The sequence below is a fragment of the Streptomyces sp. NBC_00224 genome, from assembly GCF_041435195.1.
Classification (GTDB): Bacteria; Actinomycetota; Actinomycetes; order Streptomycetales; family Streptomycetaceae; genus Streptomyces.
Map to the genome: position 1 here is coordinate 7,179,456 of NZ_CP108106.1, position 230,686 is coordinate 7,410,141.

Genomic DNA, 230,686 nt, shown 5'->3' on the forward strand with positions numbered 1-230,686 from the left:
TCGTAAAGCTGAAACAGCGGGAACGTGACGACATCCAACCCTGGACGGTTGAAGAAGCCAAACGGTTCTTAGAGGCCGCCCGCGCCGATCCGCTCTACCCAATGTTTGTGCTCCTCGTGCTCTACGGCCTGCGGCGCGGTGAAGTGCTCGGGCTACGGTGGCAGGACGTGGACTTTGAAGGCTCGGTCTTACGGATTCGTCAGCAAGTGCAACGGGTCGGGGGAGCCCTACAACAGGGGCCAGTGAAGACAAAAGCGGGACGCCGGGATCTGCCATTGTTGAACCTTGCCTGCGAGGTTCTAAAGACACGCGAGCACAGCAGAGATAGGCTTGCCTTCACCACAAGAACCGGCCAACCAATCGAGCCGCGGAACTTCGTTCGCTCGTTTCAGAGGATCTGTGAGCGTTACGAAATCCGTCGTATCACGGTGCACCAGGTGCGCCATACGACGGCAACGCTCCTCAAGGACCTCGGTGTTCCAGCACGAGATGCCCAACTCATCCTTGGACACTCGGATATTTCTATCACGCAGCAGATCTACCAGCATGACAACATGGCAGGACGTCGTGAAGCGCTGGGGCGAGTTGAGGCTGTGCTTCTTGCATCCACACACAAAGATACCCAGGCTCTTCAGCCTGGGTATCTAGTGAACGCGGTTGACAGCAACGGTAGCTGTCAAAATGGATGTCATAGTCACGGTTTCGTTGACAGGATTACATCAATTCTATCTGGTACACCCGGCAAGATTCGAACTTGCGACACCTGGTTCCGAAGCTCCAATAGTTCAAGCGTGACGAGCCGCGTAACAGAGGTGGATACGTTCTTCAGGGTGCGTCGTAGGCAGGCATTGCTGGGCGTCGTTGCTGTCAGCGTTGCTGTCAAAGTCAACGAGCAGGACGACGTGGAGCTCGTGGCGTAGGACACCGGGACCAACCGCCCGCCGGCAGGGTTTTTTGGGGGCGTCGCATCACTGCAAACTGCTGGCACTCCATGAACTCGGGGATCTACACTGGCGCGTCGCTCCTCTTGTCCGTCTCCACCCACCTTGCGCGGTGTTGGCTATTGAGGTGTTCGTGTCACTGATCCCCAATGGCATCCCTGAGTCGCACCGGGCCATGGCCCAAGAGGCCGACCGCATCCACGAGAGTGCGTTGTGGAGTGCCCAAGGTCAGTTCGAGCAGGCCAAGTTGTGGCGGCTCATCAACTTGATGCTCGGCGTACCAGCAGCGGGGATGGCTGCCGTGTCGGGTGGAACCGCGCTCGCTGGTGACGTTGGTGTCTGGCCCGGCGTCCTCGCCCTAGCCGCGGCGGCCTTCAGCGCGACGCTGACCACTGTGAACGCGTCGCGTCGTATGACGCAGGCTCAAGCATCGGCGAACGCCTACCTCCAACTACAGACAGCCGCCCGGCAGTTTCTCGTGGTCGACCTGGTCGACATGAGCCGCGAGGACGCACGGGACACCTTGCGTAACCTCACCAACACCCGCGACGAACTCAACAAGACGGCCGACCCGCCGGGCCGCCTTGCTTACAGGCTGTCGGGCCGGAACATCAACAGCGGTGGCCAGAGCTACGGAGTGGACGGTGAAGAGTAGGCATGGCGACGACTACAGCAGGTGCCTTCGACGAGTTCAACACCAAGGTGACGCCGACCAATGACACATGGGACAAGGTGTACAAGCGCCGGGATGCCGTGGTGACATCCCTCAAGTCAGCGTTTCCGTCCACGTCGAACGTCCAGTACCAGTCCACCAAGATCATCGGATCCCTGGGGCGCAACACCGCCAGCAACCCCGTTGCAGATATTGACCTGATGACTCACCTGCATGTTGACGATGCCCTCTGGACGGACAGTTACCAGAAGAGCTCGACGGACTTCCTGTACAGGGTGCGCCGTAGCCTGAACAACGCGTCAGCCGTGAGGAAGATCGGTGCACGAGGGCAAGCCGTGCGGCTCTTCTACGCCGACGGCCTGGTGGTGGACGTGGCGGCCGTCGTGAAGTACGACACCGGTGGTTACGGCATCCCAGATGGCTCGGGCGGGTGGCTTACCACCGACCCCGTGAAGCACGAGACGTATCTGAACGAGCGCAATAACGCGTTGGGCGGCAATCTGAAGAAGGTTATCAGGTTCGCCAAGAAGTGGAACGAGGCGCATAGCTCACGGCTTGCCTCCTTCCACCTTGAAATGCTTGTTGCGCGTACGTTCTCGTCACTGGGTTCTAACTCCCGCACGGCGCTTCGGCTGTTCTTCGACTACAACCACAATTATCTTTCGGTGCAAGATCCAGCCGGATACAGTGGTGACTTGTCGAGCAATCTTTCGTGGGCTTCGCGTACAGCCATTAACGACAGCCTGGCCAAGGCCCGAGATAGAGCCGATCTCGCTATTGAAGCTGAGAACCGCGGCGACCACCGAGAAGCCATCCGTCTTTGGCGGATCATCCTCGGCGATGACTTCCCGACCTATGGCTGAGCGAGTCCGCCTGGAACGAGCTCACCAACCGCGCGCCAGCCACGCCCACTTGATCCGCCCGACCCAGCTGCGCAGCACGTAGGAGCTGTGGCGTAATGACTGCTGTGGATCGCAACTCGCTGCAGAAGCTCGTTGAAGGCCAGCTCCTTCGTCTTGAAGGCACCGCCTTCCAGGACTGCAGGGACCGGCTCGGCCTGGAGCTGTACCCGGGTGACTACCAGCCAGTGCGGGCAGCTGGGCCGAAGGGCGACACCAAGAACGACGGCTAGCCCGGCCCGGTGGCTCTTCGGCCACCGCCGCCTCACCGTCCACTACGAATGCAAGGGCAGCCACTTCCTCGCCTCCCTCGGCCTCGCCGTAGCCCTGACCTGCTACAAGAGACTCGCGAAACTCACCATGTGAGACATCCTCTACACGGCATTGCTACTGGTGACCTGTACCGCAGCGGCGAAATCCGGGTCACAAGAAGGGACAGGTCAAAAGCCCCATGCAGAAGGCCACCATCGCCACGATGATTACAGTCAGTTTGCTGTTGATCTCCTCTGCCTGCTCCACGCGACCATCGAGTGCCCTGACCTCGACATCGCTCAGAGCTGCCGCAAGGGTCAGTTTGGGGTCTGGGCCGTCGACGAGAAGGGAGAAAGAGAGCGAGCGACCTGCGGTGAAGAGGCAAGGATTGATCGCAAGCTTTGTTCCGGTGATGCTGTACACCGGGTCCGGTGTCCCCGTTGGCTGCCACGCGACATGCAGGACTTTGATGATGTGCGCGCCGACGTTGAGCGTGAGGGGCAGCGCGTGGTCGAAATTGCTGCTCAGGATGTCCCGCTGGCCACGGTTGACCAGCTGTACTTCAACGATGTGAGGGACGCTCAAAGAGGTGCCGTTGTGACTTACCGAGACTCCGGCACTACCTGGCGCGCTAAGAAGGTTGGTGACAGTCGGCATCCAGCAGTCGAGCCGTCGCCTTGGATGAGCGACATGCAGGGTTACCCACGATGCGAAGACTGCGGTGCAGACACCCACGCACAGTGAGAGCAGTGCCCAGACAGCCTCCGACTCTGGAAGTTCAACGGAAAGGATCATCGCAGTCTCGATCCAGTCAATGCCACATCAGTCAACCTGCCCACCAGTGGGCCAGGAATCAATTTCTCAGATCTGCTGAATCAGGTCTACGGACATCGCTTTCCTCGTTCAGGTCGATTAAAGATCCCTGCCTGGCTCGGAGTACGCGAAATGACGTAGGCGGTAGATATATCCACCCTCAATCGAACGCAATTGCCGGGAACGAGTGTTCGCAAAGGTGTCACGTCCACACCCTTGTGGCCGATCTTCAAGCAGAGTCGAATCGTTGCATTGCCCGGCGGAAAATTGGTGCCGTGCAGCTCCTTTTTCCCAGAGGGCGAGCATACTGTGTCTTCAGTAAGAACGTCACGTATCGGGGTTCGCGACTATAGCGACGCACGGCTCTCACAAGCCAGGCGATCAAGGAGGTCGGAGGTCGTACGCTGACGCGCGCGACGATCTCCGTCCATGCGTGGAGAATTAACTGGGGGGTGCCGGGGTGGATGTGGTGGTAGTTGCTGGAGCTCTTTCGGCGTGTGAGTCATAGAGATGGGCCAAACCAGGTACGTGCCGAATCGTCGGCAGAAGCTACTTGCCGTCATATTTGTGATGCTGATAGCTATCCTTCTGGTCGCGTGGATCGTGCATGTTCGTAGTACCTCTTCAGCTGAGCAGGTTCGCGACGATAGCCGACCTTCGCCGAGCTTTTCCGGATTCACTGGAACGACTACTCCGTCAGCCAGTTCGAGCGCGCCGACGGAATCCACGGGGGCATCGTCGCATTCCTCGGGGTCGACAGGCTCTAGCGCTCTTCCGGCTCGGGTCGTGAGTGCGGTCTCCGCTGACGGCCAGCCAGGTATTGGCAGTGAAGTATGGGTCAAGGTGGCGCGGGAATCTGAGGTTTCTGCGGGGTACTCGCTGTGGTTGGTAATAAAGGTGCCGTACGTCGGTCATCCGCCGAGTGCCAGGTTCTATGCCAAAGCCAAGATAGAATTTCCCGTGGGAAATGAGAAGATCTTCAAGTTCCCCATGAAAGATTCCACGGTCGGTTCGACTCGTGACTTCCTGATAGTGCTTGCCGACCCGACCGCCCGGCCGTCTTTGGAAGAGAATTTGGCAAACGACGGTGTTACCGCATGGGATGTGAAACGGGACGTTCTCCCCACTGGGACAAAAACAATATCGACCCTCTCGGTAGAGAAGACTCGCCCGTGAATCCGTGTATGTCGACAGCAGCGGATGACATGACGGATCTCGGTGCAGTCAATAGGTTTGCCCGAGTCGAGACGAGCACCATCAACCGCACTCGGCGCGCCTGATGGCCGAGCCGAACCACCTCACGCCGGTCACGGCCCGTACATACGCCGAACTCCTTGCGCCGCTGGCAGGAGGCGCACATCGCGATGGGCACCAACGTCGACTGCTACTAGTCTCTGGATGGTGGGGGGACTGCTCACGGTGTGGCGACGATGAACGGGTAGCCCAGCATCAAGCGCCGTGCTTTGTAGATCGCGCCGACCATGCTCACGCCAGCCCCAACCCTTGCGTCGGGTCTGTTCAGCGCATCCCGCGGCCACCCCTGTTACGACCTCATCCAACCGACATCGCCCGCGCCGTTGGTACCCGCCTCCTCGGCCGCAGCCGGCCAGGCCGGTAGATGGCGGCAAGCCACCGAGCGCTCGGCGACTCCTGGGTGCGCGTGGCTATCGACGTGCCGCAGTGCGGCCATAGAACCGACCGACCCAGCCCAACGCCGGCGGGGAGGCTGGTCGCCCCCGACCCAACCGCGACCGCGGTTGTCAAGGAACTCTGGGACCAACCTCCATGCTGACCAGACCGTTAGAGAGCTCTATTCAGTGCGCCCACAAGCTACACACCCGTAGCCCAGCACTCCCCAGAGCGCGAACACGTGGTCTGCGCTACGAGCTTTTCGTTGTCGTAGAGCGAGATACCAACCTGCTCAATACCAGATTCGTTGAAGGTCGAGCTGTAGCCCGGCTTTTTATCAGCGCCGCAGCCAACGTGTTCGTCGCGACCGACCACCTTGCCCGAGTGGTCTTTGACGACGATCTTCACCTTCACCGAGCAACGTCCGTCATTGAGTGTGACGCCTACGATGATCGGCCCGTTGCTTTGCCAACGAACAGCTCCGCCAGCAATCTTCTTTCCACTGGCATAGAGGCTGTATTCGGGGCGCTTGAGTGTGAGGAGGCTGGGGGATGAGGTGGGTTTGGGATCGCCCTTTTTGTCATCGCCGCCCAAAAGGAGAAAGACGCCTGTCACGACTGCGACGGTGATCAAACCTGCAGCGCTAATGCTCGCGACAATGATTTGTGTTCTGGATAGTAGCCTCTCAGATGCGGAAGGTGTGTCTGGGCTCGGCTCCGGAGGAGATGTCGGTGTCGGATTCTGCGGCGGGCGTTCCCTCCTGCCCCTGGATGGAGTTTCGGGGTAGTCCTGTTGGACAATGGTCAGAATCGCGTTCCGGCCATCGCGCATAATTCCATTGTTTAGGCTCGTGTCGACATCGAACCAGAATGCCTGCGGGTTTCTGAAATCGGGGATCCGGTTGGTCGGAAACCCTGCTCGCATGAGGAGTTGGCGTGCATCCTCACCTTGGTTGTAGAGCCTGCCCAACATCTCTTGTTCCGCTTCTGTGAAGCCGTTCAAGGCTCCTCCGTTCGCACATTGCGCCCGAGCGCATCTTTTGGATGCGTGGACAGCCCTGCAAATAGAAAGCCCTGGGGAACATGATCCCCAGGGCGAGCCGGTTACTCGGCGATAAAGCTAGATGGTTGTCGTGTGCCTGTCCATACCTCTAAAGGGTGAACGGCTACGAACGGCGCTCGGCGCCGAGCGCTACAGCAAGCAGCACAACTCTAACCAGTATCAGCCTGAACACGAATGATGTTACGCGAGAAATGAGTGCAGAACCTCACCAGCAGGTCAGTAGATGCGGCCCCGGACACGACGTCCCGGGGCCGCAGTTCTCAGTCGTGACTAGGCAGCACAGACTGCGGCAGCATAAACTGCGCGATCATCAGCGCACACGTGATGCCAATGTGCCGAAGCGATACTTCTTCACCAAGTACGAACCTCATGGTATCGAACATGGACAAGCTAAACGCAGCCCCGATACAGGCAGACGTAACATAGAGTGCCCATCTTTTCCTGCGATTCACAACGCTCTCCTTCAAACAAGGAACACCTAGAAGCCGTAGATGCCACGGGTTCGACCTGTTGCAGGTGAACGGTGTGAATGCGAATAGTTCGCTCTTCTATTTAAACGCGAGTGATCATTTTTGTCGATAGTGTTTGGAGGCGGCAAGAGTTGAAGCTGCATCGGCGCAGGGGTAGGCCGCCAAGGAGCCGCCCTGATAACTGGGCGTCTCCAGCCGCGTGTGCTGGACGTCATCCACCGCGATCAGAAGTTTCTACATTCAGACTATACGTACCGCTATCGAGGCCGTCAGTGATCGTTAATGTTCAAAATGTGGCAGCGATGAAGCACGGCATTCCTGTGCTATCCTCCCCGGGATTTCGCCAGCTCATAGGGAGCGTTACCTCTCCCTGAAAGGAAGTCCATTGAGGATCACCAGGCGGCTGGACACTCCAGAGCAGCAAAGGTGTATGTCAGATTCAAATTGTCCAGCGGCGTTCTCAACATCATCGGGTGACGTGGCTTTTATCGGGCGCACGGCGCCATCCGAGATGCGAGACTCGCTGCCTCCTGGTTCAGGGGTAGGCGAAGGAGAGGAACTAATCATCGTTCCTCGACATGTGTTGATTAGCGCTGGGTGGAACCCGCCGAGTAGCTGATTCTCTGGCGTGACTTAGGCGGACACCCCTGCCGGGTCACGCCTCATCAGCTTGCAATCGCAGGTAGGTAAGTTCCGCTAGGTCGTAGAACTTGCGCATGGTTCCGCCATGCGGTGCGTTCCGACTGCGCGCTTCCCGCGTCGTCTCCCAGAAGCTTCGCACTATCTCATTGGTGAAGATGTGTCGGAGCGTCTGTTCTACTTCATCGTCGCTATAGTACCCAAGCTCGTAACACATGCAGTGATGAGAGATGATTAGGTTGCAATAGAGGTATTGCCTCCTGCGTTCATCTGAATCTGCTATCCCGTAAACCGGCCAGCACTGCATCAACTCCGGGTCATTTATGGCCATCTCAAGCAATTTTATGTGCCGGGCCCGCACCGCCGCTTCTGCTGAACGTTGTACAGTTTTGTGCTGCCCCTGGGTGTCGTCGCGTTGCAAAGAAATCAGCTCACGGTTGATGCGGGCCTCGTCACCTTGGTGTCGAAACGTTCGCGCTATATAGACGAGGACAATGACGGAGGTAGCAGCAGCGGCAGCATCGTAGGCTTGCCCGGCGTTTCCAGCGGCGGTTGACTGGATGACGGGAAGGCTCGTGAGTACCAAAGTGAGTCCGACCGACCCAATACACGAAATGAGTGTGATGATACCGAGGATGTAGGTCTCTCGTATACGGCCCGAAATCGCCATGGTTTCCTCCGGCATAGCGAAGTGTTCCCCTGCACTTCTCGACCGGATTCTTCCCTGGCCTATATGACAGAAACGGACTAGTGGAAGCACACGCACGGCGCATGGCGGGGGTACGCCCCACCTACCTACGGAAACGAGGTAGATGGGTTGTAGGAGACGCCCCAATGTGCGACTCTACTGCCGCTGGCACCACTAGATTCAGTGGGCTCGTGAGAGTTTGCTAGGTATGCGACGAGGTGAGTTCCCTGGACCCCCTGCGATGAGCCAGTCGCAATAGGGTACGCATCGATGCGCCTCCCCGTGCGCCGTTGCCTTTTAGCTGAAGAAGGATCGAAACCTCCCAAAGCGGGAATCTCGACATCTCTGACTTGGGTGTACAGGATCATTTCGAGGATCTGGATGCCAGCCTATTCGATATCAAGCTCACCTTCCGGGCAAGTGCTTGAAGTCGGTAGCGGTTCACGTGGTCAGGGGTGCCAGAGTCGATCGTCCGGGTGCCGTCTCATTGCCTGCGACAGCTGCCTCGGAGCCACCACGACGTTCACCCTCGTTGCCGACCTCGGCGTCGACTCCTGGGTGCGCTCGACCATCGAGGGCCGCAGCCGCGGTCCAGGACCGCTCGACTCAGCCCCACGCCGGCACCGGCTCTTGATCCTGCCAACCAACGTGCGCCGCTGCCGTTGCTGGCGACGGGGCACATCCGGCGTGCAGGACATCGACCTCAGCCTTACCCGCCCCAGGCGACGTTGGGTGGCTCTGACTCTTTGGCGATCCGGAACACAACAACAGCCCCGCCGAAGAGAACGGAATCGCCGTTCTCAAACGTCACCCACACAGCTTCCTGCGTGGTGACACAGCTCTCCAGCTTCTTGCTAAGAGCTTCGCGTGGGGTGTCGCTGCCCAGCACCGGCGCGAAGGTGGTCACGTTCTCTCGGTCGTACGGAACGGGAGCGATGGCCTGCACTGGGATCCATGTCCCGTTGAGCAACGCTTCAACTCTGATATTGGCCATACCGCCAGTCTGTGCGTAGCCGCTAACTTGCGCATGATGAGTCGCCAGTGGGCCGAGCAGCCCACCCCAGCCCGACCACCCGATCCGCCGCGGGAAGCATGAACGTCCCGCACAACACCCCCGCCGGCCACGAGCCTGAGTCGGCGGGTTCATGTGACGCTCCACCAGTGCGGAAAACCAAAAGGGCTCCCGGTAGGGGAGCCCTGCGGTAGATCCGACGACGCTAGGCGATGGCAGCCCCACGTTCCTTGGCCAGGGCTTCAAGCCCATACCGCCCAACATGATCCGGGTTCCCCAGATCGATCGTCCGGATGCCTGCCGCCGCCAGGCGCTGGTTCACCTCGTCGAAGTGCTGTTGAACCAGCACCTTCTCTGCGTCCTGTGTCCGTCCCTTGTGGGGCTTGCCTGCATGTTCCAGGCTGGCGTAGTTGATCCGCTCCTTCTCGGGAGCAGCCGGCACGGCCTGCTTCGGCACGGGACTTACCACGCGCTTGGCATCCCGGAGAACCTCCGGCATCGGAGTGTCCGCGGCCAGCTTGTTGAAGGCGTCGACCTCCATGACGTAGCGCTGGGGCTCACCGCCAGGGACGTGCAGCTCAAAGCGCACCAGGTCGAGCGCCGCAGCCTCAACGTCAGTCAGCTCCTCGGCCAGGGCCTCGATCTCAACCGGGCCACCCGTAAGGTCTGGGTGCTCCTGGACGACGATGCGGACGAGCTGGTTGTCATCATCCACGAGCTTGCCGCTCAGATCCGAGAACCTGACGATTTTCTGGCCCATTGGCGCCCTCTCTCAACTGCGGTGGTTTCAGGGGGAGTTTAACAGAGGCAGTGTTTTTATTTCGGTATCGCCCTAGTGCTTGGAGATACGAGCCCTGAACTGACACGGCGACACACAAGAATAGCCCGGTACCAATCGCTGTCAGCGATGGCACCCAGGGGCGGTGTTCTTAAGGCAGTTGACGTCAGCTTGCCTGCTGAACCTAGCGGAGCCTGCCGGTGGTGACGACGTCGGTCTTGGCTACCAAAGCGTCGCCGTGGATCACAGCATCGCCGGAAACAGAAGCTTCATTGCCGATCTGAGCGTCGTCGGAGACGGGGGCGTTGTCAGAGACATTGGCATCGCGGAAGACCTGGGCGCTGTCAAATACCCAAGCGTTTCCGCCGACCCGGGCATTGCCCGAAACCCGGGCCTCATCGTGTACCCAGGCGTTGCCGCTAACGACAGCGTTGCCTGAGATCTGCGCTGTGCCGAAGACGCGAGCTTTGTCGTAGACGCGAGCACTACCGAAGACTCTGGCATTGCCGTAGACCTGAGCGTCGTCGAAGACCTCGGCGTTGCCCGAGATCTGTGCCTTGCCGAGGATGGTAGCTCTGCTGTGGATCCGAGCATTTCCGGAGACCCGAGCCCACCGCTCAACATAGGCTGTCGGATCAACGTGGGCAGTGACTGCTACGAGTCCACCACCATTGCAGTGGGGATAATGCTCGACACCGTCAATAAGGACCATGGTGGTCTTGTCTGGCTTGGTGTCGATCTTGTTGTTGTGTTCGCTCATATTATTCTCTCCCATTCAGGCGGTCGCACCACGCTGCTTTCCCAGCGGCGGGGTGTTCTCGCCTGAATGAGCGGAGCCGAGAATTAAACGAACCTCTCTGCGTATACTGCATTCGTTTCTCTATTTAAGCATTTATGGTAGATTGTGTCAATGCTGTCACCTCAATCCTCTTAATCTGGAACTTTAAAGCCCTATCAACCGCGAAACAACCTCCCCAAACATAAAAACCCGCACCATGTCTTGTTGCTCCTCTGGCAGCTTCCCAATGATGCGTTCAATCTCCCGTCGCCGTACCTCATGTTTGACGACGAATGCTACGTAGGGGAAGTACTCATCATCACTGCTCTCAGCTGCTTGCCAGTACCCAGCGATCTTCTCCCGGAGACGCACCGGTGCCTCGGTGCCAAGGTCGATCTCTAGAAAGTAGCGACTACTGCGTCGCTGCCCAGGGAAGTCCAGTGACACAAACAAGTCTGCCCGCACCGCAGGAGGAACAGGCAGTTCTACCTCCCATTCCTTCACGACGAGGACGCCTGCCTTTTCGGCTCGGCGCAGTTCGAGGTAGGTGTCAGCGATGAGGAGGGCGTGGTTGTTGACGCTTAGAGACTGGCGTCCCTCGATGTCGAGCAACACACGGCCATACCTCCCAAGTTGGTACGCGTAAGCACCCGCTCCGCCTTTATCTCCACTGGCACGTCGTCCCACTCGGTTCAGGTACTTGAGACGCACCAGGCGAGCCAGAACACGGTCAGGCACGCTGTGCGAGCGATCAGCAAAAACAAGCTCGCCAAGGTGCGAGGAAGCAAGCTGGGTAAAGCTGCCGACCAGTTTCAGGATTTCGTAGTCTCGATGCGTGAGTTCCATATGTGCCTCCTCCATGGGTAGTCATCCCCTGATACTTTCCACCGTTCCCCGTGGTCAGCGGCCTGTAGGTATGGGCGTACGCCTACTGTCTGCCTACGGCTGACCTACGGGGTTCGCCTACAGGTTGCGAACATTCTCGATTCGCCCCACCCACACTTCAGCCGAGCCCGCCGCACGGTCGAGGTCTTTCCGGATGTCCGAGCCCGCCAAGGTGGTCTCCATATCCAAGATGGCTTCCTGGGCTTCAGTGAGATCCGGCAACCGCCCAAGTTCACGCTCTACGTCACGCAGGGTCGACAGAAGGTACTCACAACTTCGCCGCAGGTACGCCACTTCCGACAGCGCATTTTGGGTGCCTGGCATTAGTCCTCCACTCTCGGTCCACCAAACCGCCGCCGGTTCGGCGGGGGTGCCGGCTGACCAGAGTCAGCCGGTTCAACCCGTCCACTCCGACGCCGACGAATCTCGTCTTCTACTTCTGACCGCGGCCGTCCGTAGCGCTCCCGTGAAAGCCGCCGCACCTCATCACCAAAGCCGGTCGGATCACTGGGCGGAAGCGTCACGCCTGAGACTGGCGAACTCACGCCGTCCTCGGTCGCCAGGCGCACCAGAATCTCGTAGCGGCTCAGATTGAGGAAATCTTCTTCAGTGACGCTGCGGCCGAACTGGCGGGCCCAGTCCCGGGCTTCATCTGCTGCCGTTTGGAAGACGACCTTCGAACGGCAGTTGTTCTGCGTGGCCGCCTGGAGTTCACGGGTCAGTTGGTCAAGGTGTTGGTGCGCGACCGTCACCGCCAAACCGAGCGAACGGGCCTGGGCGAACCACTCCGAGGGAGAAATCGGGAGCCCGATCAGGTCCTGAAATTCGTCCGCGTAGAGCTGGGTTGGGTTGGTCGGATCACAAGCACCGGCCTGGACCGCTCCCCAAATCGCATTCAGCAGCAGCGAGCCGAAGAGTCCGGCCGTGTCCCTCCCTTCGGTCGCGCGGCTGAGATTGACCAGCAGAATTTTTCTATCCCTCAAGATGGAGGGAAGATCCACCGTGCTCCGACCCTGGCCGAGAATATTGCGGAGGCTCGGCCTGTTGTTGAGCTGCCAGATCCGATCCAGGATCGGTTGGAAGTGGGCCGGTCGCATCCGGTCGTCGATGCCCCGCCACCAGTCGGCCAGCTCCTCAATATGCCCAACACCTCGGATGAGGCGACGAGAAAACTCCTCTTGTCTTGCCTGCGGCAAGGCGAGAGGCCCAATGTCCGCGAAGGACATTGGCTCGGCTGCACCGGTCGACAACATCAAGGTGAGGATCAGGTGGTAGAAGCCTGCCCGTACGCGCACACCTCTCGCGTCCTGCGGGTAGAGATGGTCAAACAGTGCCTGGATACCGGCCGCTGCCAGATAGGGGCTGCCGGTCAGCAGGTTCCAGCCCACCGGATAGTCCACGTCCCCTACGTCGACCAGGACCACATCCTGAACTCTGTGCTCCGGGACTCTGGCCAGTACCTCGTTGAACAGGTCGCCTTTCCCCTCGACGAGCACCACCCCACGCCCGGCTTTCATGTCCTGCTCGATGAGGTTCGTAAGGAGGACTGTCTTACCGCTCCCTGTCGGTCCCACGACCTGAAGGTGCTGGGCGGACTGGATGGGATCGAGCGCGAGCAACCGCTCGTTCCCCGGGAAGTTGGAGCGAGCGATCACCCGGCCGGTGCGGGGGATGGCACCGGTGGCGGGGAGATGGCGTGTTCGGGAACGGGGGAGCCCGGCAATATGCGGTTGCCCGATGGGCCAGGCCAAGAGGCCGACCAACTCGGTGACAGCTAATTGCGCCGGGAAGATGGTCACGGGGGCAGCAGCTGCTACCCGTTGAACCACACGACTCGATGACACCAGCCGCTTCCTGAATCGGTTGTCTGGACTGCGCACGCTGGCCAGGCTGGAACGGAGGGGTGCCAGCAGTCGGTCGGCCTGGCGCTTGTCGCTGGCCCTAGCGGCGATCCGCAGCACACCAAGAAAGTTCGGTTCCGACAGCTTGGCCCGACGGTCGGCGATTTCGTCCTTGTCTGCTCCGGCTGAGCCGACCAGGAGCTGACCAACGAGGCTGTAACGGCTGCTTCTTACCTCGCGGCCCTGCCTTGGTGGTCGCTCCTGGAGGGCGGGAGTCACCACCCACTGCAAGAGGAGCGCTTCATCTGCGCCCAGACCCTGCATGCCAGCGAGGATGCTTGCCGACAATGCCGCCGCGTCCAGGATGCTGAGGCTGCGGTTGGGGTTGGTCTGACCTAGCTCGGCCGCGGTCGTCCAGTGAACGGGCGGTTCTTCGTCCGCGGCCGGCGTCACGGTCATACCCGGCACCAGCGAGCGGAGCTGGGGGACGATGTAACGGGCGTGCTCACGGGGCACCTTGAGCCCGTGGACGATGCCGTGATCTGTGGCTGAGACCTCGAACACCATGGTCGGCACGCCCAACAGGCGGCGCGGGCCGGTGGTGAGCGTGCCGCTCACCGACGTCATCCAGCGAGCAACGTGCTCGGTCGTGAGGTCGGTGGGAAAGGCCAGCCGGTACGACAGACGAGTAGCTTCGGACGGTTGCATGTTTTTACGTCCCAGAAAAGGAGCGCTCACAAGGAGCGTCAGCGCTATGGGGGTAACAAAAACAGTGGGACTCATGCCGACCTATTTTCTCATATCGGCATGAGTCCCACCTTTGTGCTTTTTACCACCGAGTCATGCGGTAGTAGATGAAGCCCAGCACCATGACGATCGCCAGCCCACTGACGAGGTAGGGGATGAGGGGCTCAACCGTCCACCACAACACCTTGATGGTGAGGGCTGCGAGGAGCAGCGTGATGAGGAGGTCTCGGGCTTTTTTCATTGGGGCCCTGGACGCCGCCGCTGCCGAGCCACTTGCCGCATGAGCCGCATCGCCTCGTACTTGCGGTCGCGCATGGTGACGTACAGCTCCAGCGACGCATCGACAGGACTCTTCCTGGACACGCCTCTCCTACCTTGAGAGTGAATGAGGAGGGCTCCAACAAGGAAGATAGCCCCGATAACGATGATGGCCAGGTAGAACGCATCGACCGAGTTGTCTGTCTTCATCTAGAGACCGAATTCTCGGCCGAAGTCCCGGACGTCACGCGCCGTCTGACGCGCGAACTCGCTGTAAATGGGCAGCAGCGCCCTTGCCATCATCTCGTCCCCTCCTGATAGCTCCTTGAGCAGCTCCAGGACATCGCGGGCGTCCCGCAGGCCATTCTCAGTGATCCTCTTGCGCAGGGCGCCGGTGACATCTTGCTTCCTTGCGCTCACCAGAAGCTTTGCTACGTCGAGCTCAGCTCGCTCTTGCAGTGCGCGCTGGCTCTTGGATGGACGACCGAACAGCCCCTGCCGCTCGTCCATTTGCCCGAATGAGCCAAACACGAGTTCGCTATCCATGGATGGTGCCCTTCTATGTTGAGACCAGGCCGGGTTGGCCTGAACGGGTCAATCATCGAGCTGGGGAGGGTAAACACCCGCGTCAAAGAGCCGACCAGCAACGGTCGCCCCGTTGACATATAGGTGATGAGAACACCATGGGGTGATCTCATCCGGCGAGGTTGGCACACGTCGAGCGATGATGCGATGGGAAGCACAAAAGTTGGTCACTCGCTCTTTTGATCGAGAGCCGTCACCCCTGTTGTAGGGCGGGAGCTCGCCGTCGCTTAAGGGTGGTATAGGGGTGAGGGAAAATGCCTATTGACATAAACGATCGGAAATGTTTAAATAGAAACATCGATGCATAGATGCATAATGTGCGTATCGACGTTCGTAAAATGATGTCTCTCAGCTCCACCTCATTCAGGCGAGAACACCTCACTGCAACAAGGCAGTGTGGTGCGACCGTTTGAATGGGAGCAACAAGATGAGCATCTTCGATAAGTTTCTGCGCCAACCGCGCCCTGTGACGACGATGGATCAGTTCTTTGCGGGCCGTCTGACTACCGAAGAGCTGGTGGACCTGGCCGTGCCGCGTCGGCACCCCCAGCGCGACATCAGCGAGGTACGAACCGAGCTCCGCAGCATGGCCGACAGGTGTCGCGAGATGGGTGGCTCTGACGGCGTTGACTGCGCCAACGCAATCAACGCCCTCATCGAAATGGGTGAGGCCGCCGATAAGGAGTACGCCGACATCCTCAAGCGCCGTGGCGTTACCCCCAACAACCGACGTCACTGACCTAGCGTCGGCATAACCCCGCACCACAACGAAGAGCACCCCGCTGCCCGTTGTGGTGGCGGGGTGTTTTTCTTTCTGTGGGGTTGGTTCTGGCGATCAAGCGTGGCCGTCGGCAGGGGTCTTGATCGGCGGTTCCAAGGCAGCCGCGGCTCGATGGAGGGTCGACGGCACCACCCCGCACCGCGGCTGTGCGCCAGGTCGAACCGACCAAGGTCGCATGGCCGGCGGCTGGTAGATCACCGCAACCACGGGCGCGGCTCGGCCGGGCATTCTCCGCCAACATCCGTTCCCTCCATGCCCCGGTGACACGATCACCGACCACAGCGCCACTCCGAGTGGCATGAAGCGGCCTGCGGATTCACCATTGATGAAGAGCACACCTCAGACCGATGCCTGTTATTGCCGAGTCGACGGAGTGCGTCATGGCCTACAGCGACGATGACAAGCTGCGACTACAAGTCAGAAGAAGCGATGTCTCGGGTCTGCCGGAAAGCTGGGGTGATGCTGATGATCTTGAGGACCACCGTCCTCCCTTTGCTAGAGACAGTGACCGTCTCATCGACACAGTAGGCTTTCGACGGCTGCAAGGAAAGACGCAAGTAATCTCGCCGGGGCAGGCAGACTTTGCTAGGTCTCGCCTCACGCACACCATCGAAGTCTCGCGGATCGCTAGAAGTATTGCTTTCAAGGTCTGCCGGGAGGGCGATGTGGATCACGCGGATCATGCTTTGCAGGCCGCTCTGATTTGTGAGGCTGCAGGCTACGCCCATGATTTCGGCCATCCTCCATTCGGTCATGGAGGTGAACGGGCCCTCGACGCTGCGCTCAAGGAAGTGGCGTCGGACTGGGGTATCGACTACTACTCCTTCGGTGGATTTGAAGGAAACGCGCAGACTTTTCGGCAGCTAGTTTGGTCATTTTCAAGGTCCCTTGATAAGCCTGGTTTGCACCTGACTAGGGCGGTCTTGGATGCAACTCTGAAGTATCCATGGACCAAAACCAGAAACGGCATGTCGAAGCCGAACAAGTGGAGCTGCTTCCCGACAGAGGACTGGGCATTCGAGTGGGTCCGAAAGGGCGTTCCTCACAGTAGAAGGCAGAGTAGGAGCTTCGAAGCTGACGTGATGGACTGGGCCGATGACGTTACATATGCGAGCCACGACCTGGAAGATTGGTACCGGGCGGGCGTGATACCGCTGGCTCGTCTAGCCGTGTCCGGCGAGGCTCGGGCAAAGCTCGCACAGGACATGGCGCGAGAGCTTCCGGACGCGCCTGGGGCAGCAGAAAATGAAGCGGTCATTGAATCCATATTTGCCGAACATGGGTTGTTCTCGGACTTCGCAAAAATACAGGGACTCTACGAAGGTAGCGAGGAGCAAAAGAGTGCTATACGAGAGTCGAGAAGAAGGGTCTTTGAATACTCGTTCGAGAATTCTTTCTGTCGTAACCCTCTCGCGGGTCGACATGAGGCTCAGTTGGAAATCTCTAATAGTGCGCGTGTAATCAACGATACGCTCAGGAATATGGTGGAATTCTATGTTCTGAAGAACCCGAGGATGGCGACATATGAGTATGGGCAGGGTCGCGTCGTGGAGTTCCTGACGAAAGCTTATGCTCAACTTGTCCAGGGTGATGGTGGTCAAGTGTCGCGCGTGATACCGCCCGTCGACCGTGATCGCATCATCAAGCTACTTCGGCTGAGCGACGAAGCGGCCGGAAAGGCCGAGATTCTACGCCTCGTCTCCGACTATGTTTCCGGAATGACGGACAATTACGCAATGATGATGTACGGGCGACTCAGCGGATCGAGTCCTGCGACGTATAACGTGTACTTCTGAGGTGACTCGCAGGACTCTTCCAGGCAGATCCCATGCCAGTACATGAGACCAATTCACGCCAACGGCATCACGAGACACTAGACCGTCGCATGGCAACGCCCCCTGAAAATCCCCGTCGATCAAGAACACTTGCTGACGGGAATTTTCAGGGGGCATCACCATGGTCGGCCCCTACACCCCCCTCAGCCCATCCAACATCCGCTGCATCAGTGCGGCGCTGGCGATCTCTTTCTCTGGTCCGTCGGGTGGGTCGGAGGCTCCTGGGGTTCTGCGTGGGAGGGGGATGTGGTGGTGGGGCGGACTATCGGGCGTGGTGAGGGCGAGCTCAGCCCAGACGACCTTGCCACCGGCCGGCGGACGGAAGACGCCCCACTTCTTGCTGAGGGTCTCGACGAGGAAGAGTCCGCGACCGCCTTCGGCGTCGAGTGTCTGGGCTTGGGGTTGGGGGGAGATGGTGCTCCTGTCCCAGATTTCGACGAAGGCGCTGTTGTTGGTGACTCTGAGCTGGACGCCGAGGACGTGGTGGGCCTTGATGTCTTGCCACTTGGGCTCTGGGTCAGTGATGCCGGTGGCGCGAATGGAGTTGGTGGCGAGTTCGCTCACGACCAACTCGGCATCCGCGACCATGTTTTTGAGGCGCCAGCGCTCCAGGGTGTGCCGGACGAACATGCGGGCACAGGGGACGGCGGTGAGGACGGCGGCCAGGTGGATGGTGGCGACGGAGAGGGAGCGCGGCTGGGTAGTGGTGGCGGTCATGGGTGCCCGCCGTCCTGGGGAATGGTCAGCGAGCACGGTGACTCCTGAGTGGTGGTGTTGCCAGCGATCCACACCACGCCGCCGATGGCTCCTTGGAGATCCTGCTGCGCCAAGGTGCAGAGCTCGGGCATGGTGCTGAGGTGTTCGGGGGACGGCACGACGATGTTGTTGACGCCGTCTGCCTGGCAGCGCTGGGTCAAGGCGGTGAGCGCGGTGAGGTGTTGCCATCGCTGCTCGACGAAGACCTCGGTGAGCGTGAAGCCTTCGGCTCCGGCGAAGTCGGCCAGTTGGTGTATGAGACGGCGCTCGGTGGTGGCGTCGAGTCCGGGTAGTAGCCGCAGGTAGCCGTAGATCGGCTTCACGCTTTCGCCCTCCCTGCCCGTGTTTCAGAGCGTGGCTCCGGGCGTGGTCGGCTCATCACGCGCCAGCTCGGAGCAAGGTCGTCTGGTCGGCGCGATCTGCTGACGCACGGTGAAGACGGGTGGATCTTCCGTGCTGCCAGGCAGGGCGGAAGGCGCCGAAGACGCGGTCGCTCAAAGGGAGTTCGTCCTCAGCACTCCGCACCGCTCGGGGGAGCAGAGCGTGCCAGTCTTGCGTATGCACAGCATGCTCCTGCCCGGTGGGACTATGCAAGCCGTGCGGATGCATATCGTGCATTTGCAATCTGGCTTGCTGGGATGGGCGATTGTCGGTCAGACTCGCCCCGACATGCTGTGCAAATGAAGGGACAAGGCGAGTGCCCCCGAAGCGGCAGACGCCGACGGTTCGCCTCCGCAGGTTGGCAGCGGAGCTGCGCCGCCTGCGAGTTGAGAACGACCTGACCAGGGAAGATGTCTCGGAGCGGACGGGGATCAACGCGGCGACGCTCTACCGCATCGAGACGGCTCGCGTCCGACCGCAGCGTCGTACCTTGATCGCTCTGCTCAGCGAGTACGGGGTGGCTGAGCCCCAGGCGTCGGAGATCTTGGCGCTTTCGCGTCAGGCTGACGAACAGGGCTGGCTGCGGCCATATCACGCCGATCTGCCTGACGAATACACTGCGTATATCAGCTTCGAGGCAGAGGCCCGGAGCGTGCGCAACTACGAGTCGTTGTTCATCCCTGGGCTGCTTCAGACGGAGGACTACGCCCGAGCGGTCATCCGGGGTGTGCTCCCCACGGCCACCACGAAGGAGGTCGACCATCGGGTACAGGCGCGCATCGAACGACGGGTCGTCTTCGAGAAGGAACGCTCACTTGAGCTGTGGGCGATCATGGACGAGGCGACCTTGCAGCGGATGGTCGGCGGCCCCAAGGTCGCAAGAGCCCAGTTGAACCACCTACTGGCGATGGCAGAGCAGCCGTATGTGACGCTCCAGATCATCCCGTTCGGTGCGGGGGCACACCCGGGGATGCCTGGCAGCTTCGTCCTGATGGACTTCCCTGACCCGGAGGATCCGCCGGTCGTCTACATCGACAGCATGGCCGGTGATCTCTTCCTTGAAGCCCCGGAGGACATCCGGCGATATGAACAGATCTTTGACCGCCTACGCGCTCAGGCGTTGAGCCCGGAGGGCTCAACGAGCCTGATCGCCCAGCTGGTTCGAGACATCAAGTGAGAGGAGGTTGCAAGGATGAGCAAGATAGACCTCACCCAGGCCGAGTGGCGTAAAAGCAGCTACAGCAGCGGGAACGGTCAGTGCGTGGAGGTCGCGTTCTTCAATGCGGCCGTCGCCATGCGTGACAGCAAGAACCCGACTGGCCCCGCGCTGGTATTCACGACGGGCGAGTTCGCCGCGTTCGTGCACGGCGTGCGTGACGGCGAGTTCAACCAGCTGTAGGCGGATGCATCAAGCCGCAGTGTCCAAGAGCCCCACACCTCCGACGAAGTGAGGGGTTTCTTGCTGCCCCCGGCAGAGGGGCGGGGTGGGAGGCTCCCACGCCCGAAGATCATCTGGCCGAAATCGGCCGCACTTCCCTGCGGTGCCCCCGGGCGTTCCGAGCGGCCCGGGCGTGGGTGTGCTGGGCAGCCAACAGGTCCTCTGAGCTGGGGGTTTGGGGCTCGTTGCCCCCTGCCGTGCGGCCGCCTACAGGGATAGACTGGGGGCGTCAGACGCGGTGCCTTTGTGAATCTTCGGCGTGTCGAAGGTACGGGTGATCACCGCGTCCGCGTCGAACAGCGCGGCCGCGCCGCCCGCGCCCGGCCTCGGTGGATCGTTCTCGGCCAGATTGTCCCAGCGCATGCACGCCTCCTCGGGCCTCTTCCGTAGCACTGACCCCAGAATAGAACATCTGTTCCCATGATCGCAGCAACCCCCGATTTGGGGGCCCGCACCGGAGGTGATTGGCTTTGCCCACCCCGAATCCGGGCGCACCCCCCGGATGTCACGAATGCTGGAGGAAGAGCCATGGCGCAGGTCGAGGCCACCACGGAGCGGATCATCGCGGCGAGCCCGGAAACGGTGTTCGACACCGTGGCCGACTACAAGGACAGCCGCCCCAAGCTCCTGTCCGAGCACTTCAGCGAGTACCAGGTGCGCGAGGGCGGCGACGGCGAGGGCACCCTCGTCCACTGGAAGCTCCAGGCCACCAGCAAGCGCGTGCGCGACTGCCTGCTGGAGGTCTCCGAGCCGACCGAGGGCCAACTCGTCGAGAAGGACCGCAACTCGTCCATGGTCACCACCTGGACCGTCACCCCGGCCGGAGAGGGCCGTTCCAAGGTCGTCGTCACCACGGTGTGGAACGGCGCCGGCGGCATCGGCGGCTTCTTCGAGAAGACCTTCGCCCCCAAGGGCCTCAACCGCATCTACGACACGGTGCTCGACAAGCTCGCCGCCGAGGTCGAGAAGTAGGTCGTGAAGTAGGTCTAGAGATCGGCCGGGAAGGAGGCCGGGGCCGACGGACAGCCCCTGCCCGTTCCCGGCCACAGTCACCGGTTCGAGTGGTTTTCACGGCGCCCCGGTGGTGCGCCCGCGCGTCCCGGGCGGTGTGAAACGCGCTGATGGGGCGGTGGACACGCGCCCCTCCAGGGCGAGTTGTGCGCCCCCGCCCCACTTCTCTTCCGCTTGCTCCCCATTAGCGCCCGATGCGCAGTATGTACGCCGCGCAGGCGAATCAGGCGGCGCGACGAGGGGAGCAGACGTGGGCGGGATCACTCTGGTGAAGGACCCGGCGCAGAACGGGCCTTCGGGGGAACGGCGTTGGAGGCGGGTCGGGGCGGAGCCGGCCCCGGAGTTCTCCGACGCGGTGCCCGTCGACGAACCGCCGGTCCCGGCGCCGGTGGACGGCCCGTCCGAGGTCCCCGCGGGGCTCACCCCGCGCCGGGTGCGGCTGGTCTTCCTCGGCCTGATGCTCACCATGCTGCTCGCCGCGCTCGACCAGATGATCGTGGCGACCGCGCTGCCGAAGATCGTCGGCGATCTGCACGGCCTCGACAAGGTCTCCTGGGCGGTCACCGCCTATCTGCTGGCCTCCACCATCGGGCTGCCCATCTACGGCAAGCTCGGCGACCTCTTCGGCCGCAAACCCGTCTTCCAGTTCGCCATCGTCGTCTTCGTGATCGGCTCGGCGCTGGCCGGCTGGTCACGGTCCATGGACGAGCTCATCGCCTTCCGCGCCATCCAGGGAGTGGGCGGCGGCGGGCTCATGATCGGCGTGCAGGCGATCATCGCGGACATCGTGCCGCCCCGCGAACGCGGCCGCTTCATGGGCCTGATCGGCGCCGTCTACGGTCTGGCCTCCGTGGCCGGACCCCTGCTCGGCGGGTTCTTCACCGACCACGCCTCATGGCGCTGGTGCTTCTACATCAACGTCCCCCTCGGCCTGGTCGCCCTCGCCGTCATCGCCGTCGTCCTCAAGCTGCCCCGGCCCGCCGCCCGTCCGCGCCTGGACGTCCTCGGCTCGCTCCTCCTCGTCGCCGCCTCGACCTGCCTGGTGCTGCTGACCAGTTGGGGCGGTACGGAGTACGCCTGGGGCTCGCGCACCATCCTGGGGCTGGCCGCCGGAGCCCTCGGCACGACCCTGCTCTTCGTCGTGGTCGAGAACCACGCGCGCGAACCGGTCATCCCGCTGCGGCTGTTCCGCGACTCGGTCTTCAACATCTCCGGTCTGGTCGGCGCGGTCATCGGCGTCGCGCTCTTCGGCGCGGCCAGCTATCTGCCGACCTTCCTCCAGATGGTGGACGGCGCCAGCGCCACCGAGTCCGGGCTCCTCGTCCTGCCCATGATGGGCGGCATCGTCGCCGCCTCGATCATCTCCGGACAGCTCATCAGCCGCACCGGCCACTACAAGATCTACCCGGTGCTCGGCAGCGCCGCCTCGGCCGTCGGCATGTGGCTGCTCTCCCGGCTGAAGACCGACACCCCCCGACTCGACTACAGCGTCTGGATGGCCGTCCTGGGCATCGGCATCGGCCTGGTGATGCCGGTGCTCATCCTCGCCGTGCAGAACGCCGCCGACCCCGCCGACCTGGGCACCGCCACCAGCGCCAACAACTACTTCCGGCAGATCGGCGGCAGCGTGGGGGCCGCCGTCTTCGGCACCCTGTTCACCAACCGCCTCGCCCACTCCCTCACCGAGCAGTTCCCCGCGGGCGCCCGCCTCCCCGACCCCGAGTCGATCACCCCGCAGCTGGTCCACGCCATGCCGCCCGCCCTGCGCGACGGCTATATCCGCGCGTACGCCGAGGCGATGCCGCGGATCTTCCTCTATCTGGTGCCGGTGCTCGTGCTCGGCCTCCTGCTCGCCTTCTTCCTCAAGGAGAAACCGCTGGTGTCCCAGAACGCCCCCACCGCCCCCGCCGTCGAACCGCCACCCGTACCCCACGCCCGTACGTCCAACGCCCCGTATTCGAGCGGAGTTCCGGTCTGCGGAACGGTCCAGCACAGCGACGGTTCCACCGTGCCGCGCGCCGCGCTCACCCTCGTCGACGTGCGCGGGCAGCAGGTCGGGCGCGGCGGCAGCGGCGAGGACGGGCGGTACGCGCTGAGCGTGCCGGGAGCCGGCAGTTACGTCCTGATCGCGGCCGCCGGAGGACATCAGCCGCAGGCCGTCTCGGTGACCGTGGGCGAGCGCCCGGTCGAGCTCGACGTGGTCCTCGGCGGCGCCGGACGGCTGGCGGGGTCGGTGGTCACCGCCGACGGCACCCCGGTCAGGGACGCCGCCGTCACGCTCACCGACGTACGCGGCGAGGTCGTCGCCACCACCCGCAGCGGGCGCGAAGGAGCCTATGTGATCAGCGAGTTGGTGGCCGGCGAGTACACCCTGGCCGCGAGCGCGCCCGCCTTCCGGCCCGCCGCGCTCCCGGTGAGCGTCCAGTCCTCGCGCGAGACCCGGCAGGACATCGAGCTCGCGGGCGGCGCGGTGCTGCGCGGCACGGTCAGGGCCAGCGGCGGACGGCCGGTCGAGGACGCGCGCGTGACGCTCCTCGACGCCGCCGGGAACGTGGTGGACACCCTCACCACCGGCCCCGACGGAACCTTCCGCTTCGTCGACCTCTCGTCCGGCGAGTACACGGTGATCGCGGCCGGGTATCCGCCGGTGGCCACGGTGCTCCAGGTAGCGGGCGGCGGACGCACCGAGCGCGACCTCCAACTGGGCCACGAGGACTGACTATTCTTCAACCAATTGCCCAGTACACGCGGGCGCGCGCCCTATTCCGGCGTTGCCCCGCGCGGGGCCTTCGCATGGCCGTACGGTAGGTGGCACAGCCGCAGAACCTTGCGGCGGGGAAGGAGCCTCCACCCATGGACAGTGGCACTCCGCCGACGCTGCCGCGGCAGTCCGCAGCGGCCGGACGGATTCCGCTTGCCGTGATCGTCGTGGACGGCGACGGGCTGGTGTCGCACTGGTCGACCGGTGCGCGCCGGCTCTTCGGACCCGCCCGCGAGGAGGCGGTCGGCCGGTCCGCCCTCGATCTGCTGCCGGTCTCCGGCGCACTGCGCGAGGACCGGCCCGGCGACGTCCTGCGGGAGCTGGACGCCTACGACGCGTTCGGCCCGGGCCTGGACGCCTCGCTCAACGGCCTGACCTCGTACCCGACGGCCGGGCGGGCCACCCTCTCGGATCCCGGGAAGCCTCGCGTCGATGTGCTCTGGTGGGCGTATCCGCTGGTCGGGCCGGGTTCTGAGCGGCTCCTCGTGCTGGCGGCGGACGCGCGGCAGCTGCACGCCGAGCACCCGGGGCCGGGCCGCGGCGCCGTGGAGCGGATAGCACCCGGCTTCGCCCTGCACACCGAGTTCCAGGGCGCCGAGGAGCTGGCCGGGCGGCTGCCCGAGATCCTGCCCAGCATGAGCGTCGGCGAGAGCTCCCGGATCGTCTCCCAGGTGCTCGAACTCGGCTATCCCGTCCTGGAGTTCAGCCAGCACGACCGGGTGCCCGTGACGCCCGACTGGGGTGTGCCCCGCCGGGCCGAGCGCAGGGCCGCCCAGGGCGGCGAGCAGATACCGACCGCCGCGGGCCTGGCGCCCGCTCCCGAGTTCGAGCAGGACCTCGAATACGCCGCCGTGCGCGAGCGGCTGGAGTTCCTCAACGAGGTCAGTGGCCGAATCGGTTCCTCCCTCGATCTGTCCCGGACGATCCACGAGGTGAGCGCCGCCGTGGTGCCGCGCTTCACCGATGTCGCGGGCACCTATCTGCGTGAACAGGTCATCGCCGGTGAGGGGTTCCCGGACGGGCCGCCGGACGAGACCACGATGTGGCACCGGGTCGCCGTCGAGCACGTCGACGCACCCGGGCGGTGGGACGACGTCGTACCGGTCGGCGAGTCCATGCCGTTCCCCGCGCACACCCCCTTCTTCCAGTGCATGACCTCCGGCGAGCCCGTGCTCGTCCCGCGCATCAGCGAGCAGATGGGCACCGCCATCGCCTCGCAGTTCGAAAAGCGCGACATCCGGCCTCTGATCAACGGCCGGTCGATGCTGGTGGTTCCCCTCAAGGCACGCAATGTGGTGCTCGGCTTCATGATCCTGCTGCGCCACGCGGAGCGGGCCGAGTTCAACGACATGGACCGGGTGACCGGCGCCGAACTCGCCGCCCGCGCCGGGCTCGTGCTCGACAACGCCCGGATGTACACGTACCAGGAGAGCGTCGCGGAGATGCTCCAGGACTCGATGCTGCCGCAGGTCACCCCGCAGATGACCGGCTGCGACACGGCGACGCGCTATCTGCCCGGCACCCTGCTCGGCCGGGTCGGCGGCGACTGGTTCGACTCCATCAAGCTGCCCGGCTCCCGGATCGCCCTCGTGGTCGGGGACGTCATGGGGCACGGCCTCAACTCGGCCGCGATGATGGGCCAGTTGCGCACCGCCGTACAGACCATGGCGGCCCTCGACCTGCCGCCCGCCCAACTCCTGCGCAATCTGGACGACCTGGCCCAGCGCCTCGGCGAGCACTATCTGGCGACCTGTCTGTACGCGGTCTACGACCCCATCGAGGGCGAGCTCCTGATGGCCAACGCGGGCCATGTGCCCCCGGTCCTGGTCCGCGCCGCCGACGGCCGCAGCGAACTGCTCGACCTGCCGACCGGGGCGCCCATCGGCGTCGGCGGGGTGCCGTTCGAGACCGCGCGCGTACGCGTCGAGCCGGGCGACCGGCTGGTGATGTGCACCGACGGCCTGGTCGAGATGCGGGGCGAGGACATCGGCGTGGGGCTGGCGACGCTCTGCGAGTCGGCCGCGCACCCGGCCGCCTCCATGGACGACGCCTGCGACACCATCATCCGCGCCCTCAACACCCGGGGCGGCCGAAAGGACGACGTCGCCCTCCTGATGGCCCGGCTCAACGGCATCGCGCGCGAGGACGTCGCCGAGTGGCCGCTCGCCATAGACGCGCGCGAGGTGGCCCGGGCCCGTCGCCTGGTCGTCGGCCGACTGCGCGAATGGGGCCTCGATGACGTGGCGGAGACCGTGGAGCTGCTGGTCAGCGAGGTCGTCACCAATGCCGTACGGCATGCGCACAGCCACCAGGTCCGGCTGCGGATGGTGCGGGCCGAATCACTGCGCTGCGAGGTCGTCGACGACGACCACACGCTTCCGATGCTGCTGCACGCCGGACCGCTCGACGAGGCCGGGCGCGGACTGCGGGTGGTGAGCCGGCTGGCCCGCGAGTGGGGGACCAGCCGTACGGGCGAGGGCAAGACCGTGTGGTTCGAGGTGTCGCTGCCGCGCAGGGGGCGCACGAGGCGCTGAACCGGCTCGAACGGGTGGTGAATGATTGCGCCGGGAGCTTGTCGGCGTGCCCCCGGAGCGATAGACCGATCTTGACACTGTGCGTGCCAGCCTGGGGAGTCGGTCATGAGCGTGACGAGTCGGTACAAGGACGCCTGGGAAGGGTTCTGGAACGAGGCGCCCGACGAGACGGGCGCGGTGTTCTGGGACGCCGAACCGGCCCTGACGGCGGGCCCCCACCTGGCGCTCTTCGAACCCCATCTGGCCGATCTGGCCCTGCCCATGGTCGACTTGGGATGCGGCAACGGCACCCAGGCCCGCTTCCTCGCCGACCGTTACGACACCGTCGTCGGCGTCGACCTCTCGCCCGCCGCGGTGGAACGGGCCAGAAGCCAGGACCCGGACGGCCGGGTCCGGTTCGACCAGCTGGACGCGACCGACGAGAAGGCCGTCCAGAAGCTGCACGCGCGCCTCGGCGACGCCAATGTGTATGTGCGCGGGGTGCTCCACCAGTGCGAACCGGCCGACCGCCGGCCCCTGGCCGACGCCGTCGCCACGCTGGTGGGGACGCAGGGCCGGGCGTTCCTGGTGGAGCTCGCGGAGGCGGCCAAGCCGGTCCTGATGGGCCTCGCCCAGGACCCCGCCGGGGCGCCGCCGAAGCTCCGCCCCGTCTTCGCCCACGGCCTCACCCCGGGCGAGGTGGCCGACGCGGCTGTGCCCGCCCTGCTCGGCGCGGCCGGTCTCACGGTCGTGGCCCGCGGCGAACTGCCGCTGACCACGACCGAGTACCGGCCGGACGGCACCCGGATCGCGCTGCCCTCCAAGTGGTGGGTGGTGGGGCGCGCCGAGTGAGCCCGGCGGGCGGTCAGGAGTCCTTGCGCCGGCGCAGCAGAAGCACACCGCCGGCCAGGACGCCCGCCATGGAGACCGCCGCGACGGGCTGCGCCGCCGCGCCGAGGGCGAACGAGTCCTTCGACGGTGTGCCGCCGCCGTGCCCCTGGTGGCTGACGGTGGACTTGGACGCCCCCGCCTCGATGCTCTGCTTGCTGGGCGCGGAGGGCTGCGCGGCCGCCTGGGCGGCCTTGCCGTACACGACGTCCGAGCAGCTGTAGAACGCCTCGGGGCTGTCGTTGCGCTGCCAGACCTTGTAGATGATGTGGCGGCCGGTGCGCGCGGGCAGGTTCCCGGTGAAGTTGTAGTAGCCCTCGGTGGAGGTCCTCGCCGTGGCGTAGGTGACGACCGGCTGGGGATCCAGGTCGGACCACTTCAGCGGCTTCGTCGGATCGAAGCCCTCCTTGGTGATGTAGAGCGTCATGGTCCCCGAATGCGGGGCCGTCACCCGGAACTTGAACCCGAAGGATCCGGCCGAGACGCCGGTGGCCGGCCAGTCGGTGCGGGCCCAGTCCAGCGCGCGGTACTTCTCACGGTTGGCCGAGCACAACTTGCCGTCCGGGACGAGCTGTTGATGGTGCCCGTCGGCATTGGCGATGTTGACCTCGTTCCAGTCGTAGAGCGGCTGGGTGCCGGAGTCGGCGACCAGGTCCTTGCACACTTGCGACTTGGGGGTCTCGGGGCCTTCCGCGTAACAGGCGGCGACCCGGCTGACCGGGTTGAACACGGCGCCGTGCGCGGCGGCGGGCGAGCCGGCGACGGAGAGCAGTGACGCGGACGCCACACCGAGAACACCGAGCGAGGCTGCTGTGCGTCGTACGGACATGTGGGGGCTCCTTCTCAGCTGGTTCGGACCAGAGGTTGGCATTGGTCTGGACCAACACGCAAGAGGTCTGCACCAATTGGCTCGACCGCGGACCGGCGGCGGGAGGCGCGCCAGGACACGCGCCCGGGGTTATCCACAGGGCTGGTGAGGGCGTTCCGCGACGCGTACGGTTTCGTGGCATGAAGATCCTCATCAGCGCCGACATGGAGGGCGCGACCGGTGTCACCTGGCCCGCCGATGTGCTGCCGGGCACCCCGCAGTGGGAGCGCTGCCGCGCCCTGTTCACGTCCGATGTGAACGCGGCGGCGCTGGGCTTCTTCGACGGCGGCGCCGATGACGTCCTCATCAACGAGGCGCACTGGTCCATGCGCAATCTGCTGCTGGAGCGACTGGACGAGCGTGTGGAGATGCTCACCGGCCGGCACAAGTCGCTGTCCATGGTCGAGGGCGTGCAGCACGGTGACGTGGACGGGATCGCGTTCGTCGGTTACCACACGGGCGCGGGCACGGAAGGAGTGCTGGCGCACACCTATCTCGCCAACTCCATCACGGGCGTCTGGCTGAACGGGGCCAGGGCGAGCGAGGGTTTGCTCAACGCGCACGTGGTCGCGGAGTACGGGGTGCCGGTGGTCCTGGTCACCGGCGATGACCTGACCTGCGCGGACGCCGAGGGATATGCACCAGGGGCGCGGAAGGTGGCGGTCAAGGACCACGTCTCGCGGTACGCGGCGGTGTGCCGCACCCCCGCGCGCACGGCCGCCGACATCAGGGCCGCCGCCAAGGAGGCCGCAGGACTGGCGGTGCGTCATGACCCGGTGCGGGGCGGGCCGTTCACCGTCGAGCTCGAATTCGACGCGGAGCACCTGACGATGGCGGCCACGGTGGTCCCGGGCGCCGAGCGGACCGGGGAGCGCCGCGTCGCCTACACCAGCGACACCATGTACGACGGCATCCGCACCTTCAAGGCGGTCACCACGATCGTCTCGGCCGCGGTGGAGGAGCAGTATGGCTGAGCACATCGACGGGCGGGCGCTGGACGAGGTGGTGGCCTTCACCTCGGAGCTCATCGGGATCGACACCACCAACCGCGGCGGCGGGGACTGCCGCGAGCGCCCCGCCGCCGAGTACGTGGCGGAGCGGCTGGCCGACACCGGTCTGGAACCCACCCTCCTGGAGCGGACGCCGGGGCGCACCAACGTGGTGGCGCGCATCGAGGGCACCGACCCCTCCGCCGACGCCCTCCTGGTCCACGGTCACCTCGACGTGGTGCCCGCCGAGCCCGCCGACTGGAGCGTGCACCCCTTCTCCGGGGAGGTCCGCGACGGCGTGGTGTGGGGGCGCGGCGCCGTGGACATGAAGAACATGGACGCGATGGTCCTCGCGGTCGTACGGGCCTGGGCGCGGGCGGGCATTCGCCCCCGCCGGGACATCGTCATCGCGTACACCGCCGACGAGGAGGCCAGCGCGATCGACGGCTCCGGCTTCCTCGCCGACCACCACCCCGGCCTGTTCGAGGGGTGCACCGAAGGCATCAGCGAAGCGGGCGCGTTCACCTTCCACGCGGACCGTGGCATGGAGCTCTACCCGATCGCGGCGGGCGAGCGCGGCACCGGCTGGCTGAAGCTCACCGCGCACGGCCGGGCGGGCCACGGCTCCAGGGTGAACCGGGCCAACGCGGTCAGCCGCCTGGCCGCGGCGATCGCCCGGATCGGGGAGCACCGGTGGCCGGTCCGGCTCACCCCGACCGTCCGGGCGTCCCTGGCCGAACTCGCCGCGCTGTACGGGATCGAGGCCGACCCAGCGGCCCCCGGCTTCGATGTGGACGAGCTCCTCGGCAAGCTCGGCGCGGCCGCCGCCCTGGTCGAGCCGACCGTGCGCAACAGCTCCAACCCGACGATCCTGGAGGCCGGTTACAAGGTCAATGTGATTCCGGGGCACGCCACCGCGTATGTGGACGGGCGGGTCCTGCCGGGCGGCGACGACGAGTTCCGCGACACGCTGGACCGGCTGACCGGCCCGGACGTCGACTGGGAGTTCCACCACAAGGAGGTCGCCCTCCAGTCCCCGGTCGACTCCCCGACGTACGCCAAACTGCGCGCCGCCGTCGAGAAGTTCGCCCCCGAGGGGCATGTCGTGCCGTACTGCATGTCCGGTGGCACCGACGCCAAGCACTTCTCCCGTCTCGGCATCACCGGCTACGGCTTCTCGCCGCTGAAGCTGCCGCCCGGCTTCGACTACCAGGCGCTGTTCCACGGCGTCGACGAACGGGTCCCGGTGGACGCGCTCCACTTCGGCGTGCGCGTTCTCGATCACTATCTGCGCTCCGCGTAGGGGGAGTTGGAAGACATGATGCCCATCGGGCCTTACGGAACCTGGCCGTCGCCCATCGACGCCGAGCTCGCCGCCAGCCGCGACGGGGCGCCCGACTTCGTCGGCGTCGTCGGCGAGGAGGTGTGGTGGACCGAGCCGCGCCCCACCGAGGGCGGCCGCCGCGCACTGGTCCGGCGCCGGGCGGACGGCGCCGCGCAGTCGCTGCTGCCCGCGCCGTGGAACGTACGGACCCGGGTCATCGAGTACGGCGGCCAACCCTGGGCCGCGGTCCCGCGCGGCTCCGGGGGCCCGCTGGTCGTCTTCGTCCACTTCCCCGACCAGCGCCTGTACGCGTACGAGCCGGACGGCGCCGGCGAGCCTCGGCCGCTCACTCCGCTCTCGGCGGTGGGGGAGGGGCTGCGCTGGGCCGACCCGGTCCTCGTGGCCGAGCGGGGCGAAGTCTGGTGCGTCCTTGAGGAGTTCACCGGCGACGCGCCCACCGATGTGCGCCGGGTGCTGGCGGCCGTGCCCCTGGACGGCTCGGCGGCCGAGGACCGCGGCCGGGTGCGCGAGCTCTCCGACGGGCGACACCGCTTCGTCACCGGCCCCCGGCTCTCCCCGGACGGCGCCCGCGCGGCCTACCTCGCCTGGGACCACCCGAACATGCCGTGGGACGGCACCGAGCTGATCCTCGCGGAGATCGGCGACGACGGGGCCTTCGAAGGGGCGCGGCCCGTCGCGGGCGGGCCCGGCGAGTCCGTCGCCCAGGTCGAGTGGGCGCCCGACGGCCGGCTGCTCTTCTCCTGCGACCGCACCGGCTGGTGGAACCTCTACCGCGCCGCCCCCGCCCCCGGGGTCTCGCCCTCCTCCCACCCGGCGGACCGCGAGGGCGCCGCGGTGCCGCTGTGCCCGCGCGAGGAGGAGTTCGGCGGGCCGCTCTGGCAGCTCGGCCGCCGCTGGTTCCACCCGCTGGAGAACGGTCTGATCGCCGTGGTCCACGGCAGGGGCGCGACCGCGCTCGGCATCCTCGACCCGGAGAGCGGCGAGGTCGTGGACGCGGCCGGGCCCTGGACCGCCTGGCACTGCACGCTCGCGGTGCACGGCAGCAGGGTCGTCGGCGTCGCCGCGAGCCCGCGCACGGCGCCCGAGGTGGTCGAGCTGGACACCCGCTCGGGCCGCACCCGCGTCGTCGGGCGCGCCCACGACGACCCGGTGGACCCCGCGTACTACCCGGAACCGCAGATCCGCACCTTCACCGGTCCGGGCGGCCGCGACATCCACGCCCTGGTCTATCCGCCGCACCACCCCGGCCGGGTGGCGCCCACCGACGAGCTCCCGCCGTACGTGATCTGGGCGCACGGCGGCCCGACCAGCCAGGTCCCGCTCGTCCTCGACCTGGAGATCGCCTACTTCACCTCGCGCGGCATCGGCGTGGCCGAGGTCAACTACGGCGGCTCGACGGGGTACGGACGGGAGTACCGCGACCGGCTGCGCGAGCAGTGGGGCGTCGTCGACGTCGAGGACTGCGCGGCCGTGGCCCGGGCGCTCGCCGACGAGGGCACCGCCGACCCCCGGCGGCTCGCGATCCGGGGCGGCAGCGCGGGCGGCTGGACCTCGGCGGCCTCGCTCGCCACCACCGACGTCTACGCCTGCGGCACCGTGATCTACCCGGTCCTCGACCTCACCGACTGGTCGTCGGACGACGGCACGCACGACTTCGAGTCGCAGTACATGGAGTCCCTCATCGGGCCCCTCGCCGACCTCCCCGGCCGGTACGCGGAGCGCTCGCCGATCACCCACGCGGAGCGGATCACCGTGCCGTTCCTGCTGCTCCAGGGACTCGACGACGTGATCTGCCGACCCGTACAGTGCGAACGGTTCCTGGCCAGAACGGCGGGCCGCGGCATACCGCACGCGTACATCGCCTTCGAGGGCGAGGGACACGGCTTCCGCCGGGCGGACACCATGGTCCGCGCCCTGGAGGCCGAACTCTCCCTGTACGCCCAGACGTTCGGCATCGACCGGCCCGACGTCCCCCTCCTGGAGCTGAAGAAGTGACCTCGACGCACCACGCCACCGCGCCGCTCACCCGGCCCGCCCGGCTGCGGCCCGGCGCCCGGGTGGCGGTGGTCGCCACCAGCGGGCCGGTGGTGGGGGAGCGGCTCGACGCGGGCCTGGACATCCTGCGCGGCTGGGACCTCGAACCGGTCGTGATGCCCCATGTCCGCGACCGGCACCCGGAGTTCCGCTATCTCGCGGGCAGCGACGAGGGCCGGGCGCGCGACCTCCAGGAGGCGTGGTGCGACCCGTCCGTCGACGCGGTGCTCTGCGCACGCGGCGGATACGGCGCACAGCGCATGGTGGACCTGCTCGACTGGAGCGCGATGCGCGCCGCCGGGCCCAAGGTGTTCGTCGGCTACAGCGACGTGACCGCGCTGCACGAGGCGTTCGCGGTACGGATGGGGCTCTCCACTCTGTACGGGCCGATGGTGTCGGCCGCGACATTCCTCAAGGACGACCCGACCCAGCGCTCCCTGCGCACCACGCTCTTCGAGCCCGAGGCGGCCCGCACCCTCGGCCCGGCGGGCGCGCGCCCGATGGTGCCAGGCCGGGCCCGCGGGGTCACGGTGGGCGGCTGCCTCGCCCTGCTCGGCGCCGACCTCGCCACCCCGCGGGCCAGGACGTCGGCGCGCGGCGGACTGCTGCTGATCGAGGACGTCGGCGAGGAGGACTACCAGATCGACCGCATCCTCACCCAGCTGCTGCGCTCGGGATGGCTGGACGGGGTCGCCGGGGTGGCGCTCGGCTCCTGGGAGGAGTGCGGGCCGTACGAGAAGGTGCGGGCCGTGCTGTACGAGCGGCTCGCCCCGCTCGGGGTGCCGGTGGTCGAGCAGTTCGGCTTCGGCCACTGCACCCCCTCGCTGACCATGCCGCTCGGGGTGCCCGCGGTGCTCGACGCCGACGCGGGCACGCTCACGCTGGAGGTGCCCGCGCTGGTGTAGCCCGTACGCCATGGAGGCGTACGCCGTCCGCTAGAGGGCGGCGTAGCCCGGGCGGATCAGCTCGTCGATGATGCGGCGGCGCTCCGGCAGCGGCAGGAACGCGGCCTCCACGGCGGCGACGGTGAACTGCTCGAACACCTCGGGCCCGTAGCCGAAGGCGTCCACCATGTGCTGGAACTCCTCGCTCATGGTGGTGCCGGAGACCAGCCGGTTGTCGGTGTTCAGGGTGACCCGGAAGCTGAGGCGGCGCAGCAGGTCGATCGGGTGCGAGGCGTAGTCCTTGGCCGCGCCCGTCTGGAGGTTGGAGGTCGGGCAGACCTCCAGCGCGATGCGGTTGTCGCGCAGGTAGGAGGCGAGGTGGCCGAGGTCGGCCGTGCCGTCCTCGTGCACCGTGATGTCGTCGGTGATCCGCACGCCGTGGCCGACGCGCTCGGCGCCGCAGATCTGCACGGCCTCGTGGATCGACTCCGCGCCGACGGCCTCGCCCGCGTGGATGGTGAAGTGGCAGTTCGACCGCTTCAGGTGCTGGAAGGCGGGGAGGTGGCGGGCCGGCGGGTTGCCGATCTCGCCGCCCGCGATGTCGAAGCCGGCCACCCCGCGGTCGCGGTGGGCCACGGTCAGCTCGGCGATCTCCAGGGAGCGGTCGGTGTGGCGCATCCCGGTGAGCAGGGCGCGGACGGTGATCCGGCCGCCGGTGCGGCGCTCGCCCTCCCGGAAGCCGGCGTTCACCGCGTCGACGACCTCGTCGAGGGTGAGCCCGCGCTCCAGGTGCTGCTCGGGCGCGTACCGCACCTCCGCGTAGACGACCCCGTCCGCCGCCAGGTCCTCGGCGCACTCCGCCGCGATCCGCTCCAGCGCCTCGCGGGTCTGCATCACCGCGCAGGTGTGGGCGAAGGTCTCCAGATAGCGCTCAAGGGAGCCGGAGTCGGCCGCGTCGCGGAACCAGACCGCGAGCGCCGCCGGGTCCTCGGTCGGCAGGCTCTCGTAGCCGCACGCGCGGGCCAGCTCGATGATCGTGGCGGGGCGCAGACCACCGTCGAGGTGGTCGTGGAGGACGGCCTTGGGCGCGCGGCGTATCCAGTCGGCGACGGGCTGGGCGGCAGGGTTGTCAGACAAGTGCATGACCGGGGAGTGTACAGCCTCGGCCGCTCGGGCTAGGAGCTCTGCAGTACGGGCAGCGCCGGGGAGCCGGTCGGCAGCATGTGCTTGGCGGCCAGGACGGGGGTGCCCTCCACCCGTACGACCTGCGTGATCAGTACGGCGGGGGTGTCCGCGGGGCGGTCCAGCTGCTCGCCGCGGCGGCGTCCGAGCAGGGTCGCCGTGACCCCGCTGTGCGCGGTCAGCGGCACGCCCCGGGAGGCGTCCGCAAGCACCGCGAGCATCGAGCGCGCGGGCTCGTCGGCCAGGGCGGCGGCGAACGCCGGGTGCAGCCGTTCGAGCACGTCCTGGGGAGCGGCCCACTCATGGCAGAGCGCCACCGCCAGCGCCTCGCCGACCAGCACCGTCTCCCAGAACCGCAGCTCCGCACCGGCGGCGGGGAGCAGATGCTGGGTGGTGAAGTCGGTCGGCTCCTCGACGCTGCGCAGCAGGGCCCGCACCCGCACCGGGCCGCCCGTGCCGAGCAGCTCCTCCAGCGGCTGGAGCTGCTCGAAGCCGCGCCTGGGCGGGTGGTCGTTGACGGTCCGCCCCACGCCCCGGCGCACCGAGAGCAGCCCGTCCTCCTGGAGGAGCAGCAGCGCCTCGCGCAGCGCCGGGCGGCCCACCCCCAGCTCGCCCGCGAGCCTGGGCTCCGAGGGCAGGGTGGAGCCCGGCGGATAGGTGCCGTCGTGGATCGCGTCGGCGATCCGCTCGTACAGGGCGACGACCGGCCTGCGCTGCTGTCCGCTGACTGCCATGGCGCAAGCATGGCCCGGCCGCCACTTGTCTGACAAGGCGGGCTCGGGCGAGCGGCGGCCTCAGGGCCGGACCCGGGTGCCCGGCTCACCCGTACGGCCCGCTTCCAGGCCGCTTCCCGTACGGGACCCGTCCATCCTGTACGGAAGGGGTGTCACCACTCCTCGAAGGCAGGCACCCAGCACCACCCCCAGAAAGGGCCGGGTCATGAGCCCCAAGGACGCGTCGGGCGGGACGAAGGGCGGCACGGGAGTCGGGGGCGCCCTCACACCGTCACGGATCGCGGTCGTCACGATCGCGGTCCTCGCCCTGATCTTCATCTTCGAGAACACCCGCCAGGTCAAGATCCGGCTGTTGATCCCCGAGGTCTCCATGCCGCTCTATCTGGCGCTGCTCGCGGTGTTCGTGGTCGGGGTGATCTGCGGCGGCTACTTCATCCGCCGGCGGGGCAAATGATCGACAACTCCCGGTATATCGTGGCGGGTTGAGACGGCACACGGTACGGACGAGGAGTGCGAGCATGAAGTTCAAGGCCACGGTCATCCCGTCCGGGAACGCGCTGGGCGTCGAGGTGCCGCAGAAGGTCGTCGACGAGCTCGGGCAGGGCAAGCGGCCCCCCGTGGTCGTCGAGATCAACGGCCACTCCTGGCGCACCAGGGTCGCCGCCATGCGCGGCCAGATCCTCATCGGCATCAGCGCGGCCAACCGCGAGGCGAGCGGGGTCGACCTGGGCGAGGAGATCGAGGTCGACCTCCAGCTCGACGAGGAGCCGCGCGTGGTGGAGGCGCCGGACGACGTCGCGGCCGTGCTCGACGCGGACCCCGCGCTGCGCGGGGCGTACGAGCGGATGGCCTTCAGCCTCAAGCGCAAGCAGGTGGGGGAGATCGAGAGCGCCAAGAGCCCCGAGACGCGGCAGCGGCGCATCGACAAGCTGGTCGAGTCGCTGCGGGGGAAGTAGCCCGGGGTTTGTCTGCGGGCGAGTGGTGGGTTGCTCGCGCAGTTCCCCGCGCCCCTTGAATGCCGCTGCGCGGCATCCACCCCGGGCCCGTACCCTGACCCGATGTCCGACAAGATCACGTACCTCGCCGAGGGCTCCCGCGTGGGCATCCGGTACTTCATGTACGAGGACGCGGGGGAGTACACCGCGCTCGCGCGGGAGAGCCGGTCCCTGCACGCGCCGTGGCTCTTTCCGCCGACCGACCCCGACGCGTACGCGACGTACGCGGGGCGGCTGATGGAGGACCCGGCCCGGTACGGGTTCCTGGTCTGCACGCGCGAGGACGACCGGATCGCCGGGTTCATCAACATCAACAACGTCGTCCAGGGCGCGTTCCTGAGCGGGGCGCTCGGCTACGGCGCCTTCGCGCACGCCGCCGGGCGCGGGCTGATGGGCGAAGGGCTGGACCTGGTCACCCGGTACGCGTTCGCCAGGCTCGGCCTGCACCGCCTGGAGGCGAACATCCAGCCCGGCAACGTCGCCTCCATCGCCCTGGTCCGCCGCGCCGGATACCGCCTGGAGGGCTTCTCGCCGGACTTCCTCTTCATCGACGGCGCCTGGCGCGACCACGAACGCTGGGCGGTCACGGCGGAGATGGTCGAGCCGCGCTGACCCCCCGTCGGGCGGACGCCTTTGCGCAATCCTGACCAGGGGATGCTCTGGTCAGTGCGGCGCCCGCCGTGTTCCATGGTCACGGGGCGGCCGCAAGGACGGGGCGGCCGACCGCGCGAGGGAATGAGGTTGTCTTGGCCACGACCGTGCGACGTTCCGTACTGACCCTGCCCGCCGCCCCGTTGGGGCAGCCCAACCCGCTGCCCGCGCTGCGGCCGCTCGACGAGACGCACACCCTCGACGAGGGCGCCCGCGAGGGCCTGCCGCGCGACATGGCCCGGCAGATCGGCTACGAGCCGCTGGAGACGGTCCTCCCGGTGCGGATCCTCGACGGCTACGGCCGCGAGCGCACCCCCACCGAGCTGGACACCCTCGTCCTGGAGAACTCCCGGCTGCGCGTCACCGTACTGCCCGGCCTCGGCGGCCGGATCCGCTCCCTCTTCCACAAGCCGACCGGGCGTGAACTCCTCTACGTCAACCCCGTGTCGCAGCCCGCCGACTTCGCCCTGAACGGCGCCTGGTTCTCCGGCGGCATCGAGTGGAACATCGGCGCCACCGGCCACACCACCCTCTCCTGCGCACCCGTGCACGCGGCCACCGTCCCCGCCCCCGACGGCGGCGAGATGCTGCGCCTGTGGGAGTGGGAGCGGCTGCGCGACCTGCCGTTCCAGGTGGACCTCTGGCTGCCCGAGGACTCCGACTTCCTGTACGTGGGCGTACGCGTCCGCAACCCGCACGAGCGGACCGCGCCCGTCTACTGGTGGTCCAACATCGCGGTGGAGGAGGGCGAGCGCACCCGCGTCCTCGCCCCCGCCGACCGGGCCTGGCACTTCGGGTACGCGCGCACGCTGCGGCAGGTGCCGGTCCCCGAGTGGGACGGCGCCGACCGTACGTATCCGCTGCGCGGCGAGTACCCCGCCGACTACTTCTACGAGGTGCCCGACGGCGCCCGCCGCTGGATCGCCTCCCTCGACGCCTCCGGGCAGGGCCTGGTCCAGACGTCGACCGATCTGCTGCGGGGACGCAAGCTGTTCCTGTGGGGCTCGGGCCGGGGCGGGCGGCGCTGGCAGGAGTGGCTGACCGAGCCCGGGACCACCGGCTACGCGGAGATCCAGGCGGGTCTGGCACGCACCCAGCTGGAGCACGTTCCGCTGGAGGCGGGCGCGGAGTTCGCCTGGCTGGAGGCGTACGGCCCGCTCGCCGCCACCCCCGGGCTCGTGCACGGCGACGACTGGCCGGCGGCTCGCGGCGAGGTGGCGGGGCGGCTGGAGGCGGTACTGCCGCGCGAGCGGGTCGAGGAGGCGTACGCGGCCTGGCGCCCGTACGCCGACACCGAGCCCACCGAGTCGCTGGCCACCGGGTCCGGGTGGGGCGCGCTCGAAGTGCTGCGGGGGAGCCTGAAGCTGCCGGGGACGCCGTTCGCCGAGGCGACGCTCGGCGAAGAGCAGGCGCCCTGGCTGGAGTTGCTCCACGCCGGAGCGCTGCCCGAGCCGCGCCGGGTCGTCCCGCCCGGGCCGACCCTGGTGGCCCCGCACTGGCGGGACATGCTGGAGACGGCGCCCGCCGCCCCGCTCACCGAGTACCACCTCGGGGTCGCGCAGTGGCACGCGGGCGACCGGGCGCAGGCCGTACGCAGCTGGGAGCGCGGACTGCCGCTCGCCCCCTCGCGCTGGCCGCTGCTGCGGTGCCTGGCCGTCGCGGACCGGCTCGCGGGCAACGCGGACCGGGCCGCGTCGTTGTATGCGGAGGCCTTTGACGACCTCTGCGCGGAGAGGCGGGACGGGGAGCACTGGGTGGCTGCGACCGCGGCGCTGGGGCGCGAGGCGATTGCGGCCCTTCTCGGCGCGGGGCGCGCTGGGGACGCGCGTGCGGTGTGGGACCGCCTGCGACCCCCTGTGCAGGGACGGGGGGCGTTCAAACTCCTGGAGGCGCAACTCCTGCTCGCCGAGGGCGATGTGGCGGGTGCGCGTTCCGTCTTCGACGCTGGGTTTGAAGTGGCTGATCTGCGCGAGGGCGCGGAGATTCTGGGCGAGGTGTGGGCGCGGATCACCGATGAGCCGTTGCCGGAGCGGTACGACTACCGGATGCGGCCGGAGTCACCTTAGGGGGCGCGGAATTCGACTGCGGACCGTGGAGGGCTGGTCGCGCAGTTCCCCGCGCCCCTAAAAGCGTGCCCCTGACGGAGCCCGCTCTCTGCCGAACTACCCCCTGTGGTCCGCGTACTCGAAGACCGAGCCGTCCGGGTGTACCGCGATCAAGTTGCGGCCCACCGGGGTGGGGACCGGGCCCGCGATGACGCGGGCGCCCACCCCGGTGAGGGCGCGGTAGGCGTCGTCGACGTCCTTGACGGCGATCGTGGCCGAAACCTTGCGCAGGATCTCCAGCTCCGACTCCGGACCGCTCATCAGCAGGAAGCAGCCGACCGCGGCGACCGACACTCCGCCGCGTTCGAAGCGCAGGGCTTTGCTTCCGGTGAGGCGTTCGTAGAAGACCACCGAGGTCTCCAGATCGTCGACGCAGATGCGCAGTGTGGTTCCGAGGATCTCCATACGTACGAGCCTAGTTGGTGACCGTCACACGCGGCAGAGGATCTCGCCGTGGGGGACCATGAACCACGCGTCGTCGTCCGCGCCCCACTCCCGCCACCCCTCGGCGATCGCCGCGAGGGCGGCCTCGGTGGTGTGCCCGCCGTCCACCGCGAGCTTCGCGTACGAGGACGCCACCGTGCGGTCCGCCCACAGCCCGCTCCACCAGGCGCGCTCGTCGGGCGTGGCGAAACACCAGGTCGAGGCGGTGGAGGCAATGTCCGTGAACCCGGCCTCGCGCGCCCAGGACCGCAGCCGCCGCCCGGCGTCCGGCTCGCCGCCGTTGGCCCGGGCGACCCGGTGGTACAGCTCCAGCCACTCGTCCAGGGACGGGACTTCGGGGAACCAGGTGAAGGCGCCGTAGTCGCTGTCGCGCACCGCGACCAGACCGCCGGGCCGGGTGACCCGGCGCATCTCGCGCAGCGCCTGGACGGGGTCGCCCACGTGTTGCAGCACCTGGTGGGCGTGGACGACGTCGAAGGAGTCGTCGGGGTGGTCGAGGGCGTGGACGTCCGCGACGGCGAACGCCATGTTGCGCTGCCCGCGCTCCTCGGCGTACGCGCGCGCCTGCTCGACGATGCCGGGCGCCGCGTCGACGGCGGTGACCTGGCCGTCCGGGACCAGCGCCGCCAGGTCGGCGGAGATGGTGCCGGGTCCGCAGCCGATGTCCAGGACCCGGGCGTCCGGCTTGAGTTCACCGATGAGGTACGCGGCGGAGTTGGCGGCGGTGCGCCAACTGTGCGAGCGCAGTACGGACTCGTGGTGGCCGTGGGTGTAGACGGCGGTCTCCTTCGGCATGACCGGCTCCCTCTCTCGACGTTCTCGCGGTCGGTACGGCCACCGTACGCCGCTGTGTCGAATACTGAGACCTGCGTTTCGCCATGTGGACAGCGCGGCTCCGCCCGCCGGGCGTGCTCCGGGGCAGCCGGGCGCCGCCGAGTCGGCACTACCGCCGGGTGTGGAACAAGCCGTAGCGTCGGGTGCGTTACCCCTGCCGAGCAAGAATGATCACTTGGGAGGGCACTATGGGTGAGGTATCGATCCGGTACGTGGGCGGGCCGACCGCCGTCGTGGACATCTGCGGCTTCCGGCTGGTCACCGACCCGACCTTCGACGCCCCGGGCGACTATCCGATCGGCCCCGACCGCAAGCTGGTCAAGACGGCCGGACCCGCGGTCGAGGCGGATGAGACCGGAGCCGTGGACGCGGTGCTGCTCTCGCACGACCAGCACCCGGATAACCTGGACGAGTCCGGGCGCGCCTATCTGGCCCGGGTGCCGCTAGTCCTGTCGACGTCCGCCGCGCACGGCAGGCTCGGGGACGCCGTGACGGCGCTGCCCAACTGGGAGACGTACGAGCTCGGTGAGCGGCTGCGGATCACCGGTGTGCCCGCGCTGCACGGGCCCGAGGGTGCGGAGGCGCTGGCCGGCGAGGTCACCGGATTCGTCCTGCACGGCGACGCGGTGCCGACCGTCTATGTCAGCGGTGACAACGCCTCGCTGGACCACGTCCGCGCGGTCGCCGAGCGCTTCGGCCCGGTCGACGTGGCCGTGCTCTTCGCCGGGGCCGCGCGCACCCCGCTCTTCGACGGCGCCCCGCTGACCCTGACCAGCGAGGCCGCCGCCGAGGCCGCCCAGATCCTGGGCGCCCGCCATGTGGTGCCGCTCCACTTCGAGCACTGGGGCCACTTCAGCGAGGGTGCGGACACCCTGACCGAGGCGTTCGCCGCCGCCGGGCTCGGCGAGCGGCTGCGGCTGCTGAAGCCGGGGGCGACCTTCACGGACTAGGACAGGTCCTAAGCCCGGTCAACGGTCGTACGCGGGCGGCCGGGCGCCCGGTCCCCGCGTCACGGGCCGGTACACCGTAAGTGCCTCGGGCAGCTTGTCGACCGTCAACTCACCCTTTATGCGGGCGACTTCACCGTCGTACGCCACCGGCGTGCCCGGCGCGAGGCCGCCGATGCGCAGTCGGCGCATCCGCTGGGCCGCGTGGACGGGGGAGCGGCTGAGCGGCCCGGCGAGCGCGGCAGCGAGCAGCCGGAGCCCGGGCTGCCGGCCGCCCTGCACCACACGGACGTCGAGCAGCCCGTCCGCCAGGTCGTAGCGGTGGGCCGGGGCCGGGCCGAGGCGCTGGTAGATGCAGTTGCCCGCGAACAGCATCCACAGCGCGTGCGGTCTGCCGCTCAGCTCGGCCTCCAGGGGGCGCTCGCCGCGCAGCACCTCGTACGCCGCGAGCACCCCGGCCGGCCAGCCGCCGATCCGAGGCGACCAGCGCTCGCGCAGCCGCACCAGCTCCGGATAGACGCCGAGGCTGAAGGTGTTGACGAAGTACCCGGCGGCGGCGCCGTCCGGGCCCGGTGCGAATCGGCCGAGATCCACCTTGACGGCGTCGCCCGAGGCCAGTGCGCGGGCGGTGTCCTGGACCTCCTCGATGCCCAGGTCGTACGCGAAGTGGTTGAGGGTGCCGCCGGGGAACACCGCGAGCGGGACGCCGTGCCGGGCGGCCGCCACCGCCGCCCGGTTCACCGTGCCGTCGCCGCCGCACACCCCCAGCGCCCGGCCGCGCCGCGCCGCCTTGTCGAGCGTCGCCGTCAGGTCCTCTGGAGCGCACTCCACCACCTCGGCCAGCGGCAGCGCGTCGCGCACCGCGGCGGCCTTGGCGGCGGCCGTGCCGGAGGCCTCGTTGACCACGACCACCAGGTGCTCGCCGCCGGGCAGCGCGGGCGCGTCCGTGTACGGCCGCCCGGGCGCGGGCAACTGGCGCCGGGTCGGCACCAGGCCCCGTACCGCGAAGGCCGCGCCGACGCCGAGGGCCGCGCCCACCAGCACGTCGCCCGGATAGTGCACTCCCGTGTACACCCGGGAGGCGGCCACCGAGAAGGCGACCGGTGCCACCGCCGCGCCCCAGCCCAGCGACTCCAGGGCCACCCCGGTCGCGAAGGCCGCCGCCGAGGCGGAGTGCCCGGACGGGAAGGACGTGGTGATCGGCTGGTTCTTCAACTGCCGTACCAGCGGCACCAGTTCCAGTATCGGGCGGGGGCGGCGCACCGATCGCTTGACCACCGTGTTGACGGTCGCCGAGGCGAGGGCGAGCGAGGCCACCCCGCGCAGCGCCGCCCGCCGCGCCCGGGGCGAGCCGGTGGCCGCCATCGCGGCGGCGGCGCCGAACCACAGCAGCCCGTGGTCGGCGGCCCGGCTCAGCCGCGGCAGCACGGCGCGGGCCCCCGGCCAGTTCCGGTCGGCGGCCACTCGGAACAGCGCCAGGTCGTGGGCGCTCAGCCCGCGGGGCAGGCCGGTGGGCCGGATGGCCCGCTTGGCGGAGACGGGCGGCAAGGGCGGTACGGACGGCAGGGACGGAAAAGACATGGCCCATGGGTACCCGCCCGCAGTCGGCGCAATCCGTGGCAATCCGTGCTTGAGCCTTACGCCCCCGTCCGGGAGAGTTGCCCCATGGATTCCCCTGCGTCTGCGGACCGCGCCCAGCTCCTCGACCGCCACCGCGAGGCCATCGCCTTCTTCGGCTCCCGCGTCCACGCCGTACGGCCCGACCAGTGGGACCTGCCCACGCCGTGCGCCGAGTGGACGGTGCGGGACCTCGTCAACCATCTGGCCGTCGAGCAGCTGTGGGTGCCGCCGCTGGTGGAGGGCCGCACCATCGCCGACGTCGGGGACGCCTTCGACGGCGATGTGCTCGGCGCGGACCCGGTGGGCGTGTGGGAGACGGCGCAGGCCGCGGCGGTGGCCGCGTTCGCCGGGCCGGGCGCGCTCGACGGCACGGTCCACCTCTCGTACGGCAAGACGCCCGCCGCCGCGTACTGCTCGCAGCTGGTGGCGGACGCGGTGGTGCACGCCTGGGACCTGTCCCGGGCGATCGGCGCGGACGAGCGGCTGCCGGACGCCCTGGTCGACGCGGCGGCCCGGGAGTTCGGCGGGTACGCCGACGAACTGCCCCGCAGCCTGTTCGACGCGCCCGTGAAGGTGCCCGCGGAAGCCGACGCCCAGACGCGGCTGCTCGCGATGCTGGGCAGGGCCGCCTGACGGTGGATCAGAGCGCTTGAGGGGGGCCGGACCGGTCGGCCGGTCCCCCCTGCCGGGGCACCTCCGGCCAGGTCTGCGGGGCCGCCCGGCTGATGTCCCCGAGCGCCGAGCGGAGGTCCTGACGGGCGGCGACGTCACCGAGGCTCAGCATGCCCAGCGGCCGCCCGCCCTCGACCACCGGCAGTCGGCGCACCGCGTGCCGCCGCATCAGCCGCACCGCCGTCACCAGCTCGTCGTCGGGGCCCACGCACACCGGTGAACGGGTGCACACGGACTGGACGCTGACGGTCAGCGGGTCGGCGCCGTCGGCCACCGCGCGCAGGGTGATGTCCCGGTCGGTGAGCACCCCGATCAGCTGGTCGCCCCGCGCGACCAGCACGTCCCCGATGTCCTGGGCGCGCATCAGCTGGGCCGCTTCGACCAGCGAGGCGTCGGGCCGTACGGCCGCGACACCCGCCGTCATGACTTCCCGGACGTACCGTGCCATCGCTGTCCGCCTCGTCTCCGTCTCGGCTCCGTCCCGCCGCAGTACCCCGCCCCGTCCCGTCCATGCCGGGGTGCGGGGCGTTTGGAGTGTGTGGACCCGGGCAGGCGCACTTCGTGCTTCGGACCGGAGGCACGTCCGTGGGAGCGGCTGTCCGCTCCGGGCGTGCCCGTGCCGTCGGCAGGGGCACCCGGCGCAGCCCTTCCAGCGGTAACCACCATCCGACACCACCGTTCAGGGAGCTGTTCCCGCATGCGTACTCACGCACAGGCCACAGCCAAACACCCGCACGACGACGCACCCGACACCGCCGCCGCGTTCGCGCGGCTGGCCGCCCTGCCCGCCGGACCCGAACGGCACGCGCTGCGCCAGGACCTGGTCCGGGCCTGGCTGCCCATGGCCGAGCGGCTGGCCGGCCGGTTCCGCAACCGGGGCGAGGCCCTCGACGACCTGCGCCAGGTGGCCGCCCTCGGGCTGGTCAAGGCAGTGGACCGGTACGACCCGGAGCGCGGCGCCGCGTTCGAGAGCTTCGCGGTGCCGACCATCACCGGTGAGCTCAAACGCCACTTCCGCGACCACATGTGGACCCTGCACGTGCCCCGCCGGGTCCAGGACCTGCGCGGCCGGGTCCGCGCCGCCCGCCAGGAGCTCATGCAGACCGCCGGCGCCCGCAACCCCTCCGTGACGGACATCGCCGCGCACACCGGGATGACCGAGGACGAGGTCAAGGCCGGACTCGAAGCGCTCGACAGCTTCTCCGCGCTCTCCCTCGACGCCGAACTGCCGGGCGCCGAGGACGGATACAGCCTCAGCGACTCGCTGGGCGCGGTCGACCCGGCGCTCGACGTCGTCGTCGACCGCGAGTCCGTCAAACCGGGGCTGCGCCGCCTCCCGCCGAGGGAGCAGCAGATCCTCTACATGCGGTTCTTCCGCGACATGACGCAGAGCAGGATCGCCGAGGACCTGGGCATCTCCCAGATGCACGTCTCCCGGCTGATCACTCGCTGCTGCACTCGGCTGCGGGATCAGGCCCTGCGGGAGCAGGCTCCGGCCGCTCGTCACCGGATGGAGCGGGACGCCGCATAGCCAGCGCCACATGACGGGACATCACGTCCATCGCCTGCGCCTCGGCCATGGAGAACGGCCGGGCCGGCCCCGTACGGAAGAGCGTGAGCACGCCCTGTACGGGGCCGGGCGCGCCGAGCGGTACGCACAGCAGGGACGTCACGTCCGCACGGGCCAGGACCGGCGCGCCCGAGGGGTCGTGGCCGAAACCGTCGGTGTCCTCCGGCTGCACCTGGAGCGACGTCGCCCCGGCCCGGGCCGCCTCCGCGACCAGCGGGGCGCGGGACGGATCCTGCCCGGCCATCGCGCGGCGCAGCGCGGAGTCCTCCTCGGCCGCCGGGCCGAGCACGGCGACGCGCCGCAGCCCGCCCTCCACCGCGTCGGCCACCACCCACTGCGCGAAGCGCCCGCACAGCACCCGGGCGGCGGTGGCGAGCACCTCGGTGCGGTCGCCGGGCGGCAGCCTCAGCAGCGCCGCCGCCATCGTGTCCACCAGGTCCATCAGCCGGGCGTGCCGCGTCGACTCGGCGAGATCGGGCACCTCGGGCGGCGGGGCGGCGGCGGAGGCCGCCCGGGATATCCCCGGCTGGAAGACCACCAGGACGGCGGGGTGCGGCTCGTCCGGCGGCCGCAGCGCGGTCAGGGTGGCGAGCAGCGGCTCCTCGGGGCGCTGCTGGAGGCGCACGGTCAGTCCGCGGTCGCCCTCGCCGCGGGCCACGGCCGCCGCCTGCGAGCGGAACGCGGCACGGTCGCCCGGCATCAGCAGGGCGGCCAGCGGCCGTCCGGTCGCGTACCCGGCGCGGGCCCCGGTCAGCCCGGTGGCCGCGAAGTTCAGCCTGCGCACCACGGTTTCGCGGTCGACGAGCGCCACCGGCAGCGGCAGCCGCTGGAACAGCGCCTTGAGCAGCAGCCGCTCCTGCCGGTCGCCGGGCGAGCCGGGCGCGCCCGTCGCGTCGGCCACGAACTGCTCGTAGCGGGGCCACAACTGGTCGACCACGTGCTGGAGTTCGAAGAGCGCGGCGTCCAGGACGACCCGCTGCTCCCCGTCGGACTGCGAGCGCGCGGTGCGCAGCTCGCCCACCCGTCTGACGAAGTCCGCCAGTTCGTCGCCGAATTCGTCCGCCGTCTGCGTCATAGCAGCAAGTTAGCCGCTCGGACCGTTTCCCGGACCGGGGGCAGGGAAGGCGCGGTTCAGGAGGTCTTCCCATGTTCTGCGAGCCGGAACGTCAACGACCGCACTCCGCTTCCCCCGTGGGCCGGCTCTCCCGGCTCGCCGAGCAGTCGGTGCGCTGCGCGCCCGCCTCCTGCGGCGCCGTGGCGACCCTCGCCGACCGCGGACCCGACAGCCGGGTCACCGCCACGCACCCGGACCTCGCGCCGCTCGCCGGCGTCCAGCTGGCCTGCGGCGACGGGCCGATCCCGACCGCGCTGGACGTCGGCGCCCCGGTGGACACCGAGGACCTGCTGACGGAGAGCCGCTGGCCCGGCTACCGCGCCCTGGCCCTGGAGTCGGGCGTACGGTCCTGTGTCACCCTTCCCTTCCGTCGCTCCGGCATCGAAGTCACCCTCAGCCTCTACAGCTTCCGCCCCGGCTCGCTCGACGACGCCGTGTTCGGCCCGGTGAGCATCCTCGGCGAGGAGACCACCGCGGGCCTCGTCCGCGACCGCCGCTACCACGCGGCCCTCGCGGAGGTGGAGCAACTGGAGGCGGCGTTGCGTTCCCGCCCGGTGATCGACCAGGCCAGCGGCATCGTGATGCATGTGCTCGGCTGCGACGCGGAGGAGGCCTTCGCCGTACTGCGCACCGTCTCGCAGCACGCCAACCGGAAGCTGTCCGAGGTCGCCGAGGGCGTGGTCCGCACCAAGGGCCGCGGCCTGGAGGACCAGCTCGCCGCCGTCCCCCGCCCCGCCTGACCGCCGCCCGCCCGGGACCCGTCCGGCACGCCCGCGTACGCATGCGGAGCGGCGCCGCCGAGCAAACCTCCGTATAAAGGGCTCAGGGGCCGAATAAAGGGCTCAAGGCCCGAAACGGCGGACCGCAGGGTGCGAAGGAGGCGGCGGATGCACGGGACGGTGGCGGAAGGCCGGGGACCCGTCCGCTACGGACCGCCCGCACCCGGCACCGGGCTGCCCGTCCTGCCCGAGCTGGCCGGGGTCCTGGCGGGCGCCGCCACCCGCACCGGCCCCGAACCGCCCGGTGGCGGACCCGAGCTGCGCGAGGCCGCCTGCGGCTACTGGCGGCGGCGCGGACTGCGCGGCGACCCCGAGCTGGTGGCCGCCGCACCCGGCGCCCAGCCGCTCCTGTTCGCCCTGCTCGCCTCGTACGGGGGCGACGTGCTGCTGCCCCGCCCCTGCCCGGCCTGGTGGACCCCGCAGGCCCGGCTGCTCGGGCGGCCCGCCTACCACGTGCCGACCCCGGCGGAGTGCGGCGGCGTCCCCGACCCGTACGCCCTCCTGGAGACCGTGCGCCGGGTGCGCACCGAGGGCGGGGTGCCCCGGCTCCTTGTGCTCTCCGTCGCCGACGACCCGACCGCGACGGTCGCGCCGCCCGAGACCGTACGGGAGGCCTGCGAGGCGGCCGTGGGGGAGGGGCTGCACATCATCAGCGACGAGACGTGGCGCGACACCCTGCACCACCCGCACGACACGGTCCTGTTCAGCCCCGCCGAGATGTGCCCCGGCGACGTCACCGTCCTGTCCGACCTGTCGGGCGCGCTCACCCCGGCCGGGTGGCCCGCCGCCGTCGCCCGCTTCCCGGACACCGAGCACGGTGGCAGGGGCCGGGCCCGCACCCTCGACGTCCTCACCGCGCTCGGCTCGGTCGTGGCGGGCCCGGTCGCGGAGGCCGCCGCCTACGCCCTGGGCGAGCCGGACCCGGTCGCCGTCCGGATGCGCCGGGCCGCCGCCCTGCACGGCGCCCTCGCCGAGGCGGCCCACCGCGCGGTCCTCGCCGCCGGTGCCTTCGCCCGGCCCCCGCAGGCGGGCCGCCACCTCTACGCCGACCTCGGACCCCTCCGCAACCGGCTGGCCGCACGCGGGGTCACCGACTCGATGGAGCTGGAGGAGTACCTGACCGGCAGGCTCGGCGCCCCCGCCCCCGGCGGCCACCGCTTCGGCGACGAACTGGGCGCGCTGCGCGCCCGGCTCGCCACCCGGCCGCTGCTCGGGGCGACCGAGGAGGAGTGCGCGCGGACGCTGGACGCGGCCCACCCGCTGGAACTGCCGCACGTGCAGCGGGCGCTGGCCGCGTTCGGGGAGGCGCTCGACGGGCTGTGACCCCCGCCGGGGCTACTTCGGGTGCGGGGCCTCGGCCGGTTCCGCCGAGGCCCCGTGCCGCAGCCTGCGCCACACCGTCGGGCCCGCGCTGATCAGCAGCGTCAGCACGACCGCCGCGACCACGCCCTGCCACGGCTCGGGGAAGAGCGAGCCGCCCAGGATGCCGATGAGGCCGTACGCACCGGCCCAGGCCACACACGCGGGCATGTCGCCGCGTACGAACGTGCGCAGCGGCATCTCGCCGAGCAGACACGCCAGCATCACCGGGATCCGGCCCGCCGGGACGAGCCGGGACAGGACCAGGACCGCCGCCCCGTGCCGGTTCAGCTTCTCCTGGGCCTGCTCCAGGCGGTCCGGCGCCGCCCGCTCCCGCAGCACCGCCAGCCACCGCGACCCGCCGCGCGACCGCACCCCGCGCTGCCCCAGCCAGTACAGGGCGACGTCCCCCAGGAACGCGGCGAGCGCGCCCACCGCGAAGACCAGCAGCAGCGAGAACCAGGCCGTCTGGTGGAAGGCGACCACCGCGGCCGTCGACACCAGCGCCCCGGTGGGCACCACGGGCACCAGCGAGCCCAGCACCACCAGGATGAACAGGGACGGATAGCCGAGCGCCTGCTGGGTCGACTCCGGCGGCACCTGGCCCGCCGCCCGCGCCAGGAACGCGGCGATCACCGGGCGACCTCGGGCCGTACGCTCTCGCCGTGCGCAAGGCGGTGCACCGTCACCCCGGGTGCGAGGCGGGCCGCGTGGCGGACGAAGTCGTCGCCGGGCGCGTGGAACTCGTGCGGGCGCACCCCGTCGAGCCCGATCGGCCAGTACGTGCCGTAGTGCACCGGCACCGCCGCCCGCGCCCCGAGCCGCGCCAGGGCCTGGGCGGCCCGGCCCGCGTCCAGGTGCCCCGGGCCGAGGTGGGGACCCCAGCCGCCGACCGGCAGCAGGGCCACGTCGACCGGGCCGACCTCCTCGGCCATCTCGTCGAAGAGCCCGGTGTCCCCGGCGAAGTAGGTGCGCGCCCGGCCCTCGACGACATAGCCGAGCGCGGGCGCGCGGTGCGGCCCGAACGGCAGCCGCCGCCCGTCGTGCCGCGCGCTCACCGCCCGTATGCGCAGGTCACCCGCCTCGACCAGGTCCCCGGCCCGTACCTCGGTGAGGCGCAGCCCGAGCTTGCGCAGCCCCGGCACGGCCCGCACCGCGCCGTGCGGCACGACGAGACGGGTGCCGGGCGCGAGCCGGGCGAGGGAGGGCAGGTGCAGATGGTCGGAGTGCAGATGAGAGACCAGGACCACCTCGGCGACGGCGGCCTCGGGCGGCGGCACCGCCCCCCGCCGTCTGCGCAGATGCGCCAGGCGACGGGTGAAGAGCGGATCGGTGAGCACCCGCACCCCGGAGTCCTCGACCGTGCAGGTGGCATGACCCCACCAGGTGATCTCCACCGGCACCCGAAATCTCCTCCGCTCGAAAACCACCGCGCGCGCTGTTGTGTACGAGCCTAAGTGTCGTGGGGCGCACAGGACGGGGTCCGGGGTAGGCATCGGTCCACGAAGGGAAGGCCCGGCATGATCATGCACTCTGAGCAGTGCCCGCGCTGCGGCGGGATACTCGCGGTGACCCAGGACGGCTGGAAGATCTGCCACTCATGCGGCTACTCCTCGCCGCCGTGAACCAGGAGTAGGGTCGGCACCACAACGAAGGGCATGGGGGTCGGTCATGGGTGACGTGCGAGTGGCGGCGATCGCCAGTCTGACCCCGCTGGAGGAACTCGATCTGGACCCCTTCCTGGTGGACACCCGCAGCCAGCACGAGATGTGCGCGCGCTGGGCCGCCGACAAGGGGTACGTGGTCACCCGGCAGCTGCTCTTCTACGGCCTGCGCCCCGACCACCTCGGACTGTGGGCGGACGTGGACGCGGGCCAGGTGGACCTCTTCGTCGCGCCCAACGAACGCGTCCTGGAACGGGCGCTGACGTCCGTGCCGGACTTCTCCGCCGAGTGCGAGCGCCGCGGGGTGCGGCTGGAGACGGCCGGGCTCGACGAACCGGCGTACGACGCGGCCAAGAAGGCCCACATCCACCGCAGGCTCTCGATGCCGACCGCCGGGTACGACGGCTGCTGACCCGCCCGCCGCCCGCGAAAACAAAATCGTCGGCCGGTTTCCGCCCCTGTGACACGCTGGGAGGGAACGACTGGGCGAGAGGCAGTGACGAGCGGCGTGAGTACAGGGCGATGGCGGACGGCGGGCAGCGCCCTGGTGCGGGTGATCGTGGTGTGGGCGGTCTCCACCCTCACGATGATGGCGCTCGCGGGGATCCTGCCCGACTTCCGGCTGAAGTCCGCGGGCGGCGACAGCATCACCCGCGTCGCGCTCACCGCGGCCTGGGGCGCGGGGGCGTTCGGTCTGCTGAGCGCCCTGGTGTGGCCGCTGGTGGTGCGCGCGTTCCTGCTGGTCCCGGCCCTGGTCCTGGGCCTGTTGGTGTTCTTCCTCAACGGCTCGCTGCTGCTGATCGCGCTGAGCCTGATCCCCAGCGGGCGCGGCGCGGCCCAGCCGGAGACCGCGGTGGTGGTGGCCGCGGTGATGTCGGCCGTCGCCTCCGCCACCTCCACCGCGCTCGCGGTCCGGGACGACAACGCCTACCGGCGCAGACTCTCGCGCCTGGCCGACCGGCGCCGCCGCCGGCGCGGCGACGAGGACCGGGGCTCCGAGCCGCCCGGCACGGTCTTCCTCCAGCTCGACGGCGTCGGCCACGACGTGCTGTGCCACGCGGTCGGCGCCGGCCTGATGCCGACCGTCGCCGGCTGGCTGGAGCGGACCCACCGGCTCACCCCGTGGCGCACCGACTGGTCCAGCCAGACCGGCGCCAGCCAGCTCGGCATCCTGCACGGCTGCACCTTCGACGTGCCCGCCTTCCGGTGGTACGAGAAGGACACCGGCGAGCTGATGGTCTCCAACCGCCCCGCCTCCGCGGTCGAGCTCCAGCGCCGGGCGGTGGAGCGCACCGGCGACGGCGGGCTGCTCACCGTCGACGGCGCCAGCCGCGGCAACCTCTTCTCCGGCGGCGCCGACCAGCTCGCCCTGGTCCTGTCGATGGCGGCCCGGCGCGGCCGCCGCAACCGGTCCCGGGCGGGCTACTTCGCGTACTTCTCCGACCCGGCCAACGCCGTGCGCACCGCGCTCTCCTTCGTCGCCGAGGTCGGCCGCGAGATCGGCCAGTCCACCCGCGCCCGGCTGCGCGGGGACGCGCCGCGCGTGCGGCGCGGCGGGCTCTACCCGTTCATCCGGGCGTTCGCGACCGTCGTCGAGCGCGATGTGGTGGTCGCGGCGGTGATCGGGGACATGCTCGCCGGGCGCACCGCCGTCTACGCCGACCTGGTGGCGTACGACGAGGTGGCCCACCACTCCGGGCCGCGCGGCCGGGACGCCCAGAAGGTCCTGGAGCGCCTGGACCGGTCGATCGCGCTGATCGACAGGGTCGCGGAGCACGCCCCGCGCGCGTACCGGATCGTGCTGCTCTCCGACCACGGGCAGAGCCCGGGCGAGACGTTCGCGGGTGCCTACGGGCTGACCCTGAAGGACCTGGTGCGCGCCGGGTGCGGGCTGCCCGTGCCGCGCAGCGCCGGGCGCACCAAGAGCGGCGCGGAGGCGCGGGACGCGGTGCGGGTGGCGCTGCACCGGCCGGTACCGGAGAACGGGGAGCCGGGGCCCGCCTCCGACCCGATCGTGCTCGCCTCCGGCAACCTCGGGCTCGTCTCCTTCCCGGACACCGGGTGGCGGCTCAGCCGCGAGGAGATCGACCGCCGCCACCCCGCGCTCCTGCGCACCCTCGCCGGGCATCCCGGCATCGGGTTCCTCCTGGTGCGCAGCGAGGAGCACGGCGCGGTGGTCATCGGCGGCGCGGGCACGGACCGCGTCCACGAGGTGCCGATCTCCGAGCTGGAGGACGGGAAGGGCCCGTTGACCGGGTTCGCGCCCGGCGCGGCGGAGGCCGTACGGCGCACCGACACCTTCCCGCACACCGCCGACATCATGGTCAACTCGATGTACGACCCGGTCACCGGTGAGGTGCACGCCTTCGAGGAGCAGATCGGCTCGCACGGCGGACTCGGCGGCGAGCAGGCGCACCCGTTCCTGCTGTCGCCGCGCGACCTGTCGGCGCCGGTCGCCGACGACGGGCAGCTGGTGGGCGCCGAGCAGGTGCACCACGTGCTGCGGCGGTGGCTGCGCGAGTGCCTGGGGCCGCAGGTGCCGGTTTCCCCCGCCACGCAGATTCCCCGGTCCGAAGTCGAAGCGGACGGACCTTTTCCGGTTGAAGGGGCGGCTCTGCGGGACAAATCCGCGTGATTTTGACCGGGGCCCTCCGTAGCCGACCATGAACGGGTTTTGGCACGGAGAGAGGCGCACCACCCCATGACCACGCAAGAGACCCAGAGCAGGCATGCCCGGCAGTTCGGATTGCCGGTGGCGACCGCTCTGGTCATGGGCAACATCATCGGCGGCGGGATCTTCCTGCTGCCGGCGTCGGTCGCCCCCTTCGGCACCATCAGCCTGCTCGCCTTCGCGGTCCTGACCGTCGGCGCGATCGCGCTGGCGCTGGTCTTCGGACGCCTCGCCGAGCGGCTGCCGCAGACCGGCGGACCGTACGTCTACGCGCGTGAGGCGTTCGGCGACTTCGCCGGGTTCCTCGCCGCCTGGTCGTACTGGATCACCACCTGGGTCTCCAACGCGGCGCTCGCCGTGGCGGCCGTGGGCTACCTCGACGTGCTGATACCCCTGCACGGCAACAAGGCCGCGACCATCGCGGCGGCGCTGACCCTCCAGTGGCTTCCCGCGCTCGCCAACCTCGCGGGCACCCGGTACGTGGGCGCGGTCCAACTGGTCTCCACCGTCCTGAAGTTCGCGCCGCTGCTGCTCGTCGCGGTCGGCGGGCTCTTCTTCTTCGACCCGGCCAACCTCGGCCCCCTCCAGGCCGACGACCACAGCGCCATGGGCGCCGTCTCCGCCTCGGCCGCGATCCTGCTCTTCAGCTACCTCGGCGTCGAGTCGGCCGCGGTCAGCGCGGGCGAGGTCCGCGACCCGCGCCGCAACGTCGGCCGCGCCACCATCCTCGGCACCCTCGGCGCCGCCGTGATCTACCTCCTGGGCACCCTCTCGGTCTTCGGCACCGTGCCGCACGACCGCCTGGTGACCTCGACCGCGCCCTTCACGGACTCCGTGAACGCGATGTTCGGCGGCACCTGGGGCGGCACCGCGGTCGCCGTCGCCGCACTGGTCTCCATGGTCGGCGCCCTCAACGGCTGGACCCTGCTCAGCGCCCAGACGCCGTACGCCGCGGCCAAGGACGGGCTGTTCCCCAAGGCCTTCGCCCGCAAGAGCCGGGGCGTGCCCACCGTCGGCGTCCTGGTCACGGTCGTCCTCGCCTCGTCCCTGACCGTCTACAACTACACGGCGGGCGCCAAGGGCGTCTTCGAGATGCTGGTCCTGGTCACCACCTTCACGGCGACCGTCCCCTACCTCCTGTCGACCGCCGCCCAGATCTACTTCCTCGCCTCCGGCCGCGCCGACCGCGTCCACCGCGGCCGCCTGGTCCGCGACGGACTGCTCGCCGGCCTCGCCGCCGCCTTCTCGCTGTGGCTGGTCGCCGGCTCCGGCTACGCGGCGGTCTACCAGGGCGTGCTGTTCCTCTTCGCGGGCGTGCTGGTGTACGCACTCCTCGCGGCCCGCAAGCAGCGCCCGGCGGCGGACGCGGTGGAGCTCCCCGAGCAGGCCGTACGGGAGAGCACCCGCGCGTAAAGGCGGATGAACTCGCGGGGTCCGGCCCGCCCGTTCACCCCCAAGGGGCCGGTGTTCCGGGTGCGCTGACGGGCGTTCACCCGGGAGGGGGGATCTCGCCCGGATCCGGGCAGGTCATGGGCTTTTGCGGGCAGGGTTCAGGCATGCCGCCCGTTCTCCTCGCCGCCCTGCGCCGCGCCGTCGTGGTGCTGCTCGTGGTGGCCGCGCTGCTCGGGGCGGCGCCGGGGGCGGAGACGGCGGGTCCGCCCGCCCTGGACCGGACGGCCGTGTCGTCGGCGGTGCCGGGCCCGGTGGGCGAGGAGCAGTCGGACGAGGCCGCGCCCGCGCCACCGGCGGCGGCCCGCGCGAGCCGCCCGGCGCCGGGCGCCCGTTCCGTACGGATGGCGCCCCGGCCCGTCGTACGCGGACCCGGCGGGCCGGGCCGGGTGCGGCCCACTTCCCTCGATGCCACGCGCTGTGTGGTGCTGCGCTGCTGAGCGTTCCGTGCTCAGCGAGCTCAGCGGTACGTCAACTCACCAGCACAGCGAGGTGGTTCAGCCATGCCCATCGACCCGTTCGCGGCGCTCAACGCGATGCTGCGCGCCGAGGCCGCCCGGATCCGACCGGCCCCCGCGACTCCCGAACGCGAGGTCCCGGAACCCGGAGAGGAGCAGCGCCGACCCCCGGCGGACCCGCACGGCAAGTAGGCCGGGGCCGCCACGGCAGGGCGGTGGACGGGCTCCGGCCGCCGCCCTGGTGACCTGCTGTTCTCACGGGGAGTGACGACAGCGGGCGATCCGTCGTGCGGTACTCCGTTCGGCGGCTTACGTTTGCTGCGGGGGCACCCCGACCGAAAGGTCTGCCATGCGCGGACGTACGACAGCGGGCGCCGCCGGTGCGGCGATGGCGCTGCTCGCCCTGACGGTCCCGGCCGCGGCGGACGGCACCAAGCCCGATCTGACCCGCTTCTACACCCAGCACCTCACCTGGGGCGGCTGCACGGTCAAGGACGCCCCCAAGGGCATGGAGTGCGCCGAGCTGACCGTGCCCGTCGACTACGCCCGGCCCCAGGCCGGCACGATCGCGCTGGCGGTGGCCCGCGTACGGGCGGCCGAGTCGGGCGAGGGCCCCACCGGCACGGGCACGGAGGCGGGCACGACCCCGCCCGGCGGCGCGGCCACCGCGACCGCCCCCAAGGGCTCGCTGGTCTTCAACTTCGGCGGCCCCGGCGAGTCCGGCCTCAAGGGCCTCGGGAGCTTCACGGCGGACACCGCGCGGCTCGCCCCGGCGTACGACCTGGTGAGCTTCGACCCCCGTGGAGTGGGCCGCAGCGCTCCCGTGCACTGCGGCGCCAAGGCGGAGCAGGACATCGAGAGCTCCTCGGACAGCGCCCCGGCCGACGACGCCGAGGGCCGCAAGCAGCTCGTCGACGAGCTGAAGACGGTGGCCGAGGAGTGCCGCAGGACCACCGGCGAGCTGCTGCCGCATGTGGGCACCATCAACGCCTCGCGCGACCTGGACGTGCTGCGCCAGGCGCTCGGCGACAAGAAGCTGAACTACTTCGGCATCTCCTACGGCACCCGGCTCGGCGCGGTCTACGCGGCCCAGTTCCCCAAGCGGACCGGGCGCATGGTCCTGGACGCCGTGGACTCGCTGACGGCGGACGCGGCGCAGTCCGCGCTCGCCCAGGCCACGGCGTTCCAGAAGGGCCTGGAGACCTTCCTCTCCGACTGCGCCGCCCAGGGCGCCGGCTGCCCGCTCGGCGCCGGCACCGCCAAGGCGACCGGCACGCTGGACGCGACCGTCGCCCAGCTCGACCGCAAGAGCGCCAGAACCGCCTCCGGCGCCGACTTCACCTCCGGCGACCTGCGTACCGCGATCACCAACTCGCTCTACGCCGAGCAGCTGTGGCCGACCCTCGCGCAGGGCATCGCCACCCTCCACGACAAGGGGGACCCGGCCGTCCTCGACGAGATCAACAAGCAGTTCGCGGGGGAGGACGCGCAGGGCAACCGCGCCGACGACGACAACAGCCGCGAGGCGCTCCTCGCGGTCAACTGCGCCGACGACCCGGTGCGCGCCAAGGATCCGGCCGCCGAACTCGCCTCACTGGAGAAGAAGTTCGCCAAGGCCTCCCCGATGTTCGGCCCGGACCAGGTGGGCGCGGCGATCTCCTGCACGGGCTGGCCCGCCGGTACGGACTACATCCGCAGGATAGACAAGACCGGCGCGCCGCCCGTGCTGCTGATCGGCACCAAGGGCGACCCCGCCACCCCGTACCAGTGGGCGGCGGAGACCGCCCGGCACCTGGGCAAGGGCGTGGTCCTCACGTACGAGGGCGAGGGGCACGGCGGGTACACGGCCTCGCAGTGCGTCCGCGACACGGCGGACGCCTTCCTGCTCGACGGCGTCCTGCCCGCCGAGGGGACGTCCTGCGCCCGTGAGACGCCCCCGGAGCACTGAGCGTGGGTCAGTTGCTCATCGCCGCCGCCATCGGGGCCGCTCTGGCCCATCGCCCGATGGCTGTCTCGGCCGTGATGCCGGGGCCGAAGCCCGCGATGAGCCCGCCCGCCCCGTCCGCCGCGCCGCCCTCGTCGAAGAGGCGGGCCAGCGCGTCGAAGACCACGGAGCTGGCGATGTTGCCGCGCTCGGTGAGGGTGGCCCGGCTGAAGCGGAACATCTCCGGCGGCAGGTCCAGGAAGTGGCACAGGTCGTCCAGGATGCGCGGCCCGCCCGCGTGGACGATGAAGAAGTCCATCTGCGGGATCTCCCAACTGTGCTGCGCCACCAGCGCCTTGAGGGCGGGCGCGAGCATCTCCATGGTGCCCGGGACGCGCTTGTCGAGCAGGAAGTGGAACCCGGTGTCGCGCACGGCGTACGAGATCCAGTCCTCGGTGTTGGGCACCAGGTGCGAGCCGTTGCGCTCGATCCGCATGCCGGTGCCGCCCTCGCCGCGCACCACGGCCGCCGAGATCGCGTCGCCGAAGAGACCGTTGGAGAGCAGTGAGCCGACGCCGATGTCGGTCGGCTGGTAGCAGAGCGAGCAGAATTCGCAGGACACGATCAGTACGTTGGAGCGCGGATACGCCGTGCAGAAGTCGTGCGCGCGGTTGATCGCCGCGCCTCCGGCGGCGCAGCCGAGCTGGGCGATCGGCAGCTGCCGGGTCTCGGTCCTGAACCCCATGGTGTTGATCAGCCAGGCGGTCAGCGACGGCATCATGAAGCCGGTGCAGGAGACGTAGACGATCAGGTCGATGTCCTTGGGCTCCACCTCGGCGTGGACCAGCGCCTGCTTGACGACATCGGGCACCCGGGCCTTGGCCTCCGTCTCGTACAGCAGATTGCGTTCCTCGAAGCCGGGGTGGCGCAGGGTCTCCTCGATCGGCTGCACGAGGTGGCGGGTACGGACCCCGGTGTTCTGGATGAGACGCAGGACGAGGTCCCGCTGGGGGTGGTCGGCATGCGTCTTGCGGGCGAGGGCGAGCGTCTCCTCCTGCGTGATCACATGGTCGGGTACGGCTACTGAGGGGCGGCACAGGGTGGCCATGGAACTTCCTTGTCTCCTGCCGGGCAGACGCCTGCGGTTCGGTCGTGTGCCTGTCACGTATCCCCGAGCGTGGTCATGGGCATGTTCTCCATCGGGGTAATTAACCGATTAGAGGGAGATTCGGGAGCGGGTAGCTCACTCGGGTGACGCGATACGGCCGAACGGGTGATGGGGGCTCGGGGCAGCGTGAGGCGCGCGGGCGACCCGGGGTCTCCCGCGCGCGACCTCGTCGGCCCGGTCAGTCCGCGAGTTCGGAGAAGGTGAAGGCGAACTCGGCTGCCTCCGCGTGCAGTTGGTGCTGCGGAAGCGGACCCGGGCCGCACGACTGGGAGCCGATGCCGTGCTGGCGGTGGTCGAGCGTGACCCAGACCGTGTCGCCCGGGACGAGATCGGTCAAGTGCCGTGCCGCGTCGAGATGTTCGGTCGTCCAGCGCCGTGCGGTGAACCAGAACTCCGGGTCGCCCTCGACGCGCAGCCCCCCGATCTCCGCCCAACGGACGTCGGCCCGGGCCCCGTTCTCCTGCGGCCGGACGTACGGCGCCTGGAGGGCGTCCACGTCCGCCCGCCACAGCCCCACCGCCGACGCGGCCGCCGTGTCCGGGTACGCCTCGCCCGGCCCGCCGCCGAACCAGCGCACCGGGACGCGGCTGCCCGAGGTGGTACCCGTGAGGCCGAACCGGATGCCGAGCCGGGGCAGCGGCACCCGCCACTCGCCCTCCGGCGTGACCGCGACCGTCAGCCGCAGCCGGGTCCCGTCGGACGTCCACCGGTACTCCGTGACGAGGCCCAGGTCACGGGCCGCCGGGGCCACCCGGGTACGCACGACCAGCGCGTCCCCGGTCAACTCCACCGAGTCCGGACGGTGTCGCATGCGGTGCAGCCCCAGCTCGCGCCAGCGCGGCCCGCACCGCAGGTCGGGCTGCCACGGCGCGCCGTTGTCGTTGTCGGTGGGCGCGCGCCACACGTCGAGGCGCAGCCCGGTGACCGCCACGGCGCCGAAGGCCGTGGGCGCCCCCGTCCGGGCGTCGAAGACCGCCGGACCGAGAGCGATCCGATCCCCGGAGCGGACGGGACGAGCGCCGAAGGCGGCAGGCGCCGACACCCTCTCGTTCACGGGAAGTTGAGCCCAGGCCATTTTGTGCCCCTGCGCACCCCACGCCGTCGCCTCCGCGAGCACCGCCCGTACCGTCCACCGGGTCTCGGCCCCCGGGTCGGCCCCGGCGGGACGCCCGGGGAGTTTCAGCTCCGCACGCTCGCCCGGGCCGAGCTCGGGCACCGCGAGGGTGCCGGTGGCGAGAGGGACGCCGTCCGCCTCGTACGACCAGGTGAAGGCGAGCCCGGAGAGGTCGGCGAAGGCGTACAGGTTGGTGATCCGGACCGTGCCCGCCCGGCCGTCGCCCTCGATACGTACCGGCTCGATCGCCTTCTTGAACTCGGCCAGACCGGGGGAGGGGGTGCGGTCCGGGAAGAGCAGGCCGTCGCAGACGAAGTTGCCGTCGTGCAGCTCCTCGCCGTAGTCACCGCCGTAGGCATAGCCGTACGCCGGGTGCTCCAGGCCGTGGTCGATCCACTCCCAGACGAAGCCGCCCTGACAGCGCTCGTACGTGTCGAACAGGCGCTGGTACTCCGCGAGTCCGCCGGGGCCGTTGCCCATCGCGTGGGCGTACTCGCACAGGACGAAGGGGAGTCGGCGGCGCGCTCGCGGGCCGCCGTCGAGGTGGCGGCCGATCCGCTCGACCTCGGCGTGCGAGGCGTACATCCGCGAGTACATGTCGGTGTCGTGGCAGTCGGGGTCGCCCTCGTAGTGGATCGGGCGCGAGGCGTCGCGGGAGCGGATCCAGTGCGCCATGGCGGTCAGACCGCGCCCGGTCCCGGCCTCGTTGCCGAGCGACCAGACGACGACCGACGGGTGGTTCTTGTCGCGCTCGACCATACGGGCCGCCCGGTCAAGCAGCGCCGGGGTCCATCGGTCGTCGTCCACCGGGTTGTCGCGCCACGCCTGCTCGACGAAGCCGTGCGTCTCCAGGTCGCACTCGTCGACGACCCAGAGCCCCAGCTCGTCGCAGAGGTCGAGGAACGCGGGGTGCGGCGGATAGTGGCTGGTCCGCACGGCGTTGATGTGATGCTGCTTCATCAGGAGCACATCGCGGCGCATCGTCCGCGCGTCCAGGGCCCGGCCCGTCGCGGGATGGAACTCGTGCCGGTTGACGCCCCGGAAGAGCAGCGGCTGTCCGTTGACCTTGATCAGGCCGTCCTCCAGGGCGACCGTGCGGAAGCCGATCCGCACAGGGACGCGCTCGCCCGGCGTGGCCAGCACCCCGTCGTACAGGCGCGGGGTCTCCGCCGTCCACGGCTCGACGGGAACGGTCACCTCGGCGCCGGTCGCCAGGTCGATGCCGAGCTCGGGCACGGTGACGCGGCCGGCGGTGTCGGAGTCGACCCGCAGGGTTCCCTCGCCGGTGCGGTGGTCGTAGGAGGCGTGGACGAAGTGGTCGCCGACGCACCCCTCGGGGCGGTGCAGCAGTGTGACGTCCCGGAAGATGCCGGGCAGCCACCACTGGTCCTGGTCCTCCAGGTACGAGCCCGACGACCACTGGTGAACCCGCACCGCCAGCACGTTCCCGCGCGCTTTCAGGAGCGGTCCGACGGTGAACTCGTGCGGCAGCCTGCTGCCCTTGAAGTGGCCCAGCTCCTCGCCGTTGAGCCACACCCGGGCGCACGACTCGACGCCGTCGAAGCGCACCACCGCGCCGCCCTCGCCCGCCGGCGGCCAGCCGTCGGGCAGGTCGAAGACCCGCAGATGGTCGCCGGTCGGGTTCTCCGTCGGTACGCGCGGCGGGTCGACCGGGAACGGGTAGAGGTGGTTGGTGTAGATCGGCCCGCCGAACGCGCCGTCGCCCTGGAGCACCCAGTGCCCGGGCACCCGCACCTCGTCCCACTCCCCGGAGTCGTACCCGGGCACGGCGAAGCCGTCGTCGTGCGCGTCGGCGGTCCCCGCGAGCCGGAACCGCCAACTCCCATTCAGCGACAGCTGTTTGGCGTCCGACGCGGCGTACCAGGCGCGCGGCGGCAGCAGGTGCTCCCCGCCACCGGGCGAGAGGGCTTCGACGTAGTGGACGTCCGTGACGCCAGGGCTGCGGAAGGACACGATCCGCAGGCTAGGGCGGTGATCGGGGCGGCGACAAGGGGTCGGACGAGACGGTCCGCCGGTGGTGGGGGCGGGCGGCATTACCTCGCTGGTAATCGACCCCCGCCACCCCCGCCGGGCAAGGTGGAGCCATCGGGTCCCGGGCGGCGCACTCCGGCCGGGGCCCGGGTTCCACCACCGTGTTGGTCCTTGATCCATATCCCTTCCGGAGGCTGATTTCCATGTCCGAGAACCGCTACGAGACCGCCGTCGCCCGCTACTTCGAGGCGTGGAACGCCACCGGCTCGGCCCAGGAGCTCGCCAAGGCCGTCGAGGCCGCCTGGAGCGCGGACGGCAGCTACACCGACCCGATGGCCGACGTCACCGGGTACGAGGCCATAGCCGCGGTGATCGGCGGGGCCCACGCCCAGTTCCCCGGCTTCGAGTTCCGTCTGGACGGAGCCGTCGACGGGCACCACGACCTGGCCCGGTTCCGCTGGGAGCTGGTCTCGGTCGCGGACGGGTCCGCGCCGGTCGCCGGGTCCGATGTGATCACGCTCGCCGAGGACGGCCGGGTCGCCACCGTGGCCGGGTTCCTCGACCGCGTACCGCCTACGGTGTGAACGACTGGAGGTAGGCGAACGTCTCCGGGTCGGCCGGCAGGAACGTCTCGATGGCCAGCTCGGAGACGGTCACGTCCATCGGTGTGTTGAACGTGGCGATCGTCGATATGAACGACAGGAGCGTGCCCCGGTGTTCGATGACCAGCGGGAGCGCCAGGGGGCAGGCGACGTGGTCGCGGCTGTCGTCGTCCCCCGCCTCGGGTACGGGGTGCGCCGCGACCTCCTCGTACAGCTCGCGCAGCGCGTCCGAGCGCATCAGGGCGATCTGGCGCTCCATCTGTTCGAGCAGATGGCCGCGCCACTGGCGCAGATTGCGGATGCGCGGCGCCATGCCCTGTGGGTGCAGGGTCAGGCGCATCGCGTTGAGCGGGGGAGTCAGCAGCCGCTCGGGCACGCCTTCGAGAAGCATCTCGATGCCCCGGTTCGCCGCGAGGACCGTGTACGTGCCGTCCACTATCAGGGCCGGGAAAGGCTCGTACCCCCGCAGCAGCCGCTCCATCGCCTCGCGCAGGGAGCTGATGGACGGGTCATCGAGGGACGTTTCCGTGTACTGCGGTGCGTAGCCGGCCGCCAGCAGCAGGGCGTTGCGCTCGCGGACCGGCACCTCCAGGTGCTCCGCGAGGCGCAGGATCATCTCCTGGCTGGGGCGCGACCTGCCGGTCTCGATGAAGCTGATGTGCCGCGCGGACGAGTCGGCGCGCAGGGCCAGCTCCAGCTGGCTGATCCTGCGCCGCTCGCGCCAGCCGCGCAGCATCGGCCCTACTCCCGTGTCGATCCCGGCAGTTGTCGTCATACCTCAGACACTAACCCGGGCCTCTGACAACGCCCGGCGCCGCACCCCCCACCCGGCCAGCACGATCGCCGCCGCCACCGCGTACGCGCTCGTCCTGACGACGTCGAAGGAGTGCGGCATCGCCCACGCCGTCACGTAACAGACGGCTCCCGCGGCGGCGACCGCCAGCCACTCCCAGCGGCCGTCCAGGGCCACCAGGGCGACGAGCAGCAGCGCGTACCACGAGTAGCCGGGCGTCATCAGGCAGAACGCCCAGCCGAGCACCAGCAGGGCGCCGCTCCAGGGTCGCTCCGGATCGCCCCGGCGCAGCACGTACAGGACGACGAGCGCGATCAGGGCGAGCGCCGCGGGCAGCGCCCAGGAGTCGGGGAGCACCAGTCGCAGCAGCCCGTACCGGCTGCGGGCGGAGGCGTCGTCGTACCCCTCCTCCTCCGCGTATCCGCCGAGATAGCCGAAGACGGACGCGTGCGAGACGAGGACGTACGGGAGGTAGGAGAGCGCCACGCACACGGCGGCCGGGACGAGGACGGTCGCCGCGCGCCGCCAGTCCGGGCGGCGCCCCGCCAGCACGCCCGCGAGGGCGCCCGGCAGCACCACGGCGGGCAGCATCTTCGCCGCGATCCCGGCGCCGATCAGTACGCCCCCGAGCGCCCGGCGGCGCACCGCGACCGCGCCGAGCCCCGCCACCGTGAACAGCACCGCAAGACCGTCCACGTGCGCGTTGTTCACCGCCTCGATCGGCACCGCGGGGCACCACGCCCAGTACGCCGCCCGCGTCACGTCGTCCCCGCGCCGCCGCAGGACCAGCAGCAGGACGCCAGTGGTGGCGACGGCGAGCACGGCGCCGCCGATCTGCAGCGGCTTGTGGCGGGCGGCGGCGGGGGAGAGCCCATGGACGCCGAGGAAGTACGCCTCGGCCACCGGCGGGTAAATGGTGTGCACCTTGGGGCGGTTGAGGCGCGTGCAGCGGTCCGGCTCGCCGAACCGGGCCCGGTCCGGGCCCTCGCACGCCGCGCCCCTGGGGAACAGCCAGTCGTCGCGCAGCCCGGCCAGCTCCCGGTCCGCGGGGGCGTGGTCGTACGGCGAGATCCCGGCCGCCTGCACCCGGCCGTCCCAGGCGTAGCGGAACATGTCCGTGCTGGTGGTCGGCGGCGCCGCCAGACCGGTCGCCGCGACCAGCACCCCGCCCGCCAGGATCAGGCCCGACCGGTGGCGGGCCGGGACCCGGCGCAGCGACCAGGCGGCCGCCGCGAACAGCAGCCAGCAGGCCAGATACCACCAGGAGAGCGTGCCCGGGTGGAAGTAGTAGCCGTCCTCGATGACCGTCAGGACGAGCACGGCGGTCAGCGCGGCCAGCAGCACGGCCGTCGGGGCGGAGCGGCGCAGGGCGGCCGGTGCGTCGGCCGGCGGGGCGGCCGGGGCGGTGTCGGTACGCGGAGCGATCACCCGTCCACATTCGCAGGCCGAGGGGCGCCCGGACGGCCCAGCGCACCACGCGTCCGTGAACCGTAAGGTGTCGGGAGCCCTGTTCAGGGCGTTCCGGGGCTCTCATGGAGACATGAAGTCACGACTCCCGCTTCCGCCGCCCTCGGCGCTGCTGCCGTCCTTCAAGGGCGGGCTGCACGACAGGCGCACGGCGACGGCGATCGGCCGGCTGCTCGGCGTGGCCATGCTGGTCTGCATGGTCACCGGTGTGCTGAGCCACTACCTCCAGCACCCGCCGAGCTGGCTGGCGGACGACCTGCCCGCCCGCCCCAGCTGGGGATACCGGCTGAACCAGGGCCTGCACGTGGGAGTCGGCATCGCCGCGATCCCGCTGCTCTTCGGCAAGCTGTGGACCGTCTACCCGAAGCTGTTCGCGTGGCCCGCGCTGAAGAGCGCACGGCACGCGCTGGAGCGGCTCTCGGTGGCGGTGCTCGTCGCGGGCGCGGTCTTCGAGCTGCTGACCGGGCTGCTCAACACCGTGCAGTGGTACCCGTGGCCGTTCAGCTTCGTTCCCGTCCACTTCGCGGTCGGCTGGCTCCTCACCGGCGCGCTGCTGCTGCACCTGGCCGTCAAGTGGCCGGACATCAAGGCGTACTGGTGGCGGCGCTCGGCCGCCACGCGCGCGTTGCCGGCGGAGCCGGAGAACACGCCCGACCGGCGCTCGCTGCTCACCGGGCTCGCGGTGGCGGTGGGGGCGGTCACCGTGACGACCGTCGGCCAGTCCCTCACCCCGCTCAAGGACCTCGACCTGCTGGCGCCCCGCCACCCCGACCACGGCCCGCTGGGCCTGCCCGTCAACCGCACGGCGGCGGCCGCGGGGACGACCCGGGTGGACACGGCGGCCTGGCGGCTGACGGTGCGGGGGCCGCGCCCGTACGAGCTGACCCTCGACGAACTGGCCGCGCTGCCCCAGTACGAGGTGGAGCTGCCCATCGCGTGCGTCGAGGGGTGGAGCAAGAACGCGCACTGGACCGGCGTACGGATCAAGGACCTCACGGAGCGGGCCGGTGCGCCGGGGGCCGCGCTGCGGGTCGTCTCGCTCGAACAGCACGGCGCGTACCGCGTGATGGACATGGGCCGCTCCTACGCGCGCGACCCGCTCACCCTCCTCGCACTGCGGCTCAACGGGCAGGTGCTCACCCCCGACCACGGCTATCCGGCCCGCATCATCGCGCCCAACCGGCCCGGGGTGCTCCAGACCAAGTGGGTCACACGACTGGAGGTGAGGTGATGGTGGGACGGTACGCGGTGGGTGCGCTCGGGGTCGCCACGATGGGGCTCGGGGTGTCGCTGGTGTGGGCGCAGTCGCCGTGGGACGTGGCGGTATGGCTGGTGGGGGCGATCGTGCTGCACGACGGCCTGATCGCACCGCTGGTGCTGCTCGTCGGCCTGGGCGTGATGGCGACCCGCCCCGGGGTGCGCGGCCCGCTGCGGGCGGCCCTGGTGACCGCCGGCTGTCTCACGGCGATCGCCCTCCCGGTCATCCTGCGCCCCGGCCCGTACAACAACGCGACGGTGCTGCCGCTGGATTACCTGCGCAACTGGCTGGTGCTGCTCGCGGTGGTTGTGGTGGGCGCGGGGCTGGTGGTGGCGGGGAAACGGGTGCGGAAGGCGCGCGATCGCCGCAACCACTAGGGGCGCGGGGAACTGAGCCTGGTCGCACCCGGGTCCGGGTCCGGGTCCGCGCTCACGTCTCGCCCCGCGCTCACGTCCGGCCCCGCGCTCACATCCGGCGCAGCGCGACGAAAGGGCGCCCGGCGGCCGTCCACAGCTCGGCCGCCCGCCAGCCGGTGTCGTGCGCGTACCGCAGCAGCGCGGCGGTGCCCAGTCGCGACCAGGGAAAGCCCGACCCGAAGGCGCCCCGGCCATCGGCCACCCGCACCTCCACGCGCTCGTCCACGTCGAAGGGCGCCGCCTCCACGATCAACTGCCCCTCGGGGTCGACGAGTTGCGCCGCCCGTGCGAGCAGCGCGGCGGGGTCGCCGCCGATGCCGACGTTGCCGTCCAGCAGGAGCGAGGTCTGCCAGCGGCCCTCGCCGGGCAGCGGGTCGAAGACCGACCGGCACAGGGCGCTGCCGCCGGAGCGCTGGGTGCGGCGGACGGCCTCGGGGCTGACGTCGACGCCGAGCGCGGCCGTACCGAGCGCGGCAAGCGCCACCACCAGGCGCCCGGGCCCGCACCCGATGTCGAGCACGGCGCCCCGGCACCGCCGCAGTACGGTCAGGTCGGCCGGGTCCGGCGCCGCGCACCACCGCTCCACCTCCAGGGGCAGCAGCCACCCGTCCTGGCGGTGCAGGAACAGCGGCCCGCGCCCGCTGCGCAGGGCGGCGGTGTACGGATCGGCCCGCCAGGCGAGCGCGGCGGGCACGGCGGTCGTGGTCATCGCGCGGCGCCCTGGGCCCTGGCGACCGCCTTGAAGGAGCCGCCCGTGCAGGCGGCCACCGCCCGCGCGAACCGGCCGTCCGGTGCGAGCGCCGCCACCTCGCGCACGTCGGCCGCGGTGTCGACGTCCCGCAGCGGCGGCAGCTCGTGCACGGTGAGCCCCGCGTCGACGAGCCGCCGCCGCTGGACCGCGCCCGTCTCGGGGACGGACATGGGCACTCCGCGCAGCAGCGCGGGATCGGGGGCGGTCAGGCCGAGCGACCAGAAGCCGCCGTCGGCAGCCGGACCGAACCACGCCTCGCCCGGCTCCCAGCCGGCCAGAGCGGGTGCCAGCAGGGCCGGGCTCACCTGCGGGGTGTCCATGCCGATGAGCAGGGCCGGGCCCGGATCGCGCGCGAAGGCCGCCGCCAGCCGTTCGTCCAGGCCACCCGCGCACTGCGGGACGACCTCGATGCCCGGCGGGAGCCACGGGCCGGGCGCCCCGTCGAGGACGAGGACCCGGCGCCGGGCCGGCGCGGCGAGCACCGCGTCCAGGGTGTCGGCGAGCGCGGCCTCGGCGATCCGCGCGGCCTCCTCGGGCGAGTACGGCGGGGTCAGCCGTGTCTTGACCCGGCCCGGCACCGGCGCCTTGGCGATCACCAGGAGGGTGACCGCCCCGCCCCGCCCCGTCACCGGGCACCCGCCGGCGTGGCGGGGAGCGACGGCCCGGGCGGCAGGGCGAGCACCGCGCGCATGTCCCGTACGGCCTGCCAGGTGCCCCGCCAGGTGCCGGTCACCTTCGACTTGCCGGTGCGCGGCAGATACGGCACGTCGTGCTCGCGCACCCGCCACCCGGCGTCCGCCGCGCGCACCACCATCTCCAGCGGATAGCCGCTGCGCCGGTCCGCGACGCCGAGCGCGAGCAGCGGCGCGCGCCGGGCCGCCCGCAGCGGGCCCAGGTCGTGCAGGCGCAGCCCGGTGCGGCGGCGCAGCATCCTGGACAGGGCCAGGTTCCCGGCCCGCGCGTGCGGTGGCCAGGCCCCGCGCGCGGTGGGCCTGCGCCGCCCCAGGACGAGGTCGGCGTCACCGGCGGCCACCTCCCGTACGAAGGGCGCGAGGAGCCCGGGGTCGAGCGAGCCGTCGCAGTCGCAGAAGCACACGTACTCGGCGCGGGCCGCGAGCAGCCCGGCGTGGCAGGCCGCGCCGAAGCCGCGTCGGGCCTCGTGCACCACGGTCGCGCCGAGCGCGCGGGCGATCTCGGCCGAGCCGTCCGTCGAGCCGTTGTCGACGACGACGGCCCGCCAGCCCTCGGGGATCCTGGCCAGCACCCAGGGCAGCGCCTCGGCCTCGTCGAGGCAGGGTAGTACGACGTCCACCGTCGTGGGGATCGTGTCGGTCACGCCCCTCACGGTACGAAGGCGCGGCGGACAAATCGGGACTTCGGGTTCTTACGAAACAGGGACGTCGTCCCGGGTCGGCCATCCGGGTGGCGACGCGGGGACCCGCCGGATGCGACGCTGTGGCCATGCACAACGCCCAGTCCCGCATCCTCGTCGTCGACGACGACCCGACGGTGGCCGAGGTGGTCACCGGCTACCTCGAACGCGCCGGGTACGAGGTCGAGCACGTCGGCGACGGCCCCGCCGCCCTGCGCGCGGCCGGTGCGCGATGGCCCGACCTCGTCGTCCTCGACCTGATGCTGCCGGGCATGGACGGCCTGGAGGTCTGCCGCACGCTGCGGGGCACCGGCCCCGTACCGGTCATCATGCTCACCGCGCGCGGCGACGAGGACGACCGGGTCCTGGGCCTGGAGATAGGCGCGGACGACTACGTCACCAAGCCGTTCAGCCCGCGCGAGCTGGTGCTGCGCGTCGACTCCGTACTGCGCCGCAGCACGGCCGCCGCCCGGCCGGGACCGCCGGTGCGGCGCGCGGGCCTCGTCCTGGACCCGGCCGCCCGCCGCGCCGTCAAGCAGGGTGTCGAACTGGCCCTGACCCTGCGGGAGTTCGACCTCCTCGCCTATCTGATGAGCCACCCCGGCGAGGCCGTCACCCGCGAGCGGCTGATGCGTGATGTGTGGGGCTGGGAGTTCGGCGACCTGTCCACCGTCACCGTCCATGTGCGGCGCCTGCGCGGCAAGGTCGAGGACGACCCGGCGAAGCCGCGGCTCATCCGGACGGTGTGGGGCGTCGGGTACCGCTTCGAGGCGGAGAGCGCGGACGAGGGTGAGGGCGAGCCGCAGGGGCCGGGCCTCGCCGGAGAGGGAGCCTGACATGAGCGACGTGCTGCTCATCGCCGTGTACGCGTTCCTGGGCGCCGCCGCCGCGGGCCTGCTCGGGGCCCTCGCGCTGCGGCTGCTGCGCCACCGCTCGGTCACCGCCTCGCTCGCCGTGGTGGCCGCCGTCGCGGTCAGCGCGATGCTCGCCGGGACGCTCGCCGTGGCCTGGGAGATGTTCCTGTCCTCGCACGACCTGAAGGTCGTCACCCTGGTCATCGCGATGGCCGCGGTCGTCTCGCTCGCCACCGCGCTCATCCTGGGCCGCCGGGTCGTCGCCAGCAGCCGTCAACTCGCCCTGGCCACCCGCTCGTTCGGCGACGGCGGCAGCTTCGCCGCGCCCGCGGGCCCGGCCACCGCCGAACTCGCCGCGCTCAGCCGCGAGCTGGCCGCCACCAGCGCCAAGCTCTCCGCGTCCCGCGAGCGCGAACGCGCCCTGGAGACCTCCCGCCGCGAGCTCGTCGCCTGGATCTCGCACGATCTGCGCACCCCGCTCGCGGGGCTGCGCGCGATGGCCGAGGCCCTGGAGGACGGCATGGCCAAGGACCCCGAGCGCTACTTCCGGCAGATCCGCACCGAGGTCGAGCGCCTCAACGGCATGGTGGGCGACCTCTTCGAGCTCTCCCGCATCCACGCCGGCGCCCTCGCCCTCAAGCCGGCCCGGATGTCCGTCCACGACCTGGTCGGCGACGCGCTGGCGGGCGCGGACCCACTCGCCCGCGAGCACGGCGTACGGCTGGTCGGCGAGCGCGTCGAGCCGGTCCCGGTCGAGGTGGACGGCAAGGAGATGACCCGGGTCCTGGCCAACCTGCTGGTCAACGCGATCCGGCACACCCCGGCCGACGGCACGGTCGCGGTCGCGGCCGAGGCGCGCGCGGAGTCGGTGGTGCTCTCGGTGACGGACGGCTGCGGCGGCATCCCCGACGACGATCTGATCCGCGTCTTCGACACCGGCTGGCGCGGCACCGAGGCGCGCACCCCGCCGGGCGGCGCGGGCCTGGGCCTCGCGATCGTGCGGGGCATCGTCGAGGCCCACGCGGGCAGCGCCGCCGTGCACAACGTGCACGGCGGCTGCCGCTTCGAACTGATCCTCCCGGCGGCCCGATCCTGACGTGACGTCAGCCAGTGGCCGGGCGCAGCTCCGCCCGCGCGAACTCCGCCATCCCCTCCGCGAACCCCACCGCCGGCCGCCAACCGAGCTGCTCCCGCAGCCGCGCCGAGTCGGCCGTGATGTGGCGGACGTCCCCGAGCCGGTACTCGCCCGTCACCACCGGCGCGGGCCCGCCGTACGCCCCGGCCAGCGCCTCGGCCATCTCGCCCACCGTGTGCGGGGTCCCGCTGCCCGTGTTGTACGCGGTGAGGGTCCCCGGCGGGCGCTCGTGCAGGGCCTCCAGGGCCACCGCGTTCGCCTCGGCCACATCGCGTACGTGGACGAAGTCCCGGCGCTGGCGGCCGTCCTCGAAGACCCGGGGCGCCTCGCCGCGCGCGAGGGCCGAGCGGAAGAAGGAGGCGACCCCCGCGTACGGGGTGTCGCGCGGCATCCCCGGCCCGTACACATTGTGGTAGCGCAGTGACACCGCACGGCCGCCGGTGGCCCGCGCCCAGGCGGCCGTCAGATGCTCCTGGGCCAGCTTGGTCGCGGCGTACACATTGCGCGGGTCCGCGGGGGCGTCCTCACCGACCAGACCCGGCGCCAGCTCCGCGCCGCAGCGCGGGCACAGCGGCTCGAAGCGCCCGGCCGCCAGCTCCTCGTACGGCCGGGGCCCGGGGCGTACGGGGCCGTGGCGCGGGCACTCGTAGTGCCCCTCCCCGTACACCACCATCGACCCGGCGAGCACCAGATCCCGCGGGCCTCCCTCGGCCATCGCGGCGAGCAGCACCGCCGTGCCGAGGTCGTTGCACGCCACGTAGTCGGGCGCGTCGGAGAAGTCCGTGCCGAGGCCGACCATCGCGGCCTGGTGGCAGACGGCGTCCACGCCGCGCAGCGCCCTGGTGACCGCCTCCCGGTCGCGGACGTCGTCGCCGGGCCGGACCGCGCGGTCGAGGACGACTGGTTCATGGCCCCGGGCGGAGAGGGCCGAGACGATCTGCGAGCCGATGAAGCCCGCGCCTCCCGTGACAAGTACACGCATAGGGGCGACGCTACGGAGACGGAGCCGGAGATACCGCGCTCCACCCCGCACCGTCACCACCTTGTAAGGAGTCCGGCCATGCCCGTTGAGCCGCTGTCGCAGAAGGACATCGAGGACCGCCTGCGCGAACTGCCGGGCTGGTCGGTCCCGGACGGCGAGGAGCGCCTCGCCCGCACCTACCGCCTCGCCTCGCACTTCGCGGCCACCGCGATGGTCATCCACATCGCCCAGATCCAGGACGAGCTGAACCACCACTCGGACCTGACGCTCGGCTACAACACGGTGGCGCTCACGGTGAACAGCCACGACGCGGGCGGCCGGGTGACCGAGAAGGACTTCGAACTCGCCCACCGCGTCGAGGCGATCGCCTCCGGCCACGGCGCGGGCTGACCTCCCGGGGCGCGCGGCCCCCGGGAGGCGCCGGGGTCAGGCGTCGAGCGCCGCCACGTCGACGGTGGCCAGTCGCTCCAGGTCGGCGAGGATGTTGATCTCGACGATGCGGTCGTCCCGGACGGTGAAGCCGAGCACCGCCATCGTCCGGCCCTCCGGGGCGTTGACCATTCCCATCGCGCCGTTGACCAGCGCCGGACGGGCGAACTGGGCGTACTGGGCGAAGGACAGCGCGTTCTGGACCACCGCGTGGGCGCCGAGCACCGTCTTGGAGGGGGTGAGCGAGCCCGGCCCGTAGTCGGCCCGGAGCACGATGTCCGGGTCGAGCGTGGCGAGCAGGCCCTCGAAGTCGCCGCCGCGCGCGGCCGCGAGGAACGCGTCGACGACCTTGCGCTGCCGGTTCAGGTCCGGGTCGGGGACGGCCCGGCCCTGCACCCGGCGGCGGGCCCGGCTGGCCAGCTGCCGGGTGGCCGCCGGGGCGCGGTCCACGATCGGCGCGATCTCCTCGAACGGCACGCCGAACATGTCGTGCAGCACGAACGCCAGCCGCTCGGCCGGGGCCAGTGTGTCGAGGACGACGAGCAGGGCGAGCCCGACCGAGTCGGTGAGCAGCGCCTCGTGCTCGGGGTCCACCCCGTCCGGGCGGTCCACGATCGGGTCGGGCACATGGACGTCCAGCGGATCCTCCCGCCGAGCCTGGCGCGAGCGCAGCATGTCGAGGCAGACCCGCGAGACGACCGTGGTCAGCCAACCGCTCAGGTTCTCCACGCCCTCGCTGGAGCTGGCCGCCCGCAACCAGGCTTCCTGGACGGCGTCCTCCGCCTCGCTCAGTGAGCCGAGCATCCGGTAGGCGACCGCCCGCAGGCGCGGGCGGTTCTCCTCGAAACGCTCCGCCAGGGATTCGTTCTCGTCCATCGGTTCAGCTTCCTTCGTCGCGGCGTGTCGTCAATGCGGTGACAGACGAAAACCTAGTCCGAAGGAATGGCGGCCACCCGACGGCAGGCCCCGATTGCGGTAATCGGACGCTCACGGAGGGCGTGGTGTTGGTCACGGCAAGTTTCGGTCACTTGGCCTGAGACCAACGGTTGAGGCGGGGTGGCGAGGTGCTGGAGAGGTCCTGGTGAGGTACTGGAGGCGTGCTCGACGCGTGCTCAGCCCTGCCAGTCGCCGGCCGCCGCCGCGTCCCGCGCGAAGTCCGCGAACGCCCTGGGCTCACGGCCCAGGACGCGCTTGACGCCGTCCGTGGTCGAGGAGTTGTGCCCGTCGAGCAGCGTCGTGAACAGCTCCGCGAGCCACCGCGCCTCCCCCTCGTCGAGACCGTACTGCACCAGCAGCTCCGCGTACTGCTCCCCGGACATCGGCACATACCGCACCGCCCGGCCGGTCGCGGCCGACAGCACCTCCGCGACCTCGGCGAGGGTCAGCAGCTGAGGACCCGTCAACTCGTGGATCAGCCCCGCGTGGCCGTCCTCGGTGAGGGCCTTGACGACGACATCGGCGATGTCGTCGGCGTCCACCCACGGCTCGGCCGTCTCACCCGCCGGGAACGGTATCTCGCCCCCGAGCACGCCCTCCGTCATCGCGCCCTCGCTGAAGTTCTGGGCGAAGAAGGCGGCCCGTACGACCGTGAGGTCCGCGCCCGACTCGCGCAGCGCGTCCTCGGCCAGCACCGCCGCCGGTTCGCCGCGCCCGGAGAGCAGCACCAGGCGCCGCACACCGTGCTGGACGGCGAGCCCGCCGAAGGTCCGCATCGCCTCGACCGCGCCGGGTGCCGCGAGGTCCGGGAAGTACGTCACATAGGCGGCGTCCGCACCCGCGAGGGCGGGTCCCCACGTCGACTCGTCCGCCCAGTCGAAGCGCACCTCGCCGCCGCGCGAGCCGGAGCGGACCGGCACGCCGAGCGAGGAGAGCCGCTCGACGACCCGGTGGCCGGTCTTGCCGGTGCCGCTGGTCACGAGCACGGTCCGCGGGGTGTGCGGCGTGCCGGTCGTGGTGGTCGTGTTCTGATCCGTGTTCAGCTCTGTGTTCGTCATGCGTCCAGCTTCGTGGGCACGGCCCCGACTCTCCATGCTTTAGGGGCTCATGCGCATACGCCTGCGTCTACGGGCCCGCCCAACGCTCCGGCGGGGGGCGCGGATTAGGGCCTGTCCGGCGGATCTGGTCGCCCGCGGGGTGCCTCCGATTTTCGGTGCTGGTGAGCGGGGGTCTGGTGCGTCCAGCTGCAAGGCGGAGGAGGGCGTCGACGCGGAGCGTCGGCAACCGACGACAACGCCGCAGATGGGCGTGCCAGACCCCCGCGGCACAGACCAGATCCGCCGGACAGGCCCTAGGCTCGCGGCCATGGACGCACTCGCCGGACTGCTCGACGGTCCCCGCGCCCGAGGGGCGTTTCTGCTGCGGATGGTGATGGAGCCGCCGTGGTCCGTACGGATCGAGGACCGGGCACCCATCTGTCTGATGTCGCCGACGCGGGGCGAGGCGTGGATCGTCCCGGACTCCGGGCCGCCGGTCCTGGCCCGGCCCGGTGACATCGTCGTCGCGCGCGGCCCCGACCCGTACACCGTCGCCCACGCGCCGGACGCCGAGCCGTTCGCCAGGATCGGTCCGGGCGGGGTGTGCACCACGCTGCGCGGCGAGCCGCTGGCGCAGTCGATGGAGCTGGGCGTACGGACCTGGGGCAACGCCGCCGACGGCTCGGCCACCATGCTCGTCGGCACGTATCTGATGGAGGGTGAGATCAGCGGACGGCTGCTCGACGCGCTGCCGCCGCTGCTCGTGCTCACCGCCGAGGAGTGGAACTGCTCGGTGATGCCGCTGCTCGACGAGGAGATCTCCAGGGACGAGCCCGGCCAGAGCGTCGTCCTCGACCGGCTGCTCGACCTGCTCCTGATCGCGGTGCTGCGGGCCTGGTTCAACCGGCCGGGCGCCCACGCGCCCGCCTGGTACCGGGCGATGGGCGACCCGGTGGTGGGGCCCGCGCTGCGGCTGCTCCAGAACGAGCCCGCGCACCCGTGGACGGTCGCCGCGCTCGCCGCGAAGTGCGGGGTCTCGCGGGCCGGTCTGGCCCGGCGGTTCGGGGAGCTGGTGGGGGAGCCGCCGATGGCGTACCTCGCGGGCTGGCGGCTCGCGCTCGCGGCGGACCTGCTGCGCGAGAGCGACGCGACGGTCGAGGCGATCGCACGGCAGGTGGGATACGGGGGCGCCTTCGCGCTGAGCGCCGCGTTCAAGCGGGTGCGCGGCGTCAGCCCTCAGGAGCACCGGATGAATTGCCGAAACGGCAACGGGATTCCCGGCTCCGGGGCGGCCGGGGGCAGGGTGGAGCCATGAGCGACTCGCACGGCCATGACGGCCAGGACGGCCAGCACGACGGCCAGCACGACGGCCACCGGGGTCACACCCACGGTCACACCCACGGCCACGCCCACGGCGACGGCTGGAGCGACTTCGACTGGGAGGCCCTGCTCCCGCTCCTGGTGGGCGAGGCCGAACTGTTCTCGGGGGCGTACCGGGAGGCCGCGGCGTGGATCGGCGGGCAGCGGCCCGGCGCCGAGGTGCGCCGGATCCTCGACATCGGCAGCGGCCCGGGCGTGGTGACCTGTCTGCTCGCGCAGGCCTTCCCGCAGGCGGAGGTCGTCGCCGTCGACGGCAACCGGGCGCTCCTCGGCCACGCGCTGGCCCGTGCGGAGCGCCTGGGCCTGGCGGACCGCGTCCGTACGATCGAGGCGGAACTCCCGGACGACTTCGGCGTGTTGGGCGAGGCCGACCTGGTCTGGGCGGGCAACTCGCTGCACCACCTGGGTGACCAGCGAGCCGCGCTCGCGGGGTTCGCGGGCCTGCTGCGGCCGGGTGGCACGGTGGCCCTCGCGGAAGGCGGGCTGCCCACGCGCCACTTGCCCCGCGACATCGGCATGGGACAGCCGGGTCTGGAAGCCAGGATCGACGTGCTGGTGGACGAGCGGTTCGCGCGGATGCGGGCGGAGCTGCCGGACGCCAAGCAGGAGACCGAGGACTGGGCGGCGCTGCTCACGTCCGTCGGGCTGATCTCTCCGGCCACCCGCAGCTTCCTCGTCGACTTCCCTGCGCCGCTGGACCCGGCGGTACGGGAGCAGGTGGTGTCCACGTTCGCCCGGCACTCGGAGACCGTGGGGGAGTGGCTGTCGCCGGAGGACGCGGCAGTGCTGCGCCGCCTGGCCGACCCGGCCGACGAGGCCGGTCTCGCGCTGCGCCCGGATGTGTTCCTGCTGGCGGCGAGGTCCGTCCACACGGCACGGCGGGCGCGCTGAGCGCTTTGGCCCCGGGGTTTGTCTGCGGGCCGGTGGGGGCTGGTCGCGCAGTTCCCCGCGCCCCTAGAAGCGGGATTGCCGCGCAGCGGCATTCTTAGGGGCGCGGGGAACTGCGCGACCAGCCCCCACCGGGCCGCAGGCCAACGGGACCGGCGTCTCAGAAGTCGAAGTCGTCCGGGTCCGGACCCAGCCGCTTCGCCTCGTCGAGTGCGGCGATCGCCGTGATGTCCTCGGTGTCGAGCTCGAAGCCGAACACGTCGAAGTTCTCGGCGATGCGCGAGGGCGTCACCGACTTCGGGATGGCGACGGTGCCGAGCTGGAGGTGCCAGCGCAGCACGATCTGCGCCGGGGTCTTCGCGTACTTCTGCGCGATCGCGACGATCGTGGGGACTTCGAGCAGCCCCTTGCCCTGGCCCAGCGGCGACCAGGCCTCGGTCGCGATGCCGTGCTCGGCGTGGAAGGCGCGCAGGTCGGCCTGGGCGAGCTGCGGGTGGAGCTCGACCTGGTTGACCGCCGGGACCACGCCCGACTCGTCGATGATCCGGCGCAGCTGCGGCTCCTTGAAGTTGGAGACGCCGACCGCCTTGGCGCGGCCGCTCTTGGCGATCTCGCCGAACGCGTTCCAGATCGTCACGTAGTCGTCGCGCATCGCGCGCGGCCAGTGGATCAGATACAGGTCGACGTAGTCGAGGCCCAGCTTCGACAGGGAGGCGTCGAACTCGCGCAGGACGCCGTCGCGCGTCCACGTCTCGCTCGCGTTGTTCCACAGCTTCGTGGTGACGAAGAGCTCCTCGCGGGCCACTCCGGACGCCGCGATCGCCTTGCCGGTGCCCACTTCGTTCTCGTAGATCGCGGCCGTGTCGATGGACCGGTACCCGGTCTCGATGGCGGTCGTGACCGCCTGCGCGGCCTCGTCGTCCGGCACCTGCCAGACACCGTAACCGAGCTGCGGCATCTCGACGCCGTTGTTGAGGGTGATGGAGGGGACCTTGCTCACGAGCGGTCGATCCTTACGTCGTCGGTTTCGTACTCGCAGCGTCAACGATCGGGCGGACGGAACCATTCCCAGAGAGCGCCGTGAGGGTGATCGTGGCCAGATCTGTGCGCTACAGATCCGACCTTCTCGGTTCAGACCATTGACCGCGCTCCATCAAGACGCAACTCTATGGCACATAACTGAACGCGGTACATGTTTGTGAACTCCGCGTCCGATCGAGCCCCTGCATATGCCGTACAGGGGTTCACTTCTGAACCCCACCCCCCAGGAAGATCGGAAAGGCAGGTACACCCCCATGAACGACGGCAAGGAAACATCGGAGGAAACGGCGGTCTGGGTGACCCCGGACTATGTGGTCGTCGAGACCGCGCTGGAAGTCACCGCCTACGCCCTCACCGACCGGTAGACCCACCGCCATGCTGCTGCAGGTGCTGGGCACCGCGGCGGGCGGCGGACTGCCCCAGTGGAACTGCGCGTGTCCCGGCTGTGCCGGGGCGCGCGCCCACCCGCACCGGCGCCGCCACCACGCGTCACTGGCCGTACGGGTGGCCGACCACCGCTGGTACGTCGTCAACGCGGGGCCCGACCTCACCGACCAGATCGAGGCCTCTCTCGCCCTCCATCCGGGCCCGGGCCTCCGGGAGACCCCCGTCGCCGGTGTCGTCCTCACGGACGCCGAACTCGACCACACCCTCGGCATCGCCCGGCTCCGCGAGGCCCGCGCCGGAGTCGAGGTGTGGGCGACCCCGCCCGTACGGCACGCGCTGCTGAACGGACTGCGCCTCGGCGACGTCCTCGGGCCCTACACCCCGCTGGAATGGCGGGAGTTGGGGCCGCAGCCCCGCCTCCTCGGCGATGCCGTCGAGATGAGTGCCCTGCCCATCTCGGCCAAACGGCCGCGCTATGCCACCGGACTGCCTCCACTGTCCTCGCCGTCCTCACTCTCCTCGCCGCCCCCGCTGTCGGGCCCGCCCGGTGACGCGGCCCCCGGCGACCTCTCGTGGGTCGTCGCCCTGCACCTCCACGAACCCGCCACCGGGGTCCGTGTGGTGTACGCCCCCGCTCTCGCCGCCTGGCCCGACGCCCTGCAGAAGGCCGTCGAGGACGCCGACTGCGTCCTGGTAGACGGCACGTTCTGGGACGACGACGAGCCCGTACGTACGGGAATCTCGTCCCGCACCGCCACCGCCATGGGCCACCTGCCGATCGACGGGCCCGACGGCACCGCCCGCCGGCTCGCCGGAGTGCGCGGCCGGTGTCTCTACACCCACCTCAACAACACCAACCCCCTCGCGGACCCCGGCGCGGCCGAGCACACCCGGCTCGCCGCGCTGGGGCTCGAAGTCGCCGCCGAGCGGATGGTGATCGAGATATGAGTTCCCATGGAAACCCTACTCAACTGCCTTTGAGCGACAGCGAGTTGGAGTCCCGGCTGCGCGCCGTCGCCGACGCGCGCTACCACGACCGGCACTCCTTCAACGTACGGATGCACAAGGGTGAGCTGCGCCCCGATGAACTGCGGCGGTGGATCGTCAACCGCTTCCACTACCAGCGGCACATCCCCGTCAAGGACGCCCACATCCTCGCGAAGTTCGACACACCCGCTCTGCGACGTTCGTGGCTGCGGCGCATCCAGGACCACGACGGGGCGCGGGACGGCGAGGGCGGGATCGAGCGCTGGCTGCGGCTGGGGGAGGCCGCCGGGATCGACCGGGCGCGGCTCACCTCGGGCGCCGAAGTGCTGCCGGGCGTACGCCTCGCGGTCGACGGATACGTCAACTTCTGCCGGCTGCGGCCGCTGCTCGACGCCGTCGCCGCCTCGCTCACCGAGCTCTCCGCGCCGGGGCTGATGCGTACCCGCATCGAGGCGTTCGAGCAGCACTATCCGTGGATCGAGGCCGACGGGCTCGCGTACTTCCGCACCCGGATCGGGCAGGGCGGCCGCGACGGCGGCGAGGCGCTCGCCCTCGTCAAGGCCTGGGCGCGCACCCGTGAGCAGCAGGAACGGGCCGTCGCCGCACTCGCCTTCAAGTGTGACGTCCTGTGGTCGCTGCTCGACGCGGTGGAGTGCGGCGACGCCCGCGAGCACGGGGAAGCGGGCGCGCCCGGGGGTGCGCCGTGAGTCGCACCGGCACCTGGCGGCCGGTGCTCTCCCGGTCCGTGCTGCTGCGCCACGACCGTGTGCGCGGCGCCGATCTGCTCGTGCTGCCCGAGCGCGTCGTCGTACTGCGCGGTGCCGCCGGGCACATCGTGCGGCTGTGCGACGGCAGTCATGACGTCCAGGGGATCGTCGACGAGCTCGGCGCGCGCTTTCCGGACGAGCCTGTGGCCGACGAAGTCCCGGTGTTCCTCGGCAAGTTACGGGACGAGGGGTGGCTGGGATGACCGTGGTTGAGATGACCGTGGACCCGCCCTGGGCGCTGCTCGCCGAGCTCACCCACGGCTGCCCGCTGCACTGCGCGTACTGCTCGAACCCGGTGGAGTTGGTGCGCCGCAATCGCGAGCTGGACACCGACGGCTGGCGCCAAGTGATGGCCCAGGCCGGTGAGTTGGGCGTCGTCCACACCCATCTGTCCGGCGGCGAGCCGCTGCTGCGCCGCGACCTTCCCGAGATCGTCGCCGCCGCCGACGCGGCCGGGATCTACACCCAGCTCGTCACCAGCGGGATCGGTCTGGACGCGGATCGCCTGGCCGTTCTGGTGCACGCCGGACTGCGGGCCGTCCAGCTGTCGGTGCAGCACGCCGACGCGCGGGCGTCCGAACGCATCGCGGGCCGTCGCCGCTCCTTCGCCGCCAAGGAGCGGGCCGCCGCCCTGGTGCGGGAGGCGGGGCTGCCGCTGGGGCTCAACGTGGTGCTGCACCGCGACAACCTGGACGCGCTCGACGCGATCGTCGAGCTGGGGCTCGCCTGGGGCGTCGACCGCATCGAGCTGGCCAACGCCCAGTTCTACGGGTGGGCCCTGCTCAACCGGGAACAACTCCTCCCCGAACACGACCAGTTGGAGAACGCCCGGGTGGCGGTGGATCGCTGGAGGGAGCGGCTCGCCGGGCGCGTCGAGCTCGTCTGGGTCGTCCCCGACTACTTCGACGGCACCGCGAAGCCCTGTATGGGCGGCTGGGGCGCGGTCTCGCTCACCGTGGCCCCCGACGGCACCGTGCTGCCCTGCCCGGCCGCCGCATCGCTGCCCGGCCTCGACCCGCCCAACGTCCGGGACCGGCCGCTGGAGTGGATCTGGCGCGAGTCCCAGGCGTTCAACGCCTATCGGGGCACCGCCTGGATGCCCGACCCCTGCCGCGGCTGCGAGCTGCGCACCACCGACTTCGGCGGCTGCCGCTGCCAGGCGTACGCGCTGACCGGCGACCCGGCCCGCACCGACCCGGCCTGTCACCGCGCCCCCGACCACCACCTCGTCCAGGAGTTCACGGCCCGCCGCACCCCCACGGCGACACCGGCGCCCCTGCCCGTACTCCGTTCGTTCCGGTCCTCCCCCCAGACGTCCCCATGAGGTGACCATGACGAGACTCCGCGGCCCCCACCGCGCCCCCCACACGACTTCCCGCGGCTCCCGCCGTATCTCCCGCCGGGCTCCCCGCCTGCTCACGGCCGTCCTGGCCGCCGCGTTCACGGCGGGCGGGATCGGCGCCGCCACCGGACCCGCCACGGCCGCCCAGCACCGGGCCGCCCAGCACCGGCCGGCGCAGCGGTCCGACGACCAGGCCACGGACTGGTCGGTCGCCCTGACCAAGTCGACGACGGCCCGCTTCACCCCGTCGTCGATCGGCGGCTGGTCGTACCCGGTCGGGCTCTACCTCTTCGGCCAGTACCAGGTCTACCAGCGCACCCACGACCCCAAGCTGCTCACCTACATCAGGAGTTACGTCGACCGGTTCGTGGACGGCTCGGGCGGGATCGGCCAGAGCTTCAACAACCTCGACAGCATGCAGGCGGGCCGGCTGCTCGTGATCCTCCACCACGAGACCGGGCAGGACCGCTACCGGATCGCCGCCAAGAAGATCCGCGACCGGCTGAACACCTACCCGCGCACCGCCGACGGCGGCTTCTGGCACGCCGACAACAGCAGCCGCGCCCATCAGCTGTGGGCGGACGGGGTGTACATGGTCAACCCGTTCCTGGTCGAGTACGGCAAGGAGTTCGGCGACTCCACGTATGCCAACGACGAGGCGGCCAAGCAACTCGCCGTCTACGGAAGCCACTTGCAGGTTTCCAACGGCCTGCTGAAGCACGCGTACGACGAGTCGCGCACCGCGGGCTGGGCCGACAAGTCCACCGGGCTCGCCCCCGAGCACTGGTGCCGCGCCATCGGCTGGTACTCGATGGCGATTGTCAACGTCCTGGACGCGATACCCGCCGGGCACCCCCGGCGCGCTGAGCTCCTGACGTATCTGCGGGGCCTCGCGGGCGGTCTTGAGCGCTACCAGGACCCGAAGACCGGCCGCTGGTTCCAGGTCGTCGACAAGGGAGCCAAGGCCGACAACTGGACCGAGACGTCCTGCTCCAGCATGTTCACCTACGCGCTGGACCGCGCGGTCCAGCAGGGCTACATCGACCCGCACTACGAGACGGTCGCCCAGCGCGGCTACCGGGGCGTCCTCGCAAGGATCTCGCTCGGCGCGGACGGCCGGACCAACCTCACCGACATCTCCATCGGCACCAACGTCGGTGACTACGCCTACTACATCGCACGCACCCGGGCCACCAACGACTTCCACGGCCTCGGCGCCTTCCTGATCATGAACGAGCAACTGGAGGAGGACAGGTGAAGAGATGCTCCGCGCTGCTCGGCCTCGTCGTGGCCGCGTTGCTCGCGCTCGTCCAGCCCACCGCCCTCGCGGCGCCGTCGACGTCGCTCCCTCAACTGGCAGCAAACGCCGCCGAGTTCAACGTGAAGAACTACGGCGCCAAGGGCGACGGGTCCGCCAATGACAGCCCGGCCGTCGACAAGGCGATCACGGCGGCCAACGCGGCCGGCGGCGGCACCGTGCGGTTCCCCTCCGGCACGTACAAGTCGCAGAACACGATCCATCTGAAGTCCGACGTCACCCTGCAACTCGACTCCGGGGCGACGCTCAAGGGGTCGAGCGCGGGCAAGTACGACCCGCCCGAGTCCAACCCGTACGACAAGTACCAGGACTACGGCCACAGCCACTTCCACAACGCCATGATCTACGGCGACCGGCTCACCAACATCGGCTTCACCGGGGCCGGGGTCATCGACGGCGGCGGCAACCTCATCACCGGCAACCCCAAGTCCGGCCAGGCCGACAAGATCATCTCGCTGACGCGGTGCGACGGGCTGACCCTGGGCGGCGGCATCACCCTGCGGCGCGGCGGCCACTTCGCCGCCCTGATCAACGGCTGCTCACACGTCACCTCGGACCGGCTGCACATCGACACGGCGAGCGACCGCGACGGCTGGAACATCATCAGCACCACTCATGTGACGATCACCCACGCCGACATCGCCGCCAACGACGACGCCCTGGTCTTCAAGAGCGACTACGCGCTCGGCGCCAAGCTGCCCAACGGCCATGTCACCGTCCACGACAGCAAGTTGTCCGCGAAGTGCTGCAACGCGCTGATGTTCGGCTCGGAGACCTGCGGCGACTTCACCGACTACCAGTTCCAGGCGATCACCATCAACGGCGCCGACAAGTCGGGCCTCGGCATGGTGTCGATGGACGGCGCCGACATCAGCGACGTCCACTACCGCGACATCACCATGACCGACGTGCACTCGCCGATCATGCTGAAGATCGGTACCCGTAAACGCTGCGGCGACAACCCCGGCGTGGGGCACATCGCCAACGTCACGTACGACAACATCACGGCGACCGGCAGCAGCCCCTCCTTCAGCCCGACCCTGTGGGGCGAGTCGGGTGCGAACCACATCAACGGTGTGACGTTCACCCACGTCGACATCACCGTCCCCGGCGGCAACGGCACCATGTCGACCGGAGTGCCGAGCAACACCTCCACGGACTACAACCCGAAAAGCATCGGCACCCGCCCCGCCTACGGCTGGTATCTGCACAACGCCGACAACGTGTCCTTCACCGACAGCTCGGTGCGGTTCGCCGCCAATGACGGGCGCCCCGCGGTCATCGCCAACGGCGGCGGCCCGGTGAGGTTCATCCGGTTCACCGCGCGGCGCGGCAGCGGCAGCCCGCACGACCTGGGCTTCCAGAACGTCGGCGGCTACTGCGTCGCCGACAGCGCGAACACCTCCGGCGGCGCCCTGCGGGTCGCCAACTCCGGCTCCACCCCCTCGTGCACACCCACCGCGCCCCGCGCCGGGGCGGCCCACCTCGACAACCCGCGCCAGGACTTCCTGCGCGCCTCGACCTCCGGGCTGTTCCTGCACTGGGGCGAGCGGACCGCGCCCGCTCACACCAGCTGCTCGGCCTGGGAGTCGGACGCCACCGGCGGCGGCTGGACCCCCGACTACTGGGTGAGGGAGGCGCAGAAGCTGCACGCGCAGTATCTGGTCCTCGCCACCTTCCACAGCCGTCTCGGATATGCCCGCCCCTGGCCGTCGAAGATCCCGGGCAGCTGCTCGACCAGGCGGGACTTCCTGGGCGAGCTGATCGCGGCCGCCAAGGCCAAGGGCCTGAAGACCATCCTCTATATGACCGACGACCCCCAGTGGCACAACGAGGGCGGCCATGAGTGGCTGGACTCCGCCGCCTACTCCTCGTACAAGGGCAGCTCTGTCGACCTGACCACCCGCGACGGGTTCGGGCAGTTCAGCTACGACAACTTCTTCGAGGTCATGGACCGCTACCCCGACCTGGGCGGCTTCTGGATCGACAACGACAACGCCTACTGGGAGAGCCACCAGTTGTATGCCCAGATCCAGCAGAAACGCCCCTCCTTCACGCTCAGCAACAACAACGAAGACACGCCGATCATGGATATGATCAGCAATGAGCAGAAGACCGGGATGAGTCCCTCCTACGACTATCCGCAGGCGGTCTACACGGCGCAGCCGAGGCTCACCGAAGCCGACTTCAAACTGCCGTCCACCGGCGCCTGGTGGTACGACGGAACGAATCCGGGCGTCGACAAGAAACTCACCCTGGGACGGCTCGTCACCAACGCCGGGTCGTCGGTGAAAGCCCTCATGGCGGAAACGGCCCAGGTGAACGGGAAGTTCCCGTCCAACCAGGCCTCCTTCAACGACTTCGCCAACGGCTATCTGAGCTCCGTCTGGGAGTCGCTGCACGGTGTCGAGGGCGGCGGCTATCTGTACGGCGGGCTCAAGCCCGGGTTCTGGAACGACGGCGCCCACGGCGTCACCACCATCAGCAAGACCGACCCCGACCGGCAGTACGTCCACGTCATCACCCCGCCCAGCACCCCGACCCTCAAGCTGCGCGACAACGGCTACCGGGTGACCGGGGTGACCAACCTCCGCACCGGCGCGGCGATCCCGTACAGCCAGTCCGGTGGCACGCTCACCCTCAGTGGCCTGGGCGGCTGGGACCCGTACGACACCGTCTTCAAGGTCACCACGGCCGGGCGCACCGGGATCATCCCGGCCGACACCTACACCGTGACCGCCAGTGCCTCGGCGAGCGGACACGGGGCGGCGGCCGCGGCCGACGGCAGTTATCTGACGTACTGGGACAACAACAAGACCCTCCCGGTGCGGCTCGACCACGACCTCGGCTCGGCCAGGAAGGTCCAGTACCTGGGCGTCAACCAGCGTGAGGACTCGGTGGGTTACGCCCGCTCCGACACCGAGCAGTCGGCGCGCATCAAGGGCTACAAGGTGTACGTCAGCGCGGACGGGAGCAACTGGGGGAGCCCGGTGAAGTCCGGCACGCTGCCCAGCGCGCGGGGCGTCGCGATCATCGACATCCCGGCGGCCACGACCCGCCACGTCCGCCTCGAAGTGACCAGCACCTACGCCGCCTCCTCCGACACCACCCGCTACAAGCGCCTGCGCATCGACGAGACGTGGCTGGGCTCGGCGTACGCGAGCACCGCCACGGCGAGCCCGGGCACCGGCCGGGGCTGATCCCGGGCGCTCCCACCGCAAATCACCCAACAGGTCGACAGGAAAAGGAAGTTGGGCCCCCGTGAGCCATTGACATCAAGCCCTTCAGGCACTGCTATGCAGTGTTGGTTAGGAAGCTTTCCTAACTCCCCCCTCGGAAGGAACCCCCCATGCACGTTGCCGCTCCCCGACGCCGCGCCGCCGCGGTCGCCGCCGGCCTCAGCTGTCTCGTCCTGCCCCTGGTCGCGTCCGTGCCCAAGGCCGCCGCGTCCGCGTCCCCGCCGCTCGCCGCGGGCACCATGGCCGCCGCCCCCTACGAGTACCTGGGCTGGGGCAGCCCGCAGAAGCCCACCGACGTCATGGCCGCCACCGGCGTCAAGTGGTTCACGCTCGCGTTCGTGCTCTCCGACGGCGGTTGCAACCCGAAGTGGGACGGGTCGCGGGCGCTCACCGGCGGCTCGGACCAGTCCGCGATCAACGCCATCCGGGGTGCGGGCGGCGACGTCGTCGTCTCCGTCGGCGGCTGGAGCGGCAACAAGCTCGGTGAGAAGTGCTCCAGCGCCTCCGCGCTGGCCGGTGCCTACCAGAAGGTGATCAATGCGTACCACCTGAAGGCGCTGGACATCGACATCGAGAACACCGAGTTCTCCAACGGGACCGTACGCAAGCGGGTCGTCGACGCGCTGAAGATCGTCAAGACGAACAACCCCGGAATCGTCACCTACGTGACGATGGGGACCACGCCGGGCGGGCCGGACGCCAACGGCAAGGACCTCATCAAGAAGGGCGCCGCGGCAGGGCTCGCCAACGACGGCTGGGTGATCATGCCGTTCGACTTCGGCGGCCACAGCGGCTCCATGGGCTCGGCGACCGTGAGTGCCCTCGAAGGGCTGAAGGCCGCGGTGAAGAGCGCGTACGGCTACGGCGACGACACCGCGTACCGGCACATCGGCGTGTCCTCCATGAACGGCAAGACCGACGAGGCCGGCGAGACCGTCACCACCGGCGACTTCCAGACCATCCTCGGCTACGCCAAGCAGCACCACATCGCGCGGTACTCCTTCTGGTCGGTCAACCGGGACCGGCAGTGCGGCTCGGGTGGCAGCGGCGACGCGTGCAGCGGGATCTCCCAGGCGCCCTACGCCTTCACCAAGATCGTCGTCCAGTACACGGGCTGAGGGAGTGACGATGAAACAGCAGCAGTCCCTACGGCGTCGCGGCGCCGCGGCCGGTGCCCTCGCGGCCGTCGTGGGCCTTCTGGCCACCGCGCTCGCCACCACCCAGCCGGCCGCCGCGGCGAACACGGCGGACGGTCCGGCCGTCCCGTTCGGCAGCCGCCAATTCCCGTACGCCAAAGGCACCTTGAAGCCGAGCGGGTCGCAGGCGGCGGTCGACCAGCAGGTCGTCACCACGTACCGGGCGTGGAAGGCCGCGTTCGTGAAGCACAACTGCGGCAACGGCTGGTACCAGGTGCTCTCGCCAGACGCCGACCACCCGTACGTGGCCGAGGGGCAGGGGTACGGCATGGTCGTCACCGCCCTCATGGCGGGGGCGGACGCCGACGCGAAGAAGACCTTCGACGGTCTGGTCAAGTACACCCTGGCCCACCCCTCGGTGAACAACTCCGCACTGCTCGCCGCCGAGCAGGACTCCTCCTGCAAGAGCGTCGACGGCTCCGACTCGGCCACCGACGGCGATCTCGACGTGGCGTACGGACTGCTGCTCGCCGACAAGCAGTGGGGGAGCACCGGCACGTACAACTACAAGGACCTGGCGGTGAAGCACATCGCCGCCATCAAGAAGAGCGAGGTCAACGCCACCACCCACCTCATGCTGCTCGGTGACTGGTCCGGGTCCGACGAGTCCCACCACTGGATCACCCGGTCCTCGGACTGGCTGATCGACCACTTCCGGGCGTTCCGGACCGCCACCGGCGACAGCGCCTGGGACACGATCCGCACCGCGCACCAAAGCCTGATCACCTCGCAGCAGTCCAAGTACGCCGCCTCCACAGGGCTGCTGGCCGACTTCGTCGTCAGCACCAACGGCACGCCCAAGCCCGCGCCGGGCAAGGTGCTCGAAGGCTCCCACGACGGCGACTTCGGCTGGAACGCCTGCCGCGACCCGTGGCGGATCGCCACGGACGCGGTGACCAGCGGGGACGCCGCCTCGCTCGCCTCCGCGCGCAAGCTCAACGGCTGGATCAAGTCCAAGGCCGGCGGCGACCCGAACAAGATCGTCACGGGCTACCACCTCAACGGCTCGGCCTACGAGAGCGGCAAGGACATGGCGTTCACCGCTCCCTTCGTCGTCGCCGCGCTCACCGACCCCGGCTCGCAGGCCTGGCTCGACGCGCTCTGGGGCAAGCTCGCCGCCACCCCGGTGGACCCGAAGCTCTACTACGGCGCCAGTGTCCAGCTCCAGTCCATGATCGTCGCATCCGGCAACTACTGGGTGCCGTAACGATGTTGAAGGAGGATCAGATGCGTCTCGCACAACCCCCACGACCTGCGAGAAGCCTTGCGAGGAAGACCGCCGCGAGCGCCGTGCTGCTGCTCTGCGCGGGTCTGGTGCAGACGGTGCCGCAGTCCGCGTCCGCCGCCCCCACGCGCTATGAGGCGGAGAAGGGCACCTACTCGGCGGGCTCCACCGTCGACACCAACCACACCGGCTATTCGGGCACCGGGTTCGTCAACTCCAACAACGCGGTGGGCGCATACGTCGAGTTCACCGTCGACGCGGCAGCCGCGGGCAACGCGACGGTGGGCATCCGCTACTCCAACGGCACCACCGCCAACCGTCCCGCCGACGTCCTGGTCAACGGCACGGCCGTCTCCACCGCACGCGCCTTCGGCGCCACCACCGACTGGGACTCCTGGGCCACCTCCACCCTCACCGCACCGGTCAAGGCCGGCAGCAACAAGATCCGGCTCAGCTCCACCACCGCGACGGGGCTCGCCAACATCGACTACGTCGACTTCGCGGCCTCCGGCGGCGACGGCCAGGCACCCACCGCGCCCGGCGCACCCAGCTGCTCGGCCATCACCGAGGACTCGCTCACCCTGAGCTGGGGCGCCTCAAGCGACAACGTGGGCGTCGCGATGTACGACGTCTACGAGCACGGCAACAAGATCGGCGAGGTGGCGGGCAACCTCACGTCCGACTCCCTGACGGGCCTGAGCCCCAACACCCCCTACAACCTCACGGTGTTCGCCCGGGACGCGGCCGGAAACGTCTCCCCGGCCAGCGCCGCCGCCGACTGCACCACCCGGCCCAGCACCGACACCACCCCGCCGACCAAGCCGGGCACGCTCACCTCGTCCAACGTCACCGCCAACAGCGCGGACCTGAAGTGGGGCGCCTCCACCGACGACAAGGGCGTCACCGCGTACGAGGTGCGCAGCGGCACCAGCGTCTACCAGACCGTCTCCGGCAAACCGCCCGCCACCAGCACCACCGTGACCGGGCTCGCCTGCGACAGCCCGTACACGCTCACCGTGGTCGCCAAGGACGCGGGCGGCAACACCTCGCAGGCCGGCAACGCGGTCACCTTCACCACCGGCGCCTGCCAGAGCGACGGCGGTGTCCCGTCCTCCGTCAACACTCTCTCCAGCGGCTGGACGATCCCGTGGGGCACCTTCTGGATGCCGGACGGATCGAGCGCGCTGGTCACCGAGCGGGACAGCTTCAAGGTCTTCAAAATGACCCCCGGCGGCACCAGGACGCAGGTCGGAACCGTACCGAACTCGGTCACCACCAGCGGTGAGGGCGGTCTGATGGGCGTCGCGGTCGACCCGAAGTGGGCGACGAACCACTACGTGTACTTCATGCACAGCGCCTCCGAGGGCAACCGGGTGGTGCGCATGACGTACGACGGCGGTTCGCTCGGCAACTACACCGTCCTGCTCCAGGGGATCAAGAAGAGCAAGTACCACAACGGCGGACGGCTCGCCTTCGGCCCGGACGGGTATCTGTACGCCTCGACCGGTGAGGCCCAGACCCCCGACCTCGCCCAGGACAAGAGCTCGCTCAACGGCAAGATCCTGCGTATGACCACCGACGGCAAGCCGGCCCCCGGCAACCCGTTCGGCACCTACGTCTACAGCTACGGCCACCGCAACCCGCAGGGCCTGGCGTTCGACCGCAACGGGAGGCTGTGGGAGGCCGAGTTCGGCAACAGCTCCAAGGACGAGCTCAACCTCATCAAGCCGGGCGGCAACTACGGCTGGCCGATCTGCGAGGGCTCCTGCTCCACGGCCGGGATGACCAACCCGAAGGCGTCCTGGCCCGTCGCACAGGCTTCGCCCAGCGGCATCGCCATCGTCCGCAACGTCATCTACATGGCGGCGCTCAAGGGCGAGCGGCTGTGGCGCGTCCCGATCAACGGCGACACCGAGACCGTGGGCACACCGACCGCGTACTACGTCGGCTCCTACGGACGGCTGCGCACCGTCACCAAGGTGCCCGGCGAGGACGCGCTGTGGCTGTCGACCACCAACTGCGACAACAACGGCAACGCGCCCGACGGCTCGGACAAGGTGTTCAAGGTGCTGATCAAGTGACGGGGGCAAGAAGTGAGTTGACCCACTAGCGGGGAGTGGCGCGCCCTGTACCGCGACGGCTCAGCGGTACAAGGCGTCCACCTCCACCGTGTAGGCCTCCTCGATGGCCCGCCGCTTGAGCTTCAGCGACGGGGTGAGCAGACCGTGCTCCTCGGTGAACTGATGGGCGAGGATCCGGAAGGTACGGATCTGCTCGGCTTGGGAGACCAGGGTGTTGGCGGCGACCACCGCGCGCCGCACCTCGGTCTCCAGGTCGGGGTCGCGCACGAGCTCGGACGCGGTCATCGACGGTTTGTTGCGCATCGCCAGCCAGTGGTCCACGCCCTCCTGGTCGAGGGTGACCAGGGCCGCGATGTACGGGCGGTCGTTGCCGACGACGATGGCCTGGGCCACCAGCGGGTGCGCCCTGACCCGTTCCTCCAGGGCCACCGGCGAGACGCTCTTGCCGCCGGAGGTCACCAGGATCTCCTTCTTGCGGCCGGTGATGGTCAGATAGCCGTCCTCGTCGAGGGCGCCGATGTCACCGGTGGCCAGCCAGCCGTCCTTGAGCACCTTCTCGGTCGCCTTGGGCTCGTTGAGGTAGCCGGAGAAGATCTGGCCGCCGTGCAGCCACACCTCGCCGTCCTCCGCGATGTGCACGGTGGTGCCCGGCACCGGTTGGCCGACCGTGCCGAACCGGGTGCGCTCGGGCGGGTTGGCGGTGGCGGCGGCCGTGGACTCGGTCAGTCCGTACCCCTCGTAGATCGTCACGCCCGCGCCGGCGAAGAACAGCGCCAGCCGGCGGCCCATGCTGGAACCGCCGGACATGGCGTGCCGCACCCGCCCGCCCATCGCCTCGCGGACCTTGCCGTACACGACCTTCTCGAAGAACTGGTGCTGCATCCGCAGCGCCGTCGACGGCCCGGGCCCCAGGCCGAAGGCCTTCTGCTCCATCGCCTCCGCGTACTTCACCGCGATCTCCACGGCCTTGTCGAAGGGGCCGGTCCTGCCGTCCGCCTCGGCGCGCCGGCGGGCGGCGTTGAAGACCTTCTCGAAGATGTACGGGACCGCCAGGATGAAGGTGGGCCTGAGCGACTGCAGGTCGGGCAGGAGCGCGGAGGCGGAGAGCGCGGGCTGGTGGCCGAGCTTCACCCGGCCCCGGACCGCGGCGACCTCCACCATCCGGCCGAAGACGTGCGCCAGCGGCAGGAAGAGCAGGGTCGACGCCTCGTCGCCGGGGCGCGAGTGGAACACCGGCTCCCAGCGGGCGACCATGGTGTCCGCCTCGAACATGAAGTTGGCGTGGGTGATCACACAGCCCTTGGGGCGGCCGGTCGTGCCGGAGGTGTAGATGACGGTCGCGGTGGACTCGGGGGTGACCGCGCGCCGGTGCCGGTGCACCACGTCGTCGTCGATCTGCTCGCCCGCCGCGAGGAGCTCGGCCAGCGCCCCCGCGTCGAGTTGCCACAGCCGTTTGAGGTGCGGAAGGCGGTCCACGACCGAGCCGATGGTCATGGCGTGGTCCTCGTGCTCGACCACGCACGCGGTGACCTCGGAGTCGTGCAGCATCCAGAAGACCTGCTCGGCGGAGGAGGTCGGGTAGATGGGCACCGACTGGGCGCCGATGGACCACAGCGCGAAGTCGAAGAGCGTCCACTCGTAGCGGGTACGGGACATGATCGCGACCCGGTCGCCGAACCGGACACCGTCCGCGATCAGCCCCTTGGCGAGCGCCAGCACCTCGTCGCGAAAGCGTGCCGAGGTCACGTCCTGCCACTGGCCCGCCGCGTCCTTGCGGGCCAGCGCGACCCGGTGGGGATCGTCGAGGGCATGGTCGAACACGACGTCCGCCAGCCCGCCGACGTAAGGCGCCGTCGCCATGGGTGGGACAGTGAACTCGCGCAATACCTTGCTCCTTGTGGCGCTCCGCACAGCGCCGGTGACGGTACCCCACCCGGGGTCCCGACGGGAGGGGCGTCAAGGAATAGGGTCAAGTGCGACCGTGATCGCCATCACCACAGGTCAGCACCGTGGGCGCGGCTGCGCCTGGCCCGCCCGGCCCGCATTCTGACCCTGGAGTCAGATGCGGGCGGTTTTTTCTCCACGGAATCTGTACGACCTGGTCACGCCCGCTCTACGGGGACCGCGTCGTTGGTACGGACCTGGGCGGGTGTGGCCGCCGGCGTCCGTACCAGCGCGAACACGGCGAGCCCGGCCACCACGGCGAGCGCCCCGGCCGCGACCGCGGCTCCGTTCAGACCCGAGGCGAACGCGGTGTGCAGCGCCTCGTCGGGGACCCGGCCGCGCAGCGAACCCGCCGCGCCGCCCGCGAGCGCCCGGGCCTGTGGCGTGCTGTGCAGCGAGTCGGCCATCCGGGAGGTGGCGAGGGTGCCGAACACCGCGATGCTCACCGCGTAGCCGAGCTGGCGCATGGTGTTCATCGCGCCCGTCGCCATGCCGCTGCTGCGCTGCGGCACCGAGGCGAGCGCCGCCGAGGCGAGCGCCGGGCTGACCAGGCCCACGCCGATGCCGGTCACCACGAGCCCGGCCACCAGCGACGTCCAGTCGGAGCCCGCGTCGAGCAGTGACTGGCCGAACAGTCCGGCGGCGATGAGCAGCAGCCCGAGGCAGATCAGCAGCCGCTGCGAGACGCCGTGCAGGAACCGGCCGCCCAGCGCCGAGGTCACGAACGACGCGAGCGCCAGCGGCACGAGCGCCAGACCGCCGGTCACCGGGCTCATGTCCTGAAGGGTCTGGAGCCAGATCGAGGTGTACGGGAGCACCCCGAAGGCGGCCGAGTTCAGGGCCAGCGCCGCCACCAGGACGCCGACGAACGCCGGGCGCCGCAGCAGCGAAAGGTCCATCAGCGGCCGCTCGGTGCGGCTCTCCACCACGACGAAGACCAGCAGCGCGGCCGCCGAGGCGGCGAAGGAGAGCAGGGTGCGGGAGGCGCCCCAGCCGTCGGTGCCCGCGTTCACCGCCCCGTAGGTGAGGGCTGCGGCGAAGAGCGCGAACAGGGCCGTGCCCGCCCAGTCGGTGCGGCCGGCCGCCGGGTTCTTGGACTCCGGGATCACCCGGACCGTCAGCCACACCGCGGCCGCGCTCACCGGCAGGTTGACGAAGAATATCCAGCGCCAGCCGAAGCCCTCGGTGAGCAGCCCGCCCAGGATCGGGCCGAGGGCGGCGGCCGCCCCGTTGACCGCGCCCCACACGCCGAGCGCCACCGAGCGGTCGCGGCCCTGGTAGGCGGCGCCGAGCAGTGGCAGCGTGGTGGCGAACATCGCGGCGGCGCCGATCCCCTGGAGCGCGCGCATCGCGATCAGCGTCCCCGCGTCACCCGCCAGACCGCAGGCGAGCGAGGCGCCCGCGAAGAGCACCGTGCCCGCCGCGTAGAACTTCCGGCGCCCGGCCGCGTCGGCGCCCGCGCCCGCGCCGAGCAGCAGCGCGGCCAGCGCCAGCGCGTACACGTCGATCACCCACTGCAGGCTCGACAGCGAGGCGTCCAGCGAACCGGCCATGTCCGGCAGGGCCACCGTCACGATGGTCACGTCCAGCAGAAGCATGAACGTTCCCAGACACACGGCGACCAACGGCCCCCACTTGCGCATTGAAATTCCTCCGACGTTGTTCGTTCGACGTCCCGTACGATCGGTCGCGGCCGGACCGAAGTTCCACCCAGTCCGTCCCGCACGCAGGAATCCGACATCTGAAGGGCTCAGGCCGATGGATTCACCCGAGTTCGACGAGCTGGACCAGCGGCTGGTGAGCGCGCTCGTCCTGGACGGCCGGGCCCCCTTCAGCCGGATCGCCGCCGTGCTCGGCGTCTCCGACCAGACCGTCGCCCGCCGCTACCGCAGGCTGTACACGGAGGGCGAGCTGCGGGTCGTCGGGGTCCGCGACACCGAACGGCTCGGCCACACCCGCTGGATGCTGCGGCTGCGCTGCACCCCCGACGCGTCCGTCTCCATCGCCACGGCGCTGGCACGGCGGCCCGACACCGCCTGGATCGGGCTGACCTCGGGCGGCACCGAGGTGGTCTGCACGACCGCGTCGCGCCGGCCCGAGGACCACGAGGCGCTGCTGCTCGGCAAGCTGCCGCGCACCCCGAGCATCGTGGAGATCGGCGCCCACCAGCTGCTCCACCGCTTCTTCGGCGGCCCGCTCGGCTGGTTCGCCAAGGACTCGGCGCTCACCGCCGAGGAGCGGGCCGCGCTGCTGCCCGAGCCGGTGGAGCCCTCAGCGGGCCCGGTCCGGCTCGACGAGGAGGACGAGGCCCTGATGGCCGCGCTCGCGCGCAACGGCCGGGCGGGCTACCCCGAGCTCCAGAAGGCCACCGGACGCTCGGAGTCCGCCGTCAAACGGCGCCTGGACCAGCTGCTGCGCTCCGGAGCCCTGTTCATCGACGTCGAGTTCGACACGACCCGGTTCGGCTTCCGGACCAGGGCGCTGCTGTGGATCACGGTGGCGCCCTCGGCGCTGGCCGCCGTGGGCGCGGCCCTCGCCTCCCACGCGGAGGTCGCCTTCGCCGGTGCCACCTCGGGCCCGGCCAACCTCGTCGCCGTCGTCATCTGCCGCGACCCGGCCGGGCTCTACACGTACCTCAGCGAGAAGCTCGGCACGCTGGAAGGCGTCCGGCACGTCGAGACCGCGCCCTTACTGCGACAGGTCAAGCGGCTGACGTACGAGGGCTGAGAGCCTGTCTTTGAACCCCCGTCTGCGCCCCGACGCCCTCCGGGCGGACGACGGGGGTTCAAAGACAGGCTCTCAGGCCGCTCGCCAGGATCGCCGCCGCCAGCGCGTCCGCCGCCTCCTGCGCCGAGGGGCGGCGCCCGCCGTGCAGCAGGACGAAGTCCACCGGCCCGAGCTCGGGCAGCCCCGACCTCGGCGGCAGCGGTACGAGCCCCGGCGGGATCAGACCGCGGGTGTGCGCCATCACGCCGAGCCCCGCCCGGGCCGCCGCGACCAGCCCGCTCAGGCTGCCGCTGGTGCAGGCGATCCGCCACGGCCGCCCGTGCTCCTCCAGGACATCGAGCGCCCGGGCCCGGGTGATGCCGGGCGGCGGGAAGAGGATCAGCGGCACCGGCCGGTCGGGGTCCAGGCGCAGCCCCGGCGCGCCGATCCAGCAGAGGGTGTCCTGCCAGACCCGCTCGCCGTGGGTGTCGCCGGGGCGCCGCTTGGCGAGCACCAGGTCCAGTCGGCCCGCCTCAAGGCGGCGGTGCAGGGTGCCGGAGAGCTCGACCGTCAGCTCCAGGTCGACCTCGGGATGGTCGCGGCGGAAGGACTCCAGGACCTCCGGGAGCCGGGTGAGCACGAAGTCCTCGGAGGCGCCGAACCGCAGCCGCCCGCGCAGCCGGGTCCCGGTGAAGTAGGCGGCCGCCCGCTCGTGCGCGGCCAGGATCGTCCGGGCGAAGCCGAGCATCGCCTCGCCGTCCTCGGTGAGCCGGACGCTGTGCGTGTCGCGGCTGAACAGCGGCCGCCCGGTCGCCTCCTCCAGCCGCCGCACGTGCTGGCTGACGGTCGACTGCCGCAGGCCGAGGCGCCGCGCGGCCTGCGTGAAGCTGAGCGTCTGGGCGACGGCGAGGAAGGTCCGGAGCTGGTGCGGCTCGTACACGGCAACAGGTTATCGCGGAACGCGATGACAGTCAGAGTGGTGTACGGGATTCCCGATCGGCCGGGAGAGGTGAATGATCGGCAGGGCACGACCCGACCGCACACGGCGGGACACGCCGTACGACGCGAGTGCCCGTGAAGAGCCGAGAACAGCGCCGGGCAAGCCGAGCGAAGAGCCGAGTGGAGCCGATGAACCGCCGCACGCCCCAGCTGCCGTCCTGGCTGCCGATCGACCCGTTCATCATGACGCTGATCGGCACGGTGGCCCTGGCGGCGCTGTTCCCGGTCTCCGGCGGCGCCGCGCACGTGGCGAGCGGCGCGTCGACCGGGGCCGTCGCCCTGCTCTTCTTCCTGTACGGGGCCCGGCTCTCCACCCGGGAGGCGCTGGACGGCCTGCGCCACTGGCGGCTCCATGTGACGGTCCTGGCCTGTACGTTCGTGCTCTTCCCGCTGCTCGGGCTCGCCGCGCGCGGGCTGGTGCCGGTGGTGCTGACGCCGGACCTCTTCCACGGGCTGCTGTTCCTGTGCCTGGTCCCGTCGACCATCCAGTCCTCGATCGCCTTCACCTCGATCGCGCGCGGCAACGTGCCCGCCGCGATCTGCGCGGGCTCGTTCTCCAGCCTGGCGGGGATCTTCGTGACCCCGCTGCTCGCGGCGCTGCTGCTGGGCGGCAGCGCCGGAGGCGTCTCGCTGGACTCGGTCCTGAAGATCGCCGTCCAGCTCCTGGTCCCGTTCGCCTCCGGGCAGTTGCTGCGGCGCTGGGTGGGAGGATTCCTCGCCCGGCACAGGAAGGTGCTGAGCCTGGTGGACCGGGGCTCGATCCTGCTGGTCGTCTACACCGCGTTCAGCGAGGGCATGGTCCGGGGCATCTGGCACCAGGTGAGCCCGGCCCGCCTCGGCGCGCTGCTCGGGGTCGAGGCGGTGCTGCTCGCCGCGATGCTCGCGCTGAGCTGGTACGGGGCGAAGCGGCTCGGGTTCGGCCGGGGCGACCGGATCGCGATCCAGTTCGCCGGGTCCAAGAAGAGCCTCGCGGCCGGGCTGCCCATGGCCAGCGTCCTGTTCGGCGCCCAGGCGGCGCTTGCGGTGCTGCCGCTGATGCTCTTCCACCAGATGCAGCTGATGGTCTGCGCGGTGATCGCCAGACGGCGGGCCCGCGACCCGCTGGAGGAGGCGGAGCCCGGCCCGGTCTCCCGGGGCGCCGCACCGCCCGCCGTCCTCACGCGCCGCCGGTGACGAGCACCACCTTGCCCAAGTTGCGCCGCGAGTCGATCAGTTCATGGGCGCGGGCCGCTTCCTCCAGCGGCAGCTCGGCGTGGACGGCGGCGCGCAGCCTGCCGCCGCGGTGCAGCTCCCACAGCTCGTCGCGCCAGGCCGCGTACAGCTCCGGCTTGCCGCGGGCGATCAGCGCCATCTGGAAGGCGATCACCGACTTGCCGCCGACCAGCAGGTCGTAGACCTCGACCGTGCCGCCGCCGGAGCTGAACGCGACCAGCCGGCCGCCGGGCGCCAGCGCCTTCACCGCCGGGGCGAGCAGCTCGCCGCCGACGCCGTCGAGGATGACGTCGACCGGGTCGCCCCAGGACTCGTCGCCGTAGAGCACGACCTCGTCGGCGCCCATCTCCCGTACGAAATCGGCCTTCTCGGCCGAGCTCACGGCCGCGACCACCCGGCTCGCGCCGCCCGCCCGGGCCAGTTGGAGCGCGATCTGCCCGACCGCGCTCGCCGCCGCCGTCACCAGGACCGATTCGCCCGGCCGCGGCCGCGCCGACTCGTAGGCGCCCCGCGCCACCAGACCGCTGCGGACGAGCGCGACCGCCTCGACGGAGGAGGCGTGGTCGGGGATGCGGGAGGTCATGGCCTCGTGGAGGACGGCCAGTTCGGCGTACCCGTACGAGAAGCAGAGCCCGGTCACGCGGTCGCCCGGGGCGAAGGCGGTGACGCCCTCGCCGACCGCGACCACCGTGCCCGCGACCTCGCCGCCGAGCGGGAACGGCTCACTGCCCTCGCGCACCTTGCGTACGACGGGCAGGGTGACGCCGATGGCGTCGGTGCGGATCAGCAGTTCGCCGGGGCCGGGCGCGGGGGCCTCGACGTCCTCGGTGAACAGGACCTCGGGGCCGCCGTTGACCTCGAAGCGAACACGGCGCATGGAGTCTCCCGGTGTGGATGAATTCGTTGGTGGTCCCAACGAGTCTCACGATAGAACGGAAGTCGTTGGGAAGTCCAATGATTGTTTGGGTAAGGTCGACGACGTGACCGAACGCGCCGACTCCCTCCCCGCGCTCCAGCGCATCCAGGCCCTGCCCAGCTGGGTCCTCGGCCGGGCGGCCACCCGGGGCCGGGGCCTCGTGGCGGCGGCCATCGCACGCGAGGGCGCCAAGATGTGGCACCACGCCGTGCTGGCGGCCGTCTCCGAGTACGGGCCGCTGGCCCAGGCCGAGCTCGGCCGCCGGATCTCGCTCGACCCCAAGGACCTGGTCGGCGTCCTCAACGACCTCCAGGCCGACGGGTACGTCGTACGCGAGCCGGACCCGCGCGACCGCCGCAAGAACGCGGTCACGGTCACCCCGGACGGGGAGGCGATGCTGGCGCGCTGCGCGGCGGCGGCCGAGCGGGCCAACGGCGAACTCCTGGCACCGCTCGGCGCGGCCGAGCGCGAGCAGTTGATGGCGCTGCTCCGGCGGATCGGGGCGGAGGAGCCGGAGTAGGGCGAGGGCGTTAGGGCGCCCGGCCCGCTTCCCGGGCGGCGGGCGGGCGTGTCAGCCCTGGGCGGCCGGAGCTTCCAGAGCTATGCGGTGCTCGCCCGCGTACACGTTCATGGAGGCGCCCCGCAGGAAGCCGACCAGGGTCAGTCCCGTCTCGGCGGCCAGGTCCACGGCGAGCGACGAGGGCGCCGAGACGGCGGCGAGCAGCGGGATCCCGGCCATCACGGCCTTCTGGGCCAGCTCGAACGAGGCCCGCCCCGAGACGAGCAGCACCGCGCGCGACAGCGGAAGGCGACCGTCCTGCAAGGCCCGCCCCACCAGCTTGTCCACCGCGTTGTGCCGCCCCACGTCCTCCCGTACGTCCAGGAGCTCGCCCTCCTCCGAGAAGAGCGCGGCCGCGTGCAGACCCCCGGTCCGGTCGAAGACCCGCTGAGCGGCCCGCAGCCGGTCGGGGAGGCTCGCCAGCAGCTCGGGGGTGACCCGGACCGGGGGGGCGTCGGCGATCGGGAAGCGCGCCTGCGTACGGACGGCGTCCAGGCTGGCCTTGCCGCACAGGCCGCACGACGACGTGGTGTAGACGTTGCGCTCCAGCGTGATGTCGGGGACCTCGACGCCGGGGGAGAGCTTCACGTCCACCACGTTGTACGTGTTGACGCCGTCGGCGGTCGCCCCGGCGCAGTAGACGATCGACTGCACGTCGTCGGCCGCCGCGAGCACGCCCTCGCTGACCAGGAACCCGGCCGCCAGCGCGAAGTCGTCACCGGGGGTGCGCATGGTGATGGCCAGCGGCTTGCCGTTCAGCCGGATCTCCAGTGGCTCCTCGGCCACCAGAGTGTCCGGCCGGGCGGAGACGGCCCCGTCCCGGATGCGGATGACGCGGCGGCGCTCGGTGACCCGTCCCATCTCAATCCCGATTCTGTTCTGTACGTGCTGGAAGCCGAAGCGGCTTTGCTGCGGAGGTTGCCGTGGGGCACGGGTTGTCGTGCGGAGAGGTGACCCTGACGATCTCATTGTCCTGCACATGGAGGGTGAGGTCGCAGCCGGTGCCGCAATGCCCTCGGGCGGTCAAGGGAGCGGGTATTGGCGGGGGCACAGCGCCCGGGAGCTGACACAAGGCTCCAAAGGTGCGCCGGGAAGCCTGTTGGATCTCTTGCCCCCGTACCGGTCGGTAGCCACGAAGACTGGATGGCTCCTGATGTCCTACGAGGGGAAACCGCGGCATGACCGGCATGCGAGGTTCACGCGTCGTCGCGCTCGGGCACTATCAGCCCGCCAAGGTGCTCACCAACGACGAGCTCGCCGCCATGGTCGAGACCAGCGACGAGTGGATCAGCAGCCGGGTCGGCATCCGCACCCGCCACGTCGCCGGGCCCGACGAGCCCGTCGACGAGCTGGCCGCGCACGCCGGCGCCAAGGCGCTGGCCGCCGCCGGGCTGACCCCCGCCGACATCGACCTGGTCCTGGTCGCCACCTCCACCGCGATCGACCGCTCCCCGAACACCGCGGCCCGGGTGGCCGCGCGCCTCGGCATGGGCGCGCCCGCCGTCATGGACCTCAACGTCGTCTGCGCGGGCTTCACCCACGCCCTGGCCACCGCCGACCACGCCGTCCGGGCCGGCTCGTCCACCCGGGCCCTCGTCATCGGCGCCGACAAGATGACCGGGGTGGCGGACTGGACCGACCGCACCACGTGCGTCCTGGTCGGCGACGGCGCGGGCGCCGCCGTGGTGGAGGCCGCGGAGGAGGAGCTGATCGGCCCGGTCCTGTGGGGCTCGGTCCCCGAGATGGGCCATGCCGTACGGATCGAGGGCACCCCGCCCGTCTTCGCCCAGGAGGGCCAGGCCGTCTACCGCTGGGCCACCACCCAGCTGCCGCCGATCGCCCGCCGGGTGTGCGAGCGCGCCGGGGTCACCCCCGAGGAACTGGCCGCCGTCGTACTGCACCAGGCCAATCTCCGCATCATCGAACCGGTGGCCCGCAAGATCGGCGCGGTGAACGCGGTGATCGCCCGCGATGTGGTGGAGTCCGGCAACACCTCGGCCGCCAGCATCCCGATGGCCCTGTCCAAGCTGGTGGAACGCGGCGAGATCGGCACCGGCGACCCGGTCCTGCTCTTCGGCTTCGGCGGCAACCTCTCGTACGCGGGCCAGGTCATCCGCTGCCCGTGACGGGCCGGCGCCAGGGGTGCGGAACCGGCCGCGGGGGACGGGGCGCACTGGACTTCACGATCGGTGGACCGTAGACGGTAGCCAATAGCCAATCGAGCGTGACGATCGCGTCGCCGCGCGAGCGAACCGGCGACCGACCCTTGAGGGGGCCCGATGCTGTCCGCAGGACTGCCGCAAGGAACCGTGCCCAAGCTGGAGCGGCCGGGCCCGCTGCGCGAGCGGGTGTACGAGGCGCTCCTTGAACTCATCACCACGCGCGCGCTGCGGCCCGGCCAGCACCTGGTCGAGAGCGAACTGGCGGGGCACCTCGGGGTGTCGCGGCAGCCGGTGCGCGAGGCGCTGCAGCGCCTGAACACCGAGGGCTGGGTCGATCTGCGCCCCGCGCAGGGCGCGTTCGTCCACGAGCCCACCGAGGAGGAGGCCGACCACCTCCTCTCCGTCCGCACCCTCCTGGAGGCCGAGGCCGCCCGGCTGGCCGCCGCCAACTCCGGCTCGGCCGGGATCGCCGCCCTGGAAGCGCTGTGCGCCAAGGGCGAGCAGGCGGTCGCCGACGACGACGTGGACCTGGCGGTGGCGGCCGACGCGGAGTTCCACGCCAAGGTGATGGAGCTCGCCGGCAACCCGGTGCTCGCGGAACTCGCCGGCCAGGTGGACCGCCGGGTGCGCTGGTACTACACACCGGTGGCCCGCCGTCGCGGCAAGCAGTCCTGGGTGGAGCACCGCGAGCTCGTCGCGGCGATCTCCGCACGCGACGAGCGGGCCGCCACCTCGGTCATGCGGGCCCACACCGAGCACACTCGCGCCACTTACCACGAGCGGGTGCGGCAGGCGTAGGGCCTGACGCCGAGGTGCCCTCCGGGCCGGGACAAGTCCGGGCGTCCGCACGGGCTTTGTCCTCGGTGTGGGGAAAGTGGTCATCGATTCCTGACTAACTTCTTCCCACCCCGGACCGGCGCTGCTACGTTCCCCTCCAAAGCCACACGGCCGCGACGGCAGGGAGGGGCGCGTGAGACGTATGACGGCACGACCCGCCAACGCCCACCAGGCGCGGCTGCTGCGGCTGCTGCGCGACGGCGGGCCCAACTCCCGGGCGCAGCTGGGCGATCAGGTCGACCTCTCCCGGTCGAAACTGGCCGTCGAGGTGGAGCGGCTCCTGGAGACCGGTCTCGTCGTGGCCGACGGCCTCGCCGCCTCGCGCGGCGGCCGCCGCTCCCACAACATCCGGCTCGCGCCCCGGCTCCGCTTCCTCGGCGTGGACATCGGCGCCACCTCGGTGGACGTCGCCGTCACCAACGCGGAGCTGGAGGTCCTGGGCCACCTCAACCAGCCCATGGACGTACGCGAAGGGCCGGTCGCCGTCTTCGAGCAAGTCCTGGCGATGGCGGCCAAGTTGAGGTTGTCCGGGCTCGCCGAGGGGTTCGACGGGGCCGGGATCGGCGTCCCCGGACCCGTCCGCTTCCCCGAAGGCGTCCCGGTCGCCCCGCCGATCATGCCGGGCTGGGACGGCTTCCCGGTCCGCGAGGCGCTCAGCCAGGAACTCGGCTGCCCGGTCATGGTCGACAACGACGTGAACCTGATGGCGATGGGGGAGCAGCACGCGGGCGTGGCACGCTCGGTGGGCGACTTCCTCTGCGTCAAGATCGGCACGGGCATCGGCTGCGGCATCGTCGTCGGCGGCGAGGTCTACCGGGGCACCACCGGCAGCGCCGGCGACATCGGCCACATCCAGGTGGAACCCGACGGCCGCGCCTGCGCCTGCGGCAACAAGGGCTGCCTGGAAGCCCACTTCAGCGGGGCCGCCCTGGCCCGCGACGCCGAGGCCGCCGCGCACTCCGGGCGCTCCGCCGAGCTCGCCGCCCGGCTCGCGGCGGCGGGCCGCCTCACCGCGGCCGACGTGGCGGTGGCCGCGTCCGCCGGGGACGCCACCTCCCTGGAGCTGATCCGCGCGGGCGGCGACCGCGTCGGCCAGGTCATCGCCGGTCTGGTCTCCTTCTTCAACCCCGGCCTCGTGGTGATCGGCGGCGGGGTGACCGGCCTCGGCCACACCCTCCTCGCCAGCGTCCGCACCCAGGTCTATCGCCAGTCCCTGCCGCTCGCGACCGGCAACCTCCCCATCGTCCTCGGCGAGTTGGGACCGGTCGCCGGTGTCACCGGCGCGGCCCGGCTCATCAGCGACCACCTGTTCTCGCCGGCCTGATCCCCACCCCTTCCCACCGCCGGTCCCGCACGTCGTTCTGCCCTGCCCTGCCCTGATTTCCGAGGGGAACCACCATGGCACCAGCGCACGACGCACCACCCGCCCCGCCCCCGCCCCTGCTCACCATGTCCGGCATCACCAAGTCTTTCCCCGGCGTGCGCGCCCTCGACGGCGTCGACCTGGAGGTCCTGCCGGGCGAGACCCACTGTCTGCTCGGCCAGAACGGCGCCGGGAAGTCCACCCTCATCAAGGTCCTCGCCGGGGTCCACCAGCCCGACGGCGGCGAGATCGTCTGGCAGGGCGAGCCGGTATCGCTCAAGTCCCCGATCGCCGCGATGCGGCGCGGGATCGCCACCATCTACCAGGAACTCGACCTGGTGGAGGGCCTGTCGGTCGCCGAGAACGTCTTCCTCGGCCACGAGCCGACCACCGCCGGTTTCGTCGTACGCGGCAGAGCCGCCCGCACCGCGACCGCCGCCCTCCTGCGGCGGCTCGGCCATCCGGAGATCCCGCCGGACCGGCTGGTCGGCGCGCTCTCCGCCGCCCAGCGGCAGATCGTCTCCATGGCCCGCGCGCTCTCCCACGACGTCCGTCTGATCGTGATGGACGAGCCGTCCGCCGCGCTCGACCCCGACGAGGTCGACAACCTGTTCCGCATCGTCGCCGACCTCACCTCCGCCGGGGTCGCCGTCGTCTACATCTCGCACCGGCTGGAGGAGATCCGCCGGATCGGCGACCGGGTGACGGTGCTCAAGGACGGGCGCGCGGTCGCCGTCGGCCTCCCGGCGAAGGGGACCCCGACGCGTGACATCGTTGCCATGATGACCGGCCGTACGGTCGAGTACGTCTTCCCGCCCCGGCCCGGGCGCCCGCCCACCGGGAGCTCCGGCACCGCGCCCGTCCTGACGGTCGAAGGGCTGGCCAGGGAGGGCGAGTTCGCGCCCTTCGACCTGGAGGTGCGGCCCGGCGAGATCGTCGGCCTCGCCGGTCTCGTCGGCTCCGGGCGCTCCGAGGTCCTGGAGACCGTGTACGGAGCCCGCCGCCCCGGCGCCGGACGGGTGCTCGTCGACGGGCGGCCCCTGCGGCCCGGCAGCGTACGGGCCGCGGTCCGGGCCGGGATCGGGCTCGCCCCCGAGGAGCGCAAGGCACAGGCGCTGCTGATGCTGGAGTCCGTCACCCGCAACGTCTCCGTCTCCTCGCTCTCCCGCTTCTCGCGCGCGGGCTGGCTGGACCGGCGGGCCGAACGCGCCGCCGCCCGCGAGGCCACCCGCGAGCTGTCGCTGCGCCCCGACGACCCGGACGCCCGGATCCGCACCCTCTCCGGCGGCAACCAGCAAAAAGCGGTGCTCGCCCGCTGGCTGCTGCGCGGCTGCCGGGTGCTGCTGCTCGACGAGCCGACCCGGGGTGTGGACGTCGGCGCACGCGCCGAGCTCTACGCCGTGATCCGCCGGCTCGCCGACGAAGGACTCGCCGTGCTGCTCGTCTCCAGCGAGGTCCCGGAGGTCCTCGGTCTCGCCGACCGGGTGCTCGTGCTGCGCGAGGGGCGCGTGGTGCACCGGGCCCGGGCGGCCGAGCTGGACGAGCACCGCGTACTCGACCTCGTGATGGAAGGGAGCCCGACCCCGTGACCCAGCAGCCCGTATCACCGGCGCAGCAGGCGCCGGTCCCGGCCACGGCATCCGACAAGTCCGCGGAGAGGAGCGGCGGTCGGCGCGGCCTCGGGCTCCTGGCGGACGTGCGCAACCTCTCCCTTCTCGGGGTGCTCGCCGTGCTCGTCGCGGTCGGCGGCATCACCGAGCCCGACACCTTCCTGTCCACCAGCAACCTCCAGCTCGTCCTCACCCAGGCCTCGGTCATCGGCGTCGTCACCGTCGGTATGACCTTCGTGATCACCAGCGGCGGCATCGACCTGTCGGTCGGGGCGATCGTCGCGCTCTCCTCGGTGTGGGCCACCACGCTCGCCACTCAGGAGTACGGCTTCGCGGGCATCCTCTTCACCGCCGTGGTGGTCGGCCTCGGCTGCGGCCTGGTGAACGGGCTGCTCATCGCGTACGGCGGTCTGGTGCCGTTCATCGCGACGCTAGCCATGCTCGCCTCCGCGCGCGGGCTCGCGCTCCAGATCACCGACGGCAGGACGCAGATCGTCACCGTGAAGTCCGTCCTCGACCTGGGCGTCCCCGACTCCTACGTCCTCGGCATCCCACCCCTGGTCCTCGTCTTCGCGGGGGTGACCGTCCTCGGCTGGCTGCTCCTGAACCGTACGACCTTCGGGCGGCGCACGGTCGCGGTGGGCGGGAACGCGGAGGCGGCCAGGCTCGCGGGCATCGACGTCCGCCGCCAGCGGCTCTACCTCTATCTGCTCTCCGGTCTCTGCTGCGGCATCGCCGCCTTCCTCCTCGTCGTCCTCGCCGGGTCCGGTCAGAACACCAACGGCAATCTGTACGAACTCGACGCCATCGCCGCCGCGATCATCGGGGGAACCCTGCTCAGCGGCGGACGCGGCACCATCGTCGGCTCGGTGCTCGGCGTCCTCGTCTTCACCACGATCACCAACATCTTCGCCCTCAACAACCTCCAGAGCGACGTCCAGCAGATCGCCAAGGGCGCGATCATCGTCGCCGCCGTCCTCGTCCAGCGCCGCACCGCTGGAGACGGCTGACCGCCCCGCTTGCCCCACCCGTACTGCCTACACAACGCACGGCCGATCGAAGGGGTTCCCTCGCCATGCCAGAAACCAGTCGCAGAGGTCTGCTGCTCGGCTCCGCCGCCGTGTCGGCGGGCGCGCTGCTCACCGCCTGCACCAGCAACGAACCGAAGAAGGCCGAGGAGGCGGACCCGGCGGCGCAGCGGCAGCCCGCCGCCGACGACAGGCCCGGCAAGCCGGTGACCATCGGATTCGCCGGTCCGCAGGCCGATCACGGCTGGCTGAACGCGATCAACCAGAACGCCAAGTCCCGGGCGCGCAAGTACTCCGAGGTGACCCTGGAGATCACCGAGGGCTCCAACGACACCGCCGCGCAGATCGGCCAGGTCCAGACGCTGATCAACAAGAAGGTCGACGTCCTGGTGATCCTGCCGGCCGACGGCAAGGCGCTCACCCAGGTGGGCCTGCAGGCCATGAAGGCGGGCATCCCCGTCATCAACCTGGACCGGATCTTCGCCTCGCCGCAGGCCTACCGCTGCTGGATCGGCGGCGACAACTACGGCATGGGGCTCAACGCCGGGAACTACATCGGCCAACAGCTCAAGGGCAAGTCGAATGCCAAGGTCGTCGAGCTCGCCGGGCTCGACAGCCTGGAGCTGACCAAGCAGCGCAGCCAGGGCTTCGACGACGCCCTCAAGAACTACCCCAACATCAAGAAGGTGGCCCGTCAGGCCGCCGAGTTCACCGTGGAGTCCGGCCAGGCCAAGATGGCCCAACTGCTCCAGGCCCAGCGTCAGCTCGACGCGTTGTGGAACCACGACGACGACCAGGGCGTGGGGGCGCTGCGCGCAATCCAGCAGGCCGGGCGCAAGGACTTCCTGATGGTCGGCGGGGCCGGTGCCAGATCGGCCATGGACGCCATCAAGGCCGACAACAGCGTACTGAAGGCGACCGTCCTGTATCCGCCGACCATGGCGGCCTCCGCGATCGACCTGGCCCGCGCGCTCGGGCAGGCCAAGGGCGTCGGCGGCCTCTCCGAGCTGGAGATCCCCGCCTCGATCACCCTCTACTCGGCCGTCGTGACCAAGGACAACGTCGACCAGTACCTGCCCACGGGGTTCAGCTGAGCGGCGCCCGCCCCGCCGCTCCCACCACAGTCGCCGCACCAGGAGGAGGAACCCGTATGGCACGGACGGAGAGCGAGGCCGCGCTGGAGGAGCTCGGCATCGGCATGGTCGGATACGCCTTCATGGGCGCCGCCCACTCCCAGGGCTGGCGCACCGCGGGGCGCGTCTTCGCCCTGCCGCTGCGCCCGGTGCTCGCCGCCCTCTGCGGCCGGGACGCTTCGGCGGTACGGGCGGCCGCCGACCGGCACGGCTGGGCGGCGGCCGAGACGGACTGGCGGGACCTGGTGGCCCGCGACGACGTCCAGCTGGTCGATGTGTGCACCCCCGGCGACAGCCATGCGGAGATCGCGATCGCAGCCCTGGAGGCGGGCAAGCACGTCCTCTGCGAGAAGCCGCTCGCCAACACGGTGGCGGAGGCGGAGGCCATGGCCGCGGCGGCCCACAAGGCCCGCGAGCGGGGCCAGTTGGCGATGGTCGGCTTCAACTACCGCCGTGTCCCGGCCGTCGCCCAGGCCCGCCGGATGATCGCGCAGGGCCGGCTCGGGGTGCTGCGCCATCTGCGCGTCACCTATCTCCAGGACTGGCTGGTCGACCCGGAGTTCCCGCTCACCTGGCGGCTCAAGCGCGAGCACGCGGGCTCCGGGGCGCTCGGCGACCTGGGGGCGCACATCGTCGACCTCGCCCAGTATCTGGCGGGCGAGCCGCTGGTCGGCGTGTCGGCGTTCACCGAGACCTTCGTACGGGAACGTCCGCTGCTCGCGGGCGTGTCCGGCGGCCTGTCCGGGGCGCGGGGCGCCGGGCGCGGGCCGGTGACGGTGGACGACGCGGCGCTCTTCACCGGCCGCCTCGCCTCCGGGGCGCTGGCGTCCTTCGAGGCCACCCGGATGGCGTCGGGGCGCAAGAACGCGCTGCGGATCGAACTCAACGGTGAGCGCGGCTCGTTGGCGTTCGACCTGGAGCGGCTGAACGAGCTGTCCTTCCACGACCACACCGAACCCGCCGTCTCGGCCGGCTTCCGCCGGATCCTGGTCACCGAACCCGACCACCCCTATCTGGAGGCCTGGTGGCCGCCCGGCCACGCCCTCGGCTATGAGCACACCTTCGTCCACCAGGCACGCGACCTGGTGGCGGCCATCGCCGCCGGGACCGATCCGGAGCCCTCCTTCGAGGACGGGCTCCAGGTGCAGCGGGTGCTGGCCGCGGTGGAGGAGAGCGCCGCCAAGAACGCCGTCTACACGCCCGTACCGGCCCCGCACACCCCGCCGACGACAGCCACACCACCGGACCGGGAGGTTCCCTGATGCCCCGACCGTTCACCCTCTTCACCGGCCAGTGGGCCGACCTCCCCCTGGAGGAGGTGTGCCGGTACGCCCGCGACTTCGGCTACGACGGCCTCGAACTGGCCTGCTGGGGCGACCACTTCGAGGTCGGCAGGGCGCTGGCCGACCCCGGGTATCTGGACTCCCGGCACGCGCTCCTCGACAAGTACGGCCTGCGGTGCTGGGCGATCTCCAACCATCTGGTGGGCCAGGCCGTCTGCGACTCGCCGATCGACGAACGGCACCGGGGCATCCTGCCCGCCCGGATCTGGGGCGACGGCGAGCCCGAGGGCGTACGGCGGCGGGCCGCCCGGGAGATGGCGGACACCGCACGGGCGGCGGCCGCCTTCGGGGTGCGCACGGTCGTCGGATTCACCGGCTCGTCCATCTGGCACCTGGTGGCGATGTTCCCACCGGTTCCGCCGCACATGATCGAGCGGGGCTACGAGGACTTCGCCGAGCGGTGGAACCCGGTGCTCGACGTCTTCGACGCGGAGGGCGTGCGCTTCGCCCACGAGGTCCACCCGAGCGAGATCGCGTACGACTACTGGACCACCCACCGCGCCCTGGAGGCGGTCGGGCACCGGGCGGCCTTCGGGCTGAACTTCGACCCGAGCCACTTCGTCTGGCAGGACCTCGACCCGGTCGGGTTCCTGTGGGACTTCCGCGACCGGATCTACCACGTGGACTGCAAGGAGGCCCGCAAACGGCTCGACGGCCGCAACGGACGGCTCGGCTCGCACCTCCCGTGGGGCGATCCCCGGCGCGGCTGGGACTTCGTCTCGGCCGGGCACGGCGATGTGCCCTGGGAGGACGTCTTCCGGATGCTGCGGTCCATCGGTTACGACGGGCCGGTCTCCGTCGAGTGGGAGGACGCCGGAATGGACCGGCTCACCGGCGCCCCGGAAGCGCTCGCCACGCTGAAGCGGTACGACTTCGATCCGCCCTCGGCGTCCTTCGACGCGGCCTTCGGAGCCGCCGAATAGGACGTCCGCGCAGGTCCGGAGCCCGGCGGCGGGAGGCCGCCGGGCCGGTCCCGGGCGCCCTCGCACGGCTTTGTCCCGCCTCAGGAAGAAGTTCAACTCAACCTCCGCACAAGGGCTTTCCGGGTCGGACGAACGCCGCTAGCGTCCTTGAGGTGTTCAGGACATAGGTGGGTCCCTCGGAGTGACGGCGCACCCCGGGACCCTGGCAATCCGCCCCCGTACGACCGGCCACCGGCCACTACCGGAGGACACACGTGCACAGAAAACGGTCCAGAGCCCGGAAGGCACTCGCACTCCTCACCGGCAGCCTCCTCGCCGCGGCGTCCCTCACGCTCACCGCACCCCGACAAGCGGCCGCCGACCCGGCCCCGAACCCCGCCGCCGAACAGTTCCAGCAGGTCACCCTCGCCAAGGGCGCCGCCGAGACCGGTGAGCCGATGTCGCTCGCGGTGCTCCCCGACCGCAGCGTCCTGCACACTTCGCGGGGCGGCGAGCTGCGCCTCACCGACGCGGCGGGCAACACCCGCCTGGCCGGGACCCTGCCCGTCTACTCGCACGACGAGGAGGGTCTCCAGGGCATCGGCGTCGACCCCGGGTTCAGCACCAACCGGTTCGTCTACCTCTACTACGCGCCGCCGCTGAGCACCCCGTCCGGCGACGCGCCCGACACCGGGACCGCCGCCGACTTCGCCAGGTTCGACGGTGTGAACCGGCTCTCCCGGTTCGTCCTGAAGGCGGACGGCACGCTCGACAACGCCAGCGAGAAGAAGATCCTCGACATCCCCGCCTCGCGCGGCCTGTGCTGCCACGTCGGCGGCGACATCGACTTCGACGCGCAGGGCAACCTGTATCTGTCGACCGGTGACGACACCAACCCGTTCGCCTCCGACGGATACACCCCCATCGACCAGCGGGCCGGCCGCAACCCCGCCTACGACGCCCGGCGCTCGGCCGGGAACACCAACGACCTGCGCGGCAAGCTGCTCCGCATCAAGGTGAACGGCGACGGCAGCTACGCGATCCCGGCCGGGAACCTCTTCGCCCCCGGCGCCGCGAAGACCCGCCCCGAGATCTACGCCATGGGCTTCCGCAACCCCTTCCGCTTCAGCGTCGACAAGGCCACCGGCATCGCCTACGTCGGTGACTACGGCCCGGACGCGGGCGCGGCCGACCCCAAGCGCGGGCCCGGCGGGCAGGTCGAGTTCGCCCGGGTGGACAAGCCCGGCAACTACGGCTGGCCCTTCTGCACCGGCAAGAACGACCCGTACGTCGCCTACGACTTCGCCACCCGCACCTCCGGCGCGGCCTTCGACTGCGCTGCGCCGAAGAACACCTCGCCGTACAACACCGGCCTGGTCGACCTGCCGCCCGCGCAGCCCGCGTGGATCCCGTACGACGGAGGATCCGTGCCCGAGTTCGGCAGCGGCTCCGAGTCGCCCATGGGCGGGCCCGTCTACCACTACGACGCGTCCCTCGACTCGCCCGTCAAGTTCCCCCAGGCCTACGACGGCGAGTTCTTCGCCGGTGAGTTCGGCCGGCGCTGGATCAAGCGCATCCGGCAGGACGCGGGCGGCGCGGTGCGGTCCATCAACCCCGTCCCCTGGACGGGAACCCAGGTGATGGACATGGCCTTCGGCCCCGACGGCGCGCTGTACGTCCTCGACTACGGCACCGCCTGGTTCGGCGGCGACGAGAACTCGGCCCTCTACCGCATCGAGAACGCCACCGCGGGCCACTCCCCGGTCGCCGAGGCCAAGGCGGACCGGACCTCCGGCCAGGCGCCGCTGCGCGTCGCCTTCTCCTCGGCGGGCACCACCGACGCCGACGGCGACGCGCTCACCTACGCGTGGGACTTCGGCGACGGCACCGCGCCCTCGACCGCGGCCAACCCGGCGCACACCTACCGGAAGAACGGCACCTACACCGCGACCGTCACCGCCAAAGACCCGACCGGCCGCACCGGCTCGGCCAGTGTCCATGTGACCGTCGGCAACACCGCGCCCAAGGTGACCCTGCAACTCCCGGGCGACGGACAGCTGTTCGGCTTCGGTGACGAAGTTCCGTTCAAGGTGAGCGTCACCGACCCCGAGGACGGAACCGTCGACTGCGCCAAGGTCCAGGTCCGCTTCGTCCTCGGCCACGACAGCCACGGCCACCCCGTCACCACCGTCAACGGCTGCTCCGGCACCATCAAGACCGCGATCGACGGCGGCCACGACCCCAACGCCAACATCTTCGGGGTGATCGACGCCTCGTACACGGACAACGGGGGCGGCGGCCAGCCCGCGCTCAGCGGTCACGCCCAGGCCCAGCTCCAGCCGCGCCACCGCCAGGCCGAGCACTTCACCGGCTCGTCGGGCATCCGTACGTACGACAAGGCGGCGGCGCACGGCGGCAGGACGGTGGGGGACATCGACAACGGCGACTGGATCTCCTTCAAGCCGTACATCCTCGCCGGCACCACCAAGCTCACCGCCCGTATCTCCTCCGGTGGCGCGGGCGGCTTCCTTGAGGTGCGCGCCGGGTCCGCGACCGGGACGCTCCTGGGCTCGGCGCCGGTGCCGGTGACCGGCGGCTGGGAGACCTTCCAGGACATCGACGTGCCGCTGCGCGGGGCGCCCAGTAAGGCCACCGAGCTGTTCCTGGTCTTCAAGGGCGGCGCCGGAGCGCTCTACGACGTCGACGACTTCGAACTCTCCAGCAGCGCGCCCGACCGGACCGCCAAACGGGTCCTGGTCTTCTCCAGGACCGCGGGCTTCCGCCACGACTCCATCCCGGACGGCATCGCCGCCCTGAAGGAGCTCGGCGCGACCAGCGGCATCACCGTGGACGCGACCGAGGAGGCCGCCCAGTTCACCACCAGCAACCTCGCCCGCTACGACGCCGTCGTCTTCCTGTCCACGACAGGGGATGTGCTCAGCGGCGACCAGCAGAGCGCCTTCGAGAACTACATCGCCACCGGCGGCGGATACATGGGGGTGCACGCGGCGGCCGACACCGAGTACGACTGGGCCTTCTACGGCGGGCTCGTCGGGGCCTACTTCTCCTCGCACCCGCAGATCCAGCCCGCCACCGTACGCGTCGAGGACCACGGGCATCCGGCCACCTCGCACCTCGGTGACGCCTGGGAGCGCACGGACGAGTGGTACAACTACCGCACCAACCCCCGGAGTCAGGCCCGAGTCCTCGCCACCCTGGACGAGACCACCTACCAGGGCGGCACGATGCGGGGCGACCACCCCATCGCCTGGTGCCAGAGCTACCGGGGCGGTCGCGCCTTCTACACCGGCGGTGGCCACACCAAGGAGTCCTACGCCGAAGCCGCCTTCCGCCAGCACCTGCTCGGCGGTCTGCGGTACGCGAGCGGCCAGGTCAAGGCCGACTGCACGCCGAGCACCGGATACCGCCCGCTGTTCAACGGCCACACCTTGGAAGGGTGGAAGCAGGGCGGACCCGGCACCTTCGACGTCGTCGACGGCGAGCTGCGCTCCCAGGGCGGCATGGGACTCCTCCGCTACCAGGCCGAGCAGTTCGGCTCGTACTCCCTGAAGCTGGACTGGAAGCTCACCGGCGACGACAACTCCGGTGTCTTCGTGGGCTTCCCGGACTCCGACGACCCCTGGTCGGCGGTGAACAACGGCTACGAGGTGCAGATCGACGCCACCGACGCCCCCGACCGCACGACGGGCGCGATCTACTCCTTCAAGTCGGCCGACCTGCGGGCCCGTGACCGCGTCCTGCGCCCGCCCGGGCAGTGGAACAGCTACGAGATCCGCGTCCAGGGCGAACGGCTCCAGGTCTTCCTCAACGGAGTGAAGATCAACGACTTCACCAACACCGACCCCGCGCGCAGCCTCAAGGACGGCTACATCGGCCTGCAGAACCACGGCTCCGCCGACCATGCGTCGTTCCGGAACATCCAGCTGAAGAAGCTGCCCCCGGCCTAGGCCGGGCACCGTACGGCGGCGGGCGGGGAGACGCCGGACCCCCGCCCGTCGCCTTCCCTCCCGCGCCAACTCCCGTGATCCGGGTGGCTTCCGCCCCCGCGACACACCCATGACACCACCCCCTCGTCAGCCCGCTCCTCTCATGTCTCCACCATGCACCACGCCACTGACAAAGGAGTTCCCGCCATGAGCCGCACGCCCGGCACGGACCCCGAACTCGCCCACCGGCTCGGCCGCCGCGGCCTCCTCGGCGTGGCCGCGGGAGCCGCCGCGACCGCCCTCGTCGGCGCCGCCGCGCCCACCGCGTCGGCCGCCCCCGCGACGGCCGGACGCGGGCGGCGCCTCCTGCCGCCCGGCCGCCTCGGCATCCAGCTCTACACCCTGCGCGACAAGGTCTCGACCCTCGGCTTCGCCAAGGTCTTCGCCGAGCTGGAGGCGTACGGCTACGACGAGGTCGAGTACGCCGGATACGGGCAGGGCGCGGCCGGCCCGATCACCCTCGCCGGGCTCCGGCGGCTCGCCCGCGACCACGGGCTGCGCGGCATCGGCAGCCACGTCGGCTACTACGACGACGGCGACCCGGGCGCGTACACCTTCGCCCAGAACCTCACCAAGGTCCTCGACGACGCCCAGGAGCTCGGCCTGCCGCACATCGGCACGGCCTCGGGCCCCTTCCGCTACGGCACGACCGTCGACGCGTGGAAGCGGGCGGCCCAGGACTTCAACACATACGGCGCGGCGGCCAGGGCGCGCGGCATGAAGTTCTACCAGCACAACCACGCCGAGGAGTTCTCGTTCGCCACCGACGACCCCAAGGTGCGCCTGTACGACGTGCTGCTCGCCGAGACCGACCCGGCCCTGGTCCACCTGGAGATGGACATCTACTGGGCGTACGTCGCGCAGTACCGTTTCTCCCGGCGCCCGGACGGCACCCCGGCCCCGTTCGACCCGCTCGACTACGTACTGCGCGGGCCCGAGCGGTACCCGCTCTTCCACGTCAAGGACGGCGAGCACGACAGCGCCGCCCGCGACGGCTACCGCATGGTGGACGTCGGGGACGGCGACATCGACTACCGGCGGTTCATCGGCGCGGTCACCAGGACCCGGCACGGCCGCCGCGACCACCACTGGCAGGTGGAGCACGACAGCCCGGCCGACTCCTACTCCACGGCCCGCCGCTCCGGGGGCTATCTGATCGGGCTGCGCGAAGGGCGCCGCTGAGGGCGCCCCTGAGCGGGGCTCGGAGACGACGGGCCGCCTCCGCCGCGCCCCCAACAGGCCCCGGCCTCACGTGATGTCACTCATAATTGACCGTGGGTGCGTATCGCGGCAGGACCCCTTGTCACTAACGTCGCCGTACGGCCGCCCGGTGCGAGGGCGGCCAGCGCCACTTCCTGCCCCGCCCGACCCGAGCGGAGACCCAAAGATGGCACCCACCCTCATCCTCAAGCCCGGCACCGCCTGGGACGACGCCTGGCAGCGCTGCCGGGCGATCGCCCCCGAGGCGTTCCGGGACGACCGCGTCCTCAACCTCTGGGGCGGCCAGTGGCAGCCCGACGGACGCGCCCTGCCGGCCACCAGCCCGGTCGACGGCAGCCCCATCGCGGGCCCGCCGCGGCTCGATGCGCCCGCCGCCCAACAGGCGGTCCGTGCCTCCCTCGACCAGCACCGCGCCTGGCGGCACATCCCGCTGCCCGAGCGCCGCGCCCGCGTCGGAGCCACCCTCGACGCCCTCACCGAACACCGTGAACTCCTCGCCCTGCTCCTCGTCTGGGAGATAGGCAAGCCCTGGCGGCTGGCCCAGGCCGACGTGGACCGGGCGATCGACGGGGTCCGCTGGTACGTGGAGAACATCGACGCGATGCTGGAGGGCCGCACACCCCTCGACGGCCCCGTCTCCAACATCGCGAGCTGGAACTATCCGATGAGCGTGCTCGTTCACGCAATGCTGGTACAGGCACTGGCGGGCAACGCGGTCATCGCCAAGACCCCGACCGACGGCGGCCTTTCCTGCCTCACCCTGGCCAGTGCGCTGGCCGCGCGCGAGGGCATCCCCGTCACCCTCGTCAGCGGCAGCGGCGGCGAGCTCTCCGAGGCCCTGGTGCGCTCGCCGGAGATCGGCTGTGTGTCGTTCGTCGGCGGCCGCGACACCGGCGCGCGCATCGCCACGGCCGTCACCGACATCGGCAAGCGGCACATCCTCGAACAGGAAGGACTCAACACCTGGGGAATCTGGAACTACACGGACTGGGACGCGCTGTCCGCCGCCGTCCCGAAGCTGTACGACTACGGCAAGCAGCGGTGCACCGCGTATCCGAGGTTCGTCGTGCAGCGCGCGCTCTTCGACCGGTTCCTCGCCGCGTACCTCCCGGCGGTCCACACGGTCCGCACGGGTCACCCCCTCGCGGTCGAGCACCCCGAAGACGCCCTGCCCGAGCTGGACTTCGGGCCGCTCATCAACGCGGCGAAGGCGAAGGAGCTGGGCGACCAGGTCGCCGAGGCGATCGACCGGGGCGCCGTCCCACTGCACCGGGGCAGCCTCGCCGACGGCCGCTTCCTGTCGGGCCAGGACACCAGCGCGTATCTGCCGCCGGTGACCCTGCTCAACCCGCCGTCGTCCTCACCGCTGTTCCACGCGGAGCCGTTCGGCCCGGTCGACACCATCGTCCTGGTCGACACCGAGGCGGAGCTCCTGGCCGCCATGAACGCCTCGAACGGGGCGCTGGTCGCCAGCCTGTCGACCGACGACCCGGAGACGTACGCGCGCCTGGCGCCGCAGATCCGGGCGTTCAAGGTCGGCCGGGGCAAGCCGCGTTCGCGCGGTGACCGCGAGGAGCTCTTCGGCGGCTTCGGCGCCTCGTGGCGCGGCGCCTTCGTCGGCGGCGAGCTGCTCGTACGGGCGGTGACCGAGGGCCCGGCGGGGGAGCGGCTGCCGGGGAACTTCCCGGAGTCGTACGCGTAGGAGGCGCCGGTCTCCCGAGTACGCGGACGCTGCCGGACACGAACGGCTGCCCGGGGTCGGAGCGCTGCCCCGACCCCGGGCAGCCGGAGCGGTGGCGCGCCCGAACGAGCCCGAACGAGTACGGGGTACCGACGGCTACGCGTCGCGCTTTCGCAGGGCGGCGAGGGCGCGGTCGGCGTGGACGCTCATACGGATCTCGCTCTTGACGATCTCCAGCACCCGGAGGTCGGTGTCGATGACGAACGTGACGCGCTTGGTCGGGGCGATGCTGAACCCGCGCTTGACGCCGAACTGCTCCCGTACCGCGCCGTCGGCGTCCGAGAGGAGCGGATAGCCGAAGGAGTGCTTCTCCGCGAACTCCGCCTGCCGCTCCACCGCGTCGGCGCTGATGCCGACCGGCTGGGCTCCGAGCGCCCGGAACTCTCCGGCGATGTCGCGGAAGTGGCACGCCTCGGCGGTGCAGCCGGGGGTGAAGGCCGCCGGGTAGAAGAAGAGCACCACCGGGCCCTCGGCCACCAGCTCGGAGAGGGTGCGCAGGGTGCCGGTCTCGTCGGGGAGCTTGAAGTCGTCGACCGTGTCGCCAATTCTCATGGGCGCAGTCAACCACTGGTGGCGGGGTGGCCGACGGGGAGGGCGGGCCCGGGGCAGGCGGGGCTAGCCGATCCCCTGCCGGTCCGCCTCCAGCGCGAACACCCGCTCGGCCGCCTCCGGAACGTCTCGCTCCACGGCATGGACGAGCAGGGCCCGGTGCCGCAGGAGGGGCGGGCGCCGCCGCTCGGGAGCCAGCCGCAGCAGTTCGTCCAGGGCCGCCACGATCCGCCGGGTGACCTGCGGGCTGCCGACGGCGTACGTACGGATCTCGGTGAAGCCGAGGTCGACGAGGTTCTCCCAGGAGGGGATGGGCTGCACCAGCCGTACGGCACCCTGGCGGTCACGGTGTCCCACGGCGCCGAGCGGCCGGTGGGCGAGCTCGGCGAGCAGCTGCACGATCCGGTCGAGGCACTGCACGGCCGTCGTCGGATCGTTCACGGCGGGGGAGAGGGCCCGCAGCGCGATGTCGCAGAGCTGCCGCAGCCCGAACCCGAGGTCCTGGTGGAACGTGCGCTCCACTCCCACCGACACGGTGTACCCGAGCGCCCCGCGCGACGGCGCCCGCCCGCCGAGCACCGCGAGCACGGGAGTGCCCGGCACCACGAAGTCCCCGATCCTGGGGATCAGCCGCAGGACGACGCCCTGGCGCCGGGCCGCGCGCACGAGCCGCGCGATGTTGACGTCCCGCAGCACGCCGGCCCGCCCGCTGTGCCCCACCTGCCCGCTCTCCACCGGCAGCGGCTCGTCGCCCATCTCCCCCCGAGGCATCTTGTGCACCACCTGGAACGCCTCGGCGGTGATCCGGTCGACGACGTGCCCGACGCGCATCAGCCGCAGCGTGGTGTTCACGTAGGCGATGAAGAGCAGCAGACTCAGCGCGACCATGGCGATCGTGAGCAGACTCTGCGCGATGGGCACGCTGTCCACGAGCCTGGGATCGGTCTCCCCGCTGTACGAGGTGAGGACGAGCAGCGACAGCGCGAAGGTCGACAGGAAGACGGCGAGGGTCAGCTTGGTGATCCGCGACCGTACGAAGATCCGCACCACACGCGGAGTGAACTGTCCGCTCGCCATCTGCACGGCGACCAGCGAGATGCTGAAGACGACACCGATGAAGGTCATCATCGCCGAGCTGACGGTGGTGATCACGGTCTTCAGGTCGTCGACGATCCCGATCAGATCGCCGACCGCCTCGTACTCCCGCTGCCGCTGGAGCTCCTCGACGATCGCCGTGTCCAGCCAGTACGCCAGCAGCCACAGCACGCACACCAGCGCCAGCGCCGCGCTCGGCGCGAACCAGAAGGTGTCCCGCAGATGCTCCCGCAGCGGCGACAGCATCCGCGGCCGCCGATATCGCTCCCCGTTGCCCACGCCCCGAGGCTAGGCCCGCACCCCGCGCCACCCCCCGCCCCACGCCCGGCGAGCCCGTCGCGATACCCGCATGGTCGCGCGATCCGCCGCACGCCGCGCCCGCGCGATTCACGCTGCGTGTGCGCACGGCCACCCTTCGCCCCCGCTTCGCCGATCAATGGCCGAGGCACCCCAAACCTCACCCATGCCAAGGCCCGGCGATCCCCTGACCACGCAATATGCGGGTGAACACCACCTCGAACCCCTGGTAGAGTTATCTCTGTCGCCGCGGGGAACAAACCCGCGAGACAGACACCTTGTCCGGGTGGCGGAATGGCAGACGCGCTAGCTTGAGGTGCTAGTGCCCTTTATCGGGCGTGGGGGTTCAAGTCCCCCCTCGGACACCAGCGAAAACCCCAGTTGATCTGGGGTTTTCTGCGTTTTCGGGGGCAGTGTGCGAGCCGCTCGATGTCCCTCGCGACTCTCGCTATAGCCGGATGCGATACACACGGTCCATGTCCGTAGTCAGTGTCTTCCTGACCCGTCTTGATGTGAAGGACGCCGTGGTCGCCCTGCTGGCGTCGCCCGCCGGAAGGCAGGGGGCGGCCGTCGAGTCCACGGTGAAGGCCGAATTCAGTGGCAGACCGGTCAAGGCCACCCTGGAACGCGTTCATCGGTACGTCGACGAGCAGCTCGCCGACGCCGGGACGTGGGGCGTGGACGAGCAGTCCGTACGGGATGAACTGGTCGAGCTTCTTGCCGCGCACCCCGGCGCGGGCGAGGGGAGGCCGCCCCTCGAAGAGGCCGATCCGGATGCCGACCGGGACGTGGCCCATCAGATCATCGCCGCCCTTGCCCAGGCGTACCCGCTGCCACGGGAGCTGTGGGCCGCGCTGCCCGTCGCGGAGTGAGCGAAGAAGGGGCTTAGGGGGACTCGGGGGGCGAGGGAGGGGCGAGGGAACAGACCGATGTGCCTGGTTCCGGTTGGGTGAATAGCCACGTTAATTCAGCATCTGCGGCCTTTGTGGCCTGGTTGAGTTGCGACGTGCGGCTGGCAAAATGAACCGCTCGGTAGGTATTCTTAGGCGTTCCAAAGTGAGCCGCCGTTGTTACGTCTCCGCCAGTCACCGCCGTCACCCCCACCCCACCGAACACCTCGCAGGGGAGCAGCACTTGAACACCACAGCCGCAGCCACGGCCACCGCCACCGCCATGTCCGAGCCCACCTGGGAACTCGTCGCGCGCGAAGTCCCTCTCGTCGGCTGACTCGCGGGCGTCCGCCGGGCGAATCCGAGGCGTTCGGCGGACGCCGTAGCCGACCCCGTTCGGAACACACCGTCACCGCGTGGCCCGGCTCACTCAAGTCGCGGCCGGGTAAGGGCTGTTGGCCCGGGTGCTGGGATGTCTACCCTGTTACAGGCCTTGAGGGATGGAACGCCTGAGGGGGAGACGCATGAGCACAGATATCAGGAGCGGCACCGACGACGCAGCGCGGCCGGCCGAGCCGGCGAAGGGTGAGAAGTTCGCCGACTGGGCGGACGGGCGTCTGGGGATCTACTCGATCGCCAGGACCCAGATGCGCAAGATCTTCCCGGACCACTGGTCCTACATGTTCGGCGAGATCTGCCTCTACAGCTTTCTCGTCCTCATTCTCACCGGTATCTATCTGACGCTCTTCTTCGAGCCGAGCGGTGTGGAGGTCGTCTACCACGGCTCGTACACCCCGCTGAGCGGCGTCCGGATGACCAGGGCCTACGAGTCCACCATCGACCTCAGCTTCGATGTGCGCGGCGGGCTGCTGATCCGTCAGGTCCACCACTGGGCCGCGCTGGTCTTCTGCGCCGGGCTCCTTGTGCACATGATGCGGGTGTTCTTCACCGGGGCCTACCGCAAGCCGCGCGAGCTGAACTGGCTGTTCGGCTGGACCATCCTGTTCACGGCCCTCATCACCGGTCTCACCGGCTACTCGCTCCCGGACGACCTGCTCTCCGGCACCGGCATCCGGTTCGCCGACGGCGCCATCCTGTCGATCCCGGTGATCGGTACGTACATCTCCTTCTTCCTCTTCGGCGGAGAGTTCCCCGGGCACGACATCATTCCGCGGCTCTACTCGGCGCACGTGCTGCTGCTGCCGGGCCTCATCCTGGGGCTGGTCGTCACCCATCTGATCCTGGTCTTCTACCACAAACACACCCAATTCGCCGGGCCCGGCCGGACCGAGAAGAACGTCGTGGGTGCGCCTCTGATGCCCATCTACACCGCCAAGGCGGGCGGGTTCTTCTTCCTGGTCTTCGGGCTGCTGACGATCATGGGTGCGGTGGCGACCATCAACCCCGTGTGGGCGATGGGGCCCTACCGGCCCGACCTCGTCTCGACCGGCGCCCAACCCGACTGGTACCTGGGCTTCTCGGAGGGTCTGATCCGGGTGATGCCCGGCTGGGAGATCAACGCCTGGGGCCATACGCTCGCCCTCGGCGTCCTCATCCCCTTCATGCTCTTCCCGGTGCTGCTCGCCGCGATCGGTGCCTATCCGTTCATCGAGGCGTGGATCACCGGGGACAAGCGCGAGCACCACATCGCGGACCGGCCGCGCAACCACCCCGTCCGCACCGGCCTCGGTACGGCCTGGCTGGCCATGTACTTCGTGTGTCTGGTCGGCGGTGGCAACGACCTGTGGGCCACCCACTTCCATCTCTCGATCAACTCGATCACCTGGTTCGTAAGGATCGGCTTCTTCGCCGGACCGGTGCTCACCTTCATCGTCACCAAGCGCATCTGCCTGGGACTCCAGCTCCGTGACCGGGACAAGGCGCTGCACGGCCGGGAGAGCGGCATTATCAAGCGGCTGCCGCATGGCGAGTATGTGGAGGTGCACGAGCCGCTCGACCAGGGCCAGCTCTACAAGCTCACCCAGCACGAGCAGCCCGCACCCTTCGAACTGGGCCCGGAGGTCGACGAGAACGGCGTACCGCGCAAGGTCACCCGCTCCCAGAGGCTGCGCGCCAAGCTCGCCAAGTCCCTGTACGGGCCGGGCTCGCACGTCCCCAAGGCCACCGTCGAGGAGTACAAGCAGATCCAGAGCTCGAGCCACGGCCACGAGCAGGAAGAGGGGCAGGAGCAGGCGCGTCAGTCGCACTAGGGCAGTACGTAAGGATTGCGGGCCCCGCCGGGCGGATTCCGGCGGGGCCCTGTTCGTCTTCCGTACTGCCGCGAGACACGGATACGCCACTGGGTCTTCCGTATTCACCGCTGTTCTTGGAACACTCCAGTCGCTTCTGTCCCCACACCCTTACAGAGGTCACCTCACTCATGGCTGAACTCAATCGGCGCCGGTTCATGCAGCTCGCCGGCGGCACCGCGGCCCTCACCATGCTGTCCGACAGCATCGCCCGCGCCGCCGCCATCCCGGCGCAGGGCAGCACCGGCAGCATCCAGGACGTCGAGCACGTCGTCGTCCTGATGCAGGAGAACCGTTCCTTCGACCACTACTTCGGCTCGCTCAAGGGCGTGCGCGGCTTCGGTGACCCGCGCCCCGTCACGCTCCCCAGCGGCAAGTCGGTCTGGCATCAGGAGAGCGGCGGCAAGGAGGTGCTGCCGTTCCGGCCCAAGGCGGACAACCTCGGTCTCCAGTTCATCCAGGACCTCAACCACGACTGGGCCGGCGGCCACAAGGCGTTCAACAACGGCAAGTACGACCAGTGGGTGCCCGCCAAGACGTCCACCACGATGGCGTACCTCACCCGTGAGGACATCCCGTTCCACTACGCGCTGGCCGACGCCTTCACCATCTGCGACGCGTACCACTGCTCGTTCATCGGCTCCACCGACCCGAACCGCTACTACATGTGGACCGGGTACACCGGCAACGACGGCACCGGCGGCGGGCCCGTTCTCGGCAACGACGAGAAGGGGTACGGCTGGACGACCTACCCCGAGCGGCTGGAGAAGGCCGGGGTGTCCTGGAAGATCTACCAGGACGTCGGCGACGGCCTGGACGCGGCCGGCGGCTGGGGCTGGATCAACGACGCCTACCGCGGCAACTACGGCGACAACTCGCTGCTGTACTTCAACACCTACCGCAACGCCAAGCCGGGCGACCCGCTCTACGACAAGGCGCGCACGGGCACCAACGCCAAGGCGGGCGAGGGCTTCTTCGACATTCTCAAGGCCGACGTGAAGGCCGGGAAGCTGCCGCAGGTGTCCTGGATCGCCGCACCCGAGGCGTTCACCGAGCACCCCAACTGGCCCGCGAACTACGGCGCCTGGTACATCTCCCAGGTGCTCGACGCGCTGACCTCCAACCCCGATGTGTGGGCGAAGACCGCGCTGTTCATCACGTACGACGAGAACGACGGCTTCTTCGACCACATCGTGCCGCCGTTCCCGCCCTCCTCGGCCAACCAGGGCCTGTCCACGGTCTCGACCTCGGCCGACTACTACGCCGGTGACATCAGCCACGGCGCCGGTGCCTACGGGCTCGGCCAGCGCGTCCCGATGCTCGTCGTGTCGCCCTGGTCCACCGGCGGCTACAGCTGCTCCGAGACCTTCGACCACACCTCGATCATCCGCTTCATGGAGCGCCGGTTCGGTGTTCAGGAACCCAACATCTCGCCCTGGCGGCGGGCCATCTGCGGCGACCTGACCTCGGCGTTCGACTTCGGCAAGTCGAACACCACGCCCGCCGCGCTGCCCTCCACGGCGGCCTATGTGCCGCCGGACCACAACCGGCACCCGGACTTCGTGCCGGTGCCGCCCACGACCGGCAGCGTGCCCAAGCAGGAGCGGGGCTCGCGCCTCACCCGGCCGCTGCGGTACGCGCCGTACGTGGACGGCTCGGCGAACGTGTCCACCGGCAAGTTCACGCTGACCTTCGGCGCCGGCGCCTCGGCGGGCGCCCAGTTCTTCGTGACCTCCCCGAACCGCACCGACGGGCCGTGGACCTACACGACCGAGGCGGGCAAGACGCTCTCCGACACGTGGAACACCGCGTACTCCAAGGGCACCACCGACCTCACGGTCTTCGGCCCCAACGGGTTCCTGCGCACCTTCCGCAACCCCGGCAAGACCGCGGGTCCCGAGGTGACCGCCCGGCACAACGCGGCCACCGGCAACCTCGACCTGACCCTGACCAACGCGGGCACGTCGAGCGCGCGCCTCACGGTCACCAACGGGTACGGCGGCGCGTCCCAGGCGCTCACGGTCCAGCCGGGCGCCACCGTCAAGTACACGGTCGACCTGACGGCGAGCAAGCGCTGGTACGACGTGTCGGTGGTCTCCAGCGGCAGCTCCACGTTCCTGCGCCGGTTCGCCGGACACGTGGAGACCGGCACGGTCGGCGTCAGCGACCCGGCGATCCTCACCGCCTGACCGTTCCGCGTCCGTGGCCGGGCCGTCCCCCTGGGGGCGGCCCGGTCCGCGTGTACGGGGTCCGCGGGAGCCGTGTGGCCGGTGCGTTCCATGGGGCCCGACCGCTGCCGAGCGAGCGGTCGGATCGGGCCAAATCGTATGACTCCGGCAGGTCGGCAGCGTCGCGGCGCGTCATACTGGTCGGCCACGGATCGCGGCGGACAAGGGGAAGTACGTTGTTGGAGACGGTGAACGGGACGGGCACGTCCCGGGGCGGGGGGCGGCACGCCGTCGTCATCGGGGCGAGCCTGGCCGGGCTGCTCGCGGCCCATGTGCTCGCGGACCATGCCGACCGGGTCACGGTGATCGAGCGCGACCGGCTGCCCGACGGGCCCGAGCCGCGCGGCGGCGTGCCGCAGAGCCGCCACACCCACGTCCTGCTGACGGCCGGTCAGCAGGCCTTCGACGAACTGCTGCCGGGCATCACGGACGAGCTGCGCGAGCACGGCGCGCCCCACCTCGGCATGCCGAGCGACCTGGTGCAGTGGCAGGCCGGGAGCTGGTACCGGCGCACCGAGGCCACCGCCCACATCCTCACCCCCTCCCGGCCGCTCCTGGAGTGGCTGGTCCGCCGCCGGGTTCTGGCCAACCCGCGCATCGAGACCGTGCAGGGCACCGAGGCGGTGGGGCTGCTCGGCGACGCCCGGCGGGTGCGCGGGGTGCTGCTGCGCGAGCGGGGAGCGGCGGCGGCCGCCGTGGGCCGCGAGCCGCAGCCGATCGCCGCCGACCTCGTCGTGGACGCCTCCGGCCGTGGCAGCCGGGCCCCCGACTGGCTCACCGCGCTGGGCGCGGAGCGGCCCGAAGAGGAGACCCTGGACACCGGACTCGCCTATGCGACACGGGTCTACCGGAGCCCGGCGGGCGGGTCGGACTACGACGACATGGACGGGCACTTCATCGTCCCCAACGTAGGCCAGACGTACGGGGCGGTGGTGCTGCCGACCGAGGGCGACCGGTGGATGGTCACGCTCTCCGGGCTGCGCGGCGCCGAACCGCCCACGGACGACGCGGGGTTCACCGAGTTCGCCGACCGGCTGCCGCACCCGATCGTGCGCCGCTGGCTCGACGGGGCGAAGCCCGAGTCCGCCGCGCTCTCCTACCGCACCACCGCGAACGTGCGCCGTCGCTACGACCGCCCCGGCCGCCGCCCGGCCGGGTTCCTGGCCACCGGTGACGCCCAGTGCGTGTTCAACCCGATCTACGGACAGGGCATGACGGTCGCGGCCCTGGGCGCCGTCGCCCTGCGCGACGCGCTCACCGACACCCGGCGTACGCCGACGACCCGCCGCGTACAGAAGGCGCTGTTCGCGGCGGCGCGCCAGGCGTGGGACATCTCGGCCGGGTCGGACAAGAACATGCCGGGTGCCGAGGGCAGCGCGGCGGGCGGCACGGTGGCCGACCGGATCTCGGGGTGGTACCTGGAGCGTGTCGAACTGCGCGCCACCGGCGACCCGGTCGTGGGCGCGGCCTTCCGCGAAGTCCTGTTCCTGACGGCCCCGGTGACCTCGCTGTTCGCGCCGCGCATCGCGAAGGCGGTGCTGTTCGGCCCCGTACGGGCCACGCCGCCGGAGCCGCCGCTGCGGCGGGAGGAGCGGGAGGAGGTGTAGGGGCCGTACCGGTCACGGCTGCGAGCGGCCCGCGAAGTACGTCGCGATCATGTCCTCCTCGCCATGCCCCGCCGACTGCGCCCGGGTGAACCGCGCGGCGGACGCGGTCATCAGGTCGAGCCGTACGCCCGTGCGCTCGGCCGCTTCGAGGATCAGCCGTGCGTCCTTGAGCGCGGTCGAGAGCGCGAAGCTGGGGGTGAGGTCGCCGGAGAGCAGGGCCGCCGACTTGCCCTGGAGGTACGCGCTGTCCAGCGGCCCGCCCGCCATGGCGTCCAGGAACACCTTGGGGTCGAGTTCGAGTGCCTCGGCGAGGTTGAGGCACTCGGCGACGCTGTTCACCAGGTTGATCACCCACGTGTTGACGACCAGCTTCAGCCGGGAGGCCGCGCCCGGCTCCTCGCCCGCCCGGATGGTGCGCTGCCCGATCGCCTCCAGGACGGGCGCGGCGGCCTCCTGGGCCTCCTGCGGACCGGCGACGAAGACGGTGAGCTCGCCCCGCTCGGCCGGGAGCCGGGTGCCGGCCACCGGCGCGTCGAGATAGGCGAGGCCCAACTCGGCCGCACGCGCGGCGAGTTCGGTGGACGCCTCCGGGCCGACCGTGGCGCACTGGAGCCACAGGGTGCCGGGGGTCAGGCCCGGCGCGGCCGCCTCGATCGTCTCCGCGACCGAGAGGCCGTCGTGCAGCATGGTCAGGACGACGTCCGCGCCGCTCACCGCCTCCTCGGGGCTCGCGCAGACATGCGCCCCGTCGGCGGCGAGCGGCGCGGCCTTGGCGTGCGTACGGTTCCAGACGCGCACCGGCAGCCCCGCGCGCAGCAGGCTGCGGGCCATGCCCGCGCCCATGATCCCGGTGCCGAGGACGGCGACGGTCGGGCGGTCGGGGGCGGTGCTGGGGACGGACATGGCGGGTCTCCTTCGTCGGGCGCGGTCCCGTGCGTACCGGACCAGCTTGGCGTCCGAAGGGGGCGGCGGTGTGGATCGCCTCGCCCGGTCAGCTCGCCTCCGCCTCCTCGCCGGCGTCGCCCAGGACCTCGGCCGCGTCCGCGACCCGGCGCAGCAGGTCGAGGAAGACGGTCTGTTCGGCGGGGGCCAGCGGGGCGAGGAAGACCTCGTTCATCCGGCCGGTGCGGACGGTGAGTTCGCGGTGCACGGCGCGGCCCTCGTCGGTGACGGCGAGCCGGGAGCGGCGGCCGTCGCGCGGGTCGCGCGTCTTGCGCAGCAGGCCGCGCCGGGTGAGCCGGCTGATGACCTCGGCGATGGTCGACCGGTCCAGGCCCACGCGCTCGCCGACGGTCCGCTGGTCCAGGCCCGGGGAGGCGACCAGGGTGTTGAGGACGGCGAACTGGGGGGAGGTGGTCCGCTCGGAGACCATGGTGTTCCAGAGCAGATAGTGGACCTGCTGGAGCCGCCGGGCCAGATGTCCGGGGTGGCCGCTCAAGTCGACTGCGGACACGGCGTGTTCCTCTCGTGCTGCCGCTCGGTAGCGAGCGCTTTCGGTCAACCGCGTACGGTCAAGTGTTCAGCACACTGAGGGTGTTGACCCGTCCGACTCGTCCCGTTAGCTTCGGAAGGCGGTAGGTGCTCAGTGCACTGACTAAACACTGAGCCTACCGCTACGGGGAAGCGAAGGGCAGGGGGAAGCAATGGCCGAAATTCGAGGGCTGCGCGAGGCGGTGGCCGACCTGATCCGCGACGGGGACACGGTCGCCATGGAGGGGTTCACCCATCTCATTCCGTTCGCGGCGGCCCATGAGGTCATCCGGCAGGGCATCACCGATCTCACTCTGGTGCGGATGACCCCGGACGTGATCTACGACCAGCTCATCGGGGCGGGGCTGGCCAGGAAGCTGGTGTTCTCCTGGGGCGGCAACCCGGGGGTCGGCTCGCTGCACCGCTTCCGCGACGCGGTCGAGAACGGCTGGCCGCGGCCGCTGGAGCTGGACGAGCACAGCCACGCGGGCATGGCCAACCGCTATGCGGCGGGCGCCTCGCGGCTGCCGTTCGCGCTGCTCAACGGCTACCGGGGGAGCGATCTGGGACGCCGTACGACAACGCTGTCAACCGTCGACTGCCCCTTCACCGGGCAGGAGCTGGCGGCGGTCGCCGCGGTCAACCCGGACGTCACGGTCATCCACGCCCAGCAGGCCGACCGCGAGGGCAACGTCCAGCTGTGGGGGCTCGCCGGGGTGCAGAAGGAGGCGGTCCTCGCGGCCGAGCGGGTGCTCGTCACCGTCGAGGAGCTCGTCGAGGTGCTGGAGCCGCGCCCGGGCGGCGTGGTGCTGCCGGGCTGGGTCGTCGACGCCGTCGCCTGGGTGCCCGGCGGCGCCCATCCCTCGTACGCCGCGGGGTACTCGGAGCGGGACAACGACTACTACCGGGAGTGGGACCACGTCTCGCGGGACCGGGGCGTGTTCCAGCAGTGGCTCAAGGAGTGTGTGACCGGATGAGCGACGGGCCGGGCCGGGGCCGCCTCGGCGGCGAGGTGCTGATGGAGGTGGGCGCGGCGCGGGCCCTCGCGGGCGCGCGGACGTGCTTCGTGGGCATCGGACTGCCGTCCACGGCCGCCAACCTCGCCCGCCGGGTGCACAACCCCGGTCTGGTCCTGATCTACGAGTCGGGGGCCATCGGCGCCAAGCCGTCCCGGCTGCCGCTCTCCATCGGCGACGGCGAACTCGCCGACACCGCCGACGCGCTGGTCCCGGTGACCGAGATGTTCAACTACTGGCTCCAGGGCGGCCGCATCGACGTCGGTTTCCTCGGCGCGGCCCAGCTGGACCGGTACGCCAACATCAACACGACCGAGGTGGACCGGGGTTCCGGCCGCCCGCGGGGGCGGCTGCCCGGTGCGGGCGGCGCCCCCGAGATCGCCGCGCACTGCGGCGAGGTGCTGATCGCGCTGCGCCACTCGCCGCGCACCCTGGTCGAGCGCCTCGACTTCGTCACCACCCTGGGCCACGGGAGCGGCCCCGGCGACCGCGCCCGCCACGGGCTGCGCGGCCGGGGCCCGGTCGCCGTCATCACCGACCTCGGCGTCCTGCGCCCGGACCCGGAGACCGCCGAACTGGTCCTGACCGAGGTGCACCCCGGCGTCACCGTCGACCAGGTGCGGGAGGCGACGGGGTGGCCGCTGCGGACCGCCGACCGGGTGGGGGTGACCCCACCGCCCAGCGAAGTGGAGCTGAAGGAGCTGAGCGCTCTCAAATCGGCCTGAAGGAGGCAGGGATGACATCTCGTCAGCAGTACGGGGCACCGCCCGGCGGTCTCGATCAGCATGTCATCGACACGGAGGCGGCCGACGCCCGGGCCGCGGTGCGGGGCGCCGGCCATCCGCCGCGCGACTTCCCGCCGTACGTGGGCAGCCGGCTGCGCCATCCACGGCGCCCGCCCGTGCCGGTGCGCGACCCGGAGGCCGTCGAGCTGCGCGGGCCGGTCTTCGGCGCCACCGACGTCGGCCCGCTCGACCACGATCTGACCGTGCACCACCGGGGCGAGCCGCTGGGGGAGCGCATCACGGTGAGCGGCCGGATCCTGGACCGCCGGGGGCGGCCGGTGGCGGGTCAGCTGACCGAGATCTGGCAGGCCAACGCGGCCGGGCGGTACGCCCATCAGCTCGACCGGCACCGCGCGCCCCTCGACCCGCACTTCACCGGCTTCGGCCGCTGCCTCACCGACGCGGACGGGCGCTACTCCTTCACCACCGTCAAGCCGGGCGCCTACCCCTGGCAGAACCACGAGAACGCCTGGCGGCCCGCGCACATCCACTTCTCGCTCTTCGGGACCGCCTTCACCCAGCGGCTGATCACCCAGATGTACTTCCCGGGCGACCCGCTGCTGAACTACGACCCGATCCTGCTCTCGGTCCCCGAGGAGGCCGCGCGGCGGCGTCTGGTCGCGGCGTACGATCCCGAACTGTCGGTCCCCGACTGGTCGTTGGGCTACCGCTGGGACATCGTCCTCGACGGCCCCTCGGCCACCTCGTTCGCGGAGGGGGAGCAGTGAGGCACCCGACGCCCTCCCAGACCATCGGCCCCTTCTACGGCCACGCCCTGCCCTTCGCGGGCGGCGAGGCGATGGCCCCGCCGGGTCACCCGGACACCGTCACGCTGCACGGCCACGTCTACGACGGCGAGGGCGAGCCCGTGCCGGACGCCCTCCTGGAGTTCTGGCAGCCGGGGCCCGACGGCTCCGGGACCGGGAAGCCCGGTTCCCTCGGCCGCAACGGGGTCGACTTCACCGGCTTCGGCCGGGTCCCCACCGACGCGGCCGGCCACTGGACCGTCCGCACACTGGCGCCCGCCGGGGTCCCGTACCTCTGCGTCGCGGTGTTCGCGCGGGGCCTGCTGCACCACCTCTTCACCCGGGTGTATCTGACCGGGGCGCCGGATGCGCTGCTCGACTCCCTGGAGCCGGAGCTGCGCCGCACGCTGGTGGCGTTGCCCGACCCGGGAGCGCGCGGCCACCGCTTCGACATCCACCTCCAGGGTGCGAAGGAGACGGTGTTCCTTGAGTTCCGCTGACCCCGGGGACGCAGGGCTCCTCCACCACCGCTGCGAAGGCCCGGCGGGCGGCCCGGTGCTGGTCCTCGGGCCCGCGCTGGGGACGTCCACGGCCGTGTGGGACGGCGTCGCCCCCGGACTCGCCGCCACCCACCGGGTCGTACGGTGGGACCTGCCCGGCCACGGGGGCTCGCCCGCCGCGCTGATCGGGCCGGGCGCCGGCGTCGGGGACCTCGCCCGCCTCGTGCTCCGCCTCGCCGACTCGCTGGGCGTCCGCGGCTTCTCGTACGCGGGGGTCTCGCTCGGCGGGGCCGTCGGGATGTGGCTCGCCGCGCACCATCCGGACCGCGTCGACCGGCTCGCCGTGGTCTGCGCCTCGGCGGACTTCGGCGGCCGGGAACCCTGGCACGAGCGCGCCGGCGTCGTACGCCGGGAGGGGATGGAGCCGGTCGCGGCGGGCGCGGCCGGGCGGTGGTTCACGCCCGGGTTCGAGGCGCCGGGCCCGCTCGCGGACCTGCGCGCCGCCGACCCGCGCGGCTACGCGGCGGCGTGCGACGCCCTGGCCGGGTACGACCTGCGGACGGAGCTGAAGAAGATCGCGGCGCCGACGCTGGTGGTCGCCGGGCGGGCCGACCCGGTCACCCCGCCCGCACACGCGCGCGAACTCGCGGACGCCGTTCCGGGAGCGTCGCTCGTAGAGATCGCGGGCGCCTCCCACCTGGCCCCGGTGGAGCGCCCCGAGGCCGTACTGGCCGCTCTGCGCGGCCACTTCGTGCCGCCCGCGCCCGGCGGCGCCGCGATCCGCCGGGAGGTCCTCGGGGACGCCCATGTCGACCGGGCCGAGGCCCGCACCGACGCCTTCACCGCCCGCTTCCAGGACCTCGTCACCCGGTACGCCTGGGGCGAGATCTGGGGCGATCCGACGCTCACCCGGCGCGAGCGCAGCCTCATCACACTGACCGCGCTGGTGGCCCGCGGGCAGCTGGACGAGCTGGCCCTCCATGTGCGGGCCGCGCGGCGCGGCGGGCTCACCCCGGACGAGATCGGCGCGGCCCTGCTGCAGACCGCGGTCTACTGCGGGGTGCCCGCCGCCAACTCCGCCTTCGCCGTGGCCCAGCGCGTGCTGGCCGAGCCGGTGGCGCAGGCGGAGTGACGGACCGTCAGCCCTGTGGGGCGTACGACGGGCGGCCGCGGCCGCGGGTCAGCGCGTACCCGGCGACACCGGCGAGCGCGCCGAGTACACCGCCGACGGCCGTCCAGATCCAGCGGTCGGTCCACCAGCCGGACGACCAGCCGTCCTCCGGCTCGGCCTTCGGGCCGCCCGCTCCCAGCGGGGTGGAGAGACTGCCGTCCACCGCCTTGGAGCCGCCCGTCTTCATGGTGGTCGGCTTCATCTCCGCCTTGACGGGCAGACCCCGCTCGGAGGCGGGCAGACCGACGGCGGTCAGCCGTACGAAATAGCTGCCCGGCAGCGGGTCGTTCGACCAGCCGTCGGCCCAGGCCCGCACCGGGCGCAGCGTGCAGGAGAGCGTCACGCTGGTGGCGTCGGGCGCGGCCGCGCGGGACTGCGCCCCGTACATGCACGGCTGGCGGCGGCGCAGCCCGTCGTACACGTCGATCCGCCAGGTCGTCGCCGCCTGGCGGCCGGCCGACGGCAGCGTCACCGTGGCGTCGACGGTGGGGCGCTGCCCCGCGTCGGCGGGGAAGACCCAGTACAGGTAGTCACCGCTCGACGCCGTCGCCGTGGCCTGCTGGCCCTGCTCGACGGGCGTCGCGGTACGGAACGTGGTGCCCGCCTCCGTCGGCGCGCCGGTGGACTTGCTCGGGCTGGGCGACGGCGTTCCGGCCAGCGCGGGGGCCGCCGGGGCGAGCAGCGCGGCGCCGGTGAGCAGCGCCGCGGCCAGCATCCTTGGGGTACGCATCAGTTGGTCCTCCAGACAGCCACGCGCCAGCGCGAGATCCAGCCCCACAGCAGACCGGCGAGCAGGCCGGTGAGCACCAGGACGCCGAGCAGCCACCAGCCGCGGCCGAGGCCGAAGGCGGCCACGTCGGACGGCTGGTCGGGGCCGTCGACGATGTCCACGGTCAGCTCGACCGGCATGCCGGGCGTGGTCTTCACCGACGCGGGCGCCGAGAAGGAGTTGCTGACCTGGAGGCACACGGTCTCCACGGTGTCCTTATCGGCGTCGTCCTTGGCCTTCGGCTTCGGATAGCGCAGACCCGTCGAGATCAGGTCGGTGCGGCCGTCGCCCGCCTCGGAGCCGCGGACGATCTCCCGGCCGTGCCGGGTGACGGCCCGCATCAGGACGCCGTAGTCGTTGTTGACGGGGCGGTCGGCGCCGATGCTGACGGCGGCGCGCAGCTCCTGGCCGGGCTTGACATCGACCTTGTACCAGCGGTGCTCGCCGAACGTCTCACGGTCGGTGTACAGGCCGGGCTTGAGCTGGGGCGCGCTCTCGCAGCTCGCGGCGCCGTTGGTGGCGACCGGGACCACGACCGGGTCGGCGGCGCGGTCCACCGACTGCTTGACGCGGTCCTTGAGCTCGTCCTTGTGCTTCACCGCGGTGTACGTGCCGCCGGTCGCCTGGGCGATGCAGGTCAGCTGGTCACGGGTCTTGGCGTCCGGGTTGAGGCCGAGGGTGTCGATGACCAGGTGGATGCCCTGGGCGGCGATGTCGCGCGCCACCTCGCACGGGTCGAGCGGGGCGCAGGTGTCCTCGCCGTCCGTGATGAGCACGATCCGGCGGGTCGCCTCGCCGCCCTTGAGGTCCTGCGCCGCACCCTGGAGGGCGGGGCCGATCGGCGTCCAGCCGGTCGGGGCGAGCGTGGCGACGGCGGTCTTCGCCTCGGTGCGGTCCAGCGGGCCGACCGGGTACAGCTGGCGGGTGTCCTTGCAGCCGACCTGGCGGTCGTTGCCCGGGTAGTTGGCGCCGAGCGTGCGTATGCCGAGCTCGACCTCCGGCGGGACCGAGTCCAGTACGTCGTTGAAGGCCTGCTTGGCGACGGCGATCCGGGACTGGCCGTCGATGTCGCGGGCCCGCATCGAGCCGCTGACGTCGAGCACCAGCTCGACCTTGGGTGCGGCCTTCTGTGCGGGCGGTCCGTCGTCCGCGACCGCGTCGGCCGGGAGGATACCGGTGGCGAGGGTGGCGAGCAGCGCGCCCACCCCGGCCGCCAGCCGTTTTCTGGTGATCATCGCCGGATCCTATGGAAGATCGTATCCCCGCCCAAATCCAGCGGTGCGGCGGCCGGTTCCCCCGCGAGGCGGGCCGAAGGGCGCCCAGGTCAGGGATCCGCCCGCTTCACGCTCTCCAGGAGCATGTCCAGCCACTCGGTTACCTTGTCCCGGTGCTTGTCCGTGGGGAGCTGGGCGGCCCGCCAGGCGATGCCGCGCACCCCGTGGTCCTGGAGCAGGCGCTCCAGCGGGTCCTCCCCGGCCGGGGCGAGCGCGTCGAGTTCGCGCTCCCGGTCGTGCTCGCGGGCGGCGAAGGCGTGCAGCAGCTCCTGCTCGGTGCGGAGCAGGGCGTCGCCCAGGGCCTCGCTGTCCTCGGCGGTGAGATAGCCCGCGTGGACCTTGAAGAAGCGCTGGATGGCGTCGCAGTGCTCCATGGTCGGGCGCCGGTCGCCGTTGATGAGCGCACCCGCCTGCTGCCGGGACATCCCGGCGCCGTCGGCTATCTCCTGCTGGGTGTAGGGGCGGCCGTTGGTTTTGAGCCGGGAGCGGCGCAGCGCTCCGAAGCGCTGGAGGAACCGGGCCTGGACGTCCGGCTCGCCGGCCTGGGCGCCGTCGAGCAGGGCCTGGACGACGTCGGCCGGAACACCCGAGGCGTCGGAGAGCTGGTGGACGTCGAAGACCTCTGCCTGGCTCATTCCGAGCTTGCGGGCCAGTTCGTCGACGCGGGCGGCGATGTCCCCCAGGGGGCCCGTGGCCGCCGGTCCCGGATCCGAGAAGCCGTCCGTCACCAGTAATTCTCCTAGATCACACGAGTTGCTCCGCACAGCTCGAACACAGAGTGAATATGTCCGGAGGCTACTTGCTCACGCCGTCGAGAACCAGAACTTGCCACAGCTGTGGCGTATTTGAGGCGTTCTCGGGCTGGAATGCCACGATGGTTGACATTGTCTCGTCGGCGGGAGCAGGATCGCAGCACGGTGCGAAGATCGACCTCTGTGCGATGAGGACGTGGAGGACGGCAGGCGCACCGCGTGCCTGCAAGAGGAGTCGCGTTCTCGATGGTGAAAGAACCGTTGGTGAACAGGTCAGCCGGCCCCGTACCGGAGAACGTACGGGGCGCCACCGCCACCGCCACCGGCCAGTGGGACGCCGAGGCGCGTGCCTACGTCGACGACCACATCGCGATGATGGACGCCACGGACTTACCGTCGTTCCTCGTCGACCGCAGCTGGAACATCGTGCACGCCAATACCGCGTACGACACGCTCTTCCGGGCCGTGGGCCCCCACCCCACCGCGATGCCGCGCCACAACTTCCTGCGCTTCGTCCTCTTCCACCCCCACGCGGGCTCCGTGCTAGCCCAGCACGAGACGGGCTGGTGCCTGCCCATGCTCGCGCAGCTCTCGTCCGCTCTGGAGCAGGACCCGCACGACCCCGAACTGCGGGCCGTGCGCCGCGAGATCGCCGACGACCCACTGATGAGCGCGGCCTACCAGCAGGGCCTGCCGCACTGGATGCGCATGGTCGGCCCGGCCGCCGTGCACCACGACGGGACCGTGCGCGCGGTGCGCCACCCCGACCCCGGCTGGGACGCCGTGGAGTGCCGCGTCCTCGACGATTCCTCCGGCGCGCTGGGCGAGCTGGGACTGCGCCGGGTCACCCTGGTCCTGCGCCGCGAGCGCGCAGAGGCCCGCGCGCACGCGCCCAGGAGCGCGCCGAGGAACGTCGTGATCACCCGGCGCCGAGGCCATCTGAGCGTCGTCCGCATGGAGCCGGCCCCCGTCGACAGCTGAGAGCCACCCGCGGCGGCCGACGTAGACAATGGGCGGGTGACACTCCGCTACCGCGTACTCGGACCAACGAGGGCCCTGTGCCCGGACGGCAGTGAGGTGCCCCTCGGCGGCGCCCGGCTGCGGGCGCTGCTCGCCGCGCTGGCGGCGGGCGCCGGACGCGCGGTACCGGTACCGGAGCTGGCCGCACGGGTCTGGGGCGACGACGACCCCGCACCCGCCGACGAGGCCGCCGCGGTGCAGGCGCTGGTCGGCCGACTGCGAAGGGCGCTCGGCCGGGACGCCGTGGAGTCCGTGCCGGGCGGCTACCGGCTGGCCGCCGACCCCGACGACATCGACGTGTTCCGCTTCGAACGGCTGGCGCGGGAGGGCGCGGACGCGCTGGCGGACGGGGACGCGGAGCGAGCGGCGCGGCTGCTGGACGATGCCCTCGCGCTGTGGCGGGGGCCGGTCCTGGCCGACCTTCCGGTACGGGAGCGGGACCCGCTCGTCGTACGGGCCGAACGCCGCCACTCCGAGGCGCGCCGGTCCCGCCTCGCCGCCGAGGCCGCCCTCGGCCGCGCCGAGCACACCCTGCCGGAACTGGCCGCCCTGGTCGCGGCGACGCCCCTGGACGAGCCTCTCCAGGCCCTGCACCTCCGCGCGCTGACGGCGGCGGGCCGCCGGGCCGAGGCGCTGGTGGCGTACGAGTCCGCCCGGGTCGCCCTCGACGAGGCACTGGGCACCGCCCCCGGGCCCGAACTGCGGTCGCTGCACGCCGAGTTGCTGCGCGACGCCGCTCCGGCGCCGGGGCCGACGGCGACGCGGACCGGCTCGCCCACTCAGAGCGCGTCGAACCCGGCGGCACGGGTACGGGCCGCGCCGCCCGCGTACTCCCATGGCGCACCGCACCCCGCCGCCCGCCCCGGTAACCTCCGCGCCCGGCTCACCTCCTTCGTCGGGCGCGAGCCGGAACTCCTGGCCCTGCGCGCCGACTTGGCCGACGGGCGGCTCGTCACCCTCACCGGGCCCGGTGGCGCGGGCAAGACCCGGCTCGCCCTGGAGGCCGCCGAGGCCGTCGCGCAGGAGTGGGCCGACGGCGTCTGGCTGGCCGAGCTCGCGCCCGTACGGGAGGCGGCGCAGCTGCCGCAGGCCCTGCTCACCGCGCTCGGGGCGCGCGAGAGCGTGCTGCTGACCGGGGCCGAGGCCGGACCCCGCGACCCGCTGGAACGGCTCGTCGCGCACTGCGGCCACCGCCGGATGCTGCTCGTCCTCGACAACTGCGAGCAGATCGCCGCCGGGGCGGCCGAGCTGGCGCACGAACTGCTCATCGGCTGCCCCGGTGTCACCATCCTCGCCACCAGCAGGGAACCCCTCGGCGTCCCGGGGGAGCGGGCGCGCGGGGTCGGCCCCCTGCCGCTCGACACCGCCCTGCGGCTCTTCGGTGAGCGGGGCGCGGCGGCCCGGGCCGGCTTCCGCGTCCGCGAAGACCCGGAGGCCGCCGCCGAGGTCTGCCGCCGCCTCGACGGGCTGCCGCTCGCCCTCGAACTCGCCGCCGCCCGGCTGCGGATGCTCACCCCGCGCCAGCTCGCGGACCGCCTCGACGACCGGTTCCGGCTGCTCGGGGACGGCGCCCGCACCAGCAGGACGCTGCGGCCCCGGCAGCAGACCCTGCGGGCCGTGGTCGACTGGTCCTGGGAGCTCCTCGACGCACGCGAGCGGGCCGTGCTGCGCCGCCTCGCCGTCTTCTCCGGCGGCTTCGCGCTGCCGGAGGCCGAGGCGGTCTGCGCCGATCCCGCCGACCCGTCGCAGCACCCCGCCGACGTACTCGGCCTGCTCGCCTCCCTCGTCGACAAGTCCCTGGTCGTGGCGGCCCCGGACGGCGGCGCGATGCGCTACCGGCTGCTGGAGACCGTCGCGGAGTATGCCGCCGAGCGCCTCGCCGCCTCCGGCGAGCGCAAGGCCGTCGAGCTGCGCCACCTGGTCGCGTACCGCGAACTCGCCCGCACCGGCGAGGCCGTGCTGCGGGGGCCCCGGCAGGCCGACGGGATGCGGCGGTTCGAGACGGAGCACGGGAACGTGCGGACCGCGCTCGGCAGGGCGGTCGAGCACGGCCGCGAGCAGGACGCTCTCTGTCTGACCCTCTCCGCGAGCTGGTTCTGGCAGCTGCGCGGCCACCAGAGCGACGCCCGCGCCTGGTCGCTCGCCGCGGCCGGGCTGGGGCCCGACCCGTTCGCGGAGCCGGTGCGCCCGGCCGTGCCGCTCGCGGCGCGCTGCACCGACGCGCCGCCGCCGTGGTCCGAGGAACAGCTGTGGGAGGCCCGGCGCGGGGTGCGGATGATGCTGTTCGCGGGCGGCGGCGAGGGCGAGGGCGCGGAGTTCGCCAGCCCCGCGGCCGGGCCGTATCTGCGGCGCGTCGTGGCCGCGTACGGCTCCGCGATGCCGCAGAACTGCCGCCAGCCCGGGTCCGTCTGGTACTTCGCCCGGATGCTCACCCATGAGTTCGCCGGGTTCCCGCAGGCCGTCGACGCGATGGTCGAGGACTGCCGGGCGCAGGGCGAGCCGTGGGACCTCGCCTTCGCGCTGCTGCTCCGCTCCAAGCTCGTCGGCGGCCCCGACGCGGACGAGGCGCTGGCCCTGTTCGAACGGCTCGGGGACCCGTGGGCGATCGCGGAGACCCTCTCGGCGCGCGGCGAGGACCACTCGCGGCAGGGCCGGTACGAGGAGGCCGCGGCCGACTTCGAGCGCGCCATGGAGTCCACCACCTGGGCCGGTGCGTACGCCCAGGGCCCCATGTTCAAGGCGCGCCTCGCGACGGTCCGCCTCGCCGTCGCGCGGACGGACGAGGAGAGCGAGCGGGCCGAGCGGCTGCTGCTCGACGCCGTCGAGGAGTCGCGCCACTACGCGGGCGAGGGCGTCGGCACCGCCCGGATGCTGCTCGCCCACCACTACGCGGCCACCGGTCGCGTGGGTCTCGCCCGCGAGCAACTGCGCCTGATGGAGGCCGAGTTCACCAAGGCCGTCCCGGAGATGTTCCGCGGTCTGGTCGCCGGGGTGGACGGCTGGCTGGACTGCCTCGGCGGCGCCTACGCCGACGCGCTCGGGCGGGTGCGCGAGGCGGTGCGGCAGCTGGAAGGACAGGCGTATCTGGTCGCACCCAACCTGATCACCAGCCAGTTCCTCGTCGCCGCCTGGGCGAAGGCGCACCTCGGCGCCGCCGAGGAGGGCGCCCGTCTGCTCGGCGCGTACGACCGGCACGCCACCGGGCAGCACGGCGGCTTCGGGCTGCGCCCGCTGCCGTCCGAGCCCGCCGTCCGGCGCCGCGCCGAGGCGGAACTGCGCGCCGTGCTCGACGACACCGCGTACCGCCGCGCCTACGAGGAGGGGCGCGGACTCGCGGTGGAGGCGGCCGCGGCCCTGGTGTGAGGTGCGGTGGTGAGCCGAGTGAAGGGGGAGCACGCCAGGGGCGCGTGAAGCTCGGCTGTTGGCCCGCTTAAGAAAACCTCGATGGACGCGAGTGGCTCTTGCTCGGCAGATTAGTGATCAGCCATGGAACCATGGCTTTCGCCCCTCTTTGTACGTCCCGGGAGCCGCCCCCCATGAAGGCCCTTGTCAAGCAGCACGCCGAACCCGGACTGTGGCTCATGGACGTCCCGGAGCCGGAGACCGGCCCCGGCGACGTACTGATCAAGGTGCTGCGCACCGGCATCTGCGGCACCGATCTGCACATCCGCTCCTGGGACGGCTGGGCGCAGGGCGCCGTCAAGACCCCCCTCGTCCTCGGCCACGAGTTCGTCGGCGAGGTCGCGGCGGTCGGCGCGGACGTCCGGGACATCGCGGTCGGCGAGCTGGTCAGCGGCGAGGGCCATCTGGTCTGCGGCAAGTGCCGCAACTGCCTGGCGGGCCGCCGTCACCTGTGCCGCTCCACGATCGGCCTCGGCGTGGGGCGCGACGGCGCCTTCGCGGAGTACGTGGCGCTGCCCGCCTCCAACGTGTGGGTGCACCGCACCCCGGTCGACCTCGACGTCGCCGCGATCTTCGACCCGTTCGGCAACGCCGTGCACACCGCGCTCTCCTTCCCGCTGGTCGGCGAGGACGTCCTGATCACCGGCGCGGGCCCGATCGGCATCATGGCGGCGGCCGTGGCCAAGCACGCGGGCGCCCGCAACGTCGTGATCACCGACGTCAGCCCCGAGCGCCTGGCGCTGGCCCGCAAGGCGGGCGCCACGCTCGCGGTGAACGTGGCGCAGTCCTCGATCGCGGACGCCCAGCGGCAGCTCGGGCTGCGTGAGGGCTTCGACGTCGGCCTGGAGATGTCGGGCCGCGGCGAGGCCATGCGCGACATGATCGACAACATGACGCACGGCGGCAAGATCGCGATGCTCGGTCTGCCCGCGCAGGAGTTCGCCGTCGACTGGTCGAAGATCGTCACCTCGATGATCACGGTCAAGGGCATCTACGGCCGTGAGATGTTCGAGACGTGGTACGCGATGACGGTGCTGCTCGAAGGCGGCCTCGACCTCTCCCCGGTGATCACCGGCAGCTATGCGTACCGGGACTTCGACGCGGCCTTCGACGAGGCCGCCACCGCCCGCAGCGGCAAGATCATCCTCGACTGGACCGCCTGAGTCCGCTTCACGGTATCTAGGAGCCTGAGCATGTACGCGTCCGTTCGCGACGACCTCCAGAACACCCTCGACGAGATCCGCGAGGCCGGTCTCTTCAAGCCCGAGCGGGTGATCTCCACCCCGCAGAACGCCTCGGTCTCCGTCCCCACCGGCGAGGTCCTGAACTTCTGCGCCAACAACTACCTGGGCCTCGCCGACCACCCCGAGGTGGTCGCCGCCGCCAAGGAGGCGCTGGACCGCTGGGGCTACGGGATGGCCTCGGTCCGCTTCATCTGCGGCACCCAGGACGTCCACAAGGAGCTGGAGGCCCGTCTTTCGGCGTTCCTCGGCCAGGAGGACACGATCCTCTACTCGTCCTGCTTCGACGCCAACGGCGGTGTCTTCGAGACCATCCTCGGCGCCGAGGACGCGGTGATCTCCGACGCCCTCAACCACGCTTCGATCATCGACGGCATCCGCCTCTCCAAGGCCGCCCGCTACCGGTACGCCAACCGCGACATGGCCGAGCTGGAGGCCAAGCTCAAGGAGGCCTCCGGTGCGCGCCGTCGCCTCATCGTCACCGACGGTGTCTTCTCCATGGACGGCTATGTCGCCCCGCTCCAGGAGATCTGCGACCTCGCCGACCGCTACGACGCGATGGTCATGGTCGACGACTCGCACGCCGTCGGCTTCGTCGGCCCCGGCGGCCGCGGCACGCCCGAGCTGCACGGCGTCATGGACCGGGTCGACATCATCACCGGCACCCTCGGCAAGGCCCTCGGCGGCGCTTCCGGCGGCTACGTCGCGGCCCGCGCCGAGATCGTCGCCCTGCTGCGCCAGCGCTCGCGCCCGTACCTCTTCTCGAACTCGCTGGCCCCGGTGATCGCCGCCGCCTCCCTGAAGGTCCTCGACCTGCTGGAGTCGGCGGGCGACCTGCGCGACAAGCTCGCCGCCAACACCTTGCTCTTCCGGACGAAGATGACCGAGGCGGGCTTCGAGATCCTGCCCGGCGACCACGCCATCGCCCCGGTCATGATCGGCGACGCCGCCGAGGCCGCCCGCATGGCCGAGCTGCTGCTTGAGCGCGGTGTGTACGTGATCGGCTTCTCCTACCCGGTGGTCCCGATGGGCCAGGCCCGTATCCGCGTCCAGCTCTCCGCGGCGCACTCCACGGCCGACGTGGAGCGGGCCGTGGCGGCGTTCATCGACGCCCGGGCGACAATGGCCGGGTGATCGACCCGCGCCGGCTCCGCATCCTGCGCGCCGCGGCGGACCACCGTACGGTGACCGCCGCGGCCGCAGCGCTGTATCTGACCCCTTCCGCCGTCTCCCAGCAGCTCGCCGCCCTGGAGCAGGAGACCGGCCACACGCTGCTGACCCGCAGCGGCAAGGGCGTACGGCTCACAGCGGCCGGCGAGATCCTCCTGGAGCACGCCAACGCGGTCCTCGCCCAGCTGGAGCGCGCGGAGGCGGAGCTGGCGGCGTACGCGGGCGGCGCGGCCGGTGATGTGACGGTGGCGGCGTTCGCCACGGGCATCGCGGAGGTGCTCGCCCCGGCCGTGGCCCTGCTGCGCGGGACGCACCCCACGATCCGGGTCCGGGTCCGCGACGCCGAGGGCGACGAGTCGCTGCCGATGGTCCTGGACGGCGAGGCGGACGTGGCGCTGGCGGTCGAGTACCGGGGCGCCCCCAGGGAGGACGACCGGCGGCTGGTCCGGGTCGCGCTCTACGCGGAGCCCTTCGACGCGGTGCTCCCGGCCGGACACCCCCTGGCGCACGCGCCCGAGGTGCGCCTGTCGGCGCTCTCCGAGGACGACTGGATCGGCCCGTACCCCGGCAACCCCTGCCACGACGTGGTCTTCCTCGCCTGTGAGCTGGCGGGCTTCGAGCCGCGGCTGATCCACTCCTCGGACGACTTCCGCGCCGTGGTGGCCCTGGCGGGCGCGGGGGCGGGCGTGGCCCTGGTGCCCCGCTCGGCGCTGCGCGGCATGGAGCAGAAGAACACGGTGGTGCGCCCGGTGGCGGGCCCCGCCGCCACCCGCCGCGTCTTCGCGGCGGTCCGCAGCGGCGCCGAGCACCACCCGCTGATCAGCCCGGTCCTGGACGCCCTGGCCCGGGCGGCGGAAGGTCTGACGACGGGCTGAGCCCGTGGGCGCACAGGGCCGGTCCGCAGGGGCGGGGTGCGAAGTCCCACCCCGGGTCGGCGCGAAGGGCGAGCGCAGAGGTTAGGTCCATGCCGGTGCCGTTCCAGTCAGTTGGCATACCACCAGGTACAGCGGGATGGGGGGTGTGTACGGGCTGGTGCCCTCGGGGCAGTGGATCATCCGCCGTCCCGGGCTCTCCGGAACGCGGGCGTCCGGGGCGTAGCGGGTCGGGTGCGGCCAGGTCAGGTCGTGGTCCGAGCCTGCCGGGACGACCCACCACCAGCAGTCGGCGTCCGCGAAGACGCACCCCGAGCGGGGCAGCCGCGCCAGGACCCGGAAGCCGTAGGACGCGGGCACCGCGACCGCGTCGCAGCCCAGAGACGCCGGGAGCGCCGGCGGCAGCACCAGTCTGCTGCCGCCGGTCGCTCCGGCGCCCCCTTGCGGGCCGGGCCCCCGAGGCCCCCCAGCCTCATCCCGGCCGCCTCTGGACAGAAGTGTGCGTGAGCTCCTCAGCATGTACGGCCCGCCCCGAGCCGGGCCCAGACGATCCGGCCGGTGCCGCGCGGCACGTCGTGGGCGCCCCAGGCGACGCTCAGCGCGTCGACGAGCAGCAGCCCGCGCCCGCCCTCCTCGCCGTCGGCCGCGTCGCACAGCGTGGGCCCGCCCGCGCCGTACCCCTGGTCCTTGACTGCGACCGTCAAGTGCCCGGCGGCGAAGGAGAGTTCGCAGGACACGCGGGTGCCGGCGGTGTGCACGACGGCGTTGGTGACGAGCTCGGAGATCACCAGTGCGGCCGCGTCCCCCAGTTCCTCGCCGAGACCCCACCGGACGGTGACCTCGGCCGTGTGGCGGCGGGCCGCGGAGGCGGATTCCGGCCGGGCAGACAGGTCGAACGCGTACCGGCGGACGTCGGCGACGGACACCGTGGGGCCCGCGCCTATGAGCTGCGGGACGAGCGCATTACCAGGGGCCACGACCGGGTCCTCACAGTGGGGAAGCGGTGTCGCACGCGACAGCCGCATGTGCTGGCGTTCACCGACCTACCTTCCACCTATCCGTGACACTTGGCAAGGGGCACTCTGAAAAATGCAGAGTGCTGTTTTCTGGGCTGAGCTGACATGGCACACTGCTCGGCAAAAGGGTTAGGGGAGGTCTGACGTGAGTGAACCCCGGTCCGCCCCGACCGTGGGGCAGGTCGTGCTGGGCCGGCGCCTACAGGATCTGCGTGAGCGGGCCGGCCTCCGGCGTGAAGAGGCGGCGAAGGTGCTCCGGGTCGCCCCCGCCACGATCCGCCGCATGGAGACGGCCGAGGTCTCACTGAAGATTCCCTACGTACAGCTGCTGCTCAAGGCGTACGGCATCGGGGACGAGGAGACGGACCGTTTCGTCGAACTCGCGGAGGAGGCCAACAAGCCGGGGTGGTGGCAGCGCTTCCACGACATCCTGCCCGACTGGTTCAGCATGTACGTCAGCCTGGAGGGCGCGGCCTCGCTCATCCGGACGTACGAGCCGCACTTCGTTCCCGGGCTGCTCCAGACCGAGGAGTACGCGCGCTCGGTGATGGACAGCGGCGCGCTCGGGCAGACCAAGGCCGCCGACATCGACCGGCACGTGGCGCTGCGCATGGAGCGCCAGTCGCTGCTCACCCGCGCCGACGCACCGCGGTTCTGGGTGATCATGGACGAGACGGTGCTGCGCCGCCCGGTGGGCGGCCCCGAGGTGATGCGCGGCCAGCTCGACCGGCTTCTGGAGGCGGCCGAGCTGCCCCATGTGACGATCCAGCTGGCGGAGTTCGCGACGGGGCACCACCCGGGCACGTACGGCCCTTTCGTCCTGTTCAGATTCGCCGTGCCGGAACTCCCGGACATGGTCTACAGCGAGTACCTGACCGGCGCGGTCTATCTGGACGCGCGTCCCGAGGTCGACACGCACCTCGAAGTCATGGACCGCATGGCGGCCCAGGCCGCGACTGCACGACGCACGAAGGAGATCCTGGCGGATCTCCGCGAGGAGCTGTGAATGGATCACATATACAACGGCATGCCGGCCCGTGAGCTCGGGACCGAGGGCTGGCACAAGCCGTGGAGCGGTGGCAACGGCGGCAACTGCGTCGAGGCCATGAAGCTGGCCGACGGCCGGGTCGCGATGCGCCAGTCGGCCGACCCGGAGGGCCCCGTTCTGATCTACACCAGCAACGAGATCGCCGCGTTCATCCTCGGCGCCAAGTCGGGCCAGGCCGACTTCCTGCTGACGTGATCCACCGGACGGCCGCCGCCCGGCGCCCCGTTGGGGCCCGGGCGGCGGCCGAGCCGTGTCAGCCGACGTCGAAGACGTTGGGCAGCCCGAGGCGGTAGCGGAATCGGTCGTCGCGCTTGAGCAGGTCGAGCTCCGGGGCGCTGTAGAGCGAGGCCACCGAGCAGCGCGGGGCCGCCGAACCCGCCCGGTCGAGCAGTGCGTTGGCGGCGAGGCGGCCCGAGGTGTTGGCGCCCTCCATCGTCGCCAGGTCGATGGGGACGGCCACGTAGTCGCCCGCCAGATAGAAGTTGGGGATCCTCGTGCCCGCCGAGGGGCGGTTGTGGAACGTGCCGACGGGGTGGATGAGCAGCTCGTCCTCGTTCCTCGGCTCGGGGGTGCCGATGCCGGAGACGCCCGGGTCCAGGAACCACGAGTGCAGCTTGCCGTCGCTGAGCACGGTCTTGCCGGTGTCGTTGACCGAGGCCTTCAGCTGCGCCCACACCTCGCGCGCGACCTCCTCGCGGGTGCACTGCTTGGCCGTCTTCCCGTATAGCATCCCGGGCTTGTCCCACTCGGAGATGTCCACCGAGAGGCAGTCCACCACCGTGCCGTCGCCGTAGTCGGTGCGGAAGTCGTGGTGCGGCCAGTGCTCGGCCTGGGCGATCGCGGTGAGCGACCAGGGGGAGTCGATGCAGTCGAAGTGGCCGTGTACCCCGTCGGGCCGCTCGGTCAGATAGAACTGGATGCCGGTCATCCAGTCCGTGCGCAGTTTGTCGCAGCGGGCCAGCTGCGGGTCGGCCGCGCGCATCGCGGCGCTCCAGGTGGGCCGGGCGTGCTCCACCGGGAGGGCGCAGACGTAGTGGTCGGCGTTCACCGTGCGGCGCACCCCGCCCGGGTCCTCGACCACGGCACCCGTCACCTTCGCGCCGTCGTACGCGAACTCCCGCAGGGTCCAGCCCAGTTGGAACTCCACGCCGAGGGTGCGCAGATGGGCCACCCAGGGGTCGATCCAGGCCTCGTTGGTGGGCGCGTTGAGGATGCGGTCGAGGGGGCCGTCCGCGCCCCGGCCGAGCGCGTTGAAGACGAACGCCTCCAGGAGTGAGCCCACCGTGCGGGTGCTGGCCTCCTCCGCCTTGGTCGCCACGATGTTGCGGGTGACGCCGACGGCGAGGATGCGCTGGTACTCGTAACTCATCTTGCCCGCCTTGGTGAACGTCCACCAGGGCGTGGCCTCCCACTGGTCGTTGCGGCGCTCGTCACAGCTGGTCAGGAAGGTGACGAGGCGGTCGGCGAAGTACGCGACCTCGCGCGCGGGCAGCCGCTGGAAGGTGCCGAGCACCCCGGTGAGGGCGCGCCGCAGCGCGTCCAGGGTGAGCTGCTGCGGGGTGCCGGACCAGGGCAGCGGCAGACGCAGGTCCTCGTAGCCGGTCCGGGCGAACATCATCTCCTTGGGTGCGATCAGGTTGTCCCAGACGCCGTGCGCGTTGCCGGGGAAGGGGATTCGCCGCATCGTGTCCGGCAGGTTGTGGTAGATCCCGGGGATGAACCGGAAGCCGTGCTCGCCCGGGAGCGGGCCGCGGCCGCCCCGGGCGCTGTCCGGCACGTCCATGCTGCGGGCCTTGCCGCCGAGCGCCCGGCGCTCGTAGAGCGTGACGCGGAAGCCGCGTTCGGCCAGTTCGTGGGCGGCGGTCAGACCGGCGACCCCGCCGCCGAGCACCACCACCGACTGCCCTGCCGCCGGGGCGGCCCCCGGGCGTGCCGCGGCCGCGGCGGGGACCGCCGCGTCGAGCCCCAGGGCGGTCGCCGCGCCCGCCACCGCCGTCCCCGCGACGAACGTGCGCCTCGTGCTGCCCGAAGTACTGCCCGAACGCTCCATGGTGCCCCCTATTACCGGTGGTAACGGTCACGTCGGCGCAGGAGCATACGGATGCGGCGGTCAAGCCGGAAGAGACAATCGAGCCCAGTGTTCCGTGGGTGCACGGCAGTTGTGTCCGACACCGGCCGTGCCGGGCGCGGCCGGGCGGATGTGGTCAGATAGGGGCATGGCCCGACGCACCCCCCGCCCCGCCCGCCCCCGGTCCCCCAAGGACTGCCCCTGCGGGCTGCCCGCGCCGTACGCCGAGTGCTGCGGCCGCTACCACGCCGGGCAGGCGGCGCCCACCGCCGAAGCGCTGATGCGCTCCCGCTTCAGCGCCTTCGCGGTCCAGGACGAGCCGTATCTGCTGCGCACCTGGCACCCCGACCACCGCCCCGCCGCCGTCGACTTCGACCCGGGGATGCGCTGGACCCGCCTGGAGATCCTGGACACCAAGGACGGCAGCGCCTTCCACACCACCGGCGAGGTCACCTTCCGCGCCCACTACACCGAGGGCGGCGACGAGGGCTCGCTGTACGAGCGGAGCCGCTTCGTCCGGCACGAGGGCGCCTGGGTGTATCTGGACGCGGTGTTCACGGACTGAACCGGATCGGCGTTTTCGGCGTCCTTCCCCGTGTATGCGGTCGTAATTGTCCGGATCAGGGGGAAAAATGTCCGACATCGCCGGGGACGAACTCGTCCCGTACACCGACCGGTTACCGATTCCCGAGGTGCTGCGGCCCGCGAAGGCCGATGTGCGCCGTGAGACCGAGATCGCCGTCCGCCCCACCTGGGTGCGGCTGCACAGCCAGCTGCCGCCCACCTTGATGTGGGGCTACAACGGCACGGTGCCCGGCCCCACCATCGAGGTGCGGCGCGGCCAGCGCGTGCGCATCGCCTGGACCAACCGGGTGCCGCGCGGCAGCGAGTACCCGGTCACCGCCGTCGAGGTGCCGCTGCGCCCGCAGGGCACCGCGCCCGCCACCACCGAGGCGGGGCGCGGGGGCGTCGAGGCCAGTGCGGACGTGGCCGCGCTGCCCGCCTGGACCGTCACGCATCTGCACGGCGCCCAGACCGGCGGCGGCAACGACGGCTGGGCCGACAACGCGGTGACGGAGGGCGACGCCCAGCTCTCCGAGTATCCGAACGACCACCAGGCCGTGCAGTGGTGGTACCACGACCACGCCATGAACATCACCCGGTTCAACGTGTACGCCGGGCTCGTCGGCACGTATCTGCTGCGCGACGACGAGGAGGACGCCCTGCGACTGCCGCGCGGGGAGCGGGAGATGCCGCTGATCCTCGCCGACCGCAACCTCGACACCGACGAGGACGGGCGCCTCAACGGGCGGCTGCTGCACAAGACGATCGTCGTCGACCCGAAGAACGCCGAGACGGGCCGGCCGGTCTCGGCCCCCTTCACCGGCCCGTTCACCACGGTCAACGGCGTCATCTGGCCGTACCTCGACACCGACGCCGCCTGGTACCGCTTCCGGCTCGTCAACGCCTCCAACGCGCGCATCTACGACCTGGTCCTCCTCGACGAGGAGGACAACCCGGTCCCCGGCGTGCTCCACCAGATCGGCAGCGACGGCGGACTGCTGCCCACCCCGGTGACGGTCGGCTTCGACACGGCGCTGCCGACGCTGACCGTGGCACCCGCCGAGCGCATGGACCTGCTCATCGACTTCCGGGAGCTGGCCGGCCGCAGCCTGCGCCTGGTCAACAAGGGAGCGGGAAAGCCCGCCGGGGTGCCCGACCCGGTGAACAACGTCCGCTATCCCCAGGTGATGGAGTTCCGGGTACGCGAGTGCCCCGAGCCCGACGCCTTCGTCCTGCCGCAGGTGCTCTCCGGCTCCTTCCGGCGGTACGCGCACGGGCAGCTGCACCACGGCCACCGGCTGGTCGTGCTCACCCCGCCCGGCACCGTCGGGGGCGGCGGCCACCCGGAGATGTGGGAGATGGCCGAGGTCACCGAGGGCCCGACCGGGCCGGCGGAGGGAGTGATCCAGCTCCAGGGCGCCGACGGCAAGGTGAAGACCTACCGGCGGATCGCCCGCACCTTCAACGACGGCCTCGGGTTCACCGTCGCCGAGGGCACCTTCGAGCAGTGGAGCTTCCTCAACCTCGGCGGTCCGGTCCACCCGATGCACATCCACCTCGCCGACTTCCAGCTGATGGGCCGTGACGCGTACACCGTGGACGGCTTCGACGCGAAGCTGGGCGGCACCCGCAAGCCGGTGGCCTACGACGCGGGCCGGCCGGTCCCGCTTGCGCCCAACGAGCGCGGCTTGAAGGACGTCTTCCGGGTCCCGGCGGGGCAGCTGGTGCGGGTGCTCGGCCGCTTCGACGGGGCGTACGGGCGGTTCATGTACCACTGCCATCTGCTGGAGCACGAGGACATGGGCATGATGCGGCCGTTCGTGGTGGCTCCGCCGGAGGCGCTCAAGTTCGACCACGCGGGCGGGCACGGCGGCCACGACGGCCACGCAGGACACTCGGGCTGAGGCACGGGGGCTCCTCGGGTCGGGGTGGGGGCGCGGCCGGGTCAGGACCGGGTCGCGCCCACCGTCTCGCGGTCGGCCGGGGGCAGACCGTTGGCCAGGTCCTCGGCGAGCAGCCGCTTGGCGATGGCGTCGGCGGCGGCCCGCAGCTCCGCGCTGCGCGGCCGGCCCCGGTCCCGCTCCAACTGCTCGTTGAGCCAGTCCGACCAGGACGCGCTGATCGCCTCGACCTCGCGCCGGCCGCCCTCGGTGAGCGAGAAGTAGGTGCCCTCGCGGGTCAGGAACCCTTCGTCGACCATCCGCTGGAAGACCGGCACCAGCACCTCCGGCGGCACATGGCGGCGGGCCGCGATCAGGCCGAGGCTCGCGTGCCCGACCATCCTGGTGAACAGCTCCACCTGCATCACCGCCCAGGCGCCCGCCATGTCGAGCCGGGAGTCGGAGCGGGTCACGATATGGCGCGCGGTGTCGATGCCGGTACTGCGGACGATCTTGCCGACCGACAGCTCCAGGAGCTTCTGCGAGTCGCCGGTGGACGGCTGCGCGAAGCCCTCGCCCATGTCGGTGGAGGAGGAGCGGGCGGTGTCGCGCAGCTCGACCTGCTTGAGGAAGAGCGCCACCAGGAACCCGACGACCGCCACCGGCACGGTCCACAGGAACACGGTGTGCAGCGAGTCCGCGTACGCCTGGACGATCGGCGCGGCCGTGGCCGAGGGCAGCGACTTGAGGCCCTCGGGGGACTGCGCGGCCCTGGCGAGCGCCGCCGGGTCCGCCCCGCCCGCCTTCGCCGCCGCCGCGATCCCGTCCGTCAGGTTCGGCTTGAGGGTGTTGGCGTAGATGGTGCCGAAGACGGCGGTGCCGAAGGAGCTGCCCAGCGTACGGAAGAAGGTCACGCCCGATGTCGCGGTGCCGAGGTCGGCGTAGTCGACGGTGTTCTGCACGGCGATCGTCAGGACCTGCATGCACAGTCCGATGCCGAGGCCCAGCACGAACATGTACAGCGACTCCAGCCAGGCGCCGCTGTCCGGTCCCATCAGCGAGAGCAGATAGAGCCCCACGCCCATCACCAGGGCGCCCACGATGGGGAAGATCCGGTACTGGCCGGTCTTGCTGACCACGTTGCCGCTGAAGATCGACGCGATCAGCAGCCCGACCACCATCGGCAGGGTGCGCACACCGGAGACGGTCGCGGAGTCGCCGTCCACGTACTGGAGGTAGGTCGGCAGGAACGTCATCGCGCCCAGCATCGCGAAGCCCACGATGAAGCTGAGGACCGAGCAGACCGTGAAGACGGGGTTGCGGAACAGCCGCATCGGCAGCATCGGCTCGACGGCCCGGGTCTCCACCCAGCAGAACAGGGCCAGCGAGGCCACACCGCCCGCGAAGAGCGCGAGGATGGTCGGCGAGGTCCAGGCGTACTCGTTGCCGCCCCAGCTCGTCGCCAGGATCAGGGCGCTCGCCCCGGCCGCGACCAGGCCGATGCCGAGGTAGTCGATCACCGGCTTGGCGACCGACCGGATGGAGGGGATGGTGCGGGCGGCGGCGATGACCACCAGGACCGCGATGGGCACGTTCACGTAGAACGCCCAGCGCCAGCTCAGATGGTCCGTGAACAGTCCGCCGAGCAGCGGCCCGATGACCGTCGCGACGCCGAACACCGCGCCGATCGCGCCCTGGTACTTGCCGCGCTCGCGCAGCGGGATCACATCCGCGATCAGCGCCATCGCGGTGACCATCAGACCGCCCGCGCCGATGCCCTGGAGCGCCCGCCAGGCGATGAGCAGCGACATGTTGGTCGCGAGGCCGCACAGGAACGAGCCGGTGATGAAGACGACCGCCGAGACCTGGAAGACCACCTTGCGGCCGAAGAGGTCGCCGAACTTGCCGACCAGGGCGGTCGCGACGGTCTCCGCGAGCAGGTACGAGGTGACCACCCAGGACATGTGCGCGGCGCCGCCGAGGTCCGAGACGATCGTCGGCAGCGCGGTGCCCACGATCGTCTGGTCCAGCGCGGCCAGCAGCATCCCGAGCATGATCGTGCCGAAGACGATGTTCCGCTGGCGGACGTCCAGCACGGGCGGCGCGGTGGGTGCCGAAGGTGCGGTGTCGCTGGCTGTGGTCACACTGGCACCCTCACACCACCGCAGGTGGGGCGCATGCGCTGTAGGCCGTGCGGGTGAGCCCGCGGGCTATTCAGCCGGGCAGCGCCGCGCGGGCTCCGTCCGGCTCGGCGGGCTGCGGCGCGCCCGTGCGCCGCAGCCTCGGCAGCGCCGGGACCGACGCCAGGAATACCAGGGTGGTCAGGACGAACGGCCAGGTGAAGGGGCGGCCCCCGGCCGGGGCCAGAAGCGCGCTCAGCGCCGGGCCCAGGACGGTCGCGGCCGCCGCCCCCGCCACCGCGAAGCCGAGACTCCACCGGTCGGCGGCGAGCAGCACCCCGCACAGGGCCATCGCCACCAGCACCGCGTTGTAGCCCATCGTCCCGTCCGCGATGTGCTCCGCCGGAGCGCCGAGCGCCCAGGCCGTGAGGATCCCCACCGCGCTGCCCGCGCAGGCCATCGCGCCCGCGAGCCGGTCGGCCGCGAAGATCCCGGCGAGGAAGATCAGTCCCACGTACCACTGGGGCACCAGGAAGATCTGGGCGACGTTGGCGAAGAAGCCGTGCACCACGTCGCGCAGCCCCAGGGCGACCGGTCCCTCGGCGGCGCGGGCGAGCGCGGCCGGGCCGTCGCCGTGGTGCCACACCCTGCTGAAGCCCGGCGCCGCGATCGTCATGGCGCTCGCCGTCAGACAGAAGGGGAGCGTCAGGGTCGGCAGGCCCCAGGTGCGCAGCACGGTGGCGGTGGCCCCGGCGACCACGATGACCAGCGCGCAGCCGCAGGCCGCGAGCAGAGCGGTGGACAGATGCGCGGCGCCCAGGCCGGCCGCGAAGCCGACGGCGACCAGACAGGCGTTGACCCCTTCGAGCCCGGCGGCGACCCGCCCCCGCTCCACGCCGAGAAGCTGGGCGGTGCCGGTGCCGACGGCGGTGCCGAGCAGCCCGTACAGGCCGTAGTGCCAGCCCGCCACGAAGAGCCCGACGGAGAAGACCGCGCCGGTCACGGCGCTCGGCACGAAGTCGACCTGAGCCTGCCCCCGCAGGACGTGGACGGCGAACCGCCCCCACCGCGCGGCGCGCGAGTGCCCCACCTGAACCCCTCCCGTCCGACGGGCTCCCGACGGCCCAGGGCACTGTAAGGGGCGCGGGGCAGGTTGGGGCAAGAGGTGCGCTCTGGTCGGAACCTCCCACAATCGTCCGCCCGGCTCGGCGGATCCGGTGGGATTGATCTCCCGTTACGCGGTGGTGCTGCGCGACGGGCGCCGGCAGCCGGTCACCGCGGCCGCCTTCGTCCGTGAAGTGGCGGACACCGCCGAGGGGTTGATGGCCGAGGAGGCGGGCCGGGCGTCGGCCCGCTCGCGCAGATGCATCGCGCGCAGCACCACCTCGGTGGCGAAGCGGTGGTCGGGGTCGGTCAGCCGGCGCCCGAAGGCCGCGTCGAGGTTGCGCATGCGGTAGCGGACGGTCTGCGGGTGGATGTGCAGCACCTCGCCGATCTGGGCGGCGGTGCCACGGGTGGCGAGCCACGCCCGTAACGTCTCGATCAGACGCTCCCGGCGGGTCGCCGTATGGCCCTGGAGCGGGGCCAGTTCACGGGCCGCGAGCAGTTCCAGGAGCGCCGGGTCCGACATGAGCAGCAGGGTGACCAGATGGTCCGCACTGTGGACGACGGGCGCCTCGGTGATGATCCCGGACAGCGCGAGGCCGAGCGCCTGGCGGGCCCAGCGCAGCGAGTCGGCCGCCCCGGCCAGGGACACCGTGGGCCCGGCCGCCGCGCGCGCCCCGCCGAGCGCCTGGGCGAGGGCCTCGCGGCGCTCCGCGTCCAGGGCGCCCGGCACCAGCAGATACGGCTGCGGGTCCCCGAGGTCCATCAGTACGTCGCCGTGCAGGGCGGTGCGGGCCGGGTGGGCGCCGGCGCTCAGCGCGACCGGGGTCAGCTCCTCCGGGAGCTGCCAGCCCGCCCGTTCGGCCAGCTCGACGAGGGTGGCCCGGGGCGTGCCGCTGCCGGACGCGATCAGGCGCAGGATCTTTCTTCGCAGCTCGTCCTGGTTGTCCTCGGCCGACGCCCTGGCCTCCAGATAGCCCTCGCTCGCCAGCGCCTCCAACTGGTCCATGTACGCGAACAGGGTGTCCGCGAAGGACAGCATGAAGACCGGGGAGAGGTTGTAGCGCTTGCCCACCTTCTTGGTGTGGCGCAGCGCGACCCGGGCGCCGACACGGAAGGTGCCGCGCAGGGTGTCCAGGCTCCCGCCCCGGGTAGCGGCGAACCGGCCGAACGTACGGATCATCTCGTCCCGCAGCGGCGAGGCCACCGAGGGCCGCACCACCTGGTCCACGAAGATGGTCAGGCTCTGCTCGATCGCCGAGTGCACGAACCGGCCGTGCGGGCCCGCGAAGACCTCCGCGAACTCCGGGTACGCACGGATCACCTCGGCCTTGATCTCGTCGAGCAGCGGCGGGAGTTCGGGCCACATGATGGTGGCGAGCTCCCGGGGGATCGGTCCCAGCTGCTCCGAGGAGGCCGATGCGTGGAGGGCGTTCGGCATGCGCGGTCCCTTTCACTGGCCGGGACGTACGGCTCGACGTTTCGGCTCGGGTGGGCGACGCACCGTGGGCCTGCTGCTGGGCCGACGTCAACTCACAACATCTGCAACATAGACCAGCCCGCGCCCGAAGGCACCAGTGCGTGCGGAGGAAATGTGTGCCCCGTGACGGGTTCTCGTTGCGGCCGGACACAAAGATGCTCGCCCCGGCACGGAAGAGGCAATGGCATTGCGTGAACGCGAGGGAAAACGTTGACCTGTGTACGAATTTTCGGGGTGCGGTCGGCCAACACGCAATAACATGCGTGCGCGTGGCGGCCGTGCGGCCGACGGCCGGATTCGGCCGTCGGGTATTGCACGGCCCGATTCCGCGCGCGTAGCGTCCTCGGTGCCCCGGGGTCGACGGCTCTCGCCGCCCCTCACGGCGGGCCGCCGCCCGCACCCCGGCGGCGCGGCCCACGCCCCAGGGCTGCGGATCCCGGCGGGGCCCCGCGATCCGTCCCCCCGGACCGCGGGGCCCCGCTCCCGCGTGCACCGGGATCTGTGCCGCCGTTGATAAGGCGAGCGCCCGGAATTGTGGCGCCGGTGACAAATAATCACCGACGGGCGAGGAGATCGGAGATTCGCGCGGAAGCGGTATTGCGGCACTGGGTTACCCGTACATAACGTCACGGCGACATCGGCCGTTCCCGGCGCCCGTAGAACCGCTATTCACAGGAGCAGAGCCATGGGCGGTGCATTCGACCGGCGTGGTGCCGCTATCGCCGCCGCGCTCGGCGTGATCGCGCTTCTCCTCGGCCTTGTTCCGGCATCGGGGACAATTGCGCGGGACCGCGAGACGGGCGTTCAGGCCATTTACGCCTGCGAGTCGGGCTCGGTGCGCCGGGCCGTCACCATCGGCTTCACCGGCGTCTATCCGCGGGGCGGCCGTCCCGGACAGCCGCTGCGGGCCGAGCGGTTCACCGTACGCCCCGAGCTGCCCCCCGACGCGGCCACCGCGCTCCTGCCCCCGGGCACCACACAGGTCTCCGGCACCGCCCGCCTCGCGGTCGAGGTCGCCCAGAACGGCACCTCGGCCCGCGCCGACTGGGCGGGGCTCACCGCGCCCGCTGCGAGCGGCCTGCGGCCGGTGTTCACGGGGGAGGTCGCGGCGATCACGGTGGGGGCACCGGGGGAAGTGACGCTCATGGCGGGGGAGTTGACGTTGATGCTTCAGGCGACACCGGCACCGGATTCCCCATCGGGATCGGATTCCCCGTCGGGACTGGCTTCGGCTCCGGTACCGGGAACCTCGCAGTCGCCCAGCCCGTCGGGCATGCCCCAACATCCAACCCCCACAGCCCCGTTGGAGCTGCACTGCCTTCCTGTAGCAGCCCCTGGCCCGCTCCTCGCCGCCTGGACGGTGACCGGGCCCTCGGCCCCGAGCACTGCCCCCGCCTCCCCGGTCCCGTCCACGAGCGCGGACACCCAGACGCCCAAGCCCGCGATCCAGGTCGGCCCCGGCCCGCTCGCCACCGCGCCCGTCTGCCCGGCGGACCCGCCCGCCGGGGAGCTCAACCCGAGCAGGCTGCCGAAGCCCCCGCCGGGGGCGGTCGAGGGCAGTCTGGGCGCCTCGCTCTGTGTGGTCGCCGTCGGCTACACCACCGTCCACAAGCTCGGCAGCGCGATGATCATCAACGATCCGCACGGCAGCCCCGGCCCGATGCACCTCAACCTCGGCAAGCGCACGGTCAGCGCCCCCGGCTACGACGAGTCGGACTCGGTCGGACTGCTGCACTTCCCCGACGCCCGGTCCACGTTCCTCGTCTTTGGCTTCCAGCCCACCAGTGCCGAGGTCAGCTTCGAGCCGGAGCCGGTCACCGTCGTCAACATCCGGCGCGGCGAGACGTTCACCACCGCCATCGCCTACCGGCAGTACCTGCGCGTCCACGACGTGAGCGTCAACGGAGTGCCGCTGGACGTGGGGCCGCGCTGCCGCACCGCCCGGCCGTTCGACACCGTGCTGAGCGGTGCGTACAACTTCCTGACCGGCGGGGTCCTCGACGGGGAGATCACCATCCCGCCGTTCGTCGGCTGCGGCGGCCGGGGCGAGGACCTGTCGCCGCTGTTCACCGCCGCCCTCTCCGGCCCGGGCAACGCCGTCCGGATCCGGCAGGGGCAGCTCGCGGGCGCCGGCAGCGCCCCGCCCGTCCCCGAACTGCCCCAGCGCTGAGGAGCCGCCTAGCCATGGGAATCGACGTGGTCGTCGAGGGGCTGACCAAGGCCTTCGGACGGCAGACCATCTGGCAGGACGTCACGCTCACCCTGCCCGCGGGCGAGATCAGCGTGATGCTCGGCCCCTCCGGCACCGGCAAGACCGTGTTCCTGAAAGCGATCGTCGGACTGCTCAGGCCGGACCGGGGCCGGGTCCTCGTCGACGGCGTCGACATGGCCAACAGCCGTGAGAAGGACATCTACGAGGCCCGCAAGCTCTTCGGGCTGCTCTTCCAGGACGGGGCGCTCTTCGGCTCGATGAGCCTCTTCGACAACATCGCCTTCCCGCTGCGCGAGCACACCAGGAAGAAGGAGTCGGAGATCCGCCGGATCGTCATGGAGCGCATGGACGTGGTGGGCCTGGCCGGAGCCGAGCGGAAGCTGCCCGGTGAGATCTCCGGCGGGATGCGCAAACGGGCCGGTCTCGCGCGGGCGCTCGTCCTCGACCCGCAGATCATCCTCTGCGACGAGCCGGACTCCGGCCTCGATCCGGTACGCACCTCGTACCTCTCCCAGCTGCTCATCGACATCAACACCCAGCTCGACGCGACCATGCTGATCGTCACCCACAACATCGACATCGCGACCACCGTCCCGGACAACATGGGGATGCTGTTCTGCCGCGAGCTGGTCGCCTTCGGGCCCCGCGAGGTGCTGCTGACCAGCGAGGAGCCGGTCGTCGAGCAGTTCCTCACCGGGCGCAGGGCCGGGCCCATCGGCATGTCGGAGGAGAAGGACCGGGCGACCATCGCCGAGGAGGCCTCGCACGGCCTGGTCGTCGGCCCGCCCGTCCTGCGCACCCTGGCACCGCAGCTGGGACCCACCCCCGGCCTGCCGGTCCGCCGGGCCGTCCAGCGCCGCCGCGCCCGGGTGCGCGCGCTGCTCGACGAGCTTCCGCCCGCCGCCCGCGCGGCCGTCGAGGCGGATCTGCGGGACGCGCCGCAGCCCGCGGCGCCGGGCGGCGTCGACGGCGCCACGCTCGTACGGACAAGGCCCCTGCACACCTACGAGGGCGGGGGCCCGGCATGAGCGCGCCTTCCGAGCCGGGGGCCAAGGGGGCCGTCGAGGCGCCGGTGCCACGGCCGCCGCTGCGCGTCCTCACCCCCCTGCGCGAGACCGGCAGGCTCTTCGCGCTGGGGTGGACCGTCGTACGGCTGACGTTCCGGCGGCCGTTCCAGGCGCGGGAGTTCATCGAGCAGTTCTGGTTCATCGCCAGTGTCACCATCCTGCCCGCGATGCTGGTGACGATCCCGTTCGGCGCGGTCATCGCCCTCCAAGTGGGCTCCCTCATCCAGCAGTTCGGCGCCCAGTCCTTCACCGGCGGCGCGAGCGTGCTCGTCCTCGTCCAGCAGGCCAGCCCGCTCATCGTGTCGCTGCTGATCTCCGGGGTGGCGGGCTCGGCGATCTGCGCGGACCTCGGTGCGCGGACGATCCGCGAGGAGCTGGAGGCCATGGAGGTCATGGGCGTCTCGCCGGTGCAGCGGCTCGTCGTGCCCAGGGTCCTCGCGGTCATGTCGGTCGGGCTGCTGCTCAACGGCCTGGTGTCGGTGGTGGGGACGCTCGGCGGCTACTTCTTCGCCGTGATCGTGCAGCACGGCACCCCCGGCGCGTACCTCGCCAGTTTCTCCGCCCTCGCCCAGCTCTCCGACCTGCTGATCGGCGAACTCAAGGCGGTGCTCTTCGGGTTCATCGCCGGAGTGGTCGCCGCCTACCGGGGCCTGCACCCCAAGGGCGGGCCGAAGGGCGTGGGGGACGCGGTGAACCAGTCCGTCGTCTTCACCTTCCTGATCCTGTTCTTCGTCAACATGGTGCTGACGGCCCTGTACCTCCAGCTGGTCCCGGCGAAGGGGCTCTGACATGGCGCTCCTGGACCGGGCCCGCGGCCGCACCCGTACCGACACCGGAGCCGGAGCCGGAGCCGGAGCACGCGAGCCGAGCCGGCTGTTCGCCTGGCTGGACCGCCCCGGCGACGAGCTCCTGTTCTACCTCCGCGCCCTCCTCTGGATCCCGCGCGCGGTCCGCCGTTACCCCAAGGAGGTCCAGCGCATCTTCGCCGAGGTCTCCTTCGGCACCGGCGGGCTGAGCGTCATCGGCGGCACGGTCGGCGTGATGATCGGCATCACCGTCTTCACCGGAACCGTCGTCGGCCTCCAGGGGTACGCGGCGCTCAGCCAGATCGGCACCGACGCCTTCACCGGCTTCGTCTCCGCGTACTTCAACACCCGCGAGATCGCCCCGCTGGTAGCCGCGCTCTCCCTCTCCACCACGGTGGGCGCGGGCTTCACCGCCCAGCTCGGCGCGATGCGCATCAATGAGGAGATCGACGCGCTGGAGAGCATGGGGGTGCGCTCGATGCCGTACCTCGTCTCGACGCGGATCGTGGCGGGCGCGGTGGCGATCGTCCCGCTGTACGGGATCGGGCTGCTCGGGTCGTTCCTGGCGTCCCGGATGGTCACGGTCCTCTTCAACAACCAGTCCACCGGCACCTACGACCACTACTTCCACCTCTTCCTCGCCCCGACCGACGTGCTGCTCTCCTTCCTCAAGGTGCTGGTCTTCAGCGTCCTGGTGATCATGGCGCACTGCTATTACGGCTACCGCGCCACCGGCGGACCGGCGGGCGTCGGCGTGGCCGTGGGCCGGTCGGTGCGGACCGCGATCGTGCTGATCAGCGTCACGGACTTCTTCCTCAGCCTGGCGCTGTGGGGCGCCACGACCACGGTGAAGGTGGCGGGATGAGCGCGCCCGTGCGGGAGAGGCCTTTCGGCACCCGGGCGAAGGAGCGCCCGGTGGACACCGTGCTCGCCCGCCGCCGCAGACTGGCCGGGCTGGTGTACCTGCTCCTGCCGATCCCCCTGATCTGGCTGTCGCTCGCCTTCTACCACCACGACTTCGAGGACACCGCCCGGGTGGTCGTGGAGGCCGGATCGGTCGGCAACGAGATGCGCCCGCAGGCCGATGTGAAGCTGCGGGGCGTGGTGATCGGGCGCGTCGAGAAGATCGACACGGACGGCAGGACCGCCCGGCTCACCCTCGCCATGAGGCCGGGGCAGCTGCGCCGGGTGCCCTCGGACGTATCGGCCCAGTTGCTGCCCACCACGCTCTTCGGCCAGCGGTACGTGGCGCTCGTGCCGCCCGCGCGGCCCTCCGCGCGACCGCTGGCGCCCGGCAGCGTCATCCCGAAGGACCGCAGCCGCAAAGCCGTCGAGCTGGAGACGGCGCTCAACCACCTGCTGCCGCTGCTGACCGCCGTACAGCCGCAGAAGCTGTCCGCGACGCTCACGGCCGTCTCGGACGCACTGCGCGGACGCGGCGACAAGATCGGTGCGTCACTGGCCCAACTCGACGCGTATCTGGGGAAGTTCAACCCTCAGCTGCCCGTCCTCAACCGGGACATCAAGGAGTTCGTGCGGGTGAGCGAGGGGTACGCGCAGGCGGCGCCGGATATCGTCGACGCGCTCTACGACGCGACCACCACCAGCGCCACGCTCGCCGCCGAGCAGCACCGACTGGCGGCGGTGTACGCGTCGGTGACCACCTCGTCGCGGGACCTCACCACCTGGATCCGGCAGAACCGGGCCAACCTCATCCGGGTCACGGCCACGAGCCGCCCCTCCCTCCAGATCTTCGGCCGGTACGCCCCCGCCTTCCCCTGCACCCTGAAGACCCTTGCCGACTTCGTCCCCGCGATGGACCGCGCCCTCGGCAAGGGCACCGACGAGCCGGGGCTGCACGTCGACGTGACGGTGGTCCGGGACCGGGGTGCCTACCGGCCGGGCCATGACGCGCCGAGCTACACCGCCACCGGCGGCCCGGCCTGCCACCCGGTCCCCTACGGCGGCCCCACGGCATCGGGCCGGGACCCGGCGAACGCTTCCCCGGCGCTCGCCACGGTCGGCGGCGGGCTCGGCGTGGCCAACTCCCCGCAGGAGAACACCCTGGTGAACGAGGTGCTCGCGGCCGGGGACAGGCGGACGCCCGACGCGCTGCCCGACTGGTCGAGCGTGTTCGCCGGGCCGGTGCTGCGGGGAGCGGAGGTGAGGCTGAAGTGAACCGGGCCCCACTCACCGGACCGCTCGTCAAGTCGGCGGTCTTCGTCCTGGTCACCGTGCTGGCCACCACCGTGCTCGCGCTGAGCATCAGCAACACGGGCCTGGGCGACAAGGACACGTACAAGGCGTGGTTCACCGACGCCACCGGGCTCACCGAGGGCGACTCGATACGGATCGCGGGCGTCAAGGTCGGCCAGGTCGAGTCGGTCGGCATCGTCCAACGCCGGTACGCGGAGGTGAAGTTCTCCGTGAAGCGGGGCAGGGCGCTGCCCGCCTCCAGCACCGCCTCGATCAAATACCTCAACATGGTCGGCCAGCGCTATGTCGCCCTGGAGCGCGGCACCGGCCCGCTCGGGCAGCCGCCGCTGCGGCCGGGCGGGACGATTCCGCTGCGCCGCACCTCGCCCGCGCTCGACCTCACCCAGCTGTTCAACGGCTTCCAGCCGCTCTTCCAGGGGCTCTCCCCGGCCGAGACCAACAAGCTGGCCGGCTCTGTCGTCCAGGTCCTCCAGGGCGAGGGCCCCACCGTGGAGAGCCTGGTCACCGCCATCGGGTCGGTCACCAGCACGCTCGCCGCCAAGGACACGGTGATCGGGTCGGTCGTCGACAACCTCAACACCGTGCTGCGGACGGTCAACACCCGCGAGACCCGGCTGACCGGCCTCATCGACACCCTCGACGAGCTGGTGGCGGGCCTCTCCGGCGACCGCAAGCCCATCGGGCAGGCGATCAGCTCCCTCGCCGCGCTGACCACCAGCACCGCGGGACTGCTCGACGAGGGCCGGGCGCCGCTGCGGAGCAGCATCGACCAGCTGGGCCGGGTCTCCGCCAACCTCGCGGACAACGGGCCGCTGCTCGAACAGTTCCTGCGGCGCACCCCCGCCAAGATGCGGGCCGTCACCCGCCTTTCCTCGTACGGGAGTTGGCTCAATCTGTATCTCTGCGAGGCCAGGGTCACCGGGGTCGCCACCGACGACGGCAGCCCGCCCCCCACCGGCATCGCGATCAAGGACCAGAGGTGCCGCCGATGACGTCCTTACGCATCCGACGCATCCGACGCGTCCGCGAACAGGCGCGCAGACCGCTCGCCGAGCGGCACCCCGTGGCGATCGCCGTCGTCGGTCTGCTCGCCATGTCCCTGATCGGGCTGCTCGTCTACAACGTCAAGGCGCTGCCCTTCCTCGGCGGCGGGACGCGCTACACCGCCGACTTCAAGGAGTCGGCCGGGCTCCACCCCGGCGACGAGGTCCGCATCGCGGGCGTGAAGGTCGGCGAGGTGAACGCGGTCGGGCTCGACGGGCCCAAGGTGAAGGTGGCCTTCACCGTCAAGGACGCCTGGGTCGGCGACGCCAGTACGGTCGGCATCGCCATCAGGACGCTCCTCGGCTCCAAGTACCTGGCGGTCGACCCGCGCGGCACCGCCGCCCAGAACCCGCACCGGCGCATCCCGATCGCCCGCACGACCTCCCCGTACGACGTGCTGGACGCGCTCGACGGACTCGGCGAGACCGTGGGCGAGCTCGACACGCGGTCGCTCGCCAAGAGCTTCGAGACGCTCTCGGCCACCTTCAGGAAGACCCCGCCGAACGTGCACAAGGCCGTCACCGGCCTGGCCGACCTGTCGCTGACCATCGCCGGCCGCGACGAGCAGATCACCCGGCTGCTCAAGGGCACCGACCAGGTCACCAGGACGCTGGACGGCAAGAAGGACCGGGTGCGCGGCCTGCTCGCCAACGGCGGGCAGCTCCTCGCCGAGGTCGGCTACCGCAGGGACGCCATCCACGGCCTGCTCACCGGTGCCCAGAACCTGAGCGCCCAGCTCAGCGGGGTCGTCACGGACAACCGGGCCAGGCTCGGCCCCGCACTCGACTCGCTCGACCGCGTCACGGCGGTCCTCACCAGGAACAAGGCGGGCCTCGACAGGATCCTGGCTCAGGCGGGGCCGTACTACCGCCTGGTCGGCAACACCCTGGGCAACGGCCACTGGATGGACAGCTATCTGTGCGGCCTCGTCCCCAAGACGTATCTGCCCCCGGGCAGCACACCACCGGACGGCTGCATGCCCCCGAAGTCAGGGAGCCCGAAACCAAGGGACATGAAACCACCGAAGGGGAGCCGGAGTTGAGGACTTCGCGAGTCACGCTGCCCCGGCCGCGCAAGCTCCTCGTGCTCGGCATCGCCTTCGCGCTGCTGGTCGCGGCCACCGTCGCGGCCGTCGCCGTGCGTGTCCTGGGCGACGACGGCGCCCTGCACCTCACCGCGTACTTCGACCGGACGGTCGGCGTGCACGAAGGGTCGGACCTGCGCGTCCTGGGCGTACGCGTCGGCAGTGTCGGCCGCATCCGGCCCGAGGGCAGACAGGTGCGCGTCGGCCTGAGCGTCAGGAAGGGGGTGCGGATTCCCGAGCTCGTACAGGCGGTTGTGGTCGCCCCCAGCGTGGTCTCCGGCCGCTTCGTGCAGCTCAGCCCCGCCTACAGTGGCAGCGGACCGACCCTGCCGGACGGTGCGGTCATCCCGCGCGAGCGGACCGCGACGCCGATGGAGGTCGACGAGCTGGCCAAGAGCGTCAGCGGCCTCGTCGACGCGCTCGGCCCCGGCGGCGCCAACAAGAAGGGCGCGCTCGCGGACCTCATCGACACCGGTGCCAAGAACCTGAAGGGCAACGGCGACGCCGTCGGCCGTACCGTCCAGCAGCTCGGCGGCGCCGCCAAGGTCCTCGGCGGATCCAGCGCCGACCTGGTCAGGACCGTGCGCCAACTCCAGTCGTTCGTCACGATGCTGAAGGAGAACGACGGCACGGTCCGCACCACCGAACAGCGGCTCTCCGACGTCACCACCTTCCTCGCGGGGGAGAAGGACGACCTGGCCGCCGCGCTGCGACAGCTCGGGACCGCCCTCGGCCAGGTGAAGACCTTCATCCGCGACAACCGGGGCACACTGAAGACGGACGTCGACCGGCTCGCCACCCTCACCCGGTCACTCGTCGAGCAACGGGCGTCCCTGGGCGAGGCGTTGGACACCCTGCCGCTCGCCGCGTCCAACCTGGAGAACGCCTACGACCCGGCGACCCGCACCATCGACGGCCGTGCCGACCTCAACGAGCTCGGCCTGCTGCCGCTGCCCGCCGCCGAGACGTACGGGCGGCGCGCGCCGGGGGCCGGGCGATGAGGCGCGCGGTCGCGCGGGCCGGACTCGCGCTGTGCGCCGCGGCCGTCGTCACGGGGCTCGCGATGGTGCCGGGCGGGTGCGGTGTGCCGTCGTTCCACGGCATCGAGGACCTGCCGCTGCCCGGCGGCGCCGACCTCGGCAGCCATCCGTACCGCGTCACCGCGGTCTTCAAGGACGTGACCAGTCTCTTCCCGCAGTCGTCGGTCAAGGTCAACGACGTCGCGGTGGGCCGGGTCGAGAAGATCACGGTGAGCGGCGACGACTGGCTGGCCCGGGTGACCATGAAGGTCAACGGCAAGGTGCGCCTGCCCGCCGACGCCTACGCCAACCTGGAGCAGTCCAGCCTGCTCGGCGAGAAGTACATCCAGCTCGTCGCGCCCCAGGACCTGGCGCCGCGCCCCGACCTCAACGACACCTCGGGCCTGCGGAACGCCGCCGCGCACGAGGTCGCGCCACTGGCGGACGGCGCGGTGATCCCGCTCGCGCGCACCAACCGCAACGCCGAGGTGGAAGAGGTCTTCGGCGCCCTGTCGATGCTGCTCAACGGCGGTGGTGTGCAGCAGATCAACACCATCACGCGCGAGCTCAACCGCGCCCTCGACGGCCGGCAGTCCTCGGCCCGTTCCGTACTCACCCGGATCGGCACCTTCGCCAAGGACCTCGACGCGCACCGCGGCGACATCACGGACGCGCTCGGCGCCCTCGACCGGCTGTCGTCCACCGTGGCCACCCGGGACGCCCGCGTCGGCACGGTACTGGACCGGCTCGGCCCCGGCCTCAAGGTGCTCCGGGACCAGCGCGGCTCGCTCGTCACCATGCTCAGGTCCCTGGACACGCTCTCGACGGCGGCGGTCGGCACGGTCGACCGCACCAGGGCCGACATCGTCGCCGACCTGCGGGCGCTCGCGCCCACGCTGAAGGGCCTGGCCGACGCGGGCCAGAACCTGCCCGCCTCGCTCCAGGTGCTGATGACGTATCCGTTCACCGACGAGGTGCTGAGCGGCGTCAAGGGCGACTACCTCAACGTCTATCTCAAGGTCGCCGCGGCGCCCGGCACCGTGATCCTCCCCGCGCACGGCGGAGCCGCACGGGCCGGATCCGCGCCGACCGGATCCGCGTCCACCGGGGGCGCGCTGCCGCTGCCGTCCGTCGGGGAAGGCGGTGCCCGGTGATCACCCTCGGCACGCACCTCAAGAACCTCGCCTTCCTGCTGCTCGGCGCGCTGGTGCTCGGCTACATCGGAGTGACGTACGCGGACCTGGGACGCTTCGTCGGCGCGCCGGGCTCGTACACCGTGCGGGTCCAACTCGCGGAGACCGGCGGCCTGTTCACCGGGTCCGACGTCACCTACCGAGGCGTCGACATCGGCCGGGTCCGCAGCATCGCGCTGACCCGCGACGGCGTGGAGGCGCGGCTCGCCATCGACGACGGCACCCCGCCGATCCCCGCCGACCTGGACGCGAAGGTGGCAGGTCTTTCGGCGGTCGGCGAGCAGTACCTCGACCTCGCCCCCCGCACCGACCGGGGGCCCTACCTCCGCGACGGCGACACCGTCGCCCGCGAGGACACCAGCACACCCGCCCCCATCACCCAACTCCTCACCGGTGTCGACTCCTTGGCGGCATCGGTGCCGACGGACGAGCTGCGCACCGCCGTCGACGAGCTCGGCAAGGCGTTCGCCAACCAGGGCTCCAACCTCCAGGTGCTCCTGGACGCGGGCAGCCAGTTCCTCAACGCCGCCGACCAGGCGCTGCCCGCCACCACCGAGCTGCTCGCCGACGGGGAGACCGTGCTGAAGACCCAGGCCGACAGCACCCGGGCCCTCACCTCCTTCGCCACCGGGGCCCGTCGACTCGCCCGGCAGCTCAAGGACTCGGACTCCGACCTCCGCCGCGTCATCGACGAAACCCCGGGCACGGCGGACGAGTTCACCGCGCTGCTGCGAGACACCGACCCCGGTCTGAGTGTGCTGCTCGCCAACCTCACCACCACCTCCGAGCTCCTGGTCACCCGGCAGCGCGGCATCGAGGAGCTGATGGTGCGGCTGCCCCGGGTGGCCGCCGCGGGCTCCACCGCCGTCGGGCCGGGCGGGGTGAACTTCGGCATGGTCACCACCTTCTTCAAGCCACTGCCCTGCACGAAGGGCTACGAGGGCACCCGCTACCGCAACGGCCTCGACACATCCGGGAGTACGCAGGTGAACACCGCGGCACGCTGCACCGCCCCGGCCGCGAGCGGCCAGAACGTCCGCGGCTCGGGCAACGCGCCCAAGGGGCCGCTGCCCACACCGGCCGTGCCGGGCGCGCTGACCGGCTCCGGGTCCGGCGGGGGAGTCGGGGTGCTGGACGCGCCCTCCGTACCGCCGCAGAGCCCGACGAACCTCGCCGGTCTGCTGGGACTGGGGGAGTGAGGCATGAGGCGTCGACGGCTGGTTCTGGTCCTGGGGCTGGTGCTCGCCCTGGCCCTGTGCGGGGTGTCCGGATGGTCGTACGCGCGGGCCAGGGGCGACAGCGATCTGGCGTACGCGCAGAGCCGCGACGCGGCGCTCGCCGCCGGGCGCCGCCACCTCGCCCGGCTGAACTCCCTCGACGGCCGCGACGTCGACACGGGCCTGGCCGCCTGGCTCGACGCGACGACCGGCCCGCTCCGGGACGAGCTGCGCGGGAGCCGCGCCGAGAGCGCCCGGATCCTCAAGGAGCAGGGCACCACGACCCGCGCCGAGGTCACCGACGCGGCCGTCACCGAACTCGACGACCGGTCGGGCACGGCCCGGCTGATCGCGACCGTACGGATCGAGGCCCGGCCGCGCACGGGCGGCCCGACCACCGACCGCAAACGCTTCGAGGCGGGCCTCGCGCGTACGGGCGGCGGCTGGAAGCTCACCTCCCTGACCGCCGTCGCGGTCGGGACGGGCTGACGGGAGGGGACACCATGACCACGACCGAGGAGCCGGCCACCACGGCCACCGCGGCCCGCGCCGCCGAGGATCCGGCCGCCCGCAGCCCCCTGCGCCGCTTCCTGCTGCCGCTGCTCATCGCGGCCCTGGTAGCGGCGAGCGGCGTCCTGCTCCTGCTCACCGGGCAGGCGAAGCACTCCCCGGCCGCCGCCAACCGCGCGCTGACCGACCGTGCGGCGACCGACGAGGTGCTCGGCGAGGTGGGTGCGGCGGTGAGCCGCGTGTTCAGCTACGGGCCGCGGACCCTGACCCGCACCCGCGCCGACGCCCACGCGCTGCTGCGGGGACAGGCGGCGAAGGAGTACGACGCACTCTTCGGACAGGTCCAACAGCGGGTCAGAAGCCAGGAGTTGACGCTCACCACGAGAGTCGACCGCGCCGGGGTCACCCGGCTCACCGGCACCCGCGCGGAGCTGCTGCTCTTCCTCGACCAGACCAGTGTGCGGCGCGGCGGCAAGGAGACCACGGTGGCCGCGCAGCTCTCGGTGTCCGCCGAGCGCGACGGCGGGCACTGGCGGATCACAGCGATCAAGGCCCGCTAGGGCGAGTGGGGAGGTGCCATGGCACGGATGACAGCGGCGGTGCGCAGACGGCCGTCGCGGACCGCGGCGACTGGCCTCGCGGCCGCGTTGGCCTGCGCGTTCGCCGTCTGGACGGGCGGTTCCTGGTACGCGGTCGCGCACGACGAGCGGGCCGCGTTCGCCCGTACCAGGGACGAGGTGCTGCAGGCGGGCGAACAGGGCGTGCAGAACATGAACACCCTCGACCACGGCGACCTCGCCCACGGCCTCGACCTCTGGGAGGAGTCGGCCACCGGCGACCTGCTCAAGGAACTCAAGGACAGCAGGAAGCAGTTCGAGCGGCAGGTCGAGAGCGCGGGGACCACGACCACCGCCAAGGTGGTCTCCGGCGCGGTCACCGAACTCGACGAACGGGCGGGGCGGGCACGGGTGATGGTCGCGATCCGTATCACCGTGGTCGCGGCGGACCACGCGAGCAGCACCAAGGACAGCCGGATGCTCGGTGAACTGACCCGCACCCCGGCGGGCTGGAAGCTCAGCCGACTGGGCCAGGCACCCGTCGGCGACGCGGCCGGTCCGTCCGCCACCCCGTCCGCCGGTCCGCCCACCCCCAGCGGCAGCTGACCCGGAGGCCCCCGATGCCGACCACCCGCCACCTCGTCAACCGGCAGCGCCGCCTGGCCGCGGCGCGCCCGCCCGCCCCACGGCCGGCCGAGCCCGAGCAGCGCCCGACGCCCGCCCCGCGCCACGCCGCACCCGCCACCCGCCCTGCCAGGCCGCCCTGGCCGCTGGTGCTCGCCGTCCTGACCGTGCTGCTCGCCGCGTTCTCCGTCCTCGCGTACGTCCAGGGCGGGCACGGGCACCAGGACACCGCCGTGCGCAACACCGCACTGGCCGACACCGCCCGTACCAGCGAGGTCAAGGGCGTCGTCGACGAGGCCGTGCAGGGGATCTTCTCGTACGACCACACCGACCCGGCCAGGACCGAGACGGCGGCCGCGAGCCGTCTCACCGGCGCGGCCGTCGCGCAGTACCGGACCCTGATGGGGCCGGTGCGCGAGCAGGGGCCGCGGCAGAAACTCGTGCTGACCACCACCGTCACCGACAGCGGCGTCGAGGTCATCGACGGGGGCCGCGCCCGCGTCCTGGTCTTCGCCGACCAGAGCAGCACGCGTACCGGCAAGGGCGGCGGCACCACCGTCGCCGCCGCGATGTTCGCGGTCGACGCGGTCCACCAGGACGGCACCTGGCGGATCGCCGCCCTCGACACCTTCCAGCGCGCACCGGGCACCCGGACCGACCAGGGCAAGGAGTGAGAGCCGTGTTTCCTCGACAGGTGAACCGGACGGCGGCGCGCCTCGCGCTGCTCGCCGCCGTCGGCCTGGCGGCCGCCGGGTGCGGCTCCTCGGCACAGCCGCCGCCGGAGGTGGACTGGGCGGGCGGAGTCTGCGCACATCTGGCGGACAGCGGGGCCGGACTCGCGGTGCCCACGGTCGACCGGACGCAGCCGGTGCGGGCCAAGGGCCAGCTGGTCACCTTCCTCACCGCGCTCTCCCAGCGGCTCGGGGCGCTGCGCGCGGACCTGCGGAAGGACGGGGCGCCGCCGGTCGAAGGCGGCGCGGCCGCCCTCGGCACGGCCCTCGCCCATCTGGACAAGGCCCGTACGTCGGTGGGCGACGCGGTCGCCACGCTCTCCAAGGCCGAGGTCACCGACCAGAAGTCGCTGAAGTCGGCGCTGGACGCGGCCGGTTCGTCCCTGAAGACGGTGAGCGCGTACAAGGGCCCCGCCGACGACCTGCGGGCGGACCCGAAGCTGCGGAAGGCCTTCGACGACAACCCGGACTGCGCCGAGGCCGTCGCCGCGGCCGGGGGTGGACAGGGGCCGAGCGATGGATCCTGAAGCCGAGCGCCACGAAAGCCTGGCGGAGCTGTCGCGGGGGCAGCGGCTGGCCGTCGTCGTCGCCGCGGCCGCCGTCGCCGTGGGCCTGCTCGTCCACACCGGCGCGACTTTCCTGCACCTCGCCCCGCGCAACGCGGCCACCGACGCCATCGGCGACACGGTCAACTCCTATATGGCGCCCGAGTTCTCGCAGAGCTGGCAGCTCTTCGCGCCGGACATCACCCGGACCATGACGGCGGTCGGCGCCCGCGTCGAACTGCGTACGGCGGACGGTACGACCCGGACCGGCCCCTGGCGGGACCTGACCGCGCAGGACCTGGCCGAGCTGCGCGGCAACCCGCTGCCGAGCCGTATCCGCCAGCAACTCGCCACCGCCTGGACGACGATGCTCGCCTCGCACGACGCCGAACAGCGGCCGGTCGGCCCGGGCGGCCTCGACAGCGAGCAGTACCTCAAGCGCCTCGCCCTGTCCCGGATGCCCGCCACGCCGCGGGGCGCGCGCATCGAACGGATCCAGTTCCGCTCGACCGACACCACCGTCCCGCCCCCGCCGTGGAAGGCGCGCGGCACCCGCACCGCGCCGGTGGTGCGGATCTATCCCTGGTGGCCGGTAAGCACAGCCGACCTCGCTCAGGGGCGTACGTCATGAAGCCACAACCAGCCGGTGAGAAACCAGCCGGTGAGAGAGCCGAGTCGACGCTGGACCGGGTGCTCGGGCGGGCGTGCGACGCGCGCATGTGGGCCCATCAGGCCGCGGCCGTACGGATCGGCACGGCCGGGGTCTGGCTGCTGCTCCTCGTCCACGAGTTCCGGCGGCGCGAGCGGATCTGGGGGCCGGACGCCCCGTGGAGCTGGCGGCTGGCGGAGCACTCGCTCGACCGGAGCCATGCGTTCAGCGTGCTGCGCTGGTCCGGCGGCGCCTTGTGGTTCGAGGTCTTCTACATGCTCTCGGCGGCCGTCGCGACGGCGCTCCTGCTCGGCTGGCGCACCCGGACCGCCTCCCTGCTGTTCCTCATCAGCGTCCTCTCCCTCGACCACCGCAACGAGAACGTCCTCAACGCGGGCGACACCATTTTCCGCATCACGGCGGTCTACCTCGTCTTCACCCGGTGCGCCCAGGTGTGGTCGCTGGACGCGCGTCGGCGCGGGCGCGCCCCGGACGCGGGCGACCGCACGGGCGTGGTGCTGTGGTCCGGCTGCGGCCTGGTCCTCGCCTGGGCGACGCTGCTCGCGCTGCTCACCGGTGGCTGGGCGCTGCTGCTGTGGGGTTGCTGGGCGGGCCAGGCGCTGTGGCGCGGGGTGCGCGGCCGTCCGGGGGTGCGCCGCACCCTGGAGCTGATCGGCCATCTGCTGCACAACGGCGCGGTGGCGATGATGATGATCCAGCTGTGCCTGCTGTACGCGTCGGCCGGCTGGTACAAGATCCAGGGCGCGCCCTGGCAGGACGGCACCGCCGTGTACTGGTCGGCCGGGCTCGACTGGCTGGAGCCGTACCCCGCGCTCTCGCACGCCCTCTCCTCGCACGCCCTGACCGTCCTGGCGCTGACGTACGGAACCGTGCTCGTCCAGGTCGCCTTCCCGTTCAGCCTCCTCGACCGGCGGGTCAAGAACGTCCTGCTCGCGCTGCTGTTCGCCGAGCACATCGGCATCGGGCTGCTGCTCGGGCTGCCGTACTTCTCGCTCTCGATGATCGCGGCCGACCTGGTGTTCCTGCCGACCGGGTTCCTGGTGGCGGCGGGGGAGCGCGTCGTCGGGCTGCGGCGCCGCCTGACCGGTGACGGGCGACCGGCCCCCGACGCCCGGGGCGCGGAGGCCGGTCTGGCGGCCCGCTCGGAGGAAGGGGACGGGGTCACCCCTTCTTGGCGAGCGTCATGTTGATCGTGTTGCCCGGGCCCGAGGTGAAGGCGCTGAGGATGTCGTTGAACGCGCCGCAGCCCTTGAGGGGCGGCAGGGTGTACGTGCCCTTCAGCTTGCCGCCGCTCAGCGGGTCGAACCTGCCCTCCGACGTGAGGTCGACGGCGGCGGGGGTGCCGGACTTGCAGTCCGCGCCGCCGCCCAGCGGGATGCCGAAGACGGCGATCTCGGGGAGCTTCACGTACATGCTGGACTTGGTGGTGAGGTCACCGGCGGTGTTGAGCGTGCCGTTCGTCCAGCCGACCTGCTGGAACTCGATCTTCGCGGTCGCGGGGAGGAAACCGAGGATCGAGAACTTGCCCGAGGTCGGGTTCAGCGTCAGATCGGCGTTGTACGTGCCCGAGGCGAGGTCGAAGTCGGCCTCGATGCCACCGGCCAGCGCGGCGGTCCCGTTCGCCGCCTTGATGGCCGAGCTTCCGGTGAGGCCGTAGCTCAGGTGGATGGGCGGGTTCGGGTTGGTGGGATTGGTGGGGCTAGTTGGGTTGGTGGGGTTGGTTGGACTTGTGGGGTTCGTAGGGTCGGTCGGGTTTGTTGGGTTCGTGGGGTTCGTAGGGCTTGTGGGGTTGGTCGGATTCGTAGGGTCGGTCGGATTCGTGGGGTTGGTGGGGTTGGTCGGGTTCGTGGGGTTGTTGTCCACGACCTTGAAGCGGTGCAGGGTCTTGTCCGTCGACGTCAGGGTGCACGCGGCGTCGAACGTGTCCTTGCCCGTGACCAGTTGAACCGGCTTGCCGTTGGCGTCCCGCGCGATCATGTCGTGCAGCGAGATGTTGTTGACGTCGATGCTGCCGTCGCCGGTCTTGTCGAAGGTCAGCGGGGGCGCGTGGCCCGTGGCGATGACGCTGAAGTCGGCGGGCGGGCTGGGGATGTTGCCCTTGGCCACGTCGTTCTCGACCTTGATCCCGGAGAGCGGTCCGGACGGGGTGTTCACCGTGACGTCGGCGGTGGCCTTGCCCTCCAGGGTCCTGGCGCCGACCAGCCCCAGACCCTGCGCGGCCCGGGAGCTCACCAACGTGTTCGCGTTGATTTCGAAGGCCGGGGTCGCCTGGCCCATCGGGATCTCGGCCGGTATGTCGGCCGTGATGGTGATTTTGATCGGGTCGGCGTTGATCAGGGGGAAGACGCAGGAGTAGTCCTGCACCAGTTTGGCCGGTACCGCCGCTGCCGGGCCGGCGGCGGTGACCGACACCGTGGCGGTGACCACGCCGATGGCGGCGGTGACGGCCAGGGTGGACAGCGCCCCCTTGGTCCGCTTTCTCTGAATTCCCATGAGCTCCCTCTCGCAGTGATGAAGCCATCGTGTTTCGGGTCGAAAACTACTGAGCGGTAAGGTGAGGGTCAAGGTTAAATTCAGTACCGAACAACCAGGGAATTGTGAATTGGCAGCACTTGATGAATCGGGTGGTCTTTTTTCGTGTTCCCGTGCGTGTTCCTCGCGTTGTACGGACGTGATTCGGACGTGATTCGGACGTGCTGGGAGCGGGCGTGAAATGGCCGTTGACCGCCATCCCCGACCTCACTACTTTCCTTGGAGTATGGGAGTTCCTAAAAACAGAACCAGGGTGAAATGCGCGCTCGGCGGCTCTGCGGCCCTCGCGCTGGCGGGCGGCGCGCTCCTCTCGTACGGGGTGGGCAGCGCGGCCGCGGTGGAGGCCCGGCTTTCGCAGACGTACGAGTGCAAGTTCCCGCTGATCGGGGCGGATTCGCTGAAGGTGGCGATCACTGCACAGCTGCCCGCCTCGGTTCCGGTGAACACCCAGACGGGCGCGATACGGATCGACGCGCTGTCCACGGTGAGCGCGCGGGCGGCGCAGGGCCTCGGGCTCGTGGGCGCGAAGACCGTGGAGGGGATCGCCTCGGCGAGCGCCACGGTGAACCTGCCGGGCGGCGACCAGCTCGACGTGGGCCTCGACACCACCGTGGCGAAAGCCGATGTGCCCGCTCCGGCCAGGGATTTCGACGTCAAGGCGTCCGGCGCGGCCCCGTCGCTCTCCTTCCGCAGACCCGGCTCGGCCACCATCGACGTCAACGCGATCACGCTGAAACTGACGGCCCGGGACGCGGCGGGCAAGGTCGTCCAACTGCCGCCCTACGAGGACGTGTTCGAGGCGCCCTGCGTGCTCAAGCCGCCCGACCAGAACAAGACACTCCACCGCTTCACCATCACGGGCGCCGACCCGACGGGCCCGACCCCCACCGGCCCGACCCCGTCCTCTCCACCTCCTTCCGGCCCCTCCCCGACCGGCTCCGCGACGGCCGGGCCCGGTCCGACGGGACCGTCCCCGACCGGCCCGAGCCCGACCGGGCCCGGCGGCACTCCAGGCCCGACCGGGCCCACCGGAACCGGCGGGCCCGGCTCGTCCGCCCCGCCGGCCGGCACGACCGGAGGCACCTCCGGCGGCACCGACCTGGTCACCCACGTCAACGGCCCCGGTGACGGCGGCGGCAGCCTCGCGGGCACCGGCGCCGCCGCCGCGGGCTGGCTGCTCACCGGTGCCGGAGTGCTCGGCGCCGCGGGCATCGCGGCCCTCCACCACGTGCCGCGCCGCATCCGGGGCGAGGGCGACGACGGGACCGTATGAGCCGTACGCGTACGGCCGAAGTCACCCGGTCCGCCCGGCCGCCCGGCGGCGCAGCACCAGCCACACCACGACACCGGCCAGGGCGAGTCCGCTGAGGGCGACGACCGTCCAGTTCACCGTGGCGTAGCCGATCTCGGCGCTCTCGACCAGGTTGCCCGCCGTGTCGCTGGCGGTCACCTCGACGTCCCCCCAGTCCACGAGCGGCGGCCCGACCCACTTCTGGGTCACCTCGACGCGCTGGCCAGGCAGCAGTTCGGCGGGCAGGCGTCGCCCCGGGGGTTCGAAGGCGGTGTGCCCGAACACCCCTTTCGCGCGCAGGGTCACCTGCGGCGAGAGCATCACATTGCCGCTGTTGACCAGTGCGTACGAGATGGTCGCGGCGCGTTTCGCACCCGGTACGAGTGGTGCGGTGTAGCGGAACCTCACGTCGTCGATGCGCAGCCCTTGTACGCGGGCGCCGTTCACCTTCAGATAGACGCGGGCCCCGACGGCCTGCTGGACCGCGACCCCGTTGCCGTCGGTGCGGCCCAGACGCGTGTCGAGGGCGACGATCGCCCCCGGATGGTCGCCGGGCTCGGCGCGCTCGGGCACGGTGAGCGTGAAGGGGACGGTGACCTCGCCGCCGCCGGGAACGGTCACCTCGGTGCGGTCCAGACGCGTCCAGGCCCCGACGCCGGTCATCCGCTCGCCCTTGTCGCGCACGGCGAATCCGCCGTCGCGCGGGGTGTTGTAGCCGTCCGTTCCATACAACTGGAAGGTCGCCGTCCGGGCGTCGAGGTTCTTCACGGTCACTTTGTCGCGCACGGTCGCGCCCCGGTCGGCGGTCATCCGGAAGTACGCCCGGGCCGGCGTGTTCGGCGCGCCCCGGTGCACCGGGAAGACCGACCAGCGGCCGTTGTCGGCGGCCTGCGCGGGAGGCGCGGGCAGCGCGGCGAACGCCGCGAGCAGCCCGAGAGCGGCGAGGAGCGGCGCCCACCGCCGCGAAGTGCTGCGCTTGCTCATACGGGTTCCCCCTGAGAGCTCGTGGAGACGGAAGTGGGCCGGTCGCGGGGTGCGACCGGCCCGGGGGAGGCGCGACTCACGTCAGGGTGAGGGTGAGCACGGCCTTGTAGTCGCCCGCGGCGGCCGTCGCGGGGATGTCGAGGGAGAGCGCGCCGTCCACGCTGAACTGACCGCCGGTGGCGGCCGCGTCGGGCGCCCCGGCCAGGGTGGCGCCGACGGTGCCGACGGGGCCCTCGGTCCCTGCCACGCAGTTGCTCTTGGAACCGGGGGCCGCCACGCACGCGGGCTTCCAGCTGAGCTTGTCCGCGCCGATCGCGCCGACGGTGCCGGTCGCACCGGTGAAGTCGGTGACCTTGCCGGTCAGCGACCAGCCGGTGGCGCCGTTGCGGCCGTCCTTGACGGTGACGGTCTGAAGACTGCCGCTGGAGACGCCGCCCACGCCCTGGTTCACGGCGGAGAGGGCCACGCTGTCACCGGGCTGACTCATGGAGAGCGTGCCGGCCGCGGCCTTCACCTGGGTGCTCAGGTTCTGCTGAGCGGTGGAACCGGAGGGTGCGGTGGGGTTGGTGGGGTTAGTGGGGTCGGTCGGGTTTGTTGGATTGGTGGGGTTGGTGGGATTCGTAGGGTTGGTCGGGTCCGTCGGGTTGGTGGGATTCGTTGGGTTCGTTGGGTTCGTGGGATTCTTCGGCACGACCTTGAAGCTCGCGAGGACCTTGTCCGTCGACTTCATCGTGCACGGCGCGTCGAACGTGTCCTTGCCCGTGACCAGCTGGATCGGCTTTCCGTTGGCGTCGCGCACGATCATGTCGTGCAGACCGATCCCGTTCACCTCGATGCGTGCGTCGCCCACCGTGTTGAACGTGAGTGAAGGCGCGTTGCCCTTGGCGTTGACCGTGAAGTCCGCGGGCGGGCTGGGAATGTTGGTCTTGTCGACCGTGTTCTCGACGCCGATTCCGGAGAGCGGTCCGTCCGGCGTGTATACCGTGACGGTCGCCGTCGCCTTGCCCTCCAGCGTCTTGCCGCCGACGAGTCCGAGCCCTTGTGCCGCCCGTGCGCTGACCTTCGTGGCCGTGTTGACCGCGAATGCGGGCGACGCCGTTCCCACTTCGATCTCGGTCGGTATCTCGGCCGTGATGGTGGCCTCGATCGGGTCGCTGCCGATCAGCGGAAATACGCAGTCGTACTGCTGGACCAGCTTTGCCGGGGCCGCCTGTGCGGTCCCGGCGCCCGCGAAGCCGAGAAGCCCCGCGACGACTCCACCGGCGGCGGCGACGGCCAGGGCGGATCTCGCCCCGGACTTTCTCTGCTGAGCTCCCATGAGCTACCTCTTGTGTGTTGTACGGACAGTGCGGAACTGGCGCGAACACTCGCCCGTGAAAGGGCTTGAGGCTAGGTGAAGGGCGGAAAGTTCCGCGTTTCGGATGCGTAAACTACTTGCGAGTAGGGGGACGGTCAAGGCGCCGGATATGCAAGGGTGTCGGAGGTCCCGGTCATTCCTGTTTCTTGTCACCACGGTGAGTACGGCCGTGCTGTTTCTTGTCTCCGCCGCACACATGCTCACCGGCGTGACAAATTCGGGAATGGAGGCGAAAGGGAACCTGAATGGAATAGGAAGGGAAAGCGATATTTCGGAAGCGGAGAGGATTCGCCCGCGTCCGTCGCCCGGTCTCGGGGGGTGATCGCGTGCCGCCTCCGACGGCCCGGCGGCGATTGCAATATGACGGCACGTCAGATATGACGGAACGTCAGGAAAGGTGGGGAGCCCATGGGGAAGCCGGGACGGCCGAGGAGGGCGCGGCAGGGTGCCAGGCGCCCTGGCAGCCTCTCCCCACGATCGGTAAGGTCGGCCCCGGCCGGGCGGCAGCCGGCCGCATCGACCCGCAACGCACCACGCTCGCCCCGGTCCTCCCCGTCGGGCGGCGCCGTCGAGAGTCCCCGCCCCACCGCGCGACCCCGCCCCACCGCAAGTCCCGGCAGCGGTACGAGTCACGGCACCAGCGCAAGTCCCCGTATCAGCGCACCTCCTGGCAGTGGTACGAGCTCCACCGGCGGCCCGGCGCGGTCGGACGGCCCGCCCCCCGACCGTACGGCGGGCCCGCCGCCCCCGAGCCCGCGGCGCTCACCGCTGCCGCCACCCCCCTCGCAGCTCCATCGGTCTGATTCGGAGTGTTCATGACGTCCGTAGCGCCGAACCCTGAACTTGTCATCGGATTGAGCCCGTTAGGCCTGCCCGACCCGCGCCCGGTCGCCGCGGTCCGCCGGGCCGGAGGACTCGGAGTGCTGGATCTCGGGGCGGGCGACCGCCGTGCCAGAGAGGCGCTCGCGCGCGTACGGCGCTGGACGGCGGACGCGTTCGCCGTCCGGGTCGGGCCGTCCTGCGCACTGACGCCGGAGGAGGTGGCCGAGGAGTGCGGCGGCGCCCTCCCGTCCGTGGTGCTGCTCGCGGCCGACGCGGACTGGAAAGTCAGTCAACTGGCCGATGAATGCCGGGTGTTGGCAGAGGTCGGGAATCGGGAGGAGGCGCGCAGGGCCGCGGCGGACGGCGCGTACGGGCTCGTGGCGCGCGGCAGCGAGTGCGGCGGCCGCAGTGGCGAGCTGAGCACGTTCGTCCTCCTCCAGGCGCTGCTCGCCGACCCGGCGTACGACCTGCCCGTGTGGGCCTGCGGGGGCATCGGTCCGCGTACGGCGGCGGCGGCCGTGGTCGGTGGCGCTGCCGGGGTCGTCCTCGACACCCAGCTGGCCCTGCTCGCCGAGTCCGGGGTCCCGGACGAGGCGGCGGCCGCGCTGCGCACGATGGACGGGTCCGAGACGAGTGTCGTCGACGGCGTCCGGGCGCTGCGGAACGCACGCACAGGCATCCAACTTCCCGTCGGCCAGGACGGTTTCCTCGCCGCCCGGTTCGCCGAGCGGTGGGGCACCGTGGCCGGAGCCGTGCGCGGGGTGCGTGAGGCGATTCTGGCCGCCGTGGGCGACCCGGCCGTGGCGCGGACCCTGGCGGCGGGCTCCGCGATGGCGGACGCGCTCGGCACCCGGCTGCCGGTCGTGCAGGGCCCGATGACCCGGGTCAGCGACCGGGCGGGCTTCGCGGCGGCCGTGGCGCGCGAAGGGGCGCTGCCGATGCTGGCACTCGCCCTGTCCGACGGCGAGCAGAGCCGCGCCCTCCTCGAACGGACCCGCGACGAACTGGGCGAACGGCCCTGGGGCGTGGGCATCCTAGGCTTCACGGACAGCAGGATCAGGGCGGAACAGCTGGCGGCCGTACGGGCGGTCCGGCCCACGCACGCGATCATCGCCGGGGGCCGCCCCTCCCAGGCGGCCGATCTGGAGGCGGCCGGAATCAAGACGTTCCTGCACGTGCCGTCGGCCACGCTGCTCACCCAGTTCATTGACATGGGCATGCGTAGGTTTGTCTTCGAAGGCGCCGAATGCGGCGGACATGTCGGACCGCGCAACAGCTTTCCGCTCTGGGAAGCACAGCTGGCGGTGGTCGAGGATTACGTGGCTCGCGCGCCCGGCACCGCGGGCGACTTCCAGGTGCTGCTCGCGGGCGGCATCCACGACGAGCGCTCCTCGGCCATGGCCGCCGCGCTCACCGCCCCGCTCGCCGCGCGCGGGGTCGCGGTCGGCGTCCTGATGGGCACCGCGTACCTCTTCACGGCCGAGGCGGTCGAATGCGGCGCGATCCAGCCGGTGTTCCAGCGCCAGGTGATCGCCGCCGGGGCCACCGCGCTCCTGGAGAGCGCCCCGGGCCACGCCACCCGCTGCGTCGCCAGCCCGTACACCGCCGACTACGCGGCCGCCCGCGCGCGCCTGCACGCCGACGGCACCCCCGGCCGCCAGGCGTGGGAGGAGCTGGAGCGGCTCAACATCGGGCGGCTGCGGATCGCCAGCAAGGGAGTCGAGCGGGAGGGCGGCGGGCTGCGGCCCGTCTCCGAGCAACGCCAGCTGGACGCGGGGATGTTCATGGCCGGGGAGGTGGCCGTGCTGCGCTCGGCGGCCACGACCGTCGGCGCGCTGCACGACGCCGTGAGCCGGGGCGCCGCCGACTTCGCCGAGCGGCGCACGGCCGAGCTGCGTGAATCCCTCGGCACGGCCGAGGACGTCGTCGAGGAGCCTGCCGCGCAGCCGCTCGACATCGCTGTCGTGGGGATGGCCTGCATGTTTCCGCAGGCCCCCGATCTGGCCACGTACTGGGCGAACGTCGTCGGCGGAGTCGACGCGGTCACCGAAGTCCCCGCCGACCGCTGGGACCCGGAGATCTACCACGACGCCACGGGCGAGCGCGCGGGTACGACCGCGTCGCGGTGGGGAGGCTTCCTGCCGCCGATTCCCTTCGACCCGTTCGCGTACGGCATCCCGCCCGCCTCGCTCGGCAGCATCGAACCCGTGCAGCTGCTCGCCCTCGAAGCGGCCCGGCGGGCGCTGGAGGACGCCGGGTACGGCGACCGGCCCTTCGACCGCTCCCGTACGTCCGTGGTCTTCGGGGCGGAATCCGGCAGCGACCTGTCCGGCGCGACCACCCTGCGCACGGTCCTGCCCGCCTATCTGGGGGAGATACCGCCCGCCGTCGAGGAGCAGCTGCCGAAGCTCACCGAGGACTCCTTCCCCGGCATGCTCGCCAATGTCATCGCGGGCCGGATCGCCAACCGCCTCGACCTCGGCGGCGCCAACTACACGGTCGACGCCGCCTGTGCCTCCTCGCTCGCCGCGCTCGACGTCGCCTGCAAGGAACTCGCCTCCGGCACCAGCGAACTGGTGCTCTGCGGCGGCGCCGATCTGCACAACGGGATCAACGACTACCTGCTGTTCTCGTCGGTGCGCGCGCTGTCCCCGACCGGCCGTTCCCGCACGTTCGACGCCTCCGCCGACGGCACCGTGCTCGGCGAGGGCGTGGCCTGCGTCGCGCTGAAGCGCCTGGCCGACGCCGAACGGGACGGCGACCGCGTCTACGCCGTGGTCAAGGGCATCGGCAGCGCGAGCGACGGACGCTCCCTCGGGCTCACCGCGCCCCGGCCCGAGGGCCAGCGGGCCGCGCTGGAACGGGCGTACCGGGCGGCCGGGGTGTCACCCGCCCGGGTCGGCCTGGTCGAGGCACACGGCACCGGGACCGTGGTCGGCGACCGCACCGAACTGGCCACGCTCACCGCCGTGTTCACCGAGTCGGGCGCGGCGCCGGGCGGCTGCGCCCTCGGCTCGGTCAAGTCCCAGCTGGGCCACACCAAGTGCGCGGCGGGCCTGGCGGGCCTGATCAAGGCGGCGATGGCCCTGCACACCGGCATCACCCCGCCCACCCTCCACCTCCAGCAGCCGAACGCGGCCTGGGACCCCGCGACCAGCCCCTTCGCCTTCCACGCCGAGGCCCGGCCGTGGGCGGCCCCGGTGGCCGAACGGATCGCCGGGGTCAGCGCGTTCGGCTTCGGCGGCACCAACTTCCACGCGGTGCTCACCGCCCACGACACGGACGCGCCACCGGCCCAGGGGTACGAGGAGTGGCCGGCCGAGCTGTTCCTGTTCCGGGGCGCGGACGCGGCGGCGGCCGGACGGGAGGCGCGGTGGCTGTTGGGCGAGCTCGGAGATCCGGGCGAGCCGGGTGAGCCGGGCACGGGCCTGCGGCTGCGGGACGCGGCGCTGGTGGCGGCCCGGCGCGCCGAGACCCGGCCCGGTCCGGTGCGGATCGCGGTCGTCGCGGAGAGCGTGGACGAGCTGCGCGGGCTGCTGCGGAAGGCGGGGGCCGGGGAGCGGGAGCGGGGGGTGTGGCTGGCGGACGGGTCCGGGGCGGTCGGGCTCTCCGGCGCGCCCGGGACGGATGCGCCCGGGACGGACGCGCCCCGAGGCAGTGCCCTCGGAGCCGACCCGAGGGTCGCCTTCCTCTTCCCCGGACAGGGCAGCCAGCGGCCGGGCATGCTCGCCGAGCTTCTCGTCGCGTTCCCGGAGGCCGCCCAACTGGTGCGGCAGGGCGGGGCGTACGCCCATGCGCTCTATCCGCCGAAGGACTTCGACCCGGGTGCGGCCGACCGCCGGCAGGAGACGCTGAAGGACACCCGGATGGCACAACCCGCCCTGGGAATAGTCGGGTTGACGGCAAGTCACATACTGGAGTGGGCAGGCGTACGGCCCGACATGGCGGGCGGGCACTCCTACGGGGAACTGGTGGCCCTGGCGGCAGCCGGATCCCTGACCCCGGACGCGCTGCTCGATCTGAGCGCCCGCCGGGCCGAGTCGATCCTTGATTCGCTCGGGGAGGACCCCGGCGCCATGGCGGCGGTCACGGCCGCCCCCGCCGAAGTGGAGCGCGCCCTCACCGAGGCGGGGCTGAGGGACCGGGTCGTCGCCGCCAACCGCAACGGCCCCCGGCAGACCATCGTCTCGGGCCCCACCGCGCTGGTGGACGAGGCGATGGACCACCTCCGGAGCGCGGGACACCACGTGCGGCGCCTCCCGGTCGCCTGCGCCTTCCACAGCCCGCTGGTCGCCGGTGCGGGCGAACGGTTCGCCCCGGTCCTGGCCCGGCACACGGTCAGGGCACCGGAGTTCCCGGTCTGGGCCAATCGGACGGCCGCCGTCTATCCGGCCCGGCCCGATGGCGTACGCGCCGAACTGGCCGCGCAGATCGGTTCCCCGGTGCGGTTCGCCGAGCAGGTCGAGGCGATGTACACGGCGGGGGCACGCATCTTCGTCGAGGCGGGCCCGGGCACGGTGCTCACCGGCCTCGTCGGCCAGATCCTGGGCGACCGCCCGCACCTGGCGGTCGCCTGCGAGCCCCGCCCCGGCGCCGGGCTGCGCGGCCTGCTGGAGTCGCTGGCGCGGCTCGCGGTCGCGGGTGTGCCGGTACGCGCCGGGCGACTCCTCCAGGGCCGGGGCGCGGTGACGGCGCGGCCGGAGCCGCCCGGCTGGACCGTGGACGGCCAACTGGTCCGCACCCGCTCCGGCGACCTGCTGCCCGGAGCCCTGCAACCGGCCCGACGGGTCAGTCTGGAGACGAGCACGGTGACGCGCGACAGCGACGCCCAGCACGAACTCATCGCGGACTTCCTGCGCACGACGCGCGAGCTGGTGGCGGCCCAACGGGACGTGCTGCTCACGCACTTGGGGGCGACGGGCGCCGCCGCCTCCCCGCCACCGGTCCCTCCTCGTACGGACGCCGCTCCGCAGGCCGTGCCCCTGGCCGTGTCCCCGGCCGCGTCCGAGGAGGCCCCGCCCGCTGAGGCTCCGCGTCCGGTCGTGGTGGACATCGAGCAGGCCGTGCTCACCGTCATCAGTGAACGCACCGGCTATCCGGCCGACATGATCGAACCCGATCTGGACCTCGAAGCGGACCTGAGCATCGACTCCATCAAGCGCACCGAGATCGTCGGCGAGCTGGCCCGCCACCTCGCGGGAACCCGTACGTTCGACGACGCGGAGATGGAGGAGCTGTCCCGGGCCCGTACGGTCGCCGCGATCACGGCGTGGATCGCCGGGAAAGAGCCGCCCGAGCTGATGCCCGAGCCGAAGTCCGAGCCCAAGCCCGAGCCCGCGACTGCCGAACCCGAGCCGGTCCACGGCGTCGCCCCGCGCCGCTTCCTCCTTGAGGAGACGCCCCTCGACCTGCCGCCCACCCTGCCGGACGCCTCCCTCCACGGCAGGCGCTTCGCCCTGCTCGGGGGCGGTGCCACCGCCGAGGAACTGGCGGCCCGGCTGGTGGACAGGGGAGCGGAGGCCGTCGCGTACGACACCGACCGGCGGCTCGACCCGGCCGACGGCCCCCTCGACGGGATCTTCCACCTGGGGGCCGTCGTCCCCGCGGCCCCGTCGGACGGCGGCGGGGCGCTGCTCCCCGGGGCCTTCGAGGTCTTCCGGGCCGCCCTGCGCCTCGCACCCCGGTGGCTGATCTGCGGCAGGACCGCGCCCGGCGCCGGAGAGGACGCGGGGGCGGGCCTGCACGGGCTGTTCCGGACCATCGGGCGGGAGTACGGCGACATCGCCGCCCGTGTCGTGGACCTCGACCCGGCGGCCACGGCCGGGCAGCGGGCCGACTTCCTGCTGGCCGAGCTGTGCGCCGAGGACCGTGCCCCCGTCGTCGTGCGCACCGCCGCCGGGCGGTACGGGTACGCGCTCGTCGAGCGCGGCCTCGGCGGTCTGGCGCGGACCGGCGCGGGGCCCGCCGGGGACGGGGCCGCCGAAGCGGCGGCGCTCGGGCTCGACCGGGACTCCGTCGTCGTACTCGCCGGGGGCGCGCGCGGCATCACCGCCGACTTCGCCCTGGCGCTCGCGGCGGCCTCCCACTGCCGGATCGAGCTCCTCGGCAGGACCCCGCTGCCCAGCGCACCCGAGGACCCGGAGCTCGCGGGCGCCGCCGACGCGGCCGCACTGCGGGCGCTGCTCGCCGCCCGGGGCGACCTGGCCCCCGCCGCCATCGAGCGCGAGGTCAGGAACGTCCTCGCGGGCCGTGAAGTCGCCCACACCCTCGACCGGTTGGGACGGCTCGGCAGTCCCGCCGCGTACCGCGTCGCCGACATGTGCGACGGCGGGGCCGTGGCCCAGGCCGTCAAGGAGATCCAGGCGGAGCACGGGCGCATCGACGTGGTGGTGTACGCGGCGGGTGTGATCGAGGACCGGCTCATCGAGGAGAAGGACCCCGAGTCGTTCCGGCGGGTGTACGCGACGAAGGTGGACGGCGCCCGCGCGCTGCTCGACGCCGCGTCCCAGCTGCCCCACGGCCCCCGGACGGCCGTGCTGTTCGGCAGCGTCTCCGCCGTACTCGGCAACCGGGGGCAGTGCGACTACGCCGCCGCCAACGACGCGCTCGCGGGCCTCGGCGAGCGGTGGGCGCGGCGCACCGGGCGGCGGGCGCTGACCGTGCACTGGGGGCCGTGGGCGCCGTCCGCGGTGCACGGCGGCATGGTCACCCCGCACCTCGCCCGCGAGTACGCCCGGCGCGGTGTGGCCCTCATCGACCGCGAGGAGGGGGCGCTCGCCCTGCTGCGGGAGCTGGCCTGGGGCGACGAGTCGGCCACGTCCGTCGTCTACACGGCATCGGGTTGGTGAGATGACCGACGACAGGCAAACCGTGGGGGAGCGTCAAGTCCCCGTCGCCATCGTCGGCATGGCGGTCCTGCTGCCCGGCGCCAAGGACCTGGACGCGTACTGGCGCAACCTCGTCGACGGTGTGGACGCCGTACGGGAAGTGCCCGAAGGGCGCTGGGACCCGGTGTACTACCGGCCCGGCGACCCCGGCGGCGCCGCCGACCGGATCTACTGCCGGCGCGGCGGCTTCGTCGACGGCCTCGCCGAGGTCGACGCCGCCCGCTTCGGCATCATGCCGAGCTCGGTCGCGGGCACCGAGCCCGACCAGCTCATCGCGCTCTCGGTCGCGGCCCGGGCGATCGCGGACGCGGGCGGCGAGGAGCGGCTGCCCGAGCGCGGCCGCGTCGGGGTGGTCCTGGGCCGGGGCGGATACCTCAACCCGGGCCTCGTCCGCCTCGACCAACGGGTGCGCACCGCACACCAGTTGACGCACACCCTGGGCGAGCTGCTGCCCCACCTCGCCCAGGACCAGCTCGACCGGGTGCGGGCCGCCTTCACCGAGACGCTGGGGCCCGAGCACCCGGAGTCGGCCATCGGGCTCGTCCCCAACCTGGCGGCGTCCCGCATCGCCAACCGGCTGGACCTGCGGGGCCCGGCGTACACGGTGGACGCGGCCTGCGCGTCCTCGCTGATCGCGGTCGACCAGGCGGTCGGCGAACTGGCCTCGGGCCGCTGCGACCTGATGCTCGCGGGCGGGGTCCACCACTGCCACGACATCACGCTGTGGAGCGTCTTCGCCCAGCTGCGCGCCCTCTCGCCGAGCCAGCGCAGCCGCCCTTTCCACGCGGCGGCCGACGGCATCCTCATCGGCGAGGGCACCGGTGTCGTCGCCCTCAAGCGCCTCGCGGACGCCGAACGCGACGGCGACCGCGTATACGCGGTGATCCGTGGCACCGGCGTCGCGGGCGACGGCCGGGCCGCCGGGCTGATGAACCCCGACCCGGGCGGCCAGACCCGCGCGGTCCGCCACGCCTGGCGGGCGGCGGGCCTCGACCCGCGCGACCCCGGCTCCCTCGGCCTCCTCGAAGCCCACGGCACCGGCACCCCGGCGGGCGACGCGGCCGAACTGGCCACCCTGGCCGAGGTGTTCGGGCCGGGCGTGGAGGGCGCGGCCGCGCCCGTCATCGGCTCGGTGAAGTCGATGATCGGCCACTGCATGCCCGCGGCGGGTGTCGCCGGACTGGTGAAGGCGGCCCTCGCCGTGCACCACGCGACCCTGCTGCCGACCCTGCACTGCGAGGATCCGCACCCCGCCCTCGCCCGCACCCGGTTCCGCCCGGCGGCGGTCGCCCGCCCGTGGGAGGGGCCGCTGCGCCGGGCCGCCGTCAACGCGTTCGGGTTCGGCGGGATCAACGCCCATGTGGTCCTTGAGCAGGCACCGGGAGCCGTGCCCGCCCCGCGCCGGGCGGCCGTGCGCGAACCGGAGCGGGTGCTGCGGCTGAGCGCGGACACGGCGGAGGGCCTGGCGCGGCTCCTGGACGCGGACGACGCGACGGTACGGGAGCGGGGCGCCGCCCCGTATCCGCAGGACACGCGGGGAACCCCCGCCGCCCGGCTCGGCATCGTCGATCCGACCGCCAAGCGGCTGGCGCTCGCCCGTCGGGCGGTGGCCCAGGGCCGCCCGTGGCGCGGCCGCAGCGACGTGTGGTTCGCCCCGCGCCCGTTGCTCGGGACGGCGGGCGGGGGCAAGGTGGCGTTCGTCTTCCCCGGTCTGGAGGCCGAGTTCGCGCCCCGGGTGGACGAGGTGGCCGAGCACTACGGGCTGCGGCTGCCGGGCCGTACGTACACCGAGGCGACCGATGTCGCCCGGCACGGGCTCGGCGTCCTGCGCGTCGGCCGGGTCCTCGACGAAGCCCTGCGCGTGCTCGGCGTCCGGCCCGACGGGGTCGCCGGACACAGCGTCGGGGAGTGGACGGCGATGATCGCGGGCGGCATGTTCGCGGCCGGCGAGGCGGACGACTTCTTCGCCTCCTTCGACCCCGACTCGCTCCGGGTGCCCGGGCTGGCGTTCGCGGCGATCGGCGCCCCGGCGGCCCGGGTGAGCGAGGCGCTCACCGACTGGCCTGATCTCGTCCTCTCGCACGACAACTCGCCCGGCCAGTCGATGGTGTGCGGCCCGGAGCAGCCGGTCGAGGAGTTCGCGGCGAAGCTCCGGGCCGAGCGGGTGATCTGCCAGGTGCTCCCGTTCCGCTCCGGCTTCCACACGCCGATGCTCGCCCCGTATCTGGGCCCCATGAAGCGGGGAGTGGACGCGGCGGAGATCCTCCCGCAGCGCGTGCCGGTCTGGTCCGGCACCACGGCGGCCCCGTTCCCGGCCGACCCCGACGAGGTCCGCGCCCTGTTCGTCCGCCACCTCCTGGAGCCGGTACGGTTCCGGCCGCTCGTCGACGCCATGTACGCGGCGGGCTTCCGCGCCTTCGTCCAGGTGGGCACGGGCCGTCTGACCTCGTTGATCGACGACACCCTCAAGACCCGCGACCATCTGACGCTGTCCGCCAACTCGCCCCGGCGCGGCGGGCTCGCGCAGCTGCTGCGCGTGGAGACGGGGCTGTGGGCGGAGGGGTACGCGCTCTCACCCGCCCGGCGGGCCGGGCCGCGCTCCGCCACCGCCCCGATCCCCCTCGACCTGGGAGCCGCGCTGGTCCCCCTCGACCCCCACCGCCTGGAGGAGTTACGTGCCGAGCTGAGCCCTCGTACCGGGGGAGGGGTGGAACACCCCATATCCACCAGCCTGTTGGGGGAGCCGCTCACCCGCCGCCACCCCGTCGCCGCCGAGCTCGACGCGCTGATGCGGGAGACGGCGGACAGCGTGAAGGCCGTACTGGAGGCGGCGACGGTCCCGCCGAGGCCGACCACCGGCACCCCGGCCGCACCGCGACCCGAGCCGGCCACCCCACCCCTCGAACACCGCACCCGGCTCCGCGTGTCCACCGCCGACATGCCCTACCTCCTCGACCACTGCTTCTTCCCGCAGCGGCCCGGCTGGCCCGATCCCGCCGACCGGCACCCCGTCGTCCCCGCCACCACCGTCCTGCACCATCTGATGGCCGCCGCCGAGCGGGCCGCGCCCGGGCACCGGGCCGTCGCCGTCCACGACGTGCGGCTGGAGAAGTGGGTCAACGCCATTCCGGCCGTGGACGTGACGATCACCGCCCGGCCGGAAGGCCCCGGGCGGTGGGCCGTCGCGTTCGGGCCGTACGCCCGCGCGAGCGTCCACCTGGCCCCCGCCTATCCGGCCCCGCCGCCCGCGCCACCGCTGGACGCGGCCGACGAGCGCCCGCCCGGCATCGCGGCGGCCCAGCTGTACGAGGACCGGTGGATGTTCCACGGGCCCGCCTTCCAGGGCGTCACCGCGCTGCGAGGGATCGGCCCCGGCCACGTCCGGGGCACGATCACCACACCATCCGCGCCGGGCGCGCTCCTCGACAACGTGGGCCAACTCCTCGGCTACTGGCTGATGTCGACCCACCCCACCCGGACCGTGATCTTCCCCGTCGCCCTGGCGGCGGCCCGCTTCTTCGGGCCGCACCCGCCCACCGGCACCCCCGTCGACTGCCACGCCGTCATCACCTCGCTCACCGAGGACACCCTCCTCGCCGACGTCCGGCTCACGCTGCCCGACGGGACGGTGTGGGCGGAGCTCTCGGGCTGGCGCGACCGCCGGTTCTCCGGGCTCGACGCACGCAGGTCCGGCGGCTACCCGGAACACCTCGCCCTCGCCGAGGCCCGGCCCGGCGGCTGGTGCCTGCTGCGGGACGTGTGGCCGGACCTGGCCTCCCGCGACCTGCTGATGCGCATGCAGCTCGGCCGGGCCGAGCGCGAGGCGTACGAGACGAGACCGCCGCGCGGCCGTCGGCAGTGGCTGCTCGGCCGGATCGCCGCCAAGGACGCGGTACGGCGGTGGCTGTGGAAGCGCGGCGAGGGCGCGGTGTTCCCGGCCGAGATCGAGATCGTGAACGAGGAGTCGGGGCGACCCCGTGCCGTGGGGGTGCACGGCCGTACGCTCCCGGCGCTCGACCTGTCCCTCGCCCACCGGGGTGATCTGGCCGTCGCTCTCGTACGCCCCGCGCGCCCCGGCGCGTACCCGAACGGCGTCGGTATCGACATCGAAGAGATCGCGGACCGCACCCCCGAGACCCACCGCGTCGCCCTCGGCCCCCGCGAACTCGGCCTCCTCGACCGGCTCGTCACCGGGACCGGGGAGTCCGAGGCCCTGTGGTTCACCCGGTTCTGGGCGGCCAAGGAGGCCGCCGCAAAGGCGAAGGGCACCGGGTTCGGCGGGCGGCCGCACGCCTTCGAAGTGACCGACGCGGCCCCCGGCGTGAGCGGTGAGGCACCCCACTCCCTCACCGTCACCGTCGACGGCCGCCCCCACCACATCCATTGCACGCTCGTCGACCCCACCCATGTCGTGGCCTGGACCACGTCTGCGACGCCCCTCAAGGAGAACACCCAGTGACCACCAGCGAACGGCCGCCCGGCCCCGTCCCGCTCGCCCCGCCGGACGAGGAGCAGGTGCTGGCCGAGATCGCCGGGCTGATCGTGGAGGTGCTCGGGGACTACGCCCCCGACCCCGCCGACATCCGCCCCGAGACCCTGTTCGGCGACGATCTGGAGTTGGAGAGCATCGACCTCGTCATGCTGTCCGGACATCTCCAGGAGCGGTACGGCGAACAGGTCAACTTCGCCGAGTTCGTGGCTTCTCTGGAGATCGACGAGGTCATCGCGCTGTCCGTCGGACGGCTCGTCGACCATGTCCTGCACAGCCTCGGCGCAGCCCCGGAAGCGGGAGCCGCTCCATGGTCATGATCCGCGCGAACGGTCTCGGCCTGCACGTCCAGCGGCTGCGCCCGCCCCACCGACGGCCGGACGCGACCGTGGTGTTCGTCCACGGCGCCTTCATCGACAGCCTCGCCAGCTACTACTTCACCCTCGGCCCCAAGTTCGCCGAGGCCGGGTTCGACGCCGTCATGTACGACCTGCGGGGACACGGCCGCAGCGAACGCCCGCCCAGCGGCTACGCCCTGGAGCACTTCACCGCCGATCTCGACGCACTGCTCGACGAACTGGGCATCGCCCACCCCGTCCACCTCGTCGGCAACTCCTTCGGCGGCACCGTCGCCCTCGACTTCGTCGTCCACCGGCCCGATCGCGTCGCCACCGTCACCGTGGTCGAGTCGGGGCCCGCCAGCCGGGCCTGGTCGCACACGATGACGTCCGCCCTGCGCCACGCCGGGGACATGGGGGACGACGAGGCGCTGGTGTGGTTCACCGAGCAGTACGGGACGCTCTCCTCGACCCGGACCGGCGACGCCCGCCACGACGCGCACATCCGCCGCCTGGGCCGGGCCGCCGCCAAGCTCGTACGCGCCACCACCATCGCCGAGGACATGCCCACCGGGCGGGTGCTCACCGACGAACAGCTGGGCGGGGTGCGCTGTCCGGTGCTGCTGGTCAACGGGCAGGAGGGGCTGGTGGCGGCCGAGTCCGCCCGGCTGCGGTCGCTGCTGCCGCACTGCCGGGTCGCGGTGGTGCCGGGGCAGAAGCACTCGGTCCTGGTCGAGGCCTCCGACGCGGTCGGGCGGCTCGCCCTGGACTGGGTCCGCGAGCACGCCGGGGCCGCGCCCGAGCCCAGTGGACCGCGGCCGGTCCGGTGAGCCGCTTCCTGTTCGTGGTGCCGCCGCTGACCGGCCACATCAACCCGGCGGCCGCCGTCGCCGCCGAGCTGACCGCCCGGGGCCACGAGGTGGCGTGGGCGGGGCGGCCCGCGATCGTCGAGCGGCTGGTGGGGGAGCGGCCCCGGGTGTACGGGTGTGCCGGGCCCGACCACCTCGCGGGACGGCCGCCGCAGCTGCGCGGAGTGGCGGCGCTGAAGTTCCTGTGGGCCGACTTCCTCGGCCCGCTCGCCGAGGCGATGGCACCCGGGGTGGCGGCGGCGATCGCCGCGTTCCGGCCGGACGTGGTGGTGGCCGACCAGCAGACCGTGGCGGGCGCCCTGGTGGCGGAGCGGCTCGGCGTACCCTTCGCGACCTCGTCGACCACGTCGGCCGAACTCACCGACAGCATGGCCGGAATGCCGGGCGTGCACAGCTGGCTCACCGGGCTGCTCGGCGAGCTGAGACAGCGCATCGGCGATCCGGCCGCCACCCACGACCCGCGCTTCTCCCCGGCCCTCACCCTCGCTTTCACCACCCCGGAGCTGACCGGCCCGTACACCACGCCCCAGACGGATCTGCGCTTCGTCGGACCGGCGCTGGCCGCCCGGCGCTCCGCCTCCGGGGACTTCCCCTGGCAGTGGCTGGACCTGGCGCCGGGGACGGCGGCCGTCCTGATCACACTGGGGACGGCCAACACCGACGCGGGCGGCCGCTTCCTCACCGAGGCCGTCGCGGCGGTCCGGGCCCGCACCGGCCGGCTGCGGGCGGTGGTCTGCGACCCCGGCGGGCTGCTCGGGGCGGTGCCGACCGGGCCCGAGGTGCTGGTCAGGGCGGAGCTGCCGCAAGTCGCCCTGCTGGAGCGGATGTCGGCGGTCGTCTGCCACGCGGGGCACAACACCGTCACCGAGGCGCTGTGGCACGGGGTACCGCTGGTGGTCGCGCCGATCCGGGACGACCAGCCGGTCGTGGCGGCCCAAGTGGTGGGCGCCGGGGCCGGGTTGAGGGTGAAGTTCGCGCGGGCGGGGCGCGAGCAGATCGGCGCGGCCCTGGACGCGGTGGTGACCGAGCCCGGCTACCGGGACGCGGCCCGACGCGTCCGGGACGCCTTCCGCGCCGCCGGCGGCGAGTCGGCCGCCGCCACGCACCTCGAAAAGCTCGCCGCCGCGGCACCCGTCGCGGCACAACCCCGATAGAGCCCGACAGAGAGGGACGCACATGCCCGACAGCGAACGGATCGCCGACCTCCGCCCGTCGTACCAGGACGAGCTGGCCCGTGGCACGGGCCGCTTCTTCCTGCCGGCGCGCACCGACTGCCCGTGGTGCCTGGGCACTGACCTGCGCCGCAAGTTCCGCACCACGGACCTCATCCAGGGCAAACCCGGCGAGTTCGTCCTCGACCAGTGCCGCGGCTGCGGTCACATCTTCCAGAACCCGCGGCTGAGCCAGGAGGGCCTGGACTTCTACTACCGGGACTTCTACGACGGCCTCGGCGCGGAGACCACCGCCAAGATGTTCGAGGGCAACGGCAGCAAGAAGCGGTTCCGGCGCAGCGCCCGGGCGCTGCGCCGGGTCGCCCTGCCCGGCCGGTGGCTGGACGTCGGCACCTCGCTCGGCCACTTCTGCGCCACCGCCAAAGAGGTGCTGCCCGACACCAGGTTCGACGGTCTCGACATGGGCGAGGGCGTCGAGCTCGCGGCCAAGGAGGGCCGGATCGAGGAGGCCTATCGGGGTCTCTTCGTGGACGTCGCGGAAGAGATGGCGGGCCGCTACGACGCGGTCAGCATGTTCCACTACCTGGAGCACACCCTCGACCCGCATCGCGAACTCGCCGCCGCGCACCGGGCGTTGGCGCCAGGCGGCCATCTGCTGATCGAGGTCCCCGACCCCGAGTCGCTGTCGGGGCGGCTGCTCGGCCGGCTCTGGCTGCCCTGGTTCCAGCCCCAGCACCTGAACCTCGTCCCGATGGGCAACCTGTGCCGGCGGCTGCGCGACCTCGGCTTCACCGTCGAGGTGGCCGAGCGGCGCGACGCCCACATCCCCGCCGACCTGGTGTGCGCCACCTGGTTCCTGTTCGACCGGCTGCTGCCGCGCGACGACGCGCCCTGGCGGTCCCGCCGCCCAGGCCGCGCCGCACGGGCCGTCCGGTTCGCGCTGGTGTGGGCGGCCGTGCCGGTGCTGATCGCGGTGTACGGACTCGACCAGCTGCTCAACCCGCTGGTGCGGCGGACCCGCTTCTCCAACGCGTACCGGGTGATCGCCCGCCGCGACGGGTGAGCGCGCCGGTCACCCGCCCGACAGCACCTGGGCCAGGTCGTAGCGGACCGGTTCCTCCAGCTGGGTGTACGTACAGCTGTCGGGGGACCGGTCCGGGCGCCAGCGGCGGAACTGGGCGGTGTGCCGGAAGCGGTCGCCCTCCATGTGGTCGTAGGCCACCTCGCACACCCGCTCCGGCCGCAGCGCCACCCACGACAGGTCCTTCTTGCCGGTCCAGCGGCTCTGCGCGCCCGGCAGCCGGGCGCCCTCGTGGGCGGCCTCGTCCAGCCAGGCCGCCCAGGGGTGCCCGCCGCCCACCGGGTCGTCCATCAGGAGCGGCGCCAGCTCCTCGACGAGCTCGGCCCGCCGCTTCATCGGGAAGGCCGCGCAGACGCCGACGTGCTGGAGGGCGCCGGAGCCGTCGTACAGGCCGAGCAGGAGCGAGCCGACGATCGGGCCGCTCTTGTGGAAGCGGTAGCCCGCCACCACCGCGTCGGCCGTGCGCTCGTGCTTGATCTTGTACATCAGCCGGGCGTCCGGGCGGTAGCGCAGATCGAGCGGCTTGGCCACCACCCCGTCGAGCCCGGCGCCCTCGTACCGCTCGAACCACTCCTGGGCCTCTTCGGCGTCCGTGGTGGCGGGCGCCAGGTGCACCGGCGCCGTGACGCCCTCCAGGGCCCCGGCCAGGGCCGCCCGGCGCTCGCTCAGCGGGGCGTCGAGCAGCGAGTCGTCCCCGAGGGCCAGCAGGTCGAAGGCGACGAAGCTGGCCGGGGTCCGCTCGGCCAGCAGGTTCACCCGGGAGGCGGCCGGGTGGATGCGCTCGGTGAGCCGGTCGAAGTCGAGGCGGCCCTCGTGGACGATGACGATCTCGCCGTCCACCACACAGCGCTGCGGCAGCCGCTCCTTGAGGGCCTCGGCGAGCTCGGGGAAGTAGCGGGTCAGCGGCTTGCCGTTGCGGCTGCCGATGACGATCTCGTCGCCGTCGCGGTGCACGATCGCACGGAAGCCGTCCCACTTCGCCTCGTACTGCATCCCGGGCGGAATCCTGGCGACCGACTTGGCGAGCATCGGCTTCACGGGCGGCATCACCGGCAGATCCATGCCATTGATTCTCACCGGACTGTGCCGATATGCGCCATTTGCGGCTCACGCCTACCGTGGCCTGCATGGGCACGAGCAAGGGCGAGGCCGTCGAGCTGGACGTGGCCGGACGGGCCGTCCGGCTGTCCAACCCGAACAAGGTGTACTTCCCGGAGCGCGGCTACACCAAGCTGGACGTGGCCACGTACTACCTGGCCGTCGCCGACGGGATCACCCGCGCCCTGCGCGACCGCCCGACCACCCTGGAGCGCTACCCCGACGGCGTCGACGGCGAGTCCTTCTTCCAGAAGCGCGCCCCCAAGAACCTGCCCGAGTGGATCCCGACCGCCCGTATCTCCTTCCCCAGCGGCCGCCACGCCGACGAGATCTGCCCGACCGAGCCCGCCGCCGTCCTGTGGGCCGCCAACCTGGGCTGCCTCACCTTCCACCCGTGGCCGGTGCGGCGCGAGGCCACCGACCACCCGGACGAACTCCGCATCGACCTGGACCCCCAGCCCGGCACCGACTTCGACGACGCGGTCCCGGTCGCCCACGAACTGCGCGCCCTGCTGGACGAGTCGGGCATCCGGGGCTGGCCCAAGACGTCCGGCGGCCGTGGCATCCACGTCTTCGTCCCGATCGAGCCCCGCTGGACCTTCACCGAGGTGCGCCGCTGCGCCATCGCCCTCGGGCGCGAGCTGGAGCGGCGCATGGCGGGGAAGGTCACCACCGCGTGGTGGAAGGAGGAGCGCGGCGAGCGGATCTTCGTGGACTACAACCAGACGGCCCGCGACCGCACCATCGCCTCCGCGTATTCGGTCCGCCCCAAGCCGCACGCCCCGGTCTCCGCGCCGCTGCGCTGGGACGAGCTCGACGACGTCCACCCCGAGGACTTCGACCTGAAGACCATGCCCGCGCGGTACGCCGAGGTGGGAGACATCCACGCGGACATGGAGGACCACGCCTTCGGCCTGGAGCCACTGCTCGAATTGGCCGCCCGCGACGAGCACGAACACGAGCTGGGCGACATGCCGTACCCGCCGGACTACCCCAAGATGCCGGGGGAGCCCAAGCGGGTACAGCCGAGCCGCGCCAAGAAAGAGTCCTAGGCCCGCATCGCCCCTAGAGCTCCTTGATCCGGATGTCGCGGTACGAGATCACATCCGTCGCACTGTGCACCTGGAGCCCGATGTAGCCCGCGTCGAAGCGGCGCCCGTCCGTGCCCGGGTCGTCGCTCCTGGGCGGTGCGAACACCTGCCCGCCGGTGTTGTCGAACTCGTTGATCAGCACACCGTTGCGCAGCACCGAGTAGTGCTGGCCGACCACCCGGATCTCGTAGTCGTTCCAGGTGCCCTTCGGGGTGACGCCCGCCCCCGCCAGGCCCACCCGGTCGAAGCCGTAGACCGAACCCGTCTTGTACATGTCGCCGTCGGGGCGGTCGAGGACCTGCACCTCGTGGCCGTACTTGATGGCGACCCACTCGGGGCGCGGCTCCTCCGGATGGTCGTGGACCCAGGGGAAGCGCACGAACACCCCGCTGTTGGCGTTGCCGGTGCCCGGGGCGTCGTCCCGCCAGCGCAGCTTCAGCGAGAAGTCCTCGTACGTGCGCTGCGCGAACCACAGCATGCCGAGGCCGTCCTTCGAGGTGCCGCTGGTCATCGAGCCGTCGGCGTTGAGCGCGAAGGAACCGCCGCCCACCTGCTGCCACTTGTCGAACGACGTCCTCGTGCCGTCGAACAGGTCGCGGTAGCCGGTGTGCTGCCCCGGCGCGCCGATGCCCGACTGCCGGGCGGCCGTCCGGATCCGCTTCTGCTCGCGCTGGTCGATCAGCCCCTCGGCCACGAGCTTCGCCAGCACACCGTCGACGTGCTTGAGGAAGAGCGCGGTCGACGACCAGTCCTTCTCGTCCTCGATGAGCTCGCCCACGGTGCACCGGTTGCGCGCGACCCGGTTCGGCACGCCCGAGTCGACCGTGCCCACGATCACCGTGAGGCGCTCGTCGTGCTCGGGGCAGTGCGGCGCCGGGACCCCGCCGCCCTCCGCCACGGTGAACGCCGTCCGCGCGGCCGGCGAGGTGTTGCCCGCCTTGTCGCTCGCGCGGTACGCCACGGTGTGGCGGCCCACCCGGTCGACGACCACGGGCGCGGAGTACGCGAGGTAGGGGCCCTCGTCCAGCGAGTACTCGATCTTCTCGACACCCGACTCGGTGTCGCTCGCGCTCACCGTCACCTTGGCGCTGTCGAGGTAGGCGCCGTCCGAGTTCTTCGCGCCGCTCACCTCCACCCCGGTGGTCGGCGGAGTACGGTCCCGCACCGGCGGTGCCACCACCGTGAACGCGGCGGTCTTCTCGGCCGCCGTGTTGCCCGCCCGGTCGGCGGCCCGGTAGCGCACCCGGTGCGCGCCCGGCTCGTGGACCATCACCGGCCCCGCGTACGGCTGCCAGGCGGCGCCGTCCGCGAGCGCGTACTCGATGGAGGCGACGCCCGACCCGGTGTCGGAGGCGGAGACGGTGACCGTCGCCATGCCCACGTACGCGCCGTCGGCGTCGGTCTCGCCCGTCACCGTCGCCGAGGTCTCCGGCGGCGCCTTGTCGTCCGTCGGCGGCGCGGCCACCGCGAACGTCACGCTCTTCTCGGCGGCGGTGTTGCCCGCCTTGTCGGTCGCCCGGTAGCGCACGGTGTGGCTGCCGAGCTCATGGACCATGAACGCCGTGGTGTACGGCTGCCAGGCGCCGTCCGCGAGCGCGTACTCGACGCGGTCGACGCCCGACCCCGCGTCGGTCGCGGTCAGGGTGACCGTGGCCATCCCGATGTAGGCGCCGTCCGTGTTCCGGTCGCCGTCGACCTTCGCCGCCGTCTCGGGCGCGGTGGTGTCGCCGCCCCCGCCGTCCGTGACGGTCAGAATCCCCTGCATCTGGCCGTGGCCGGGAATGGTGCAGTGGTAGAGGTAGCGGCCCGGCGTCAGAGTGACCTCGGCGGTGTGCCGGCCGCCCTGGTCGTCGGCCGGGTTGGCGAGGATGTTCAGCGGTACGTCGTGGTTGTACTCGGGGTCGGAGACGTCGAACGTCAGGGTGTGCGGCATGCCGGTGGTGTTGCCGGTGGCCCTGCTGTTCTCGAAGACGACCGTGGCCTTGCCCGCCACGGCCGTGGCGGGCGCCGAGGTGTACTTGGTGATGTCGTCGCCCGCCGTCCAGGTGAGCACCTGATCGGCCGCGACGGCTCTGCGGGCGGCCGGTGTTCCCTGCGCCCCGGCCGGGCTCAGCCCGACGACCAGCAGCAGCGCGGTGAACAGCGCGGCCCACACTCCCGGCGCCTTGCGGAGTCCGCTCACCGTGCCGCCCTCCTCGCCAGTGCGGAGGCGGCCGGAGTCGCGGCGCCGCCCTGGTAAGTGATGTGCCACAGTGCCGACTTGGCGTCCGAGGTGAAGAAGCCGCGCCCGTAGTCGAGGACGTACAGCGAGCCGTCCGGGGCGAACTTCCAGTCCATCAGATTGCGGATGCCGTCCGCGCCCACCGGGATGATCTTCTTCAGCGACTCGGCGTGCACCGGAAGCCCGCCCCTGCCGACCGTCTTCGGGTCGGTGAGGACCGCGTGGCGCGGCTGGTCGCCGTCGTAGAAGTCGCCCACGAACCACTTGCCGTCCCAGTACGCGGGCCATGCGCCGGGCCCGGCCGAGGCCGCGTCGTACCGGTAGACGGGGCCGTTCATGGTCGCCTGCCCGCCGCCCTTGAGCCACGGCAGCAGCAGCTTCTGCTCACTGGTCCGGTAGCTCGGCACACCGGCCGCGTCGCGCGGATAGTCGGGGCCGCCGCCCTGCGGCGAGTACCAGATGGTGTTGCCGGTGACCGGCGGCAGGTTCACCAGGCCGTCGTTGTTGGGCGACTCGTTTTTGGGGTGGTCGCAGTCGTACCAGCCCAGCGGCTTGGCCGGGTCCGGCAGATTGCGGTCGCGGTAGGGCTGCTTGTTGCCCATGCAGTACGGCCAGCCGTGGTTGCCCGCCCGGGTGATGGCCGCGAACGTGTCGTACTTGGCCGGGCCCCAGGTCGTCGACGGCTCCCCGGCGTCCGGGCCGACCCATCCCGCGTACAGGACGTCGGTCGACTTGTCGACGAAGATGCGCGCCGGGTTGCGCACGCCCATCACATAGATCTCCCCGCGCGTCCTGCCGCCGCCCTCGTCCGGCTCCTCGCCGGTGAAGAGGTTGCCCGCCGGGAGCGTGTAGCTGCCGTCGGGCTCGGGGTGGACGCGCAGGATCTTGCCGTTGAGGTTGTGGGTGTTCCCGGCGGTGCGGCGGGCGTCCGCGAACGAGAGGCCCTTGTAGCGGGGCTCGGGGTTGTTGCCCGAGTAACCGTCGCTGAACCGCGAGGAGTTGTTGTCGCCGGTGGCGATGTAGAGGTTGCCTTTGGAGTCCCAGGTCATCCCGCCGCCCGCGTGGCAGCAGCTGTGGATCTGTACGGGCCAGCTGAGCAGCACTTTCTCGCTGCCGAGGTCCAGTTTGTTGGTGGCGAGATCGAGCGTGAAGCGGGAGACGCGGCGCTCGCCCGTCTGCGTGTCGCGGTTGATCCGGGAGTGCGGGGTGTAGTGCAGATACACCCAGCCGTTCTGCTCGAACTTCGGGTCGAGCTCGATGCCTACCAAGCCCTCCTCGACCTTGACCAGTTCGTCGCCGCCGCCCTTGTTGCCGAAGACGGTGAGCGCGCCCGCGAGGGTCACCTTGCCCGTCTTCGGGTCGTAGACGTGGATCTGGCCCTGGCCCTTGCCGACGTCGGGGCTGTTCCAGTCGGTGACGACCGGCGCGCCGGCGTCGCCGCCGCCCCGGCCGATGTAGAGCACCCGTCCGTCGGGCGCGACCACCAGGCCGTGCGGCTCGCCGATCTGGTCGGACTGCCCGGGCTGGTTGGGCTTGGTGACGCGCTCGGCCGTGTAGTTGGCGTCGATGGTGGCCTTGCAGTCCGCGCGCGAGAGACGGGTGGTCCACTGGAGGGCGCCGCGCAGATGCGCGCGGAAGTCGGTCTCGTCGAAGGAGGAGACCGTACCGCCCATGGCGGTGTAGAAGGACCGGCCGCCGTCGTAGTCGCGGCACCAGGAGACCGGGTGGTCCCAGCCGTTGGCGCCCTCGCCCGGTCTGTACGTCAGCTCGCGCACCCGGGCCACGGTGTGCACCTGGCCGGACGGGTTCCTGGCCCAGTTGAACCACCGGTCCGGGCGCTTCCACTCCAGTGGGAGCGAGGCGGTGGCCGGGTGGCGGCGGTCGCCGACCTCGACGACGGCCCGCTGGACGTCGGCCGGGCTCTTCGCGGGCCGGGCGCCCACGAGCCCGGTGAACCAGTCCGAGTACGGCTCGGTGCGGGCCGCGTCGTGGATGCCGAGGAAGCCGCCGCCCGCCTCCATATAGGCCTCCAGGCCCGCCTCCTGCTCGGGGTCGAGCACATCGCCGCCGCCGGTCAGGAAGACGACGGCGTTGTAGGTGCCGAGCCGTGCGGCACTGGTGAAGACCGACGCGTCGGCGCTCGCTTCCGTCCTGAACCGCCCCTCGGCAGGGCCGGTCCGGCCGATCCGCTCGATCGCCGCGATACCCGCGTCCACGGTCGGGGACTCGTCCGTCGCCGAGGCGTGGAAGACCAGCACCTTGACGTCGGCGCTGCCGGGCGGCGACGGCACGGACAACGTTGTCGCGGGGTGTACCCGCTGCGGTCCGGGCTGGTCGGGTGTCGGCGTCGCGGCCGCCGGTGTCGTACCGCCGCCGAGCAGGGACGCGGCCAGGGCGCCGGCCGCGAGGGCCATCGCCGGGCCGTGCCGCCGTAAGTGCCGGGATCTCGACCTCTGGTGTGGTGCGCGGTGCATGTGGTCACCCACCCCTCGTTGGTCACAGCAACAGCGGACGAAGCTAGACCTCTTTCGACGGTTCGCCAAGAGATAAGGCTCGATGCGGACCAACTTTGTCCTGGATGTGGATAAACGAAGATCCTCCGGCTACGGTACGGGCGTCCCGGGGGCCCCAGAGGCCCCGTCAATCTCCGTACGGATGTGGGGAGTTCGGCATGGACAGACGCGGGTTCAACCGCCGGATGCTGGCGGGCGGGGCGATGGCGGCGACCGGGGTGACATCGTTGTCGACGACTGCCGCCCGGGCGCCGGAGGCCGTTGCGGCCGGGGACCCGCCGCCCAGGACCGCACCGACGGGCGGCCAGGTCCGCCATCTGCGGCTGTACGCCGAGGAGATGGCGGGCGGGGGCATGGGCTACGGCCTGGAGAAGGGCCGCGCGACCGTGCCGGGCCCGCTGATCGAGCTCGTCGAGGGCGACACCCTCCACGTCGAGTTCGAGAACGCCCTGGACGTCCCGGTGAGCCTGCACGCGCACGGCGTGGACTACGACACCGCGAGCGACGGCACGGCGCTCAATCGCAGCGCCGTGGAGCCCGGCGGAACCCGGACGTACACCTGGCGCACCCACGCTCCCGGCCGCCGCGCGGACGGCACTTGGCGGCCCGGCAGCGCGGGCTACTGGCACTACCACGACCATGTGGTGGGCACCGAGCACGGCACCGGCGGCATCCGCAAGGGGCTGTACGGCGGGGTGGTGGTGCGGCGCAAGGGCGACGTCCTGCCCGACCGCACGTTCACCGTCGTCTTCAACGACATGACCGTCAACAACAGGCAGGGCCACCAGAGCCCGGACTTCCGGGCAACGGTCGGCGACCGCGTCGAGTTCCTGGTGATCACGCACGGCGAGTACTACCACACGTTCCACATCCACGGGCATCGCTGGGCGGACAACCGGACGGGCCTGCTGACCGGCCCGGACGACCCGAGCCGGGTGATCGACACGAAGATCACCGGCCCCGCCGAGTCGTTCGGCTTCCAGGTCCTCGCGGGCGAGCACGTCGGCGCGGGCGCCTGGATGTACCACTGTCATGTACAGAGCCACTCCGACATGGGTATGGCCGGGCTGTTCCTGGTCGCCAAGCCGGACGGCACGATTCCGGGGTACGACCCGCACGACCCGCACGACCCGCACCACTAGGGCCTGCCGTTACGCGGTGGGCGGGCGGCGCTCGGCCGGGGGCAGCAGCAGTATCTCCAGGGCCTGGGCGCACGCGCGCGCCTGCGCCAGGAACCAGGCGCCGCGCTCGTCCGCCATCACCGTGGGCGCCGCCCGCAGCGAGAGGGCGAAGCGGGCGTGGCCGGAGCGGTCGAGGACCGGCACGGCGAGCGTGCGCGTCCCGTACGCGCTGCCGTACGCGCCGATGGGGGCCGTCTCGCTCTCCTCGCGCGCGAAGCCGTCGGCCCGTACGTCCGCCAACTCATCGTCCAGGGCCGCCACCTCGTCCGGCCGGGGCCAGGCGAGCAGCACCCGGCCCGGCGCGGTCGAGCGCAGCGGGCGGCGCAGCCCGGCCATCGGGGGAACCGGGCCGCCCGCGACGGTCACCACGTGCGGGCCGCTGCGCAGCGCGAGGTCGGCGGCGGCGCCGGTCCGCGCGGCCAGGTCGGCCAGCTCGGGAGCGGCCAGGTGCAGCCCGCGCTGGTGGTACGAGAGGCGGCCGAGCTCGGTCATGGCGGGACCGAGCCGGTAGCGCGCGGTCCGCACGTCCTGCTCCAGGAAGCCCGCCCCGACGAGCGTCCGGGCCAGCCGGTGCGCGGTGGAGACGGGTAACCCCAGCCGCCGGGAGAGATCGGACGCGCTGAGTTCGGGGCCGTTGTCGTGGAAGGAGTGCAGCACCTCCAGGGCGCGCTGCACGGCCTGCGCGCCGGTCGGTGTGCGCACCGTGGTGGCGTCGGTCATATCGGCTCCCTGCCGGGTCGTGATCGTCGAAGGCACCACACTACGGCCGGGCCATCTGGTCGCTCAGGGCAACGGCAAAGGCGGCCGGAACCGCTCCGGCCGCCGTCCTGATCAAGAGCGAGCCGCAGGGCGGGGCGGGGGAGTGGACGGGCGGGGCGCGTGCGGTCGAGGGGCTTCGCGGCAGCCGTAATCGGCCAAAGATCGCGTGGTGGGAGGTGATCGCTTGACGCGGGCGGCGCGGGGCGTTCAACGATCATTGACCGGACGTTGATCTGGCCGGTCCAGCATGGATGTCATGTCGATCAACACCACCATCGCCGGGCAGGAACTCGCCTGGCAGGAGACCGCGTTGTGCGCCCAGGCGGGGCCCGAGTTCTTCTTCCCCGCTCCCGGGAGCTCGACGCGGGAGGCCAAGCAGCTCTGCGGCAGCTGTGAGGAACGCCAGGCCTGCCTGGAGTACGCGCTGGCGAACGACGAGCGGTTCGGCGTCTGGGGCGGCCTCTCCGAGCAGGAGAGACTCCAGCTCCAGCGCAGCCGCGAACTCCAGCGCAGCCGGGCCTGACAGACCGAGCCACGAACCCGGCCGCCTCAGGAACGGCCGGGTTCCGCCGGCGGACGCGCGTGCCCGTTTCGGGGGCGGGCCGCGCGTCCGCGCTCTGGCACGTCCGGCCCCGGCGGGTCATGCTGGGCGGGGTGAAGACCCAACGTCACGGCCTGGAGGGCGTGTTGAGGACAGCGGGCGGCACGGCGGATCGCACGTACGACTACATCGTGGTGGGGGCGGGTTCGGCGGGCTGTGTGCTCGCGGCGCGGCTCTCCGAGGACCCCGGCGTCCGGGTCGCGCTCGTCGAGTCGGGGCCACGCGACCGCAAACCGGAGATCCGCATCCCCGCCGCCTTCCCGAAGCTCTTCAAGACCTCGTACGACTGGGACTTCACCACCGCGAAGCAGGAGGGGCTCGGCGGGCGCGAGCTCTACTGGCCGCGCGGCCACACCCTCGGCGGCTCCTCGTCCATCAACGCCATGATGTGGGTCCGCGGCCACCGCGCCGACTACGACGCGTGGGCCGAGGCCGCCGGGCCCGAGTGGGCGTACGACGAGTTCGTCCGGTACTTCCGCCGGGCCGAGCGCTGGACGGGCCCGGCGCCCCGGGACTCGGTGTACGGCACGGAAGGGCCGCTGTGGATCTCGCCGCTGCGCGACCCCAGCCCGCTCACCTTCGCCTTCCTCGCGGCCTGTCACGACCGCGGCATCACCGGGCTGAGGGAGCTCAACGGCCCCGACCACTCCGGGTACGCGACGACTCCCGTGAACCAGAAGAAGGGGCGCCGATGGAGCGCCGCCGACGGCTATCTCAAACCCGCCGCGCACCGCCCCAATCTGGACATCATCACCCAGACCCGGGTGCGCGGGCTGGAGTTCGAGGGGACCAGGGTCACCGGAGTCCTCGCGGAGGGCGCCCCTGGCACCCTCACCGCAAGCCGCGAGGTCATCCTCAGCGCGGGCGCCATCGGCTCGCCGCACCTGCTGATGCTCTCCGGGATCGGCGACCCCGAGCGGCTGCGGGAGGCCGGGGTCGAGGTCAAGGTGGCGTCGCCGGACGTCGGCCGCCACCTCCAGGACCACCTCGCGTACGCGGTGACCGTGCGCTGCCCCGAGCCCGTCACGCTCACCGGCGCCGACACGCTGCCCAACCTCGGCCGCTTCCTGCTGCGCGGCCGGGGGCCGCTGACCTCCAACCTCGGGGAGGCCGTCGCGTTCGTGCGCACCCGGCCCGGCCTGGCGGCGCCCGACATCGAGCTGATCTTCGCCCCGGCGCCGTTCGTCGACCACGGCCTCACCCCGCCCACCGAGCACGGCGTCACCATCGGGGTCGTCCTGCTCCAGCCCGCCGGCGAGGGCCGCATCGACCTGGGCGGGACGGCCGCCACCACCCCGCCCCGGATCGACCCCGGCTATCTCACCGCCGAGGAGGACCTGCGCCGACTGATGGTGGGGGTGCGCCGGGCGGAGCAGCTGCTCGCGACCCCGGCCCTGGCCGAGCACACCGGAGGGCCGCTGGCGCCCTACCCGGGCGTCGTCGACGACGAGGCGCTCGCGGCGGCGGTGCGCGGCTCCGCCGAGACGCTGTACCACCCGGTGGGCACCTGCCGGATGGGCAGCGACGAGGGCTCGGTCACCGACCCCCGGCTCCGCGTGCGCGGCGCCGAGGGTCTGCGGGTGGTCGACGCCTCCGTCATGCCGCGCATCACCCGCGGCCACACGCACGCCCCGACGGTCGCCCTCGCCGAGAAGGCGGCGGAGCTGATCCGGGAGGACGCGCGGTAGCGGGGTTCAGCGGGTCCGGCAGCCGAAGGCCGGGCGGCCGGGCTCGCGCCGAACGGAGCGAGCCGGGCCCACGCGCCGGGCCGTGGCCGTCAGGCCTTGCCGCGGGCCAGCATCCGGGCCTTGCGCGCGGCGAGCTTCTCGTCGAACTTGCTCGCCTCCGCGTCGAGGCCGCCCATGTACAGGCCGAGTTCCTCCTGCGCCTTGAGACCCTCCGGGCCGAGCCCGTCGATCTCCAGGACCTTCAGGAAGCGCAGCACGGGCTGGATCACGTCGTCGTGGTGGATGCGCACGTTGTAGATCTCGCCGATCGCCATCTGCGCGGCGGCCCGCTCGAAGCCCGGCATGCCGTGGCCGGGCATCCGGAAGCCGACGACCACGTCGCGTACCGCCTGCATGGTCAGGTCGGGAGCCATCTCGAAGGCCGCGCCGAGCAGGTTGCGGTAGAAGACCATGTGCAGGTTCTCGTCGGTGGCGATCCGCGCCAGCATGCGGTCGCAGACCGGGTCGCCCGACTGGTGGCCGGTGTTCCGGTGCGAGATGCGGGTAGCGAGCTCCTGGAAGGCCACGTACGCGACGGAGTGCAGCATCGAGTGCCGGTTGTCGGACTCGAACCCCTCCGACATGTGCGCCATACGGAACTGCTCCAGCTTGTCCGGGTCCACGGCGCGAGAGGCGAGCAGGTAGTCACGCATCACGATGCCGTGCCGGCCCTCCTCGGCGGTCCAGCGGTGCACCCAGGTGCCCCAGGCGCCGTCGCGCCCGAAGAGGCTGGCGATCTCGTGGTGGTAGCTCGGCAGGTTGTCCTCGGTGAGGAGGTTCACCACGAGCGCGATCTTGCCTATGTCCGTGACCTTGGACTGCTGCGGCTCCCACGCCTCGCCGTCCTCGAAGAGGCCGGGGAAGTTGCGTGCGTCCGACCACGGCACGTAGTCGTGCGGCATCCAGTCCTTGGCCACCTTGAGGTGCCGGTTGAGCTCCTTCTCGACGACCTCCTCCAGCGCGTACAGCAGTCGGGCGTCGGTCCACACGTCCGAACTGCCGAGGTGGGGAGAGGTGATCGTCACGAGGGTGCTCCAGGGGGACGGGGAGAGGGGACGGGCTACCTACGGCTACGTAGGTTACGAGACCGTAGGTTAAGCGCGCAGTAAGCCCCAGCCAAGTCCCGCCCTCCTCCCCCTCGACTACTCTCCGTTATTTCAGCAGGCCATAGCGGGCCACTCGGAGACAAGTCGGACATCCTCAGCTGCCTTCCCTCACCTCCTCGGCCGTCGTGTCGCGCAGCCCGCCGTCGAGCAGCAGCCACCGGGTGACCCCGATCGACTCCAGGAACGGCACGTCGTGGCTCGCCACGATCAGGGCGCCCTCGAAGGCGGTCAGCGCGTCGGTGAGCCGCCGCACGCTCGCCATGTCCAGGTTGTTCGTCGGCTCGTCCAGCATCAGGAGCCGCGGCGCGGGCTCGGCGAGCAGCAGCGCGGCGAGCGAGGCCCGGAAGCGCTCGCCCCCCGAGAGGGTCCCGGCCGGACGGTCGGCCCGGGCCCCCTTGAACAGGAAGCGGGCGAGCCGCGCCCGGATCGCGTTGCCGGTGGCGCCGGGCGCGTACCGCGCCACGTTCTCCACCACGCTCAGCTCGTCGTCCAGCACATCGAGACGCTGCGGCAGGAACCGCAGCGGCACGTGCACCTCCGCCTCGCCGGCCGCCGGTGCGAGCTGCCCGGCGAGCGCCCGCAGCAGGGTCGTCTTGCCGGCCCCGTTGCGGCCGACGAGCGCGATCCGCTCCGGCCCGTGGATCTCCAGGTTGCCCAACGCCCGCTCCGCGTACGGCAGCCGGAGGTCACGCAGGGTCAGGACGGTCTGGCCCGGGTGGACCTTGGTGTACGGGAGCTCGATGCGGATCTCGTCGTCGTCCCGGACCGCGTCGACGGCCTCGTCGAGCCGGCCCCGGGCCTGGGCGAGGCGCTCGGTCTGCAGGATGCGGTGCTTGCCCGCCGACACCTGGGCATCGCTCCTGCGGCCGTTGGCGACGATCTTCGGCACCCGCTTGTTCTCGTAGCTCTTCTGGGCGAACCGCTTGCGCCGGGCCAACTTGACGTGGGTGTCCGTGAGTTCGCGCTTCTGCCGCTGGACGTCGGCCTCGGCGGTCCGCACCATCCGCTCGGCCGCCTCCTGCTCCACGGCCAGCGCCTCCTCGTACGCCGAGAAGTTGCCGCCGTACCAGGACACCTCGCCGTCGTGCAGATCCGCGATCTGGTCGACCCGGTCGAGGAGTTCACGGTCGTGGCTCACCACGACCATCACGCCGGGCCAGGCCGCGACCGCGTCGTAGAGCCGCCGACGGGCCCGCAGATCCAGGTTGTTGGTCGGCTCGTCGAGCAGCAGGACGTCGGGGCGGCGCAACAGCAGCGCGGCAAGACGCAGCAGCACCGACTCGCCGCCGGAGAGCTCCCCGATGGTCCGGTCGAGACCGACTGCGTCCAGGCCGAGCTGTCCGAGCGCCGCCCGGGCCCGCTCCTCCACGTCCCAGTCGTCGCCGACCGCCGTGAAGTGCTCCTCGCGGGTGTCGCCCGCCTCGATGGCGTGCAGCGCGGCCCGTACCCGGTCGATGCCGAGGGCCTCGTCGACCCGCATACCGGTGGCCAGGGTCAGGTTCTGCGGCAGATAGCCGATCTCGCCCGCCGCCGCGACCCGGCCGCCGACCGGGGTGAGTTCACCGGCGAGCAGGCGCAACAGCGTTGACTTTCCTGATCCGTTGAGGCCGATCAGACCGGTGCGGCCGGGGCCGACGGCCAGCTGGAAGCCGTCGAACACCGAGGTGCCGTCGGGCCAGGCGAAGGTGAGGTCGGAGCAGTTGATGTGCGTCGAGGACGCGGAGTAAGTAGACATGGATGTCTCCCGGTTGCGGGGAAGGGCGGGGGCAACGGGAACTGAGACACCGGTGTCAGGGCAGCAGGAGAAAAGAAAAGAGGCCCTGGTCGTGGAGGACGGCTCGGAGGCAGGTCACACCGCGCGCGCGACACGGAAGGGAGTGCGCGAAACGGTGTCTCAGGTGCCTCAGACGAGCAACGTCCTACTCCGATCGACGACAACAGGGCCGAGATGAACGTACGACGTGACGTCGGCCGTGTGCAAACGATTTACGGCACGCGGTTGATCGGCGCGGCGGCGGGTGTCGGCGGCGGGGCCGTCAGCGCGCGTCGCGCAGCAGCGTGGCGAGGTCCTCGTCGAGGTCGAGGTAGTGGTGCTCGTGGCCGGGGGGCACCATCAGCTGGGTGCGCTTGAGGAAGCGGCGCAGCTCGGAGGTGCGGATGTGCACCATCGCGGTGCCCTCGGGTGCGTGGAACTCCACGACCGTGCGGTCGAACCCGTACGGCCGGACCCGGACGTCGCCCATCCCCGCCGAGGTGTCGACCCCCGCCTCAAGGAGTTCGCGCGCGAACGCCCAGCAGACCTCCACCCCTTCGAGGGTGGCGGGCGCGGGGAAGACCATCCGCACGGCGAACGGGTCCTCGCGGTCGTAGCTCAGCACCGCGGGGACGGTCTGCACCCGCGGGTCGGACGCGATCAGGCGGGCCTCGACGGCTTGCTCGATGACAGTGGACAACGCCCTGCTCCCCTAACCTCACGACCGGGTACTTCTCTTCCTGCTGTTCACGAAGACGGCAGAAAACACGGTTGCGTGCACAGGAGCCGAGGGTGAGCTGTGTCACCTGATCGCTACGTGTGCGTCACTTACCGGTGCGTCACCGCGCGTTCTTACGCGGTGCTTAACGGGCTCCGGATTGATGTCGGTACGGTCGAATTTCGCCCTCTGGACGCCCCTCGCGCGGTCGGCTAGCTTCCAGCGCCATGAAGCCCATGGGGAAGACGAGACGCATGCTGTCGGTGGGCCTGGCCGGGGTGGCGCTGGCGGCCGCGCTGACCGCACCGGCCCAGGCGCACGGCCACGGCGGGGACCACGGCGACGGCAGCCCGGCACCTGCCTGGCAGCTGACACAGACCGGTACGGACGCCCGGTTCCGCGGGCTCGCGGCGGTCAGCCGGAGCACCGCGTGGGTGGCCGGTACGAAGGGCACGGTGCTGCGGACCGCCGACGGCGGGCGCACTTGGCGCGATGTCTCGCCTCCGGGCGCGGGCGAGCTGGAGTTCCGCGATGTGGAGGCCTTCGACGGACGGCGGGCCGTGGTGCTGGCCATCGGCGAGGGCGAGGCGTCCCGGGTCTACCGGACCGAGGACGGCGGAGCCACCTGGAAGGAGTCGTTCCGCAACCCCGACCCCAAGGCGTTCTACGACTGCCTCACCTTCTTCGACCACCGCCACGGCCTGGCGGTGAGCGACCCGGTCGACGGCAAGTACCGCATCCTGTCCACCGCCGACGGCGGCCGCTCCTGGAAGGTGCTGCCGAATGCCGGGATGCCCGACGCGCAGCCCGGCGAGGCCTCCTTCGCGGCGAGCGGCCAGTGCCTGGTGAGCTCCGGGCCGCACGACGTGTGGCTGGCCACCGGCGGCGCCGCCACCGCGCGCGTCCTGCACTCCGCCGACCGCGGCCTGACCTGGACGGCGGCCGCGTCGACGGTCCCGGCCGGGGACCCGGCGCGCGGCGTCTTCGGGCTCGCCTTCCGCGACCGTACGCACGGGATCGCGGTCGGCGGCGACTACCGGGCCGGACAGGCCTCGCCGCGGGCGGCCGAGGTCACCGGCAACGGCGGCCGCAGCTGGCTCCCGGCGGCGGCCCCGGTCGCGGCCTACCGCTCCGGCGTCGCCTGGCTGCCGCACAGCCGGTCGGCCGCGCTCGCGGTGGGCCCCACCGGCACCGACGCGACCACCGACGGCGGCCGCACCTGGCGCACCGTCGACACCGGCTCGTACGACACCGTGGACTGCGCGCCCGACCGCGGCTGCTGGGCGTCGGGCGAGAAGGGAAGGGTGGCCCGGCTGGCCCGCTAGGCGGGCAATTCCTGCCGGAAAGCGGCGAGTTCGGGGGCGACCCTGGTCGCGTAGAACTCGGTGATCCGGTACGCGCAGACGCCGTTGACGCTGAAGGGGTCGGTCGCCGTGATCTTCTCGATCGCCGCGCGATCGTCCCCGACGGCCAGGATGATCCCGCCCTCGCGGGGCTCCTTGCGACCGGAGGCGATGAACACCCCGGCCTCGTACTGCCCGTTCAGCCAGACGACGTGCTCGGCGAGCAGCTCGTCGACGCGCTCGATGGGGGCGGTGTAGGTCAGGTCCAGTATGAACATGATCGTCAGGCTACTCCGGCCCGCGTCTAGGCTGAGGGGCATGGTGACGCTCACAGAGATCCCCGAGGGCTGGCCCGTCGACGAGGCGGGGGCGCTGGCCGTGCAGGACGAACTGCGCGGCCGGGTCGTGCTCGACGAGCCCGGACCGCCGCCCGGCGCCGGTCTGGTCACGGGCGTGGACGTGGCGTACGACGACGAGCGGGACGTCGTCGCGGCGGCCGCCGTCGTCCTGGACGCGGCCACCCTGGAGGTCGTCGAGGAGTCCACCGCCGTCGGCCGGGTCGCCTTCCCGTACGTGCCCGGGCTGCTCGCCTTCCGGGAGATCCCCACGGTCCTGGCGGCCCTGGGCGCGCTGGCCTGCGACCCCGGCCTGGTGGTCTGCGACGGGTACGGGCTCGCCCACCCGCGCCGCTTCGGCCTCGCCTCCCACCTCGGCGTCCTCACCGGGCTTGCGGTGATCGGCGTCGCCAAGAACCCGTTCACCTTCGCGTACGAGCAGCCGGGCGCCCGGCGCGGTGAGGCTTCGGCGCTGGTGGCCGGGCAGGGCGAGGAGGTCGGCCGGGCGCTGCGCACCCAGGACGCCGTCAAGCCGGTGTTCGTCTCCGTCGGACACCGGGTGAGCCTGGACAACGCCTGCGCCCACGTCCTGCGACTGACCCCGCGCTACCGCCTCCCGGAGTCGACGCGCAGGGCGGACGCGTTGTGCAGGGAGGCCCTGCGGACGGCGCTGCATCGCACCCCCTAGGGGCGCGGGGAACTGCGCGACCAGCCACGCACGGTCCGCAGCCGAAATCCAGCGCCCCCAGCGGAGCGCCTAGCGCTGCGCGGCCACCCGAAAACGGATTCCCGCCTTCTGAATCCGGTCCAGCAGGGCGTCGCCCATCGCCGTGACGGTCGTCAACTGGCCCGACGCCGGAGGCAGTTCGTCGAACGCCAGGCTCAGCGCGCCCTCCGCGAGGATCTTCGCGGTCTCGCCGTACCCCGGGTCGCCGCCCGAGACCTCGGTGAACACCCGGCGCCCGCCGCCCTCGCCGACGAAGCGCAGCGAGAACCAGCTGCGGTCGCGGCGCTCCTGGTCGGGGCCGCTGCCCGGCTCGTAACGGTTGATCAGCCACCGCCGCGCGGCGGGCAGTTGGGCCACGCCGAACGCCGCGCCCGCCCCGGCCACCGCGCCGAGCGCCAGCGGCAGCCGCCGCACGGCCGCGAAGTGGCGGTAGCGGAAGTCGGGGCCGTAGCGGGCGCTCGCCGAGGCCGAGCGGGCCACCACCATCGGGTCGAGGACCGGCAGCGGCAGCGCCCAGGCGCCCGTCTCGCGGCTGAAGTGCGGTGTGCCCAGCGGGGCACGGGCCCGGCGTCCGACGAGCCGGGGCTCGTGCAGCCGCCGCTCCCGGGCCGCCCGCAGCTGCTGCGGGCCGCGCCCCATCGCGGTGAGCGCGGAGGCCAGGGTGCCGCCGGAGAACGTCGCGTTGGAGCGTACGAAGCCGTCCACGCGCAGCGGCACGCCCTCGGGCAGCTGCTGGACCGTGTAGTACACACCCAGGTCGCACGGCACCGAGTCGAAGCCGCAGGCGTGCACCAGGCGCGCGCCGGTCTCCCGGGCCCGCGCGTCGTGGCGTACGTACATCGTGTCCACGAACTCCGGCTCGCCGGTCAGATCGAGGTAGTCGGTCCCCGCCTCGGCGCACGCGGCGACCAGGCCCTCGCCGTACCAGACGTACGGGCCGACCGTGGTGGCCACCACCCGCGCGGACTCGGCGAGCGCGCGCAGCGACTCGGGGTCGGCCGAGTCCGCGGTGATCAGGGGGAGCGAGGCGCACGCCGGGTCGATCGCGGCCAGCCGCTCGCGCAGCCGCTCCAATTTGGCGGCCGACCGCCCGGCCAGCGCCCAGCGGCACCCCTGGGGCGCGTGCGCGGCCAGATACTCCGCCGTGAGGGTGCCCACGAAGCCCGTGGCCCCGAACAGCACGATGTCGTACGGCCTCGCCGCCCGCTGCGCCTTCTGCTCCGCCGACCGCTCTGACCGTTGCGACTGTTCCGACCGTTCCAAGGGGATTTCCTCCGCTTCTGCCCCGGTCGCGCTCCCGCGCCGTTGTCGGTGGCTGAGGCTAGCGTGAGAAGCGGTGTCACGGGTGATCAAGGTCGCGGGTGATCAAGGAGGACGGACATGGGAGCACCGCCGAAGGCCGCGCTGGCGAAAAGGGAGAAGGTGCGGACGTTCGCCCTGGGGCTGCCGGGGGCCGTCGAGGAGTACCCCTGGGGCGAGACCGTGGTCAAGGTCAACAAGAAGATCTTCGTCTTCCTCGGCGTCGGTGACGGCAACTATCCGCTGGGCATGGGCGTCAAGCTGACGGACGAGGCCACGCACGCGCACGCCCTGACCTCACCGGGCGCCCAGCCGTCCGGGTACGGCCTGGGCAAGTCGGGCTGGGTGCAGGTGCCGCTGGCCGAGAAGGGCGCGCCGAGGGCGGATCTGCTCTGTGAATGGGTGGAGGAGAGCTATCGGGCGATCGCCACGAAGAAGCTGATCGCGGAGCTCGACGCCGGCTGAGCCGGGCCGGTGGAACACTGGCGGACCACTCGGTAAAAACCAAGCGCTTGCTCGCGCAAGGGGCTTGTGCGAAGTGGAACGTGTTCTTAGCATCACTGATGTTACATCAGTTGTGTCACAGTGCTGGGGGCTCGATGACAGGTTCAGGGAACGGCCCGCTCACCGGGGTGCGCGTGGTCGAGCTGGCGGGGATCGGGCCCGGCCCGTTCGCCGCGATGCTCCTGGCCGACCTCGGCGCCGATGTGGTCAGGGTCGACCGCCCCGGCGGCGCGGGCCTGGCCGTCGACCCCGCGTACGACCTGACCAACCGCAACAAGCGCTCCGTACTGATCGACCTGAAGTCCGAGGACGGCCCCCGCCGCGTCCTCGACCTGGTCGAACGGGCCGACGTCCTCGTCGAGGGCTACCGCCCGGGCGTCGCCGAGCGTCTCGGCGTCGGGCCCGGGGAGTGCCTGGCCCGCAACCCGAAGCTGGTCTACGGACGGATGACCGGCTGGGGCCAGGACGGCCCGCTCGCCGCCCGCGCCGGACACGACATCGCGTACATCGCCGTCACCGGCACCCTCGGCATGATCGGCAGGCCGGACGAGGGCCCGGCCGTCCCCGCCAACCTCGTGGGCGACTACGCGGGCGGCTCGCTCTATCTCGTCGTCGGCGTCCTCGCCGCTCTCCAGCACGCCCGGACGACGGGGGAGGGGCAGGTCGTGGACGCCGCGATCGTGGACGGCGCCGCCCACCTCGCCACCATGATCCACGGCATGATGGCGGCCGGTGGCTGGCAGGACCGGCGCGGCGCCAACCTGCTCGACGGAGGCTGCCCGTTCTACGGCACCTACGAGACCTCCGACGGTCAGTACATGGCCGTCGGTTCTCTGGAGCAGCAGTTCTACGACGAGTTCAGCCGCCTCCTGGGGCTCGACGCGGTCGCCCCGGCCCGTAAGGACCTGGCCCGGTGGGACGAGCTGCGCACCGCCATCGCCGAGCGGTTCCGCACCCGTACGCGCGAGGAGTGGACGGCCGTCTTCGAGGGGTCGGACGCGTGCGTGGCGCCCGTGCTCTCGCTCCGCGAGGCGCCCGCCCACCCCCATCTGGCCGCCCGCGCCACCTTCGTCGAGCACGGCGGCCTCACCCAGCCGGCGCCCGCGCCCCGGTTCTCGGCCACCCCCGGCTCCGTCCGCCGTCCGCCCGCCCTGCCCGGCGCCGACACCGCCGAGGTCGCCCGCGACTGGGGCGTGCCGGAGCTGGTCGGCGGCGAGTCCACCAAGGAGAACGACAGTTGAAGCGGCAGATCTTCACCCCCGAGCACGACGCCTTCCGCGAGAGTGTCCGCACCTTCCTCGCCAAGGAGGTCCTGCCGCACTACGAGCAGTGGGAGAAGGACGGCATCGTCTCGCGCGAGGCCTGGCTGGCCGCCGGGCGCCAGGGGCTGCTGGGCTTTGCGGTGGAAGAGGAGTACGGGGGCGGCGGCAACGCCGACTTCCGCTACAGCGTGGTCCTCGCCGAGGAGTTCACCCAGGCCGGCGCGGCGGGCCTCGCGCTCGGGCTGCACAACGACATCATCGGGCCGTATCTGACCGGGCTCGCCACCGAGGAGCAGAAGCGGCGCTGGCTGCCGGGCTTCTGCGACGGCTCCCTGATCACGGCGATCGCGATGACCGAGCCCGGCGCCGGATCCGACCTCCAGGGCATCGCCACGCACGCCGAGGACAAGGGCGACCACTGGCTGCTCAACGGCTCCAAGACGTTCATCTCCAACGGCATCCTCGCGGACCTGGTGATCGTCGTCGCGAGGACCACGCCCGAGGGCGGCGCCCACGGGCTCTCCCTGCTCGTCGTCGAGCGGGGCATGGAAGGCTTCGAGCGCGGCCGCAACCTCGACAAGATCGGCCAGAAGTCCCAGGACACGGCCGAGCTGTTCTTCAACGACGTACGGGTTCCCAAGGAGAACCTCCTCGGCGAGCTCAACGGCGCCTTCGTCCATCTGATGACGAACCTGGCGCAGGAGCGCATGGCCATCGCCGTCGCCGGGATCGCCGCCGCCGAACACCTGCTGGAGATCACCACGCGGTACGTGAAGGAGCGCGAGGCCTTCGGGCGGCCGCTGGCCACCAAGCAGCACATCCGCTTCGAGATCGCCGAGATGGCCACCGAGTGCGCTGTCACCCGTTCGTTCCTCGACCGCTGCATCGTGGATCACTCGAACGGGGAACTCGACGCCGTGCACGCCTCGATGGCCAAGTGGTGGGCCACCGAGCTCCAGAAGCGCACCGCCGACCGCTGTCTGCAACTGCACGGCGGCTACGGCTATATGACCGAGTACCGCGTCGCCAGGGCTTTCACGGACGGACGCATCCAGACCATCTACGGCGGGACCACCGAGATCATGAAGGAGATCATCGGTCGTTCCCTCCTCGGCTAACCCTCCTTGAAAGGCTTTTCAGTGAGCACCGAAGCGTATGTGTACGACGCGATCCGCACCCCGCGCGGCCGGGGCAAGGCCAACGGCTCCCTGCACGGCACCAAGCCGATCGACCTCGTCGTCGGCCTGATCCACGAGATCCGGGCGCGCTTCCCCGACCTCGACCCGGCGGCGATCGACGACATCGTCCTCGGCGTGGTCGGCCCGGTCGGCGACCAGGGCTCCGACATCGCCCGGATCGCGGCGATCGCGGCCGGGCTGCCGGACACCGTCGCCGGAGTCCAGGAGAACCGCTTCTGTGCCTCGGGCCTGGAGGCCGTCAACCTGGCCGCCGCCAAGGTCCGTTCGGGCTGGGAGGACCTGGTGCTCGCGGGCGGCGTCGAGTCGATGTCGCGGGTGCCGATGGCCTCGGACGGCGGCGCCTGGTTCGCCGACCCGATGACCAACTTCGACACCAACTTCGCCCCGCAGGGCATCGGCGCCGACCTCATCGCCACGATCGAGGGCTTCTCGCGGCGCGACGTCGACGAGTACGCGGCACTCTCCCAGGAGCGGGCCGCCGAGGCCTGGAAGGACGGCCGCTTCGCCCGGTCCGTCGTCCCCGTCAAGGACCGCAACGGCCTGGTCGTCCTCGACCACGACGAGCACATGCGCCCCGGCACCACCGCCGACTCGCTCGCGTCCCTGAAGCCGTCGTTCGCCGCCATCGGGGACATGGGCGGCTTCGACGCGGTGGCGCTCCAGAAGTACCACTGGGTGGAGAAGATCGACCACGTCCACCACGCGGGCAACTCCTCCGGCATCGTCGACGGCGCCGCCCTGGTCGCCATCGGCTCGCGCGAGGTCGGCGAGCGCTACGGCCTCACCCCGCGCGCCCGGATCGTCTCGGCGGCCGTCTCCGGCTCCGAGCCGACCATCATGCTCACCGGCCCCGCCCCCGCCACCCGCAAGGCGCTCGCCAAGGCCGGGCTCACCATCGACGACATCGACCTCGTCGAGATCAACGAGGCGTTCGCCGGAGTGGTGCTGCGCTTCGCCCGGGACATGGGCCTCTCGCTCGACAAGATCAACGTCAATGGCGGCGCCATCGCCCTGGGCCACCCGCTGGGCGCCACCGGCGCGATGATCCTCGGCACGCTCGTCGACGAGCTGGAGCGCCGCGACCAGCGCTACGGCCTGGCCACGCTGTGCGTGGGCGGCGGGATGGGCATCGCCACCGTCGTCGAGCGTCTCTGACCGTCCTCTTCCCGGCCAACCCCGTTACGGAGCAGCATCACATGACCGAGAGCACGACCATCCGCTGGGAACAGGACGAGACCGGCGTCGTCACCCTGGTCCTCGACGACCCCAACCAGTCCGCCAACACGATGAACCAGGCCTTCAAGGACTCCATCGCGGCGATCGCCGACCGCGCCGAGGCCGAGAAGGACTCCATCCGGGGCATCGTCTACACCTCCGCCAAGAAGACGTTCTTCGCGGGCGGCGACCTCAAGGACATGATCCAGGTCGGCCCGGAGAACGCGCAGCAGGCCTTCGACACCGGCACCGCCATCAAGAACTCGCTGCGCCGCATCGAGACCCTGGGCAAGCCGGTCGTCGCCGCCATCAACGGCGCGGCGCTCGGCGGCGGTTACGAGATCGCGCTCGCCAGCCACCACCGCATCGCGCTCGACGCCCCCGGCTCCAAGATCGGCCTGCCCGAGGTGACGCTGGGCCTGCTCCCGGCGGGCGGCGGCGTGACCCGTACCGTACGGCTGATGGGCATCGCGGACGCGCTCCTCAAGGTGCTGCTCCAGGGCACCCAGTACTCCCCGCAGCGGGCCCTTGAGAACGGCCTGGTGCACGAGGTCGCGGCGACGCCCGAGGAGATGCTCGCCAAGGCCCGCGCCTTCATCGACGCCCACCCCGAGTCCCAGCAGCCCTGGGACGTCCCGGGCTACCGGATCCCGGGCGGCACCCCGTCGAACCCGAAGTTCGCCGCCAACCTGCCCGCCTTCCCGGCCAACTTGAAGAAGCAGCTGAACGGCGCCCCCTACCCGGCCCCGCGCAACATCCTCGCGGCCGCCGTCGAGGGCTCCCAGGTCGACTTCGAGACCGCGCTGACCATCGAGGCCCGCTACTTCACCGAGCTGGTCACCGGCCAGACCGCGAAGAACATGATCCAGGCGTTCTTCTTCGACCTCCAGGCCGTCAACTCCGGCGCCAACCGGCCCAAGGGCATCGAGCCGCGCCCGGTCCGCAAGGTCGCCGTCCTCGGCGCCGGCATGATGGGCGCGGGCATCGCGTACTCGTGCGCCCGGGCCGGCATCGAGGTCGTCCTCAAGGACGTCTCGCTGGAGGCCGCGCAGAAGGGCAAGGCGTACTCGGAGAAGCTCCTCGCCAAGGCGCTCTCCCGGGGCCGCACCACCGAGGCCAAGCGCGACGAGCTGCTCGCCCGGATCATCCCCACCGCCACCCCGCAGGACCTGGCGGGCTGCGACGCGGTGATCGAGGCGGTCTTCGAGAGCACCGAGCTCAAGCACAAGGTGTTCCAGGAGATCCAGGACATCGTCGAGCCCGACGCGCTGCTCTGCTCCAACACCTCGACCCTGCCGATCACCGGCCTGGCCGAGGGCGTCTCACGCCAGGCCGACTTCATCGGGCTGCACTTCTTCTCGCCCGTCGACAAGATGCCGCTCGTCGAGATCATCAAGGGCGAGCGCACCGGCGAGGAGGCGCTGGCCCGCGCCTTCGACCTGGTCCGCCAGATCAGGAAGACCCCGATCGTGGTGAACGACTCGCGCGGCTTCTTCACCTCGCGGGTCATCGGCCAGTTCATCAACGAGGGCGTCGCGATGCTCGGCGAGGGTGTCGAGCCCGCGTCGATCGAACAGGCGGCGGGCCAGGCGGGCTACCCCGCCAAGGTGCTCTCGCTGATGGACGAGCTGACCCTCACCCTGCCCCGCAAGATCCGCGACGAGACGCGGCGGGCGGTCGAGGAGGCCGGCGGCGTCTGGCCCGGCCACCCGGCGGACGCGGTCATCGACCGCATGGTCGACGAGTTCGGCCGTACCGGCCGCAGCGGTGGCGGGGGCTTCTACGAGTACGACGGCGACGGCAAGCGCGTCCGGCTCTGGCCGGGGCTGCGCGAGCACTTCGGCAAGCCGGGCGCGGAGGTCCCGTTCGAGGACATGAAGGAGCGGATGCTCTTCGCGGAGTCGCTCGACACCGTCCGCCTCTTCGAGGAGGGCGTGCTCACCTCGGTCGCCGACGCCAACATCGGCTCCATCATGGGCATCGGCTTCCCGGCCTGGACGGGCGGCGTGATCCAGTACATCAACGGCTACGAGGGCGCCGAGGGGCGCGTCGGCCCGGCCGGATTCGTGGCCCGCGCCCGCGAGCTGGCCGAGCGCTACGGCGACCGGTTCCTGCCGCCCGCGCTGCTCGTGGAGAAGGCGGAGAAGGGCGAGAAGTTCGCCGACGCGTAAGCGAGGGGCGAGGGGCCGGGGACGACGTCCCCGGCCCCTCAGTCTCCTCGTTCCGGCTCTTCCGCTTCCGCGCGGAACGCCGCCCGCAGCTCCTCCTTGAGCGACCGCTGGAACGCCGTGACCAGCGCCTGCACCACCATGGGCTGCATATGGGCCGACAGCGACCGCATCGCCGCCACATGGTCGGGGTCCGACTCCCGCTCCCGGTACGGGTTCCACACCTCGTCCCGGAACAGCCGCGTCAGCTCGTGCGCGGCCGAGCGGGTGTGTTCGAGCAGTACGGTCCGCGCCGCCAGGATCGTCTCGTGGGCGATCGGCACGTCAAGCAGCTGCACCCCGAGCGCGAGCAGGCCCGGGTCGACCAGGAACGCGTCGGTCGTCCCCTCGGTCCGCTCAAGGACGCTCATCGCGGCCAGCCGGTCGACGTCCGTGTCGGACAGTGCCCGCCCGGCCCGCCGCTCCAGCTCGGCCCGGGTCGCCTCCTCGGCCGCGTCCGGGGCCCAGGAGGCGACCACGGCGCGGTGGATGGCCAGGTCGTGCGCGCTGAGATCGGGCGGCAGCTGCTCCAGATAGCGTTCGATCGCGGCCAGCGTCATCCCGTGGTGCTGCAACTCCTCGATCAGCGCGAGCCGGGACAGGTGCGCCGGGCCGTAGTGGCCGACGCGGCGCGGCCCGATCGCGGGGGGCGGCAGCAGGCCGCGCGTGCTGTAGAAACGGATGGTGCGCACGGTGACCCCGGCCCGCGCGGCCAGTTCGTCGACCGTCAGGGTCGGCTCCTCGGTCTCCGTCGCCATGGCGGTGCCTCGTTTCCCCGGGTGCGCGGACTGCGATGCAACAGTATTGCTGTCTCACCACTGTTGTCACCCACCCGGGGAACGGACTGCCCGGCCGGCTCAGCCGCCCGCGACCAGCGGGTAGTGGTCGGAGAGGTTGGTGTACGTGTAGCTCTTGCCCCAACTGCTCACCGTCCAGGGCGCCGACTGCTCCTTGACGACGTTGTTGTTCCAGCCGGAGGGACGCGCGTGCCCCTGGTAGTGCAGCACGTAGTCGAGGTCCTCGCGCGCCTCACCGGGGTAGCGGTAGGCGGCGATCGAGTTGTCGACGGTGTCGAACGAGTACGTGTGGCCGGTGCGCGAGTCCGCCCCGACCAGGCCGCCGTCGGCGAGCATCGAGGCGTACTCGGAGCTGTGCGAGTCGACGTTGAGGTCACCGGCGAGCATGACCTCCTCGTTCGCCGGGATGTTCTTGGCGTCGAGGAACGACTTGACCGCCTTGAGCTGGAGCGAGCGGTCCTTGGCGGCCTCGCCCGCCCCGCACCCGGAGTCGGTGGACTGGAGGTGGGTGCCGACGACGTGCACCTTGGTGCCGTTGACATTGAGCACGACGTACGCGATGCCCTTGTTGGACCACCAGTCGGCGCCGCAGGCGTCCTTGAAGATCACCTGCTCCTTGCGCAGGATCGGCCACTTGCTGAGCACGGCGACGCCGCCGTCCTCGGGGGTGGTCGAGGAGTACGAGCCGCTCGTCGCGTCCCAGCCGTCCTTGCTCCGGCCGACGACCGGCGTCTGGTACGGGTACTGGGAGGCGGCGTTCCGCTTCAGCGCGTCCGACGTGGAGTTGTCGAATGCCTCCTGGAGGACGACGACGTCGTTGCCCTGGAAGAAGGACGCGGCGGGTATCGCCTGGGCGCGGTGCTCCTGGCCCCAGTTCGGGTACAGATCGGTGCTCATCATGAACGTGTTGTAGGTCAGCACCTTCAGCCGGGGCGCGTCCGCCGGGGCGATGGCGGCCGAGGCCGACGGGGTGGCGGCGGCCAGCGTGGCGGCGGCGAGCGCGGTGGCGAGGGCCGCGCCGGGGACACGGCGAAGCGCGGAGTGCGGCACTGGAACTCCCGTGAGCGAAGTGGGGGGTTGGACTGGCGGGCACATCAAATCAGCCACAGTTACTTCGGGGTAACCGTCTGGTGGCCCATTTCTTGCCGGGGTCCTACGAGCAGGCGATCTTGCGCGGAGACGTTAGGTACGAGAGGGCATCCAAGGGACGCCGGACGACAGAAGTGAGCTGTCGGGCAAGGGATGACAGAGGGGGAATTGTGTCATCTGTCATCTGGTAAGTCTGGATACATGATCGAAGGCCGTACGCCGTCCGACCCCGTCCCGCCCCCGCCCGGCGGTGTCCTGTGGAGCCTCGCCGGCGACGTGCGGATGCTGCTCACGCTGCCCGCCGCACTCACCCTCCAGGTCGCGCACCCGGCCGTCGGCGCCGGGGTCGACGAGCACTCCGTGTTCCGGACCGACCCCTGGGGGCGCGGCGAGCGCTCCCTGCGCTCCCTCCAGCTCTGGGTGTACGGCGGCGAGGCGGCCGTCGAGGAGGGGCGGCGGCTGCGCCGGCTGCACCGGACCATCCAGGGCACCGACACCCGGGGCCGCCGCTACCACGCGCTGACCCCGGCCAACTACGCCTGGGTGCACGCCACCGGCTACCCCGTCTTCGCCCACTCCCAGAAGTATCTGAACCGCCCCCTCACCGAGGCCCAGGAGCGGCAGATGTACGCGGAGTGGCTCCAGGTGGGACGCATCCTGGGCATCCACGACCGGGACATGCCGCAACCATCGAGGAGTTCTGGCCGTACTACCGCAAGATGCTGGGCGACGAGATCGCCTCGAACGCGGTCGTCGAGGAGCTGATATCCGTCGACGCGAAGGTGCCGGCCCCCGACCGGGGCCCGCTGCCCGTCCGGCTGCTGCTCCGGCTGTTCTGGCCGCTGCTCCTGCCACCCATGGCCCGCTTCCGGCGGTTCGTGACCGTCGGGTTCCTGCCGCCGGACGCGCGCGAGGCGCTGGGCCTGGAGTGGACCGACGCGCAGGAGCGGAAGCTGCGCCGGTTCGGCCGCGTGGTGCGGGCCGTCGTGCCCGTACTGCCCGAGCGGCTGCGCTACCTCCCGCTCGCCCGGGAGGCGAGGGCGCGGTTCAGGCGCTGACCCAAGCTCCCGGCCCCCGTCTGCTCCCAGTCCCCGTCTGCTCCTGGCCCCGTCCCTCAGGCGGACGCCCGACGCACCAGCGCCGTCTCCGTGATCACCGACGTCGGGGTGTTCGCCGGGCCCTCGGTCAGGCCCCGCAGCAGCAGCCGGGCCATCAGCCGGCCCATGCCCTCGATGTCCTGGCGGACCGTGGTCAGCGGAGGGTCGGCCGTCTCGGCGACCCCGCGCATGTCGTCGAAGCCGACCAGGGCCACGTCCTCGGGCACCCGGCGCCCGAGCTCGCGCAGCACCCGCAGGGCGCCGGTCGCCATCAGGTCGTTCGCGGCGAACACCGCGTCCAGGTCCGGGCGTCGCTCCAGCAGCCGGGCCATCGCGCGGGCCCCGCTCTCCTCGGTGAAGGCGCCGTCCTCGATCAGCTCCGGATCGGCGTCGGGCAGGACGTCGTGGAACCCGTCGAGCCGGTCCGTCGCGGAGGTCTGGTCGCGCGGGCCCGCGATGTGGGCGATACGGGTGCGGCCGAGGAACAGCAGATGGCGTACGGCCTCCCGGGCGCCGCCCCGGTTGTCGGCGTCCACGTACGGGACGGGCCGGTCGCCCGGTGCCGTCGGCCAGCTCGGGCGGCCCCCGTACACCGTCGGCATCCCCGTCCTGCGGGCGATCGCAGGCAGCGGGTCGTCGGTGTGCAGCGAGAAGGCGAGCGCGCCGTCGACGTGGCCGCCCGCGAGATAGCGCGCGATCCGGTCGTAATCGCCCGGCCCCTCCACCAGGAGCAGCACCAACTGCGTGTCCCGCGCGGTGAGTTCCTTGCTGATGCCCCGGATCTGCTGCGAGAAGAACGGATCGGAGAAGATCCTGATCTCCGGCTCGGCGATGATCACGGCCACGGCGCCGGTGCGGCGGGTGACCAGGGTCCGGGCCGCGTGGTTGGGGACGTAACCCAGCTCCTCGACCGCCTGGCGCACCTTGTCGACGAGCGGCGGCCGCACCCCCGCGCCGCCGTTGACGACCCGGGAGGCCGTGGCCCGCGAGACGCCGGCGCGCGCGGCGACGGCTTCCAGGGTGGGGCGGGACCCGGGGTGCGGCTCGGTCAACGGGGGTGCTCCTCGTACGCGGCGGCGGTGTGCCACGCACAGCGTACGAGGTAAGCCCCGCGCCCCCGAAGGGGCGCGGGGAACTGCGCGACCAGCCACAGGCCGCCCGCAGTCGAATCACCACACCTCCAGCGGAGCGCTCAGCGGTGGTCGTGGATCTCGTTGGTCGCCGCGATCTTCTTCCAGGACTTCGGCTGCGCCGTCGGCGCGGCGGCCGAACCGGCCACCAGCTTCGCCTTCTTGGCGGCCGGGGCGGCCGGCTTGACGGGCTGGTACAGCCAGGTGTCGAAGAGCCCGGCGAGCGGCTTGCCGGAGACCTTCTCGGCGTACTGCACGAAGTCGCCCACCTTGGCGTTGCCGTACTGGTGGGCCGTCGGCCAGCCCTTCAGGAGCGCGAAGAACGTCGTGTCGCCGACCGCGTTGCGCAGCGCCTGGAGGGCGAGCGCGCCCCGGTCGTAGACGGCGAGGTCGAACTGGTTCTCCGCGCCCGGGTCGCCCGGCTTCACCTTCCAGAACGCGTCGTCGGCCGGGTGCTGCGCGTACACGTAGTCCGCGAGCTCCTGCGCGGTGCCCTCGCCCTCCTTCTCCGACCAGAGCCACTGGGCGTAGCGGGCGAAGCCCTCGTTGTTCCAGATGTCCTTCCAGCCGTCCACCGAGACGCTGTCGCCGTACCACTGGTGGGCCAGCTCGTGGACGACCACCGAGACGTTGGCGCCGTTCGCGAACTGCTTGGGGCTGTAGTACGGCCGCGTCTGGGTCTCCAGGGCGAAGCCGGAGGTCACGTTCGGCACATAGCCGCCGACCGAGTTGAACGGGTACGGGCCGAACACGTCACTCAGCCACTCGGTGACTTCCTTGGTGCGCTCGATGCTCGCGCGCGCGGCGCCGTCGTTGTCGCCGAGGTCCTTGCTGTACGCGTTGATGACCGGCAGCCCGTTGGCCGTGGTGTCCGTGGTGATGTCGAACTTGCCGATCGCGAGCGTCGTCAGATAGGAGGCCTGCGGCTTGTTGGAGCGCCAGTTGTAACGGGTCCACCCGAGCTTGGAACTCTGCGACTGGAGCGTGCCGTTGCTGATCGCCTGGGTGCCGTCCGGCACCAGCACCGACACGTCGTACGTGGCCTTGTCCAGCGGGTGGTCGTTGGACGGGAACCACCACACGGCCGAGTCGGGCTCCTGCGCCGCCACTCCGCCGTCCGGGGTGCGGTGCCAGGCCGTGTACCCGTCGACGCTCAGCTCGGACGGCTTGCCCGCGTACTTCACCACCACCGAGACCGACTTGCCCTTGGCCAGCGGCGCGGCCGGGGTGATCTCCAGCTCCTGGGTGCCGGACTTGGTGTACTTCGCCTTGGTGCCGTTGACCCTGACCTCGCTCACCGCGAGCCCGAAGTCGAGGTTGAAGCGGGAGAGGTTCTGCGTGGTGGTGGCCAGGATCGTCGCCGTGCCCTCCAGGAGGTCGGTGGCGGGCTGGTACTTCAGTCTCAGGTCGTAGTGGGAAACGTCGTAACCGCCGTTGCCGCTGCTCGGGTAGTAGGGGTCGCCGATACCCGGGGCGCCCGGTGTGAAGTCCGTCGCGGATGCCGGGATCGCCAGCAGCAGGGACGCGGCGAGCACGCTCGGGGCGAGGATTTTGCGGTGCACGAGTGCTCCAAGTCGTCGGGGTGAACGATCTCTTCGGACCCTATTCAGCGCCCGCCCGGTAGGTCATGTCCATGGCCCCTGCTGTCACACGATCGCCATTGCGCCGACATGTTCTCCTGCGCGCCCTGGATCACTTTTGTACCGTGCCTGCCCCCTTTTGCACGGGAGTTGACGGGAGTACCGTCCGCCCATGCCGATTCCTGCGCGGTCCAGCCGCACAAGGTTCAGATCGCTCCGGTCGCCCGGTTGGGCGCGCCTGCTCGTAGTGGCGGCCGCGGCCGCCCTGACGGCCCTGTTCCTCTCCCCGGCGGGCGCCCAGGCGGCCCGCGCCAAGGAGAGCACGCCCGTCTACTCGTACGAGAACGCGATACGCGAATCCGTCTGGGTCGACACCCGGCTCGACGAGGACGGCGACGGCAGGAGCGACCGGGTCGCCGTCGACATAATCCGCCCCCGCGAGCCCGCGAGCCAGGGCCGCAAGGTTCCGGTCATCATGGACGCCTCGCCGTACTACTCCTGCTGCGGGCGGGGCAACGAGCACCAGCTCAAGACGTACGACGCGCAGGGCCACGTCGTCCAGATGCCGCTCTTCTACGACAACTACTTCGTGCCGCGCGGCTACGCCTTCGTCGGCGTCGACCTGGCCGGAACCAATCGCTCGGACGGCTGTGTCGACATCGGCGGCCGCTCCGACATCCAGTCCGCCAAGGCGGTCGTCGACTGGCTGAACGGCCGCGCCCGCGGCTACACCACACGGACCGGCAGCCAGCGGGCGAGCGCCGGCTGGACCAACGGCCGCACCGGAATGATCGGTAAGAGCTGGGACGGCACCATAGCCAACGGCGTGGCCGCCACCGGCGTCGAAGGCCTGAAGACGATCGTGCCGATCAGCGCCATATCCTCCTGGTACGACTACTACTTCGCCAAGGGCGCCCCGCTCTACGACTCCGGCCCCGACTGGCTCTCCAACGCTGTGGAGAGCCCCCAGGCGCAGGCCCACTGCGGTGCCGTACAGCAGAAACTGGTCGAAGGGGCTCCGCGCACCGGCGACTGGACACCCCTGTGGAGCGGGCGCGACTACGTGGCCGACGCGGGCGATGTCAAGGCGAGCGTGTTCGTGGTGCACGGCATGCAGGACCTGAACGTCCGGACCAAGAACTTCGGCCAGTGGTGGGACGCGCTGGCGGCACACGGCGTGGAGCGCAAGATCTGGCTCTCCCAGACCGGGCACGTCGACCCCTTCGACTACCGCCGCGCCGACTGGGTCCCCACCCTCCACAAGTGGTTCGACCACTACCTCCTCGGCTACGACAACGGCATCGAGCGCGCGCCGATGGCCGACATCGAGCGCCACCCCGACCAGTGGTCCACCGACCGCACCTGGCCCCCGGCCGGCACCCGTGACGCCGTGCTGCGCCCGGTCACCGGCTCCGCGCCCGGCGTCGGCGGCCTCGCCCTGGACCCGGCGCCCGCCGGCGCGACCGAGACGTTCACCGACAACCCGCAGCTGGACGAGGCGGGCTGGTCCGCCGCCGTGGACCGGTCCACCCCGGAGAAGGCCGCCTTCGTGACCAAGCCGCTCGGCGCGGACCTGCGGCTGTCCGGCTCCTCGAAGGTGACCGTCACCGCGACCCCGACCACCACCAGCGCCCACCTCTCGGCGGTCCTGGTCGACCTGGGCCCCGACACCATCCGCAACTACGGCGGCGCCGGCGAGGGCATCCTCACCGGCACCACCAGCACCTGCTGGGGCGCGAGCACGGCCGGGGACAGCGCCTGCTTCAAGGTGACGTCGGCCGACACCAAGGCCGTCGACCACACCGTGTTCAGCCGCGGCTGGGCCGACCTCGGCAACTACGCGGGCGGCACCGGGCAGCCGCTCACCCCGGGCAAGCCGTACACGATCACCCTCGACCTGCACGCCACCGACCACGTCGTCCCGGCCGGGCACCGCCTCGCGCTGATCGTCGCGGGCACCGACAAGGACCTCATCGACCCGCCCGCGAGCCGCCCCACCGTCACCCTCGACCTTGCCCGCACCTCGGCGAAGCTGCCGCTCCTCGGCGGTACGGGGGCGTTCCGGCGGGCCGCGTCGAGCACCCCGCAGCACCTCGCGCCGCAGGTCCCGCACCCGGCCGGGGTCGAGGTCCCGCACCTGCTCCGCCCGGTCCCGGAGGCGCGATGAGAGCCCGCACACTGCTCCTCGGCGTCACCGGCGCCGCGCTCGCCGTGCCCCTGGTGACGGTCCCGGCGCGCGCGACCGCGAGCCCGCCCCGTACCGGCTTCGAGGTGAGCGCCGGGGCGCGCTGGACCGGCGAGCGCGAGGAGCAGGACTTCCTCGCGGCCCTCGCCCAGGGCAGCGCACAAGCCTCGGTCCTGCGCATCGGCACCACCACGCAGGGCCGCCCGCTCCAGCTCGTCCGCGTCGGCAGCGGGCACACCGCCAACCGGGTCCTGCTGGTGTGCAGCCAGCACGGCGACGAGCCGGCCGGACGCGAGGCCTGTCTGGCCACCGTCCGCGACCTCGCGTACGCGAAGGACCGGGCGACCCGGCAACTCCTCGCGCACACCACGCTCTACGTCGTGCCGACCGCCAACCCGGACGGCCGGGCCGCCGACACCCGCGTCAACGCCGACGGCGTCGACATCAACCGCGACCACATCGCCCTCAAGACACAGGAGGCGCGGGCCGTCGCCGCCGTGCTGCGCGACGAACAGCCCGACGTCGTCTACGACCTGCACGAGTACAGCGCCACGCCCAAGTACTACGACAAGGACCTGTTCGACCTGTGGCCGCGCAACCTCAACACCGCCCCGGCGGTGCACGAGGAGGCCCGGACGCTGTCGAGCGCGTACGTACGGGAGGCCGCCCGGGCCGACGGCTTCTCCACCGGCACCTACGGCATCTGGACCGACCCCGTCACCGGCGACCCGGTCAAACAGGTCGCGGGCGACGGCCAGGAGCGGATCCTGCGCAACACGGCGGGCGTCAAGCACGCCGTCGGCCTGCTCATCGAGAGCCGCGTCGACCCTGCGAGCGACGCAGAGAAGGCCGACCCGGCCCTCAACAACCGGCGCCGGGTGGTCTCCCAGCTGAGCGGGCTGCGCGGACTGCTGAGCTTCACCGCGGAGCGCAGGGGCAGCATCGAGGCGGCGACCACGGCCGCCCGGCTGGCCGGATACCGCGACCGGGGGCCGGTCTACGTCGGGGGCGCGGACAACGAGCCCGCCACCCCCGCGCAGACCCTCGCCGAGCCCCCGTGCGGCTACCGCCTCACCGCCGCCCAGTACGCCGAGGTGAAGGACCGCCTCGCCCTGCACGGCATCAGGGCGAGGCGGTCCGGCGACGGCGCGTTCGTCCCGCTTCGCCAGCCGCTGCGGGCGCTCGTGCCCCTGCTGCTCGACGCCCGTGCGCAGTACGGGCTGACGGCGGCCGAACCCGTACAGCGCTGCTGAGACGGGTTTCTCACCGGAGGGGAGTGCGGGAGGCGGCCAGCGCGGCCGCCTCCCGCGCACACCCCCAGGCGACGGTGATCCCGGCGCCGCCGTGCCCGTAGTTGTGCACCAACAGGCCGCCGGACGCGGTGGTTTCCGCCTCGATCCGCACCCCCGCGTCCCGCACCGGCCGCAACCCCACCCGGTGGGCGAGCACCCGCGCCCCGGCGATCTCGGGACGCACCAGCGCGCACCGCGCCACGATCTCCTCGGCGACGCGCGGGTCCGGGGCGAGGTCCCAGTCGTCGTCCTGCGCGGTGCCGCCGAGCAGCAGCCCGTAGGGCTGGGGGAAGAAGTAGGTCGTGTCGCTGGAGGCGTGGTCGACGGAGGTGTACCACTCGGTCACCCCGGGGTTCTCGACCACCACCAACTGGCCGCGCACCGGCCGCATCCCGGGGTCGGGCACCAGCGTACGGGCGCCCAGGCCCGTGCAGTTGACCACGACCGGCGCGTCCGGCAACCCGTCGAGCGCGCGCCTCTCGATCGTCCCGCCCGCCGCCTCCAGACGCCCTCGCAGCCAGGCCAGGTGCACCGGCATGTCGATCAGCGGTATCCGGGCGTGCACCCCCTGCGCCGACTGGCGCAGCCCGTCCACCTCGGCTGCCCACGGCCCCAGTTCGGAGAGCCGGATGCCCGCCTGCAGCCCCTCGACGAGCCGCACCCCGGTCCGCCCGGGATCGGCGGCCAGCTCCTCGTACACCCGCAGGGAGGCGAGCGCCCACTCGCCGACGCGTCCGGCGGGCTCGATGCGGTACGGCCACCACAGCGCCCCCGCCACCGCCGACGTCGTCTCCCCGACCGGATCCCGGCTCCACACCCGCACGTCGCGGCCCGACTCGGCGAGGACCACCGCCGTGGTCAGACCGATGACTCCGCCACCCAGCACGATCATCTGTTCGCTCATGGCGGGACGGTAGCGGAATGGGTGATGTCGTGCTCGGATCAGCCGCAGATGGGAATACTCAGGACATGTCAGCCGCGTACGCGACCTTCGGACTCGCCCCCGCGATGCGGGCAGGCGATGTCGCGGGGGCCGGTTCTCCCCAGCTGCACCGCGACTTCATGGACTTCGTCGTCGACGGCCGGCCGCTGCTGCTCCAACTCGCCGACCTGGACGCCGTCTCCCCGCTCGCGGCGGACGTGCCGCCCGCCATCCTCGGCGCCCAGGTGCGCAGCCTGCTCCTGGAGACCGAACCGCCGCTGGCCGGCGGGCGGTACGTGGTCTACGCCTGTCCGGAGTGCGAGGACCTGGAGTGCGGCGCGGTCACCGCCGTCATCGAGCGCTCCGGCGACGACATCATCTGGCGCGACTTCGCCTGGCAGACCGGGCCCGTGCCCGATCTGCCACTCAACGGCTACCAGGGGATAGGGCCGTTCCGCTTCCGCGCCGAGGAGTACCGAGCCGCCCTGGAGCGGCTGCTCTGCGACGAGCCGCCCCGGCGCCGGGTCCTGCTGGTAGGAGCCCGCGCGGCCGTCCTCGGCAAGCTCGCGGCGGCCCTGCGCTCGATCGGCATCGGCGTGGACATCGCCCACGACGTGACCGACGCGATCCCGGAGGAGCTCGCCACCTACGGGGCGGTCGCCTTCGGCCGCGCGGTCCCGGAGGCCGAACGCGCGGCGGTGCGCGCCGCGTTCGGGCGCGCCCACGCGCACCCCGTGTACGTGACGGGCCTGGCCCCCGTCACCCCGCTCCTGGTGGCCCAGCTGGAACAGGCCCTGGACCGCACCCCGCCGGGCCAGCGCCGCCTCACCTACCTCTCTGCCTCCCCGGACGAGGCCCGGCTCGCGGTCGGCGCGACCTGCCGTGTCCGGCTCACCGCGTACCGCGTGGACCGGCTGCACCGCGTCCACACCCAGGAAGTCCTGGACGCGGTCCTCGACCCCGGCCCGCACCGCATCCCGCTGGACGAGCGCGCCCTGCGCGGAGAGTCCTTCCTGGTGGCCCGCACCACGGGCGGGGTGATCACGGCGGCGGTGGTGCGCTGAAACGGTCCGCCGGCCCGGAGCGCGGAACCGGCCCGCCGAGCGGGAGGGCCCGGCCCCGGCCGATACCCGTCGGTCGGTGCCGGCACACCCCAGTAAGATCTATGTCCTCATGACTGCCACTCTCGTCGCCAAGGACCTCGCCGCCGGCCACGGCGACCGCACGCTCTTCGCCGGGCTCGACCTCGTCGTCGCCCCCGGTGACGTCATCGGCCTCGTCGGGGCGAACGGAGCGGGGAAGTCCTCCCTGCTCAGGCTGCTCGCCGGACTCGACACACCGGAGGAGGGCGAGCTGCGCCTCTCCCCGCCGGGCGCCACCGTGGGACACCTGCCGCAGGAGCCGGACCGGCGCCCCGGCGAGACCGTCCGCGCCTTCCTCGCCCGCCGCACCGGTGTGGCCGCCGCCCAGGAGGCCATGGACGCGGCCACCCAGGCCCTGGTCGACGGAGCACCCGGCAGCGACGACGCGTACGCGGAGAGCCTGGAGCGCTGGCTCGACCTCGGCGGCGCCGACCTGGACGAGCGCGCCGAGGAGGTGGCGGCCACCCTCGGCCTCACCATCGGCCTCGACCAGCCGATGACGGCCCTCTCCGGCGGCCAGGCCGCCCGCGCGGGCCTGGCCTCGCTGCTCCTCTCGCGGTACGACGTGTTCCTGCTCGACGAGCCCACCAACGACCTCGACCTGGACGGTCTGGAGCGCCTGGAGTCCTTCGTCAAGGGCCTGCGCGCGGGCACGGTCGTGATCAGCCACGACCGCGAGTTCCTCACCCGTACGGTCACCAAGGTGCTCGAACTCGACCTCGCCCAGCAGCAGATCACGCTCTACGGCGGCGGCTACGAGGCGTATCTGGAGGAGCGCGAGACCGCCCGCAGGCACGCCCGCGAGGACTACGACGAGTACGCGGACAAGCGCTCGGCCCTGGAGGGCCGGGCCCAGATGCAGCGCGGCTGGATGGACAAGGGCGTCAAGAACGCCCGCCGCAAGGCCGGCGACAACGACAAGATCGGCCGGAAGTTCCGCAGCGACTCCAGCGAGAAGCAGGCCGCCAAGGCCCGCCAGACCCAGCGCATGATCGAGCGCCTGGACGTCGTCGAGGAGCCCCGCAAGGAGTGGGAGCTCCGCATGGAGATCGCGTCCGCGCCCCGCTCGGGCGCGGTCGTCGCCACCCTCAGCCAGGCCGAGATCCGACGCGGCGACTACACCTTCGGCCCCGCGTCCCTCCAGATCGACTGGGCCGACCGCGTGGCGATCACCGGCGCCAACGGCGCGGGCAAGTCCACCCTGCTCGCCGCCCTGCTCGGCCGTCTCCCGCTCGACGCGGGGCGGGCGACGCTCGGCTCCGGCGTCGTCGTCGGCGAGGTCGACCAGGCCCGGGGGCTCTTCGTCGGCGAGGAGTCCCTGCTCGACGCGTTCTGCGCGGCCGTCCCCGACACCGAGCCGGCCGAGGTGCGCACACTCCTCGCCAAGTTCGGCCTGCGGGCCGACCACGTGCTGCGGACCGCCGCCTCGCTCTCGCCCGGCGAGCGCACCCGGGCGGCGCTCGCGCTGCTCCAGGGCCGGGGCGTCAATCTGCTCGTCCTCGACGAGCCGACCAACCACCTCGACCTCCCGGCGATCGAGCAGCTGGAGTCCGCGCTCGACTCGTACACCGGCACCCTGCTCCTGGTCACCCACGACCGCCGGATGCTGGACGCGGTGCACACCACCCGGCGCATCGAGGTCGCCGACGGCAAGGTCACCGAGGCGTGACCTGACCGGGCGGTGACGCGAGCCCTGGAACGCGCCCGCGTTACGTGAGCGGCGGCCGGTCCGCGCGTACGGTGAGCGCGTGGACCGCGAGCGCGACCGACTGCAGGCCGTTCTGGAGGCGCTGCCCCGGGCGGCGATCGTGCAAGGCGGCGACGAGCACGTGGTCGCCGTCAACGGCCGCTTCGTGGAGATGTTCGGCCTGGCCGGACGGGTCTCCTACGAGCCCGGCGCGCCGCTCGGACCGGTGGTCGAGGCGGTCTGCGACACCTTCGCGGACCGTCCCGCCTGGGTCGTCGAGAGCACCCATACGATCGCCGCCCGCCGCATCCACCGCGCCGCCGAGATCGACCTCACCGACGGCCGGGTCATCCGCCGCGACGTCGAGCCGCTCCACGACTCCGACGGGCGGCCCTTCGGGTCGCTGTGGACCGCCGAGGACATCACCGAGGACAAACGCCGCGAGCACGCGCTGCGGCGCGACAACGCGGCGCTTACGGAGCTGGCCCGCCAGCGCAACGAGTTCCTCGCCTCCGCGTCGCACAATCTGCGCACCCCGCTGACCTCCATCATCAGCTTCTGCGACCTGCTCGCGGACCCGGCCTCCGGCCCCCTGGACGCGGACCGGCTGGCGTTCCTCGACGCGATCCGCCGCAACGCGCTGCGGATGGCGACCGTGATCACCACGCTGCTGGACACCACCCGGATGCGCGAGCCCCGACTGCGCCTGGAATTCGGCGAGGTGGACATCGCGCGGATGCTGGAGCACGCCGTACACGACCGCATGTCGACGCTCACGGAAGCGGGCCTGTTCACCGTCCTGGACTGCGCGCCGGGCCCACCGCTGTACGGCGACGAGCACCGCCTGGAACACGTCCTGGCGAACCTCTTGGAGAACGCGGCCAAGTTCACCCCGCCGGGCGGAGTGGTGGGGATCGAGGCAGCACCCGAGGACGACACCTGGCGCATCGCGGTCTCGGACACCGGAATCGGGGTGCCGGAGCCCTACCGGGAGGAGGTCTTCTCCGGCTTCGTACGGGCCCCCAACGCCGAGAGCGGCGGCTTCCCCGGCACCGGTCTCGGCCTCACCTTCAGCCGGGACATCGTGCGCCGCCACGGCGGCGAGCTCTCCGTCTCGGACGCGCCCGGCGGGGGAGCGGTCTTCACCCTGCGCCTGCCGGTCGCCGGGCCCGCGCGCGGCGGGGAGGAGCCGTGACGCGGATCCTGGTCGTCGAGGACGACCCGGACGTGGCGACGGCGCTGCGGGTGCTGCTCACCCGGGCCGGGTACGAGGTGGTGGCCGCCGCCGACGGCCGCGACGGCCTGCGCCGCCTCTTCGCCGACGGCCCCGACCTGATGCTGCTCGACATCGGCCTGCCCGGCCTCGACGGCTGGCAGGTCCTGGAACGCACCCGGGACATGACCGACCTGCCCGTACTGCTCCTCACCGCACGCGGCGCCGAGAGCGACCGGGTGCGGGGCCTGCGGGCCGGGGCCGACGACTACCTGCCGAAGCCGTTCGGCAACGACGAACTGCTGGCCAGGGTCGAGGCCCTGCTGCGCCGAGCCGCACCCGCGCGCTGGGCGGGAGCCGCCCAGGACGACGCCCTGCGCCTGGTCCCGGAACGCCGCTCGGCCCTCTGGCACGGCGAGGAGGTCCGCCTCAGCGACATCGAGTACCGGCTGCTCCAGCTCCTGGTCCGCAACCGAGGCCGAGTGGTCACCACGGACCAGCTCCTGGACCAGGTCTGGGACGACCCCCAGGGCATCGGCCGCGACCGGGTGAAGTTCGCGGTACTGCGCCTGCGCCGCAAGCTCCAGCAGGCGGCCGGCGAGCTGGAGCGGGATCCGATCGAGGCGGTGCGGGGGATGGGGTATCGGTATCGGGGGGACGCGGGGCGCTGAGGTCCGGGCGCCCCTCAGGGGGGCCACTGGCGGCCCGCAGACGAACGGGGGGGCCAAAAGGCCCGCCCGCCCCGGGCCGAACGTCCCGCATCCCCACACCGCAACCGTCCCGCAACCAACCCCCACCGCCAGGCACAACGCTCGGCGGACACGCTCGTGGACGACCCCCGCCCGGCCGTCCCAGGAGCCCCCGTGCCCACCCTCCCGCCCCGCAGCATCGCCATCGTCCTCGGCACCCGCCCCGAGCTGGTCAAGCTCACCGAGCTCATCCGGCTGCTCGGGCCCGCCGCGCACGTCGTGCACACGGGGCAGCACTACGACGAGGAGCTCTCCGGCCGCTTCCTGACCGACCTCGCCATCCCCGAGCCCACCTACCTCACCGGCATCGGCGGCCACCCCCGCGCCGTCCAGATCTCGGCGGCCCTGGCCCAGCTCGACGCGCTGTTCCTGGCGGAGCCGCCGCTCGCCGTGGTCGTCCAGGGGGACACCAACGCCGCGCTCGCCGGTGCCCTCGCCGCCAACGCCCGGTCGGTCCCGCTCGTCCACGTCGAGGCCGGGCTGCGCAGCCACGACCGGAACATGCCCGAGGAGCACAACCGGGTCCTGATCGACCGGCTCGCCGACGTGCTGTGCGCGGCCACCCCGGAGAACCGCGACAACCTGCTGGCCGAGGGCGTCGGCCCGGAGCTCGTGGAGGTCACGGGCAACACCGTGGTCGAGGCGGTCCACAGCCGGCTCCCGGACGCCGACGAGCGCTCCGCGCACCTGGCGGAACTGGGTCTCACCCCGGACGGCTACGTCCTGGCCACGGTCCACCGCCCCGAGAACACCGACGACCCGGCGGCCCTGCGCGCGATCCTCACGGAGCTTGCCGCGCTCGCGGCCGACGTGCCGGTGGTCCTGCCGCTGCACCCGCGTACCCGGGCCCGCGTCGAAGCGGCGGGGCTCGCCGCGCTGCTCGGCCCGCTGCGGGTGACCCGGCCGCTCGGCTACCGCGACTTCCTCGCCCTCGCCCGGCACGCGGCGCTGCTCGTCTCCGACTCCGGGGGCGTCCAAGAGGAGGTCACCGTGCTCGGCCGCCCGCTGGTGGTCGTCCGTAACTCCACCGAGCGGCCGGAGGCGATGGCGGACTTCGCGACGCTGGTGGCGCCGGGTCCCGAGCTCGGGCGTGCCGCGCGCGAAGGGCTGGCCCTCGGCCCCGAGGGCCGTGCCCGCCTCGCGTCGCTGCCGAGCCCGTTCGGGGACGGGTGCGCCTCGCGCCGGATCGTGGGGCTGCTGACGGAGCTGGTCGCCACGGCCACCACCGGGACCGCGCCGTACGCGGCGGCGGCGTAAACGCTCCGCAGAAGCGCGGTCAGTCGACTGCGGGCCGCCATCGGCCGTCAGTGCGGTCCCCCGCGCCCCCCACGGGCCTCCGAGGCCACCCCACACCACACCCACCGAAAGCCCCCCATGTTCGACAGCCTCCTGATCTTCCTCTTCCCCTTCGCCCTGCTCACCTGCTTCCTGCTGTACTGGGCCGGGGCCCGGCACGCCTACCTCAACCGGCCGCGTACCGAGCCCGGTGACGCCGCCGCCCTCGACTGGCACTTCTTCGTGCCGTGCCGGGACGAGGAGGCCGTCGTCGGGGCCACCGTCAGTCAGCTGCGTGCCGACTTCCCGGCCGCGCACGTGTGGGTCGTCGACGACGACAGCGACGACCGGACCGGGCTGATCGTCGCCGCCCTCGCGGAGGACGACCGCCGTGTCCATCTCGTACGCCGGGTACGCCCCGAGGCCCGCACCGGCAAGGGCGACGCGCTGAACGCCGCGTACGACCAGCTCGGTGAGTTCCTGCCGGAGGGCGCCGACCGCGACCGGGTCGTGGTGTGCGTCGTGGACGCCGACGGGCGGCTCGACCCGCACGCCCTCGAACTGGTCTCGGGCCCGGCCGCGTTCGGGGACCCGGAGGTCGGCGGGGTGCAGGTCAGTGTGCGGATGCGCAATGTGGACGACCCGCGTCCGCTGCCGGAGCGCGGCCGGGTCGCCAACGCGTTCGCGCGGCTCCTCGTCCGCGTCCAGGACATGGAGTTCGCCGTCTCCAACGCCGGGATGCAGCTGCTGCGCGGCCGTACCGGCTCGGTCGGCCTCGGCGGCAACGGCCAGTTCACCCGGCTCTCCGCGCTCGACCGGATAGCCGACGCCGAGCGCCGCCCGTGGCAGCGCGGCGCGCTCCTGGAGGACTACGAGCTGGGCCTGCACATGATTCTCGCGGGCTTCCGGATCACGCACATAGCCGACACCTGGGTCTCCCAGGAGGGTCTGCCGCACGCCCGCCGGCTGCTCACCCAGCGCACCCGCTGGGCGCAGGGCAATCTCCAGTGCGTGCGCTACGCCCCGCGCATCGTCTCGTCCCGCCACTACAGCGGCCGGGGCGTCCTTGAGGCGCTGTACACGTTCTGCCAGCCGGTCGCGCATCTGCTGACGCTCGCGCTGGGAGCGGCGATGCTGGTCCTGGGCGGCGTCGGCTCGCTCGTCCTGTGGCCGCTCACCCTGGTGCTCGCGGCCCTGGCCATCGGCCCGTTCGTCCTGTGGGGCCCGGTCTACCGCCGCGACCACGCCCCGGACGCGTCCCGTCTGACGGCGGTGCTGTGGGGCGTGGCGCTGTGGCTGTACGCGTACCACCTCTTCGTGGTCTCGGCCCGCGCCTTCGTCCGCATGGCGCGTGGCCGCAACGGCTGGGCCAAAACCCGCCGCAACGCGGAACCGGTCACGACGGGCCCGGTGGCCCTGGAGGGCTAGCGGCCCAGGAGTCTCCCCGCCGCCGCTGTGGGCAGTCGTGCCGCTAGGGGCGGCACGGGTGGGCACAGCGGCACCCCGACCCCGGGCACCGCTT

General features: G+C 71.5%; 197 protein-coding genes, 1 tRNA gene and 2 pseudogenes (1 of these 200 running past the window's edge). 128 read left to right on the plus strand and 72 right to left on the minus strand.

What is annotated here, in order from left to right:
- The 4 genes from OG965_RS32010 to OG965_RS32025 all read left to right on the plus strand — a co-directional run.
- Window positions 1-920, plus strand: the 3' portion of a protein-coding gene (locus tag OG965_RS32010) for a tyrosine-type recombinase/integrase (RefSeq protein ID WP_371655528.1). Its footprint begins 487 nt before the window's first position; the window shows 920 of its 1,407 coding nt (coding positions 488-1,407); its start codon lies off the left edge, out of view; it ends in the stop codon at window positions 918-920.
- 136 nt (window positions 921-1,056) lie between these two features.
- Window positions 1,057-1,596: an SLATT domain-containing protein gene (locus tag OG965_RS32015; RefSeq protein WP_371655529.1), complete on the plus strand. Its 540-nt coding sequence runs from the start codon at window positions 1,057-1,059 to the stop codon at window positions 1,594-1,596.
- Between the two features lie 2 nt (window positions 1,597-1,598).
- On the plus strand, window positions 1,599-2,477 hold the full coding sequence (locus OG965_RS32020) for a hypothetical protein (protein ID WP_371655530.1): 879 nt from the start codon (window positions 1,599-1,601) through the stop codon (window positions 2,475-2,477).
- Between the two features lie 95 nt (window positions 2,478-2,572).
- Entirely contained in the window at window positions 2,573-2,746 is a 174-nt protein-coding gene (locus OG965_RS32025; protein WP_371655531.1) for a hypothetical protein, read from the plus strand.
- A 190-nt stretch (window positions 2,747-2,936) separates the two neighbouring features.
- Here OG965_RS32025 and OG965_RS32030 read toward each other — a convergent pair whose 3' ends face one another.
- Window positions 2,937-3,560 (minus strand): hypothetical protein, encoded by a 624-nt coding sequence (locus tag OG965_RS32030; RefSeq protein ID WP_371655532.1) that lies wholly within the window; start codon window positions 3,558-3,560, stop codon window positions 2,937-2,939.
- Between the two features lie 804 nt (window positions 3,561-4,364).
- On the opposite strand from OG965_RS32030, the gene OG965_RS32035 reads away from it, so the two are divergent.
- Window positions 4,365-4,754 carry a hypothetical protein gene (locus OG965_RS32035; protein ID WP_371655533.1) on the plus strand — a complete coding sequence of 130 codons (390 nt, stop codon included), beginning with the start codon at window positions 4,365-4,367 and terminating at the stop codon, window positions 4,752-4,754.
- Between the two features lie 654 nt (window positions 4,755-5,408).
- Here the strand turns inward: OG965_RS32035 and OG965_RS32040 are convergent.
- From OG965_RS32040 to OG965_RS32090, 11 genes are all read right to left on the minus strand, one after another.
- A complete protein-coding gene (locus OG965_RS32040; protein WP_371655534.1) occupies window positions 5,409-6,209 on the minus strand; it encodes an effector-associated domain EAD1-containing protein in 801 nt (266 codons plus the stop codon).
- A gap of 1,185 nt (window positions 6,210-7,394) precedes the next feature.
- Window positions 7,395-8,063, minus strand: a complete 669-nt coding sequence (locus OG965_RS32045) for a DUF6082 family protein (RefSeq protein ID WP_371655535.1) — start codon at window positions 8,061-8,063, stop codon at window positions 7,395-7,397.
- A gap of 712 nt (window positions 8,064-8,775) precedes the next feature.
- Complete coding sequence (locus OG965_RS32050) at window positions 8,776-9,060, minus strand: hypothetical protein (protein WP_371655536.1); 285 nt, start codon at window positions 9,058-9,060, stop codon at window positions 8,776-8,778.
- 223 nt (window positions 9,061-9,283) lie between these two features.
- On the minus strand, window positions 9,284-9,838 hold the full coding sequence (locus tag OG965_RS32055; protein ID WP_371655537.1) for a hypothetical protein: 555 nt from the start codon (window positions 9,836-9,838) through the stop codon (window positions 9,284-9,286).
- Between the two features lie 202 nt (window positions 9,839-10,040).
- Window positions 10,041-10,616, minus strand: coding sequence for a hypothetical protein (locus OG965_RS32060; RefSeq protein WP_371655538.1), 576 nt, complete (start codon window positions 10,614-10,616; stop codon window positions 10,041-10,043).
- Window positions 10,617-10,799: 183 nt separating this feature from the next.
- Window positions 10,800-11,480, minus strand: a complete 681-nt coding sequence (locus tag OG965_RS32065; protein ID WP_371655539.1) for a replication-relaxation family protein — start codon at window positions 11,478-11,480, stop codon at window positions 10,800-10,802.
- Window positions 11,481-11,597: 117 nt separating this feature from the next.
- The gene (locus tag OG965_RS32070) at window positions 11,598-11,843 is read right to left on the minus strand and encodes a hypothetical protein (protein WP_371655540.1); all 246 of its coding nucleotides are present in this window, start codon (window positions 11,841-11,843) and stop codon (window positions 11,598-11,600) included.
- Entirely contained in the window at window positions 11,843-14,143 is a 2,301-nt protein-coding gene (locus OG965_RS32075; RefSeq protein WP_371655541.1) for a type IV secretory system conjugative DNA transfer family protein, read from the minus strand. Before OG965_RS32075 ends, OG965_RS32070 begins: the two co-directional genes overlap by 1 nt.
- A 46-nt stretch (window positions 14,144-14,189) precedes the next feature.
- A complete protein-coding gene (locus OG965_RS32080) occupies window positions 14,190-14,348 on the minus strand; it encodes a hypothetical protein (RefSeq protein WP_371655542.1) in 159 nt (52 codons plus the stop codon).
- Complete coding sequence (locus OG965_RS32085; protein WP_371655543.1) at window positions 14,345-14,575, minus strand: hypothetical protein; 231 nt, start codon at window positions 14,573-14,575, stop codon at window positions 14,345-14,347. The genes OG965_RS32080 and OG965_RS32085 overlap by 4 nt, the downstream gene beginning before the upstream one ends.
- Complete coding sequence (locus tag OG965_RS32090; RefSeq protein WP_371655544.1) at window positions 14,576-14,911, minus strand: hypothetical protein; 336 nt, start codon at window positions 14,909-14,911, stop codon at window positions 14,576-14,578. It lies immediately after the preceding gene.
- A 466-nt stretch (window positions 14,912-15,377) separates the two neighbouring features.
- Between OG965_RS32090 and OG965_RS32095 the strand changes: the two genes are divergently transcribed.
- Both OG965_RS32095 and OG965_RS32100 read left to right on the plus strand, forming a co-directional pair.
- On the plus strand, window positions 15,378-15,689 hold the full coding sequence (locus tag OG965_RS32095) for a hypothetical protein (RefSeq protein ID WP_371655545.1): 312 nt from the start codon (window positions 15,378-15,380) through the stop codon (window positions 15,687-15,689).
- A gap of 422 nt (window positions 15,690-16,111) precedes the next feature.
- The gene (locus tag OG965_RS32100; protein ID WP_371655546.1) at window positions 16,112-17,527 is read left to right on the plus strand and encodes a deoxyguanosinetriphosphate triphosphohydrolase family protein; all 1,416 of its coding nucleotides are present in this window, start codon (window positions 16,112-16,114) and stop codon (window positions 17,525-17,527) included.
- 171 nt (window positions 17,528-17,698) lie between these two features.
- On the opposite strand, the gene OG965_RS32105 is transcribed toward OG965_RS32100, so the two are convergent.
- Together OG965_RS32105 and OG965_RS32110 are read right to left on the minus strand one after the other, a co-directional pair.
- On the minus strand, window positions 17,699-18,283 hold the full coding sequence (locus OG965_RS32105; protein ID WP_371655547.1) for an ATP-binding protein: 585 nt from the start codon (window positions 18,281-18,283) through the stop codon (window positions 17,699-17,701).
- Entirely contained in the window at window positions 18,280-18,645 is a 366-nt protein-coding gene (locus OG965_RS32110; protein ID WP_371655548.1) for a hypothetical protein, read from the minus strand. The genes OG965_RS32105 and OG965_RS32110 overlap by 4 nt, the downstream gene beginning before the upstream one ends.
- Window positions 18,646-19,061: 416 nt before the next feature.
- On the opposite strand from OG965_RS32110, the gene OG965_RS32115 reads away from it, so the two are divergent.
- Both OG965_RS32115 and OG965_RS32120 read left to right on the plus strand, forming a co-directional pair.
- Window positions 19,062-19,880, plus strand: coding sequence for a helix-turn-helix transcriptional regulator (locus tag OG965_RS32115; protein WP_371655549.1), 819 nt, complete (start codon window positions 19,062-19,064; stop codon window positions 19,878-19,880).
- A gap of 15 nt (window positions 19,881-19,895) precedes the next feature.
- Window positions 19,896-20,102 carry a DUF397 domain-containing protein gene (locus OG965_RS32120; RefSeq protein ID WP_371655550.1) on the plus strand — a complete coding sequence of 69 codons (207 nt, stop codon included), beginning with the start codon at window positions 19,896-19,898 and terminating at the stop codon, window positions 20,100-20,102.
- 246 nt (window positions 20,103-20,348) lie between these two features.
- Here OG965_RS32120 and OG965_RS32125 read toward each other — a convergent pair whose 3' ends face one another.
- Window positions 20,349-20,504 (minus strand): hypothetical protein, encoded by a 156-nt coding sequence (locus OG965_RS32125; protein WP_371655551.1) that lies wholly within the window; start codon window positions 20,502-20,504, stop codon window positions 20,349-20,351.
- 165 nt (window positions 20,505-20,669) lie between these two features.
- On the opposite strand from OG965_RS32125, the gene OG965_RS32130 reads away from it, so the two are divergent.
- The 4 genes from OG965_RS32130 to OG965_RS32145 all read left to right on the plus strand — a co-directional run bounded on the left by OG965_RS32130 (window position 20,670) and on the right by OG965_RS32145 (window position 27,278).
- Window positions 20,670-21,113, plus strand: coding sequence for an SRPBCC family protein (locus OG965_RS32130; RefSeq protein WP_371655552.1), 444 nt, complete (start codon window positions 20,670-20,672; stop codon window positions 21,111-21,113).
- Between the two features lie 289 nt (window positions 21,114-21,402).
- The gene (locus tag OG965_RS32135; RefSeq protein WP_371655553.1) at window positions 21,403-23,871 is read left to right on the plus strand and encodes an MFS transporter; all 2,469 of its coding nucleotides are present in this window, start codon (window positions 21,403-21,405) and stop codon (window positions 23,869-23,871) included.
- Between the two features lie 134 nt (window positions 23,872-24,005).
- Window positions 24,006-26,447, plus strand: a complete 2,442-nt coding sequence (locus tag OG965_RS32140; RefSeq protein ID WP_371655554.1) for a SpoIIE family protein phosphatase — start codon at window positions 24,006-24,008, stop codon at window positions 26,445-26,447.
- A gap of 105 nt (window positions 26,448-26,552) precedes the next feature.
- Window positions 26,553-27,278 (plus strand): class I SAM-dependent methyltransferase, encoded by a 726-nt coding sequence (locus tag OG965_RS32145; protein WP_371655555.1) that lies wholly within the window; start codon window positions 26,553-26,555, stop codon window positions 27,276-27,278.
- Between the two features lie 13 nt (window positions 27,279-27,291).
- On the opposite strand, the gene OG965_RS32150 is transcribed toward OG965_RS32145, so the two are convergent.
- On the minus strand, window positions 27,292-28,143 hold the full coding sequence (locus tag OG965_RS32150; protein WP_371655556.1) for a lytic polysaccharide monooxygenase: 852 nt from the start codon (window positions 28,141-28,143) through the stop codon (window positions 27,292-27,294).
- 179 nt (window positions 28,144-28,322) lie between these two features.
- On the opposite strand from OG965_RS32150, the gene OG965_RS32155 reads away from it, so the two are divergent.
- From OG965_RS32155 to OG965_RS32170, 4 genes are read left to right on the plus strand one after another with little or no spacing between them, the layout of a single operon-like run.
- Window positions 28,323-29,156 carry a M55 family metallopeptidase gene (locus OG965_RS32155; protein ID WP_371655557.1) on the plus strand — a complete coding sequence of 278 codons (834 nt, stop codon included), beginning with the start codon at window positions 28,323-28,325 and terminating at the stop codon, window positions 29,154-29,156.
- Window positions 29,149-30,474 (plus strand): M20/M25/M40 family metallo-hydrolase, encoded by a 1,326-nt coding sequence (locus OG965_RS32160; protein ID WP_371655558.1) that lies wholly within the window; start codon window positions 29,149-29,151, stop codon window positions 30,472-30,474. Before OG965_RS32155 ends, OG965_RS32160 begins: the two co-directional genes overlap by 8 nt.
- Window positions 30,475-30,489: 15 nt before the next feature.
- Window positions 30,490-32,511, plus strand: a complete 2,022-nt coding sequence (locus OG965_RS32165; protein ID WP_371655559.1) for a prolyl oligopeptidase family serine peptidase — start codon at window positions 30,490-30,492, stop codon at window positions 32,509-32,511.
- Window positions 32,508-33,455: an LD-carboxypeptidase gene (locus OG965_RS32170; protein WP_371655560.1), complete on the plus strand. Its 948-nt coding sequence runs from the start codon at window positions 32,508-32,510 to the stop codon at window positions 33,453-33,455. Before OG965_RS32165 ends, OG965_RS32170 begins: the two co-directional genes overlap by 4 nt.
- Window positions 33,456-33,485: 30 nt before the next feature.
- On the opposite strand, the gene OG965_RS32175 is transcribed toward OG965_RS32170, so the two are convergent.
- A complete protein-coding gene (locus OG965_RS32175; protein WP_371655561.1) occupies window positions 33,486-34,577 on the minus strand; it encodes an adenosine deaminase in 1,092 nt (363 codons plus the stop codon).
- A 32-nt stretch (window positions 34,578-34,609) separates the two neighbouring features.
- Complete coding sequence (locus OG965_RS32180) at window positions 34,610-35,350, minus strand: GntR family transcriptional regulator (protein ID WP_371655562.1); 741 nt, start codon at window positions 35,348-35,350, stop codon at window positions 34,610-34,612.
- 205 nt (window positions 35,351-35,555) lie between these two features.
- On the opposite strand from OG965_RS32180, the gene OG965_RS32185 reads away from it, so the two are divergent.
- The 4 genes from OG965_RS32185 (at window position 35,556) to OG965_RS32200 (ending at window position 39,062) form a co-directional block, all read left to right on the plus strand.
- Window positions 35,556-35,804 (plus strand): lipopolysaccharide assembly protein LapA domain-containing protein, encoded by a 249-nt coding sequence (locus OG965_RS32185; RefSeq protein WP_371655563.1) that lies wholly within the window; start codon window positions 35,556-35,558, stop codon window positions 35,802-35,804.
- A 64-nt stretch (window positions 35,805-35,868) separates the two neighbouring features.
- Complete coding sequence (locus OG965_RS32190; protein ID WP_371655564.1) at window positions 35,869-36,306, plus strand: YdeI/OmpD-associated family protein; 438 nt, start codon at window positions 35,869-35,871, stop codon at window positions 36,304-36,306.
- 102 nt (window positions 36,307-36,408) lie between these two features.
- The gene (locus OG965_RS32195) at window positions 36,409-36,957 is read left to right on the plus strand and encodes a GNAT family N-acetyltransferase (RefSeq protein ID WP_371655565.1); all 549 of its coding nucleotides are present in this window, start codon (window positions 36,409-36,411) and stop codon (window positions 36,955-36,957) included.
- A 134-nt stretch (window positions 36,958-37,091) separates the two neighbouring features.
- Window positions 37,092-39,062, plus strand: coding sequence for a DUF5107 domain-containing protein (locus OG965_RS32200; RefSeq protein ID WP_371655566.1), 1,971 nt, complete (start codon window positions 37,092-37,094; stop codon window positions 39,060-39,062).
- A gap of 96 nt (window positions 39,063-39,158) precedes the next feature.
- On the opposite strand, the gene OG965_RS32205 is transcribed toward OG965_RS32200, so the two are convergent.
- Together OG965_RS32205 and OG965_RS32210 are read right to left on the minus strand one after the other, a co-directional pair.
- Entirely contained in the window at window positions 39,159-39,506 is a 348-nt protein-coding gene (locus tag OG965_RS32205) for a VOC family protein (protein ID WP_371655567.1), read from the minus strand.
- A gap of 24 nt (window positions 39,507-39,530) precedes the next feature.
- Window positions 39,531-40,340, minus strand: coding sequence for a class I SAM-dependent methyltransferase (locus tag OG965_RS32210; RefSeq protein ID WP_371655568.1), 810 nt, complete (start codon window positions 40,338-40,340; stop codon window positions 39,531-39,533).
- A gap of 227 nt (window positions 40,341-40,567) precedes the next feature.
- Here OG965_RS32210 and OG965_RS32215 point away from each other — a divergent pair, with 227 nt between their 5' ends.
- Window positions 40,568-41,329: an MBL fold metallo-hydrolase gene (locus OG965_RS32215; RefSeq protein ID WP_371655569.1), complete on the plus strand. Its 762-nt coding sequence runs from the start codon at window positions 40,568-40,570 to the stop codon at window positions 41,327-41,329.
- Window positions 41,330-41,347: 18 nt separating this feature from the next.
- Here the strand turns inward: OG965_RS32215 and OG965_RS32220 are convergent, their stop codons facing one another.
- Window positions 41,348-42,907, minus strand: coding sequence for a bifunctional phosphatase PAP2/diacylglycerol kinase family protein (locus OG965_RS32220; RefSeq protein WP_371655570.1), 1,560 nt, complete (start codon window positions 42,905-42,907; stop codon window positions 41,348-41,350).
- A gap of 84 nt (window positions 42,908-42,991) precedes the next feature.
- Between OG965_RS32220 and OG965_RS32225 the strand changes: the two genes are divergently transcribed.
- Complete coding sequence (locus tag OG965_RS32225; protein WP_371655571.1) at window positions 42,992-43,579, plus strand: TIGR03086 family metal-binding protein; 588 nt, start codon at window positions 42,992-42,994, stop codon at window positions 43,577-43,579.
- A 7-nt stretch (window positions 43,580-43,586) separates the two neighbouring features.
- Here OG965_RS32225 and OG965_RS32230 read toward each other — a convergent pair whose 3' ends face one another.
- Window positions 43,587-44,066 (minus strand): CBS domain-containing protein, encoded by a 480-nt coding sequence (locus tag OG965_RS32230; RefSeq protein ID WP_371655572.1) that lies wholly within the window; start codon window positions 44,064-44,066, stop codon window positions 43,587-43,589.
- A gap of 249 nt (window positions 44,067-44,315) precedes the next feature.
- On the opposite strand from OG965_RS32230, the gene OG965_RS32235 reads away from it, so the two are divergent.
- Window positions 44,316-45,149, plus strand: a complete 834-nt coding sequence (locus OG965_RS32235; protein WP_371655573.1) for an RNA polymerase sigma factor SigF — start codon at window positions 44,316-44,318, stop codon at window positions 45,147-45,149.
- On the opposite strand, the gene OG965_RS32240 is transcribed toward OG965_RS32235, so the two are convergent.
- Window positions 45,061-46,263, minus strand: a complete 1,203-nt coding sequence (locus OG965_RS32240; RefSeq protein ID WP_371655574.1) for a PAS domain-containing protein — start codon at window positions 46,261-46,263, stop codon at window positions 45,061-45,063. The two genes, OG965_RS32235 and OG965_RS32240, sit on opposite strands and share 89 nt — an antisense overlap.
- Window positions 46,264-46,334: 71 nt before the next feature.
- On the opposite strand from OG965_RS32240, the gene OG965_RS32245 reads away from it, so the two are divergent.
- Together OG965_RS32245 and OG965_RS32250 are read left to right on the plus strand one after the other, a co-directional pair.
- Window positions 46,335-47,042 carry an ANTAR domain-containing response regulator gene (locus OG965_RS32245; RefSeq protein WP_371655575.1) on the plus strand — a complete coding sequence of 236 codons (708 nt, stop codon included), beginning with the start codon at window positions 46,335-46,337 and terminating at the stop codon, window positions 47,040-47,042.
- 147 nt (window positions 47,043-47,189) lie between these two features.
- On the plus strand, window positions 47,190-48,404 hold the full coding sequence (locus tag OG965_RS32250; protein ID WP_371655576.1) for an aminotransferase class I/II-fold pyridoxal phosphate-dependent enzyme: 1,215 nt from the start codon (window positions 47,190-47,192) through the stop codon (window positions 48,402-48,404).
- A gap of 12 nt (window positions 48,405-48,416) precedes the next feature.
- On the opposite strand, the gene OG965_RS32255 is transcribed toward OG965_RS32250, so the two are convergent.
- A complete protein-coding gene (locus OG965_RS32255; protein WP_371657115.1) occupies window positions 48,417-49,073 on the minus strand; it encodes a DedA family protein in 657 nt (218 codons plus the stop codon).
- Entirely contained in the window at window positions 49,073-49,843 is a 771-nt protein-coding gene (locus tag OG965_RS32260) for an MBL fold metallo-hydrolase (RefSeq protein WP_371655577.1), read from the minus strand. The genes OG965_RS32255 and OG965_RS32260 overlap by 1 nt, the downstream gene beginning before the upstream one ends.
- 268 nt (window positions 49,844-50,111) lie before the next feature.
- Between OG965_RS32260 and OG965_RS32265 the strand changes: the two genes are divergently transcribed.
- From OG965_RS32265 to OG965_RS32290, 6 genes are all read left to right on the plus strand, one after another.
- On the plus strand, window positions 50,112-50,516 hold the full coding sequence (locus tag OG965_RS32265) for a hypothetical protein (protein ID WP_361377073.1): 405 nt from the start codon (window positions 50,112-50,114) through the stop codon (window positions 50,514-50,516).
- 96 nt (window positions 50,517-50,612) lie between these two features.
- Complete coding sequence (locus OG965_RS32270; protein ID WP_371655578.1) at window positions 50,613-52,739, plus strand: phage holin family protein; 2,127 nt, start codon at window positions 50,613-50,615, stop codon at window positions 52,737-52,739.
- 66 nt (window positions 52,740-52,805) lie between these two features.
- Window positions 52,806-54,188 carry an amino acid permease gene (locus tag OG965_RS32275; RefSeq protein ID WP_371655579.1) on the plus strand — a complete coding sequence of 461 codons (1,383 nt, stop codon included), beginning with the start codon at window positions 52,806-52,808 and terminating at the stop codon, window positions 54,186-54,188.
- 143 nt (window positions 54,189-54,331) lie between these two features.
- On the plus strand, window positions 54,332-54,664 hold the full coding sequence (locus OG965_RS32280; protein WP_371655580.1) for a hypothetical protein: 333 nt from the start codon (window positions 54,332-54,334) through the stop codon (window positions 54,662-54,664).
- 63 nt (window positions 54,665-54,727) lie between these two features.
- On the plus strand, window positions 54,728-54,874 hold the full coding sequence (locus OG965_RS32285) for a hypothetical protein (protein WP_371655581.1): 147 nt from the start codon (window positions 54,728-54,730) through the stop codon (window positions 54,872-54,874).
- 157 nt (window positions 54,875-55,031) lie between these two features.
- Window positions 55,032-56,630 carry an alpha/beta hydrolase gene (locus tag OG965_RS32290; RefSeq protein WP_371655582.1) on the plus strand — a complete coding sequence of 533 codons (1,599 nt, stop codon included), beginning with the start codon at window positions 55,032-55,034 and terminating at the stop codon, window positions 56,628-56,630.
- Window positions 56,631-56,637: 7 nt separating this feature from the next.
- Here OG965_RS32290 and OG965_RS32295 read toward each other — a convergent pair whose 3' ends face one another.
- Both OG965_RS32295 and OG965_RS32300 read right to left on the minus strand, forming a co-directional pair.
- Window positions 56,638-57,714, minus strand: a complete 1,077-nt coding sequence (locus OG965_RS32295; RefSeq protein WP_371655583.1) for a type III polyketide synthase — start codon at window positions 57,712-57,714, stop codon at window positions 56,638-56,640.
- A gap of 238 nt (window positions 57,715-57,952) precedes the next feature.
- On the minus strand, window positions 57,953-60,862 hold the full coding sequence (locus OG965_RS32300) for a glycoside hydrolase family 2 TIM barrel-domain containing protein (protein WP_371655584.1): 2,910 nt from the start codon (window positions 60,860-60,862) through the stop codon (window positions 57,953-57,955).
- A 221-nt stretch (window positions 60,863-61,083) separates the two neighbouring features.
- On the opposite strand from OG965_RS32300, the gene OG965_RS32305 reads away from it, so the two are divergent.
- A complete protein-coding gene (locus OG965_RS32305) occupies window positions 61,084-61,464 on the plus strand; it encodes a nuclear transport factor 2 family protein (protein ID WP_371655585.1) in 381 nt (126 codons plus the stop codon).
- Here OG965_RS32305 and OG965_RS32310 read toward each other — a convergent pair.
- A complete protein-coding gene (locus OG965_RS32310; RefSeq protein ID WP_371655586.1) occupies window positions 61,454-62,257 on the minus strand; it encodes a helix-turn-helix domain-containing protein in 804 nt (267 codons plus the stop codon). The two genes, OG965_RS32305 and OG965_RS32310, sit on opposite strands and share 11 nt — an antisense overlap.
- A gap of 3 nt (window positions 62,258-62,260) precedes the next feature.
- Window positions 62,261-63,643 carry a glycosyltransferase 87 family protein gene (locus tag OG965_RS32315; protein WP_371657116.1) on the minus strand — a complete coding sequence of 461 codons (1,383 nt, stop codon included), beginning with the start codon at window positions 63,641-63,643 and terminating at the stop codon, window positions 62,261-62,263.
- Between the two features lie 172 nt (window positions 63,644-63,815).
- Here OG965_RS32315 and OG965_RS32320 point away from each other — a divergent pair, with 172 nt between their 5' ends.
- Both OG965_RS32320 and OG965_RS32325 read left to right on the plus strand, forming a co-directional pair.
- Window positions 63,816-64,973, plus strand: a complete 1,158-nt coding sequence (locus OG965_RS32320; protein ID WP_371655587.1) for a molybdopterin-dependent oxidoreductase — start codon at window positions 63,816-63,818, stop codon at window positions 64,971-64,973.
- Entirely contained in the window at window positions 64,973-65,377 is a 405-nt protein-coding gene (locus tag OG965_RS32325; RefSeq protein WP_371655588.1) for a hypothetical protein, read from the plus strand. Before OG965_RS32320 ends, OG965_RS32325 begins: the two co-directional genes overlap by 1 nt.
- 88 nt (window positions 65,378-65,465) lie before the next feature.
- Here OG965_RS32325 and OG965_RS32330 read toward each other — a convergent pair whose 3' ends face one another.
- Genes OG965_RS32330 through OG965_RS32340 form a run of 3 tightly spaced genes read right to left on the minus strand, consistent with a single transcriptional unit; the run spans window position 65,466 to window position 67,503 of the window.
- Window positions 65,466-66,125, minus strand: coding sequence for a methyltransferase domain-containing protein (locus OG965_RS32330; protein ID WP_371655589.1), 660 nt, complete (start codon window positions 66,123-66,125; stop codon window positions 65,466-65,468).
- A complete protein-coding gene (locus tag OG965_RS32335; RefSeq protein ID WP_371655590.1) occupies window positions 66,122-66,796 on the minus strand; it encodes a DUF2064 domain-containing protein in 675 nt (224 codons plus the stop codon). The genes OG965_RS32330 and OG965_RS32335 overlap by 4 nt, the downstream gene beginning before the upstream one ends.
- The gene (locus OG965_RS32340; protein ID WP_371655591.1) at window positions 66,793-67,503 is read right to left on the minus strand and encodes a glycosyltransferase family 2 protein; all 711 of its coding nucleotides are present in this window, start codon (window positions 67,501-67,503) and stop codon (window positions 66,793-66,795) included. Before OG965_RS32340 ends, OG965_RS32335 begins: the two co-directional genes overlap by 4 nt.
- Before the next feature lie 125 nt (window positions 67,504-67,628).
- On the opposite strand from OG965_RS32340, the gene OG965_RS32345 reads away from it, so the two are divergent.
- Together OG965_RS32345 and OG965_RS32350 are read left to right on the plus strand one after the other, a co-directional pair.
- Window positions 67,629-68,375 (plus strand): response regulator transcription factor, encoded by a 747-nt coding sequence (locus tag OG965_RS32345; RefSeq protein ID WP_371655592.1) that lies wholly within the window; start codon window positions 67,629-67,631, stop codon window positions 68,373-68,375.
- A gap of 1 nt (window position 68,376) precedes the next feature.
- The gene (locus tag OG965_RS32350; RefSeq protein ID WP_371655593.1) at window positions 68,377-69,489 is read left to right on the plus strand and encodes a sensor histidine kinase; all 1,113 of its coding nucleotides are present in this window, start codon (window positions 68,377-68,379) and stop codon (window positions 69,487-69,489) included.
- Window positions 69,490-69,496: 7 nt separating this feature from the next.
- Here OG965_RS32350 and OG965_RS32355 read toward each other — a convergent pair whose 3' ends face one another.
- Window positions 69,497-70,510: an NAD-dependent epimerase/dehydratase family protein gene (locus tag OG965_RS32355; protein WP_371655594.1), complete on the minus strand. Its 1,014-nt coding sequence runs from the start codon at window positions 70,508-70,510 to the stop codon at window positions 69,497-69,499.
- A 78-nt stretch (window positions 70,511-70,588) separates the two neighbouring features.
- Between OG965_RS32355 and OG965_RS32360 the strand changes: the two genes are divergently transcribed.
- A complete protein-coding gene (locus OG965_RS32360) occupies window positions 70,589-70,900 on the plus strand; it encodes a 4a-hydroxytetrahydrobiopterin dehydratase (RefSeq protein ID WP_371655595.1) in 312 nt (103 codons plus the stop codon).
- 36 nt (window positions 70,901-70,936) lie between these two features.
- Here OG965_RS32360 and OG965_RS32365 read toward each other — a convergent pair whose 3' ends face one another.
- Together OG965_RS32365 and OG965_RS32370 are read right to left on the minus strand one after the other, a co-directional pair.
- Entirely contained in the window at window positions 70,937-71,815 is an 879-nt protein-coding gene (locus OG965_RS32365) for a sigma-70 family RNA polymerase sigma factor (protein ID WP_371655596.1), read from the minus strand.
- A 236-nt stretch (window positions 71,816-72,051) separates the two neighbouring features.
- Entirely contained in the window at window positions 72,052-72,933 is an 882-nt protein-coding gene (locus OG965_RS32370; protein ID WP_371655597.1) for an NmrA family NAD(P)-binding protein, read from the minus strand.
- A 307-nt stretch (window positions 72,934-73,240) separates the two neighbouring features.
- Here OG965_RS32370 and OG965_RS32375 point away from each other — a divergent pair, with 307 nt between their 5' ends.
- A complete protein-coding gene (locus OG965_RS32375; protein WP_371655598.1) occupies window positions 73,241-74,227 on the plus strand; it encodes a cupin domain-containing protein in 987 nt (328 codons plus the stop codon).
- Window positions 74,224-75,183, plus strand: coding sequence for a trans-aconitate 2-methyltransferase (locus tag OG965_RS32380; RefSeq protein WP_371655599.1), 960 nt, complete (start codon window positions 74,224-74,226; stop codon window positions 75,181-75,183). The genes OG965_RS32375 and OG965_RS32380 overlap by 4 nt, the downstream gene beginning before the upstream one ends.
- 157 nt (window positions 75,184-75,340) lie before the next feature.
- Here OG965_RS32380 and OG965_RS32385 read toward each other — a convergent pair whose 3' ends face one another.
- Window positions 75,341-76,180 (minus strand): aldo/keto reductase, encoded by an 840-nt coding sequence (locus OG965_RS32385; RefSeq protein ID WP_371655600.1) that lies wholly within the window; start codon window positions 76,178-76,180, stop codon window positions 75,341-75,343.
- 295 nt (window positions 76,181-76,475) lie between these two features.
- Between OG965_RS32385 and pqqA the strand changes: the two genes are divergently transcribed.
- The 10 genes from pqqA (at window position 76,476) to OG965_RS32435 (ending at window position 88,763) form a co-directional block, all read left to right on the plus strand.
- Window positions 76,476-76,586 (plus strand): pyrroloquinoline quinone precursor peptide PqqA, encoded by a 111-nt coding sequence (pqqA, locus tag OG965_RS32390; RefSeq protein WP_371655601.1) that lies wholly within the window; start codon window positions 76,476-76,478, stop codon window positions 76,584-76,586.
- 10 nt (window positions 76,587-76,596) lie between these two features.
- Window positions 76,597-77,556, plus strand: coding sequence for an MBL fold metallo-hydrolase (locus OG965_RS32395; protein ID WP_371655602.1), 960 nt, complete (start codon window positions 76,597-76,599; stop codon window positions 77,554-77,556).
- Window positions 77,553-78,302 carry a pyrroloquinoline-quinone synthase PqqC gene (gene pqqC, locus OG965_RS32400; protein WP_371655603.1) on the plus strand — a complete coding sequence of 250 codons (750 nt, stop codon included), beginning with the start codon at window positions 77,553-77,555 and terminating at the stop codon, window positions 78,300-78,302. Before OG965_RS32395 ends, pqqC begins: the two co-directional genes overlap by 4 nt.
- The gene (gene pqqD / locus OG965_RS32405) at window positions 78,299-78,565 is read left to right on the plus strand and encodes a pyrroloquinoline quinone biosynthesis peptide chaperone PqqD (protein ID WP_371655604.1); all 267 of its coding nucleotides are present in this window, start codon (window positions 78,299-78,301) and stop codon (window positions 78,563-78,565) included. The genes pqqC and pqqD overlap by 4 nt, the downstream gene beginning before the upstream one ends.
- Window positions 78,562-79,686: a pyrroloquinoline quinone biosynthesis protein PqqE gene (gene pqqE, locus OG965_RS32410; RefSeq protein WP_371655605.1), complete on the plus strand. Its 1,125-nt coding sequence runs from the start codon at window positions 78,562-78,564 to the stop codon at window positions 79,684-79,686. The genes pqqD and pqqE overlap by 4 nt, the downstream gene beginning before the upstream one ends.
- Before the next feature lie 7 nt (window positions 79,687-79,693).
- Entirely contained in the window at window positions 79,694-80,962 is a 1,269-nt protein-coding gene (locus tag OG965_RS32415) for a glycoside hydrolase family 105 protein (protein ID WP_371655606.1), read from the plus strand.
- Complete coding sequence (locus tag OG965_RS32420) at window positions 80,959-84,222, plus strand: glycosyl hydrolase family 28 protein (protein WP_371655607.1); 3,264 nt, start codon at window positions 80,959-80,961, stop codon at window positions 84,220-84,222. The genes OG965_RS32415 and OG965_RS32420 overlap by 4 nt, the downstream gene beginning before the upstream one ends.
- 149 nt (window positions 84,223-84,371) lie before the next feature.
- Entirely contained in the window at window positions 84,372-85,379 is a 1,008-nt protein-coding gene (locus tag OG965_RS32425) for a chitinase (protein WP_371655608.1), read from the plus strand.
- Window positions 85,380-85,389: 10 nt separating this feature from the next.
- Window positions 85,390-86,664 (plus strand): glycosyl hydrolase family 8, encoded by a 1,275-nt coding sequence (locus OG965_RS32430; protein ID WP_371655609.1) that lies wholly within the window; start codon window positions 85,390-85,392, stop codon window positions 86,662-86,664.
- Window positions 86,665-86,684: 20 nt separating this feature from the next.
- Window positions 86,685-88,763 (plus strand): PQQ-dependent sugar dehydrogenase, encoded by a 2,079-nt coding sequence (locus tag OG965_RS32435; protein WP_371655610.1) that lies wholly within the window; start codon window positions 86,685-86,687, stop codon window positions 88,761-88,763.
- A gap of 60 nt (window positions 88,764-88,823) precedes the next feature.
- On the opposite strand, the gene OG965_RS32440 is transcribed toward OG965_RS32435, so the two are convergent.
- Both OG965_RS32440 and OG965_RS32445 read right to left on the minus strand, forming a co-directional pair.
- Entirely contained in the window at window positions 88,824-90,623 is a 1,800-nt protein-coding gene (locus OG965_RS32440; protein WP_371655611.1) for a long-chain fatty acid--CoA ligase, read from the minus strand.
- 242 nt (window positions 90,624-90,865) lie between these two features.
- Complete coding sequence (locus OG965_RS32445; RefSeq protein ID WP_371655612.1) at window positions 90,866-92,350, minus strand: MFS transporter; 1,485 nt, start codon at window positions 92,348-92,350, stop codon at window positions 90,866-90,868.
- Between the two features lie 115 nt (window positions 92,351-92,465).
- Between OG965_RS32445 and OG965_RS32450 the strand changes: the two genes are divergently transcribed.
- A complete protein-coding gene (locus OG965_RS32450) occupies window positions 92,466-93,434 on the plus strand; it encodes an Lrp/AsnC family transcriptional regulator (RefSeq protein ID WP_371655613.1) in 969 nt (322 codons plus the stop codon).
- 58 nt (window positions 93,435-93,492) lie between these two features.
- Here OG965_RS32450 and OG965_RS32455 read toward each other — a convergent pair whose 3' ends face one another.
- The gene (locus OG965_RS32455; RefSeq protein WP_371655614.1) at window positions 93,493-94,353 is read right to left on the minus strand and encodes a LysR substrate-binding domain-containing protein; all 861 of its coding nucleotides are present in this window, start codon (window positions 94,351-94,353) and stop codon (window positions 93,493-93,495) included.
- 188 nt (window positions 94,354-94,541) lie between these two features.
- Here OG965_RS32455 and OG965_RS32460 point away from each other — a divergent pair, with 188 nt between their 5' ends.
- Entirely contained in the window at window positions 94,542-95,585 is a 1,044-nt protein-coding gene (locus OG965_RS32460; RefSeq protein ID WP_371655615.1) for a bile acid:sodium symporter family protein, read from the plus strand.
- Here OG965_RS32460 and OG965_RS32465 read toward each other — a convergent pair.
- A complete protein-coding gene (locus OG965_RS32465; protein WP_371655616.1) occupies window positions 95,569-96,501 on the minus strand; it encodes a zinc-binding alcohol dehydrogenase family protein in 933 nt (310 codons plus the stop codon). The genes OG965_RS32460 and OG965_RS32465 overlap by 17 nt on opposite strands.
- A 103-nt stretch (window positions 96,502-96,604) precedes the next feature.
- Between OG965_RS32465 and OG965_RS32470 the strand changes: the two genes are divergently transcribed.
- Window positions 96,605-97,060: a MarR family winged helix-turn-helix transcriptional regulator gene (locus OG965_RS32470; RefSeq protein WP_371655617.1), complete on the plus strand. Its 456-nt coding sequence runs from the start codon at window positions 96,605-96,607 to the stop codon at window positions 97,058-97,060.
- 51 nt (window positions 97,061-97,111) lie between these two features.
- Here the strand turns inward: OG965_RS32470 and fdhD are convergent, their stop codons facing one another.
- Together fdhD and OG965_RS32480 are read right to left on the minus strand one after the other, a co-directional pair.
- Entirely contained in the window at window positions 97,112-97,960 is an 849-nt protein-coding gene (fdhD, locus tag OG965_RS32475; protein WP_371657117.1) for a formate dehydrogenase accessory sulfurtransferase FdhD, read from the minus strand.
- Between the two features lie 12 nt (window positions 97,961-97,972).
- Window positions 97,973-98,108 (minus strand): annotated as a pseudogene (locus OG965_RS32480) (Fe-S-binding domain-containing protein); the annotation flags it as partial.
- A gap of 178 nt (window positions 98,109-98,286) precedes the next feature.
- On the opposite strand from OG965_RS32480, the gene OG965_RS32485 reads away from it, so the two are divergent.
- The 11 genes from OG965_RS32485 to OG965_RS32535 all read left to right on the plus strand — a co-directional run bounded on the left by OG965_RS32485 (window position 98,287) and on the right by OG965_RS32535 (window position 114,407).
- A complete protein-coding gene (locus OG965_RS32485; RefSeq protein ID WP_371657118.1) occupies window positions 98,287-99,225 on the plus strand; it encodes a beta-ketoacyl-ACP synthase III in 939 nt (312 codons plus the stop codon).
- 153 nt (window positions 99,226-99,378) lie between these two features.
- On the plus strand, window positions 99,379-100,059 hold the full coding sequence (locus OG965_RS32490; RefSeq protein WP_371655618.1) for a GntR family transcriptional regulator: 681 nt from the start codon (window positions 99,379-99,381) through the stop codon (window positions 100,057-100,059).
- A gap of 181 nt (window positions 100,060-100,240) precedes the next feature.
- Window positions 100,241-101,422, plus strand: a complete 1,182-nt coding sequence (locus OG965_RS32495) for an ROK family protein (protein ID WP_371657119.1) — start codon at window positions 100,241-100,243, stop codon at window positions 101,420-101,422.
- A 74-nt stretch (window positions 101,423-101,496) separates the two neighbouring features.
- Entirely contained in the window at window positions 101,497-103,050 is a 1,554-nt protein-coding gene (locus tag OG965_RS32500; protein ID WP_371655619.1) for a sugar ABC transporter ATP-binding protein, read from the plus strand.
- Window positions 103,047-104,081, plus strand: coding sequence for an ABC transporter permease (locus tag OG965_RS32505; RefSeq protein ID WP_371655620.1), 1,035 nt, complete (start codon window positions 103,047-103,049; stop codon window positions 104,079-104,081). The genes OG965_RS32500 and OG965_RS32505 overlap by 4 nt, the downstream gene beginning before the upstream one ends.
- 65 nt (window positions 104,082-104,146) lie before the next feature.
- On the plus strand, window positions 104,147-105,193 hold the full coding sequence (locus OG965_RS32510) for a substrate-binding domain-containing protein (RefSeq protein WP_371655621.1): 1,047 nt from the start codon (window positions 104,147-104,149) through the stop codon (window positions 105,191-105,193).
- Between the two features lie 56 nt (window positions 105,194-105,249).
- Window positions 105,250-106,494 carry a Gfo/Idh/MocA family protein gene (locus OG965_RS32515; RefSeq protein WP_371655622.1) on the plus strand — a complete coding sequence of 415 codons (1,245 nt, stop codon included), beginning with the start codon at window positions 105,250-105,252 and terminating at the stop codon, window positions 106,492-106,494.
- Entirely contained in the window at window positions 106,494-107,498 is a 1,005-nt protein-coding gene (locus OG965_RS32520; protein WP_371655623.1) for a sugar phosphate isomerase/epimerase family protein, read from the plus strand. The genes OG965_RS32515 and OG965_RS32520 overlap by 1 nt, the downstream gene beginning before the upstream one ends.
- 254 nt (window positions 107,499-107,752) lie before the next feature.
- Window positions 107,753-111,445 (plus strand): ThuA domain-containing protein, encoded by a 3,693-nt coding sequence (locus OG965_RS32525; RefSeq protein WP_371655624.1) that lies wholly within the window; start codon window positions 107,753-107,755, stop codon window positions 111,443-111,445.
- 186 nt (window positions 111,446-111,631) lie between these two features.
- A complete protein-coding gene (locus OG965_RS32530) occupies window positions 111,632-112,666 on the plus strand; it encodes a sugar phosphate isomerase/epimerase family protein (protein WP_371655625.1) in 1,035 nt (344 codons plus the stop codon).
- A gap of 205 nt (window positions 112,667-112,871) precedes the next feature.
- Window positions 112,872-114,407 (plus strand): aldehyde dehydrogenase family protein, encoded by a 1,536-nt coding sequence (locus OG965_RS32535; protein WP_371655626.1) that lies wholly within the window; start codon window positions 112,872-112,874, stop codon window positions 114,405-114,407.
- A gap of 135 nt (window positions 114,408-114,542) precedes the next feature.
- On the opposite strand, the gene OG965_RS32540 is transcribed toward OG965_RS32535, so the two are convergent.
- Window positions 114,543-114,998, minus strand: coding sequence for a peroxiredoxin (locus OG965_RS32540; protein ID WP_371655627.1), 456 nt, complete (start codon window positions 114,996-114,998; stop codon window positions 114,543-114,545).
- A 63-nt stretch (window positions 114,999-115,061) separates the two neighbouring features.
- Window positions 115,062-116,336 carry a DUF2254 domain-containing protein gene (locus OG965_RS32545; protein ID WP_371657120.1) on the minus strand — a complete coding sequence of 425 codons (1,275 nt, stop codon included), beginning with the start codon at window positions 116,334-116,336 and terminating at the stop codon, window positions 115,062-115,064.
- Between the two features lie 331 nt (window positions 116,337-116,667).
- Between OG965_RS32545 and OG965_RS32550 the strand changes: the two genes are divergently transcribed.
- The 5 genes from OG965_RS32550 (at window position 116,668) to OG965_RS32570 (ending at window position 123,361) form a co-directional block, all read left to right on the plus strand.
- Window positions 116,668-116,755: transfer RNA gene (locus tag OG965_RS32550), tRNA-Leu, on the plus strand.
- Between the two features lie 108 nt (window positions 116,756-116,863).
- The gene (locus OG965_RS32555; protein ID WP_371655628.1) at window positions 116,864-117,259 is read left to right on the plus strand and encodes a hypothetical protein; all 396 of its coding nucleotides are present in this window, start codon (window positions 116,864-116,866) and stop codon (window positions 117,257-117,259) included.
- 542 nt (window positions 117,260-117,801) lie between these two features.
- Entirely contained in the window at window positions 117,802-119,487 is a 1,686-nt protein-coding gene (locus OG965_RS32560; protein ID WP_371655629.1) for a cytochrome bc complex cytochrome b subunit, read from the plus strand.
- Between the two features lie 170 nt (window positions 119,488-119,657).
- Window positions 119,658-121,715: a phosphocholine-specific phospholipase C gene (locus OG965_RS32565; RefSeq protein WP_371655630.1), complete on the plus strand. Its 2,058-nt coding sequence runs from the start codon at window positions 119,658-119,660 to the stop codon at window positions 121,713-121,715.
- Window positions 121,716-121,930: 215 nt separating this feature from the next.
- The gene (locus OG965_RS32570; protein WP_371655631.1) at window positions 121,931-123,361 is read left to right on the plus strand and encodes an FAD-dependent oxidoreductase; all 1,431 of its coding nucleotides are present in this window, start codon (window positions 121,931-121,933) and stop codon (window positions 123,359-123,361) included.
- Window positions 123,362-123,373: 12 nt separating this feature from the next.
- Here OG965_RS32570 and OG965_RS32575 read toward each other — a convergent pair whose 3' ends face one another.
- Window positions 123,374-124,264 carry an NAD(P)-dependent oxidoreductase gene (locus OG965_RS32575; RefSeq protein WP_371655632.1) on the minus strand — a complete coding sequence of 297 codons (891 nt, stop codon included), beginning with the start codon at window positions 124,262-124,264 and terminating at the stop codon, window positions 123,374-123,376.
- Between the two features lie 88 nt (window positions 124,265-124,352).
- Complete coding sequence (locus OG965_RS32580; protein WP_371655633.1) at window positions 124,353-124,814, minus strand: MarR family winged helix-turn-helix transcriptional regulator; 462 nt, start codon at window positions 124,812-124,814, stop codon at window positions 124,353-124,355.
- Between the two features lie 190 nt (window positions 124,815-125,004).
- Between OG965_RS32580 and OG965_RS32585 the strand changes: the two genes are divergently transcribed.
- The 5 genes from OG965_RS32585 to pcaD are packed head-to-tail and all read left to right on the plus strand — an operon-like array spanning window position 125,005 to window position 129,010.
- Entirely contained in the window at window positions 125,005-125,808 is an 804-nt protein-coding gene (locus OG965_RS32585) for a CoA transferase subunit A (RefSeq protein ID WP_371655634.1), read from the plus strand.
- The gene (locus OG965_RS32590) at window positions 125,805-126,572 is read left to right on the plus strand and encodes a CoA-transferase subunit beta (protein ID WP_371655635.1); all 768 of its coding nucleotides are present in this window, start codon (window positions 125,805-125,807) and stop codon (window positions 126,570-126,572) included. Before OG965_RS32585 ends, OG965_RS32590 begins: the two co-directional genes overlap by 4 nt.
- A gap of 11 nt (window positions 126,573-126,583) precedes the next feature.
- Entirely contained in the window at window positions 126,584-127,360 is a 777-nt protein-coding gene (gene pcaH / locus OG965_RS32595; RefSeq protein ID WP_371655636.1) for a protocatechuate 3,4-dioxygenase subunit beta, read from the plus strand.
- Window positions 127,357-127,878, plus strand: coding sequence for a protocatechuate 3,4-dioxygenase subunit alpha (pcaG, locus tag OG965_RS32600; protein WP_371655637.1), 522 nt, complete (start codon window positions 127,357-127,359; stop codon window positions 127,876-127,878). The genes pcaH and pcaG overlap by 4 nt, the downstream gene beginning before the upstream one ends.
- A complete protein-coding gene (pcaD, locus tag OG965_RS32605; protein ID WP_371655638.1) occupies window positions 127,865-129,010 on the plus strand; it encodes a 3-oxoadipate enol-lactonase in 1,146 nt (381 codons plus the stop codon). The genes pcaG and pcaD overlap by 14 nt, the downstream gene beginning before the upstream one ends.
- 7 nt (window positions 129,011-129,017) lie before the next feature.
- Here pcaD and OG965_RS32610 read toward each other — a convergent pair whose 3' ends face one another.
- The 3 genes from OG965_RS32610 to OG965_RS32620 all read right to left on the minus strand — a co-directional run bounded on the left by OG965_RS32610 (window position 129,018) and on the right by OG965_RS32620 (window position 131,820).
- Entirely contained in the window at window positions 129,018-129,779 is a 762-nt protein-coding gene (locus tag OG965_RS32610; RefSeq protein ID WP_371655639.1) for a hypothetical protein, read from the minus strand.
- A complete protein-coding gene (locus tag OG965_RS32615; RefSeq protein ID WP_371655640.1) occupies window positions 129,779-131,053 on the minus strand; it encodes a VWA domain-containing protein in 1,275 nt (424 codons plus the stop codon). The genes OG965_RS32610 and OG965_RS32615 overlap by 1 nt, the downstream gene beginning before the upstream one ends.
- Window positions 131,054-131,142: 89 nt before the next feature.
- Window positions 131,143-131,820, minus strand: a complete 678-nt coding sequence (locus tag OG965_RS32620; RefSeq protein WP_371655641.1) for a helix-turn-helix domain-containing protein — start codon at window positions 131,818-131,820, stop codon at window positions 131,143-131,145.
- 288 nt (window positions 131,821-132,108) lie between these two features.
- On the opposite strand from OG965_RS32620, the gene OG965_RS32625 reads away from it, so the two are divergent.
- From OG965_RS32625 to OG965_RS32645, 5 genes are all read left to right on the plus strand, one after another.
- The gene (locus tag OG965_RS32625) at window positions 132,109-132,825 is read left to right on the plus strand and encodes a hypothetical protein (RefSeq protein ID WP_371655642.1); all 717 of its coding nucleotides are present in this window, start codon (window positions 132,109-132,111) and stop codon (window positions 132,823-132,825) included.
- A 36-nt stretch (window positions 132,826-132,861) separates the two neighbouring features.
- A complete protein-coding gene (locus OG965_RS32630; protein ID WP_371655643.1) occupies window positions 132,862-136,227 on the plus strand; it encodes a BTAD domain-containing putative transcriptional regulator in 3,366 nt (1,121 codons plus the stop codon).
- Between the two features lie 173 nt (window positions 136,228-136,400).
- Window positions 136,401-137,429, plus strand: coding sequence for an L-threonine 3-dehydrogenase (gene tdh, locus OG965_RS32635; RefSeq protein WP_371655644.1), 1,029 nt, complete (start codon window positions 136,401-136,403; stop codon window positions 137,427-137,429).
- 30 nt (window positions 137,430-137,459) lie between these two features.
- Window positions 137,460-138,641 (plus strand): glycine C-acetyltransferase, encoded by a 1,182-nt coding sequence (locus OG965_RS32640; protein WP_371655645.1) that lies wholly within the window; start codon window positions 137,460-137,462, stop codon window positions 138,639-138,641.
- Window positions 138,638-139,552 carry a LysR family transcriptional regulator gene (locus tag OG965_RS32645; RefSeq protein ID WP_371655646.1) on the plus strand — a complete coding sequence of 305 codons (915 nt, stop codon included), beginning with the start codon at window positions 138,638-138,640 and terminating at the stop codon, window positions 139,550-139,552. Before OG965_RS32640 ends, OG965_RS32645 begins: the two co-directional genes overlap by 4 nt.
- Before the next feature lie 81 nt (window positions 139,553-139,633).
- Here OG965_RS32645 and OG965_RS32650 read toward each other — a convergent pair whose 3' ends face one another.
- Both OG965_RS32650 and OG965_RS32655 read right to left on the minus strand, forming a co-directional pair.
- A complete protein-coding gene (locus OG965_RS32650) occupies window positions 139,634-140,068 on the minus strand; it encodes a hypothetical protein (protein ID WP_371655647.1) in 435 nt (144 codons plus the stop codon).
- Window positions 140,062-140,526 carry an ATP-binding protein gene (locus tag OG965_RS32655; RefSeq protein WP_371655648.1) on the minus strand — a complete coding sequence of 155 codons (465 nt, stop codon included), beginning with the start codon at window positions 140,524-140,526 and terminating at the stop codon, window positions 140,062-140,064. The genes OG965_RS32650 and OG965_RS32655 overlap by 7 nt, the downstream gene beginning before the upstream one ends.
- A gap of 184 nt (window positions 140,527-140,710) precedes the next feature.
- Here OG965_RS32655 and OG965_RS32660 point away from each other — a divergent pair, with 184 nt between their 5' ends.
- Window positions 140,711-141,571 (plus strand): helix-turn-helix domain-containing protein, encoded by an 861-nt coding sequence (locus OG965_RS32660; RefSeq protein ID WP_371655649.1) that lies wholly within the window; start codon window positions 140,711-140,713, stop codon window positions 141,569-141,571.
- Complete coding sequence (locus OG965_RS32665) at window positions 141,572-141,808, plus strand: DUF397 domain-containing protein (RefSeq protein ID WP_371655650.1); 237 nt, start codon at window positions 141,572-141,574, stop codon at window positions 141,806-141,808.
- A 58-nt stretch (window positions 141,809-141,866) separates the two neighbouring features.
- Here OG965_RS32665 and OG965_RS32670 read toward each other — a convergent pair whose 3' ends face one another.
- On the minus strand, window positions 141,867-143,663 hold the full coding sequence (locus tag OG965_RS32670) for an FAD-dependent oxidoreductase (protein ID WP_371655651.1): 1,797 nt from the start codon (window positions 143,661-143,663) through the stop codon (window positions 141,867-141,869).
- Between the two features lie 166 nt (window positions 143,664-143,829).
- Between OG965_RS32670 and OG965_RS32675 the strand changes: the two genes are divergently transcribed.
- A complete protein-coding gene (locus tag OG965_RS32675; RefSeq protein WP_371655652.1) occupies window positions 143,830-144,246 on the plus strand; it encodes a YchJ family protein in 417 nt (138 codons plus the stop codon).
- Window positions 144,247-144,313: 67 nt separating this feature from the next.
- Window positions 144,314-146,149, plus strand: a complete 1,836-nt coding sequence (gene phsA, locus OG965_RS32680; protein WP_371655653.1) for an O-aminophenol oxidase PhsA — start codon at window positions 144,314-144,316, stop codon at window positions 146,147-146,149.
- Between the two features lie 41 nt (window positions 146,150-146,190).
- Here the strand turns inward: phsA and OG965_RS32685 are convergent, their stop codons facing one another.
- The 3 genes from OG965_RS32685 to OG965_RS32695 all read right to left on the minus strand — a co-directional run bounded on the left by OG965_RS32685 (window position 146,191) and on the right by OG965_RS32695 (window position 150,790).
- Window positions 146,191-148,269 carry a DHA2 family efflux MFS transporter permease subunit gene (locus OG965_RS32685; RefSeq protein ID WP_371655654.1) on the minus strand — a complete coding sequence of 693 codons (2,079 nt, stop codon included), beginning with the start codon at window positions 148,267-148,269 and terminating at the stop codon, window positions 146,191-146,193.
- A 70-nt stretch (window positions 148,270-148,339) separates the two neighbouring features.
- A complete protein-coding gene (locus tag OG965_RS32690; RefSeq protein WP_371655655.1) occupies window positions 148,340-149,335 on the minus strand; it encodes an urea transporter in 996 nt (331 codons plus the stop codon).
- 144 nt (window positions 149,336-149,479) lie between these two features.
- Window positions 149,480-150,790: a helix-turn-helix domain-containing protein gene (locus tag OG965_RS32695; protein WP_371655656.1), complete on the minus strand. Its 1,311-nt coding sequence runs from the start codon at window positions 150,788-150,790 to the stop codon at window positions 149,480-149,482.
- A 724-nt stretch (window positions 150,791-151,514) separates the two neighbouring features.
- Between OG965_RS32695 and OG965_RS32700 the strand changes: the two genes are divergently transcribed.
- The 17 genes from OG965_RS32700 to OG965_RS32780 all read left to right on the plus strand — a co-directional run bounded on the left by OG965_RS32700 (window position 151,515) and on the right by OG965_RS32780 (window position 167,515).
- Window positions 151,515-152,999: a DUF6801 domain-containing protein gene (locus tag OG965_RS32700; protein ID WP_371655657.1), complete on the plus strand. Its 1,485-nt coding sequence runs from the start codon at window positions 151,515-151,517 to the stop codon at window positions 152,997-152,999.
- Between the two features lie 14 nt (window positions 153,000-153,013).
- The gene (locus OG965_RS32705) at window positions 153,014-154,069 is read left to right on the plus strand and encodes an ABC transporter ATP-binding protein (protein ID WP_371655658.1); all 1,056 of its coding nucleotides are present in this window, start codon (window positions 153,014-153,016) and stop codon (window positions 154,067-154,069) included.
- Window positions 154,066-154,896 carry an MlaE family ABC transporter permease gene (locus tag OG965_RS32710; RefSeq protein WP_371655659.1) on the plus strand — a complete coding sequence of 277 codons (831 nt, stop codon included), beginning with the start codon at window positions 154,066-154,068 and terminating at the stop codon, window positions 154,894-154,896. Before OG965_RS32705 ends, OG965_RS32710 begins: the two co-directional genes overlap by 4 nt.
- Before the next feature lie 85 nt (window positions 154,897-154,981).
- Window positions 154,982-155,779: an MlaE family ABC transporter permease gene (locus OG965_RS32715; RefSeq protein WP_371657121.1), complete on the plus strand. Its 798-nt coding sequence runs from the start codon at window positions 154,982-154,984 to the stop codon at window positions 155,777-155,779.
- Window positions 155,776-157,092 (plus strand): MCE family protein, encoded by a 1,317-nt coding sequence (locus OG965_RS32720; protein ID WP_371655660.1) that lies wholly within the window; start codon window positions 155,776-155,778, stop codon window positions 157,090-157,092. Before OG965_RS32715 ends, OG965_RS32720 begins: the two co-directional genes overlap by 4 nt.
- A complete protein-coding gene (locus OG965_RS32725; protein WP_371655661.1) occupies window positions 157,089-158,123 on the plus strand; it encodes an MCE family protein in 1,035 nt (344 codons plus the stop codon). The genes OG965_RS32720 and OG965_RS32725 overlap by 4 nt, the downstream gene beginning before the upstream one ends.
- Entirely contained in the window at window positions 158,120-159,217 is a 1,098-nt protein-coding gene (locus tag OG965_RS32730) for an MCE family protein (RefSeq protein WP_371655662.1), read from the plus strand. Before OG965_RS32725 ends, OG965_RS32730 begins: the two co-directional genes overlap by 4 nt.
- A complete protein-coding gene (locus tag OG965_RS32735; protein WP_371655663.1) occupies window positions 159,214-160,260 on the plus strand; it encodes an MCE family protein in 1,047 nt (348 codons plus the stop codon). Before OG965_RS32730 ends, OG965_RS32735 begins: the two co-directional genes overlap by 4 nt.
- Window positions 160,257-161,432 (plus strand): MlaD family protein, encoded by a 1,176-nt coding sequence (locus OG965_RS32740; RefSeq protein ID WP_371655664.1) that lies wholly within the window; start codon window positions 160,257-160,259, stop codon window positions 161,430-161,432. Before OG965_RS32735 ends, OG965_RS32740 begins: the two co-directional genes overlap by 4 nt.
- On the plus strand, window positions 161,429-162,670 hold the full coding sequence (locus OG965_RS32745) for an MCE family protein (protein WP_371655665.1): 1,242 nt from the start codon (window positions 161,429-161,431) through the stop codon (window positions 162,668-162,670). The genes OG965_RS32740 and OG965_RS32745 overlap by 4 nt, the downstream gene beginning before the upstream one ends.
- Before the next feature lie 3 nt (window positions 162,671-162,673).
- The gene (locus OG965_RS32750) at window positions 162,674-163,177 is read left to right on the plus strand and encodes a hypothetical protein (RefSeq protein ID WP_371655666.1); all 504 of its coding nucleotides are present in this window, start codon (window positions 162,674-162,676) and stop codon (window positions 163,175-163,177) included.
- Between the two features lie 14 nt (window positions 163,178-163,191).
- Entirely contained in the window at window positions 163,192-163,758 is a 567-nt protein-coding gene (locus OG965_RS32755) for a hypothetical protein (RefSeq protein WP_371655667.1), read from the plus strand.
- 27 nt (window positions 163,759-163,785) lie between these two features.
- Window positions 163,786-164,361 (plus strand): hypothetical protein, encoded by a 576-nt coding sequence (locus OG965_RS32760; protein ID WP_371657122.1) that lies wholly within the window; start codon window positions 163,786-163,788, stop codon window positions 164,359-164,361.
- Window positions 164,362-164,375: 14 nt separating this feature from the next.
- On the plus strand, window positions 164,376-165,053 hold the full coding sequence (locus OG965_RS32765) for a hypothetical protein (RefSeq protein ID WP_371655668.1): 678 nt from the start codon (window positions 164,376-164,378) through the stop codon (window positions 165,051-165,053).
- A gap of 5 nt (window positions 165,054-165,058) precedes the next feature.
- Window positions 165,059-165,637 (plus strand): hypothetical protein, encoded by a 579-nt coding sequence (locus OG965_RS32770; protein WP_371655669.1) that lies wholly within the window; start codon window positions 165,059-165,061, stop codon window positions 165,635-165,637.
- Complete coding sequence (locus OG965_RS32775) at window positions 165,627-166,286, plus strand: DUF5819 family protein (RefSeq protein WP_371655670.1); 660 nt, start codon at window positions 165,627-165,629, stop codon at window positions 166,284-166,286. The genes OG965_RS32770 and OG965_RS32775 overlap by 11 nt, the downstream gene beginning before the upstream one ends.
- On the plus strand, window positions 166,283-167,515 hold the full coding sequence (locus tag OG965_RS32780; RefSeq protein ID WP_371655671.1) for an HTTM domain-containing protein: 1,233 nt from the start codon (window positions 166,283-166,285) through the stop codon (window positions 167,513-167,515). The genes OG965_RS32775 and OG965_RS32780 overlap by 4 nt, the downstream gene beginning before the upstream one ends.
- Here the strand turns inward: OG965_RS32780 and OG965_RS32785 are convergent.
- Window positions 167,487-168,818 carry a DUF6801 domain-containing protein gene (locus OG965_RS32785; RefSeq protein ID WP_371655672.1) on the minus strand — a complete coding sequence of 444 codons (1,332 nt, stop codon included), beginning with the start codon at window positions 168,816-168,818 and terminating at the stop codon, window positions 167,487-167,489. The genes OG965_RS32780 and OG965_RS32785 overlap by 29 nt on opposite strands.
- 292 nt (window positions 168,819-169,110) lie before the next feature.
- Between OG965_RS32785 and OG965_RS32790 the strand changes: the two genes are divergently transcribed.
- Window positions 169,111-170,130, plus strand: coding sequence for a DUF6801 domain-containing protein (locus OG965_RS32790; protein WP_371655673.1), 1,020 nt, complete (start codon window positions 169,111-169,113; stop codon window positions 170,128-170,130).
- A gap of 21 nt (window positions 170,131-170,151) precedes the next feature.
- Here the strand turns inward: OG965_RS32790 and OG965_RS32795 are convergent, their stop codons facing one another.
- Window positions 170,152-171,132 (minus strand): DUF916 domain-containing protein, encoded by a 981-nt coding sequence (locus OG965_RS32795; protein WP_371655674.1) that lies wholly within the window; start codon window positions 171,130-171,132, stop codon window positions 170,152-170,154.
- A gap of 76 nt (window positions 171,133-171,208) precedes the next feature.
- Window positions 171,209-172,450: a DUF6801 domain-containing protein gene (locus OG965_RS32800; protein ID WP_371655675.1), complete on the minus strand. Its 1,242-nt coding sequence runs from the start codon at window positions 172,448-172,450 to the stop codon at window positions 171,209-171,211.
- 416 nt (window positions 172,451-172,866) lie between these two features.
- On the opposite strand from OG965_RS32800, the gene OG965_RS32805 reads away from it, so the two are divergent.
- The 7 genes from OG965_RS32805 to OG965_RS32835 are packed head-to-tail and all read left to right on the plus strand — an operon-like array spanning window position 172,867 to window position 188,129.
- Window positions 172,867-173,292 carry a hypothetical protein gene (locus OG965_RS32805; RefSeq protein WP_371655676.1) on the plus strand — a complete coding sequence of 142 codons (426 nt, stop codon included), beginning with the start codon at window positions 172,867-172,869 and terminating at the stop codon, window positions 173,290-173,292.
- A gap of 12 nt (window positions 173,293-173,304) precedes the next feature.
- Entirely contained in the window at window positions 173,305-180,159 is a 6,855-nt protein-coding gene (locus OG965_RS32810) for an SDR family NAD(P)-dependent oxidoreductase (protein ID WP_371655677.1), read from the plus strand.
- A gap of 1 nt (window position 180,160) precedes the next feature.
- The gene (locus OG965_RS32815) at window positions 180,161-184,657 is read left to right on the plus strand and encodes a beta-ketoacyl synthase N-terminal-like domain-containing protein (RefSeq protein ID WP_371655678.1); all 4,497 of its coding nucleotides are present in this window, start codon (window positions 180,161-180,163) and stop codon (window positions 184,655-184,657) included.
- On the plus strand, window positions 184,654-185,007 hold the full coding sequence (locus OG965_RS32820; protein ID WP_371655679.1) for a phosphopantetheine-binding protein: 354 nt from the start codon (window positions 184,654-184,656) through the stop codon (window positions 185,005-185,007). The genes OG965_RS32815 and OG965_RS32820 overlap by 4 nt, the downstream gene beginning before the upstream one ends.
- The gene (locus OG965_RS32825; RefSeq protein ID WP_371655680.1) at window positions 184,998-185,855 is read left to right on the plus strand and encodes an alpha/beta fold hydrolase; all 858 of its coding nucleotides are present in this window, start codon (window positions 184,998-185,000) and stop codon (window positions 185,853-185,855) included. Before OG965_RS32820 ends, OG965_RS32825 begins: the two co-directional genes overlap by 10 nt.
- Window positions 185,852-187,048 (plus strand): glycosyltransferase, encoded by a 1,197-nt coding sequence (locus tag OG965_RS32830; protein WP_371655681.1) that lies wholly within the window; start codon window positions 185,852-185,854, stop codon window positions 187,046-187,048. Before OG965_RS32825 ends, OG965_RS32830 begins: the two co-directional genes overlap by 4 nt.
- A 22-nt stretch (window positions 187,049-187,070) precedes the next feature.
- The gene (locus tag OG965_RS32835; protein ID WP_371655682.1) at window positions 187,071-188,129 is read left to right on the plus strand and encodes a class I SAM-dependent methyltransferase; all 1,059 of its coding nucleotides are present in this window, start codon (window positions 187,071-187,073) and stop codon (window positions 188,127-188,129) included.
- Between the two features lie 9 nt (window positions 188,130-188,138).
- On the opposite strand, the gene OG965_RS32840 is transcribed toward OG965_RS32835, so the two are convergent.
- Entirely contained in the window at window positions 188,139-189,209 is a 1,071-nt protein-coding gene (locus tag OG965_RS32840) for an ATP-dependent DNA ligase (RefSeq protein ID WP_371655683.1), read from the minus strand.
- Window positions 189,210-189,274: 65 nt separating this feature from the next.
- Here OG965_RS32840 and ligD point away from each other — a divergent pair, with 65 nt between their 5' ends.
- Complete coding sequence (gene ligD, locus OG965_RS32845; protein WP_371655684.1) at window positions 189,275-190,297, plus strand: non-homologous end-joining DNA ligase; 1,023 nt, start codon at window positions 189,275-189,277, stop codon at window positions 190,295-190,297.
- 13 nt (window positions 190,298-190,310) lie between these two features.
- Here ligD and OG965_RS32850 read toward each other — a convergent pair whose 3' ends face one another.
- Both OG965_RS32850 and OG965_RS32855 read right to left on the minus strand, forming a co-directional pair.
- Window positions 190,311-192,518: an OmpL47-type beta-barrel domain-containing protein gene (locus OG965_RS32850; protein WP_371655685.1), complete on the minus strand. Its 2,208-nt coding sequence runs from the start codon at window positions 192,516-192,518 to the stop codon at window positions 190,311-190,313.
- A complete protein-coding gene (locus OG965_RS32855; protein WP_371655686.1) occupies window positions 192,515-195,031 on the minus strand; it encodes a ThuA domain-containing protein in 2,517 nt (838 codons plus the stop codon). The genes OG965_RS32850 and OG965_RS32855 overlap by 4 nt, the downstream gene beginning before the upstream one ends.
- Window positions 195,032-195,228: 197 nt before the next feature.
- On the opposite strand from OG965_RS32855, the gene OG965_RS32860 reads away from it, so the two are divergent.
- On the plus strand, window positions 195,229-196,212 hold the full coding sequence (locus OG965_RS32860) for a multicopper oxidase domain-containing protein (RefSeq protein WP_371655687.1): 984 nt from the start codon (window positions 195,229-195,231) through the stop codon (window positions 196,210-196,212).
- A gap of 9 nt (window positions 196,213-196,221) precedes the next feature.
- Here the strand turns inward: OG965_RS32860 and OG965_RS32865 are convergent, their stop codons facing one another.
- A complete protein-coding gene (locus OG965_RS32865; protein ID WP_371655688.1) occupies window positions 196,222-196,971 on the minus strand; it encodes an IclR family transcriptional regulator in 750 nt (249 codons plus the stop codon).
- 295 nt (window positions 196,972-197,266) lie between these two features.
- On the opposite strand from OG965_RS32865, the gene OG965_RS32870 reads away from it, so the two are divergent.
- Window positions 197,267-197,533, plus strand: a complete 267-nt coding sequence (locus OG965_RS32870) for a WhiB family transcriptional regulator (protein WP_371655689.1) — start codon at window positions 197,267-197,269, stop codon at window positions 197,531-197,533.
- Between the two features lie 131 nt (window positions 197,534-197,664).
- A complete protein-coding gene (locus OG965_RS32875) occupies window positions 197,665-199,299 on the plus strand; it encodes a GMC family oxidoreductase (RefSeq protein ID WP_371655690.1) in 1,635 nt (544 codons plus the stop codon).
- An 89-nt stretch (window positions 199,300-199,388) separates the two neighbouring features.
- On the opposite strand, the gene OG965_RS32880 is transcribed toward OG965_RS32875, so the two are convergent.
- The 3 genes from OG965_RS32880 to OG965_RS32890 all read right to left on the minus strand — a co-directional run bounded on the left by OG965_RS32880 (window position 199,389) and on the right by OG965_RS32890 (window position 202,897).
- Window positions 199,389-200,363 (minus strand): acyl-ACP desaturase, encoded by a 975-nt coding sequence (locus tag OG965_RS32880; protein WP_371655691.1) that lies wholly within the window; start codon window positions 200,361-200,363, stop codon window positions 199,389-199,391.
- A gap of 175 nt (window positions 200,364-200,538) precedes the next feature.
- Entirely contained in the window at window positions 200,539-202,179 is a 1,641-nt protein-coding gene (locus tag OG965_RS32885; RefSeq protein ID WP_371655692.1) for an ABC-F family ATP-binding cassette domain-containing protein, read from the minus strand.
- 301 nt (window positions 202,180-202,480) lie between these two features.
- A complete protein-coding gene (locus OG965_RS32890; protein ID WP_371655693.1) occupies window positions 202,481-202,897 on the minus strand; it encodes an SsgA family sporulation/cell division regulator in 417 nt (138 codons plus the stop codon).
- 245 nt (window positions 202,898-203,142) lie between these two features.
- Between OG965_RS32890 and OG965_RS32895 the strand changes: the two genes are divergently transcribed.
- Window positions 203,143-204,240 (plus strand): WD40/YVTN/BNR-like repeat-containing protein, encoded by a 1,098-nt coding sequence (locus OG965_RS32895; protein ID WP_371655694.1) that lies wholly within the window; start codon window positions 203,143-203,145, stop codon window positions 204,238-204,240.
- On the opposite strand, the gene OG965_RS32900 is transcribed toward OG965_RS32895, so the two are convergent.
- Complete coding sequence (locus tag OG965_RS32900; protein ID WP_371655695.1) at window positions 204,237-204,536, minus strand: YciI family protein; 300 nt, start codon at window positions 204,534-204,536, stop codon at window positions 204,237-204,239. The two genes, OG965_RS32895 and OG965_RS32900, sit on opposite strands and share 4 nt — an antisense overlap.
- 43 nt (window positions 204,537-204,579) lie before the next feature.
- Between OG965_RS32900 and OG965_RS32905 the strand changes: the two genes are divergently transcribed.
- Complete coding sequence (locus OG965_RS32905; RefSeq protein ID WP_371657123.1) at window positions 204,580-205,281, plus strand: endonuclease V; 702 nt, start codon at window positions 204,580-204,582, stop codon at window positions 205,279-205,281.
- 69 nt (window positions 205,282-205,350) lie between these two features.
- Here the strand turns inward: OG965_RS32905 and OG965_RS32910 are convergent, their stop codons facing one another.
- Window positions 205,351-206,505: a trans-acting enoyl reductase family protein gene (locus OG965_RS32910; protein WP_371657124.1), complete on the minus strand. Its 1,155-nt coding sequence runs from the start codon at window positions 206,503-206,505 to the stop codon at window positions 205,351-205,353.
- Window positions 206,506-206,700: 195 nt separating this feature from the next.
- Between OG965_RS32910 and OG965_RS32915 the strand changes: the two genes are divergently transcribed.
- The 5 genes from OG965_RS32915 to OG965_RS32935 all read left to right on the plus strand — a co-directional run bounded on the left by OG965_RS32915 (window position 206,701) and on the right by OG965_RS32935 (window position 212,970).
- Window positions 206,701-207,084, plus strand: a complete 384-nt coding sequence (locus OG965_RS32915; protein WP_371655696.1) for an MmcQ/YjbR family DNA-binding protein — start codon at window positions 206,701-206,703, stop codon at window positions 207,082-207,084.
- 98 nt (window positions 207,085-207,182) lie between these two features.
- Window positions 207,183-208,364 carry a CaiB/BaiF CoA transferase family protein gene (locus tag OG965_RS32920; RefSeq protein ID WP_371655697.1) on the plus strand — a complete coding sequence of 394 codons (1,182 nt, stop codon included), beginning with the start codon at window positions 207,183-207,185 and terminating at the stop codon, window positions 208,362-208,364.
- Complete coding sequence (locus tag OG965_RS32925) at window positions 208,361-209,503, plus strand: acyl-CoA dehydrogenase family protein (protein ID WP_371655698.1); 1,143 nt, start codon at window positions 208,361-208,363, stop codon at window positions 209,501-209,503. The genes OG965_RS32920 and OG965_RS32925 overlap by 4 nt, the downstream gene beginning before the upstream one ends.
- 21 nt (window positions 209,504-209,524) lie before the next feature.
- Window positions 209,525-210,739, plus strand: coding sequence for an acetyl-CoA C-acetyltransferase (locus OG965_RS32930; protein WP_371655699.1), 1,215 nt, complete (start codon window positions 209,525-209,527; stop codon window positions 210,737-210,739).
- A 41-nt stretch (window positions 210,740-210,780) separates the two neighbouring features.
- A complete protein-coding gene (locus tag OG965_RS32935; RefSeq protein ID WP_371655700.1) occupies window positions 210,781-212,970 on the plus strand; it encodes a 3-hydroxyacyl-CoA dehydrogenase NAD-binding domain-containing protein in 2,190 nt (729 codons plus the stop codon).
- A 38-nt stretch (window positions 212,971-213,008) separates the two neighbouring features.
- Here OG965_RS32935 and OG965_RS32940 read toward each other — a convergent pair whose 3' ends face one another.
- Both OG965_RS32940 and sph read right to left on the minus strand, forming a co-directional pair.
- Window positions 213,009-213,764 (minus strand): MerR family transcriptional regulator, encoded by a 756-nt coding sequence (locus OG965_RS32940; protein ID WP_371655701.1) that lies wholly within the window; start codon window positions 213,762-213,764, stop codon window positions 213,009-213,011.
- Window positions 213,765-213,863: 99 nt separating this feature from the next.
- Window positions 213,864-214,853, minus strand: coding sequence for a sphingomyelin phosphodiesterase (gene sph, locus OG965_RS32945; RefSeq protein ID WP_371655702.1), 990 nt, complete (start codon window positions 214,851-214,853; stop codon window positions 213,864-213,866).
- 240 nt (window positions 214,854-215,093) lie between these two features.
- On the opposite strand from sph, the pseudogene OG965_RS32950 reads away from it, so the two are divergent.
- Window positions 215,094-215,950, plus strand: a pseudogene (locus tag OG965_RS32950) (oxygenase MpaB family protein).
- 56 nt (window positions 215,951-216,006) lie between these two features.
- Here the strand turns inward: OG965_RS32950 and OG965_RS32955 are convergent.
- Together OG965_RS32955 and OG965_RS32960 are read right to left on the minus strand one after the other, a co-directional pair.
- Complete coding sequence (locus OG965_RS32955; protein WP_371655703.1) at window positions 216,007-217,041, minus strand: LacI family DNA-binding transcriptional regulator; 1,035 nt, start codon at window positions 217,039-217,041, stop codon at window positions 216,007-216,009.
- Window positions 217,042-217,181: 140 nt separating this feature from the next.
- Window positions 217,182-218,681 carry a M1 family metallopeptidase gene (locus OG965_RS32960; RefSeq protein ID WP_371655704.1) on the minus strand — a complete coding sequence of 500 codons (1,500 nt, stop codon included), beginning with the start codon at window positions 218,679-218,681 and terminating at the stop codon, window positions 217,182-217,184.
- Window positions 218,682-218,871: 190 nt separating this feature from the next.
- Between OG965_RS32960 and OG965_RS32965 the strand changes: the two genes are divergently transcribed.
- A complete protein-coding gene (locus OG965_RS32965; protein WP_371655705.1) occupies window positions 218,872-220,866 on the plus strand; it encodes a Xaa-Pro dipeptidyl-peptidase in 1,995 nt (664 codons plus the stop codon).
- Window positions 220,863-222,137, plus strand: a complete 1,275-nt coding sequence (locus tag OG965_RS32970) for a M14 family metallocarboxypeptidase (protein WP_371655706.1) — start codon at window positions 220,863-220,865, stop codon at window positions 222,135-222,137. Before OG965_RS32965 ends, OG965_RS32970 begins: the two co-directional genes overlap by 4 nt.
- A 10-nt stretch (window positions 222,138-222,147) precedes the next feature.
- Here the strand turns inward: OG965_RS32970 and OG965_RS32975 are convergent, their stop codons facing one another.
- Window positions 222,148-223,080, minus strand: coding sequence for an FAD-dependent oxidoreductase (locus tag OG965_RS32975; protein WP_371655707.1), 933 nt, complete (start codon window positions 223,078-223,080; stop codon window positions 222,148-222,150).
- Window positions 223,081-223,145: 65 nt separating this feature from the next.
- Here OG965_RS32975 and OG965_RS32980 point away from each other — a divergent pair, with 65 nt between their 5' ends.
- The 6 genes from OG965_RS32980 to OG965_RS33005 all read left to right on the plus strand — a co-directional run bounded on the left by OG965_RS32980 (window position 223,146) and on the right by OG965_RS33005 (window position 230,592).
- Window positions 223,146-224,162 carry an oxidoreductase gene (locus OG965_RS32980; protein WP_371655708.1) on the plus strand — a complete coding sequence of 339 codons (1,017 nt, stop codon included), beginning with the start codon at window positions 223,146-223,148 and terminating at the stop codon, window positions 224,160-224,162.
- A gap of 109 nt (window positions 224,163-224,271) precedes the next feature.
- Window positions 224,272-225,909 carry an ABC-F family ATP-binding cassette domain-containing protein gene (locus OG965_RS32985; RefSeq protein WP_371655709.1) on the plus strand — a complete coding sequence of 546 codons (1,638 nt, stop codon included), beginning with the start codon at window positions 224,272-224,274 and terminating at the stop codon, window positions 225,907-225,909.
- 79 nt (window positions 225,910-225,988) lie between these two features.
- Window positions 225,989-227,122 carry an ATP-binding protein gene (locus OG965_RS32990; RefSeq protein WP_371655710.1) on the plus strand — a complete coding sequence of 378 codons (1,134 nt, stop codon included), beginning with the start codon at window positions 225,989-225,991 and terminating at the stop codon, window positions 227,120-227,122.
- Window positions 227,119-227,811, plus strand: coding sequence for a response regulator transcription factor (locus tag OG965_RS32995; protein ID WP_371655711.1), 693 nt, complete (start codon window positions 227,119-227,121; stop codon window positions 227,809-227,811). The genes OG965_RS32990 and OG965_RS32995 overlap by 4 nt, the downstream gene beginning before the upstream one ends.
- A gap of 192 nt (window positions 227,812-228,003) precedes the next feature.
- Window positions 228,004-229,146, plus strand: coding sequence for a non-hydrolyzing UDP-N-acetylglucosamine 2-epimerase (gene wecB / locus OG965_RS33000; protein ID WP_371655712.1), 1,143 nt, complete (start codon window positions 228,004-228,006; stop codon window positions 229,144-229,146).
- A 117-nt stretch (window positions 229,147-229,263) separates the two neighbouring features.
- Window positions 229,264-230,592: a glycosyltransferase gene (locus OG965_RS33005; protein WP_371655713.1), complete on the plus strand. Its 1,329-nt coding sequence runs from the start codon at window positions 229,264-229,266 to the stop codon at window positions 230,590-230,592.
- The last annotated feature ends 94 nt before the right edge of the window (window positions 230,593-230,686 follow it).

Excerpts from the sequence above, each read along its gene's own strand:
- OG965_RS32020 (WP_371655530.1), top strand. The coding sequence starts at position 1,599 with ATGGCGACGACTACAGCAGGTGCCTTCGACGAGTTCAACACCAAGGTG.
- OG965_RS32025 (WP_371655531.1), top strand. The coding sequence starts at position 2,573 with ATGACTGCTGTGGATCGCAACTCGCTGCAGAAGCTCGTTGAAGGCCAG.
- OG965_RS32030 (WP_371655532.1), bottom strand. The coding sequence starts at position 3,560 with ATGATCCTTTCCGTTGAACTTCCAGAGTCGGAGGCTGTCTGGGCACTG.
- OG965_RS32045 (WP_371655535.1), bottom strand. The coding sequence starts at position 8,063 with ATGCCGGAGGAAACCATGGCGATTTCGGGCCGTATACGAGAGACCTAC.
- OG965_RS32050 (WP_371655536.1), bottom strand. The coding sequence starts at position 9,060 with ATGGCCAATATCAGAGTTGAAGCGTTGCTCAACGGGACATGGATCCCA.
- OG965_RS32055 (WP_371655537.1), bottom strand. The coding sequence starts at position 9,838 with ATGGGCCAGAAAATCGTCAGGTTCTCGGATCTGAGCGGCAAGCTCGTG.
- OG965_RS32060 (WP_371655538.1), bottom strand. The coding sequence starts at position 10,616 with ATGAGCGAACACAACAACAAGATCGACACCAAGCCAGACAAGACCACC.
- OG965_RS32065 (WP_371655539.1), bottom strand. The coding sequence starts at position 11,480 with ATGGAACTCACGCATCGAGACTACGAAATCCTGAAACTGGTCGGCAGC.
- OG965_RS32070 (WP_371655540.1), bottom strand. The coding sequence starts at position 11,843 with ATGCCAGGCACCCAAAATGCGCTGTCGGAAGTGGCGTACCTGCGGCGA.
- OG965_RS32075 (WP_371655541.1), bottom strand. The coding sequence starts at position 14,143 with ATGAGTCCCACTGTTTTTGTTACCCCCATAGCGCTGACGCTCCTTGTG.
- OG965_RS32080 (WP_371655542.1), bottom strand. The coding sequence starts at position 14,348 with ATGAAAAAAGCCCGAGACCTCCTCATCACGCTGCTCCTCGCAGCCCTC.
- OG965_RS32085 (WP_371655543.1), bottom strand. The coding sequence starts at position 14,575 with ATGAAGACAGACAACTCGGTCGATGCGTTCTACCTGGCCATCATCGTT.
- OG965_RS32090 (WP_371655544.1), bottom strand. The coding sequence starts at position 14,911 with ATGGATAGCGAACTCGTGTTTGGCTCATTCGGGCAAATGGACGAGCGG.
- OG965_RS32095 (WP_371655545.1), top strand. The coding sequence starts at position 15,378 with ATGAGCATCTTCGATAAGTTTCTGCGCCAACCGCGCCCTGTGACGACG.
- OG965_RS32100 (WP_371655546.1), top strand. The coding sequence starts at position 16,112 with ATGGCCTACAGCGACGATGACAAGCTGCGACTACAAGTCAGAAGAAGC.
- OG965_RS32105 (WP_371655547.1), bottom strand. The coding sequence starts at position 18,283 with ATGACCGCCACCACTACCCAGCCGCGCTCCCTCTCCGTCGCCACCATC.
- OG965_RS32120 (WP_371655550.1), top strand. The coding sequence starts at position 19,896 with ATGAGCAAGATAGACCTCACCCAGGCCGAGTGGCGTAAAAGCAGCTAC.
- OG965_RS32125 (WP_371655551.1), bottom strand. The coding sequence starts at position 20,504 with ATGCGCTGGGACAATCTGGCCGAGAACGATCCACCGAGGCCGGGCGCG.
- OG965_RS32130 (WP_371655552.1), top strand. The coding sequence starts at position 20,670 with ATGGCGCAGGTCGAGGCCACCACGGAGCGGATCATCGCGGCGAGCCCG.
- OG965_RS32140 (WP_371655554.1), top strand. The coding sequence starts at position 24,006 with ATGGACAGTGGCACTCCGCCGACGCTGCCGCGGCAGTCCGCAGCGGCC.
- OG965_RS32145 (WP_371655555.1), top strand. The coding sequence starts at position 26,553 with ATGAGCGTGACGAGTCGGTACAAGGACGCCTGGGAAGGGTTCTGGAAC.
- OG965_RS32150 (WP_371655556.1), bottom strand. The coding sequence starts at position 28,143 with ATGTCCGTACGACGCACAGCAGCCTCGCTCGGTGTTCTCGGTGTGGCG.
- OG965_RS32155 (WP_371655557.1), top strand. The coding sequence starts at position 28,323 with ATGAAGATCCTCATCAGCGCCGACATGGAGGGCGCGACCGGTGTCACC.
- OG965_RS32160 (WP_371655558.1), top strand. The coding sequence starts at position 29,149 with ATGGCTGAGCACATCGACGGGCGGGCGCTGGACGAGGTGGTGGCCTTC.
- OG965_RS32165 (WP_371655559.1), top strand. The coding sequence starts at position 30,490 with ATGATGCCCATCGGGCCTTACGGAACCTGGCCGTCGCCCATCGACGCC.
- OG965_RS32175 (WP_371655561.1), bottom strand. The coding sequence starts at position 34,577 with ATGCACTTGTCTGACAACCCTGCCGCCCAGCCCGTCGCCGACTGGATA.
- OG965_RS32180 (WP_371655562.1), bottom strand. The coding sequence starts at position 35,350 with ATGGCAGTCAGCGGACAGCAGCGCAGGCCGGTCGTCGCCCTGTACGAG.
- OG965_RS32185 (WP_371655563.1), top strand. The coding sequence starts at position 35,556 with ATGAGCCCCAAGGACGCGTCGGGCGGGACGAAGGGCGGCACGGGAGTC.
- OG965_RS32190 (WP_371655564.1), top strand. The coding sequence starts at position 35,869 with ATGAAGTTCAAGGCCACGGTCATCCCGTCCGGGAACGCGCTGGGCGTC.
- OG965_RS32195 (WP_371655565.1), top strand. The coding sequence starts at position 36,409 with ATGTCCGACAAGATCACGTACCTCGCCGAGGGCTCCCGCGTGGGCATC.
- OG965_RS32205 (WP_371655567.1), bottom strand. The coding sequence starts at position 39,506 with ATGGAGATCCTCGGAACCACACTGCGCATCTGCGTCGACGATCTGGAG.
- OG965_RS32210 (WP_371655568.1), bottom strand. The coding sequence starts at position 40,340 with ATGCCGAAGGAGACCGCCGTCTACACCCACGGCCACCACGAGTCCGTA.
- OG965_RS32215 (WP_371655569.1), top strand. The coding sequence starts at position 40,568 with ATGGGTGAGGTATCGATCCGGTACGTGGGCGGGCCGACCGCCGTCGTG.
- OG965_RS32220 (WP_371655570.1), bottom strand. The coding sequence starts at position 42,907 with ATGTCTTTTCCGTCCCTGCCGTCCGTACCGCCCTTGCCGCCCGTCTCC.
- OG965_RS32225 (WP_371655571.1), top strand. The coding sequence starts at position 42,992 with ATGGATTCCCCTGCGTCTGCGGACCGCGCCCAGCTCCTCGACCGCCAC.
- OG965_RS32230 (WP_371655572.1), bottom strand. The coding sequence starts at position 44,066 with ATGGCACGGTACGTCCGGGAAGTCATGACGGCGGGTGTCGCGGCCGTA.
- OG965_RS32235 (WP_371655573.1), top strand. The coding sequence starts at position 44,316 with ATGCGTACTCACGCACAGGCCACAGCCAAACACCCGCACGACGACGCA.
- OG965_RS32240 (WP_371655574.1), bottom strand. The coding sequence starts at position 46,263 with ATGACGCAGACGGCGGACGAATTCGGCGACGAACTGGCGGACTTCGTC.
- OG965_RS32245 (WP_371655575.1), top strand. The coding sequence starts at position 46,335 with ATGTTCTGCGAGCCGGAACGTCAACGACCGCACTCCGCTTCCCCCGTG.
- OG965_RS32250 (WP_371655576.1), top strand. The coding sequence starts at position 47,190 with ATGCACGGGACGGTGGCGGAAGGCCGGGGACCCGTCCGCTACGGACCG.
- OG965_RS32265 (WP_361377073.1), top strand. The coding sequence starts at position 50,112 with ATGGGTGACGTGCGAGTGGCGGCGATCGCCAGTCTGACCCCGCTGGAG.
- OG965_RS32275 (WP_371655579.1), top strand. The coding sequence starts at position 52,806 with ATGACCACGCAAGAGACCCAGAGCAGGCATGCCCGGCAGTTCGGATTG.
- OG965_RS32280 (WP_371655580.1), top strand. The coding sequence starts at position 54,332 with ATGCCGCCCGTTCTCCTCGCCGCCCTGCGCCGCGCCGTCGTGGTGCTG.
- OG965_RS32285 (WP_371655581.1), top strand. The coding sequence starts at position 54,728 with ATGCCCATCGACCCGTTCGCGGCGCTCAACGCGATGCTGCGCGCCGAG.
- OG965_RS32290 (WP_371655582.1), top strand. The coding sequence starts at position 55,032 with ATGCGCGGACGTACGACAGCGGGCGCCGCCGGTGCGGCGATGGCGCTG.
- OG965_RS32295 (WP_371655583.1), bottom strand. The coding sequence starts at position 57,714 with ATGGCCACCCTGTGCCGCCCCTCAGTAGCCGTACCCGACCATGTGATC.
- OG965_RS32305 (WP_371655585.1), top strand. The coding sequence starts at position 61,084 with ATGTCCGAGAACCGCTACGAGACCGCCGTCGCCCGCTACTTCGAGGCG.
- OG965_RS32310 (WP_371655586.1), bottom strand. The coding sequence starts at position 62,257 with ATGACGACAACTGCCGGGATCGACACGGGAGTAGGGCCGATGCTGCGC.
- OG965_RS32320 (WP_371655587.1), top strand. The coding sequence starts at position 63,816 with ATGAAGTCACGACTCCCGCTTCCGCCGCCCTCGGCGCTGCTGCCGTCC.
- OG965_RS32325 (WP_371655588.1), top strand. The coding sequence starts at position 64,973 with ATGGTGGGACGGTACGCGGTGGGTGCGCTCGGGGTCGCCACGATGGGG.
- OG965_RS32330 (WP_371655589.1), bottom strand. The coding sequence starts at position 66,125 with ATGACCACGACCGCCGTGCCCGCCGCGCTCGCCTGGCGGGCCGATCCG.
- OG965_RS32345 (WP_371655592.1), top strand. The coding sequence starts at position 67,629 with ATGCACAACGCCCAGTCCCGCATCCTCGTCGTCGACGACGACCCGACG.
- OG965_RS32350 (WP_371655593.1), top strand. The coding sequence starts at position 68,377 with ATGAGCGACGTGCTGCTCATCGCCGTGTACGCGTTCCTGGGCGCCGCC.
- OG965_RS32355 (WP_371655594.1), bottom strand. The coding sequence starts at position 70,510 with ATGCGTGTACTTGTCACGGGAGGCGCGGGCTTCATCGGCTCGCAGATC.
- OG965_RS32360 (WP_371655595.1), top strand. The coding sequence starts at position 70,589 with ATGCCCGTTGAGCCGCTGTCGCAGAAGGACATCGAGGACCGCCTGCGC.
- OG965_RS32365 (WP_371655596.1), bottom strand. The coding sequence starts at position 71,815 with ATGGACGAGAACGAATCCCTGGCGGAGCGTTTCGAGGAGAACCGCCCG.
- OG965_RS32370 (WP_371655597.1), bottom strand. The coding sequence starts at position 72,933 with ATGACGAACACAGAGCTGAACACGGATCAGAACACGACCACCACGACC.
- OG965_RS32375 (WP_371655598.1), top strand. The coding sequence starts at position 73,241 with ATGGACGCACTCGCCGGACTGCTCGACGGTCCCCGCGCCCGAGGGGCG.
- OG965_RS32380 (WP_371655599.1), top strand. The coding sequence starts at position 74,224 with ATGAGCGACTCGCACGGCCATGACGGCCAGGACGGCCAGCACGACGGC.
- pqqA (WP_371655601.1), top strand. The coding sequence starts at position 76,476 with ATGAACGACGGCAAGGAAACATCGGAGGAAACGGCGGTCTGGGTGACC.
- OG965_RS32395 (WP_371655602.1), top strand. The coding sequence starts at position 76,597 with ATGCTGCTGCAGGTGCTGGGCACCGCGGCGGGCGGCGGACTGCCCCAG.
- pqqC (WP_371655603.1), top strand. The coding sequence starts at position 77,553 with ATGAGTTCCCATGGAAACCCTACTCAACTGCCTTTGAGCGACAGCGAG.
- pqqE (WP_371655605.1), top strand. The coding sequence starts at position 78,562 with ATGACCGTGGTTGAGATGACCGTGGACCCGCCCTGGGCGCTGCTCGCC.
- OG965_RS32415 (WP_371655606.1), top strand. The coding sequence starts at position 79,694 with ATGACGAGACTCCGCGGCCCCCACCGCGCCCCCCACACGACTTCCCGC.
- OG965_RS32425 (WP_371655608.1), top strand. The coding sequence starts at position 84,372 with ATGCACGTTGCCGCTCCCCGACGCCGCGCCGCCGCGGTCGCCGCCGGC.
- OG965_RS32430 (WP_371655609.1), top strand. The coding sequence starts at position 85,390 with ATGAAACAGCAGCAGTCCCTACGGCGTCGCGGCGCCGCGGCCGGTGCC.
- OG965_RS32435 (WP_371655610.1), top strand. The coding sequence starts at position 86,685 with ATGCGTCTCGCACAACCCCCACGACCTGCGAGAAGCCTTGCGAGGAAG.
- OG965_RS32440 (WP_371655611.1), bottom strand. The coding sequence starts at position 90,623 with ATGGCGACGGCGCCTTACGTCGGCGGGCTGGCGGACGTCGTGTTCGAC.
- OG965_RS32445 (WP_371655612.1), bottom strand. The coding sequence starts at position 92,350 with ATGCGCAAGTGGGGGCCGTTGGTCGCCGTGTGTCTGGGAACGTTCATG.
- OG965_RS32450 (WP_371655613.1), top strand. The coding sequence starts at position 92,466 with ATGGATTCACCCGAGTTCGACGAGCTGGACCAGCGGCTGGTGAGCGCG.
- OG965_RS32460 (WP_371655615.1), top strand. The coding sequence starts at position 94,542 with ATGAACCGCCGCACGCCCCAGCTGCCGTCCTGGCTGCCGATCGACCCG.
- OG965_RS32465 (WP_371655616.1), bottom strand. The coding sequence starts at position 96,501 with ATGCGCCGTGTTCGCTTCGAGGTCAACGGCGGCCCCGAGGTCCTGTTC.
- fdhD (WP_371657117.1), bottom strand. The coding sequence starts at position 97,960 with ATGGGACGGGTCACCGAGCGCCGCCGCGTCATCCGCATCCGGGACGGG.
- OG965_RS32485 (WP_371657118.1), top strand. The coding sequence starts at position 98,287 with ATGCGAGGTTCACGCGTCGTCGCGCTCGGGCACTATCAGCCCGCCAAG.
- OG965_RS32490 (WP_371655618.1), top strand. The coding sequence starts at position 99,379 with ATGCTGTCCGCAGGACTGCCGCAAGGAACCGTGCCCAAGCTGGAGCGG.
- OG965_RS32495 (WP_371657119.1), top strand. The coding sequence starts at position 100,241 with ATGACGGCACGACCCGCCAACGCCCACCAGGCGCGGCTGCTGCGGCTG.
- OG965_RS32500 (WP_371655619.1), top strand. The coding sequence starts at position 101,497 with ATGGCACCAGCGCACGACGCACCACCCGCCCCGCCCCCGCCCCTGCTC.
- OG965_RS32510 (WP_371655621.1), top strand. The coding sequence starts at position 104,147 with ATGCCAGAAACCAGTCGCAGAGGTCTGCTGCTCGGCTCCGCCGCCGTG.
- OG965_RS32515 (WP_371655622.1), top strand. The coding sequence starts at position 105,250 with ATGGCACGGACGGAGAGCGAGGCCGCGCTGGAGGAGCTCGGCATCGGC.
- OG965_RS32520 (WP_371655623.1), top strand. The coding sequence starts at position 106,494 with ATGCCCCGACCGTTCACCCTCTTCACCGGCCAGTGGGCCGACCTCCCC.
- OG965_RS32530 (WP_371655625.1), top strand. The coding sequence starts at position 111,632 with ATGAGCCGCACGCCCGGCACGGACCCCGAACTCGCCCACCGGCTCGGC.
- OG965_RS32535 (WP_371655626.1), top strand. The coding sequence starts at position 112,872 with ATGGCACCCACCCTCATCCTCAAGCCCGGCACCGCCTGGGACGACGCC.
- OG965_RS32540 (WP_371655627.1), bottom strand. The coding sequence starts at position 114,998 with ATGAGAATTGGCGACACGGTCGACGACTTCAAGCTCCCCGACGAGACC.
- OG965_RS32545 (WP_371657120.1), bottom strand. The coding sequence starts at position 116,336 with ATGCTGTCGCCGCTGCGGGAGCATCTGCGGGACACCTTCTGGTTCGCG.
- OG965_RS32555 (WP_371655628.1), top strand. The coding sequence starts at position 116,864 with ATGTCCGTAGTCAGTGTCTTCCTGACCCGTCTTGATGTGAAGGACGCC.
- OG965_RS32560 (WP_371655629.1), top strand. The coding sequence starts at position 117,802 with ATGAGCACAGATATCAGGAGCGGCACCGACGACGCAGCGCGGCCGGCC.
- OG965_RS32565 (WP_371655630.1), top strand. The coding sequence starts at position 119,658 with ATGGCTGAACTCAATCGGCGCCGGTTCATGCAGCTCGCCGGCGGCACC.
- OG965_RS32575 (WP_371655632.1), bottom strand. The coding sequence starts at position 124,264 with ATGTCCGTCCCCAGCACCGCCCCCGACCGCCCGACCGTCGCCGTCCTC.
- OG965_RS32585 (WP_371655634.1), top strand. The coding sequence starts at position 125,005 with ATGGCCGAAATTCGAGGGCTGCGCGAGGCGGTGGCCGACCTGATCCGC.
- OG965_RS32590 (WP_371655635.1), top strand. The coding sequence starts at position 125,805 with ATGAGCGACGGGCCGGGCCGGGGCCGCCTCGGCGGCGAGGTGCTGATG.
- pcaH (WP_371655636.1), top strand. The coding sequence starts at position 126,584 with ATGACATCTCGTCAGCAGTACGGGGCACCGCCCGGCGGTCTCGATCAG.
- OG965_RS32610 (WP_371655639.1), bottom strand. The coding sequence starts at position 129,779 with ATGCGTACCCCAAGGATGCTGGCCGCGGCGCTGCTCACCGGCGCCGCG.
- OG965_RS32615 (WP_371655640.1), bottom strand. The coding sequence starts at position 131,053 with ATGATCACCAGAAAACGGCTGGCGGCCGGGGTGGGCGCGCTGCTCGCC.
- tdh (WP_371655644.1), top strand. The coding sequence starts at position 136,401 with ATGAAGGCCCTTGTCAAGCAGCACGCCGAACCCGGACTGTGGCTCATG.
- OG965_RS32640 (WP_371655645.1), top strand. The coding sequence starts at position 137,460 with ATGTACGCGTCCGTTCGCGACGACCTCCAGAACACCCTCGACGAGATC.
- OG965_RS32650 (WP_371655647.1), bottom strand. The coding sequence starts at position 140,068 with ATGCTGAGGAGCTCACGCACACTTCTGTCCAGAGGCGGCCGGGATGAG.
- OG965_RS32665 (WP_371655650.1), top strand. The coding sequence starts at position 141,572 with ATGGATCACATATACAACGGCATGCCGGCCCGTGAGCTCGGGACCGAG.
- OG965_RS32670 (WP_371655651.1), bottom strand. The coding sequence starts at position 143,663 with ATGGAGCGTTCGGGCAGTACTTCGGGCAGCACGAGGCGCACGTTCGTC.
- OG965_RS32675 (WP_371655652.1), top strand. The coding sequence starts at position 143,830 with ATGGCCCGACGCACCCCCCGCCCCGCCCGCCCCCGGTCCCCCAAGGAC.
- phsA (WP_371655653.1), top strand. The coding sequence starts at position 144,314 with ATGTCCGACATCGCCGGGGACGAACTCGTCCCGTACACCGACCGGTTA.
- OG965_RS32695 (WP_371655656.1), bottom strand. The coding sequence starts at position 150,790 with ATGCCGAACGCCCTCCACGCATCGGCCTCCTCGGAGCAGCTGGGACCG.
- OG965_RS32700 (WP_371655657.1), top strand. The coding sequence starts at position 151,515 with ATGGGCGGTGCATTCGACCGGCGTGGTGCCGCTATCGCCGCCGCGCTC.
- OG965_RS32705 (WP_371655658.1), top strand. The coding sequence starts at position 153,014 with ATGGGAATCGACGTGGTCGTCGAGGGGCTGACCAAGGCCTTCGGACGG.
- OG965_RS32710 (WP_371655659.1), top strand. The coding sequence starts at position 154,066 with ATGAGCGCGCCTTCCGAGCCGGGGGCCAAGGGGGCCGTCGAGGCGCCG.
- OG965_RS32720 (WP_371655660.1), top strand. The coding sequence starts at position 155,776 with ATGAGCGCGCCCGTGCGGGAGAGGCCTTTCGGCACCCGGGCGAAGGAG.
- OG965_RS32730 (WP_371655662.1), top strand. The coding sequence starts at position 158,120 with ATGACGTCCTTACGCATCCGACGCATCCGACGCGTCCGCGAACAGGCG.
- OG965_RS32740 (WP_371655664.1), top strand. The coding sequence starts at position 160,257 with ATGAGGCGCGCGGTCGCGCGGGCCGGACTCGCGCTGTGCGCCGCGGCC.
- OG965_RS32750 (WP_371655666.1), top strand. The coding sequence starts at position 162,674 with ATGAGGCGTCGACGGCTGGTTCTGGTCCTGGGGCTGGTGCTCGCCCTG.
- OG965_RS32755 (WP_371655667.1), top strand. The coding sequence starts at position 163,192 with ATGACCACGACCGAGGAGCCGGCCACCACGGCCACCGCGGCCCGCGCC.
- OG965_RS32760 (WP_371657122.1), top strand. The coding sequence starts at position 163,786 with ATGACAGCGGCGGTGCGCAGACGGCCGTCGCGGACCGCGGCGACTGGC.
- OG965_RS32765 (WP_371655668.1), top strand. The coding sequence starts at position 164,376 with ATGCCGACCACCCGCCACCTCGTCAACCGGCAGCGCCGCCTGGCCGCG.
- OG965_RS32775 (WP_371655670.1), top strand. The coding sequence starts at position 165,627 with ATGGATCCTGAAGCCGAGCGCCACGAAAGCCTGGCGGAGCTGTCGCGG.
- OG965_RS32780 (WP_371655671.1), top strand. The coding sequence starts at position 166,283 with ATGAAGCCACAACCAGCCGGTGAGAAACCAGCCGGTGAGAGAGCCGAG.
- OG965_RS32785 (WP_371655672.1), bottom strand. The coding sequence starts at position 168,818 with ATGGGAATTCAGAGAAAGCGGACCAAGGGGGCGCTGTCCACCCTGGCC.
- OG965_RS32795 (WP_371655674.1), bottom strand. The coding sequence starts at position 171,132 with ATGAGCAAGCGCAGCACTTCGCGGCGGTGGGCGCCGCTCCTCGCCGCT.
- OG965_RS32800 (WP_371655675.1), bottom strand. The coding sequence starts at position 172,450 with ATGGGAGCTCAGCAGAGAAAGTCCGGGGCGAGATCCGCCCTGGCCGTC.
- OG965_RS32805 (WP_371655676.1), top strand. The coding sequence starts at position 172,867 with ATGACGGAACGTCAGGAAAGGTGGGGAGCCCATGGGGAAGCCGGGACG.
- OG965_RS32810 (WP_371655677.1), top strand. The coding sequence starts at position 173,305 with ATGACGTCCGTAGCGCCGAACCCTGAACTTGTCATCGGATTGAGCCCG.
- OG965_RS32815 (WP_371655678.1), top strand. The coding sequence starts at position 180,161 with ATGACCGACGACAGGCAAACCGTGGGGGAGCGTCAAGTCCCCGTCGCC.
- OG965_RS32825 (WP_371655680.1), top strand. The coding sequence starts at position 184,998 with ATGGTCATGATCCGCGCGAACGGTCTCGGCCTGCACGTCCAGCGGCTG.
- OG965_RS32835 (WP_371655682.1), top strand. The coding sequence starts at position 187,071 with ATGCCCGACAGCGAACGGATCGCCGACCTCCGCCCGTCGTACCAGGAC.
- OG965_RS32840 (WP_371655683.1), bottom strand. The coding sequence starts at position 189,209 with ATGGATCTGCCGGTGATGCCGCCCGTGAAGCCGATGCTCGCCAAGTCG.
- ligD (WP_371655684.1), top strand. The coding sequence starts at position 189,275 with ATGGGCACGAGCAAGGGCGAGGCCGTCGAGCTGGACGTGGCCGGACGG.
- OG965_RS32855 (WP_371655686.1), bottom strand. The coding sequence starts at position 195,031 with ATGCACCGCGCACCACACCAGAGGTCGAGATCCCGGCACTTACGGCGG.
- OG965_RS32860 (WP_371655687.1), top strand. The coding sequence starts at position 195,229 with ATGGACAGACGCGGGTTCAACCGCCGGATGCTGGCGGGCGGGGCGATG.
- OG965_RS32865 (WP_371655688.1), bottom strand. The coding sequence starts at position 196,971 with ATGACCGACGCCACCACGGTGCGCACACCGACCGGCGCGCAGGCCGTG.
- OG965_RS32870 (WP_371655689.1), top strand. The coding sequence starts at position 197,267 with ATGTCGATCAACACCACCATCGCCGGGCAGGAACTCGCCTGGCAGGAG.
- OG965_RS32885 (WP_371655692.1), bottom strand. The coding sequence starts at position 202,179 with ATGTCTACTTACTCCGCGTCCTCGACGCACATCAACTGCTCCGACCTC.
- OG965_RS32895 (WP_371655694.1), top strand. The coding sequence starts at position 203,143 with ATGAAGCCCATGGGGAAGACGAGACGCATGCTGTCGGTGGGCCTGGCC.
- OG965_RS32900 (WP_371655695.1), bottom strand. The coding sequence starts at position 204,536 with ATGTTCATACTGGACCTGACCTACACCGCCCCCATCGAGCGCGTCGAC.
- OG965_RS32915 (WP_371655696.1), top strand. The coding sequence starts at position 206,701 with ATGGGAGCACCGCCGAAGGCCGCGCTGGCGAAAAGGGAGAAGGTGCGG.
- OG965_RS32920 (WP_371655697.1), top strand. The coding sequence starts at position 207,183 with ATGTTACATCAGTTGTGTCACAGTGCTGGGGGCTCGATGACAGGTTCA.
- OG965_RS32935 (WP_371655700.1), top strand. The coding sequence starts at position 210,781 with ATGACCGAGAGCACGACCATCCGCTGGGAACAGGACGAGACCGGCGTC.
- OG965_RS32940 (WP_371655701.1), bottom strand. The coding sequence starts at position 213,764 with ATGGCGACGGAGACCGAGGAGCCGACCCTGACGGTCGACGAACTGGCC.
- OG965_RS32965 (WP_371655705.1), top strand. The coding sequence starts at position 218,872 with ATGCCGATTCCTGCGCGGTCCAGCCGCACAAGGTTCAGATCGCTCCGG.
- OG965_RS32970 (WP_371655706.1), top strand. The coding sequence starts at position 220,863 with ATGAGAGCCCGCACACTGCTCCTCGGCGTCACCGGCGCCGCGCTCGCC.
- OG965_RS32975 (WP_371655707.1), bottom strand. The coding sequence starts at position 223,080 with ATGAGCGAACAGATGATCGTGCTGGGTGGCGGAGTCATCGGTCTGACC.
- OG965_RS32980 (WP_371655708.1), top strand. The coding sequence starts at position 223,146 with ATGTCAGCCGCGTACGCGACCTTCGGACTCGCCCCCGCGATGCGGGCA.
- OG965_RS32985 (WP_371655709.1), top strand. The coding sequence starts at position 224,272 with ATGACTGCCACTCTCGTCGCCAAGGACCTCGCCGCCGGCCACGGCGAC.
- OG965_RS33005 (WP_371655713.1), top strand. The coding sequence starts at position 229,264 with ATGTTCGACAGCCTCCTGATCTTCCTCTTCCCCTTCGCCCTGCTCACC.